The sequence below is a fragment of the Streptomyces sp. NPDC034043 genome (genome assembly GCF_055575675.1).
On record NZ_JBVISF010000004.1, the window covers coordinates 223,156 to 448,945 of the forward strand.

The window sequence follows — 225,790 nt, forward strand, 5'->3', positions numbered from 1 at the left end:
ATCGCGGCCCGTCGGCACTGGGCGACGCGCATTGCCGGACAACTCGGCGATGCGGGCACGCCCGACGAGCGATTCGCCGAGGACTTCGCGCGTGAAGCCGGGGAGACCCCTGAATATCCCCCGGCCTTCCTCCATCTCCAAGGCTGCCACCTCATCTCCGGCGCCAGCAGCCTTCCCACCGCACTGGGTGAGTCCTTTCGCGTTCCGGTCGCGATGATCAGTTCGTGGAGTGTGCGCTGAGGGCGGTTCGGCCCCAGATGGCCGTCGGACGCCGAGTGGGAGAAGCGCATAGCGAGCTGGCGCGTACGCCTCCGCCCCGCACGCCGACGGCCCCCGCAGCCGGAGCTGCGGGGGCCGTCCAGGCGAGGGCGGGGGCCGTCAGAGGCCCATGGCCGCCGCGAGGTCCTTCTTGATGGCGTCCAGGACCTCCTGGCCGCGGGTGCGGGCGCTCGCGAGGTCGGCGGCTTCGGTCACCGGGACGACCACCTCCAGGTAGCACTTCAGCTTGGGCTCCGTGCCGGACGGGCGGCAGATGACGCGGGCCTTGTAGTCGCCGTCCAGGTAGTAGCGCAGGCCGTCCGTGGGCGGGAGGGCGGCCGAGCCGACCGACAGGTCCTCCGCCGAGGCCACCCGCAGGCCCGCGAGGGCCGTCGGGGGCTCCGCGCGCAGCCGCGCCATGGCGTTGGCGATGACCGACAGGTCGGAGACGCGGACCGAGAGCTGGTCGGTGTGGTGCAGGCCGTGGGCCATGGCCAGGTCGTCCAGCAGGTCGGTCAGGGTGCGGCCCTGCTCCTTGAGCTCCGAGGCGAGCTCGGCGACCAGGAGGGCGGCGGTGATGCCGTCCTTGTCGCGGACGCCCTCGGGGTCCACGCAGTAGCCGAGCGCCTCCTCGTAGCCGTAGCGCAGGCCCTCGACCCGGGCGATCCACTTGAAGCCGGTGAGGGTCTCCTCGTAGCCGACGCCGGCCGCCTCCGCGATCCGGCCCAGGAGGCTGGAGGAGACGATCGACTCGGCGAAGACGCCCTGGGCGCCCTTGTGGACCAGGTGGGCCGCCAGCAGCGCGCCGACCTCGTCGCCGCGCAGCATGCGCCAGCCGCCGTTGTCCGGGACCGCGACCGCGCAGCGGTCGGCGTCCGGGTCGTTGGCGATCACGATGTCCGGCTGGACCTCGGCGGCCTTCGCGAAGGCCAGGTCCATCGCGCCCGGCTCCTCCGGGTTCGGGAACGCGACCGTCGGGAAGGCCGGGTCCGGCTCCGCCTGCTCGGCGACGAGCACCGGGGTGGGGAAGCCGTGCCGGGCGAAGGCCGCCATGACGACGTCCTTGCCGACGCCGTGCATGGCCGTGTAGACGGTCCGTACGCCCCGGGGCGACCCGGGGGTGAGGACGGCGTCCGTCCGGGCCAGGTAGGCCTCGAGGACCTCCTCGTCGAGCTGGAGCCAGCCGTCGGAGGGGCGCGGTACGTCGGCCAGCGCGCCGACGGCCGCGATCCGCGCCGCGATCTCGGTGTCCGCCGGGGAGACGATCTGCGAGCCGTCGCCGAGGTAGACCTTGTAGCCGTTGTCCCGGGGCGGGTTGTGGCTCGCGGTCACCTCGACGCCGGCGACGGCGCCCAGGTGCCTTATGGCGTACGCGAGGACGGGCGTCGGCAGGGGCCGGGGGAGGACGGCCGCGCGCAGTCCGGCGCCGGTCATCACGGCGGCGGTGTCGCGGGCGAAGTCGGCCGACTTGTAGCGGGCGTCGTAGCCGACGACGACCAGGCCGCCGTCGTGGCCCTGGTCCTTCAGGTAGGCCGCGAGGCCGGCCGCGGCGCGGATGACCACGGAACGGTTCATCCGCATCGGACCGGCGCCGATCTCGCCGCGCAGCCCGGCGGTGCCGAACTGGAGCGTGCCGGAGAAGCGGTCCGCGAGCTCGGCCGTGTCGTTCGCGTCGATCAGGGCCGCGAGCTCCGCCGCCGTCTGCGGGTCCGGGTCCTCGGCCAGCCAGGCCCGGGCCCGGGTGAGGAGGTCGTCCTGTTCCTGCACTGCTTCCGCCTTTCCTCTCGTACGTCGTCGGTCGTCGGGGGTGCCGATCAGATGCGGGCCAGGACCTGCGTCAGCAGCGTGCCCATGCGGGCGGCGGAGTCGCGGCCGGCCTGGAGGACCTCTTCGTGGTTCAGCGGCTCGCCGGACAGGCCGGCGGCCAGGTTGGTGACCAGGGAGATGCCGAGCACCTCGGCGCCGGCCTCACGGGCGGCGATGGCCTCCAGCACGGTCGACATGCCGACCAGGTCGGCGCCCATGACGCGGATCATGTTGATCTCGGCCGGGGTCTCGTAGTGCGGGCCGGGGAACTGGACGTAGACGCCCTCTTCGAGGGTCTCGTCGATCTCCTTGCACATCGCGCGCAGGCGCGGCGAGTACAGGTCGGTGAGGTCGACGAAGTTCGCGCCGACGATCGGCGAGGTGGCCGTCAGGTTGAGGTGGTCGCTGATCAGGACGGGCTGGCCGGGCGCCATGCCCTCGCGCAGACCACCGCAGCCGTTGGTGAGGACGATGGTCTTGCAGCCGGCGGCGACGGCGGTGCGCACGCCGTGGGCGACGGCGGCGACGCCGCGGCCCTCGTAGAAGTGGGTCCGGCCGAGGAAGACCAGGGCGCGCTTGTCGCCGATCTTGTACGAGCGGATCTTGCCGCCGTGGCCCTCGACGGCGGCGGGCGGGAAGCCGGGCAGCTCGGTGACGAGGAACTCGGACTCGGGGGCGCCGAGCGCCTCTGCGGCGGGGGCCCAGCCGGAGCCCATGACGAGGGCGACATCGTGGGACTCGACGCCGGTGAGCTCGCGGAGGCGGGCGGCGGCGGCGTCGGCGGCGGCGAAGGGGTCGGTAACAGATGCGTTCACGCGGACGAGCGTAGCCGCTTCTCGCCTACGCGCGTAGATGGCGCAGCTCACGGTGTTCGGATCGTTGCCTTGTCGTTTCCGCCGAATCGTCCCCCCGGCCCGTGTCCGGCAGGGGCCGGCGGGCGCCGGTCGGGGCGGCAGCGGCTAGCAGGGGCGCTTGCGGAGTTCCATGACGTAGTCGTGCGGCGCCCCCGCCGATTCGGCGGCGTCGGCGATCTCACCCAGGTAGCGCGCCGAGGGCAGGCCGCCCTCGTACCCGTTCAGGACGTAGCACCACGCCGCCTCCTCGCCGTCCAGGGTGTGGACGCGGATCCGCATGCGGCGGTAGATGTCCAGCCCGACGCCCTCCCAGCGGTCCATGGAGTCCTCGTCCAGCGGGGCGATGTCGTACAGCGCGACGAAGACCTGCTGGCGCGGGGCTTCCACGATGGTGGCGAGGGCACCCTCCCAGCCCATCTGTTCGCCGCCGAAGGTCAGCCGCCAATCGTTGATCCAGCCCGTGCCGCGCAGCGGTGAATGGGGAGCGCGGCGCGTCATCAGCCGCGGGTCGAGGTTGCCGGCGTACGCGGCGTAGAGCGACATGAGGTCGAGGGTACGGGAGGGTCGCCCCGACCGGCGTGTCCGGATGGTGCGAGCACCTTGATGCGTGCGGGACAATGGGGCACGGAATGGATCCCCCGGGGAGACCCCCCGGAACACCGGCCGGGGCGGCAGCCGGCCGGGTAGACGTGAGGCGGACTTTTCGTGACCCGGATCGTGATCATCGGCGGTGGACCCGGCGGGTATGAGGCAGCCCTGGTGGGGGCGCAGCTCGGCGCGGAGGTGACCGTCGTCGACTGCGACGGTCTGGGCGGGGCGTCGGTGCTGACCGACTGCGTGCCCTCCAAGACCCTCATCGCGACCGCAGAGGTCATGACGACCTTCGACTCGTCGTACGAGGAGCTGGGGATCGTCGTCGCGGACGACACCCCGCACATCGAGCAGGCCGCGCGTGTCGTCGGCGTGGACCTCGGCAAGGTGAACCGGCGCGTCAAGCGCCTCGCGCTGGCGCAGTCCCACGACATCACCGCCTCCGTGACCCGGGCCGGAGCCCGCGTCATGCGCGGCCGCGGCAAGCTGGGCGGCCCGCAGGGCATCGACGGCACCCGGGACGTGATTGTCACGGCCGCCGACGGCACGGAGACGATCCTCACCGCCGACGCCGTGCTGATCGCCACCGGCGGCACCCCCCGCGAGATCCCGGACGCCATGCCCGACGGGGAGCGGATCCTGAACTGGACCCAGGTATACGACCTGGAGGAGCTCCCCGAGGAGCTCATCGTGGTCGGCTCCGGTGTGACCGGTGCCGAGTTCGCCGGCGCGTACCAGGCCCTGGGCTCCCGGGTGACCCTGGTGTCCTCCCGCGACCGCGTGCTGCCGGGTGAGGACCCGGACGCGGCGGCCGTCCTGGAGGACGTCTTCCGGCGCCGCGGCATGAACGTCATCGGCCGTTCGCGCGCCGAGTCCGCCAAGCGGGTGGGCGACCGGGTCGAGGTCACCCTCTCCGACGGCCGCGTGATCACGGGTACCCACTGTCTGATGGCGGTCGGCGCGATCCCGAACACCAAGGACATGAACCTGGAGGAGTCCGGGGTCCGGCTCAAGGAGTCCGGCCACATCTGGACCGACAAGGTGTCGCGCACGTCCTCGCCGGGCGTGTACGCCGCCGGTGACGTGACGGGGATCTTCGCGCTGGCGTCCGTCGCCGCCATGCAGGGGCGCATCGCGATGTACCACTTCCTCGGTGACGCGGTGGCCCCGCTGAACCTGAAGACGGTCTCCTCGAACGTCTTCACCGACCCGGAGATCGCCACCGTCGGCTACACGCAGGCCGACGTGGACGCCGGCAAGATCGACGCCCGCGTGGTGAAGCTGCCGCTGCTGCGCAACCCGCGTGCGAAGATGCAGGGCATCCGGGACGGCTTCGTGAAGCTGTTCTGCCGCCCGGGTACCGGGATCGTGGTGGGCGGCGTGGTCGTGTCGCCGCGCGCGAGCGAGCTGATCCACCCCATTTCGATCGCCGTCGACAACAACCTGACCGTCGAGCAGATCGCAAACGCGTTCACCGTGTACCCCTCGCTGTCCGGTTCGATCGCCGAAGTGGCCCGCCAGTTGCACACCCGCAAGACGGGCAGCGAGGCGTAGGGGCGCTCCGCCGCAGGCTCAACCGCCCCATTCCCCGCGGGGGTTGGGGCGGAAGCCGAGGTGGGGCGGGGGTGCGCGGCCACGGCCGCGGAAAGTGGGCCGACCCCGTATACCACTAGTCGGGCCGATGTATGGACAACTTCGGTATTCCGGTGCAAGGAGCTGAAAGCAGACGGTCGTTGGGGTTACTGTCAGTTTCGTGTTCGCTGCTGAACGTCGCCAATTGATCCTCGAAATGGTGCGGGCCAACGGTGCGGTATCGCTCCGTGAGCTCGCCCGTGTCGTCCAGACCTCCGAAGTGACCGTACGGCGGGACGTGCGGGCACTGGAGGCAGAAGGACTCCTCGACCGCCGGCACGGCGGTGCGGTCTTGCCGGGCGGTTTCACGCGGGAGTCCGGCTTTCCGCAAAAGTCCCATCTCGCGACGGCGGAGAAGACCGCCATCGCCGATGTCGCCGCCGGCCTCGTCGAAGAAGGCGAGGCCGTCGTCGTCGGCGCGGGTACCACGACCCAGGAGCTGGCCCGCCGGCTCGCACGGGTGCCCGGTCTGACCGTCGTCACCAACTCGCTGCTCGTCGCCCAGGCGCTCGCGCACGCCAACCGGGTGGAGGTGGTGATGACCGGCGGTACGCTGCGCGGCTCGAACTACGCCCTCGTGGGCAGCGGCGCCGAGCAGTCCCTCCAGGGGCTGCGGGTGTCCCGGGCCTTCCTGTCCGGGAGCGGTCTGACCGCCGAGCGCGGCCTGTCCACGTCCAACATGCTCTCCGCGAGCGTGGACCGGGCGCTGGTGCAGGCCGCGGCGGAGGTCGTCGTACTGGCCGACCACACGAAGCTCGGCACGGACACCATGTTCCAGACCGTGCCGACGGACGTGATGACCCGGCTGGTGACGGACGAGCCCCCGCAGCACGACGAACGGGCCGCCACCGAACTCCAGGCGCTGGCCGACCAGGGCGTGCAGATCACCGTGGCCGGACCGGCCCCGGCGGCCGGCGGCCACGGCGGCGCCGGAGAGGGCATGCAGGGGCGCAGGCCCCGCCGTGACGCCCCCCTGCCGGTCCAGCGGCGCGGCGGCCCCACCGCCCAGCTGCGCAGTGCGCCCGCGTCGCTGCTGGAGCAGCAGGCCGGGGAACGGGCCCGGGTGGCGGACATGCGCCGCCGCTGAGCGCCGGGACCGCCGGACCCGCTACGGGCGGTGTCCGCCGGGCCGCTCCCGCCAGGGCGGCCCGGCGCAGACCGCCGGGGGCGCGCGAACGGCCGAAGGCCCCGCCCGGGGAACCGGGCGGGGCCTTCGTACGGCCGCGGGCGGGGACGTCAGTCCTTGATCTCGCAGATCGTGGCGCCGGAGGTCAGGGAGGCGCCGACCTCGGCGGTCAGGCCGACGACGGTGCCGGAGCGGTGCGCGTTCAGCGGCTGCTCCATCTTCATCGCCTCGAGTACGACGACCAGGTCGCCCTCGTTGACCTGCTGGCCCTCCTCGACGGCGACCTTGACGATCGTGCCCTGCATCGGGGAGGCGAGGGTGTCGCCGGACGCGGCCGGGCCGGACTTCTTGGCGGCACGGCGCTTGGGCTTGGCACCGCCGGCGGCGGCCGTGCGGGCCAGGGTCATGCCCAGCGAGGACGGGAGGGAGACCTCCAGGCGCTTGCCGCCGACCTCGACGACGACCGTCTCGCGGCCGGGCTCGTCCTCGGTCTCCTCGGCCGCCGGGGCGGAGAAGGGCTTGATCTCGTTGACGAACTCCGTCTCGATCCAGCGGGTGTGGACCTTGAACGGGGTGCCGTCGGTGGGGGCGAAGGCCGGGTCGGCGACGACCGCGCGGTGGAAGGGGATGGCGGTGGCCATGCCCTCCACGTTGAACTCCGCCAGGGCGCGGGCGGCGCGCTGGAGGGCCTGCTCGCGGGTGGCGCCGGTGACGATCAGCTTGGCGAGCAGCGAGTCCCAGGCGGGGCCGATGACCGAGCCGGTCTCCACGCCCGCGTCCAGGCGCACGCCGGGGCCGGTCGGCGGGGCGAAGAGGGTGACGGTGCCCGGGGCGGGCAGGAAGCCGCGGCCCGGGTCCTCGCCGTTGATACGGAACTCGAAGGAGTGGCCGCGCAGCTCCGGGTCGCCGTAGCCGAGCTCCTCGCCGTCGGCGATGCGGAACATCTCGCGGACCAGGTCGATGCCGGCGACCTCCTCGGTCACCGGGTGCTCGACCTGGAGGCGCGTGTTGACCTCGAGGAAGGAGATGGTGCCGTCGGTGCCGACGAGGAACTCGACGGTGCCCGCGCCGACGTAGCCGGCCTCCTTGAGGATGGCCTTCGACGCGGCGTAGAGCTCGGCGTTCTGGGCGTCCGTCAGGAAGGGGGCGGGGGCCTCCTCGACGAGCTTCTGGTGGCGGCGCTGGAGGGAGCAGTCGCGGGTGGAGACGACGACCACGTTGCCGTGGGAGTCCGCGAGGCACTGGGTCTCGACGTGGCGGGGCCGGTCGAGGTAGCGCTCGACGAAGCACTCGCCGCGGCCGAAGGCGGCCACGGCCTCGCGCACGGCGGAGTCGTACAGCTCCGGCACCTCTTCGAGGGTGCGGGCGACCTTGAGGCCGCGGCCGCCACCGCCGAAGGCCGCCTTGATGGCGATGGGCAGGCCGTGCTCCCGGGCGAAGGCGACGACCTCGTCGGCCCCGGAGACCGGGTCGGGGGTGCCGGCGACGAGGGGGGCCCCGGCGCGCTGGGCGATGTGGCGGGCGGCCACCTTGTCACCGAGGTCCCGGATGGCCTGCGGCGGCGGGCCGATCCAGGTCAGGCCGGCGTCGAGGACGGCCTGGGCGAAGTCGGCGTTCTCGGAGAGGAAGCCGTATCCGGGGTGGATGGCGTCCGCTCCGGAGTCCGCGGCGGCCTGCAGGACCTTCGCGATGTCGAGGTAGCTGGCTGCCGGGGTGTCACCGCCCAACGCGAAAGCTTCGTCTGCCGCGCGGACGTGCAGGGCGTCCCGGTCCGGATCGGCGTAGACGGCTACGCTCGCGATTCCGGCATCCCGGCAGGCCCGAGCAACGCGGACAGCGATTTCGCCACGGTTGGCGATGAGCACCTTGCGCACGATGGCTCCCTCCTTGAAACAAGCTGAGTTTAGGGACTGCCGACACGGCCTTACGACCCTTCCCCGGTGGTGAGCTTGCCCACACGGAGCGTGATTCGAGTGCTCCTTGAGTGTGATTGCCCTTGTGTCGCCCCAGGTCAGGGAGATCCCCGACTGCACAGTAACCCTGTTGCGAGGGCGAGGTCTCTGTTCGGCGGGTCAGCGGACCCTGCTGATTCTTTGTTCAGTCCCTACGAACGGCCTATGCATTCTTTGAGTGAGAGCCGTCACGGTCGTCCGCGTGGCGGGTTTCCCGTAACGAAGCGGTCCCCGGCTCTTGTCCCGAGGTTTACTCGTTAGTAGCCTCCTGGCGTCGAACACGCTTGTGGCGTGGGACGGATGGGGGCGTCGTGCTGCGCAGACTCGTGGCGGGGCTGGCCGCGATCATGCTCGTCGCGGAGGCCGCCGTGCTGGCGCTGGTCCACGTCGTGCTGGGGCGGGCCACCGGGGCGCAGTCGATGTCCATCGCCGGCATGGATCCGGATGTCATGGTCACGGCAACCTATGGGATGGGTGCCGCCATGGCCGCCTTCCTGCTGCTGTGCGCGGTACCGGCCGCCCTCGCCGCCCTGCGCGACCGCCCGCCGGGCCGTCCCGCCCGGATCCTGCTCGTGGTCGCGGCCGTCACCCACGGGGTGCTCGGCGCCCTCGCCGTGGGACTCGTCGGCTGGGGCGCCTTCGCGGCGACCTCGCTGATCCTGTGCCTGCTCGTCCTGACGCTGATGCTCTACGCGGCGCCGGCCGAGGACCCCGGCAAGGATCCCGCGGGGAGTCTCAGGCCCACAAGTCCGTGATGGACACGTCCAGCTCGCCCAGCAGGGAACGCAGCAGCGGCATGGACAGGCCGATCACGTTGCCGGGACACCCGTCGATGCCGTCGATGAACGGCGCCGACAGCCCGTCCAGGGTGAACGCCCCCGCCACGTGCAGCGGCTCGCCGCTGGCCACGTACGCCGCCACCTCCGCGTCCGTCGGCTCGCCGAAGCGGACCGTCGTGGAGGCCGTCGCCGAGACCTGACGGCCGGTGGCCGTGTCGATCACGCAATGGCCCGTGCGCAGCACCCCGGCCCGCCCGCGCATCGACTTCCAGCGGGCCGTGGCGTCGGCCGCGTCCACCGGCTTGCCGAGCGCCTCGCCGTCCAGCTCCAGCACCGAGTCGCAGCCGATCACGAGGGCGCCCGCGGCCTCCTCCAGACCCGCCACCACGCCCGCCTTGGCCTCGGCCAGGGCCAGCGCCAGGGCGGCCGGGTCGTCATGGTCCAGCGTGTCCTCGTCGAAGCCGCTGACGATCACGTGGGGGGCGAGCCCGGACTGCCGCAGCAGGTTCAGCCGGGCGGGCGAGGCGGAGGCGAGGACGAGCGTGCGTACGGTCATGGGGGCCATCGTAGGGCGGCCGGGCGGCGGCACGGACGGCCGCCTAGAAGGGGGGCACGCCAAGGACGTACACGGCGATCACCATCGCGAGCACGAGGACCACGAGCATCCGCCGGAGCATCGCCTGGGCGTCGCGCATGTCCTTCGGGGGCTCGTCCTTCGGGTCTGACCAGAGCATGCCCCGATCCTGGCCCGCGGAACGCCGGCGGCGCCTGAGTACGGGTACTCAGGCGCCACCGCCCGTTCGCGCCATCTTCCGGAACGCGGGGCTCAGCCCCGTCCGGGCCAGTACGTACGGCCCCACGCGCGCGGCCCCGGCAGCATCCGCTGCCGGCTGGCCACCCGGCTCGGCGAGGCCCACTCGTCCGGGACCCGGGGCGCGCCCGACGGGGCCGAGGCCAGCGCCGCCGCGCGCGCTCGGACCACCGCCAGTGCGGCGGCCAGCTCCTCGGGGGTCGGGTTGCCCTTGACGACCTTGATCACCACAGAGTCCTCCTGGAGGGCCTAGAGGGGGATGTTGCCGTGCTTCTTCGGGGGCAGCGACTCCCGCTTCGTACGCAGCTGGCGCAGCCCCTTGACCACGTGGGCGCGGGTCTCGGACGGCATGGTCACCGCGTCGATGTAACCGCGCTCGGCGGCCGTGTACGGGTTGAGCAGGGTGTCCTCGTACTCGGTGATGAGCCGTGCCCGGGTCTCCTCCACCTCCTCGGGGGCGGCCTCCGCGATGGTGCGCCGGTGCAGGATGTTCACCGCGCCCTGCGCGCCCATGACGGCGATCTGGGCCGTCGGCCAGGCCAGGTTCAGGTCCGCGCCGAGGTGCTTGGAGCCCATGACGTCGTAGGCGCCGCCGAAGGCCTTGCGCGTGATGACGGTGATGAGGGGGACGGTGGCCTCGGCGTACGCGTAGATCAGCTTCGCGCCGCGCCGGATGATTCCGTTGTACTCCTGGTCGGTGCCGGGCAGGAAGCCCGGGACGTCGACGAACGTCAGCACCGGGATGTTGAAGGCGTCGCACGTCCGGACGAACCGCGCGGCCTTCTCGGAGGCGTCGATGTCCAGGCAGCCGGCGAACTGCATCGGCTGGTTGGCGACCACGCCCACCGGGTGCCCCTCGACCCGGCCGAAACCGGTGAGGATGTTCGGGGCGAACAGGGACTGCGTCTCCAGGAACTCCGCGTCGTCCAGCACGTGCTCGATGACAGTGTGCATGTCGTACGGCTGGTTCGCACTGTCCGGGATCAGGACGTCGAGCTCCAGGTCGGCGTCGGTGACCTCCGTGTCCGCCTCCTCCGGGAAGGCGGGCGGCTCGGACAGGTTGTTAGACGGCAGGTACGACAGGAGCGACTTGACGTACTCGATCGCGTCCTTCTCGTCCCCGGCCATGTGGTGGGCGACGCCCGAGGTGGCGTTGTGGGTGCGCGCCCCGCCCAGCTCCTCGAAGCCGACGTCCTCGCCGGTGACCGTCTTGATGACGTCCGGGCCGGTGATGAACATGTGCGAGGTCTGGTCGACCATGACCGTGAAGTCGGTGATGGCCGGCGAGTACACGGCGCCGCCCGCGCAGGGCCCCACGACCAGGCTGATCTGCGGGATCACGCCCGAGGCGTGCACGTTGCGGCGGAAGATCTCGCCGTACATGCCGAGCGCGCTGACGCCCTCCTGGATGCGGGCACCGCCGGAGTCGTTGATGCCGACGACCGGGCAGCCGGTCTTCAGGGCGAAGTCCATCACCTTGATGATCTTCTGCCCGTACACCTCGCCGAGGGCGCCGCCGAAGACGGTGAAGTCCTGCGAGAACACGGCCACCGGGCGGCCGTCCACCGTGCCGTAGCCGGTCACGACGCCGTCGCCGTACGGGCGGGTCTTCTCCAGTCCGAAGTTGGTCGACCGGTGCCGGGCGAACTCGTCCAGCTCTACGAAGGACCCCTCGTCCAGCAGCAACGCCACGCGCTCACGTGCCGTCAGCTTGCCCTTGGCGTGCTGCTTCTCGACGGCGCGCTCGGAACCGGCGTGCGTGGCTTCCTCGACGCGGCGCCGCAGGTCCGCGAGCTTGCCCGCGGTCGTGTGCATGTCGATCGGCTCTGAGGGTTGGGACATCGGGGTCGCGGCTCCCTGTGTGGTGTCAACTGCCTGGTCAATTGATTGACTGCTGCTGGCTACTGGTGCGTAGCGTATCGGCGGGCATGGCGCTCGGCAGTGCGGCGTTTGACACACCTACATTTGCTTGCATGACTCCACAAGATGCTTCAGCCGGAGCGGGCCCGGGACGCTGGTCGAGCCTGGAGCGCCCGCCACTGAACGCCACCGCCCTCTCGCGGGCGCTCGTCAGCCCCGACGGCCTGTGGACCTCCCTGGAGGTCGTCGCCGCCACCGGGTCCACCAACACCGATCTCGCGGCGCGGGCCGCGGAGCTGCCCGAGGGCGCCGTGCTGGTCGCCGAGGAGCAGACCGCCGGACGGGGCCGGCTCGACCGCAGCTGGGTGGCTCCGCCGCGGTCGGGGCTGTTCTTCTCCGTGCTGCTCAAGCCGGGCGCGGACGTACCGCAGGAGCGGTGGGGCTGGCTGCCGCTGCTGGCCGGGGTGGCCACGGCGGCCGGGCTGGGGCGGGGCGCCGGCGTGGACACCGCGCTCAAGTGGCCGAACGACCTGCTGGTGAGCGTGGAGGGGGAGGAACGCAAGGCCGGCGGCATCCTCGCCGAGCGGGTCGAGGGCGGGGTCGTCCTCGGGATCGGCCTCAACGTCACCCTCACGGAGGACGAGCTCCCCGTACCGGGCGCCGGGTCGCTGACCCTGGCCAAGGCGGCGGTGACCGACCGGGAGCCGCTCCTGAAGGCCGTGCTGCGGTCGCTGGAGGAGTGGTACGGGCGCTGGCGCGACGCCGCCGGCGACCCGGCGGACAGCGGGCTCCAGGAGGCGTACGCGGCCGGCTGCGCGACGCTGGGCCGTCATGTCCGGGCTGACCTGCCGGGCGGGCGCGAGCTCACCGGAACGGCCGAAGCGGTGGACGCGGACGGGCGGCTGGTGATCCGCACGGCCGACGACGCGCGGGAGGCGGTGGGGGCGGGGGACGTGGTCCACCTGAGGTCCGTGCGCTAGGTCCGAGGGTCACGCGGGGTCCGGGTGCCGCCGCGGGCCCGGCTCCGGGCCCCGGACCTCCCGCGGGCCGCCGCCGGGGCCCGCCGCGGACGCCGGCGGGGCCGGGGTGGCTCGATCGGGGCCGGGGCCGGAACTGGGGGAGTGAGCTACGGCACACCTGCCGTATGGTTTAGGCGATCCCGGTCCTCCCGGTGATCACCCGGTTCGGCAGCGCGCACGGAATGGACAGGAGGCGGCCCTTGACCGTCGACGACTCTGCGTCCAGCCCGTCCGGGTCCGGTCCGGCGGGCGGTCCCGGCACCCCGATCGGGCGGGACCGGCACGCCCCGTTCCACGAGGTCGACCACGCGGCCCAGCCGACGGCCGACCCGCTCGCCATCCGCCTGGAGCAGCTGATCCTGGGCGCCGAGCGGCGGTACACGCCGTTCCAGGCGGCCCGCAGCGCCGGGGTGTCGATGGAGCTGGCCTCCCGCTTCTGGCGGGCCATGGGCTTCGCGGACATCGGGCAGGCGAAGGCCCTGACGGAGGCGGACGTGCTGGCGCTGCGGCGGCTGGCCGGTCTGGTGGAGGCGGGGCTGCTGAGCGAGCCGATGGCGGTGCAGGTGGCGCGGTCCACCGGGCAGACCACCGCCCGGCTGGCCGAATGGCAGATCGATTCCTTCCTGGAGGGGCTGACGGAGCCGCCGGAGCCGGGCATGACCCGTACGGAGGTCACGTACCCGCTGGTCGAGCTGCTGCTGCCGGAGCTGGAGGAGTTCCTCGTCTACGTGTGGCGGCGCCAGCTGGCGGCCGCGACCGGCCGCGTGGTGCAGGTCGCCGACGACGAGGAGATGGTCGACCGGCGCCTCGCGGTGGGCTTCGCGGACCTGGTCGGCTTCACCCGGCTCACGCGCCGGCTGGAGGAGGAGGAGCTCGGCGAGCTCGTCGAGGCCTTCGAGACGACGGCGGCGGACCTGGTGGCCGCGCACGGCGGCCGGCTGATCAAGACGCTGGGCGACGAGGTGCTGTACTGCGCCGACGACGCGGCGACGGCGGCGGAGATCGCGCTGCGGCTGATCGAGACGATGGAGGCGGACCCGCAGATGCCCGAGCTGCGGGTGGGCATCGCCTTCGGGACGGTGACGACCCGCATGGGTGACGTCTTCGGGACCACGGTGAACCTGGCGAGCCGGCTGACCTCCATAGCCCCCAAGGACGCCGTACTGGTGGACGGGGCGATGGCCGAGGAGCTGAGCCGGACGGGGGCCGCGCCGAAGTCCGAGAAGGACGCCGAGACCGAGGAGGGCGGCGGCGCCTACCGCTTCGCGCTCCAGCCGATGTGGCAGCGGCCGGTGCGCGGACTGGGCGTCGTGGAGCCCTGGTCGCTGACGCGGCGGACACCTAGGATCCCCGGGTAACGTTCGTTAACCATTTGCGGGGAGAGTGCGCCGTGGGCGTGAGCGAGAGCCGTTTCGGGGAGTTCGTGGCGGTACGGCGGCACGGTGACGGCGGGGTGGTCGCGGAGCTGGTGCTGGACCGCCCCAAGGCGATGAACGCCGTCTCGACGGAGATGGCCCGCTCGGTCTCCGCCGCGTGCGACGCGCTCGCCGCGGACCCCGGCGTACGGGTCGTCGTACTGAGCTCCACCCACGAGCGGGCCTTCTGCGTGGGCGCGGACCTCAAGGAGCGCAACTCGCTGTCCGACGCCGAGCTGGTGCGGCAGCGGCCCACCACCCGGGGGGCGTACGGGGGCGTGCTGGAGCTGCCGATGCCGACGGTCGCGGCGGTGCACGGCTTCGCCCTGGGCGGCGGCTTCGAACTGGCGCTGGCCTGCGACGTGATCGTGGCCGACGAGACGGCCGTGGTCGGACTGCCCGAGGTGTCGGTGGGCGTGATCCCGGGCGGCGGCGGTACGCAGCTGCTGCCGCGGCGGGTCGGCGCGGCGCGGGCGGCGGAGCTCATCTTCACGGCCCGCCGGGTGGAGGCCGCCGAGGCGCTGTCGCTGGGCCTGGTCGACGAGGTGGCCCCGGCGGGAGAGGACCGTACGCGGGCCCTGGAGCTGGCGCTGACCATGGCCGCGAACTCCCCCGTGGGACTGCGCGCGGCCAAGCGGGCGCTGCGGCTCGGGCACGGGATGGACCTGGCGGCCGGGCTGGAGATCGAGGACGCGGCCTGGCGGACGGTGGCCTTCTCCGGGGACCGGGCGGAGGGCGTGGCGGCGTTCAACGAGAAGCGGAAGCCGAACTGGCCGGGGCAGTAGGGCGGGGGCCGGGGGACCGGCGGGCCGCCCGGCCGGCGGATGCGGTCCAGGATCACCCGGAGGGGCGTCCATCATCACTTAATCGGATAAAAGTCCCTAGTGTGGGGTGATGGGAGTTGACGGGCGGCTGCGGGCCGTCGTAGGCCTCGCTCAGGCCATGGCGGCGGCCTGCGCGCCACGGGACAGCGTCCGGGCCGCCGCCCGGAGCGCCCGGCTGGCGATGGACGGCTCGTTCGCCGCGATCTCCGCCTGGGAACGCGAACGGGGCCGGCTGCGGGTCCTCGTCAACGAGGGCGAGCTGCGGCCCGGGGAGGAGGAGTTCCCCGAGGACGAGTCCTACCCGGTGCACGACTTCCCCGAGATCGCCGAGTTCCTGCACGCGCGCTGGGCGGGCGGCGGCGGCCCGCACCCCTGGGTGGAGAGCGCCGTCGGCGACCGGCCCGGGCGGCGCGGCGAGGCCCTGCGCCGGCGGGGGCGCGGTACGTGCGTGGTCGCCCCGATCGTGCTCAGCGGCCGGGCCTGGGGCGAGCTGTACGTGGCCCGGGACGAGGGCCTGCCGGACTTCGACGAGGACGACGCCGACTTCGCGGCGGTGCTGGCGGCGGTGGTGGCGGCCGGGCTCGCGCAGAACGAGCGCCTGGAGGAGGCCCGGCGGCTGGCCTTCACCGATCCGCTGACCGGCCTGGCCAACCGGCGGGCCGTGGACATGCGGCTCGACGAGGCCCTGGAGGAGCACCGGCGCAGCGGGGCGGTGGTGAGCCTGGTGGTGTGCGACCTGAACGGCCTCAAGCGGGTCAACGACACCCTCGGGCACGCGACGGGCGACCAGCTGCTGGAGCGGTTCGGGTCGGTGCTGAGCCTGTGCGGGGCGATGCTGGCGGGGGCGCTGGTCGCGCGGCTGGGCGGGGACGAGTTCTGCCTGGTCAGCGTGGGGCCGTCGGCGGACGAGGTGGTCCGGGTCACCGGGGAGGTGTGCCGGCGGGCCGCCGAGCTGGAGCTGGGGGAGGGCGTGGCGTGCGGGGTCGCCTCCACGGGGGACCCGATCGGGCCGGTGAAGTCCTCGCGGCGGCTGTTCCGGCTGGCGGACGCCGCGCAGTACAAGGCGAAGGCGGCGAGGTCGGCGGGGCCGGTGGTCGCGGGGCGCGATACGGCGGTGGTCCGGATGGCCGATGCGGCTGCCGCGCGGGAGCTGCCGGGGGAGCGGAGGCGGTTCCGCGGGCGGCGGTGAGCCGGGCGGGTGGCCGGTACGGGTGCCGGTCGCCGGGCCGGCGGCGGGTCGGCGTACTCGGCCCCGGGCCGGCGGCGCGGGTGCGCCGGGGCTGCGGGTGCCGCTGCGCGGGCCGGCCCCCTACCCGCCCTTCGCCCGTTCCCCGGGGCTCCGCCCCGGACCCCTCCTGGGGGCTCCGCCCCCGGACCCCCGCGCCTCAAGCGGCGGCCGGGCTGGGTGGTGCGGCTCAAGCGGCGGCGGGGCCGGACCCCCGCGCCTCAAGCGGTGGTGGGGCCGGGTGGGTGCGGCTCAAGCGGCGGCGGGGCCGGGCGGGTGCGGCTCAGGCGCCGGCGGGGTGGGGGCGGGGTGGGGGCGGCTCAGGCGCTGGAAATCAGAGGGGTGACATGAAGGGATTCAGTCCGTAGGGTGCTGAATATGGATATGCACACTGTCGTGTTGGGGACGTCCGGGACCACCGCCGAGGACGTCATCGCCGTCGCCCGCGGCAACGCGCGCGTCGAGCTGTCCGCCGAGGCGCTGGAAGCGCTCGGCCGCGCCCGTGAGATCGTCGACGCGCTCGCCGCCAAGCCCGAGCCCGTCTACGGGGTCTCCACCGGCTTCGGGGCGCTCGCCTCCCGGCACATCAGCCCCGAGCTGCGCGCGCAGCTCCAGCGCAACATCGTCCGTTCGCACGCCGCCGGCATGGGCCCGCGCGTCGAGCGGGAGGTCGTCCGCGCCCTGATGTTCCTGCGCCTGAAGACCGTGGCCTCCGGGCACACCGGCGTGCGGCCCTCGATCGCCCAGACCATGGCCGACCTGCTCAACGCCGGGATCACCCCCGTCGTCCACGAGTACGGCTCCCTCGGCTGCTCCGGCGACCTCGCGCCGCTCTCCCACTGCGCCCTCGCGCTCATGGGCGAGGGTGACGCCGAAGGCCCCGACGGCACCGTCCGCCCCGCCGGAGAGCTGCTCGCCGAGCACGGCATCGAGCCCGTCGAGCTCCGCGAGAAGGAGGGCCTCGCCCTCCTCAACGGCACCGACGGCATGCTCGGCATGCTGGTGATGGCCCTCGCCGACCTGCGGACGCTCTACACCTCCGCCGACATCACCGCCGCGCTCACCCTGGAGGCGCTGCTCGGCACCGAGAAGGTGCTCGCCCCCGAGCTGCACGCCATCCGCCCGCACCCCGGCCAGGGTGCCTCCGCCGCCAACATGGCCGCCGTGCTGAAGGGCTCCGGGCTGACCGGGCACTTCCAGGAGGAGTCCGCCCCGCGCGTGCAGGACGCCTACTCCGTGCGCTGCGCCCCGCAGGTCGCCGGCGCCGGCCGCGACACGATGGCGCACGCCGCTCTCGTCGCCTCCCGCGAGCTGGCCGCCGCCGTCGACAACCCGGTGGTCCTGCCCGACGGCCGCGTGGAGTCCAACGGCAACTTCCACGGAGCGCCCGTGGCCTACGTACTGGACTTCCTGGCCATCGCCGCCGCGGACCTCGGCTCCATCGCCGAGCGGCGCACCGACCGCCTGCTCGACAAGAACCGCTCGCACGGCCTGCCGCCGTTCCTCGCGGACGACGCCGGCGTCGACTCCGGCCTGATGATCGCCCAGTACACGCAGGCCGCCCTGGTCAGCGAGATGAAGCGGCTCGCCGTGCCGGCCTCCGCCGACTCCATCCCGTCCTCCGCCATGCAGGAGGACCACGTCTCCATGGGCTGGTCGGCGGCGCGCAAGCTCCGTACCGCGGTCGACAACCTGACCCGGATCATCGCCATCGAGCTGTACGCGGCCACCCGCGCCATCGAGCTGCGCCACGGGCTCACTCCGGCGCCGGCCAGCCAGGCCGCCATCGCGGCCGTGCGGGCGGCGGGCGTGGAGGGCCCCGGCCCGGACCGCTTCCTCGCGCCCGACCTGGCCGCCGCCGACGCCTTCGTCCGCGCGGGCGGCCTCGTTGCGGCCGTGGAGCCGGTGACGGGTCCGCTGGCCTGACGGACCGGCGCCCGAGCGCAAGGGCCGCACCCCGCCGGGGGTGCGGCCCTTCGCCGTGCCTACAGGCTGCGGGAGCGGCGTACGGAGTAGGTGACGAAGCCCGCCCCGAGGCCCAGGCAGAGGGTGCCGCCTAGCACGTACGGGGTGGTGTCCACGCTGCCGGTGTCGGCCAGGGAGAGGACGGTGACACCGGCGGGCCGCCCGTCGGCGACGCCGGAGACACCGGTGACGCCGGGGACGCCGGCGATGGTTCCCGTACCCGTACCCGTACCGGGGTCGTTCCTGGTGCCCGAGACGGTTCCGGTGTTGGCGGCGGCGGGTGCGCCGCCCGAAGTGCCCTCCGGCAGGCCGGGGGCGGTGGCGTTCGCCGACGGGACGAACCAGAGGGCGGCGAGGAGGGTGGTCGCTCCGAGAGCGGTGAGCAGAGGCCGACGTGCGGACACGGTGCGATCCCCCTTGCGGAAGCAGCGAATTGGCCGTGTGCGCAGATGCTAGTGAAAGGGGCGGGTCGCGGGAAAGTCGAGGCTGTCGCGGGCTTACTCTCCGTCGTATGAACCCTTCTGATGAATCACGATACGTACGGCTTCGAGTGGATTTGGTGCTGGAGGTGTCGGACTCCGACGCCCTCACCGGCGCGGCCCTCGCCCACATCAAGGCCGACGAGTTCATGCCGGACGAGGAGCGCGCGCACGCGGAATCGGCCGTCATGGAGGACGAAGCGGAGGCGCTGGCCTACCTCGTCGACCCCACCGACCTCGTCGCCGAGCTCACCGGCGTCGAGCTGGCCCAGGCCTCCTGGAGCAGCGAACCGGTCGAATACGACCCCGACTCCCTGGAGTGGGACCTCGACGAGGAAGATGGAGACTTCGAGGAAGGGGCCGACAACGCCTGACCGTGGGGTTGCGCACATTCGAACGGAATGTGGAACCGAACCGCGTCGTTAACGCGTTGTCAGGACGAGCAGGGGGCGACGCCCCCTGCCCGGCCCGACCCCGGGATAGCAGCCCGGGGTTTCCGGCAACGATGGAGTGACGTGTGAGGACGTACAGCATGCGACGGAGAAGGTCCCTGGTGGCCGTGTCCGCCGTGCTCGGTGGCGTACTGATGCTTTCGGCCTGCAACGACGGGGGTGCCGACAAGCCGCAGGGCAGCGCCGAGGCAGGCAAGTCACAGGCGGAGGTCGACGCGGCAGCGGCCAAGGACGCCTCCAAGGCCCGAATAGCCATCACGCCCAAGGACGGTTCCGCCAACGTCCCGCTGAACGACGGGACGAACGTCGCCGTCAGCGACGGCACGCTCACCAAGGTCGAGCTGAAGAGCTCGGACGGCACCCCCGTCGCCGGCAAGATCGCCGGCGACGGCAAGAGCTGGAAGCCGGACGCCGCGCTGAAGCGTTCCACGAAGTACGCCCTGACGGCGACCGCCAAGGACGCGGCCGGGCGCGAGGCGCACGAGAACGCCACCTTCACCACCCTCTCCCCGGAGAACAGCTTCATCGGCTCCTTCGTCCCGGACGACGGCGAGACGGTCGGCGTGGGCATGCCGGTCTCGATCACCTTCAACAAGCCGATCAAGGACCAGAAGGCCGTCCAGGCGGCCATCAGCGTCACGTCCAGCAGCGGCCAGGAGGTCGTCGGCCACTGGTTCGGCAACCAGCGGCTCGACTTCCGCCCCGAGCAGTACTGGCAGGCGAACTCCACCGTCACCCTGAAGCTCGCCCTCCAGGGCGTGCAGGGCGCGCCCGGCATCGTCGGCGCGCAGAACAAGACCGTCACCTTCAAGGTCGGCCGGAGCCAGGTCTCCACCGTCGACGTGAAGGCCAAGACGATGACGGTCACCCGTGACGGACAGGTCCTCAAGACCATCCCCATCTCGGCCGGTTCCCCCGAGAACCCGACCTACAACGGCCAGATGGTGATCTCCGAGAAGTTCAAGGAGACCCGCATGGACGGGTCCACCGTCGGCTTCACGAACAAGGAGGGCAAGGGCGAGTACGACATCAAGGACGTCCCGCACGCGATGCGGCTGTCCACGTCCGGCACCTTCATCCACGGCAACTACTGGGGCGCCGACTCGATCTTCGGCAAGGTCAACACCAGCCACGGCTGTGTCGGCCTGAACGACGCCAAGGGCGCCAACGACCCCAACCAGCCCGGCGCCTGGTTCTTCGACAACTCGCTCATCGGCGACGTCGTCACCGTGGTGAACTCCCCGGACAAGACCATCAAGCCCGACAACGGCCTCAACGGCTGGAACATGTCCTGGGCCGAGTGGAAGGCCGGCCCGTCGGCCTGATCCGACGCGGCACGGCACGCGAGACGTAACGGACGGCGGGGAGCCCGGAAGGGATCCCCGCCGTCCGGCGTCCAAGGGGCGCGAACCGCCAACCCGCCGCCGGAAAAGCCCAGTCGGGTTCACGGGGGAAGCGCTTAGGGTCCTGGCATGACGAAGATCAGCCCGCTGTCCGTCCCCCCGACCGACGCCGAGGTGGACACCTGGTGGGCGGTCCAGACCGCCGCCCACGCCACCGACGCCGCCGCCCTGCCCGCGCTGCCCGCCCCCTCACGCCTCGAAGCCGCCGGACGGCTCAGGGTCCCGCCGCAGCGCGGCCGCCTGGCGCACTGGGCGGCCGGCGACGGCGAAGGGCAGGCCGCCCTGCTCCTCTTCACCGAACGCGGCAACACCCACACCGCCTTCCTCGACGAGCTGACCGTACGGCCCGACGCCCGCCGGCGCGGCGTCGGCACCGCCCTGTGGCAGCGGGTCCACCGCGAGCTCCTCGACCAGGGCCGCACCTCCGTCACCACCGTCACCGACCTCGGCGGCCCCGGCCAGGCCTTCGCGGAGTCCCTCGGCTTCGAGAACGTCCTCACCATGGGCTGGTACGTACGCGAACTCGGCCAGGACGGCCCCCCGCAGCTCCCCGCCATCCCCGGCTACGAGCTCCACGTCTGGCCCGGCCTGGTGCCCGACGCCTGGGCCCCGGCCACCGCCGTCGCCCACGGGGCCATGGAGGACGCCCCGAGCGGGGACAGCGAGGAGACCTTCCAGCCCTGGACCGCCGAACGGGTGCACGGCGCCCAGCGGCTGGTCCTCGACCGGGGCGGCGAGATCACCGTGGTCGCGGCCGTCACCCCCGCCGGAGAGGTGGCCGCGTACACCGCCCTGGTGCTCCCGGACCCCCGGGGCCCGCGCGCCCTCCAGTACGACACCGTCGTCGTCCCCGCCCACCGCGGCCACGGCCTGGGCCGCGCGGTCAAGGTGCGCATGGAGGCGTACGCCGCCGAGCACCTGCCCGGGCTGCGCCGGATCGGCACCACCGTGGCGGACGAGAACACCCCGATGCGGGCCGTGAACGAATCCCTCGGCTACCACCGCGAACGCGGCGCGGGCCTCTTCCAGCTCAAGCTCTGACCCCGGCCCAGGCCCAGGCCCCAGCTCAGGCCCCGGCCCTGACCTCGGTCCCCGCCGGGGCCTACGCCCGCTCCTCGGCGGGCCGCGGGGACGACAGCGGCGACGGCGCCGTCCAGGACGACAGCAGCCGCAGCGCGTCCGCCGACGGCGAGCCCGGCTCGGCGTGGTACGTCACCAGGAACTGCGCCGGGTCGTCTGGCAGCGTCAGCGTCTCGAAGGACAGCTCCAGCTCGCCCACGATCGGGTGCCGCAGCCGCTTCACCCCGTGCGTCTTGTCCGCCACCGTGTGCGCCGCCCACAGCCGGCGGAACTCCTCGTTCTTCACCGACAGTTCCCCGACCAGCGCCGACAGCCGCTCGTCGTCCGGGTGCTGGCCCGCGTACAGGCGCAGGTTGCTGACCACCTCGCACGCCCGGCACTCCCAGTCCGCGTACAGCTCGGCCGTCGCCTCGTCCAGGAACACCAGCCGCACCAGGTTCCGCTCCGCCACCGGCAGCGCCCCGAAGTCCCCGAAGACCGCCGCCGCGAGCGGGTTCCAGCCGATCACGTCCTGCCGCCGCCCCACGAGGTACGCCGGTACGCCCTCCATCGCGGCCAGCAGCGTGCGCAGCTCCGGCCGGACCTGCTGCGGCCGGGCGGAGCGGCCGCGCCGGCGGGTACGGGGGCTCGCCAGGTGGTTCAGGTGCGCCGACTCGGTACCGCTCAGGCGCAGCGCCCGAGCGATGGCGTCGAGCACCTCCGCCGACACGTTCTGCCCGTGCCCCTGCTCCAGCCGCGTGTAGTACGCCACCGACACCCCGGCCAGCTGCGCCAGCTCCTCGCGCCGCAGACCGGGCACCCGGCGGCGCCGGCCGTGGTCGGGCAGGCCCACGTCGGCGGGGCGCAGCCGCGCGCGGCAGCTGCGCAGGAAGTCCCCGAGTTCGGCTCGCTGATCAAGCTGGTCCATACCGCAAGTATCCCCGTCGGGAGCACCGGGAACGGAGCTCATCCTGACCCCGCCAGGGGTAGGTCCGGCAGTCCTAGGCTCAGCAGGGGGCTGGGTGCGCCGCACGGACCGGGGCATCGTGGGGGACATCGCAGAACGGACGCCACGGCACGCGCCACCCGCACCACGCGGCGCGGCCCCCGCGGCGTCCTCGTCCGAGGAGAGCACCCCATGTCCGTCACCCAGGCAGCCGCCTACGCCGCCCCCGCCCCCAAGGCCCCGCTGGAGCGCACCACGATCCCGCGCCGCCCGGTCGGCGAGCACGACGTCCTCATCGAGGTCAAGTACGCCGGCATCTGCCACTCCGACATCCACCAGGCCCGCGACGGCTGGGGCGAGGGCATCTTCCCGATGGTCCCGGGCCACGAGGTCGCCGGTGTGGTCACCGAAGTCGGCCCGGGCGTCTCCCGGTTCGCGGTCGGCGACCGGGTGGGCGTCGGCTGCATGGTCGACTCCTGCCGGGAGTGCGAGTACTGCCTGGCCGGGCAGGAGCAGCACTGCGTGAAGGGCGCGACGGGCACCTACAACGCCCTCGACCGCAACGGCGAGCCCACCTACGGCGGTTACTCCACGCACCTCGTCGTCGACGAGAACTACGCCGTCCGCATCCCCGAGGGCCTCTCCCTCGACGTCGCCGCGCCGCTGCTGTGCGCCGGCATCACCCTGTACTCGCCGCTGCGGCACTGGCAGGCGGGCCCGGGCAAGAAGGTCGCGGTCGTCGGCCTCGGCGGGCTCGGCCACATGGGCGTGAAGATCGCCGCCGCGCTCGGCGCGGAGGTGACCGTCCTGTCCCAGTCGCTGCGCAAGAAGGAGGACGGCCTGAAGCTGGGCGCCTCCCACTACTACGCCACGAGCGACGCGGCCACCTTCGAGGAGCTCAAGGGCAGCTTCGACCTGATCCTGTCCACGGTGTCGGCGCCGCTCGGCCTGGACCGCTACCTGTCCCTGCTGCGGGTGGGCGGCGCACTCGTGAACGTGGGCGCCCCCGAGGAGCCGGTGGCGCTGAACCTGTTCTCCGTCATCGGCGGCAACAAGACCCTCGCCGGGTCGATGATCGGCGGCATCGCCGAGACCCAGGAGATGCTGGACTTCTGCGCGCGGCACGGCCTGGGCTCGGAGGTCGAGGTGATCCGCGCCGAGGAGATCAACGAGGCGTACGAACGCGTCCTGGCCAGCGACGTCCGCTACCGCTTCGTCATCGACGCCTCGACCATCTGACCCCCGGCCCGGCCGGCGCCCGGGGGATCATCCCGCCGGGGCCACGCCGATCGGGCAGGAGACGCCCGTGCCGCCGATGCCGCAGTAGCCGCCGGGGTTCTTGTCGAGGTACTGCTGGTGGTACGGCTCCGCCGGCCAGAAGGGGCGGTCCGCCGCGGGGAGGACGGCCGTGGTGATCTCGCCGTAGCCGGAGGACGTGAGGACCTTCTGGTACGCCGCGCGGGAGGCCTCGGCGGCCGCCTGGTGGGCGGGGGAGTGGGTGTAGACGGCCGAGCGGTACTGGGTGCCGACGTCGTTGCCCTGGCGGAAGCCCTGGGTGGGGTCGTGGGACTCCCAGAACAGCTTCAGGAGGGCTTCGTAGGAGACCTGGGCCGGGTCGAAGACCACGCGGACGACCTCGGTGTGGCCGGTCCCGCCGGAGCACACCTCCTCGTACAGCGGGTTCTCGGTGTAGCCGCCCTGGTAGCCGGCCAGGGTGGTCCACACGCCGGGGGTCTGCCAGAACTTGCGCTCGGCGCCCCAGAAGCAGCCCAGGCCGAAGTCGGCGACCTCCAGGCCTTCCGGGTAGGGGCCGGACAGCGGGTTGCCGAGGACGGTGTGGCGCTCGGGCAGCGAGAACGGTGCTTCTGCGCGGCCCTCGATGGCTTCCTCGCGGGTGGGGAGCTCGGGGGTGCGGCGGTACGAGAACATGGATTCCCTCCTTGTGGGAGGGACAACGGCCGGGGGCGGGCGGGGATTCCCCGGCCCGCCCCCTTCCGTTCCGCCGACGCGGCGCCGTCACCGCTCCGGCGCGTTACCCCGCCGGCGTGGTCACGTCCACCGCCCAGTCGCGGGCGTACAGGTAGCGCCGCTTCGGCGACCCGGCGTAGGTCCACGGCGCGGCGCCGATGTACCCGTCGACGTGGCGGAACTGCTCGACCGCCTCCGCGTCCCGGTCCTGCCAGAACAGCAGGTAGGCCAGCATGTGCCGCATCCGCGGGGTGCCGGGGTGCTCGTTGCCGGCGGCGGCCAGGTCGGCGAGCGCCGCGTCGGCCGCGGCGACGATCTCCGGCTCCTTGTAGTACGTCTCCGGCAGGAGGTCGTCCTCGTAGGTCTCCTGCTCGAAGTGGGCCATGAGGGGGAGCAGGGTGAGCAGGTCGCCCGGCTCGCCGGCGGCCGCCGACGCGCGGGCGAAGTCCATGGCCAGCTCGTGCGAGCCCTGCCACTTCGCGCACCAGTACTGAAGGCCCGCGACGTGCGACCACAGGAGCCTCGGGGCGCGCTCGGTGATCCGCTCCCACAGCTCCCGGTAGCGCTCGTGCGAGTAGCCCAGACCCATGCCGATGGCCTGCTCGACGACGTACGGGGTGGGGTCCGCGGGGTCGGCCAGCTCCTGCGCCTCGTGCGCGTCGGCCTGGGCCTTGGTCAGCAGCTCGTGGAAGAGCCGGAACTGTTCCTGCGTGGTGCGGCTGCCGGACTGGCTGCCGCGTACGTTCCAGGCCACCATCACGCTGGTGTCGGCGTTGACGAGCGCCGCCGTGGGGTCGCCGGGGCGGGCGGCGCGCCAGGCCAGCAGCCACGCGTCGTCCTCGGCGGCCGCCTCGGCCAGCGGGCGCACCCGCTCCAGCCGCTCCTGCCAGTCCTTCCCGGCGGCCTCGACGTACGCGGCCGCCGCCTCCCAGTCGCCCGAGCGGACGGCCTCCAGGACGGCGAGGCGCTCGGCCGGGACCGGCGCCGGGTGGTCGGTGTCGAGGTCGGCTTCCGCGACGAAGCCCAGCGCGACGACGGCGGCCGCCTTGCGGGCCTCCTCGTCGGCTTCGCCGGCCTCGGCCCGCGCGTCCAGGGCCCCGATCTCGGCCTCCAGGCGCTTGGCCTTGCGGATGAGGTACACCCCGCGCAGGACCCAGCAGGCGACGGCCAGCAGCAGGGCGGCGAGGGCGATGAGTACGACGGTCACGGGGCGAGCACCAGCTTCCGCAGGAGTTCGGTGTCGGGCTGGTCGGCGACGGCCGCGTCCAGGGCGGGGCCGAGCTCGTCCTCGAAACCGGGAACGGGGTAGGAGAGGACGGCCGGGGCCGACCAGGACAGCTGCCAGCGGGCGGCGCCGCGGGCGAGCAGTTCGACGGTGACCAGCCGGACGAGGGCGCGCCGGACGACTGGCCGGGCGAACTCGCGGGCCGTGCGGCCGGTCGCGGCCTGTGCCTCCTCGGACTTCGGGAAGCGGTCGGCGATCCGCCAGCGCACCGCCGGGTCGGCGTCGACCGCGTCGAGGAATGCGGCGAGGCCGGGGCCCGCGCCCTCGGCGGCGAGGGCCTCGCCGACCTCCCGCGCGGTCCGGCCGGCGTACGTGGTCATCGCCTGGTGGACGAGGTCCTCCCAGTCCAGGCGGGTGAGCGCGAGGGCCTCGGGGGTGAGGACCGCCTGCTCCAGCGCGGCCAGCGCCTCCTGCGGGGAGGACAGCAGTTCCAGGGCCGGGCGGGCCGCCTGGCCGGCGCGGCCGTCGTCGGGCAGGGCCTCGATGCGGGCCACGCGCTCGGCGAGCGCGGGGTGGGAGTCGTACGGGGAGGCGGGCTCCGTGGACAGCTCGCGGCGCAGGTCCTCCAGCTCGGCGGAGCGCGCGTCGAGGAGCTGCCGGAGCCCGCCGAAGACCTGGCCGGGGCGCGGCAGCAGGCCGGCGCCGACGCCGAGGGTGGCGTACGAGCTCATGTAGAAGTCGTGCGCGGAGCCGATGGCGTTCAGTTCGCGCAGTGCGGAGGCGGCGGAGTCGCGGCCCGCGACGCGGACGGAGGCGAGGTCGGCGGCCAGCTCCTGGCGGCGGGCGGAGGAGAGGGTGGCGCGCATGTAGAACTCGGCGTAGGCGGTGTAGATCTTCGCCATGGTGCGGTAGGTGATGCCCGCGCCGCCGGTGTCGATCTCCTTGGCCTTCTTGCCCTTGGCGAGGCGCTTCCCGGCGCGCTTCTCCTGCCTGGCGCGCTCCTTGGCCTCCGTGCCGGCGGCGCGGTCGTGGAAGTGGCCGATGGTGCGGATCAGCTGGGCGCGGCCGCGGGCGATCAGCGGGGTGAGGCGGGTGTCGAGGTTGGCGTAGTGGCCCATCTCGTGGGCGAGCACGGCGCGCAGCTGCATCTCGTCCAGGCCCGTCATCAGGGGCAGGCCGATGTAGAGGCGGCGGGTGCCGGACCGCAGGCCGAGCAGCCGGGCGTCCTCGGCGACGGCCGCGTTGACCTCGTCGATCAGGACGATCTCGTCGGGGGCGCGGGTGCCGACCTGGTCGGCGACGTCGCGGACCGTCCGCCACAGGGCGGGCTCCCGCGCCTCGGTGACGGGGACGCCGGGGAGCGGGTCCTCCTTGGGGGTGCGGAGCATGAACATGCCGCGCACGATCGGGACGGCGAGGACCACCGACACGATGACGATCTTCCCCGCGACGGGGCCGTGCAGCCAGGTGAAAGTGGCCCAGTCGGCGAGTGCGAGCAGGGCGAGCAGGATGACGCCGAGCAGATAGAAGCCGGCGAGCAGGACAAGGGCGCGCAGAGCGCGCAGCGAAGCGCCCATGTGGATGGGGTCCCCCAGGAATGGTGCGCTTTATTGACGCGCACATGATGCAATGTTCACGCGCACCTTATGGCCCGCCGCCGCCGGCCTGCGAGCGGGGGTGCCGGTGGGGGAGCGGCCGGGGGCGGACGCGGCCGTCCGCCCCGTACCGCGGGTCAGTGCGGCAGCGTTGCCGGGGAGCCGCCGTTGGCCTCGTAGCCGGCCACCGCCATCGCCCGGGCCACCGCGTACGCGGCCGCCGGGTCCGCCGAGGCCGACCAGGGCAGGGCGCCGACGTAGCCGTCGACGTGCCGGACCTGCTCCATGGCCTCCGCCCAGCGGCCCGTGCCCACCAGGAACCACAGCAGCAGGTGCCGTACGTGCGCCAGCATCGGGTCGTCCGCCCGCGCCTGGTGCACCGCGTACAGGGCCCCTTCCAGCGCCCGCGAGACGACGGCGGTGCGCCCGAAGTCGCTGACCAGGACCGTGTCGGGCATGTTCTCGTACACCGAGAACAGCGGCAGCGCCGCCAGCAGCGAGCCCTGCGGCGCGCGGGCGGCGGCCGCCTGCGCGAAGGCGTCGGCCTTCTCCCGCGAGCCGTGCCACTTCTCGCACCAGTAGTGCAGGGCGGCCAGGTGGGCGCCCATGTGCGCCGGGGCCACGTCGATCACCCGGGCCCACAGCGCGTCGAACTCCGCCTCCGAGTAGCCCAGGCCCCGGGCTACGGCGAGCTCCGTGATGACGGGGACCGGGTCGCCGGGCGACAGCAGCGACGCCTTGCGGCAGGCTTCGCGCGCCTCCTCCAGGATGATCCGGTGGTCGTGCGAACCCACCCCGCCGGAGGACCGCCACGCCTGCTGCACCAGCAGCTCCGCGTGGACCTGTGCGCCGCCCGCGTCCTTCTCCGCCTCCAGCCGCCAGGCCTTCAGCCACGGCGCGCCGGCCCCGGGCCGCTGCGCCAGGTCCAGCGCCGCCGCGCCGCCGAAGGCCTGCACGCGCTGCCAGCGCCGCTCGCCGTCCTTCGGGGTGCCGGCGAGCAGGGCGGACGCGGCCTGCCAGTGGCCGGTGCGCTGGACGTTCTCCAGAGCGTCCATCAGGTCCTGGTCGGGGCCGGGCACCCGGACGTCCAGCTCCTCCTGGCGTACGAACCCGTAGTCCGCGGGGTCGGCGGCATCGGGGCTGCCCGGGGCGACCAGGCGCAGCCCCCCGTCGCGCCGGGCCCGTGTGAACGACCAGACCAAGAGGGCGACCAGGGCGAGCCCCATCAGGACCGAGATAATCTCCATACCGCCAAGCGAACCAGACCGGGCGGCCGAATGGCCAACGGCGGGTGCCGCGCACCGGGCCCGTGCGGGGCCGGTCCAGGAGAGGACCCCGGCGCTGACGGGGCATAGCATCTGCCTCATGAGCGACGACAGCCACGAGCACCAGAGCTTCGAGACCCGCGCGATCCACGCGGGCAACACGGCGGACCCGCAGACCGGCGCGGTCGTACCGCCCATCTACCAGGTGTCCACCTACAAGCAGGACGGCGTGGGCGGACTGCGCGGCGGTTACGAGTACAGCCGCAGCGCCAATCCGACCCGGACCGCGCTGGAGGAGAACCTCGCGGCGCTGGAGGGCGGCCGGCGCGGCCTCGCCTTCGCGTCCGGGCTCGCCGCCGAGGACTGCCTGCTGCGTACGCTGCTCTCCCCGGGCGACCACGTGGTCATCCCGAACGACGCCTACGGCGGCACGTTCCGCCTCTTCGCGAAGGTCGTCTCCCGCTGGGGCGTGGAGTGGTCGGTGGCCGACACCTCCGACGCGGACTCGGTGCGCGCCGCCCTCACCCCGAAGACCAAGGTCATCTGGGTCGAGACCCCCTCGAACCCGCTGCTGGGCATCACCGACATCGCGATGGTCGCCCAGATCGCGCGGGACGCCGGCGCCCGCCTGGTCGTGGACAACACCTTCGCCTCCCCCTACCTCCAGCAGCCGCTGGCGCTCGGCGCCGACGTGGTCGTGCACTCGCTGACCAAGTACATGGGCGGCCACTCCGACGTCGTCGGCGGTGCCCTCGTCACGGCCGACGAGGCCCTGGGCGAGGAGCTGGCCTACCACCAGAACGCGATGGGCGCCGTCGCCGGCCCCTTCGACTCGTGGGTCGTGCTGCGCGGCATCAAGACGCTGGCCGTGCGGATGGACCGGCACGCGGAGAACGCGGCGAAGGTCGTGGAGGCGCTCAAGCGCCACCCGAAGGTCACCAAGGTCCTCTACCCGGGCCTGCCCGAGCACCCGGGCCACGAGATCGCCGCCAAGCAGATGCGCAACTTCGGCGGCATGGTCTCCTTCCAGGTCGCCGGCGGCGAGGAGGAGGCCGTCGCGGTCTGCGGCCGCACCAGGATCTTCACGCTGGCCGAGTCCCTCGGCGGCGTCGAGTCCCTCATCGAGCACCCGGGCCGGATGACGCACGCCTCGGTGGCCGGCTCGGCACTGGAGGTCCCCGCGGACCTGATCCGTGTCTCCGTCGGCATCGAGAACGCCGACGACCTCGTCGCGGACCTCACCCAGGCCCTCGGCTAGGTCCTGCCGTCACGGCACCCCGGCACCGCCGGGACCGCCCCTGGAGGTCACCAGCCCTCCAGGGGCGGCGAGACCTCGCTCGGCGGGACGGCCCAGGGCCGGGTCAGCGCCGCCCACACCGTGAAGGCCACCGCCGCCGCCCACAGCAGCGCCCAGCCGAACCGGCGCAGCGCCCGCCGGCGGCGCAGCAGCCGCCTGCCGTGCGCCCGGGCCGCCGTCGCCAGACCGGCCGGCACCGCCGGATGCGGGCCGTCGAGCAGCCGTCTGACCTGGGCCTCCTTGCGGTCGAGGGGGCTCATGCCGCCTCCGCCGAGGCCGCGGCCGCCGAGCGCAGCACGGCCACCGCCCGGTTGCACACGGCCTCGACCCGCTCCGGCGGCAGCCCCAGCTGCGCGGCCGTGACCTCCTCCGCGACACCCTCGTAGATCCGCATCACCAGCACCAGCCGCTCCTGCGGGCCCAGCGGTGCGAGGACCCCGCCGCCGCGGGGCAGCCGGCGGGCGGTGCGGGCGTACGCGGCGCACAGCTCGGCGCGGGTGTGGTCGTACGGGTCGTCGTCGCGCAGCCGCGCCCAGTGCGCGTACGTACGGGCCAGCGCGCCCGCGAGGATCCGCCGGGCGGCGGGCGCCGCGTCCGGGGGTTCGGCCGTCAGCAGGGCGGCGACGTGCAGCAGCCGCCCCGCCGCGCCCGCGACGAAGGCCTCGAACTCCGCATCCCGCCCCGAGCGCCGGTCCACGGCACCCATGGTGCGGCCGGTGCCACCACCCCGGTCAAGAGGTCGGACACGGCCTCGTGAACGTCGGGGAGGCGTCAGGGCGGCGGCGGACGCGGGAGCGGCGCGCGCGCCGGCCGGCTCAGGAGGCCGGGCCGCCCTCGGAGACGGCGGACATCAGCTCCGACAGCGAGCCGTTGAAGCGGGTCAGCAGCGCGGTGAACACCTCGCGCTCCTCCTGCGACCAGCCCTCGGTCACCCGGGCCATCAGCTCGCGCCGCGAGGAGCGGACCTCCTCCAGACGGGCCAGGCCGCGCGGGGACAGCGCCAGCACCACGGCCCGGCCGTCCTCGGGGTGCGAGGTGCGCTTGACCAGGCCGCTGTCGACGAGCGGGGCGACCTGGCGGGTGACGGTGGACGAGTCGATGCCCATCCCGCCCGCGAGGGCCTTCACCCCCATCGGGCCTTCCAGGTCGAGCCGGTTCAGCAGCAGGTACGCGGCGCGGTCCATCGAGTTGCGGGCCTGGCCGACACCGCCCAGGCGGGTCTGCTCGGCCCGGCGGGCGAAGACGGCCACCTGGTGCTGGAGCGCGTCGAGGAGTCCCGCTCCGGCGGGCGCTTCGGCCGCCGCGGGCAGGTCGGAACTGGCCGGGATCGAGGGCATGGCCGTGGGCTCTCTTCGCATGGGGCCGACAGGGATGGGGGACAGAGTACGCGGCCCCGCGTCGGCTCGTACGCCGCGTTTGACAACTGATACGGCCCCCGGCCGCGGCCGTGGGGGGAGTGTCCCGCATGGCCGGATTCCGCCCCCCGTGCGGCCCTTGTGCGCTCTCCCCGCCGCCCCGGCGCGGTCCGCGCGCGACGTTCCCCCGGGTCCGGGGGCCGGGTCCGTCCCTGAGCCGGGGCCCCCGCGGGCTGCGAGACTGGCCGCATGAACTACCGCGTGCCCGTGCCCGTCCCGCAGGTCATCCTCGACGACGTCCGGGGGGCCCAGAAGATGCTGTCGGGCGTGTCCAGGGTGACGCCGATGGAGGGCAGCCGGCACCTGTCGGCCCTCACGGGCTCCCCCGTCCACTTCAAGTGCGAGAACCTCCAGCGCACCGGCTCCTTCAAGCTGCGCGGAGCGTACGTGCGCATCGCGGGCCTGCGCCCCGAACAGCGCGCCGCCGGAGTCGTCGCGGCCAGCGCGGGCAACCACGCCCAGGGCGTGGCGCTGGCCTCCTCCCTGCTCGGGGTCCGTTCCACCGTGTTCATGCCGGTCGGTGCCCCGCTGCCCAAGGTGGCCGCCACCCAGGAGTACGGCGCGGAGGTGCGCCTGCACGGCCAGGTCGTCGACGAGACCCTCGCCGCCGCCCAGGAGTACGCCGACCGCACCGGGGCGGTGTTCATCCACCCCTTCGACCACCGCGACATCATCGCCGGCCAGGGCACGGTCGGCCTGGAGATCCTGGAGCAGTGTCCCGAGGTGCGCACGATCCTCGTCGGCATCGGCGGCGGCGGGCTCGCCGCCGGCATCGCCGTCGCGGTCAAGGCGCTGCGCCCGGACGTGAAGGTGGTCGGCGTCCAGGCGGAAGGGGCCGCCGCGTACCCGCCGTCCCTGCGGGTCGGGCACCCCGTGTCGATCGAGAACCCGAACACGATGGCGGACGGCATCAAGGTCGGCCGCCCCGGGGACGTCCCCTTCGCGATCATCGGGGAGCTGCTGGACGACGTACGGACCGTGTCCGAGGACGCCCTGTCCAGCGCCCTGCTGCTGTGCCTGGAGCGGGCCAAGCTGGTGGTGGAGCCCGCCGGGTGCAGCACCGTGGCGGCCCTGCTGAGCGAGCCGGAGCTGTACGGGAACGGGCCGGTGGTCGCCGTGCTGTCCGGCGGCAACGTGGACCCGCTGCTGCTCCAGCGGATCCTGCGGCACGGCATGGCGGCGGCGGGCCGTTACCTGTCGCTGCGGCTGCGGGTCGCCGACCGGCCGGGGGCGCTGGCGGGGCTGCTGGCGGTGCTGTCGACGGTGGACGCCAACGTGCAGGACGTCAGCCACGTACGCACGGACCCGCGGCTCGGGCTGACCGAGGTCGAGGTGGAGCTGCACCTGGAGACGAAGGGACCCGAGCACTGCGCGGAGGTCGCCCGCTCCCTGCACAGCGCGGGATACCGGGTCATGGCCTGACCCCGGCGGCCCCGATGCCCCCGTTCCGCGCGAAAACCGTGGCGGGACGCGATATGACGCGATACGGTGCCGGTGCGCGCCGGGCGGACACGGCCCGGCGACCCTAGGCTTGCCTGGGAACGCCCAGAATCTGCCGGCCCCATCGCTCAGGGAGAACCCCTATGCCAGGCGCCATATACGCCGAAGGACTGGTCAAGTCCTTCGGTGACGTACGGGCACTGGACGGCGTGGACCTCGATGTCCCCGAAGGCACCGTCCTGGGCCTGCTCGGCCCGAACGGTGCCGGCAAGACCACGACCGTGCGCGTCCTGACCACCCTGCTCCAGCCCGACAGCGGCCACGCCGTCGTCGCCGGGATCGACGTACTCAAGCACCCCAACGAGGTGCGCCGCTCCATAGGTCTCTCCGGCCAGTTCGCCGCCGTCGACGAGTACCTCACCGGCCGCGAGAACCTCCAGATGGTCGGCCAGCTCTACCAGATGAACGCCAGGGCGGCCCGGGCCCGGGCCGTGGAGCTCCTGGAACGCTTCAACCTCGCCGACGCCGCCGACCGCACCGCCAAGACGTACTCCGGCGGCATGCGCAGACGCCTCGACCTCGCCGCCGCCCTCGTCGTCCGCCCGCCGGTGATGTTCATGGACGAACCCACCACCGGCCTCGACCCGCGCAACCGCCAGGCCCTGTGGGACGTCATCGAGGAACTCGTCGCGGGCGGCACCACCCTGCTCCTCACCACCCAGTACCTGGAGGAGGCCGACCGGCTCGCCCACGACATCTGCGTGGTCGACCACGGCAAGGTCATCGCCCGCGGCACCTCCGACCAGCTCAAGGCGCAGACGGGCGGAGAACGCGTCGAGGTCGTCGTCCACGAACGCGACCACATCACCACCGCCCGCGAGGTCCTCGCCGGCTTCGGCAAGGGCGAGACCACCGTCGAGGAGCACACCCGCAAGCTCACCGTCCCGGTGCAGGGCGGCGCCAAACTGCTCGCCGAGGTCATCCGCGAACTGGACGCGCGGGGCATAGAGATCGACGACATCGGCCTGCGCAGGCCCACCCTCGACGACGTGTTCATCTCCCTCACCGGCCACGCGGCCCAGCTGACCACCGACGAGAACGGCGCCCCGGGGGCCGCCCGCGGCCGCGAGGAGGCGGCGAAGTGACCATCACCTCCCCCGTCACGGAGCCCACCGCCCCCCGTCCTGGCGGGGGCATCACCCAGGGCGTCAGGGACTCCCTGGTCATCGCCCGGCGCAACCTCGTGCGGATGGCGCGGATACCCGAGGTGGTGATCTTCGGACTCATACAGCCGGTGATGTTCGTCGTGCTGTTCAGCTACGTCTTCGGCGGTTCCATCGCCGTGGGCGGCAGCACCTCGCCGGCCGCCTACCGCGAGTTCCTGATGGCCGGCATCTTCGCCCAGACCGTCACCTTCGCCACCGCCGGAGCCGGCGCGGGCATCGCCGACGACATGCACAAGGGCCTGATCGACCGCTTCCGCTCGCTGCCCATGGCCCGTGGCGCCGTCCTCACCGGCCGCACCCTCGCCGACCTCGTCCAGACCATGCTGACCGTGGTCGTCCTCGCCGTCGTGGCCCTGCTCGTCGGCTGGCGCACCCACGAGAACATCGGCAAGGTCCTCGCGGGCTTCGCCCTGCTGCTCCTGCTCGGTTACGCCTTCTCCTGGATCGGCGCCCTGATCGGCTTGTCGGTGCGCACCCCGGAGGCGGCCACCTCGGGCGGCCTGATCTGGCTCTTCCCGCTGACGTTCATCTCGAACGCCTTCGTCCCCTCCGAGAACATGCCGGCCTTCCTGCGGCACATCGCGGAGTGGAACCCCTTCAGCGCGACCGTCCAGGCGGCCCGCGAGCTCTTCGGCAACCTCCCCGAGGGCTACCCGGTGCCGCAGGCCTGGCCCATGCAGCACCCGGTCGCGGCGTCCGTCCTCTGGTCGCTGCTGATCATCGTGGTCTTCCGGACCCTGGCCGTACGCAAGTACCGCTCGGCGACCGCCTGAGACCCGGGAACGCGTAGGAGCCCCCGCCGGACCGGGTCCGGCGGGGGCTCCTACGCGTACGTGTCAAAGGGTGATCAGCCGGTGAAGGGCTTGACGGCCAGGATCTTGACCGTGGCCTTCTTGCCGTTCGGCAGCTCGTACTGGGCGTCGTCGCCGACCTTCTTGCCGTTCACGCCGGCGCCCAGCGGGGACTGCGGCGAGTAGGTCTCGAAGTCGCCGGACGCGTACTCGCGGGAGGCCAGCAGGAACTCCAGGGTGTCGTCCTCGTCGCCGTCGAAGGCGATCGTGACGAGGGTGCCCGGCGCGACCTCTCCGTCGGAGGCGGGGGCCGTGCCGACCTTGGCGTTCTCCAGGAGCTGCGTGAGCTGGCGCACCCGCAGTTCCTGCTTGCCCTGCTCCTCCTTGGCCGCGTGGTAACCGCCGTTCTCGCGCAGGTCGCCCTCCTCGCGGGCAGCCGCGATCTTCATGGCGATCTCCGTGCGGGCGGGACCAGAGAGGTAGTCCAGCTCGGCCTTCAGCTGGTCGTACGCCGCCTGGGTCAGCCAGGTGACGCTCTCGCTCGTCTGGGTCACGGGTGCTCCTCGTCGGTACAGGGGACTACTTAGCCGCCAGCGGCGGGCGAAACCACGAGCCTAACAATTCGGGAAGAAAAGGGGGAGGACACCCTGCGTATGAAGTGTGTCATTGGACCAGGGGAGCGCGCGCGGCCTCCCAGACGGTGCTGGTCCCGAAATACGAGTCGTACAGCTCCTGGACCTCCAGCAGGCTCTCCGGCGGCACCGACCCGTACCGGATGCGCTCCAGGTGCCGGAAGTACTCGAACCGCTCCACCCCTGGGGTGATGATCACCAGCATCTCGGCGGTCTCCCCGGGGGCGGCGGCGAAGGCGTGCTGCTGTCCCGGCGGCACGATGACGACGTCCCCGGCCCCGGCGGTGACCACCTTGTCGCCGGCCAGCAGCTGAGCCGTCCCGTCGATCACGTAGAACATCTCGGCGGACCGGCCGTGGTGGTGCGGGCGGGCGCCGTCGGCGCCCTCGCCCAGGGTCACGCGCATGCTGGACAGGGCCCCGCCGGCGGCCGGACCGTCGGCCAGGAGCCGGACGGCGGAGTCGGACCCGTACCGGATCTCCTCGGCGTCGGCGGCGCGCACGACCACGGCGTCGTCGAAGTCCGGGACGAAGAGTGACATGGCGGCTCCTGGCGCTCGGATGGCGGAACACCCCAGTCCACACCGCCCGGGGCGTGCCGCGCACGCCCCGGGCCGCCGTCTGTCACCTCGGCCGGCGCCCGCTCGTCAGCGCTCGTAGTTGGTCAGGACGCAGCCCTCGACCTGAGCCTTCTCCAGCCGGTACCCGGCCGGCGCGGTGAAGCCGGCCTCGCAGTTCAGGGAGAGGAACTGGAGCTGGTAGAGCCCGTGGCGCAGGCTCTCGTTGTTGGTCTCCACGGCGATGTCCGTACCGACCAGCAGCTTGCTCTTGGTGGCCCTCGGCCGGCCCGCCCGCAGGTCGGCCAGCTGCGCCGTCTTGGCCTTGGCCTGGAGGGTCTTCATGTCGGAGACGGTGTTCAGCCAGTTCAGGTCGTGCGCGCGCCGTTCCCCGCCGAGCTGACCGCAGACGGCCCGCTTGCCGATCCCCCAGGAGCGGGGGTCGCCGTCGACGACCGGCTGGTAGTCGATCGACTCGACGTGCTCGTCGGTGACGGTCATGCGCGTGCAGTCGACCCCGCCCCGGCCGACGAGCTTCCTCAGCTCCTCGATGCTGCCGGCGCTCGGCAGGCCCAGGCTGCCGGTGGCCGGCTGGCCCGGCTTCTCGGCTCCCGCCGTCCGCTCGGTGGCGGGGTCGCGGACCGGCCCGCGGAAGGGGCTGCCGTCCCCGTCCGCACTGTTGACGTAGTCGGTGAGGACGCAGCCCTCGACCAGGGCCTTCTCCTTCTTGAACCCCTCGGGCACGTAGACGTTGGGGTTGCAGCTCAGGATGCGCAGGTCGGAGCCGGCGGGGTCGACCAGGGACACGGCGGTGGCGGTCTTGAGCGCGGTCAGCGCGAAGGTCTTGCCCACGACGGTGCGGCTGGCGAGGTCGTGCTCCTCGCGGCCCTCGGCGAGCAGCTTCGCGGCGTTGTCCTTGGCGGCCTGCTGGAAGGCCTTCATGTCCGGGGTGAGGAAGAGGACGATCTCGCCCCGCGCCTTCTCGTCCGTGCAGACGCCGCGCTCCGTGATGGACCAGTCCCCGACGCCGATGAAGCCGCTGAGCGGCACGCGGCGGTCGTTGGGGTCGGTGCTCAGGTTCTCGCAGGACGTGTACTTCCGCACGTGCGCCTGCGCTCCGGCCAGCGTGGCGGGCGCGGAGCCGGCGGCCGCCGGGGAGGCCTGGGCGGAGGCCGAGGCGCTCGCGGCCGGGCCCGCCCCGGGCGGCGGCTTGGCGGGGTCCTCGCAGGCGGTGGCGAGGACCGTGAGCGAGGCGAGGGCTGCGGTGGCGGCGAGTATCCGCTGGAGGCGCATGGGTGTCTTCCGTCGGCTGGACCTGGCACGGGGGATGGCGTGCACATGCTAGGCAACGGGCATGGTCATGATCAAAGACGCGGCGCCGGGTCCGGCCCCGGGTTTCCGCGGACCGGAGTCGCGGCGGGCCCGGGCTTCCGCAGGCCATGCGGTACGGGTGCGCGGTGCGGGTCCGCGCAGGGTCCGCGGGTCTCAGCCGGCGCTGCCCGCCGGCTGGCAGCCCACCAGCTCCACCATCGTGGCGCGGCCCGTGGTCTTCAGGGTGACCACCTCGTCCACCCGCTCCTGCGCCTGCCCGAACGTGAAGTCGGCACGGCCCACCTCGCCGTGCTCCTCGTCCTGGGAACTCAGGGTGCACACACCGGTGACCGAGGCCTCCTTGCGGATCTCCAGGTGCACCTGGACCTCGCTGTCGGAGACGATCTGGAACTTGATCACCTCGGCGCTGACGCTCTGCCCGCCGACGTAGTCCCAGCCGATCCAGCCGACCACGGCCAGCAGCCCGACCCCGAGCAGCGACCCGACGACCTTCAGCTTCCGGTCCGCGCGCTCGTCCGCCGACCGTCCGTACCGGCCCTCGGGAAGCCCTTCGCGCACCGCGCTCATGATCGAATCCTCTCGTCGGGAAGGGGTGGCACAGCCAGGAATTTTCCCTCCCCCGATTCGGTCAATATAGAGGCTGACCGTCGCGCCGAATCGCAGAGGATCCTGTCTTGACCGAGCAGCTTCGACTGATGGCCGTCCATGCCCACCCCGACGACGAGTCGAGCAAGGGCGCGGCCACGATGGCCAAGTACGTATCCGAGGGGGTGCCGGTGCTCGTGGTCACCTGCACCGGCGGCGAGCGCGGCTCCGTGCTGAACCCCAAGCTCCAGGGCGACAAGTACATCGAGGAGAACATCCACGAGGTGCGGGCCAGGGAGATGGACGAGGCCCGCGAGATCCTCGGCGTCGAGCAGGAATGGCTCGGTTACGTCGACTCCGGCCTCCCCGAGGGCGACCCGCTGCCGCCGCTGCCCGAGGGCTGCTTCGCCCTCGCGGACGTGGACGAGGCCGCCGGCGAGCTGGTGAAGAAGATCCGCGCCTTCAAGCCGCAGGTCATCACCACCTACGACGAGAACGGCGGCTACCCGCACCCCGACCACATCATGACCCACAAGATCACGATGGTGGCCTTCGACGGCGCGGCCGACACCGAGAAGTACCCCGAGGCCGAGTACGGCGCCCCGTACCAGCCGCAGAAGCTCTACTACAACCAGGGCTTCAACAAGCCGCGCACCATCGCCCTCCACGAGGCGCTCCTCGCCCGCGGCCTGGAATCCCCCTACGGCGAGTGGCTGGAGCGCTGGAAGGAGTTCGAGCGCACCGAGCGCACCCTCACCACGCACGTCCCGTGCTCCGACTTCTTCGAGATCCGCGACAAGGCCCTCATCGCGCACGCCACGCAGATCGACCCGGACGGCGGCTGGTTCCGCGTCCCGATGGAGATCCAGAAGGAGGTCTGGCCCACCGAGGAGTACGAGCTCGCCAAGTCGCTCGTCAACACCTCCCTCCCCGAGTCCGACCTCTTCGCGGGCATCCGGGAGAATGTGTAGCCATGAGCGCTACGCAGGCCGCAGTCACCCAGCTCCTTCCGCTGGCCGCCGACACCTTCGACAAGAACAAGGTGACCCCCGGACTCCTGGGGTTCGTCGTGTTCGCCGCCCTCGCCCTCGGCGTGTGGGGCCTGATGAAGTCGATGAGCAAGCACATGGGGCGCGTCGACTTCCAGGAAGCCCCCGAGCCGGCCGCCGCCACCCCGGCCGCCGACGCCCCCAAGGCCTAGGACCCCGCGCACGGCGCGACAGCGCCGTCCCGCCCCACACCCGGGCGGGACGGCGCCCCCGCGCGCGCCCCTACGCCCCGGCGGTACTGCGCCCCGCGCGTGGGCCTGCACCTCCGGTGGGTACGGCGCCCCGCGTGCGCCTGCACCTCCGGCACCGGCCCCGCGCGGGTACGGCGCCCCCGCGCCCGCCCCTACGCCTCCGGCACCGCCACCCCCATCACCTCCCGCGCCCGCAGGCCCGGGACCAGGCCCAGCCGCCACGCCTGCCAGCCCTCCGCCGGGTCCGCCCCCCGCGCCAGCACCACCCCGTACGTCTCCAGGCAGTCCTCCAGCCGGCCGTCACGCAGCGCGTGCGGCGCCGCCACCAGCCGGCCCAGCTCCGCCCGCGCCTCCTCCACCACCGCGTCACCCCCACCCGCGTACGGCAGCATCGTGCAGCGCAGGAACCGCGCCCAGTCCTCCCCGCGCCGGTCCCCGTACGACACGAACAGCCGCACCGCGTCCTCGCACAAGCCCACCGCCTGCGCCGCCCGCGCGTTCCCCGCGTCGATCACCGCCAGCTCCACGCACGTCCACGCCTCCCCGTGCGCCAGCCCGATCCGCCGGAAATCAGCCCGCGCGTCCACCAGCAGCTGCCGCGCGAAACCCGAGTTCCGCAGGTTCCCCGTCTGCGCCGCCCGCTGGTCCCGCGTCACCCGGCCCGACTGGTAGCGGGCGTGCGCCAGCCCGCACACGTCCCGCATCCGCGAGAACATCGTCCGGGCCCGCTCCAGCTCCCGCACCGCCCGGTCCCGCTCACCGGCCTCCTCCAGCGCCTGCCCCAGGTAGTACAGCGTCCACGCCTCACCCCGCGCGTCCTCCGCCACCCGGTGCCGCGCCAACGCGTCCCGCAGCCGCTCCAGCGCCCCCTCCGGATCCCCGTCCACCACCCGGGCCCGCCCCAGCTGCGTCAGCGCCCACGCCTGACCCCGGTCGTCCCGCGTCCGCCCGTACAGCTCCAGCGCCAGCCGCAGCTCCTGCTCCGCCCGCGCCACCCCGCCCGTCCGCAGGTACACCTGCCCCAGCTGGAAGTGCGCCCACGCCTCACCGTGCACGCTCTCGCTCTCCCGGTGCAGCACCAGCGACCGCTCCAGCAGCTCCAGCGCCTCCGCCAGCCGCCCCCGGTCCCGCTCCACCGCCCCCAGCGCGTGCAGCGCCCACGCCCGGTCACCCGCCAGCTCCTGCGGCTCCTGCAACGCCAGCGCCTCCCGGATCCGCGCCGCCGCCTCCGGCAGATTGCCCTGATGGTGCAGCGTGATCCCGAGCGACACCAGCGCCATCCCCGCGCCCGCCTCCTGCCGGGCCTCCCGGTACTGGTCCACCAGCGAGGTCAGCGTCGTCCGCGACTTGTCCAGCTCGCCCAGCTGACGCGCCGCGATCCCCGTACGCCACTGCACCGAACGGTTCAGCCGCCCCCGGTCCACCGCCCGCGTCAGCTCGTTGATCTCCCCGAGCCGGTACAGGTCCCCGCGCAGCAGACAGAAATCGCACAACGCCCCCAGCAGATCCAGCACCGCCTGCTGGTCCACCCCCTCCGAATGCCGCAGCGCCGCCGTGATGAAGCTCGACTCGTCGTCCAGCCAGCGCAGCGCCGCGTCCAGCGAGCCGAAACCGTGCCCCCCGACCGCGTCCGACCTCAGCACCGTGTTCGACCGCGTCGACATCTTCCCGTCGACCATCCGGATCACCGAGTCCGCGAGCCGCGCGTAGTCCCGGATCAGCCGCTCGTGCGCGGCCGCCGCCTCCGCCCGCTCCTCGTCCGCCGCCAGCCGCGCCGCCGCGTACGCGCGCACCGCGTCGTGCATCCGGTACCGCTCCCCGCGCACGAGGTCCAGCAGGCCCGCCCGCGCCAGCTCCCCCAGCAGCCGCCCCGCCTCCACCCGCTCCGCACCGGCCAGCGCCGCCGCCGCGGCCGCCCCCAGCGAAGCCCGCCCCGCCAGCGTCAGCCGCCGCAACAGCCGCCGCCGCTCCTCCGGCAGCCGTACGTAGGCCAGCTCCAGGGCGTGCTCCAGACCCCCGCCCCCACCACCGTCCGAGGCCCGCGCCGACCCCAGCGGAGCCAGCACCCGCAGCGCCAGCGGCAGCCCCGCCCCCAGCTCCAGCAGCCCCGACAGCGCCACCCCCTCCGGCGCCGCCTCACCCGCCGCCCGCGCCCCCGCACGCAGCACCCCGGCCGCCTCCTCCCGCGCCAGCCGCACCACCGGCAGCCGGTGCGTCCACGCCGCCAGGTCCTCCGGCAGCTCCAGCGGCTCCCTGGCCGTGACCAGCACCAGGCTCTCCGAGCGCTCCGGCACGAGCGCCCGTACCTGCTCCGGATCCACCGCGTCGTCCAGCACCACCGTCACCGGCGACCCCTGGAGGTGCTGGTGGTACAGCTCCGTCAGCCGGCGCACCTGCGACTGTGCCGACGCGCCCTCACGGAACAGCAGCTGCTCCCGCGGCGCCCCCAGCCGGTTCAGCAGGTGCAGCAACGCCTCCCGCGTCGACAGCGGCGCCTCGCCCGCGCCGGTGGACCCGCCCCGCAGATCCACCACGCACGCCCCGCGGAACTGGTCCCGCAGCGCGTGCGCCGCCCGCAGCGCCAGCGCCGTACGCCCCACCCCCGGCTCGCCGTGCAGCACCACCACCACCGGCCGGGTCTCCGTACTGGCCCGCGCCGCACCCACCCACTGCGCGATCCGGGTCAGCTCCGCCCGCCGGCCCGTGAACAGCGCGTCGGCGTCCGGGAGCTGCCCGAACGACTGCTCCAGCATGCCGCGCCGCCGGGCCTCCGCGCTGCGGTCACCCCCGCGCGGCAGCGGCGCCACGCCGCCGCTGCCGTTGACGGCCCCGCCGCCGGCGGAGGCCCGGGACCGCGACGGCCCCCGCACCGCGGCCGCCGCCACCGCCCGCTCCAGGAACGGCCGGATCCCGCGCACCTCCAGCGCCGTCAGCCACTGCAGCCGCAGCTGCTCCGGCCCGCCCGGGCGGCCCGCGGCCCCGGCCCGGCGGTTCGCCGCGGGCACGTGCAGGGCGGTCACCGTGGCCACCGTCGCCGCCGCCCCCGCGACGCCCACGACGACGCCCGCGCTGACCGCCGTCCCCGCCGCCACCCCGAAGGCCAGGTCCGCCCCGACGGCGGCGGCCGCCGCGACCCCCGACACGAACAGCGACGCCCCGGTGCTGCCCCGCCGGAAGGCCTCCCCGAGGGACCGCTCGCCGGCGGCGGCCTCGTCCAGGGCGGCCACGTACGCCGCGTACTCCTCCCCGGCGGCCGCCGCGATCCCGTCCAGCGCCTCCCGCCCCCGCGCGAACAGCGCCTCGCGGTCCCCCGCCCCCGCCCGCCGGACCTCCTCCTCGACGGCCCGGGCCAGCACCCGTTCGGCCTCGACACGATGGCTGTCCCGCATCGGCATCCTCCTCGGAGAGCTCCGGAAACGTGCGCCAAGTGTCCTGCGGGACAGGGTGCAGCGCGAGGAATCTGAGCTATTTCAGAGGGAGTTGGAGCGTCGACGGACATCCGCGTGCATATATGTACGCCTAGGCTGGCCGCATGACCCCGCGCTGGACGGCCCTGGCCCTGTGCGCGGCCCTCCTCGCGGCCTCGTCCGGCTGCGGGAAGGAGCCGCCGGCCCCCGGTTTCGTCATCCGGTACGAGGACCCCGACCGGCCCGACGAGGACCACGCCGCCCTGCTGCGCTCCCGCAGGCCGGTCGAACGGGCCGTCGAAGCCCTCAACGCCTACCTCCGCCTCCCGGCCCGGGTCACCGTCCTCGCCCGCTCCTGCGCGGGCGAGGGCACCGGCTACGACCCGGATGCCCGCCGCATAGAGCTCTGCTACGACGACCTCGCGGAGGAGCGGGCCCTCCTGGGCGACGACGAAGCCGCCGCCGACGTCACCACCGAGACCGTCCACCACGAGGCGGGCCACGCCCTCATCGACCTCCTCGGGCTGCCCGTCGCCTCCGACCGGGCGGAGGAGGACGCCGCCGACCGCTTCGCCGCGTTCATGCTGATCCGCGAGGGCCCGCGGGGAGAACGCGCCCTGCGCGCCGCCGCCGAGGCGTACCGGCTGTCGCCGCCCGCGGACCCCGGCCCGGACGAGCACGCCCCGCCCGCCGCCCGCGCGGCCGCCCACCTCTGCCTGCTGCACGGCGCGGCCCCCGACCGCCACCCGGACCCGGCCCCCCGCACCCACGCCTGCACCCCCACCTGGCCCACCGTCCGCGACACCTGGACCCAAGCCCTGGCCCCCCTCCTCCGGCACCCCGCGGCCCCCGGTCCGTAACCGGCCCACTGGTTCGTTCGTTGGATCGATCATCGGACGAACTCTCGAGGGGGGAGCGCGCCATGGACCCCATGCCGCACACCACCGCAGGCGGCCTCATCCCGGTCGCCTCGTACGCACGCACCTCGCAGGACTCACGGCAAGGCGACGCCCGCGGAGTGCGCAACCAGCACCGCATCAACGAACGCACCGCCCGGGAGCACGGCTGCGTCGTCGTGGCCACCTATACCGACAGTGCGCGCGGTGCGACGAAGGACGACCGGGAACGGCCGGCGTTCGACCACCTGCTGGCCGACCTGCACCGCGGCCATGCCTTCACAGCCGGACCGCTCAAGGGTGTCGTCGCGGTCGCGGACGACCGCCTGTACCGCAGGGCCGAGGACTTCATCCGTTTCATGGCGGCGCTGACTTCGCAGCCCGGACGCGTCTACGTCGCCCGGGACGGCCTGCGCGACCCGTACGGCAAGGCCGGTCTCCTGCAGGGTGCCGCATCGCTCGAGGGGGCGGCCGCCGAGGGGAAGGCGCGCAGTCGCCGGGTCCAGGACTGGCACTGGTCGCGGGCCATGGACGGCCTTCCGCACAGCGGACCGCGCCCTTTCGGGTGGCTGGAGGACCGGCGGACCTTGCACCCGGTGGAGTCGGAGCTGGTCCGCAAGGCGATCGAGCACCGCATAGCCGGCGGGTCCACGGGGCAGGTGGCGCGCGAATGGGCCGCAATGGGTGTCACCGGGACCCGTGGCGGGCGCCCGAACCCGCAGACGGTCACGCAGATCATCACGTCCCCGAGGGTGTGCGGCTTCCGGGCCAATCGTGGCGAGCTGCTCATCGACCCGGCTACGGACCAGCCCTTGACCGGCAGCTGGCAGGCCATCGTGACCCCTGAAGAGTGGACGGCCGTCTGCGCGACGTTCTCGGCCGGGAGCCTGTACATGCACCGGGGCCCGCTCAGCCCACGACTGACCGACCGGAAGGCCGGTCCGAAGTACGTCGCCAGCGGGTTCCTGCGCTGTGGGGCGGAGCTGGAGGGCGGGACGTGTGATCAGCTCATGGGCGGCGGCAGGAGCGCCAGCCGGAAGAGCCCGTACAGCTACATCTGTCCTTCGGGCCGTGGCTGCGGGCGGTGCTCCATCAGCGGGCCGCTGGCGGAGGAAGCCATCGAGAGGCTGCTCTTCCCCGTCGGAGAGCCGGGTCGGGTCCGGTTGCCGGAGCCGATCCGCTTGCGATGGCAGTCAGGGGAGATGTCATTCGAGGAGGAGCGGAAGGTGATCGCTTCGATCTTCACCCACCTCGTGGTCAGGCCGGGAAGGAAGGGCTGCGCCGCCTGGGACCACTCCCGCGTTGTTCCCGTGTGGAAGTGGGCTGATCGCATCAGGGCGGCCGAAACGGCGGCGTGACGGCCTCGCCACCACCCGGGCACCGGTGAGTGATGCAGGATGGAAGTATGTCGAACCGCCTCGCGCACGCAACCTCGCCGTACCTGCTCCAGCACGCCGACAACCCCGTCGACTGGTGGCCCTGGTCGCCGGAGGCGTTCGCGGAAGCGCGGGAGCGGGACGTACCCGTGCTGCTGAGCGTTGGCTACTCCGCGTGCCACTGGTGCCACGTTTTGAGCTCCGAAAGCTTCGAAGATGAAGCAATCGCGGCTTACATGAACGAGCACTTCGTCAACATCAAGGTCGACCGCGAGGAACGCCCCGACATCGACGCCGTCTACATGGAGGCCGTGCAGGCGGCGACCGGGCAGGGCGGGTGGCCCATGACCGTGTTCCTCACGCCCGGGGCCGAGCCCTTCTACTTCGGTACCTACTTCCCGCCCGAGCCCCGGCACGGGATGCCCTCCTTCACGCAGGTGCTCGAAGGCGTGCGGGCCGCCTGGGACGGGCGGCGGGAGGAGGTCGCCGAGGTCGCGCAGCGGATCGTGCGGGATCTGGCCGGGCGGCAGCTGGACTACGGGAAGGCCGGGCTGCCGGGGCCCGAGGAGCTCGGGCAGGCGCTGCTAGGGCTGACGCGGGAGTACGACGCCGTGCGCGGCGGGTTCGGCGGGGCGCCGAAGTTCCCGCCGTCCATGGTGCTGGAGTTCCTGCTGCGCCACCACGCCCGGACCGGGTCCGAGGGGGCCCTGCAGATGGCCGCCGACACCTGTGAGGCGATGGCGCGGGGCGGGATCTACGACCAGCTCGGCGGCGGGTTCGCGCGGTACTCCGTGGACCGGGAGTGGGTCGTGCCGCACTTCGAGAAGATGCTGTACGACAACGCGCTGCTGTGCCGGGTGTACGCGCACCTGTGGCGGGCCACCGGGTCCGATCTGGCGCGGCGCGTCGCGCTGGAGACGGCCGACTTCATGGTGCGGGAGCTGCGCACCGAGCAGGGCGGGTTCGCGTCGGCGCTCGATGCCGACAGTGAGGATCCGCTGACCGGCGGGCACGTCGAGGGGGCGTACTACGCCTGGACGCCCGCGCAGCTGGCCGAGGTGCTCGGGGAGGAGGACGGGGCCCTCGCCGCCGCGTACTTCGGGGTCACCGAGGAGGGGACCTTCGAGCACGGCAAGTCGGTGCTGCAACTGCCGCCGGCCGGGCCGGCGGTGGAGGCGGAGCGGATCGCCTCGGTCAGGGAGCGGCTGCTGGCGGCCCGGGCCCTGCGGCCCGCGCCGGGGCGGGACGACAAGGTCGTCGCCGCCTGGAACGGGCTGGCCGTCGCGGCGCTCGCCGAGTGCGGGGCCTTCTTCGAGCGGCCGGACCTGGTGGAGCGGGCCATCGAGGCCGCCGACCTGCTGGTGCGGGTGCACATGGACGGCAGGGCCCGGCTGGCGCGGACCAGCAAGGACGGGATGGCCAGCGCGAACGCGGGGGTGCTGGAGGACTACGGGGACGTCGCCGAGGGGTTCCTCGCGCTGGCCTCCGTCACGGGGGAGGGGGTGTGGCTGGAGTTCGCCGGGTTCCTCGTCGACCTGGTGATGGCGCGGTTCACCGCCGAGGACGGGTCGCTGTACGACACCGCGCACGACGCCGAGCAGCTGATCCGCCGGCCGCAGGACCCCACCGACACGGCCGCCCCCTCGGGCTGGACGGCGGCCGCCGGCGCGCTGCTGTCGTACGCCGCGCACACGGGGTCGCGGCCCCACCGGGAGGCGGCGGAGCGGGCGCTCGGGGTGGTGCACGCGCTCGGGCCGCGCGCCCCGCGTTTCATCGGGCACGGGCTGGCGGTCGCGGAGGCGCTCGTCGACGGGCCGCGTGAGGTGGCGGTGGTGGGGCATCCGGAGGATCCGGCGACGGCCGCGCTGCACCGGACGGCGTTGCTGGGGACGGCTCCGGGGGCGGTGGTGGCGGTCGGGCCGCCGCGCACGGCCGACGGCAGTGGCGGGGAGTTCCCCCTTCTGGCCGAGCGCACACTGGTGCGCGACCTTCCGACGGCGTACGTGTGCCGACGTTTCGTCTGCGCGCGGCCTACGACCGAACCGGTCGAGTTGGCCGAGCAGTTGGGCGTGGTACGCCCCTGATTGGGGCGGAGTGGCGTCAATTCCGGTTGCGCTGGGACCACTTGGAAATGTGGTTTTTATTCGTGCGGCGCCTGACCTTCATCCTCGCTGCCTAGTCTCGTGTCTCCGGGAGTAACCGAGATCGCGCACTGGGGGGTGCGCGCGTGGGGGGAAGCGGAGGCGGCGGGCCGGGGGGCCGGGCCGTCCTCCGGGGTTCGGTCGCCGCCTGGGGTTGCGGCTTGTCTGTGGGGGACGGTTTGCTCACCTCTGTCTTTGTTTCCGCCATTTCTCTGGCGCTCTTCTGGATGGCCGCGTTCACGCTGTGGTGGCAGATGCACGCCTGGCGCACGCCCGAGACGCTGGCCTCGACCCGCTTCGACAGCCCTGACGGCGGGGGCCGGCTCGCCTTCTCGCTGCTGCTGCCCGCCCGTCACGAGCAGGCCGTGCTGGAACACACCATCGACCGGCTGCTCGAATCGAGCCACACCGATTACGAGATCATCGTCATCGTCGGCCACGACGACCCGGAGACGGCCGCGGTGGCCGCCCGCGCCGCGGCCGGCGCGCCCGAGCGCGTACGGGTCGTCGTCGACCACCACGAGACCAAGAACAAGCCGAAGGCCCTGAACACGGCCCTCCCGCACTGCCGGGGCGACATCGTCGGGGTCTTCGACGCCGAGGACCAGGTCCACCCCGAGCTGCTCACCCACGTCGACCACGCCTTCCGCGCCACGGGCGCGGACGTGGTCCAGGGCGGGGTGCAGCTGATCAACTTCCACTCCAGCTGGTACAGCCTGCGCAACTGCCTGGAGTACTTCTTCTGGTTCCGTTCCCGTCTCCACCTGCACGCCGAGAAGGGCTTCATCCCGCTAGGCGGCAACACCGTCTTCGTGCGCACCGGGGTGCTGCGCGAGGTCGGCGGCTGGGACCAGAACTGCCTCGCGGAGGACTGCGACCTGGGCGTGCGGCTGTCCTCGGTGGGCAAGAAGGTGGTCGTCGCCTACGACTCCGACATGGTCACCCGTGAGGAGACCCCGGGCTCGCTGATGAGCCTGCTGAAGCAGCGCACCCGCTGGAACCAGGGCTTCCTCCAGGTCTACCGCAAGAAGGACTGGCAGCAGCTGCCCGGGCGGGGTCAGCGCTGGCTGGCCCGCTACACCTTGATGACCCCCTTCATGCAGGCGGCCTCCGGGGTGATCATCCCGGTCAACTTCGCCGTGGCGGTCTTCCTCGACGTGCCGGTCGGCATCGCGGTCATCACCTTCCTCCCCATGATCACCGCGATGGTGACCTTCGTCTTCGAGATCGTCGGCCTGCACGACTTCGGCCGCCAGTACGGCCTGCGGGTGCGCTTCGCGCACTACGTCAAGCTCATCGTGGGCGGCCCCTTCTACCAGGTGATGCTGGCGGGCGCCGCGATCCGTGCGGTCTGGCGCGAGCAGCGCGGCCGCAACGAGTGGGAGCTGACCAGCCACACCGGCGCCCATCTGACCTCCGCCACCGCGAGCCGAGAGGACAGCCTCCAGTGACCGCCACCCTGCCCACGGCCACTGATCCCCAGCCTGCCGACGCCACGGCCGCCGCCCAGCTGCTGCCCGTCCGGCGCCCGCCCGGCTCCGGCACCGGGTCCGACGTCGGCTCCGGCTCCGACGCCGGCTCCGGTTCCGATTCCGTCTCCGGAGCGCGTCCGGCGGCTCCCGCGCGCCCGATGGTGCGCTTCCGCTCCTCCCGCCCGGACCTGCTGCTCTGCGGCGCCGTCCTGCTCGTGATCCTCCTCGTACAGGGCTGGAACATCACGGGCTTCCCGACGCTCAGCGACGACGAGGGCACCTACCTGGCCCAGGCGTGGGCCGTCCAGCAGGGCGAGGGGCTGGCCCACTACACGTACTGGTACGACCACCCGCCGCTCGGCTGGATCCAGGTCGCCGCACTGACGTACCTGCCCTCCCTCTTCGTGCCCGACTGGATGACGGTCGCGCCGATGCGCTTCTCGATGCTCGCGGTGTCCGGCGCCGGTTCGGTGCTGATGTACGTCCTGGCGCGCCGGCTGTGGCTGCCGCGCTGGGCGGCGGGACTGGCGATGGGGCTGTTCGGGCTGTCCCCGCTGTCGGTGGTCCTCCAGCGGGAGATCTTCCTCGACAACCTCGCCGTGGTGTGGATGCTGCTGGCCTTCTGCCTCGCCGCGTCCCCCAGACGCCACCTGTGGCACCACTTCGGCTCGGGGCTGGCGGCGGCCACCGCCGTCCTGACCAAGGAGACGATGCTGGTGGTGCTCCCGGCGCTGCTGGTGACGATGTGGCGCCACAGCCACCGCGACACCCGCAAGTTCGCCGTGACCGGGGCGGTCACCGCCTGCACGCTGATAGGGCTCTCGTACCCGCTGTACGCCCTGCTCAACAACGAGCTGCTGCCGGGCGACGGGCACGTCTCCCTGATCGACGGCATCACCTACCAGATGAGCCGCCCCGGCTCCGGTTTCATCCTCGATCCCGGCTCCGGCTCGAACGGGGTCTTCCGGTCCTGGCTGTACTACGACACCGTCCTGCCGCTCGGCGGGCTGGCCGGCGCCGTGCTGCTGCTGGCGACCCACCGGTGGTCGGTGACCGCCCGCGCGCTGGCCGGGCCGGCCCTGGCCGCGGTGATCCTGGCCGTGGTCGCGATGCGTCCCTCCGGCTACCTTCCGGCGATGTACGTGATCCAGGCCCTGCCGTTCCTCGCCCTGGTCCTCGCCGGGGGCGCGGCCAGTGTCACGCACGCGGTGCTGCGCCGCCGCCGTACGCCGGGGGAGCGCAGGGGCGTGGTGTACGCGCGCCGGGCGCTGGTCGGCGTCCTCGCCGTGGCGGCCGCCGCGTACGTGCTGCCGCGCTGGTACGAGGGCAACCGCACCGCCCTGACCGTCGACGCCAACGGCCCCTACCGGCAGGCCGCCGCCTGGCTGGGCCGGGAGGTCGCCGATCCGGCGAACACCCGCGTCCTCCTCGACGACGCGCTCTGGCTGGACGCCGTCCACCGCGGTTTCGCCCCCGGGGACGGGGCCATCTGGTTCTACAAGGCGGACCTCGACCCAGCCGTCACCAGGACCCTGCCGCGCGGCTGGCGGGACATCGACTACGTGGTCTCCTCGCCCACCGTGCGTCGCGACGCGGTGGACCTGCCCAACGTGAAGGCTGCTCTCGAGCATTCGACCGCGGTCGCCGTCTTCGGTACGGGCGAGGACCGTATCGAGATCCGCCGCACCGACCGCGAGAGTGGGAGCTGAACCACCATGAGCGAGGACCCGTGGCCCCCGCACGCCCTGAACGATCCGGAAGTCGACGCTCCGCCGGTGGCGGCCGGCGGGAGCGTCACCCTGATCGTTCCGACCTGCAACGAGTCCGGGAACGTACGGGAGTTGCTCGGCCGGCTGAGCGCGGCCGTCCCCGGCCGGCCGGCCTTCGAGGTCCTGTTCGTCGACGACTCCACCGACGACACCCCCGCCGTGATCGAGAAGGCGGCCGCCGACTGCCCCTTCCCGGTGTCCGTCCTGCACCGCGAGAGCCCGGACGGGGGCCTCGGCGGGGCCGTCGTCGCCGGGATCGAACGGGCCGGGTCCGACTGGATCGTGGTCATGGACGCCGACCTCCAGCACCCGCCCCACCTGGTTCCCGAACTCGTCGGCGAGGGCGAGCGCACGGGTGCCGACCTCGTCGTCGCCTCCCGCTACCTGCCGGGCGGCAGCCGGGCCGGGCTCGCCGGCGGCTACCGCGTCGCCGTCTCGCGCGGTGCGACCTGGCTGGCCAAAGGTCTCTTCCCGCGGGCCCTGCGCGGCATCAGCGACCCGATGAGCGGCTTCTTCGCGATGCGGCGGACGGTCGTGGCGAGCGCCGCGCTCCAGCCGCTCGGCTACAAGATCCTGCTGGAGCTCGCCGTCCGCTGCCGCCCCGAGCGGCGCGCCGAGGTCCCCTTCGTCTTCCAGGACCGCTTCGCCGGGGAGTCGAAGTCCACCGCCCGCGAAGGGCTGCGCTTCCTGACGCACCTGGCGGTCCTGCGTTCCGCGAACCGCCTGGCCCGGATGGTGGGCTTCGGGCTGATCGGGCTCTCCGGCTTCGTCCCCAACCTGCTGGCGCTCTGGCTGCTCACCCGCGCCGGGATGCAGTACCTCGTCGCGGAGGCCGTCGCCAACCAGGCCGGGGTCCTGTGGAACTTCCTCCTCATCGAGACCCTGCTCTTCCGCGACCGGCGCCGCCACCGCCACTGGGCGGACCGCCTGGGCCGCTTCGCCCTCCTCGCCAACGCCGACCTGCTGCTGCGCATCCCGCTCATCGCGCTGTTCGTGGGCCGCCTCGGCATGGACGTGCTGCCGGCGACCGCCCTCGCGCTGGCCACCACCTTCGTCCTGCGCTTCGCCGCCACCGAAGCGCTCGTCTACCTGCCGCGCGGGCCGCGCGCGGCGCGCACCGCCAGGAGTTGAGCCGCACCGAAAGGAACCGCGTATGCGTAGGAAGATCCGACGGAGGGCGGGGCGCCGGGCCGCCCTCCTCGCCGTCGGCGCGATGACCGCCTGCCTCCTCCTGACCGCACCCCAGCAGGCCACGGCCGGACCGCCCAACCTGCTGACCAACCCGGGCTTCGAGACCGCCGGCGCGGCGGGCTCCGACATGCCGTCCTGCTGGTCCAGGTCGGGCTGGGGCGACAACGACTTCACCTTCGCCACCGTCGCCGACGCCCACAGCGGCACCAAGGCCATGAAGGTCTCGCTCACCCGGCGCGTCAGCGGTGACCGCAAGGCCCTGGTCACCGAGAACACCGCCTGTGCCCCGACCGTGGTGCCGGGCAGGCAGTACGACCTGTCCGCCTGGTACAAGTCGAACACCCCCGACGTGTCGGTGACGGTGTTCCGCCACGACACCACCACGGGCTGGCAGTACTGGACCGACCTGCAGAACCCGCCGGTCAGCGCCGCGTGGGCGCGTACGGAAGTCCGTACGCCCGCCGTCCCGCCGAACACCGACAAGATCGCGTGGGGCCTGTCGGTCTACGGGGTGGGCAGCCTCACCTCCGACGACTACGCGCTGGAGGAGGTGGCGGCACCCGTGCCCCAGCCCGCCTGCACGGGTACCGCCGAGCAGTGCGCCAAGGGCGAGTGGGAGGTGATGGCGGCCCGGAACCCGGTGCGTTCCATGCACGCGGTCGTCCTGAGGAACGGAAAGGTGCTGCTGATCGCCGGCTCCGGCAACGACATCTCCCAGTTCAACGCCGGTACCTTCACCTCCGCCGTCTACGACCCGGTGACCGGCAACGTCAGGACGATCCCGACGCCGGTGGACATGTTCTGCTCCGGGCACGTGCAGCTGGCCGACGGCCGGGTGCTGGTGATGAGCGGCAACAAGGGCTACCCGTCCGCCGACGGCACGATCGGCTACCAGGGCCTGAAGGACTCGTACGTCTTCGACCCGGCCACCGAGCAGTACACGAGGACCAACGACATGAACGGCGGCCACTGGTACCCGTCCGCCACCATCCTCGGCAACGGCGACGTGATCTCCTTCGGCGGGCTGAAGGAGGACTCCACGGGCAACGTCACCGCGGAGAGGTTCTCGGCGGCGCAGGGCAAGTGGCTGCCGATGAACGAGGTCAACCAGACCTGGTCGTACTGGGGCCTGTACCCGTCGATGATCCTGATGCAGGACGGCCGGCTCTTCTACTCCGGCAGCCACACCTTCGGCAACGGCACGCCCGGCTCCGGCGCCTCGGTCTACGACTACGACGCCAACACCATCACCGACGTGCCCGGACTGCGGAACAAGGACCAGCGCGACGAGTCGGCGAGCGTCCTGCTGCCACCGGCCCAGGACCAGCGGGTCCTGACCATCGGCGGCGGCAACAACGAGACCAACCCGGCCGCCAACCGGCTCACGGACATCATCGACCTGAAGAAGCCGAGCCCCGCCTACACCGCGGGCCCCGACCTCCCCCAGGGCCTGGTCGACACCGGCACGGGCAAGCGTCCGCAGACGGGCGCCGAGGGCAAGATGTACGTCTCCGCCGTGCTGCTGCCCGACGGGAAGGTGCTGGAGACCGGCGGCGGCCTCCACGACCGCGCCGACCCGGTCTTCGAGGCCTCCTTCTTCGACCCCGCCGCCAACACCTACCAGGCGGGCCTCGCCGCCGACCCGATCCCGCGCACCTACCACTCGGGGGCGTTCCTGCTCCCCGACGGCCGGGTCATGTCGGTCGGCGACAACCCGGGCAACGGCACCTACAACCACGCGGTGTCCGTCTACAGCCCGCCCTACCTGTTCAAGGGACCGCGCCCGAAGCTCACCTCGGTGATCGACACCGAGTGGGTGTACGGGGACACGCAGCGGATCACCGTCGACCGGCCGATCGCCAAGGCGGAACTGATCCGCCCGGCGGCGGTCACCCACTCCTCCGACCCCAACCAGCGGTTCGTGGACCTGCCGATGACGGTCGTCAACGGCACCACCGTCGACCTCAACGTCACCAGCAACCCCAACCTGGCCCCGCCCGGCTGGTACATGCTCTTCGGGGTCGACGCGAACGGCGTCCCGTCGGTCGCGACCTGGGTCCACCTGGGCGGAGCGCCCGCGCTCGCGGCGGCCGCCGCGGCCGGGCAGCTGCCCGCACCGCACGAGCACGCCTTCGCCGACAGGCTCGCCGCGCCCACGCCCAACCCCGCGCGGCGGGACGCGGCGCCGGTCGCGCCCACCGTGGCCGGCTGTGACCGGCACTACGGAACGGCCAGCGTGTGCGTACCGGGCACCTTCCCGGCGGAGGTGAGGAAGACGACCGAGGCCCGCTGCGCGTGGCTGGCCGACCACCGGTTCCCGAAGCGGATGAAGGTGAACGGCAGCGACCCGCTGCGCCTGGACGCGGACCGCGACGGCTACACCTGCTGACACCGCCCGGCGCTCTACGCCCGGATTGCACCCGTTTGACGGCCCGTCGCCCCCTGGGGGAGGCGGGCCGTCCTCCTACGCTGAGCGCTGGGCCGGCGGCGCGGCCGCGTCCCGCCGGCGGGCCGGTCTACGCGTGCTGGTAGGCGGCCAGCGAGATGCCGATGTAGTGGGCCACGAAGGCCGCGAGCGTCAGGGAGTGGAAGACCTCGTGGAAGCCGAAGAAGCGGGGGGAGGGGTTGGGGCGCTTCATCCCGTAGATGACCCCGCCCGCGCTGTAGAGCAGACCGCCGACGATCACCAGGACCAGGACGGCGACGCCGCCGGTACGCATGAAGTCCGGCAGGAAGAAGACGGCCGCCCACCCCATCGCGATGTAGCACGGGGTGTAGAGCCAGCGCGGTGCGCCGACCCAGAAGACCCGGAAGGCGATCCCGGCCGCGGCCGCGATCCACACCGCCCACAGCAGGGTCTTGCCGGTGGAGCCGGGCAGCAGCAGGACCGTGAGCGGGGTGTAGGTGCCCGCGATGATCAGGAAGATGTTCGCGTGGTCGAGCCGCCGTAGGACGGCTTCGCCGCGCGGCCCCCAGGTGCCGCGGTGGTAGACGGCGCTGACGCCGAAGAGCAGGCAGGCGGTCAGGACGTACACCCCGCAGGCGACGCGGGCCTCCGTCGAGTCGGTGAAGGCCATCAGCACCAGGCCGGCGACCACCACGGCGGGGAACATCCCGAGGTGCAGCCAGCCGCGCATCAGCGGCTTCTCCTCCAGGGCGGTCTCGGCCGCCTCCAGGGCCTGGACGACCGGGGAGGCCTGGGCGGCCGGCGCGGCGGTGGCGTCTGAAGTCATGGTCCACATGTTACCTACGGGTCCGTAGGTTTCCGTTAGTCCTCTTTACGGAAGATTGACGGACGTGGCGATGCTCACGTGAGAGGCCCCCTGGACATATGCGCACATCCACCGGATGATCAGATGAGTGCGGTCGGCACCGGATGAGCGGAGCGCGAAGCGTCCGGGTCGCAGCCCCCACGGGGCATACACCAAACAACCCCTCAACAAGGAGCAATCGTGGCGCGCGACAACGCGGCTCCCACTTCCGTCCCGACGAACCACCGGGAGCTCGTCTCCTGGGTGGAGGAGATCGCAGCCCTGACCCAGCCGGACCGCGTCGTCTGGTGCGACGGCTCCGAGGCCGAGTACGAGCGCCTGTGCGAGGAGCTCGTCGCCAAGGGCACGTTCAAGAAGCTCGACGAGACCAAGCGCCCGAACTCGTACTACGCCGCCTCCGACCCCTCCGACGTCGCGCGCGTCGAGGACCGCACCTTCATCTGCTCCGAGAAGGAGGAGGACGCGGGCCCGACCAACCACTGGAAGGCCCCGGCGGAGATGAAGGCCCTCTTCACCGGTGAGGGGGGCTCCGAGGGAGAGCAGGGCATCTTCCGCGGCTCCATGAAGGGCCGGACGATGTACGTCGTCCCCTTCTGCATGGGCCCCCTCGGCTCCGACCTCTCCGCGATCGGCGTCGAGATCACCGACTCCGCCTACGTCGCGGTCGCCATGCGCACCATGACCCGCATGGGCAAGGCCGTCCTCGACGAGCTCGGCACCGACGGCTTCTTCGTCAAGGCCGTCCACACCCTCGGCGCTCCGCTCGCCGAGGGCCAGGACGACGTGCCGTGGCCCTGCAACACCACCAAGTACATCTCGCACTTCCCCGAGACCCGCGAGATCTGGTCCTTCGGCTCCGGCTACGGCGGCAACGCCCTCCTCGGCAAGAAGTGCTACGCGCTGCGCATCGCCTCCGTCATGGCCCGCGACGAGGGCTGGCTCGCCGAGCACATGCTGATCCTCAAGCTCACCCCGCCGGCCGGCGAGGGCGAGGCGAAGTACGTCGCCGCCGCCTTCCCGAGCGCCTGCGGCAAGACCAACCTGGCCATGCTGGAGCCCACGATCCCCGGCTGGACGGTCGAGACCATCGGCGACGACATCGCCTGGATGCGCTTCGGCGAGGACGGCCGCCTCTACGCGATCAACCCGGAGGCCGGCTTCTTCGGCGTCGCCCCGGGCACCGGCGAGCACACCAACGCCAACGCCATGAAGACGATGTACGCCAACACCGTCTTCACCAACGTCGCGCTCACCGACGACGGCGACGTGTGGTGGGAGGGCATGACCGAAGAGGCGCCCGCCCACCTCATCGACTGGAAGGGCAACGACTGGACCCCGGAGAGCGACACCCCGGCGGCCCACCCCAACGCCCGCTTCGCCGTCCCGGCCTCGCAGTGCCCGACGATCGCCCCCGAGTGGGAGGACCCCAAGGGCGTCCCGATCTCCGCGATCCTCTTCGGCGGCCGCCGCGCCTCCGCCGTCCCGCTGGTCACCGAGTCCTTCGACTGGAACCACGGCGTCTTCATCGGCTCGAACATCGCCTCCGAGAAGACCGCCGCCGCCGAGGGCAAGGTCGGCGAGCTGCGCCGCGACCCCTTCGCGATGCTGCCCTTCTGCGGCTACAACATGGGCGACTACATGGCCCACTGGGTCAAGGTCGCGGCCGGCAAGGACCAGTCGAAGCTCCCGAAGATCTACTACGTGAACTGGTTCCGCAAGAACGACGCGGGCAAGTTCGTGTGGCCCGGCTTCGGCGAGAACAGCCGCGTCCTGAAGTGGATCGTCGGCCGCCTCGACGGCACGGCCGAGGGCGTCGAGACCCCGATCGGGATCCTGCCGACCAAGGACGCCCTCGACCTCGACGGCCTCGACATCGCGGACGAGGACCTCGACTTCCTCCTCACCGTCGACAAGGAGGTCTGGCGCGAGGAGGCCGCCCTGGTCCCCGAGCACCTCAACACCTACGGCGACCACACCCCCAAGGAGCTGTGGGACCAGTACCACGCGCTGGTCGAGCGCCTCGGCTGAGCACCCGGCCGGCCGTTCTCCTGCCGGCCGCCCCGCCCTGACACGACAGGGCAGCCCTGACGCGACAGGGCACACGAACGTGGGAGTCCCCGACCAAGGTGCTCCCACCGCTGTGGGAATCCCCAACCAAGGTTTTCCCATCGCAGCACACGCCTGACTGGCCGACGGGCCGGCGCCACTGTCCCGGCCGCCGCCCGCCTCAGGAGCGTCCGCGCTCCTCCAGATAGGCCGTGTGCGTCTGCTGACGGCGGACCTCCCTGTCCTGGAGGTCCGCCGTCAGGCGTTGCGCCTCCTGCGACAGCACCGACAGCTGCCGCTCCAGGTGCCGCTCCGGGCCCTCCCCGCCCGGCGTCAGCCGGGTCCACCAGCGCGTCCGGTGGTACGTGTCCACGCACTCCGGCACGTCCGTGCGGACCGCCCGCGCCAGCGCGTGCACCGCCTCCGGCTCCGCCGCCAGCACCTGCGCCACCCAGCCCGGGTCCAGCAGGGCCGCGTACAGGTCCAGCAGCTCGCCCAGCTTCCCCTCCACCGCCGCCGGCAGCTCCACCTCCGCCACGTACGCGCGCAGCCGGCCCAGGTCCTCCCGTACGAGGTCCAGCTGCTCGGCGGCACCGGGGAACAGCGGCGGCGGCGTCCGCTCCGGCGGGGCGAGCAGCGCGCCCGCCCCGTACAGACCCGCGATCACCGCCGGCCAGTACGCACCCGCCGCACCGGCCAGGGTCAGCGCCAGCCCGGCGAGCCCGCAGGCACTGCCCCACAGGTTCTTCTTCGACTCCAGGTACGCGAGCGCCCTACTGGTAGCCACGGATCTCCTCGAAGGCCCCGTCCAGGGAGCCGGTCCCGTCGGTGGCGTCGAAGAGCCGGCCACCGGTCAGCTCCGTGATGTGCGTCAGCTCCGCGCGGTCCGAGTCCCCGAACAGCACCGCGAAGACCGGCGTGCGCTTCCGCGCCTGCGGCAGCCCGGCGTAGAAGGAGTCGAAGTCCTTCACCTTGTCCCCGCTCCGCCCGTCCGTCATCAGCACGATCGAGGTGAACGCGTCGCCGTCGCCCTGCCCCAGGTGCTGGTAGGCGGCCTTCAGACTGGCGTAGACGGCCGTGCCGCCCTCCGGGCGCAGCGACTGCACGTCCGCCCGGATCGCGTCCAGGGCCCGCCCCGGATCGGCCGGCTCGACGACGTGCGTGAGCACCTCCTTCACCTTGTCGCCGAAGGGCAGCAGCGTCACCTCCTCACGGTCCCTGAACCGCTGCCCCGCTCCCGAACTCCCCGTTCCCGTCAGGTCGGTGAGCGCCGACCGCAGCCGCCCGATCCGGTCGGCCTCCGCCATCGAACCCGAGGTGTCCAGCACGTACACCGTCCGCGAGGGCCGGCGCAGCTCGTTCTCGTACGAGGTCAGCAGTCCGTCCGCCACCGACCGGCCACCCGGGAAGGGCAGTTCGCGCCGCACCGAGGTGTCCAGCCCGGCCGCCGGAGCCACCCCGGCCGCCACCGGCCGCCGGAAGGTCTTCTGCGTGATCGCCTTCTGCGCCGTGTCGCCCCGCAGGTACTCCGTCAGCAGCCGCCCCGACTCCCGCGCCCCGGCCGGGGCCGAGGTAAGCAGCGTCAGCGGGTAGTGCGCGGTGACCACCCCGTCCTTCGGCCGGATCACCTTCAGCGGGGCCTTCGCCCGGTCGTTCATCGACAGCAGCACCGATTCGTAGTTGACCAGGGCGTCCACGTCGTCCCGCTTGGCGTACGCCGTCACGAGCCAGCCCGAGGAGCCGGAGGTCAGCTTCTGCCCCTTGAAGAACTCCTTCAGCCGGGGACGGGCCTTCTGCACGTCCGCGTCGGTCAGCGCCGACTGCGCGCCCGACAGGCCCGAGGCCACCGAGACGAGGGCGGAGAAACCGGAGTTGGAGCGCACCGGGTCCGTCATCCCGTACGTCAGCTTCCCGGCCGCCACGGCCTCCTCGACCGCCGACCAGGTCACCTCCTCCGGCTTCCAGCCGAGCCGGGCCAGCGCCTCCGGCTTCACGCCGACGGCGACCGGCGAGGACATCACGGGGGTCTCGCCGGCGAGCTTGGCGGCGGCCTCGGGGCGCAGCCGCAGGTAGTCGTTGGAGGACAGCCAGACCGCGTCGTACGTGCCGTCCGCCTTGCCGGAGGCGACCTGCTCAGCCGCGTCCAGTGTGCCCGACCAGGTGAAGTCGACGGACACCCCGGTGGCGGCCTCGGCGTCCTTGAGGATCTGCGCCATGTCGCCGAGCTCGCTGGAGGCCAGCACGCGCAGCCGGCCCTCCCTGTACCCCTGCTTCCCGGCGCCGCCCGCGGAACCGCCGCCCGTGCTGGTTGCCGGTTCGTCCGAGGTGCAGGCCGCGGCGCCCAGCAGGGCCGCGGCCAGGAACACCGCCGCGGCCAGGCGTCCGCGCCGCCGGGCCGTCCTCGTACGCGGCGTGGCGGGCGTCGTCGCGTACGGCGTCGTCCTTCCTGCGGGCGGCTTCACCGGTCCCCGCCTTCCAGGGCGCTCGTGGTGCGGGCGCGGCTCAGGTGGGCCGAGGCCGCCTGGAGCTCGCCCGTCAGGGACTCCACCGTCGCCGCCATGTTCGCGGTGGCCTGGACCTTGAATGTGTCGATCGCGTCGAGGGTCTTGTAGATCTGCGCGAAGGCCGTCCGGAGCGTCTCCGCCCCGACCGCCGGGTCCGCGGCGATCCGCTGGATGTCGCCGCTCTGGGTGGCCAGCATCTCCGCGTTGCCCCGGATCAGCTCCTCGGTGGTGCCCTTCAGGGCGTTGACCTGCTCGACGACCGCGCGCTGGTGGTCCAGGGCCGAGGCCAGCATCACCGCGATGCGCAGCGCCGCGACGGTGGTCGTCGCGGCCCGGTCGACGCCCTTGATGAGCTCCTCGTTGTTGCGCCGGACCACGTCCATCGCCAGGTAGCCCTGCGCGCACACGGCCAGCTGCGTCAGCAGGTCCTGGTGCTTCTGGCGGACGGGGAACAGCACGTCGGAGCGGAGGGCGTCCGCCTGGCCGGGGTCCGTGTGCTCGGCTTCGGTGATCCGCCGTTCGACGGCGGCGTCCAGGGCCTCGGTGAGCACCGCGTGCTCCTGGAGCTTGCCCATCGTCTCCCAGAGCCGGGTCCGCTCGGTGTGCAGGGCCGCGTTGTCGCGGTGCAGCTCGTCCTGGCCGCCGCGCAGTGCGCCCACGATCCGGTTCAGGGTGGCCTGGGAGGAGGCGTACTTGGCGATGTGGTCGCGGAACCGGTTGCCGCCCGGCAGCTTCGCCAGCAGCCTGCGGGCCCCCTTGGCGGGGGAGTCCCGCGGGTCGAGGTCCTCGACGGTGCGGCGCAGCTCGACGAGCGAGCCCGCGACACGGGCCTGGGCGTCGCCGCCGCCGTCCGCGCCGAGGGAGCGTACGGCCCGCTCCAGCATCCGGTTGGACTGCTGGGCGGCGGTGCGCATGTCGGCGGAGCCGAGGGCGGCGATGTCGCCGAGGCGGGTGGCGAACTCCGGGGAGCGGGCGTCGATGCCGGCGAGCTGGGCGACGTACTCCCGGGCCCGGCGGGCCATCTCCTCCCGGACCCCGTCCTGGAGCGGTACGAGGCCGGAAGCCTGCCCGCGCTCCACGGCGGGGACGGGCTCGGGCGCGGTCAGCAGGAGAGGCGCGTCCTCGGGCGGTGTCAGTGTCACGGTGTGCCCCCCTGTCCCTTGGCGCGGCCCGCGAGCGCCGCCAGGACCTTCACGGTCGGTGCGCTGACCTGGCGGATGCCGGTCAGGTGCGGGTTGAGGTACCCGGCGAAGCGGGCGGTGGACGCCGAGAACTCGGCGGTGCCCTCCTGCGGGCGGAAGCCGTGCCGCAGGGCGAGTTCGCGCAGCTTCCCGTCGGTGGCGAGGAGCGTGCCGAGGTCCTTGGCCTTCTCGCCGAGCGGTACGAAGGTGTGCGGGGAGTTGACGGTGGTGTCCGGGTACAGCACGACCATGTTCGCGGCCTCTCCGGTGGCCTGCTTCTGGAGGAGCAGGGCGGCGACCTGGGCTTCGTACGCCAGGACCAGCGGCTCGCCGCTGCCGCTGATGAAGGAGCGGAAGGGGCCGTCGGTGCTGGGCTCCAGGGAGCCCTGGACGGAGATCAGCTTCCGGAGGAGGGGCGCGGTGCGCTCGATGCCCGCGTCGTCGGAGACGACCGTCTTGTCGTTGGCCACGTTGGAGGCGGCTCCGATGAACAGGGCGCCCGAGTTGGAGGTGGTGGGGTCGGAGGTCTTGATGAAGACCGTCCCGGTCAGCTCGGCGTGCGCGGCCGAGCCGGGCAGCTGCTGCCAGGTGCGGTCCTCGCCGGCGGCCTTGAGGAAGGGGTCCATGAGGAGGGTGCCGGTGTTCTTGCCGTTGGGCTTCACGAGGCCGTTGTCGGCGAGGACCTTCGCCGCGGGGGCGCGGGCGATGACCACGAGGGGGGAGAAGAAGGGCTTCGCGCTCTGCGCGCCCTTCACCCCGGCCTTCGCGGCGATCTCGTCTGCGGGCTCGCTGCTGCTGGGGAAGGCGAAGTCGTACTCCTTGAGGGCCAGTTGGTCCATGGCCCAGGAGCCCGAGGTTTCCGTCTTCACGGTGTAGCCCTTGGCTGCAAGGGCCTTGACGACATCGGGGTCGCGGAAGAATTCGGACTTCTCCGACCCGATGACGCCGCGCACGGTCTTCGTTGCCGTGCCCTCCGGTGTTCCGGTCCGCCCGAGGACGATGACGGCGATCACGCCGCCTGTCAGGAGGACCGCCAGAGCGATTCCAAGGATGCGTCTCACGGGTGCAGCCTGCTCACGGAAACCCACATTCCGCGCCCTCTCGGGTGAACGCCGGGTGTCCAGACGGTCCCGCTTCGAAATGCTGTCCTGGTCGGCGGGTGCTGGTGGGCGGCGGCGGGCGGCGGGAGGATCGGAGCATGGGCGTGAGCACGGGCGTGGGTGCGTTGAAGTGGCAGGGGTGGGTGGTGGGCCTGGCGGGGCTGTCCTGCCTTCTGGTGTTCGCTCCGCTGGGACTGTACGTCTGGGCCGGCGGCTCCCCGGCCCCGGCGGCGCCGCCACCGCCGGACGTACGGATCACCGACTGCCGGATCGACCCGCCGAGCAGGCGCGCGGTGGCGGTGGTGGAGGCCCGCGGCGAGGGTTCGTACGTCGCCACGGTCGAGTTCCGCGACGGACCGCCCTCGCTCCCGGACGCCCGGGAGGCCCGCGCCCTGGTCCCCCTCCGGGGGCTGGCCGCCGACGCCCCGCCGGCCCGCGCGGAGGCCGTCGGCCCGGTGTGGGCGGCGGGGGCGGGGGTCTGGTGCGGGGTGACGGGGGTCGGGGAGCCCGGGGAGCCTTAGCGGGCGGAGGCAGGGGGCAGCGGCCTCACGCCGCCGGGGCGTGGCGCCCGGTCCGGAGCCTGCGCGGTCCCGGACCGGGGCCGTCAGTGGGCGCCGGCCCGGTCGGGGGTTTCGAGGGCGGCGGTGTGGGCGTCCATGCGCTGCGCCGCGAGGATCGCCGCGGCGGTGTCGGCACGGGACGCGGCGACGAGCAGGGCGCGCGCGGCGAGGTCGCGGGCGCGGCGGTGGAGGGTGCGGCTGTCGGCCCCGTCGGCCAGCGCGGGATAGGCGATGCGGACGGGGTGGGAGCCGCGCAGGCGCTTGACCTGGGCGGCGATGCGCACGGCGCCGTCGTCGTCGAGGCCGAGCTCGTCGGTGACGGCGAGCAGCGCGGAGAGGTGCCCGGCGAGCTGGATGTCGAGGGCTTCGCCCCGGCTGCTCTGCGGGTAGTGGGCGTCGGTGTGGTTGCCGTCCACTCGGTGGACGACCGACTTGGGGCGGATCGGCTCGTACATGAGGAGGCCTCCTGCTGGGTCAGGAGGCCATCCTACATTGGAACCGGTCTAAGGTTGAGTTGAATCCTGGCTGAGCGCCGCTGGAGCACGGGCGCGGCGACGGCTACGGCTGCCCGTAGCCGTCCAGGAAGCGGCCGATCCGGGTGACGGCGTCCGCGAGGTCCTTGGTGCTGGGCAGGGTCACGATGCGGAAGTGATCGGGCTCGGGCCAGTTGAAGCCCGTGCCGTGCACGACCATGATCTTCTCGGCCCGCAGCAGGTCGAGGACCATCTGCCGGTCGTCCTTGACCTTGTAGACCGCCGGGTCCAGCTTCGGGAACAGGTACAGCGCGCCCTTGGGCTTCACGCAGGTGATGCCCGGGATCTGCGTCAGCAGGTCGTACGCCGTGTCGCGCTGCTCCAGCAGCCGGCCGCCCGGCAGCACCAGGTCGACGATCGACTGGCGCCCGCCCAGGGCGGTGGCCACGGCGTGCTGCGAGGGCATGTTCGCGCACAGGCGCATGTTCGCCAGGATCGTCAGGCCCTCGATGTACGAGGCGGCGTTCTTCTTGGGCCCGCAGACGGCCATCCAGCCCGCCCGGTAGCCGGCCACGCGGTAGTTCTTGGACAGCCCGTTGAAGGTCAGGGTCAGCAGGTCGGGCGCGATCGCGGCGGTGTTCGTGTGCGTGGCGCCGTCGTAGAGGATCCGGTCGTAGATCTCGTCGGAGCAGACCACCAGGTTGTGCCGGCGGGCGATGTCCGTCAGGCCCCGCAGCATCTCGTCGTCGTAGACGGCGCCGGTCGGGTTGTTCGGGTTGATGATCACGATCGCGCGGGTGCGGTCGGTGACCTTGCGCTCGATGTCGGCGAGGTCGGGCATCCAGTCGGACTGCTCGTCGCAGCGGTAGTGCACGGCGGTACCGCCGGCCAGCGAGACCGAAGCCGTCCACAGCGGGTAGTCGGGGGCGGGGACGAGGACCTCGTCGCCGTCGTCCAGCAGCGCCTGCATCGACATCTGGATCAGCTCGGAGACGCCGTTGCCGAGGTAGATGTCCTCGACGTCCAGGTGGATGCCCTTGGTCTGGTAGTGCTGCATGACCGCTCGCCGCGCCGACAGCAGTCCCTTCGCGTCCCCGTAGCCGTGGGCGTTGCCCAGGTTGCGGAGCATGTCCTCGAGGATCTCCGGCGGGCACTCGAAGCCGAAGGCCGCGGGGTTGCCGGTGTTCAGCTTGAGGATGCGATGACCTGCCGCTTCGAGCCGCATCGCCTCTTCGAGGACGGGTCCGCGGATCTCGTAGCAGACATTGGCGAGTTTCGTTGACTGGATCACCTGCATGACGGGAGCTTACGGGCCCCGCCGCCCGCCCGCTCGAGGGTTCCGGGGGAATTCCACCGAGGGAAATGTCCCACTTCGCGCGATGGGAGGGCGCAGACGCCGTCCACCCTTTGAAACGGCGGCCCGCCCGCCGCCAGGCCTACGGAATGAGGAACCCCGGCCGGACCTCCCGCCCCCGGTGTTGCGCTCGTCACCCCGGACGCGGCCCGTTGTCAGTGCCCCCGCCTACCGTGGGGGCATGGAGCCGCTGAGGATCGTTTCCGGGGACGCGACGAGTCCGCAGGCCAAGGGGCCGAAGCTGATCGCCCACGTCTGCAACGACATCGGCGGGTGGGGGAAGGGCTTCGTCCTCGCGCTCTCGCGGCGCTGGCCCGAGCCGGAGGCCGCGTTCAGGGCCTGGCACCGGGGGCGCGCCGGGAACGACTTCGGGCTCGGTGCGGTGCAGGTGGTGCGGGTGCGGCCCGACGTGTGGGTGGCCAACATGGTCGGCCAGCGCGGGATACGCACCGGCAGCGGAGGCCCGCCCATCCGCTACGACGCCGTCGAGCGCTGCCTCGGCGCCCTGGCGGGCCACGCGCTGGAGCTGGGTGCGAGCGTCCACATGCCCCGCATCGGCTGCGGGCTGGCCGGCGGCAAGTGGTCCCGCATCGAGCCGATCGTCACCGGGGCGCTCTGCGCGCGGGACGTGGCGGTGACGGTGTACGACCACGCATGAGGTGACATCCCGCTCCGGGGTGGCCCGTTCCGGGCAGGAGGTCTCAGCGGGCTGAGCTCCAGCCGCTTTCGCGGAGGCGTTCGAAGCCGTCCAGGAGCAGGTCCAGCGCGAACTCGAACTCGAACTGGTCGTCACAGCCCCCGCCCACCACGGAGGCCCCGTCGTGCGCGGCCGCCGCGGCCAGTTCCGCGATGCGCGGGTAGCGCTCCGCCAGGGCCGGGTCCGGGGGGCCGGCGCTGCCTGAGTCGTCGAACAGTTCCTGGCTGAAGCCCAGCAGCCGGCTGCCCATCGCGTGCATCACGTGGTGCGTGAGGTCGGCCGTGAAGCCGCCGTCACGGAACGCCCCGATCATCGAGTCCAGGTACTCCAGCACCGCCGGCGTCGGGACGCCGCGCGACTCGAGCACCCGGTACGCCCAGCGGTGGCGCAGCAGGACCCGGCGGGCGGAAAGGATCCGCCGCCGCACCACGTCCCGCCAGTGGGGGCCGGGCTCCGGGGGGTCGATCTGGGCGACGACGGAGTCCAGCATGCCGTCGAGGAGCTGCTCCTTGTTGGCCACGTGCTTGTAGAGCGCCATCGGTACGACGTCCAGCTCCTGCGCCAGCCTGCGCATGCTGAGCGATTCGATCCCGCTCTCGTCGGCGAGCGCGACGGCCGCCCGCAGGACCCGCTCCCGGTTCAGCCGTGTCATCCGGCCCCTCCCTTCCCTTCCCCCCTGCTCCTCCGCTTGACGAGTGTACGCCGTACACCTAGGGTTCCGGGCAGCAGAGAGGTGTACGCCGTACACCTCCGCAGGGGAGGGGTCGCGCATGAACGCGGACAGACGTACGGCGGTCGTCGCGGGGGTGCTGTTCCTGGTGACCGAGGCCGCCGCGATCGCGGGGGCCGTCCTCTACCGCCCCCTGCTCGGCGGCGGAGCGGCGGCCGGAGCGGGGGCCGGGCCGGCCGTGGACCGGGCGCTGTTCGGCGTGCTCTGCGAGCTGGTGCTCGTCGCCGCCGTGGCCGGCACCGGCGTGGCGCTGTACCCGGTGATCAGGCGGTGGGGCGAGGGCCTCGCGCTCGGGTACGTCTGCGCCCGCCTCGTGGAGGCGGTCGTCATCCTCCTCGGCATCGTCGCCGTGCTCACCCTGACGACCGTGCGCCGGGAGACGGCGGAGCCGGGCGCCGCCGACGCGGTGCTGGTGGCCGTCCACGACTGGACGTTCCTGCTCGGCCCCAACGTCGCCCTCGGCGTGAACACCGCCCTGCTGGCCTGGCTGATGTACCGCTCGCGGCTCGTGCCCCGGCCCATCGCCGTGCTCGGGCTGGTCGGGGGCCCGCTGATCTGCGCATCCGCCGTCGCCGTGATGTCCGGGCTCTACGCGCAGCTCTCCGTGCCCGGCTCGCTGGCGGCGCTCCCGGTGTTCGCGTGGGAGCTGGCCCTGGCCGGGTACCTCGTCGTCAAGGGCTTCCGGGGCGTACGGACCGTCGGCTGATCCGGCACGTGCCCGTCGCGGAGGCGCCCCGTCCACGGCCCGGGCGTATCGATTCGCCTCGACGGGACGGGGCCGCCCGTCACCCCTCCACGATCACCAGCGGCAGCTCGCGGGGCCGTGCGCGCTCCTGGTAGTCGTCGTAGAGCGGCCACAGCGCGGTCAGGGCCTCCCAGTACGTCTCCCGCTCCACCGCGTCCGCCGTGCGCGCCCACGCCGCGAACGTCCGGGTGCCCACCTGGAGGCGTACCTCCGGGCGCGCGGTGAGGTTCCCGTACCAGGAGGGGTGGCGGCGCCCGCCGGAGCCGGCGGCGACGACCAGGTACCGGCCCTCGTCCTCGGCGTAGATCAGCGGCGTGCGCACCGGCCGGCCGGTGGCACGGTCGAGGGTGGTCAGGAGCAGGGTCGGGACCCCGCGCCACAGGTGGCCGTCGGTGCCCCCGCTCGACACGTAGGCGCGTACGTGATCGAGCCGCGGCCCGGGGCGCGGATCCGTCGGGTGGTCCCAGTCGACCGGAGGGACCGGGGAGACCGGGAAGACCGGAGTGCCCGGGTCGACCGGGACGGCAACGCTGTTCATGTGACCTCCGTAGGGCGTCCCCCCGGAGCGCTAACGAGCCTCCACCGATTCTGGATGCGCCGCGGCTCACCGAGAGGCCACGGCCCGGGGCGGCCCCGGGCCGTGGAACCCGGCAGCGTCATCCGGCCGGCCCCGCCCTACGGCAGGAAGCGCTCGATGACCTGCGGACCCTCCTTCTCGATCAGCTTCCGCGCCTTCTCGACCCGCTCCGGAGTCGGGTCGTGGCCGGTCGCCATCACCAGGTCCTCGGGGTCGTACGCGCGCTCCCCACCCGTGAAGAGCCGGTCCGACCGGGTGGGCTGCTCGTTGGCTTCACTGTCCATCGGATACCTCCTACGGTGCCCCAGGCCCCCATACTCCGGCTCCGGCCCCATGAACGCACGTCGGGCCCCCGAAGGCCCCCGGCCCGGGGCGCCGCCGCCCGGCGGAACGGGCCTCAGGCAGGGGAGACGGCGGCCGTGAGCGTCGCCAGCGCGCCGACCGCGACCAGCGCCCCGCAGATCGACAGGTTGACCGCCCGGTGCTCCCAGAACACCGCCACGAACTCGCGCAGGGTGGCGCTCGGCAGGAAGTAGCGGGCCGTCGGCGAGCCGACCACCTGCCCGTTGACCCCCGTCTTGCGGGCCAGCATCGCGGCCCGGAAGGCGTGGAAGTTGTTGGTGACGACCACGCACCGGTAGCCCGGATTCGCCGCCAGCATGATCCCCTTCGAGAAGAGCATGTTCTCCTCGGTCGTGCGGGAGTTCTCCTCCAGCGTGATCGCCTCCGCCGGAACCCCCTCCGCGATCAGCCAGTCGGCCATCGCCCGCGCCTCGGAGACCCGCTCGTCGGAGCCCTTGCCGCCCGAGACGAGCAGGACCGGCGGGCGCGAGCCGCGGGCCAGCTGGGCCTCGTAGATCCGCTGCCCCTTGCGCAGCCGCGAGGCCAGCAACGGCGGCACCCGCTCCCCGCCGACCAGACCGGAGCCCAGCATCACCACGTGGTCGACGTCCCCGCGCACCTTGATCCGGCCGTAGAGGAAGGCGTACCCGAGGAAGCACAGGAAGAGGAAGGAGACGTAGCCGACGACCAGGGTCAGGGTCGCGGCCACGCCGTTCAGGACCGTGGAGCGGAACATCGGGACGACGACCAGCAGCGCGATCATCCCGAAGATCCCGAGCCCCGCGAGCATCGAGAGCAGGTTGGCCGGACTGCGGCCCTCCTTGCGGATCATCGTCACGCCGTTGGCGATCAGGAAACCGCCGATCGCCATGGTGCCGAAGGCGGGCGCCGTGAGGGCGATCGCGATGATCGTCAGGGCCGCCCACCCCGGCAGCGCCGTCACCTGGAAGAGCAGCGCGGCCGACAGCGTGATGAAGGTCAGGCCGAACAGCACCGCGTTGCTGAAGCGGCGGCGGTCCTTGAAGGTGCTTATGCAGAAGGCGAGGAAGAGGAGGGCGGGGAGCAGGAAGGCGGCCATGCCGTTCATCGTATGTGCCGGGCGCATACGCCCTCCGGGACCAAAGCCCCTACCGGCCCACAGGGGTTCGGCGGACCGCCCGCCCGGCCAGGACGCCGGTCCTGGTCCCGTCCCGCATGACGAACCGTCCGTCGATCAGGACGTACGGGATCCCCGTGGGCAGCGCGCGCGGCCGTTCGTACGTGGACCCGGCCGCGACCGTCTCCGGGTCGAAGAGGACCAGGTCGGCGCGGAACCCCTCGCGCACCAGCCCCCGGTCGGGCAGCCGCAGCCGCGCCGCCGGGCGGCCCGACAGGTGGGCCACGCACTCCTCCAGGGACAGCACGCCCAGCTCCCGCACGTAGTGGCCCAGGTAGTGCGGAAAGGTGCCGTACGCGCGGGGGTGCGGCTTCGCGCCGTGCAGGATCCCGTCGGAGCCGCCCGTGTGGACGGGGTGGCGCATGATCGCCCGGACGTTCCCCTCGTGGCCGACGTGCTGGAGCACGGTCGGTCCGAGCCGGTCCCCGAGCAGCAGCCGCCGCGCGGTCTCCCAGCCGTCGAGGCGGGTGCCGACGTGCCCCCGGTACGCGGGGTCGTTGGTCCCGGAGACCTCTACGGAAGCCCAGTCCACCGGCACCCCGTGGCAGCCGTCGGAGCCCGTCACCTCCAGGGCGTACCGGATCCGTCCGGCGGTGTCCTCGTCGCGCAGCCGCGCCAGGAGCGCCTCGGGGCCGCCCTCGTGCGCCCAGCCGGGCAGCAGCGCGGCGAGGGTGGTGCAGCCGGGGGTGTACGGGTAGCTGTCGAGGGTGACGTCGGCGCCGTCGGCGAGGGCCGCGTCGAGCAGGGCCAGCAGGTCGGGGGCACGGCCCTCGTTCTCCGCGAAGTTCATGGTGGCGTGCGCCAGGTGCAGCGCGCAGCCGGCCTCGCGGCTCAGCGCGAGCATCTCGGCGTAGGCGGCCAGCGCGCCGCGCCCGTACGAGCGGTGGTGCGGGCAGTAGTAGCCGCCGTACCGGGCCACCACGGCGCACAGCGCGGTGAGTTCGGCACCGGAGGCGTACATGCCGGGGGTGTAGGTGAGCCCGGAGGACATGCCGAAGGCGCCCTGCTCCAGGCCCTCGGCGACGAGCCGGCGCATCCGGTCGAGCTCGGCGGCGGTGGCGGGGCGGTCGTCCCAGCCGAGGGCGTACGCCCGCACGGTGCCCTGGGGCACGAGGTAGGCGGCGTTCACCGCGATGCCCTGTCCGCCGTGGGCCCGGTCCAGCCGGCCGAGGTACTCCCCGACGGTCCGCCAGTCGAAGTCGACGTCGTCACCGGGGCCGTTCCAGCCCGCGATGGCGGTCCGCACGCCGGCCAGGGTCCGTTCGTCGGTGGGCGCGTACGACAGGCCGTCCTGGCCGAGGACTTCGAGGGTGACGCCCTGTGCGGCCTTGGCGCTGTGGTCCGGGTCGCGCAGCAGCGCGAGGTCGCTGTGGGCGTGCATGTCGGTGAACCCGGGGGCGAGGACGAGCCCGTGCGCGTCGAGGCTGCGCCGTCCGCCGCCCGGGATCCGGCCGATCGCGGTGATCCGGCCCCCGTGCACGGCGACGTCCGCGGTGTACGAGGGCCCGCCCGTGCCGTCGACGACGCGGGCGCCCCGGATGAGGAGGTCCACGGCCAGGAGGACTAGAAGAAGGTGCGTACGTAGTCGGTGACCCGGCCGTCGGCCTCCACGACCGGGATCAGCGGCCACTTCTCGAAGATGGTGCAGGGGTGCGACATGCCGAGCGCCACCCAGTCGCCGACCTGGACGTCGTCGGCGGAGTCGGTCTCCAGCCAGGCGTGCTGGTCGGACAGCTTGACCACGCGGACGCCGGTCGCGGGCCGTTCGGTGCCGTCGAGGGCGTCGCGGACCAGCTCGGCCTCGGGCAGCCCGAGGTCGTAGGCGATGTCGCGCTTGCCGGCGTTGACGAAGGCCTGGGTGGGGGAGGGACGGGAGACGACCTGGGTCCACAGCCGGAAGGCGGGGCGCAGTCCGCCCTCCCCGGGAACCCGGTTGAAGGGGGTCAGGCGGCCGTACCAGCCGTGGTCGTGGGAGACGTACGCGCCGGAGCGCAGCAGCTTCAGGACGGGCCGGGACAGGGCGGGCAGCTCGGCGAACACGTCGGCGACGGCGTCGAACCAGGCCGACCCGCCCGCGCTGACGACGATCTCCTCGACGTCCGGGCCGAACCGCCCGGCCTTGTCGAACTCGGCGGCCAGGCCGGTGAGCCGGCGCAGCCAGGCGCGCACGCCGTCCGCGTCGGCGCCGGGCACCTCGGCCTCGTACCCGGCGACGCCGACCAGGCGCAGGGTGCCGGCCGCGGCGACGGCGTCGGCGACGGCCCGGCAGTCCTCGTCGGTACGGGCCCCCGTGCGGGCCCCCTCGCCGGCCCCGAGCTCGACGACCACGTCCAGCACGGCGCCCCGCCCCTGGAGGGCCCGGTCCATGAGCCGGACCCCGCGCACGGAGTCGACGTAGCAGACGAACCGGAAGCCGGGGTCGGCGACGAGTTCGGCCGCGACCCAGTGCAGGGCGGCGGGGTCGACGAGCTCGTTGGCGAGGAAGACGCGCTGGATCCCGAAGGCGCGGTAGACGCGGGCCTGGTGGGGGACGGCGGCGGTGATGCCCCAGGCGCCGTGCGCGAGCTGGCGCTCGAAGAGCTGGGGGGCCATGCAGGTCTTGCCGTGGGGCGCGAACGCGAGGCCGTGGCGGGCGGAGTACTCGCCGAGCACGGTGAGGTTGTGCGCGAGCGCGTCGGCGTCGAGGGTGAGGACGGGAGTGGTGAACCCGCCGCCGTACAGGTCGCGGCCCTGCGCGGCGAGTTCCCCGACGGTGAGGCCCGCCGCCTGCGCGTCCGGCGGGAGGCCCTTGAACCGGTGGTCGACCGGTTCGTCGGCGAGCCGTCGGACTGCGTCGCTGGCCATGGGGTCCTCCTGGGGGTGGTGCGGGTGTGCCGCGCGTGGTGCCTGTGGTCTAACACCCGGGGGGACGAGGGTCAACGCCGTGCCGGTTCCGCCGGGCGGAGCCGGCCGCCGCGGGGGGAGCCGGTCCCGACGGGGCGGTAGCCCGTCCTCGCGAACCGGTCGAACGGGCCCCCCGGGGACCGCGCCCCGCTGAGACCATCAGCGGGGGGAAACACCCCGCACCGATACGAACGCAGAGGACCCTCGTGAGCGAGAAGACCGCCGTCACCCCCGAGTCCCACCCCGCCCCGCCCGCGAAGTTCTCGCACGGCGTCCGCAAGGGCAACGTCCTCCAGGTCGCCGGCCAGGTCGGCTACCTGCCGCACGCCGAGGGGCGGCCGCCCACGACGGCCGGGCCGACGCTGCGCGAGCAGACCCTCCAGACGCTGGAGAACGTCCGTTCCGTGCTGGAGGCGGGCGGGGCGAACTGGGACGACGTGATGATGATCCGCGTCTACCTGACCGACACCGGGCACTTCGCCGAGATGAACGAGATCTACAACGCCTACTTCGAGGAGCAGGGCCTCAAGGAGGCCCCCGCCGCCCGCACCACGGTGTACGTCGGCCTCCCGGCCGGGCTGCTGATCGAGATCGACGCCCTCGCGGTACTGGGCTGACGCGGCGAAGGGGCGCCCCCCTGGCGGTGGGGCGCCCCGGTCCGGCCCGTCCGCGTCACGCGGTGCAGTACTGGGCTTCCTTGCCGATGGAGCGGTACATGCAGTCCGCGTTCTCCAGCAGCTGGAGCACGGCTTCCTTGTTGCGCGCCGTCTCGCGGTCGATCACCTCGTCGGGCGGGTAGAAGCCGCCGCCGCCGCTCGACGGGTACATCTCGAAGGTGTAGCCGAAGATCCTCTGGTCGCCCCACAGCCAGTCGTCGATCGTGCCGTCGGTGATGTAGAGGTCGCTCGACTGCTCGGGCGTGTAGCCGTTGCTGGCGGCCATGCTCGTGCCGATCTTCTTGTAGACGGCGAGGTCGTCGGCGGTCAGCCCCGGCGCGGTGTCGTTGTAGGTGTAGCCGAAGGGCCACAGCACCAGTTCGCTGTACGTGTGGAAGTCAATCGCGGCCTTGATCTGCTGCTTGCCGCCGACCACCCGGCCGCGGACGAAGTCGGAGACCGCCTTGACCTCGGGCGCGGACTCGGCGGCCGGCCCGCGGTAGGTCTCGGAACTCTTGCTGCCGCTGGAGCCGCCGCAGCAGCCCCACTTGTAGTTCCAGTTGCGGTTCTCGTCCGTGCCGACGTACGAGGAGCCGCTGTTGGGCTGGCGGTTCTTGCGCCAGGAGCGGTAGGAGCCGGTGGCGATGTCGTACTCGCCGCCGTCCGGATTGAGGTCCGGGATGATCCAGATCTCGCGCTGGTTGACCATGTTCGTGACGCGGCTCTCGCTGCCGTACTTCGAGCCGAACTCCTTGAGCAGGTACAGGGCCATTTCCACGGTCAGGTGCTCGCGGGCGTGCTGGTGGGCCGTGAAGAGCACCTCGGGTTCGGCCTCGTCCGTGCCGACGTTGTCACTGATCTTGATCGCGACGAGGTCCCGGCCCTGGTACGACTTCCCGATGACCCGCTTGCTCATGATCCCGGGGTACTGGGCGATGCGCTGGTCGATCTCCGCACTGGCCTCTGCGTAGTTGTGGTACCTGGAGTCCGCCGAGGGGAAGTCCATCGGGGAGGACGCCACGCCCCGCTCGGTCCGGTCCGGCGGGCCGGGCAGCGCGGTGAGCTCGTGGCCCAGCGCGCGCAGGGCGCGGGCCTGCATGGGGTCGGCGCTGACCACGACCGAGTGGGCGTCCACCTCGTCGATGGAGGCGCCGGTGCGCAGCAGGGCCGTGCGTTCGGCGGCCGTGGACGGGCCGTGGATCTCGTACTGGACGATCGCCTCGTCCTGGGTGGCGGTGGAGGGGGTGGGCGGGGGCGCTGCCGTCGCGCTCATGCCGTAGGCGGGTGCGCCGAGCGCGAGCGCCAGCAGGGCCGCCGTGACGGCGGCCCTCCGGCGGTGGTGGAGCCGCATGCGTTCTCCTGGGTGGGAGTGTGGGGTAGCCGTGCGGACGCGCACAGCGTGCTCTCATGGCATGTTCCGGTCAAGAACCCGAGGGGCTCACCGGGCCGAATCAGCCACCCCACACCTCTACCTCCTACGGCAGCGCGTGGACCTTCGGACCCACCGCGTTGGACCAGGTGCTACCCGCCTTGGCGTCCCAGTTGGTCGACCAGGTCATCGCCCCGCGCAGCGAGGGGTAGGTCTTCGACGGCTTGAAGGACCCGCAGCCGGTGCCCCTGGTCAGGCAGTCGAGGGCGTTGTTGACGATCGTCGGGGAGACGTAGCCGCTGCCGGCGCCGCTCGGCGAGGCCGGGACGCCGATGCCCACCTGGGAGGGGTCGAGGCCGCCCTCCAGCTGGATGCAGGCCAGCGCCGTCAGGAAGTCCACCGAGCCCTGCGCGTAGACCTTGCCGTCGCAGCCGTTCATCGCGCCGCTGTTGTAGTACTGCATGTTCACGACCGTCAGGATGTCCTTCACGGCCAGCGCCGTCTTGAAGTAGCCGTTCTGGGTCGACTGCATGTCGATGGTCTGCGGTGCCATGGTCAGGACCAGCGAGGGGCCGGCCTTCGCCGACAGGGCGCGCAGCGCCTGCGTCATGTAGGTCGGGTTGAGGCCGTTCTCCAGGTCGATGTCGATCCCGGTGAAGCCGTACTCCTGCATCAGCGCCCAGGCGGAGTTCGCCAGGTTGGCGGCGGAGGCGGAGTCATTGACCGAGATCGTGCCCTTCTCGCCGCCGATGGAGAGGATGACCGACTTGCCGGCGGCCTTCTTCGCGGCGACGTCCGCCTTGAACTGGGCCACCGTGTAGCCGCCGAGTCCCGCCGAGTCGAGGTTGAAGGCGATGGCGCCGGGCGTGGCCGTGGCGTCGGCGAAGGAGACGGCGATGATGTCGTACTGCGCGGAGACGTCGGAGAGCCTCTGGACGGTCGCGCCGTTGTCGAAGTTCTGCCAGTAGCCGGTCAGCGCGTGCCGGGGCACCGAGGGGTTCGGGTTCGGGCCGCCGCCCCCGGTGGTGGTGCCGGTGACCGGAGCCGACCTGGGGCCTTCCCCGGCCGCGTTGTACGCACTCACCTGGAAGGAGTACGAGGTGCCGGCCGCGAGCCCGGTGACGGCGGTGGAGGTGCCCGTGACCGTCTGGACGCGGGCCCCGTCCTGGTAGACGTGGTAGCCGCTCGCCCCGCCGACCGCGTTCCACGAAAGGGTGAGCCCGTTCTGGCTCTGGCCGGAAACGGCGGCCCCCGCGGGCGCGCCCGGCAGGCCCGGTCCGGGATCGGTGGGGCCGCCGCCGTCCGGGCCGAGGACGCTGAACTCGTCGGCTGTGTAGGCGGGCTGGCCGTACCAGCCGTGGGTGTGGACGGTGACCTGGGTGGTGTTCGGCCCGGTGGTGAAAGTGGTCGACAGCTTCTGCCAGCCGCCGCCCGAGCCGGGGGTCCAGGTGGAGACGTCCTGGGTGCCGGTGCCGGTCGCGCCCAGGTAGACGTACGAGCCCTGCACCTGCGCGCTGAGCGTGTACGTGGAATTCGGCTTGACCGTGACGGTCTGGCTGCAGCGGGCGTTGTCCGAGCCCGCCGGGGTGGCCTTGAGGGCGCCCGCCCCGGCGTAGACGGGAGAGGAGACGGAGGCGCCGCTGCCGTTCGAGCAGGACCAGTTGGCGAGGCCGGACTCGAAGCCGCCGTTGCGGACGACGTTGACGTCGGCGGCCCGGGCGGGACCGGCCGCGAGGGCGGTCAGCCCGCCGGCGGCGAGGGCGGCGGCGACGGGCAGGGCGAGGGAGCGTATGCGGTTCACGTGGGCTCCGTGGGGGGAGGAAGGGGAGGAGCGGAAGGGGGGAGCAGTGCGGGGGAGTGGGGTCCCCGGGACCGAGAGCTGGCGCCAGCCAAGTTGGTCCAGACCAATCCCCGTGTCAAGGGTGTTTGCAATGTGGCTTGAAATGCGCGGAGCCCCGATCCCGGTTGTCCGGGTTTCCCGCCTCCTGTGACACGTGCTTCCGGCACGGGAATCCTCAAGCCCCTGCCCTGTCAGGGGCGTCGCGGATATGGTGCTCGGGCAAGGGGGAAGGGCGTCGATCGTTTGCGGTCGCGCAGCATGCGCGCGTACGCGAAGCCCGGGGACGGCCGGGCGGACGGGCGCCGCGCAGAGGGTGAACGGGGGGATTCGCGTGCCGACCGCCATCGCTGTCACCAGTGCCGATCTGGTGCTGCCGGCCCCGGACCGGCACACCCCGGGCGCCGCCGTACTGAGCCCGCCGGCCGAGGCCGGCCTGGAGGCCTCCCTCGCCGAGACCACCGCCCTGCTGGAGCGGCACGGCCATCTCGTCGCCGTCGTGCCGTCCTGGCTGCCGCCGGCCACCGCGCGCCGGCTGCGCACGGTGCGGGCCGTCCTGGAGACCGACCGGATCGCGCTCCTCGAGGTCGATCTGCCGCCGCTGGCCACCGCCGTGCTGGTGCGTCAGCTGCGCCAGCTCACCGTCTGCGACTTCAGCCCCGGAGTGATCGCCTCGGCCGCCCGGCTGCTGTCCCACTACATCCACGCGGGCGCCCTGCTGGGCTCCGTCGCCAAGCTCGACCGGATCCCGGTCGGCCTCAAGGCGCACGCCCGCTCCTGGTCGCCCGGCGCCCAGTTCGCCGTACTCGCCCACCCCGCACCGCACCTGGCCCGGCTCGGCACCGCCGCGGCGGGCGCGCTGCCGCCCGGGCCCGCCTTCGCCACCCACCTCACCTTCGCGCGCGGCCAGCTGTCCTCCGACTGGGTGGCGGCCGAACTGGCCCCCGCCTGGCAGGTGCGGGGAGTCATGGAGAACCCGCTGCCCGCCGACTCCGCCCGCTGGTGGGCCACCCCGAAACTCGTCGAGTTCGCCGCCGCCATCCCGGACGTGTCCGTGCTCCACCAGCTGGTCGCCTCGGTCCGGCGCGAGGAGTGCGGCTGGTGCGGCTTCGAACTGATCGGCGACCGCTGCGGCTTCTGCGCCGCCCCCCTGGCCGCACCCCCGCCCGAGGCGGCCGCCGCCCGCTCCAGATCCGGATCCTGACCGCCCGAACGAACGAAGAACGGCGAGGTAGTACGGCCCATGAACTCACGCCAGCGCCGCGGCGTCATCCTGCTCCTGCTGTCGGTCCTGTGCGCCCTCGCCGCCTTCGCCGGGGTCCTCGTCGTCATCGGCGACGTCAACTCCAAGGTCGGTTCCGAGGTCGTCGCGTACCGCGTCAAGGGCGACATCGCACCGTACAGCGCCCTCTCGGCCGGCCAGTTCGAAGAGGTGAAGGTCCCCAAGCGGTGGCTGTCCGACACCGCCGTCGGCGACCTCGGCGCGCTCCAGGGCAAGATCGCGCTCACCACCCTGAAGAAGGGCTCCCTGCTCCAGAGCGACATGTTCGTCGACAAGCCGCAGCTCCAGGCCGGGGAGCAGGAGATCGCCATCATGATCGACGCGGCCACCGGCGTGGCCGGCAAGATCACCTCGGGCGCCAAGGTCAACATCATCGCCACCTTCAAGGGCGCCAAGGAGACCGACCCCTCCCGCTCGGTGATCATCGTCGCGAACGCCCGCGTCCTGGGCGTCGGCAAACTCACCGCCCTCGACAAGGACAGCGACCGCAAGGGCCCCGCCGAGGCGGTCCCGATCACCTTCGCCCTGAACACGAAGGACACCCAGCGCGTCGCCTACGCCGAGTCCTTCGCGGAGCACGTCCGGCTGGCCCTGGTGGCACCCGGCACCGACTCGGCACCCAGCCCGGCCGACCGCACGTACACCCTCGACGGGGACAAGTGAGGCGCGGATGACCACTCGAATCCTCCCCGCGGCCGGCGACCCGGACGCCGCCCGCTCCCTCGCGGCCCTGCTCGGCCAGCTGCCGGACGCCGAGCCCGCCCCGCCCGTGCCCGACTCCACCTCCCTCCTCGACATGCTGGGCCGCCTGGCCGCCGAGTCCGTCGACGAACTCCCCGAGGTCGTCCTCGTCCACGAGCGGATCGGCCCCGTCCCCGCCCTGGAGCTCATCCGCGAAGTCGCCCTGCGCTTCCCGGCCGTGGGTGTCGTCCTGCTCTCCTCCGACACCGGACCCGGCCTCTTCTCCGCCGCCATGGACTCCGGGGCGCGCGGCCTGATCGCCCTGCCCCTCTCGTACGAGGAACTCTCCGCCCGCGTCCAGGCCGCCGCCCTGTGGGCCGTCGGCGTACGCCGCCACCTGGGCGGGGGCGCGGACGCGTTCACCGGCCCGGGCGGCCGGGTCGTCACCGTCACCGGGGCCAAGGGCGGCGTCGGCACCACCTTCACCGCCGTCCAGTTCGCGCTGGCGGCCGCCGCCTCGGGGCGGCGCACCGCCCTGGTCGACCTCGACCTCCAGTCCGGCGACGTCGGCTCCTACCTCGACGTGCAGTTCCGCCGCTCCATCGCCGACCTGGCCGGCATCCAGGACATCTCCCCCCGGGTCCTCCAGGACGCCGTGTACGAGGACCGCACCGGCCTCGCGCTGCTGCTGGCCCCGGCGGAGGGGGAGCGGGGCGAGGAGGTCGACGAACGGGCCGCCCGCCAGGTGATCAGCGCCCTGCGCGCCCGCTACGAGCTCGTCGTCATCGACTGCGGCACCCAGGTCACCGGAGCCAACGCGGCCGCCGTGGAACAGGCGGACGTGGCCGTGCTCGTCACCACCCCCGACGTGGTCTCCGTACGGGCGGTCAAGCGGATGGTCCGGATGTGGGAGCGGCTCCAGGTGCGCAAGGCGGAGGACACCGCCGTGGTGGTCAACCGCTGGAGCAAGCACACCGAGATCCAGCCCTCGCTGATCGAGAAGATCACCAAGACCCGGCCGGTGCGTACGCCGGTCCCCGCCGCCTTCAAGGAACTCCAGGCCGTGGTGGACGCCGGCCGGGTGCAGGACCTCGACAACCGCTCGACGGTCAAGCAGGCGCTGTGGGCGGTGGCGGGGGAACTGGGACTGCTGTCCGCGCCGGAACGGGCCGCCGCCCCGGCCCGGACGGGCACCGGGTCCGTCCTGGCGCTCCGCGCGGCCGGACCGGTGGCCCGGCTGCGGCGCGGGCGGGGGGACTGACCGGTGCGGGGCCGGCGGGGCGAGCGGGGCCGGGACCGGGGCCAGGTGGCCGTGGAGTTCGTCGGCGTGGTGCCGCTGATCCTGCTGCTCGTGGCGGCGGTGTGGGAGTGCGTACTGATCGGGTACGCGTTCTCCCTGGCCGGGAACGCGGCCGACGAGGCGGCGCGGGCGGGGGCGGTCAAGGGCAAGGTGGCGTGCGAGGCGGCCGCCGTCGAGCACATCGGGGGCGCGTGGGGACCGGAGGTCGAGTGCGGCCGGGCCGGGGACGTCTACACCGCGAGGGTCAGCCTCGGCATCCCCGTGCTCTTCCCCGGCCTCGACTTCGGGCGGATCGACGGCAAGGGCGGCGCGGCGATGGAGCGGGAGGAGTGACATGAGACTACGGAACATCCGCTCCGACCGGGGCCAGGTGGCCCTGGAGTACATCGGCTTCGTGCCGATCCTGCTGTTCGTCGCGCTGTGCGGGATCCAGCTGGGCTGGATCGCGTACGTCCACGAACAGGCGGACACCGCCGCGCGGACGGCGGCCCGCGTGGAGGCCCAGCACCGGGGCCGGGGCGAGGCGGCCGGACGCGCCGCGATCCGCGAAGGACTCCCGGCGACCATCACCGTGGCCGCGGGCGCCGACGCGGTCACCGCCACCGTGAAGATCGAGGTCAACACCATCGTGCCCGGACTGGACGTCCCGGACGCCATTGCCACCGCCGTCATGCCCGACGACGACCCGAAGGGACCGTGACCATGAGCCTGCGTTCCCGGGTCAGCACCCCCGACGACCGCCACGGCCCCCGCGAGGACGGCCGGCTCGTCTCCTCCTACCGCGCCAAGCTGCTGGAGGAGATCGACCTCGCCGAGATGTCCGCGCTCGCGCCCGCCGAGCGCCGGGCGCGCCTGGAGCGCGTCCTGGGGCACATCATCAGCCGCGAGGGGCCCGTCCTCTCCACCGCCGAGCGCGCCCAGCTGATCCGCCGCGTCGTCGACGAGGCGCTCGGCCTCGGCGTGCTCGAACCGCTCCTCGAAGACGCCTCCATCTCCGAGATCATGGTCAACGGCCCCGACCAGATCTTCGTCGAGCGCTCCGGCCGGGTCGAGCAGCTCCCGATCCGCTTCGCCTCGCACGAGCAGCTGATGCAGACCATCGAGCGCATCGTCTCCACCGTCAACCGCCGCGTGGACGAGGCCAATCCGATGGTCGACGCGCGCCTGCCCAGCGGCGAGCGCGTCAACGTCATCATCCCGCCGCTCTCCCTCACCGGCGCGACCCTCACGATCCGCCGCTTCCCGCGCGCCTTCACCCTGCACGAGATGATCGCCCTCGGCTCCCTCGACGAACAGATGCTGCTCCTGCTCTCCGGGCTGGTCCAGGCGAAGATGAACCTGATCGTCTCGGGCGCCACCGGCACCGGCAAGACCACCCTCCTCAACGCCCTCTCCGGCCTGATCCCGGAGGGCGAGCGCGTCATCACCATCGAGGACTCCGCCGAACTCCAGCTCCAGCAGGCCCACGTCATCCGCCTCGAATCCCGCCCGGCGAACGTCGAGGGCAAGGGGCAGATCACCATCCGCGACCTCGTACGCAACTCCCTGCGCATGCGCCCCGACCGCATCATCGTCGGCGAGGTCCGCGGCGGCGAGACCCTCGACATGCTCCAGGCGATGTCCACCGGCCACGACGGCTCCCTCGCCACCGTCCACGCCAACAGCTCGCAGGACGCCCTGATGCGCCTCCAGACCCTCGCCTCCATGTCCGAGGTCGAGATCCCCTTCGAGGCCCTCCAGGACCAGATCAACAGCGCCGTCAACGTCATCGTCCAGCTCACCCGCTTCGGCGACGGCTCGCGCCGCATCACGGAGATCTCCATCCTCGACTCCCACGGCCGCGAGCCGTTCCGGATCACCACCGTGTGCCGCTACATCGCCCAGCCCATGGGGGCCGACGGACGCGTGCACGGCTACTTCGCCTACGCCCCGCTGCCCCGCCGGATCGCGGAGCGCCTCTACATGAGCAACCAGCCCATCCCCCAGGCCTTCGGGGTAGCACCGGAGGACTACCTCGACCCGCTGACCTCCCGGACCGTGCTGTGACCCACCTCGTCCTCCTCACCCTCGGCGCCACCCTGCTGGCGGGACTCCTCGTCTCCCTCGGGGTGCACGCGTACTCGGCCGGCCTCGCCCAGCGCGCCGCCCTCGTCGACCGGCTCTCCGCGGAGGGCACCCCCGAGGCCACCGGCCGCAGACGCCGCTTCCAGGGCGTCGACCGGCGCCTGCGCAGGACGAAGCTGGGCCGGCGCATCGAGCTGAAGCTCGCGACCACCGGCCTGGACGTCACCCCGGGCGAGTTCTTCGTCTACATGCTGATGGCGGTCGCCGGGACCTGGCTGGTCTCCGCCTCCCTCCTCGCGCCCTTCTTCGGCCCGGTGGCCGGCCTGATCGGGCTCTGGGCCGCCAACGCCTTCCTCAACTGGCAGCGCGCCCGGCGCACGGAGCGGTTCATCAACCAGCTGCCCGAGCTGGCCCGCATCCTCGCCAACGCCACCCAGGCCGGGCTCGCCCTGCGCACCGCCATCGGGATCGCCGCGGAGGAACTGGAGGCGCCGGCCGGGGAGGAGCTGTCCCGGGTCACGGACCGGCTCGCGGTCGGCCACTCCATCGAGGAGGCGCTCGGGGAGATCGTCGAGCGGCTGCCGTCAAGGGAGCTGGTCGTCCTCGTCTCCACCCTCGTCCTGTCGGCGCGGGCGGGCGGCGCCATCGTAGGCAGCCTGCGGAACCTGACCGTGACCCTGGAGCAGCGCAAGGAGACGCGCAGGGAGATCCGTACGCAGCTCTCGCAGGTCACGGTCACCGCGTACCTGGTCCCCGCCATCGGCCTCGGCTCGCTGCTCCTCGTCGACCTGATGATGCCGGGCGCGCTGGACCGGATGACGGGCGCCCTCATCGGACAGACGGCGGTGCTGGTGGCGCTCGGCCTCTTCACGCTCGGCTTCGTCCTCATCCGCCGCCTGTCGAAGATCGACGTCTGAGGGGCCGGCCGCGATGAACACCTACCTGCCCTTCCTCCTGGCCCTGGCCGCCGCCCTCTCCGTCTTCGGGATCCTCCACGGCGTCCGGCTCTACCGCGCCGACGTCGAACTCCCGACCGACCTCGCCCTCGCCCTGGAGGTCGGCGCCACGCGTACGACCGCCGTCGGCTCGGCCGTCGACCGGCTCGGCATCCGCTGGGCACCGCTGGTGCTGCGGCTGATGGGGCCCAAGCAGGTGGCCCGAAAGCGCCGCCAGATCGACATGGCCGGCAACCCGGCCGGCCTCACCATCGACCGGTACGCCGCCCGGCGCGCGGTCTACGGCTTCCTGGGCGGAGTCGGCGCCTTCGCGATGCTGCTCAACGGCAAGCTCATCCCGGCGCTGCTCATGGTGGCCTTCGGACTGTTCTGGATCGAGGCCGGGCTGTGGTCGGCGATCCGGATCCGGCGCGACAACATCGAGCGCACCCTGCCGGACTTCCTCGACGTCCTCGCGGTCGTCGTCAGCGCGGGCCTCGGCTTCCGCCAGGCCCTCGAACGCGTCGCGGGCAAGTACGAGGGCCCCTGGGCGGACGAGGTCCGCATCACCCTCCAGCAGCTGGACATGGGCGTCAGCCGCCGCCAGGCCTTCGACGAACTGCGCCGCCGCAACGACAGCGAACAGGTCGCCCAGTTCGTCACGGCGCTGCAGCAGGGCGAGGAGCTCGGCTCCCCGATCGTGGACACCCTGATCGCCATCGCCGAGGACATGCGGCGCACCGACGCCCAGAACGCCCGCAGGCGTGCCGCCCGGGCCGTCCCCAAGGCCACCTTCGCGGTGACGATGTTCATGCTGCCCGGCACCCTGATCCTGCTGGTCTGCGGCTTCGTCTACGGCGCGAACGTCGACTTCGGCGCCCTGCTGGGAGGCGGCTGAGCCATGCGCCTGGAAGCCAACGCCCTCCAGGCCCTGTGCCGCCAGGTGTTCGCGGTACGGCTGGTCATGATCCCCCTCGGCGCCCCCCTGGCCCTGGGCCGTACGGCGCCGGGCGTCCCGGTGTACCTGGTCGCGGGCGCGGTGGTGGGCACCTTCACCCTCTCCTACGCCCTCTACCGCGACTGGGAGCGCTTCGGGCCGCTGCTGCTGCGCCACCGCTGGCTGCTGGCGGCGGACATGGCGGTGGGCGCCCTGCTGCTGATCACCGCAACCCCCTCCTCCCCGCTGGGGCTCGTCGCCCTCGGCACACCGCTGCTGGCCGGGCTGGTCTACGGCTGGCGGGGCTCCGCGGTGTTCGCGGCGGCGCAGACGGTGGTGGTGGCGGCCCTCGGCGGCGGCCTGGCCCTCTCCCTGCTCTGCGTCCTGTCGGGCGCGGCCGGCTCCTCCGTACGCGACTTCCTCTTCCGCCTGTCGCAGACGCGGGCGCGGCTGGCGGCGGCCGAGGCGGTCCGGGAGGAGCGAGAACGGCTGGCGCGGGAGATGCACGACTCGGTGTCCAAGACCCTGCACGGCCTCGCGCTCAGCGCCGACGCCCTGTCCCGCACGACGGACCCCGCCGCCCTACGCCACCAGGCCGAACAGGTGGCCGCGGCGGCCCGCCGCGCGGCTTTGGAGTCCCGTGCCCTGCTCACGGACCTGCGGCGCGCCGAGGAGGTCCCCCTGCTGCCGGCGCTGCGCGCACTGGACGCGGAGGTCCGGGTGTCGGGGGAGCTGCCCGCGCTGCCTCCGGCCGTGGCGGGACACATCCTGTCGGTGGCCGCGGAGGCGGTGGAGAACGCACGCCGCCACGCGGAGGCCACCGAAACCCTGCTGACGGTGTCGGTGACCGGCACGCACCTCACCGTCTCGGTGGAGGACGACGGCCGCGGCCTGCCGGCGCGGCTGCCCTCCGGGGGCCACTTCGGCGTGCTTGGCATGCGGGAACGCGCGGCGGCGATCGGAGCCGCCCTCTCCCTCGGACCCCGCCCGGCGGGCCGCCCCGGCACCCGCGTCCGTCTCTCGCTCCCGCTGGAGGGGATCCGATGACCCCGACGACCCCCACGACGCCGATCGACGTCCTGATCGCCGACGACAACCCGGTGGTACGGGCGGGCCTGAGCGCGCTGCTGGCCACGGCGGGGGACCTCCGCGTGGTGGCCCAGGCCCGCGACGGCCGCGAGGCCCTGCACCTGACCCGGATCCACGCCCCGGACGTGATCCTGCTGGACGTCCGGATGCCGGGGGTGGACGGCATCTCGGCGCTGCCGCACCTGGTGTGCCTGGCGCCGGTCCTGATGCTGACGTACAGCCAGGAGGCGGAGGTCGTCCGCGAAGCCCTCCTCCTGGGCGCGGGCGGCTACCTGATCCACGGCGAGTTCACCGCCGACGACCTGGTACGCGCGGTCCGTGACATCCACGCCGGCCGCGCCCACTTCACCCCGACGGCCGCCACCGCCGTCCTCGCGGAACTCCGGTCCTCTTCGCAAACGCAACCTTCTGTGGCACAGTCGACGGAGCGCATGCACAACTCCGTTGTGTTCGGCCTGAGTTCGCGTGAGGTGGAGATCATGGACCTGATCGCGTCCGGCATGAACAACCAACAGATCGCCGGCGCCTGCTTCATCAGCGAGAAGACGGTCAAGAACCACATCAACCGCATCTTCGCGAAGCTCCAGAGCACCAGCCGCAGCGAAGCGATAGCCCGCTGGCTGGGAACCGCCCGTCCGGGAGTGACTGGTCATGGGTAGACACCGTGCGCAATGGGACCGTATTTGGGCCCCGGGACCCTTGGTCATCACCCGTCACTCCCCGTACCGTCCGCGAATCGACTGCGGAACCGGACCGGGAGGGATCCCCCATGTCGAACAACACGCTGCTGAAGGTCTCCGTCGAGGCGAAGGTACGGGTCAACGGCTGGACGGACACGACGGTGACCCGGATCCGCAAGCGCTACGCGAACCTCGACCGGGGGCAGACCGCGTTCGAGTACCTGGGCATCATCCTGGTGGTGGTGGTGATCATCGGTGCGATCGTCGGTTCGGGCATCGGGGCGGAAATCACAAAGCGAATCAAGGATGCCGTGAACAAGATCAAAGCTGGCTAATGAGCCTACGCAGGAGGGTGGAGCAGGACCGCGGCCAAGCGTTCCCCGTTTATATCGTCGTGATCGCAGGCCTCCTCTTCGCCGCGCTCGCGCTTTTCGTCATTGGTCAGGCATCGGTTACCCGCAGTGATGCGCAGGGTGCTGCGGATGCAGCCGCGTTGGCTGCCGCTCAGGACATGCGTGACCACTTGCTCCCAGGTGTGGTCCTCGCTGAGCTGAAGCCCATGGATTGGGAGCAGATCCTCACGGGGGACAGGCTCGATTCCACAGGATCCTGTGGGAAGGCTGCCGACTTTGCTGAGAGCAACGGCGCTACGGCATCCTGCACCGCCGGCGTTCTCAGCTTCAAAGTGGCTGTCAGTACAAAGCGGTCCGTTGGGAGTTCGGTTCTTCCCGGAACTGAAGACATGAAGGGGACGGCTGACGCAACTGCGGTGATCGAACCGCGCTGTCAACTGGGGGCAGTGGTGACACCCAGTCCCACGCCCACGCCTTCTGCGGGAGAGAGCCCACCACCGACGGGCAGCCCGCCTCCGAAGTTGCCGGGGCCGGTAAAGATCGAGTGCAAAGGGGGGAAGAAAATCACCTTCGACCCCGCGAAGCCTGATCTTTGGCGCACCTTGGCACGGACGCTGTTCGACGTGCGCTTGAGCGGCTGACCTCAAACCATCCCACAAGGAAGCACAGATGAGCATTCGGCAGACGGTAAAGACCCGCAGGGGAGCGACCCTAGCGCTTGCGGCGGTCCTGTCCATCGCACTAGCCGGGTGCGGAAGCGGCGACGACAAGCAGGGCGCTTCCCCCAAGGCCCCAGAGTCACAGTCCCAGGGAGCCGGAAACGCTTCAACCTCGCAGGCTGCTGGCCAGACACCTGCGCCAGCTGTGGTGATCGCCACACTGAAGGGCCAACAGGGCATGGTCTTGGATGTCACTTCGGCCAAGCGCGATGCCGGAGGATACATCACGATCAGTGGGCAGATCAAGAACACGGGCGCCGAGACGTTCACCGACACCGTGTCCTGGCGTGGTGTTGAACTGAACGGGGCCGGTGAATCGGTGGCCGGAGCTACCTTCGTCGACAAGGCGGGCAAGAAGCGCTACTACGTTCTGCGAGATACCGAGTCCCGGTGCTTGTGCACGTCAGGTGTGTCCAGCGTGGCTGCCGGTCAAACGGTGCCGTTCTTCGCGCAGTTTCCCGCACCTCCAGCCAGCACCACTGAAGTGGAGTTCAATCTGCCTACCTTCGCTCCGGCCACCGTCAAACTCTCGGGGTGACCCCATGACAAAACGCCACCGCGTAGTCGCAGCCACAGCCGTCGCCGGGCTCGTCATCGCCGGCACCCACCTGATCGGCGCCACCGCCGCCTACGCCGACGACCCCAAGCCGTCCGTACCGCCGGGAACGGAACCCACCTCCGCCGCGCCCGTGCAGGTCGACCCGAACGCCCCCGGTCTCAAGATCCCCCAGGGCGGCACCCTGGCCCCCATCAAGGTCCTCGACATCGCCGAAGTCGTCGAAGACCTCGGCGGTGAGCAGCGCCGCCAGGAGACCAACCAGAACGTCATGATGGCCCTGCAGTCCGAGGTCCTCTTCCCCGAGAACAGCGCCGTCTTCAACGCCCAGGCCGCCTCCCGCATCCAGGCCATCGCGCAGGAGATCAACACCCAGAAAGCCACCCGCATCCGCGTCTTCGGCTTCACCGACGACCAGGGCAGCTACGAGCACGGCAAGGAGCTCTCCAAGCAGCGCGCCGACGCCGTCCAGGCCGAGCTGGCCAAGACCGTCACCAGCCCCGGCGTGACCTACGACGTCCGCGGCTACAGCGAGGACTACCCGATCGCCGACAACAGCACCGAAGAGGGCCGCAAGAAGAACCGCCGCGTCGAGATCACCTTCCCCCGCGGCGCCACCGGCTAGCAGCCCGGCTCCCGACGCGGGGGAAGCCCATCAGACCGGCAAGTGGAAGACGTCGTCCTGGATGTTCGAGATCTGCGTGTTCCGCTTGATCACGTCCGACATCCTCGTGCTCTTGACCGCGGCCACCTCGGCCGGCGTGAGGGCCGGGTCGTTCTCGAACCAGAGCCGGTCGCCGGCCCGGGTGCGGGTGAGCTGGTCGGTGATGACCGCCGTGAACAGCGGACCGAACGCCGTACCCGGCACGTGCGGCTCCGCCAGCCCGCCGATCAGCGGGTCGACCAGGCAGACGTCGCCGTACGCGGCGCTCAGCTTCGCCTGTACCGCCGGGTCCGGCGTCAGCTCGGCGAACGTGCGGCGCGGGGGCAGCCCGTACGCCTCGCGGCACCGGTTGTAGTCCGGGATCCCGTGGTCGCGGGCGCGCTGGATGTCCACGGCCACCAGGTCCAGCGGCGGCGCGCCGGTCAGCTGGATGCTACGCATCGCCTCGATCACCGAGACATCGACCTCCTGCATGATCTGCGACGCGAAGCCCTTGAACACCGGCCCGATGCCGTACTCGTTGACGATGCCGATGTTGAGCAGTGCCTTGGCATGCGGCACGGTCTGCAGGACTTTGCCGTCGTCGCCCACGATCAGCAGGTCGGGGGAGAGCATCGAGTGGCCGAACCGGAAGCCGAACGTGGCGAACTCGGCGCTCATGGTGGGGTCCACGCGCGGGTCGTAGCCGGCGTACGGGGCGATCGCGTTCGGGCCCAGGATCGCGGGGACGAACTCCTGGAAGGTGATCGCCCCGATCAGCGCGCCGACCCACTTGCGGGCGTGCTGGTAGACCTGCTCGGCCGTGGCCGTGGGGCGCTCGGCGGCGATCAGCGCGGCCAGCCGGTTGTGCTCCCGGACGAACAGCGTGTGGATGCTCATCAGGCCGTACCCGGTGTTGGCCCGCTCGTCGCCGGCCAGGAAGAAGCCGGCCGCCGGCCCGACCGTCTGGTTGAACAGTCCGGCCGTGTTCAGCGGCAGGGCCGGACCGTCAACGCCGGTGCTGGTCTTCAGGGCGCTGGTGTAGACCGCTATCGGCCCGAGGTTCTGGACGGCTCGCAGCGCCGCGGCGCGGCCCTCGTCCGGGCCGTACACCTGGCTGGCGTCGAAGTACGAGTTGGAGCCGTCGAGCTGCTGCCGCGGGTTGCGCCGTCCGGCACCGGTGGACGGGTCGTACGCCGAGCGCGTGAGGGGGATCTGGCTGCCCGGCGGGAACGCGGTGTCGTCGGCGGGCACGGGGATGCCGATCCTCTCCAGTGGATCCGCGGCTGCGATGAGGTTGACGTCGTGGTTGAGGAACTGCCCCCACATCCAGGTCAGGTCCGTCAGGCGCTGGGCGTTGAGGGTGTCGGCCTCCTGCCGGCACACGATGTTGCTGACCGCCCGGGCGCTCGGCCGCCCGGCGCCGGCCGGGGCGCTCACGCCGTCGTCGTACCCGACGGGGGCGCGTCGCAGGAAGGCCGCGCCGGCGGCCCCGCGCGCGGGGTGTTCGAGGTTGTTGCCGTAGCCGCTCACGGACCGGTTCACCGGCGGGGCGGGCGCTGCCGCCGTGCCGCCGCCGGCCCGGACCGAACCGCCTTCGACCTCGACGGCGGCGCTCGCGGTGCTGTCCGGCGCGGCCGCGCCGGACAGCGGCACGGCGCGACGACCGTCCTTGGCGTTGAATCCTTCCATCGGGGATCCTCCGGAGGGTGCTGAAGGGTGTGAGCCTGATCGGCCGGACGGCTCCTGGCGACCCGGCCGGGCGATTCCCACCGCGGCGCTCCGGGATCCTGTGCGGCCGGGATGACGGCCCTGCGACTCCCGGATGGCGACGACCTCAGGGGAACGGCAGCTACTACGACGCTACGTCCACCCGTGCCGGGCGGCGAACGGTGGGGATACGGGGATACCGGGCGCGGGTGCGGGGCGCCGCCGGAGCCAGCCGAGCAGGTGATCGGCCTTGCCGGACTTGATGTCCCGGATCAGCGCCGACAGTGCTGTGCGGCTGCCGGTCAGGGGGCGGTCTTCCTGTCCCGCGACCGCGATGCGGCTGTTGCCGTCCGCGTCCACGGCGGGGAATCGGGCGTCGGTCCCTCCCGGGAACCCGGTGGCGCGACGCGGACCTGGGCCGTGCTGCCGCAACGCTGACGTTTGTCACTTTCGTCCCGTGCGCACTCCCCTGACGCTGGAGGGAGATGACCGACGGGAAGGGGTGGGGGCCGCGTGACCGCGACGGGCCGGGGGACAGGGACGGTGACGGCCAGGCCGAGTTGGGGCGGGATCGTGCGGGTGTGGGTCCGGTCGCTGGCGGACGTACTGCTGCGGCGCCCGGCCGCGCAGGGGGTGAGGCATTCGTCCGGGGTGCGGCAACTGCTGCTGACCCTGGCCGCGATGGAGGCCGTGACCGGGTTCCTGCTGTCCTCGATGCTGCCGCCCCCGGTCCGGCCCGTGCACGCGGCGGTGGAGGTGCTGCTGGTGCTGGCCGGGTTCGCCCTGGTGGCCACGCTGCTCCGGCACCCGCACGAGGTGGACGCGGAGCGGCTGGTCCTGCGGACCGGGTTCCTCGGGGACGTGACGCTGCCGCGCTCGGCGGTCCGGTCCGTGTCGCCGGTGGTGCGTACCGTGGACGGCCGGGGGCCGCGTCCCGTGCCGGGCGAGCCGGAGGCGGTGGCCTGCTCGGTGAGCGACTCCCTGGAGGTCGCCGTTCACCTGGATCCACCCGTACGCCTCGACCTCGGTGCCGCCGGGGTGGTCGACGCGAGGACCGTGTACGCCTCGGCTGATTCCCTCCCCGGCCTTTCCGCGGCCCTCCGGGTGGCGTAGGAATTCGCTCCCGATTTAACCGATGTATGTGTTCGGCTTGATATCGCACCCGCCGTTGAGACGGGGTGTAGCGGAAATTCCGGGTGAGGAACGTTTCGTCATATCGGCGGCGCGACTGAAAATCGGGCCCGCCCTGCGCAGGGGTGTGGCGCAGGGTGGACCCGGCGTGTCGACCATGGGTTTTCGGCCATTCTGGCAGGTGGGCGGGGCGGCTGTTGTGCGCCCGTACGGGAGTCGATTCGCCGGTCGAGGGTCATCGGATCATCTGCCGACTGCTCGTTACGGGTGGAGTGGTCGTCCCATCCAATTGACCGGCCGGTGATCGCTGGTATCAATTCGGTGTGCTCGTGATCGAGCCGGATGACTCCCTCCTTTTGGCTTGGGTGAACCACTCCTGCCTGCGTCGAGAATGGAATCCGCATCATGGCAACCGCCCTCCGCAAGACGCTCGCCCTCACCACGCTCGCCCTGACCATTTCCCTCCTGCCGGCCGGCGGGGCGGCGGCGGGCACCGTCCAGCAGGCCGCCGTCCCCGGCCGGTACTGCCTCGCCAACACCTGGGGGACCGCCGACATCTCCTCGAAGCCGTGTGACGCCGCCGACCGGGGACAGCAATGGACCCTCTCGGGCCATCAGATCTCCCTCACCGACGCGCGCGGCTACTGTCTGGCCAACAACTGGGGCACCCCGGACGTCTCGACGAAGCCGTGCAACCCCAACGACCAGGGGCAGTACTGGAACGTCTCGGGTCAGACGATCTCCCTCGCCTTCGCCCCGGGGTACTGCCTCGCCAACGCCTGGGGCACCCCCAAGATCACCACGAAGCCCTGCGACGCCGCCGACCGAGGGCAGAACTGGGTGGTCTTCGACAACCAGATCAGCCTGGCCCTCGGCTGATCCCCGCTCCCGCGCCCGCGCCCGGGACTGCCGGAGCAGCCCCGGGCGCGGGACGGCCGGGCTCAGTCCTCCACGCGCACCGGCATGAGCAGCGAGTACGTCTCCTCGTCGTCGCTCCGGCGGACCGTCAGGGGCGTGGTGCCCGTGCCGGCCTCCAGGACCAGGCGGTCCCGGTCCCCGGCGGCCAGGGCCTCCAGCAGGAAGGCGCGGTTCACCCCGATGCGGTCCCCGGCCCGGTCCCCCGTCCCGTCCACGATCCGGTCCCCGGTCCCGTTCCCCGCCGAGAGCTGGGCGCAGACCGTCGCCGTGCCCCCGTCCGTCACCTCCAGCACGCTCACGTCGTACGCCGCACCGTCCTGCTCCCGCACCTGGCTCCGCACGGGCCCGCCGCGCAGGGCCTCCCGGAACGCGGCCACGTCCACCACGGCCCGGCGCCCGGCGGGCAGCCGTACGAGCCGCCGGTAATCGGGGAAGCCGTCCCCGGCGCACCGCCCGCCCGCCTGCCGCTCCCCGGCCTCCAGGACCACCCTGTCCCCCTCGACCACCAGCTCCACGGGCCCGCCGTCACCGAGCAGCGCCCGCATCGCGTCGACCAGCGGGGACGGGACGACGGCCTGGACGCGGGAGCCGTCGTACCCCGCGGAGCCGGTGATCCCGGTCCCGGAGACGGCCAGCCGGTAGCGGTCGGTGGCCACCACCCGCAGCGTCCGGCCCTCGATGTCGAAGAGGACCCCGCCGAGCATCGGCAGTTCCGGATCGGTACTCGCCGCGAACCGGACCGCGTCCAGCGCGGCGGCCAGTGCGGGTCCGGACAGGGTCAGGCGGACGGTGCGGGTGTCGGCGGAGGCCGGAATCATGGTGATCTCCCTGGAATCGAGAAGGGCGCGGACCATGGAGAACTCGCCGCGCGCATCGGAAAGCCCCCGCTCCAGCCGGAGCAGGTGCTCCCGGAGCAGCTTCAGCACCAGCGCGGTGTCGCCCCCGGCCCAGCCGGCGGTCACCAGCCGGATGTCGGCCAGCGGCATCCCGGCCCGGCGCAGACGGGCCAGCAGGCGCGCCTCCTCCAACTGCCCGGGCCCGTACCAGCGGTATCCGCTCACCGGATCCACCCGGTCCGGGACCAGCACCCCGGCGCCGTCGTAGAACCGCAGCGCGCTCACGCCCAGTCCGCTGTCCCGGGCCATCTCGCCGATACTGCGCATCTCGTTCCCCACGCCCAGCACTCTGATCCCTCCACCAGGTCGAGGGTCAAGCCTCTCCGACACGGTGCGAGGGGCGGGCCGGCGGCCGTGGAGCACACGACTGCCGGCCCGGCCCTTTCAGGAGCGGTGGGTCAGTGGCCGGGGTCCTCCGGCCCGAGGATCCGCATGGTGCCGGCCCCCTGGTGCCACGACCAGCAGAACGCTCCCGGCTTCCGGACGCGCATCCTCGTCGTGGATTCCGCTCCCCGGACGTTCAGGTGATGGCCCGTGCTGAACACCACCCGCAGGGATCCGGACTTGAACGCGACCGCCGACAGCACGGTGGCACCGACGATCCGGTCCGCCGCTTCGACGGGCAGCGCGGCCGCCCCCGGGGCGGCGGCCGGTCCGTCGGTCAGGAGTACCGGTCCGGAGACCGTGAGCACCACGCCGTCGGCGAGCGTCACGGTGAGGTCGGGCCACCCGTCCCGCGGCAGGCCGACGGCCGCCACGGGGCTGCCCCTCAGCCCCAGCAGCCAGCGGTCGTCGAGTTCTTCGATCACCGGTGGTCCGGCAGGTGATCGAAGATGTTCCCGATGCTGTCACCCGGGCTGCCATCGGGCATCTGGGGGTGGACTTCGCCGGTCTTGGGATCGATGAGCATGTCCGGGTTCTTGTTGCCGCCGATCCCGCGCCACGCTCCCTGGGCCTTCACCTTGTGGATCGCGTCCTTGATCTGCTTCACGGAATAGCCGGTGGCCTTCGCGATGGCGGCCGGCCTGTTGCACAACCCGTTCGAATTGTGGACGAGGACCGGAGTGGCGCCCGCGAGCACATAGTAGGTGTGGAGGTCGTTGACCGTGAGGTTGTACGCGCCCCGGAGTTCCTTCCAGTGGGTGACCTCGTCGATCTCGACGGTGGCGCCGTCCGGCGTACGGAGGGTGTCGCCGGAGTTGAGAGCGGCCGCGTCCGTCCACTGCTTGCGGTTCTCCGACCAGAACGGGTGGTGGTCGGTGGCGGTGAGGGACCCCCGGCCGGCCTCCGCGCGGAGGGTGATGCCGGTGAAGTCACGGTCGTCGGGCGTGTAGATCGTCGCGTCGACGGGGCGCGGGCCGGTGGTGCCCGACTCGGGGTCGGTGGCGAGGACCGTGTCGCCGGCCTTGATCTGCTCGATGGGACGGGTCGCCCCGTCGGCCATCAGTACCGGCGTACCGGCCGGGAAGCTGTCGAAGCACCCGGCGACGTTGTCGCCCTTGCGGGCGGCGCGGATGGCGTCGGCGGTGAGCGTCCCGCCGGTCCTCACCCAGCGCAGCACGACGAGCGCGCCCAGGGCGCGGTCGGTGACGCTGAGCTGCTCACCGGTGGCCAGGTCCCTGCCGCGGAGGGCTTCCACGACGCCCTTGCCGTCGCCGATGCCGGGCAGCATGTTCAGCAGCGCGCCCATCTTGCGGTCCTGGGCGGCGAGCACCTCGGCCGGCACGGTGTTCGCGCCGATCGTGTCGTTGACGTGCGAGAAGTCGAACTTGATGTCCGGTACTTCGAGGATGCGGTCCGCGGCCTTGTTGAACCCGCGCACGGCGGTGTTCACCTGCCCCAGGCCCTCGTTCATCTGGGCCACGCCCTTGTTGAGCTGGTCCATGCCGCGGTTGGCCTGGTCCAGGCCCTTGTTGATCCCGTCGATGCTCTCGTTGACCTGGACCATGGTGGCGTTCATCTCATCGAGGGCCTCGTTCATCTGGTCGAGGCCGGCGATGATCTGGTCGATGTCCTTGCCGATGCCCTTGAGCTCGTCGAGCGCGTCGAAGATGCTCGGGCCGTCGGGTGCCGGCTCGACCGGCTTCCGCTCGGGGAAGTAGTCGCCCATGTAGACGGAGAGGATGGCGGTGAACGCGGCGGACGGCTCGCCGATCGCGTCCGCGAGCTCCGACGCCTTGAACAGATTGGTGCGGAACCTGTCCAGGTGGGGCCTGGCCGCCTTGTACGTCTTGGCGAACTGCTTGAACAGCTCCTTCCTCCGCTCGGGGTCCGCCTCCTGGTTGGCGTGCGTCAGAAGCGGCTGGAGCTGAGCGGCGAGCGTGCCCAGCTCCTTGTTGACCTCGGTGAAGGCAGCGCCCTTGTCCTTCATCGCCGGCTGGGAGACGTAGAGGTAGGCGCCCACGGCAAGACTGAGCTTGAGGGACTTGAGGGTGAAGTCCTTGGCACACTGGGGTCGCTGGTGCAGCGGCAGCGACCTGCAGTTCGCGTACTTCGAGACCTTGGCGGCCATCTCCAGGAGCGTGGGCTCACGCTCGGGCGGCTCGGCGGCCGCAGCCGTGCTGACGCCCGCACCCACGGTCAGGCACAGGACGGTGAGGACGGCGACGATCTTCTGTTTGACGTGCTGAAACATGCGTTCCTTACGACGCGGCCCGCGAGGACCGCGCCTCCCCTTGGCGGCACGGCCGCCGTTGTTGCTCACGCGTTCACGCGTGTGGTCGTGACCGACCGTAAGGCGTTACCCCAGGTCATGATCATCTTGCGTCGGCCGGCCCTTACGCTGGGCGGATGGAGACGGGTATGGAGCAGCGGAGGCCGACGGCGGACCGGGCGTGCGGGCTCGCCGTCCTCCTGTGCGCGGTGCTCGCCGCCGCCGTGAGCTGGACCGACCTGATCCTGGTCGTGCCCGGGTGGATACTGCCGCACTGGGCGGTCGCGGGGATCGTGCTGTCGGCCGCCGCGGCGGTAGGCATCCACCGCCGCTTCCGGCGGCAGCCGGCGCCCGCCGTCACGGCGTGGGGGCGGGCGGCGCTCGCGCTGCCGGCCCTGGTGGCCTTGGCGGGCATCGGGCTCGGCGGGGTCGGGGACCTGGGGGCCGAGTACCGGGTGCTGGAACCGGCGGGGCCGCACGGCTGCCGGGCCGTGGTCCGCGAGACCTCGTTCCTCGTGCTCGGCGGCGGAAGCGTGTACGCGGTGAGGGGCGTGGGGTTCGCCCTCCCGAGCAGCACCTGGATCGCCGACGACGGCACCCGCCCCGTGGCCGCCGGGTCCTACGAACTGCACTGGGGCGAGGCCGACGGCACCCTGACGCTGCGCGGACGCGCGGGCGACCCGGTGATGCCCGCCCTGCACGGCGTCGACTGCCGCTGACCGGGTCAGAGCCGGAACAGGGTCCCGCGCCAGGTCCAGCCCGCGCCCAGGACCACGCGCTGCAACGGCCCCCGCATGTCCTGCGTGGCGAAGCGGAACGTCTCGGCCCTGTGGCGGCGGCCGTCCGCTCCCGTCCGGGTCTCCCACTGCCGGTACACCGTGTCCGCCGGCCCGCGGCCGTACTGCCTGCGGTCCCCCTCGGCCGTCGGCTCCCACCGCTCCTCCAGGACCCGCACCTCCTGCGCCGCGGGGTTCAGGCGCATCCGGGTCCTGAGGGTGAGGTCCAGCGGCGGGAACCCGAACTCCGCGACCAGGTCGGCGCCTTCCCCCGGGGTGCCCTCACGTACGGCGAACCGTACGCCCGGGCCGTTGAGCGCGAGCAGGGCCGGCCGGACCTCCGCGGCGGGCCGTGCGACGCCGCCGGCCCGCGGGTACCGGGTACCGGTCCACCGGTCGGTGAGGCGGCCCACGGCTACGCCCCCGTCCCGCGCCGCCGGGGCGCACACCGCGCACGAACTCCTGGAAATCTGCCAGGACGCCGTCGTGCTGGTCCGCGGTGGCCGTCAGGACCAGCCGGATCACCGCACGCCTGGCCGGATCCGCGACGTCCGGCAGGGACAGGTACACCTGGGACTGGACGAGGTCGCGGCGGGCCCCGCCGGCCACGGCCGAGAGGGTCAGGGCCGGTGCGTCCGGGGAGCCGACCTCGCGGCGGTGGACCACACCTCCACCGGGCCGGTGCGGTCGCGCAGCCGCTCCACCGACGCGTCGGAGAGGTCGGCCAAGGTCTGGGACCCGGCCGGGACGCCGCCGTCGACGGTGATGCCGGCGGCGTATCCGGCGTCCGGACGCGGGTGCACCGCGGCGAAGGCCACCGCGTCGGTGCCGACCCCGTCCGGCCTGGCCGGGAGCGGGCCCTCCGGCAGGGAGAACGCGATCGGCACGGGCAGTGCCGCGGGCATTCAGGGGCCGCCTTCCACGGGGCGCACGTTCGTCGGAACGTACATCAGTCGAACCAGCCGCCGACCGCGTGGGCCGCGTCGCCCAGCGCGTCGGCGGCGACGCCGAGGGCGCCGGTCACCGTGTCCGGGTCGACGGTGATCTCGAGGCCGACCTTGCCGCCGACGAGGGGGGAGAGGCCCGCGTTGCCGCCGATCTTCCACACGCCGGTCTCCTCGTCCTTCTTGCAGCCCCACCAGGCCTCCGCCCCGGGGCCCGCCCACCCCTCGGCGTTCACGCCGACCCCGATGCCGAAGGCCTCCGCGCCGCCCGCGACGGTCCCCTTGGCACCGGCGAAGGCCTTGGGCGCAACTTCCGGCGAGCCAGGGGTCGTTACCGGCTCATGGCATCACTTCCGCCCGGTCCCGTGACGCCTCCAGCAGCTCAAGGGCCGCCTCGCGCGCCCGCAGGGCCGGTTCCGGGCCCGGGTTCAGGGCGGCCACCACCGTGGCGCCCTCGGCCAGGATCAGGAGCTGGTCCGCGAGGGCGGGGGAGTCGGTGAGGGTGCCCAGCAGGGAGCGCAGCTCCGCTTTGTGGCGGCGTACGACGTCCAGGACGGCGGCGGGGCCCGTGCCCAGTTCCCCGTACGCGTTGAGGAAGGCGCAGCCCCGGAAGTCCGGCTCCGAGAACCACCGCGCCAGCCAGTCGAAGACGGCCGGCACCGGCTCGGCGGCGGCCGTCACCGCCTCCCGCAGGCTGGCGGTCCAGCGGGCGTCGCGCCGGTCCAGGTAGGCCGCGACCAGGGCCTCCTTGGCGGGGAAGACCCGGTAGAGCCGCTTCAGCGGTACGCCCGATTCCGCGCGGATGCGGTCCATGCCGACGGCCTGGATGCCCTCGGCGTAGAACAGCGCCTCCGCGGCGTCGAGCAGCCGGGTGCGGGCCTCATCGTCGTCCATGGGGTGAAGGGTAGTTGAGAACCGCTTGCGGCGAGAACGCTCGTTCTCTACTTTGAGAACGAGCGTTCTCCAAGCTGTCTTCCGCGTTGCCTTCCGAGAGGAACCGCCCATGCTCACGCCCCCGTTCACCGAGGAGACCGCCCGCGCCAAGGTGCGGGCCGCCGAGGACGCCTGGAACACCCGCGACCCCGACCGGGTCGCGCTCGCCTACTCCGAGGACTCCGTCTGGCGCAACCGCGACCGCTTCCTCGCCGGCCGCGCCGAGATCCGCGCCTTCCTCGCGGAGAAGTGGCGGCGCGAGCTCGACTACCGCCTGCGCAAGGAGCTCTGGGCGTACACCGGCAACCGGATCTCCGTCCGCTTCGAGTGCGAGTGGCACGACGCGGACGGCCGGTGGTGGCGCAGCCACGGCAACGAGCAGTGGGAGTTCGACGACGACGGCCTGATGCGCCGCCGCGAGGCCAGCGTCAACGACATCCCCATCGAGGAGTCCGAACGGCGGCTCCGCCCCTGAGGGCCCGTGAGGTCCCCTGAGGCCCCCGGGCCCGCCGCCCGCGGCTACGGCTCGCCGTGGTGGGCCCGGGTGATCAGGCCCGTCGCGACCTCCAGGGCCGCCAGCCGGGTCTCCTCCGGGTCCCCTTCCACGTGCTGGAGGAACATCATCCCCGCGTGCAGGGTGAACAGGGCGCTCACGCACCGCACCTGGTCCGTGAGCGGGCCCTCCTCGTTGCGCAGGAGTTCCACCAGGGTGAACAGCCGGCGCTTGACCGTCTCCCCGATGCTCAGCTCGCGCATGGTGGCCTGGTTCTCCTGCATGAAGCGGTACAGCTGCGCGCCCGCCGCCGTGGCCTCGCTGTAGCGGCGCAGGACTTCCCGCTTGGTCTCCAGCGTCGGCGGCTGCCCCTGCGCCCACTCGATCAGCTCGTCGATCGGACGCGTCAGGTCCTCGAAGACGCTGATGATGATGTCTTCCTTGGTCTTGAAGTGGTAGTAGAGCGCCGCCTTCGTGACGTCCAGCCGCTCGGCGATCTCCCGCAGCGAGGTCTTCTCGTACCCCTGCTCGGCGAAGAGCTCCAGTGCGACGTCCTGGATGCGCTGGCGCGTGTTGCCACGGCGCGGCTGCTGCGGACCGGTGCTGGACATGGCTCTCCCGAGTACTTACTTGACGCCCGGCTAGTGACGGGTCTACCTTCCCCATTGTAGTGAACTAGCCGGGCGGCAAGTAAGTACCCGGTGTGGTTGCGTGTGAGCGGGGGAGCGGACATGGCGGAGAACATCGCAGGGGCAGGCGGCGCCGGGGAGGTGAAGCCGCGCAGCGTACGCGTCGTCCTGATGGCCCTCATGATCGCGATGCTGCTCGCCATGCTCGACAACATGATCATCGGTACCGCGATGCCGACCATCGTGGGCGAGCTCGGCGGCCTCGAACACCTCTCCTGGGTGGTCACGGCCTACACCCTGGCCACGGCCGCCTCCACGCCGATCTGGGGGAAGCTCGGCGACATGTACGGGCGGAAGGGCTCCTTCCTCACCTCGATCGTCATCTTCCTCGTCGGCTCGGTGCTCAGCGGCATGGCCCAGGACATGGGCCAGCTGATCGGCTTCCGCGCCGTCCAGGGCCTGGGCGCCGGCGGCCTGATGGTCGGCGTCATGGCGATCATCGGCGACCTGATCCCGCCCCGTGAGCGCGGCAAGTACCAGGGGATGATGGCCGGCGTGATGGCCCTCGCCATGATCGGCGGCCCGCTGGTCGGCGGCACCATCACCGACCACATGGGCTGGCGCTGGTCCTTCTACATCAACCTCCCGCTCGGCGCCGTCGCGCTCGCGATGGTGAGCGCGGTGCTGCACCTGCCCAAGAAGAAGGCCCAGGGCAAGATCGACTACCTCGGCGCGGCCCTGCTGACCGTCGCCATCACCTCGGCCGTCCTCGTGACGACCTGGGGCGGCACCGAGTACGCCTGGGGCTCCGCCGAGATCATCGGCCTGAGTGCGGTCGGTGTGCTGTCGACCGCCGCGTTCCTCTACGCCGAGACCAAGGCCGCCGAGCCGGTCATGCCGCTGCACATCTTCCGCAGCCGCAACTTCACCCTGATGTCGGTGATCGGCTTCCTCGTCGGCTTCGCCATGTTCGGCGCCGTGCTCTACCTCCCGCTCTTCCAGCAGTCCGTCCAGGGCGCCTCCGCCACCAACTCCGGCCTGCTGCTCCTGCCCCTGCTGCTCTCGATGATGGCCGTCTCGCTCGTCGCGGGCCGCGTCACGACCAGCAGCGGCAAGTACAAGGTCTTCCCGATCGTCGGCGGCGCCCTCATGGTCGTCGGCCTGTTCCTCCTCGCCACCATGGACACGGGCACCTCCCGCCTGGTCTCCGGTCTCTACATGGCCGTCCTCGGCGCCGGTCTCGGCTTCCTCATGCAGATCACCATGCTGGTGGCGCAGAACAGCGTCGACATGAAGGACATGGGCGTCGCCTCCTCCTCGGCCACCCTCTTCCGCACCCTCGGAGGCTCCTTCGGCGTGGCGCTGATGGGCTCCCTGTTCACCTCGCGGGTCACGGACACCATGTCCGAGCGGCTCGGCCCGCAGGCGGCCGAGGCCGCGGGCTCCGCCCAGCTGGACGCGGCCGGCCTGGCCAAGCTCCCCGAGGCCGTGCGCGACGCCTACCAGCACGCGGTCGCCGCCGGTACGCACTCGGCGTTCCTGCTGGGCGCGGCGATCGCCGTACTGGGCTTCGCGCTCGCCTGGTTCGTCAAGGAGGTCCCGCTGCGGGGCGCCGGCCCGGCCCCGGCCGACGGCGGGTCCGCCAAGGCCGCGCAGGCCCCGCAGGACTCCTTCGCGCACTGAGCCCCCTGCCTGCCGGTGAGGCGGGTGCGGTCCGGGACCTCCCGGACCGCACCCGCCTCTTCCGTGCCCGCCGGAGGCCCGTCCGGGGCCCCAACCGCTGGGAGGCCCCCCGGCCCGGGAAGACCGCGGGCCGGACCGGTACCGGCGGCCCCGAGGGCGCCGGCGGGCCGGAGGCCGCACCGGCAGGGGCTGCCGACAGCATCGCCCGCGCCTCCGAGGCCGGCGGCAACGCCGTCGACATCACATTCGACGACGGCCCCCACCCCCGCAGGACCCCCCGGATCCGCGACGTGCCGGCCCGGTTCGACGCGAAAGCCGTCTTCCGCGTGATCGGCCCACGGGCCAAGGCCCACCCCGACCTGGTCAGGAAGGTGGCCGCGGCCGGCCACCGGCTCTGCGACCACTCCACGGACCACGACACGTCCACGGACAAGAAGCCCGTCGCCTGCCGGCAGGCGCAGATCCTCGACGCGAAGAAGCCGATCGAGGAAGCCGCCGGCGGCGCCGAGGTCCAGTACTACCGGGCGCCGGGCGGCGCCTTCACCCCCGACCGCCGGCGGACCGTCATCGCCCTCGACCCGGTCCTGGCCTGGCTGAAGGAGCAGGGCCGGTCCACCGGCTTCCCGGTACGCACCGCCCCCGCCCCCTCCTGACGCGCCGCCCGCCGGGCCCTACAGCGCCCCCGCCACCTTCAGCACCGCCGCCGCCAGCGGGCCGTTCTCCGGGGCCGTGCCGCCCGGGAAGCCGAAGCGGCGGCGCGTGTACCCGTACGCGATCCCCGTGACCGGATCGGCGAAGCCCAGCCCGCCCGCGGCGCCGCAGTGCCCGAAGGCCTCCGGGCCCACGGCGTGCTGCCGCTCGAAGCCCAGCCCGAAGTGGTCGGTCTCCGAGGTGACCGCGTCCGTGCCCGGGGTGTGCGGCCGGGCCACGTCGGCCACGGTCTCCGGGGTCAGCAGCGCCGGAAGGCCGTTGAGCCCGCCGATCGCCGCCGCGTACAGGGCCGCCACGCCGCGCGCCGTGCCGATGCCGCCGGCTGAGGCGGGGCCGAGGGCCTTCACCTTCGGGTGGTTGGCGTACGCGACCACGTCCATCGGCGGCTCGTGGTGCTGGTTGAAGGCGATCCGCATCATCTCGGGCATCGCGCCGGCCGCGAGCACCTCCGCCTGCGCGGGCGTCGGCAGCATCTCCAGGACCGGCTTCCAGCGGCCCGCGAGCCCCTCCGGCAGCCCCATGTACAGGTCCAGCCCGTACGGCGCCCGCACCCGCTCCTCGTAGACCTCCTGGAGGGAGCGGCCCGTGGCCCGCCGCACCACCTCGCCCGTCAGTGCGCCGATCACGAAGGCGTGGTAGCCGTACGCCGTGCCGGGCTCCCAGAACGGCTCCTGCCCGGCCAGCCGGGCCGCGACGAACGCGTCGTCCGCGACCTCCTCGTACGAGAAGCCCTCGTCGGTGCCGATCAGCCCGGAGCCGTGCGCGACCAGCTGCCGCACCGTCAGCCGCTCCTTGCCGTGCCCGGTGAACTCCGGCCAGTACGCCGACACCGGGCGTTCCAGGTCCAGTACGCCCTCCTGCGCCAGCAGCGCCACGACCAGGTGCGCGGCGCCCTTGGTGATGGAGAAGACCCCGCTGAGGGTGTCGCCGTCGGTGTCCTCGCCGCCCCACAGGTCCACCACGGTCCGCCCGTGGTGGCGGACCGCCAGCTGGGCCTCCGGCGGGTTGGGCTCCAGCGCCACGAAGGTCTCGAACGCCTCCCGGACCGTCTCCCAGCCCGCCGCGGTCGTCCCGTTCACCGTCACACCCATGCCGTCCCCCGTACCGTTCGCGGACCGTCCGTCCGTCGGGCACAGACAACCAGAGTCGCGCGGACGGCACTGCGGCCCGGCAGCGGAGTCCGTCACCTGCGCGTCCGCCGGCCGTTCCCGTACGGGTGAACGCGCGCGCGGCATCGTTCCGGCCCGCCGCGGGGCCCGTTGGTCCGGGCATGAAGCGCACTCGCACCGCCGCCCTCGCCCTCGCCGCGGCCGCCGCGGCCGTCGCCCCCGCCCTCGGCCAGGCGTCCGCCACCGCCGCACCGGGCACCGGGTACCTCCAGGACCCGGCCGGGGGCGAGCACGAGATGAAGTCCCTGTGGACCAAGGACCAGAAGCACAAGCTGGAGGGCCAGGTCCGCTTCCACCCCGGGATCCAGTACGAGACGGTCTCCCGTCCCGCGCTCCCCGGCGACCCGAGGGACGAGCGCCGGGTCGCCGACCCGGACACCCTGTCCTGGATGCCCTCGTACGAGTTCGCCTGGGCCGTGTCCGACGTACTGGTGAACAAGGGCCTGACCACGAAGAACGGCAAGCACCCGATCGTCGTGCGCGCCGTACTGCGCGACGCGCGCGGGACCGCGCGGGCGGAGGTGGAGCAGGAGCTGACGGGGCAGCCGGCGACGGGGCGTCAGAAGGTCGCGGGCGGCGAGCGCATCGCGTGCGACACCGGTCGGTACACGGTGGAGTGGTCGGTCACGCGCACCCACTACGGGACGCTGACGGGCACGCTGCGCTGGGACTCCGGCTGCGAGCGCTACCGCACGGCGTTCTCCGGGAAGAACGGACCGGCGTAGCACGGCGGGAGAAGAGGAGGAGGCCTGTCGCCCCGCGCACCTCGTGGGTGCTCGGCGGGCGACGGGGCCACGGCCTTGGATCAAGCGCCGTGAGCCATTCTGCCGTACGGGATGGGGTGCGGCAGGGAGGCGGAGGTCCCTGTTGCGGGGGACCTTCAGCGCTTCTTCTTCGAGGCGGCGCCCGCCCGGGCGGCGATGTCCTCCAGGACGGCCTTCGGGTCGCCGCCCGGCTCCACGGCCCGCCCGATGCTGCGCTTGATGGTGTCGCTGACCGTCACCCAGGCCGGGTCGTTGACCGGGTAGAGCTGCGCGCCGCGCAGGGCGGTCAGGAACTGCTCGTCGTTCTTGTCGAGGCCGCCGCCCGCGGGGGTGCGGGAAGCGGTGACCGTCGAGGGCAGCAGGTGGTAGCGGCCCGCGAAGTCCGCCAGGTTCTTGTCCTGGTAGACGAAGTCGAGGAACTTGCCGATCTCCTCGCGCTTGCCGTTCTGCTTGAACGCCATCATCCAGTCGGCCACGCCCACGGCCGGCGGGGTCTCGCCGGTGCCGAGGTACTCCGAGACCGGCATGGCCACGGTGCCGACGGTGATGCCCTTGGCACGCGCCTCGTGGGAGAGCGACGGGTAGCCGTTGAGCATGCCGACCTCCCCGCGGAGGAACGCCGCGAAGGCGTCGGCGCGGTTCAGCTGCGAGGGCGGGACCGGACCGGTCAGCCCGGGGCCCACCAGCTGCTCCTTCAGCCACTTGAAGGTCTGGATGTTCTGGTCCGAGGCGAGGCTGTAGTTGCCGCTGCTGTCGGCGTAGCCGCCGCCGTTGCCCAGCTCCCAGATCATCGCCTCCGCGTGTGCCTCCTCGGGGCCCAGCGGCAGGGCGTACGGGTACCGCACGCCCTTGGCCTTGAGCGCCGTCGCGGCCGCCTTCAGGTCGGTCCACGTCTTGGGCTGCCAGGACGTCGAGCCGTCCCTGGAGACGACGCCCGCGTCGGCGAACAGCTTGGTGTTGTAGAAGAGCAGTCGGCTGCTCGCCACGAAGGGCAGGCCGTAGAGGGTGTTGCCGACGGACCCGGCCTCGGCGAGGGGCTGGAGGAAGTTCGCCTCGGCGGTGACCGAGAGCAGTTCCTCGGCGGAATACAGCTTGCCCTGGGCGGCGAAGTCCGAGTAGGAGCCCATGAGGGCCATGTCGGGCGCCTTGCCGGCGTCGACCATGCGGGAGACCTCGCGGTCGATGTCGGCCCACGGGATGAGCTTCACCTCGACCTTGATGCCGGGGTTGGCCTTGGTGAAATCGGCCGTCACCTTGTCCCAGAAAGCCTTGGAACTGTTGGCGGAGGTGTTGCCGTATTCGGCGGCGACCAAGCGCAGCGCATCGCCGTCTTCGCCGTCGCCGGAGGAACTTCCGCAGGCGGACAGCGGTATCAGCAGGCCGAACACGGCTGCTGACGCGGCCGCGCCGAACATTCTTCTTCGCACGGGTGGATACCCCTGATTTTCTTTTGAGTCCCGTTGTTACTTATGAGTTGCTCCGGGCTGGGGTGTCCCGCCGTGGCCCGTCTGGCCGGAATTCTCTCCTGAAGGCGGTGGGATCGATTCCATCGGGTAGGCAGTTGTGTCGGTTGCTCCAACCATCGCTTTTCCCATTTGTGTTTTCCGATATGGGGCCGCCCCGTCGGACGCGCGTAGAAATACGAAAAAGCCCGTTTCCGGCAGGGAAACGGGCTGGGGTGCTTTTCCGGCGGCGCGTGCCGGCCGGGGCCGGCCAGTCCGTCTCTTCCGGATCTTTGCCTGACCCGCGACGCCTGGCGCGGCACCTCGCCGCGTTGTCGGCACAGCCGGGTACGTCCAGTACGCGCGCTGTACCTCCGCCTTGCGAGGCACCGCACCGGACGCCGCGGGCTTGACCGGCAAGATCCGGAAGAGACGGCCTAGTCGGCGAAGTCGCCGGCGTAGGGGTCGGGCTCGCCCGTCTCCGGGTTACGGCCCTCCTGCCAGCGGCGCTGGGCCTTGCGCCAGTGCACGAAGCTGAGGTGGCCGCCGTCCCAGAAGGTGATGCCGACGGGGCTCACGTCGAACTCGTCCGAGCACAGCCGCAGCAGGAATTCGGCCATGCCGTACGGGTAGACGGCGAAGGCGTCGGCGGTGTGCCGGCCCGCGACCAGCACCGGCCACCGGTCGGGGTCGGGGTCGGTGGTGAGCCAGCACAGGATGTCGGCGCCCGCGGTGACCCCCCAGGCGATGATCGACTCCGGGTCCACGTCGAAGGCGGCCCGGCCGCCCCCCGCCTCCCACGCCTGCCGGGCGTTGGCGGTCTCCTCGGCCATCTCCGCCGGGTCCCACTGGAGTCCGGGCTTGGGCAGCGGCAGCAGGATGCCGGCCTCGCCGTTGATGGAGCCGGCGCCGAAGCGCCCCATGAAGGCCACGTAGTCCGCCGGGAACCGGGTCCCCCAAACCGCCTCGGCCGCCTGCCAGTCGATGTCCTCGTCGGCGCCGTGCGTCGCCGGCATGATCTGCTCAAGCGCCTTGATCCGCGCGTTCTCCGTCATGCCGCTCCCCTGAGACCCCAGCTCAACCGCCCCAACCTACCGCCCGCGCGGCGCCTCACCCAGTCCGGGTTGAGACGGCCACCACGCTCCCCACGGCCAGGCCCCAGCCCGACATGGCCCCCGCCCCGGCCTCCAGCACGTGCCGCGAGCGCAGGCGCGGCAGGCCCAGGCGGCCCGGGGGCATGGTGGTCAGCGCGATCACGCGCATCCGGCGGTCGAGGTACGCCACGTCGATCGCGAACCGCATCCCGAAGGTGTGCACGCTCCCCGCCGGGGTCAGCAGCAGCGCCCCGTCGACGCCGTCGCGGCCGAGCAGCCCGCGGGTGCGGGCCCGGTAGGAGGCGGCGACCTCCAGGGGGATCACCGCGGTGCCGATGCGGAGGGTGCCGGGACCGTCCTGCCAGTGCGCCATGCGGGTCACCCTAAGGGCCGTCCCCCGATGGGGTCCTGGGGCCCATCCGCGTCGCCGTGCGGCGGCCTACCGTCGGCTGGATGGGCGCACTCGTGATCATTCCCGCCGCGGCGTACGGCGCGGCCGCCGGCCTGGCGCTGCCCCGCGCCGCGTACCGGCTGTCGGTGGAGCCGGGGGAGCCCTGGCGGGGCCACTGCCCGCGGGGGCGGCCGCTGGCCGGCTGGCTGGGGCCCGCGCCCGGATACGGGCCCCGCGCGGGCCGCCTCGCCGTCCTCACCGGCGGGGTGTGCGCCGCGCTCGGGGCGGCCGTGGGGGCCCGGCCCGAGGCGGCGGTGTTCGTCGCGCTCGCACCGGTGCTGGTGCTGCTGGCCCTGGTCGACCTCGCGGTGCACCGGCTGCCCGACGTGCTGACCCTGCCCCTGGCCGCCGTCTGCGCCGCACTGCTCGGGGCGGCCGCGCTGCTGCCGGGCGCCGCCGGGTCGTGGCGGCTCGCGCTGCTGGGCGGGCTCGCGCTCGGGGCCTCGTACCTCGTGCTCTTCCTGATCAACCCTGCGGGCATGGGCCTCGGCGACGTCAAGCTGGCGCTCGCCCTGGGGGTCGCTCTTGGGTGGTACGGGTGGGGGGTATGGACGGCGGGGGCCTTCCTGGGGCTGCTCTACGGCGCCCTGTACGGCCTGGGCCTGGTGCTGAGCGGCCGGGCGGCCCGTGACCAGGGCTTCGCCTTCGGCCCCTTCATGGCCGCCGGAGCCCTCTCCGGAGTGCTGCTGGGCGGATTCGGAGCGTAATCATCTTGCGCCGATGCACGCAGGACGCTTTACGAAGGGTTATGGTGGAACCCCCCCCTCGGGCCGGTCCGTATCCCCCCCACGGACCGGCCCGTTTTCTGTTCTCCGCACCCTCGGGCCAAAAGCGCAGGTCAGCCGCGCTGGGCCCAGATGTTGGTGCCGGGGGTGGACACCGCGAAGGAGTCGATCTCCTTCAGTTCCTGCTCCGTGAGCGGTGCTCCGGCCAGCGCGGCGACGTTCTCCTCCAGCTGCCGGACGCTCGACGCGCCGATCAGCGCGGAGGTCATCCGGTCGTCGCGCAGCACCCACGTCAGCGCGAGCTGGGCCAGCGACTGGCCGCGCCGGGCCGCGATCTCGTTCAGCCCCGTGAGCCGGCGGACCACGTCCTGCGAGAGCAGCGACGGGTTCAGCGACTTGCCCTGGCTGGCGCGCGAGCCCTCCGGGATGCCCTGGAGGTACTTGCCGGTCAGCAGGCCCTGCGCGAGCGGCGCGAAGGAGATGCAGCCCATGCCGGCCTCCTCCAGGGTGTCCAGCAGCCCGTCCTCCTCCGTCCAGCGGTTGATCATGGAGTACGAGGGCTGGTGGATCAGCGGGCGCACGCCCATGTCCGTCAGGATCCGCGCGGCCCGCGCCGTCTGCTCCGCCGTGTACGAGGACACGCCCACGTACAGCGCCTTGCCCTGCTGGACCGCGGATGCGAGCGCGCCCATGGTCTCCTCCAGCGGGGTGTGCGGGTCGAAGCGGTGCGAGTAGAAGACGTCGACGTAGTCCACGCCCATCCGCTTCAGCGAGGCGTCCAGTGAGCCCAGCAGGTACTTGCGGCTGCCCCATTCGCCGTACGGGCCGGGGTGCATGAGGTAGCCGGCCTTGGTGGAGAGCACCAGCTCCTCGCGGTACCGCGCGAAGTCCGCGGCGAAGATCCTCCCGAAGTTCAGCTCGGCCGAACCGGGCGGCGGGCCGTAGTTGTTGGCCAGGTCGAAGTGGGTCACGCCGAGGTCGAAGGCGCGGCGCAGGATGGCCCGCTGGGACTCCAGGGACCGGTCGTCCCCGAAGTTGTGCCAGAGGCCGAGGGAGATCGCGGGGAGCTTGAGGCCACTGCGGCCCGTGCGGCGGTAGGGCATGGAGTCATAGCGCGAAGGCTCTGCCCGATAGGGATTGTTATCAGTCACGATGTCCTTGCTATCACGTACGTCTGACCGACCGAGTTGGGTACCCGATCCCGCCGCGCAGTAATGTGGCGGACTCGGGGGAGACCGCAATTGGCACGGGGGCATTGCACGGAGGGGCTCGAAGATCGTGAAGCTGCGCGACCTGGTGTACAGGCTCTATGCACGCCGGGTGGAAGGCCGCCTCGACCATGACGCGTCGCCCAAGCACATCGGCGTCATCCTGGACGGGAACAGGCGCTGGGCCAAGGCGTCCGGAGGCACGACGGTGCAGGGCCACCAGGCCGGCGCCGACAAGATCTCCGAGATGCTCGGATGGTGCACCGAGACGGACGTCGAGGTCGTCACCCTGTGGATGCTCTCCACGGACAACCTGGACCGGCCGGAGGTCGAGCTCCGGCCCCTGCTCAACATCATCGAGAACACGGTCCGGGGCCTCGCCCAGGACGGCCGCTGGCGCGTCCACCACGTGGGCAACCTGGACATCCTGCCCGCGCGGACCCAGACGGTGCTGAAGGAGGCCGAGCAGGCCACCCACGACGTCGACGGGATACTGGTCAACGTCGCGGTGGGCTACGGCGGCCGCCAGGAGATCGCCGACGCGGTCCGTTCGCTCCTCCTGGAGCACGCCGAGAAGGGCACCTCCTTCGAGGAGCTCGCCGAGGTCCTGGACATCGACCACATCGCGGAGCACCTCTACACCCGCGGCCAGCCCGACCCCGACCTGGTGATCCGCACCAGCGGCGAGCAGCGGCTGTCCGGATTCATGCTGTGGCAGAGCGCGCACTCCGAGTACTACTTCTGCGAGGTCTTCTGGCCGGCCTTCCGCAAGGTCGACTTCCTGCGCGCCCTGCGCGACTACGCCGCCCGCCACCGGCGGTACGGCACCTGACGGGAAGCGGCTGACGCCCCCTCGGCCCCGTCCGTCCCGCGCGCGAACCCTTCACCTGGGATTCACCGAGCGTCCGTCATATGCCATGGCATGGCGGCGCTCGTTCGAGGGCATAACCCAGGCAGGTCGACGCCCGATCCACGGGTGTCGAGTCTCAGCGGACGGCACAGGGCCGTCCGCCCGGGAGGCCCTTTGCACCAGGACGCGCGTGCGGTTCGCACGGACGGATTGGAGGGCCGGAATTCGGCCCTGGCACTGGCGCCGATGACCGGTCCGGTCTTCATGGCCCGACCTCTTCCGAGGGGGTACGTCCTTCCGTGGTGACCAGCACAAAGCGCCGCCTGCCCGACAGGCGGACCTACGTCCTCGACACCAGCGTCCTGCTGGCAGACCCCAACGCGTTCTCCCGGTTCGACGAGCACGAGGTCGTGCTCCCGATCGTGGTGATCACCGAGTTGGAGGCCAAGAGGCACCATCCCGAACTCGGCTACTTCGCCCGTCAGGCCCTGCGTCTGCTCGACGACTTCCGGGTCCGCTACGGTCGCCTCGACGCTCCCATCCCGCTGGGCGATCTGGGCGGCAGCCTGCGCGTCGAGCTCAACCACTCCGACCCCGGCGTCCTGCCGGCGGGCTTCCGGCTCGGGGACAACGACTCGCGGATCCTCGCGGTCGCCCGCAGCCTCCAGGCCGAGGGCTACGACGTCACGGTCGTCTCGAAGGACCTCCCGCTGCGCATCAAGGCCTCCTCCGTGGGCCTGCTCGCCGAGGAGTACCGCGCGGAACTCGCGATCACCGACGCCGGGTGGACCGGCATGAGCGAGCTCGCCCTCTCGGGGGAGCAGGTGGACCTCCTCTACTCCGAGGAACGGCTCCACGTACCGGAGGCCGCGGACCTGCCCGTGCACACCGGGCTGATCCTCCAGTCCGAGCGCGGCAAAGCCCTGGGCCGGGTCACGTCCGACGGCAACGTGAAGCTCGTACGCGGCGACCGCGAGGCCTTCGGGCTGCACGGCCGCAGCGCCGAGCAGCGCATCGCCCTGGACCTGCTGCTCGACCCGGAGATCGGGATCATCTCGATGGGCGGCCGGGCCGGTACCGGGAAGTCGGCGCTGGCGCTGTGCGCGGGCCTGGAGGCCGTGCTGGAGCGGAGGCAGCATCAGAAGGTCATGGTCTTCCGCCCGCTGTACGCGGTGGGCGGGCAGGAGCTCGGCTACCTGCCGGGCGACCAGACCGAGAAGATGAGCCCCTGGGCCCAGGCGGTCTTCGACACCCTCTCGGCGGTCGCCGGGCGCGAGGTCATCGAAGAGGTGCTGGGGCGGGGGATGCTGGAGGTCCTGCCGCTCACGCACATCCGGGGCCGCTCGCTGCACGACGCGTTCGTCATCGTGGACGAGGCCCAGTCCCTGGAGCGCAACGTCCTGTTGACCGTTCTGTCCCGCATCGGGGCCAATTCGAGGGTCGTCCTGACCCATGACGTGGCCCAGCGCGACAATCTGCGGGTCGGCCGGTACGACGGAGTGGTCGCCGTCGTTGAGAAGCTGAAGGGGCATCCGCTCTTCGCCCACGTGACGCTGACCCGCTCCGAGCGCTCCCCGATCGCCGCACTGGTGACGGAGATGCTGGAGAACCTCTAAGGAGGGAAGGGGCTAAAACCCCCATACCGGGACGGTCAGTTGGCGCCGTCCGGCAAAGGCGGAGGAGCCTAGCCGGGCGGCGTCCTGCTGCACAGGTGTTTTCCGAAAACAACGGTGACATCGCAGGTGTGACCTTTCCCACGCAACGCGGAATTGCCCTGCGGCATCGAGGTCCGGCAGAGTCTGTTTTCCGTCAGGCCCCGCATACGGCACACCTGTATCCCTCGTGGGATGCGCACCACAACTCCACAGCCGATGTCCGTATGCCGCCCGGTACAGCCGGCAGCCCCCGTAAGGGAGTTGCCCACGGGCCCGTGTCTCCAGTGACCTCATCACCCCGGAGACCAGTGTCGAGGGGGCACTCTTGCGACCGCGCGGTCACTGCGGACGCTGCTGGAAGGACACCGTGTGAGCCGGATCTCGGTCCGGGGGTTCGCAGTGGCTTCGGCCACCGCGGTCACCACCGTCGGCGCAGTCGTGGGCGTCGCCACTGGCGACGCCTCCTCGAACGACCTCGAGACGACCGCTTCCGGCGCGACTCTCCTCACCGACATCCCCGTCGGCGAGCAGGCCCAGGTCCAGAGCGGCACCCTGGCGCAGCAGGCGGACAGCATCGCCCACGCCGCCGACACCGACGCCAAGCGCTCGGCGGAGGAAGCCGCCCGCATCCAGGCCGCCGAGGACGCCAAGTCCAAGAAGGCGGAAGCCGAGAAGGCGGAGCAGGCGAAGAAGGCGGAGGCCGACGCCAAGCTCAAGGAGCAGCGCGAGGAGCAGGGCGAGATCGCCAGCCGCTCCGCCGCCCGCGACGCCGGTGACTTCCCGGTCCAGGGCTCCTACACGGTCGCCCAGGTCAAGGAGATCGCCCGGCAGCTGGTCCCCGCGGGCCAGTTCCAGTGCTTCTCCAACATCATCAACCAGGAATCCACCTGGAACTACAAGGCCGTCAACTCCTCCTCGGGGGCCTACGGTCTGGTCCAGGCGCTCCCCGGTTCGAAGATGGCCTCGGCCGGCTCCGACTGGCGCACCAACCCGGCCACCCAGATCAAGTGGGGCCTCGGCTACATGAACGAGCGCTACGGCAGCCCGTGCAGCGCCTGGAGCTTCCACCAGGCCAACGGCTGGTACTAGGCCGTCTAAAGCTTCGGCATAGGGCCCGCGCACAACCTCGGGGAACCCCGCACCGTCCGACGGTGCGGGGTTCCTCGCGTGTACGGTCGTGCGAGGTGTCACCGCTGGGCGGGGGGAAAGGAACGACATGGCGAAGAGGGCAGGCTGGCTCGGCCGGCTCGGCAGCAGGCTGAGCCGGATGGAAGCGGCCCTGCACGAACGGCGGGCCGAGGTCGAGGCCGAGGTCGCCGGCGAAGCGCCGCTGCCCGCCTCCGCCGTGGCCGCGCCGGCGCCGGGCGGCGCGGCACCCGGCGCGGCCGGGGCGGTGCCGCCGCCCCAGCGGCCCGAGCCGGTGACCGTCATCCCGTGGGGCGTGCGGGTCGCCGCCGAGGCGAGCTGGCGGCTGCTGCTGCTCGCGGGCATGGTCTGGGTGCTGATGAGGGTGATCAGCGAAGTCCGCCTGGTCGTGCTCGCCTTCGCGGCCGCCCTGCTGGTGACCGCGCTGCTCCAGCCGTTCGTGGTGCGGCTGCGCCGGCTCGGCCTGCCGCGCGGGCTGGCCACGGCCGTCACCGCGATCCTCGGCTTCGTCGTCATCGGGCTGGTCGGCTGGTTCGTGGTCTGGCAGGTCATGGAGAACCTCGACGACCTCTCCAACCGCCTCCGCGAGGGCATCAACGAGCTCAAGACGTGGGCACTGGACAGCCCGTTCCACGTGACCGAGAAGCAGATCAACGACATCGCGAAGAACCTCAGCGAGACCATCGGCACCAACACCGAGGAGATCACCTCCGCCGGCCTCCAGGGCGTGACGGTCCTCGTCGAGGTGATGACGGGCATGCTGCTCGCGATGTTCTCGACGCTCTTCCTGCTCTACGACGGCAAGAACATCTGGACCTGGGTGCTGGGCCTCGTCCCGGCCGCCGCCCGTCCCGGGGTCGCGGGCGCGGGTCCGCGCGCCTGGCGCACGCTGACCGCGTACGTGCGCGGCACGGTGCTCGTCGCGCTGATCGACGCCGTGTTCATCGGCCTCGGCCTGTACTTCCTCGACGTCACGATGGCCGTACCGCTGGCCGTGTTCATCTTCCTGTTCGCCTTCATCCCGCTCGTCGGCGCCGTGATCTCCGGCGCCCTCGCGGTGGTCGTGGCGCTGGTGACCCAGGGGCCGGTGATCGCCCTGGCGGTGCTGGGCGTGGTGCTGGCGGTCCAGCAGATCGAGGGGCACGTCCTCCAGCCCTTCATCCTCGGCCGGGCCGTACGGGTCCACCCGCTCGCGGTGGTGCTCGCGGTGGCGGCCGGCGGGATGATCGCGGGCATCGGCGGGGCGGTCGTCGCGGTGCCGCTGGTGGCCGTCACCAACACGGTGGTGGTCTACCTGAGGGCCTATTCGCGCGAACGGCAACTCGGGGCCGTCTCCACCGGTCCCGGCCCGCACGGGGCCACGGCGGTGGATGCCGCCGGCGTGGAGGCCGGGGATGATCAGCGAGCCTGAGCTCGGAGGGGAGTGGTCCGGCCGCCCGCCCGCGGAGTTCGCGGAGCCGCCGGAGCGCCGGGAGAGCCGCCCGCGCGCCCGCTGGCCGTGGGCGCTGGGCGGGGCCGCGCTGGCCTCCGCCGCGTGGGCGGGGACGCTGGCCGTGCAGGAACGTCACTCCGCCGCCGGGCCGCCCGTCCGGTACCGGCACAGCGAACAGCTGTGCGCGGAGACACCGCTGAAGGCGGTCGGCGCGGTCGCGGGGGACCTGGGCGCGGGCGTGCCGAGCCATGGCGAGAGCGCCGCGCTGGACTGGTCGCACTGCTTCTCCGCCGGGGGGCGGGGGGACGAGCCCTTCACCCACGACGCGCGGGTCCTGGTCGAGCTGCACCGCGAGACGGATCCCGAGGCGGAGTTCGGCTGGGGGCCCAGCCTCAACGAGGACCTGCGCTCCCCGTCCGTGGAGCGGGAGGAGGTCCCCGGCCTGGGGGAGCGGGCGGTGTTCTCCGGGGAGGAGTCCGGGCCCCGGCTCCAGGTCCTCGACGGCGGGGCGGTCTTCACGATCCGGATCCGGTGGTGGCGGACGGGCGAGGAGGGCACCGACCTCGACGTGGACGCCGTCAAGGCGGCGATGGCCGAGGACATGCGGGCCCTGATGGCCCGGCTGCGCGTGAGGTGACCCGCCGGGAAGCGCCGTGCCCCCGCCGCCCTTCGGGGCGGCGGGGGCACGGTGACGCACAGGAATACCCGTACGGGTGACTACTCGGCGGCGAGGGCCGCTTCGGCGTCGAGGGTGACGGCGACGGCCTGGATCACCGAGGCGATCTTGAAGGCCTCCTGGACCGTCTCACGGCCGACGCCCGCCTTGCGCAGGACCTGCTCGTGCGAGTCCAGGCACTGGCCGCAGCCGTTGATCGCGGAGACCGCGAGCGACCACAGCTCGAAGTCGACCTTCTCCACGCCCGGGTTGCCGATGACGTTCATCCGCAGGCCCGCGCGCAGCGTGCCGTACTCCGGGTCGGAGAGCAGGTGGCGCGTCCGGTAGAAGACGTTGTTCATCGCCATGACCGCCGCGGCGGACTTGGCGGCGGTGTACGCCTCCGGGGACAGCGCGGCCTTGGCCTCCGGCTCCAGTTCACGCAGGACCCGCGGGGAGCGGGCGGCGATCGCGCAGGACAGGACGGTGCCCCACAGCTGCTGCTGGGTGAGGGTGTCCTGGTTCCCGATGACCGAACCCAGGTTCAGCTTCAGGTCCTTCGCGAAGTCCGGTATGGCCGACTTCAGGGTGTCGAGCGACATCCGTCACTCACCGGCCAGCAGGGCGCCGGCGTCCAGGGTGCTGTCGCCCTTGTTCCAGTTGCAGGGGCACAGCTCGTCGGTCTGCAGGGCGTCGAGGACCCGCAGGACCTCCTTGGGGTTACGGCCCACGGAGCCGGCGGTCACCATGGCGAACTGGATCTCGTTGTTCGGGTCCACGATGAAGACGGCGCGCTTGGCGAAGCCGTCCTCGCCCTCGACGCCGCAGGCCTGCATCAGCTCGTGCTTGACGTCGGCCAGCATCGGGAAGGGCAGGTCACGCAGGTCGGCGTGGTCCTTGCGCCAGGCGTGGTGGACGTACTCGGAGTCGCCGGAGACGCCGAGGACCTGCGCGTCGCGGTCGGCGAACTCGTCGTTCAGCTTGCCGAACGCGGCGATCTCGGTCGGGCAGACGAAGGTGAAGTCGGCAGGCCAGAAAAACACCACGCGCCACTTGCCCTCGTAGGACTTGTGGTCGATCTGCGCGAACTGCTTGTCGGCCTCGAGGGAGACGCAGGCGGTCAGATCGTAGGCGGGGAACTTGTCACCGACAGTGAGCACACTCACTCCTTGCGGAATGGAAAGTGACCCTTTTGGGGGCTTTCCGAAGGGGTTGGACGGATCTCACATGCTGGCACAGCAGCATTGATTACGGAAATAGCTACTCTTGTGGTGGGTGATCGGAGGTACCTATCAGTGGCTGTCAGTAGTAGAGGACCGAAGCAGCCGACGCTGGCGCAGCTGCGCGCCTTCGCGGCGGTCGCCGAGCACCTGCACTTCCGCGACGCCGCCGCGGCCATCGGAATGAGCCAGCCCGCGCTCTCCGGTGCCGTGTCCGCGCTGGAGGAGGCCCTCGGGGTGCGGCTGCTGGAACGCACCACCCGCAAGGTGCTGCTCTCCCCGGCGGGGGAGCGGATCGCGGTGCGGGCCCGCGGCGTGCTCGACGCGCTCGGCGGGCTGCTGGAGGAGGCCGACGCGGTACGGGCCCCCTTCACCGGGGTGCTGCGGCTCGGGGTGATCCCGACGGTGGCCCCCTACCTGCTGCCGACCGTGCTCGGGCTCTTCCACCGCAGCTACCCCGGGATGGACCTCCAGGTGCACGAGGAGCAGACGGCCTCGCTGCTGGAGGGGCTGGCCGGCGGACGGCTGGACCTGCTGCTGCTCGCCGTGCCCCTGGGCATGCCCGGGGTCACCGAACTGCCGGTCTTCGACGAGGACTTCGTCCTGCTGGCGCCCCGCGAGCACCCGCTGGCCGGGCGGCGCGACATCCCGCGCGAGGAACTGCGCGGCCTCCAGCTGCTGTTGCTCGACGAGGGGCACTGCCTGCGCGACCAGGCCCTGGACATCTGCCGCGAGGCGGGACGCGGGGCCGGAGCGGACGTCACCACCACCGCGGCGGGGCTGTCCACGCTCGTCCAGCTCGTCGCGGGCGGACTCGGGGTGACCCTGCTGCCGCGCACCGCGCTGCGGCTGGAGACGGCCCGCAACGAGCACCTGGCGACGGGCTACTTCGCCGAGCCGGCCCCCTCGCGCCGGATCGCGCTGGCCATGCGGAGCGGGACGGCCCGGCAGGAGGAGTTCCGGGCCATCGCGGCGGCGCTGCGCGAGGCGGTCCGCCCGCTGCCGGTGTGGCCCACCGACTGAGGCGGGCCGCACCGGCGGCGGGGCGCGCCGGAAGCGGGGCGCGCCGGTTACTCCGTACGCAGCCCGTCCGGGCGCATCATGCGCAGCAGCGGCGGCAGCGACAGCAGGGTGACCGCGGCGACCACCCCGGCCCCGGCGCCGGTGAGGGCGAGCACCGAGGTCCAGTCGACGCGGACCGGGACGGCGGCCATCCGGCTCAGGACCGCGCCCAGCCCGACGCCGACGGCCGCCGCCAGGGCCAGCCCGAGGGCGACCGGCAGGGCCGACTGCCACAGCACCGACAGGGTCAGCGTGGAACGCCTGGTCCCGAAGGCGACCAGCGCAGAGAGGAGCCTGCGGCGCTCGCGCAGCTGCTCCAGCTGGGAGACCAGCAGGCTGGTGCCGATCAGGACCAGCACTCCCGTCGCGCCGAAGAACAGCCCGACGCGGATGCGGGCGTAGCCGGCGTCCTCCTGCGTGGACCGCAGCGTCATCGCCGTGGCGAACGGGTCCGCCTTGAAAGCGGCCGTCCGCACCCGCTCCAGGGCGTCCGGATCGGAGTCGTCCAGCTGGACGTAGACCTCCGCCGACCGGGCGCGCCCCAGGTCCTCCGGGGCGGCGGCGTGGGTGACCAGCAGGCCGTGGCGGAGCACGCCGACGGGGTCCTCGCGGGCCGGGACGGTTCGCGCACCGGCCGGGAAGGTCCACTCGGCGGTCTTCCCGCCCACCGCGGCCGACTCCTCGGCGGAGAGCGTGACGTCGCCGGCGAGGACCCGGTCACCGGGACGGACGGGAGCTTCGAGGGGGCCGCCCGCCAGGACGAAGGCGTCGCCGTCCTGGCAGGAACCGAGCTCCGCGACCTCGGCGAGCGCCTCGCAGCTGCCGACGGTCACCGGGACCGCCGGGCCGCCGGGGACGGACCCCTTGGGCGCCGCGTTGACCCGGCCCAGCGGTACGGCCCGGGTGACGCCCGGGGTCGCGGAGATCCGCCGGCCGAGGGCCTCCAGACCGGACTCGGTGCCGCTGTGCAGCAGGAGCGCCACCGACGCCCGGGACGGGTCGTGCCCGGTCTCCTCGGTGAACTCGTCCCCGGTGCCCGTGAAGAGCATCTGCAGGGCGATGGCTCCGGCGACCGCCACCGCGATGCCGTTGACCAGACGGACGGACGGGCCGCTGGAGACCTGGAGGCGGCGCACGGCCAGCTGCCAGGAGACGGGACCGCCGCGCAGCCGGCCGAGGAACCGTTCCAGCAGCCACGGCAGCAGGGCGGTGACCCCCACCAGCAGCAGTGCCACGCCACCGGTGACCTGCCACTCGTTGAACCGGCCGTGGTCGTCTCCCCGGCCCGCCAGCGGTGCGAGCAGGCCGAGCCCGCCCAGCGGCAGCAGCAGCCGCCACCAGACGCGGCGCCGGGCCGGCGCGGCGGTGCGCAGCACGCCCAGCGGCTCGATGACGACCCCGCGCAGCGTGAACAGGGTGACGGCCACCGCCGCGAGGGGTACGGCGAGCACGACCAGGGCCACCAGCTGCGGCGAGGGGTCGAGGTCGGCCGGGAAGACGCTGCGGTCGCCGATCGAGAGGGAGCCGGCCAGCCGGCGGCCGGTCAGGAAGAAGGCGGAGCCCAGCACCAGCCCGGCCACGGCCCCGACCAGCGCCTCGCCGGCCGCGATCCGGCGGACCGTCCGGCCGTCGGCGCCGACCAGCCGCAGCGCGGCGAGCCGCAGGTCGCGTCGCTCGCCGCCGGAGCGGACGGCGGCCGCGATGAACACGGCGACCGGCGTCAGCAGGGCCACGATGGTCAGCACGACGATGAGCATCAGCACCGGGCTGAGCGGCTGGGTCCCCCGGAGGTCGGCGAAGCCGGTGACGCGCTGGACGCGGAACTCGCCGGGCTCGGGTGCCGGGAGCCGGTCGGCGCCCTGGTAGAAGGCGAGTTCGGCCGGGCCGGTCAGCCCGGCGTCGCCGATGACCCCGCTGATCCTCCCGTCGAGGCGTTCGCGCAGCAGCGCGCCGCCGGGGGAGCGCAGCAGCTCGCCCAGGGCGGGCGAGACGGCCAGCTCGCCGGGGGCCGGGAAGGCCTTCAAGCCGGGTGGCAGCGGGGCGTCGGGGCCCTCCGGCCGGAGCAGCCGGCCCTCGATGTCCCGGCCCCGGTAGCTCATGTCGGCGCTGCCGATCAGCAGGGTGTCCCTGCCCGGCGCCGCGGCCTCGGGGGCCGACCGGGTGGACCGGGCGTCACCGCGCTCGTCGCGGGCGGTGAGCGCGCCGGGGACCGCCGTACTGATGAGCAGCAGCGCCACGCCGAGGCCGACGCCCACGCCGGTGAACAGCGTGCGCAGCCACCCCTCGCGGCCGCCGCCGAGGGCGAAGCGGGCGCCCATGGCGAGGTCCCGGGACCAGGCCCGGGCCGTGCCGGGAGCGCTCATACGATCCGCTCCATGTCGCGGGAGCGGCCGTCGCGCATGACGATCTCGCGGTCGGAGTACGCGGCGACGCGGGTCTCGTGCGTGACGAGGACGACGGCGGCGTTCGCGGACCGGGCGGCCTCGGTGAGCAGCTGCATCACCAGTTCGCCGTTGAGGGAGTCCAGGGCGCCCGTAGGCTCGTCCGCGAAGATCACCCGGGGTCCGCCGACCAAGGCCCGCGCCACGGCCACCCGCTGGCCCTGCCCGCCGCTGATCTCGCCGGGGCGCTTGGCCCCGAGGTCCTCGACCTGGAGCCGCTCCATCCAGCGCAGCGCGGTCCGCTCCGCGTCCTTGCGCCCGGTCCCGGCCAGGCGCAGCGGCAGCGCCACGTTCTCGACGCAGGTCAGTTCCGGGACCAGCTGGCCGAACTGGAAGACGAAGCCGAACTCGCCGCGGCGCAGGGCGCTGCGTTCGGCGTCGTCCATCGAGGACAGCTCGCGGCCGGCGTAGGTGACGCTGCCGGAGTCGGGGGTGACGATCCCGGCGAGGCAGTGCAACAGCGTCGACTTGCCGGAGCCGGAGGGCCCCATGACGGCGACGACCTCGCCGGGGTGGATGGAGAACTCCGCGCCGTCGAGGGCCTTGGTGGGCCCGTACGCCTTGTGCAGGCCGGCGGCGGAGAGCAGGGTGCCGGCGGGGGTCATCGGCGTACCTCACGGGCGAGCTGGTCGAGGCGGGCGGCGGTGAGCTCCAGCCAGCGCAGGTCGGCCTCCAGGTGGAACAGGGCGTGGTCGCAGACCAGCTGGTCGGCGATGTCCCCCTTGCGCTTGCGCTGGGTCAGGATGCGCATGAGCCGCAGGTGCTCGGCGCGCTGGGTGTCCAGGAGCCCGTCGGCGCTGCGGTGGGTGAGCAGGGCCAGGACCACCTTGGTGTACAGGGTCGACTGGAGGTACGGCTCGGGCTTCTCGGGCTGGGAGAGCCAGTGCTCGACGTCGGTGATGCCGGCGTCGGTGATGGCGTACCGCTTGCGGTCGGGGCCGCCGCCGCTCTCGATCCCCTCGACCTCGACGAGGCCGTTCTTCAGGAGCCGGGACATGGTCGAGTAGACCTGCCCGTAGGCGAGGGGGCGGTCGTGGCCGAAGGTCTCGTCGAAGGCGCGCTTGAGGTCGTAGCCGTGGCGCGGGCCGGCCTCCAGGAGGCCGAGCAGGGTGTGGCCGATGGACATGCCGCGACTATACATGTGGTGTATACGCGCGGTGTATAGATCGGCGGCGGCGGTCTCCGGGCTGCTGTGATCCGCGGCGCCGGGCGCGCCGGAAGGCCCGTCGGCAGGGCCGACGGGCCTTCTCGGGCGTGCGGGTGCGGGGCCTCCCGCGCGTACGGCCCCGCAGGGCGCGGTCAGGAATCCGGTGCGTTGCGGGGGCGGCCGCGCGGGGGGATCGGTGCGGCGCCGCCCGGGAGGCGGCCCGACTCGGACAGGGCCCGGCGCAGCAGGAACTCGATCTGCGCGTTGGCGCTGCGCAGCTCCTCCCCGGCCCAGCGCGCGAGCGCGTCGTAGACCTGCGGGTCGAGCCGCAGGAGCACCTGTTTGCGCGCCTGCCGTGCCGCCCGGCCCGCCCTGGTGTCGCCCGCGGCCGGGCCGGTGTCCCCGCCCGGGGCGGGACCGGAGCCGGCCCCCTGGCCCTGGGGGCCGCCGGGGCGGGACGCGGCGGGGCTCACTGGTAGAGGGTGCCCGCGTTGATGACCGGCGTGGCCGCGCGGTCGCCGCAGAGCACCACCATCAGGTTCGAGACCATGGAGGCCTTGCGCTCCGGGTCCAGGTCCACGATCTCCTCCTCGGCCAGCCGGGTCAGGGCGAGCTCCACCATGCCCACCGCGCCCTCGACGATCTGCTTGCGGGCCGCCACGACCGCGCCGGCCTGCTGGCGCTGGAGCATCGCGGAGGCGATCTCCGGAGCGTACGCGAGGTGCGTGAAGCGGGACTCGATGATCTGCACGCCCGCCGCCTCGACCCGGGTCGCCAGCTCGACCGCGAGCTTCTCGGTGATCTCCTCGGCGTTGCCGCGCAGCGACAGGCCGCCCTCGTCGTGGGAGTCGTAGGGGTACTCGATGGCGATGTGCCGGACCGCCGCCTCGGTCTGCGTCTCGACGAACTCGGTGAAGTCCTCGACCTCGAAGACGGCCCGCGCGGTGTCGGCGACCTTCCACACCACGACCGAGGCCAGCTCGATCGGGTTGCCGTAGGCGTCGTTGACCTTCAGGACGGCCGTCTCGTGGTTGCGCACGCGGGTGGAGATCTTCTGACGCGAGGTCAGCGGGTTGACCCAGCGCAGCCCGTCGGCGCGGATCGTGCCGCGGTAGCGGCCGAACAGCTGGACCACCCGGGCCTCACCCGGGGCCACGGTGTTCAGCCCGGTCATCGCGAAGAGGGAGCCGAGGACGAGCAGGAAGCCCAGCGGGATCAGGGCCGCCTTGACGGCCGTCGCCTCCGACACCGCGGCGAGGGCGATCAGGACCGCTCCGCCGGCCACCCCCGCCAGCCCGGCCAGCAGGGCCGGGCCGCCGCCGACGCTCCGCGCCGTGAACTCCCGTACGTCAGCCGGTCGCGTGTCTGCTGCGATCGTCATGGAATGCCCCCGTTTGTTCCGTTAGGTCCGGTCGTCGTCGACCGTGATGCCCTATCAAAGTGATATCACTTTTTGCGGACACCGCAACCCTTCCGGCATCGTGGGCGTCGGTTCCATCGGAGTGGGTGCTGATTCTCACGTCCGAATTGACCGGTATTGATCTGAATTGATCAAACTTTGTCACAGCCTGCGGTGTTAGTTTTCTGAGCTGACGTCGGGGGGGTAATCGAGCGGAGCGGGAGCGATGGGCCGAGCAGATGCGCGACGGGCGCAGCAGCAACGCGGTGCGCGGAAAGCGCCGAGCGGGCGCGCCGGCGGGCGCACGGACAAGGCGACCGGGAAGCGCAGCGGCATACGCCGCTTCCTCAACTGGAAGACGCTCCTCGGGACTTTCCTCGGCGGCATGCTCCTGCTGGTGATCGCGGCGATCGTCCTCTACTTCTTGGTGGACGAGCCGACCGACCCGAACAAGACCGCGACGCTCCAGAGCAACACGTACAAGTACGCCGACGGCTCTCTCATGGCCCGCACCGGCGACATGAACCGCGAGATCGTCCCGCTCGACAAGGTCCCGGAGGACGTCCGGACGGCGTTCATCGCCATCGAGAACAAGACCTTCTACCAGGACCGCGGCATCGACGTGATGGGCGTGGGCCGAGGCCTCGTCAACACGGTCCGGGGCAAGGGCACGGCCGGTGGTTCGACGATCACCCAGCAGTACGTCAAGAACTACTACCTGACCCAGGACCAGTCGCCGACCCGCAAACTGCGGGAGCTGATCATCTCCCTCAAGGTCGACCAGCGCATGGAGAAGGACGACATCCTCGCCGGTTACCTGAACACCAACTTCTACGGCCGCAACGCCTACGGCATCCAGGCCGCCGCCCAGGCCTACTACGGGGTCGACTCGGACAAGCTGACCCTGGAGCAGGGCGCCTACCTCGCCGCCGTCATCCAGGCCCCCAGCCAGTACGACTGGGCCACCGCGGGCCCCAACGGCAAGCGGCTGGTCATGATCCGCTTCAACGCCGTCCTCGACAACATGGTCGAGATGGGCAAGCTGGACAAGGCCAAGCGCGAGACCCTGAAGTTCCAGGAGCCGGTCAAGCCCAAGCCGCGTCCGGGCATGGACGGGCAGAAGGGCTACCTCATCCAGGCCGCCGAGGTCGAGATGAACCGGCAGGGCATCAAGGACTCCGAGATAGCCGCCGGCGGCTGGACGATCACCCTCGCCATCGACAAGAAGAAGCAGGCCGCCCTGGAGAAGGCCGTCCAGGACGAGCTGGAGTCCAAGCTGGAGCGCAAGAACACCAAGGACCGGCCCCAGGACCAGTCCGTCCAGGCGGGCGCCACCTCCGTGGACGCCAAGACCGGCCACATCGTCGCGATGTACGGCGGCGTGGGCCTGACCGAGAAGTCCGCGAGCAACGCCCTGCGCACCGACTACCAGCCGGGCTCCACCTTCAAGCCGATCGTGCTGGCCTCCGCCCTGGAGAACGGGGCGAAGACCCAGGACGGGCGCCCGATCACCCCGAACGCCCTGTACGACGGCACCAGCAAGCGTCCCGTGGTCGGCAGCGACACCCCGTTCGCCCCGGAGAACCAGGACGACATCAACTACGGCGACCCGATGATCACCCTCCAGGAGGCCACCAACTCCTCGGTGAACTCCGTCTACGCCCAGCTGATCGTCGACGCCAAGCCGGCGAACGTGAAGAAGACGGCCCTCTCCCTCGGCATGGTCGACCGCGAGGGCTGGCTCGCGGACAAGCCCGCCATGTCGCTCGGCACCATGAGCGCCAACACCGTGGAGATGGCCGCCGTCTACGCCACGCTCAACAGCCACGGCAAGAAGGTCACCCCGACCATCATCAAGAAGGCCGAGCACAAGGACGGCGAGTTCAAGCCCGTCAGCCCCATCGGCTCCCAGGTCCTCACCAGCACCACCGCCGACACGGTCACCAAGGTCCTCACCGGCGTCGTCGAGGAGGGCTCCGGCAAGGCCGTGCGCAGCTCCGCCTACGAGGCCGCGGGCAAGACCGGCACCACCGAGAAGAACGTGGCCGCCTGGTTCACGGGCTACACCCCGGAACTGGTCACCGTCGTCGCCATGTTCGGCGAGGACCCCACCACCCACAACCAGGTCACCCTGACCGGTACCGCCGGCAAGGGCCGCGCGGGCGGCTCCAGCTTCCCCGCGCAGATCTGGCAGGCGTACACCACGGCCGCGCTCAAGGGCCAGACCACCGGCCGGTTCGACCTGTCGGACGCCAAGATGGGCACCCCGCCGCCCGCCCGCACCGCCAGCCCGACGGCCAGCCCCACCGGCTCCGTCTCCCCGTCGCCGACCAGCTCCGGCATCCGCCCGTCCGGCACCCCGGACCCGTCGGCCAGCTCAGGCAAGCCGACTCCGCCGACGCAGAACCCGACGCCGCCGACCCAGAAGCCGACGCCGCCGACGCAGAAGCCGACGCCGCCGACGAAGGACCCGACGCCGCCGATCCTGCTGGACCGCTAGACACGGCTCAAGGTCCCGGGCACGTACGGCCGCGGCCCCGCAGCGATCACGCTGCGGGGCCGCGCCGTTTCCGCGTACTCCTGCCCTTCAGGCCCGTTCGTGCGCCCCCGGCAGCGGCAGCTCGAACCAGACCACCTTCCCGCTGCTCAGGCGGGTCGCGCCCCACCGCCGGGCGAGGCGGTTGACCAGGAACAGGCCGCGCCCGCCCTCGTCGGTCTCCCGGGCCCGCCGCTGGCGCGGCAGCTGCGGGGAGTCGTCGCCGACCTCGCAGCGCAGCACGTCCGTACGCAGCAGGCGCAGCGTCACCGGCCGCTCGGCGTACCGGACGGCATTGGTGACCACCTCGCTGACCAGGAGCTCCAGCGAATCGCTCAGCTCCTCCAGGTCCCAGCGGGCCAGCGCCCGCCGGGCGAACCGGCGCGCCCGGCCCGGAGCGGTCTCCTCCGGGTCGAGGAACCAGTACGCCACGTCGCTGGGCGCGATCCCCTCGAAGCGGGCCGCCAGCAGCGCGATGTCGTCGTCCCGGTCGCCCGGGCCCAGCATGTCCAGCACGTCGTCGCAGAGGGCCTCCAGCGGAGGCGAGTGGTCCAGCCCCGTCAGCTGGGCGGTGGCGGCCAGGCGCTCGCGCAGCTGCTCGATGCCCGTCCACACGTCCCGCAGCCGGGACTCCACCAGCCCGTCCGTGTACAGCAGCAGGGTGGCCCCGGCCGGGGCGTCCAGCTCCACGGCCTCGAAGTCCACGCCGCCGACGCCGATGGGGGCACCCGGCGGGACGCGGAGCACCTCGGCGCGGCCGCCCAGGTGCAGCAGCACCGGCGGCGGATGGCCGGCGTTGGCGATGGTGATGCGGTGCGAGACGGGGTCGTAGACCGCGTACAGGCAGGTGGCCATGCGGTCGGAGCCCAGCCGCTGGGCCTGCTCGTCCAGATGGTGCAGCACCTCGGCCGGCGGCAGGTCCAGCTGGGCCAGCGTCTGCGCGGTGGTGCGCAGCTGGCCCATGATCGCCGCCGAGGTCATGGAGTGGCCCATGACGTCCCCGACGACCAGCGCGACCCGGCTGCCCGGCAGCGGTATGGCGTCGTACCAGTCACCGCCCACCCGGGCCGTCTCGGCGGCGGGCAGGTAGCGGGAGGCGAGGCGCACCCCGGTGGGCTGGGGGAGGCCGTCGGGCAGCATGGTGCGCTGGAGCTCGTCGGCGATGTACGCCTCGCGTCCGTAGAGCACGGCCTTGTCGATGCCGAGCGCGGTGTGCGTGGCCAGCTGGGCGGCGACGAGCAGGTCGTTCTGCTCGAAGGCGTCCCGGTCCGGGGTGCGCAGGAAGACCGCCGCGCCGATCACGCGCCGGCGGCCCCGCAGCGGGGCCAGGATGGCCCGCTGGCCGCGCGGCACGGGATGGTCGCCACCCAGCAGCTCCGGGAGCGCGTCCTTGGCCCCGGCGGCCGACCCGAAGACGGGCCGTACGCCGCGCAGGACCTCGGCGAGGGCCCCGCCGGGGCGGATCTCGCACAGCTCGGCCGCGGGCAGGTCGCCCTGCGGGCCGACCAACGGCAGCTGGCTGAAGTCGAGTTCGCCGCCGGACCCGGCGCCGCCGGCGCCCTCGGCGGCGTCGGTCAGGTCGTCGATCGGCCGGAGCCGGTCGGTGCGGCGCAGCCTTAAGACGACCGGGCCGGAGGGCCGTTCGTCGCCGACGGGCAGCGGGTCGCGCAGGTAGACGAGGATGGCGTCGGAGAAGGTCGGCACGGTCGCCCGGCACAGGCCGAGGACGATCTCGTCGAGGTCGATGCCGCGCGCGATCCGGCGCGTGGCGGCGCCGACGAAGCGCAGCCGGTCGCCCTCGCGCCGCGCCACGCCGACCTCGCCCGGGGCGGAGCCGGTGCCCGGGAGCGCCCGTACCGCCGCCGCGGCGGCGGCCGGGTCGCCCGGGGTCCCGTCGGCCTGCCCGCCGCCCGGGACGCGCCGGCCCGCGTTGCGCGCGGCCCGGCCGTCGCGGTCGCGCGCGGCGGCCGGGGCGGTGTCCGCCGGGGCGTGCCCGGCGCCCTCGCCGGTGGTGCCGCGCGGGCGCGGGAAGTCGGCATGCGTGCGTACGGCCTCGGCGGCCGCGATGGGGGCCTTGCCGTGGCCGAGCTCATCCGTACCTCCGCCGGAGGCGACGGTGGGCTGCGGGCCCTCCTGGGAGGTGGGGTACTCCGTCACGCGTGGAATTCCGTCCGTTCGCGCTCGATGTGCGCTGCACTCAACTCGGTCAGTCGCGGTATACCCGCTCAGCGGCGGGGGCACCACCACCCCCGGGTACCGCGTCCCGCTCGTTACCTTTCGCTCGCGTCGACCTCCGGTCAAGTCCCCGTCGCCGCAGGTCATTTACGGGCGCGGGACCGGCCGGGCCCCCCGCGTACGACCGGCGGAGGACGATCCTACGTTTGAACCCCGGGGGCGCATCAAGGGTCTCATGAGGTCATATGCGCGGGGGTGCGGTCCCAGTCCTCGGGCAGAACCGGAACTCCCCAGGCCGGATCGGGCCTCCAGTCCTGCCATCCGTCGCAGAACGGAGCCCCCCAGGCCTTGACGACCTCCACCGCCGCGCGCCCCGCGTCCACCACGCGGCGCGCCTGCCGCCGGTCCATCAGGCCGATCCGCTGCGCCTGCGCGAACTCGTCCTCGTCCAGCCACTTCCAGCTGCGGTCCGGGTAGACCGCGATGTCGAGGAAGTGGTCCACGGAGTCGACCCCGCCGGACCACCGGGTGCGCGGCTCCTCCAGGTTCACGTACCAGTTCTTCAGGTGCCAGTCGCCGTCCCAGAACAGCCAGACCGACCACGGCTCCCCGGGCCGGGCCAGCTTGAGCACGCCCCCGCCGAACCAGCGCGAGCGCGCGGTGGTGCGCGGCGCGGTGTACCGGGTGGCGAGCGGCTCCCGGTGCACCGGAGTGCCGTCGGCCAGTACCGGCCGGACGCATTCGGTGCCGGGCGCCATCCATACGGCGAGCAGGTCGTCGGTGTCCCGCACCACCGTCACCGGGCGGGCGATGTGGAACCCGCCGTCCGGCCCCGGGGCGTGGTCGCGGTAACGCCAGAGGATCTGCTCCCCGGGCGCCCAGTGCTTCTCCCGCGTCCCGCCACGCGCGGCGGGACGCGCCGCGTCGCCCCCAGGGCCGTAGGTACCTGTCATGCGCAGATCTTAGGTCGGCGGTCCCCCGAGATGCTGCGGTGCAGGTCACGGAGGGGGCCGGGGACGGTAAACGACCGGATTCGGCCCCTGTCCGGAACCGGCCTCAAGGGCGCGTCATCCGCAGGACGTCGAGCGCCTCGTCCAGCTGAGCGAGGGTGAGCGCCCCCCGGTCGACGTAGCCGGACTCCAGGACGACCTCCCTGATCGTCTTCCGCTCGGCGAGCGCCCGCTTGGCCACCTTGGCGGCCTCCTCGTACCCGATGTACCGGTTGAGCGGGGTCACCACCGAGGGCGAGGACTCGGCGTACTCCCTGGCCCGCTCGGCGTTGGCGGTGATCCCGTCCACGGTGCGGTCGGCCAGCAGCCGGCTCCCGTTGCCGAGCAGCCGGACCGATTCCAGCAGGTTCCGGGCCATGACCGGGAGCATCACGTTGAGTTCGAAGTTGCCGGCGGCGCCCGCCACGGCGACCGTCGCGTCGTTCCCCATCACCTGCGCGGCGATCATCAGTACCGCCTCGGGGACGACCGGATTGACCTTCCCGGGCATGATCGAGGACCCCGGCTGGAGATCCGGCAGATTGATTTCGGCCAATCCGGTGCGCGGACCGGAGGCCATCCAGCGCAGGTCGTTGCAGATCTTGGTGAGCGAGACGGCGATCGTACGGAGCACCCCCGAGGTCTCCACCAGCGCGTCCCGCGCCCCCTGGGCCTCGAAGTGGTTGCGGGCCTCGGTCAGCGGCAGCCCCGTGGCCCGGGCCACCTCGGCGATCACGGCGGCCGAGAACCCGGGCGGGGTGTTGATGCCGGTGCCCACCGCCGTGCCGCCCAGCGGGAGTTCGGCCAGCCTCGGCAGGGAGGCCCGCAGCCGTTCGACGCCGTAGCGGACCTGGGCGGCGTACCCGCCGAACTCCTGGCCCAGGGTCACCGGGGTGGCGTCCATCAGGTGGGTGCGCCCGGCCTTGACCACCCCGGCGAACTCCTCGGCCTTGCGCTCCAGTGCCTCCGCGAGGTGCTCCAGGGCCGGGACCAGCTCGCGGGAGACGGCGGCGGTGGCGGCGATGTGGATCGACGAGGGGAAGACGTCGTTGGAGCTCTGCGAGGCGTTCACGTGGTCGTTGGGGTGGACCTCGCGCCCGAGCCGCTCGGTGGCCAGGGTGGCGATCACCTCGTTGGTGTTCATGTTGGACGAGGTCCCCGACCCGGTCTGGAACACGTCGACCGGGAAGTGCTCGTCCCAGCGCCCCTCGGCGACCTCGGCGGCGGCGGAGCCGATCGCCCGCGCCACGTCCTCGTCCACCACCCCGAGCCTGGCGTTGACGAGGGCCGCGGCGGCCTTGATCCGGGCGAGCGCCTCGATGTGGGCGCGCTCCAGGCGCTGTCCGGAGAGCGGGAAGTTCTCCACCGCGCGCTGGGTCTGCGCGCGCCACTTGGCGTGCGCGGGGACCCGTACCTCTCCCATGGAGTCGTGCTCGGTCCTGAAGTCCTGCGGCTGCTGATCGTCGGTCATCTTCGTAGCCTCCTCAAAAACTTGAGCAATTGTCTTGTTCGAACTGTTCCCATCTCCCCTACCGGCCAGTAAATACCGGTGGTAACACCGATATCGGGGAGGCGTTCATGGCACGTGCCCGCACGAAACCCAGGCTCAGATCTACCTTCGCCGCCGTCGCGGCGTTCGCGGCCGCCCTCGGGGGCGTCACCGCCATCACCCCCATGGCCCAGGCGGCCCCCGTCGCATCCGGCTCGATCACCCCCCTGCCGCCGGAACTGGAGGCCGTCCGCGCCGCCGAGGCCACCAGGATCTACGGGGACCCGGCCATCCGGCCGCCCGCCGAGCGCAAGACCGGCCTGATCTCCCTCGGCGACAGCGAGATCTCCGGCGAGGGCGTCGGCACCTACGACCCCGCCACCAACACCTCGTCCAACCAGTGCCACCGCTCACCCGACGCGGCCATCCACCGCACCGGCATCCCCGCCGACCTGACCTTCAACGTCGCCTGCTCCGGCGGCTACACGGGCAACATCCGCATCGGCGGCAGCAAGCAGTACGCCGACGAGCTGGTGCAGAGCGACAGCCTCGCCATCAAGGCCCGCAACACCAGGATCAAGATGGTGGTGCTGGTCGCCGGCGCCAACGACGACCTCCAGTTCGGCCCGGTCATGACCGACTGCGTCACCCGCTGGGTGCTCAGCCAGGGCACCTGCGAGCCCAAGTACGCCCCCGGCTGGCAGGCGCGCGTCGACGGGCTCAGGCCCAAGGTCGAGGCGACCGTCGCCGACCTCAAGACGGTCATGCGCGACGCCGGCTACGCCGACTCCGACTACAAGCTGGTCCTGATGGGCTACCCCAGCCCCATCGGCCCCGACTTCAACGACAACCCCAACTTCCCCGGCAAGCTCCCCGGCGGCTGCGCCGGCTACGACTCCGACGCCACCTGGGGCCGCAACCACGCCGTCCCCGCCTTCGAGAAGGGCATGCGCGCCGCCGCCCGGGCCTCCGGCGCCGTCTACCTGGACAACTCCCGGCTCTTCCACGGCCACGAGGTCTGCATGGAGGACGCCTGGGCCCGCGGGCTCTACCTGGACCTCGGGGACCACTTCCCGTGGGACGAGAACACCGCCCGCCAGTCCTTCCACCCCAACTACCGCGGCCACGGCGCCTTCGCGTCCTGCCTGACCCAGCTCTACTCCTCCGGCCTGCGCGAGGCCTCCTGCGCCGACCCGGCGAGCACCGGCACGCCCGTCCTCCAGCCCGGAGCCTGGGACGACCTCTACCGGCCCCTCAAGAACGAGGCCACCGGCAACTGCCTCGACTCCTCCGGCGGCTCCAGCGCCAACGACACCAAGGTGGTGGGCTGGGACTGCCACGGCGGCCGCAACCAGGGCTGGTGGTACGACTCCTCGAAGAAGTCCCTCCACATCGAGCTCACCCACGACCGCTGCCTGGACGCCCCGGGAGCCAACTACGGCGCCGGCACCGGCCTGATCCTCTACAACTGCCACGGCGGCGCCAACCAGCGGTTCGTCCGCGACGGCGCCACCCTGCGCCCCGCCGCCTCCCCCGGCATGTGCCTGACGGTCCCCGCCGCCCACGAGCAACTGCGCCTCCAGCCCTGCAACGGCTCGGCGAACCAGCGCTTCGTGTAACCCCCGCCCCCTCACCGCCACCGGACCCCCCACACCCGGCCGGACCGAACCCGGCCGGGTGTTCCCACGTCAGGGGAGGGACGCGACGGCGTCACAGCGCTTCCAGCTGCTCCCGGACCAGACGGGGCCGGTTGGTGATGATCGACTCCACCCCGAGCCGTACGCACAGCTCCACGTCCTCGGGCTCGTCCACGGTCCACACCCGCACCCGCAGCCCCTTCGCCCTCAGCCGCCCCACCAGCCCCGGGTCCCGGCGCACCAGGTCGATACCCGGACCGGCGTGCCCCGCGAACGGCGGGCGCGGGGGCCGCAGGCTCCGCTCGATCAGGTACACGGCGGGCAGACCGGGCGCCAGCCGGTGCATCCGCATCAGCGCGCCGCGGGAGAAGCTCATCACCTCGACGCGGCCGTCGGAGCCGTCGGCGAGCCCGTGCTCCTTCAGGACCCGCACCAGCTCGGCCTCCAGCCGGCCGCCCGCCCGGGTCGGGTGCTTGGTCTCCACCGCCAGCCCCACGGGCCGGTCCGCCGCCAGGGCCTCCCTGAGCAGGTCCTCGAAGAGGAGCACCCGCGCACCCCGGTGCTCCTCGCCCTTCCAGCCGCCGAAGTCGAACGCCGACAGCTCCTCGTACGTCATCGCGGAGACCACGCCCCGCCCGTCGGAGGTCCGCTCCACCGTCCGGTCGTGCACGCACACCAGCCGCCCGTCACCGCTGAGGCGCACATCGCACTCCAGGGCGTCGGCCCCGTCGGCGATGGCCTTCCGGTAGGCCTCGATGGTGTGCTCGGGGTGCTCGTGCGAGGCCCCGCGGTGCGCGACCACCCGGACGGCGCGGGCGGTGCGGGGGGACGAGAGCGTCGGTGCCATGCGGGGATCCTTGCGAACCGGGGTGAACGGCCCGGTGCGGGCCTGTGACCCCGACGTTAACCGGAGACCCCGGCACGCGCCGGTCGCGGGGCCAGCGGGGCGGGGGTCACCTTGAAACCGCCCTTGACCACCTCCGTGAAGGGGGCCGGGGCCATGCAGGTGCCCACGGGGGCCGCGGAGGCGGATCCGTCGGCCTTCACGTCGACGTTGGCGATGCCCCAGGAGAAGCCGACCCGGTCCGGGGCCCCGCGCTCGCCGTCCTGGACGCTGATCCCGATCCGCTTGCCCTCCCAGCCGACGTTCGAGGAGGTGACCACCGCGGTCACCGTGGCGGTCCTGCCACCGGTGACCATGCAGTCCACCTCCGCCTCGGCGACGCCGGTGAAGTCCTGGTCGGGCATGGCGTGGAAGACGGTCACCTTGCCGCGCGCGTCGACCGGCATCCCCTGCTCCCCGCCCGGAGCCGGGAAGGGCCTGCTCCAGGGGGCGGCCTCGGCGTCGACGGTGAAGCGGATGTCGTGGTCCGCGGGCACGTACGGGTACGAGACCGTCCCGCCGCCGTGCACCGAGGCGGGCTTGTGCGCGGTGGGCGTGGCGGGGGCCGGAGCGGCGGCGACCAGCGTCGCGACCAGGGCGGCGGAGCCGGCCAGGGCAAGGGTCCGCGTACGGTTCCTCATGGTGAACTCCCGGTGAGAGAAGGCTGTTTCGCTTACGGGAACAGCCTCGCCGGGTCCCGCCGGCACGGCATCTGCCCATCGGCCGACATGCGCGAGGGCCCCTCCCCCGGGCGGGGGAGGGGCCCTCGGTCCCGCGGGCCACGGACGGCCCGGGCGGAGGCGCTACGACAGCTGGGACCCCTGGCGCACCGGGATGTGGGTGAACGTCGGCTCCGGGGCCGGGTTCTGGAAGAAGTCGTTGCCCTTGTCGTCGACGACGATGAAGGCCGGGAAGTCCTCGACCTCGATCTTCCAGACGGCCTCCATGCCGAGCTCCTCGTACTCCAGGACCTCGACCTTCTTGATGCAGTCCTGCGCCAGGCGCGCCGCCGGACCGCCGATCGAGCCCAGGTAGAAGCCGCCGTGCGCGCCGCACGCGTCCGTCACCTGCTGCGAGCGGTTGCCCTTGGCCAGCATGACCTTCGAGCCGCCCGCCGCCTGGAACTGCTCGACGTAGCTGTCCATGCGGCCGGCCGTCGTCGGGCCGAAGGAGCCGGAGGCGTAGCCCTCGGGGGTCTTCGCGGGGCCGGCGTAGTACACCGGGTGGTCCTTGAGGTACTGCGGCATGCCCTCGCCCGCGTCCAGCCGCTCCTTGATCTTGGCGTGCGCGATGTCGCGGGCCACGACCAGCGGTCCGGTCAGGGACAGCCGGGTCTTGACCGGGTGCTTGGTGAGGGTCGCCAGGATCTCGTCCATCGGCTGGTTCAGGTCGATCCGCACCACGTCCGCGGACTCGTCGAGGTGCGAGTCCTCGGTCTCCGGCAGGAACCGCGCCGGGTCCGTCTCCAGCTGCTCCAGGAAGACGCCCTCGGCGGTGATCTTCGCGACCGCCTGGCGGTCCGCCGAGCAGGAGACGGCGATCGCGACGGGCAGGGAGGCGCCGTGGCGGGGGAGGCGCACGACGCGGACGTCGTGGCAGAAGTACTTGCCGCCGAACTGCGCGCCGATGCCGATCTTCTGGGTCAGTTCGAAGACCTGCTGCTCCAGGTCCAGGTCGCGGAAGCCGTGGCCGAGGGGCGAGCCCTCGGTCGGGAGCTCGTCCAGGTAGTGGGCGGAGGCGTACTTGGCGGTCTTCAGGGCGTGCTCGGCCGAGGTGCCGCCGACCACGATCGCCAGGTGGTACGGCGGGCAGGCCGCCGTGCCGAGGGAGCGGATCTTCTCCTCCAGGAACTTCATCATGGAGGCCTCGTTGAGGACCGCCTTCGTCTCCTGGTAGAGGAAGGACTTGTTGGCGGAGCCGCCGCCCTTGGCCATGAAGAGGAACTTGTACGCGCCGCCGTCGGTCGCGTACAGCTCGATCTGCGCGGGGAGGTTCGAGCCGGTGTTCTTCTCCTCCCACATGGTCAGCGGGGCCATCTGCGAGTAGCGCAGGTTCAGCTTCGTGTACGCGTCGTAGATGCCGCGCGAGAGCGCCGCCTCGTCGCCGCCCTCGGTCAGCACGTTCTGGCCGCGCTTGCCCATGACGATGGCCGTGCCCGTGTCCTGGCACATCGGCAGGACCCCGGCCGCCGCGATGTTCGCGTTCTTCAGGAGGTCGAGCGCGACGAACTTGTCGTTCGAGCTCGCCTCCGGGTCGTCGATGATCCGGCGGAGCTGCGCCAGGTGCGCGGGGCGCAGGAAGTGCTGGATGTCGTGGATGGCCTCCGCGGCGAGCGTGCGCAGCGCCTCGGGCTCGACCTTGAGGAACGTACGGCCGTCGGCCTCGAAGGTCGAGACGCCCTCCGAGGTCACCAGCCGGTAGGGGGTGGTGTCCTCGCCCAGGGGCAGCAGGTCGGTGTACGCGAACTCCGGCATTTGGGTAGCCATTCCTCACTCGGCGGACAGCGCTGGCGACCAATTGGCAGCGCGACTGTCAAGCGTAGGACCTCTCGCGCCGACTGTGTCTGTGAGGTAAGGCTCACCCAGCACTATCGCGATCTATCGTGTTTCGCTATGCTGTCGGCGTGGACCTGGAAAAGCACTCCGCCGCCCCTGCCCCCGCGCCCGCCGCCGGGCCCTCCGGCCTGCGCGCCTCCGACGCCGACCGGGACCGGATCGCGCAGACCCTCTCGGACGCCCTCGCGGAGGGCCGGCTGAGCCCCGAGGAACACGCCGAGCGCCTGGACACCCTGTACGCCCTCAAGACGGTCGGGGAACTGGAGGTCCTCGTACGCGACCTCCCGGCGGCCGGGGCCGCCCACCGGACGGCGGCCGCGCCCGCCGTCGCGCCCCCGCCGGCCGCCGGACCCGTCGAGACGGTGGTCGCGGTGTGCAGCAGCTCGGCCCGCAAGGGCCGCTGGCGCCCCGGAACCCGCACCCGTGCGGTTTCCGTCATGGGCGACATCACGATCGACCTCACCGAGGCCGTCTTCGAACAGCAGGTCACCGAGATCACCGTCACCAGCGTCCTGGGCAACGTCGAGGTCCTCGTCCCGGAGAACGTCACCCTGCGCGGCTACGGCAGCGGCGTCCTCGGCAACTTCGAAGTGCGCGGCGAGGGCCTCGCCGCCGACCCTCAGGCCCCCGTGGTGATCGTCCGCGGCTTCGCCCTGCTCGGCAACATCGAGGCCAGCCCCCGGCGCGGCTCCCGCCTGGTCGACCTGGCCGCGAAGCGCCGCGAACGCCGGGACTGAATCCGACCGGACGGCGTCCGGTTTCGGACGAACCCGTCCGCCCCGGCGGCACGCGGCGCTTAGCGGCACGCGCAGCGGGTAGGGACTGGTGCATCGTCTCTCGCTCGCGTATACGTCGTCAGGAGTAGACCGTGCCGCATCCGCCGCATCAGTCCCTGCAGGCCGCCGCCGTCCAGAGTCTTCAGACGCGTCCGGCCGCCGTGCCGAAGCCGCGGGTTCCGGCCAGGGAAGAGGACGGCCCATGGCACGCCGAGGCCGTCTGCCGCAGGGATGAGGCGGGGCTCTTCTTCGCGCCGTCCAAGGAGCCGACCGCGGCCCGGCTCGCCCGCGAGGAGGCCGCCAAAAGGGTCTGTGCGCGCTGCCCCGTGATGGTCGCCTGCCGGGAGCACGCCCTGCTCCAGCCCGAGCCGTACGGGGTCTGGGGCGGGCTCACCGCCGCCGAGCGCCGCGTGGTGCTGGGGCGCAGGCGGCGCCGGGCCGCCGAGCTGCTCCCCGGCGCGGGCGCGCCCGGCCAGGTCGCCGCGGCCGGCTGACCGGCGCGGCGCTCGGCGCCGGCGCCCCCGGCACCGCCACCCCGGCCCCTCGACCACCGCACCCCGCCACCGCACCGCGCCGCGGACACGCCGAAGGGGCGGTCCCCCGCACAGGGACCGCCCCTTCGCCGTGCCGTCGGCGGCCGGACCGCTCCTACTGGGCGCGGTCGAAGTCGATGTCGCTGTAGGCGCGCAGCTTCGACAGGCGGTGCGTGGAGTCGATCTGCCGGATCGTGCCCGACTTCGACCGCATGACCAGCGAGGACGTGGTCGCGGTCTCCGAGCGGTAGTGGACGCCGCGCAGCAGCTCGCCGTCCGTGATGCCGGTGGCGACGAAGAAGACGTTCTCGCCGGACACCAGGTCGTTCGTGGTCAGGACGCGGTCCAGGTCGTGGCCCGCGTCGATCGCCTTCTGGCGCTCCGCCTCGTCCTTGGGCCACAGCTTGCCCTGGATGACGCCGCCGAGGCACTTTATGGCGCAGGCCGAGATGATGCCCTCGGGGGTGCCGCCGATGCCCATGAGCAGGTCGACGCCCGTGCCCTCGCGGACCGCCATGACCGAGCCCGCGACGTCGCCGTCGGAGATGAACTTGATCCGGGCGCCGGTCTCGCGGATCTCCCTGACGATGCCCTCGTGACGGGGGCGGTCCAGGATGACGACCGTGACGTCCTCGGGGGCGATGCTCTTGGCCTTGGCGACGCGGCGGATGTTCACCGAGACGGGGGCGTTGATGTCGACGAAGTCAGCGGCCTCCGGGCCGGTGACCAGCTTGTCCATGTAGAAGACCGCGGACGGGTCGAACATGGTGCCGCGGTCGGCGGCGGCCAGGACGGCGATGGCGTTGGGCATGCCCTTGGCGTTGAGCGTGGTGCCGTCGATCGGGTCCACGGCGATGTCGACCTCGGCGCCGGTGCCGTCGCCGACGTGCTCGCCGTTGAAGAGCATCGGCGCTTCGTCCTTCTCGCCCTCGCCGATGACGACGACGCCGTTCATCGAGACGGTGGAGATCAGGGTGCGCATCGCGTTGACCGCGGCACCGTCGGCGCCGATCTTGTCGCCGCGGCCGACCCACCGGCCCGCGGCGAGGGCCGCGGCCTCGGTGACCCGTACGAGTTCCAGGGCGAGGTTGCGGTCAGGCGAATCGGGAGCGACTTCGAGCTGGGGCGGCAGGTTGTGCTCGGTCATCGGAGCGCACCTTTCTGTACGACGACGGCCGGGATGTGAGGGTGCTGGAACTCTATCGGTTCATCGACATATTGAGCAGACCGGGTCACGTATGAGCGGAATATCGGTGCGCCCGTACGGCTGAGCGGACATCGCGGTGCCCCGCCGCGGGGGCCGTCCCCGCCGCCACGCCCACCCCGGCGGTGATCGCCCAGGACGATGCGGGACGATGGTGCCGTGGCAGGTATGAAAGGCAAGCAGACGGTCTGGGACATGGTCCGGTCGCTGGCGGTGATCGGCGTGGTGGTGGCGGGCATCTACATATTCGTTCCCCACGACGAGGACGCCGACCCGACGCGCACGGTGGACTACCGGGTGGAGACCATCACGGCCCGGCGCGCGGCGCCGTACCCGGTGGCGGCCCCGGTGGGCCTTCCGGAGCAGTGGCGGGCCACCTCGGTGACCTTCGAGCGCAAGAACGCGCACGCCTGGCACCTGGGCTTCCAGGATCCGGACAGGCAGTACGTCGCCGTGGAGCAGTCCACCGACGCCTCGGCCAAGAACGTGGCCAAGCTCACCCAGCAGGCGAAGGCCACCGGGCAGACCCAGCAGGTCGGCGACCGGGCGTGGGAGCGCTGGGACGGCGAGAAGTACGACGCGCTGGTCCGGCAGGAGCAGGGCTACGTCACGGTGGTGACCGGCACAGCCTCCTTCGAGGGGCTGGGCGCGATGGCGGCGGCGCTGGAGTTCAAGCAGGGGCCGCAGACCCCGTAGCGGCCGCGGCGGGCCCGTGCCCCGTACGCACGACCAACGCGAGAGGCCGCCCGCCCCGGAATCCGGGGCGGGCGGCCTCTCGCCGTACGCGGTGCCCGCGGCCGCCCCTCACGGGCGGCCCGGCGGCTCAGACGGTGGTGACGACCTGGTCGAACTCCAGGCGCGGGGAGCGCGGGAACCAGGCGTCCTCGCCCGGCTTGCCGATGTTGACGACCATCAGCGGGGTGTGGTCGGCGTCCAGGAACTCCTTCTGCACGCCGGCGAAGTCCAGGCCGGTCATCGGGCCGGCGGCCAGGCCGGCGGCGCGGATGCCGATGATGAAGTAGGCGGCCTGGAGGGCGGCGTTCAGCACCGCGGACTGCTCGCGGACCGGGCGCTCGGAGAAGAAGGCGTCCTTGGCCTGCGGGAAGTGCGGCAGCAGCTGGGGGAGCTCCTCGTGGAACTCGTTGTCCGCGGAGAGGATCGCGACCAGCGGGGCGGCGGCGGTCTTGGGCTGGTTGCCCTCGGCCATGTGCTTCACGAGGCGCTCGCGGGCCTCGGGGGAGCGGACGAGGGTGATGCGCAGCGGGGTCTGGTTGAAAGCGGTGGGGCCGTACTTCACCAGGTCGTAGATGGCCTGGACCTGCTCCTCGGTCACGGGCTCGTCGGAGAACGAGTTGGCGGTGCGGGCCTCGCGGAAGAGGAGGTCCTGAGCAGCGGCATCGAGCACGAGAGACATCGGTAAGCCTTCTTCGTCGGGTACGGAAGTGAAGCGGTATCACCGACCCTACGGCGAAAGTAGGTGAAATTTCAACTAACTCGTCGGGGCGGTGAGCCGGATCACTCCTCGCGGTCGCCGCCGTCCTGGCCAGCCGCCGCCTCCCGGGCCGCCAGCGCCGAGTCGAGCCGGGCGCGAGCCCCCTCGAGCCAGTGCCGGCAGACCTTCGCCAGCTCCTCGCCGCGCTCCCAGAGGGTCAGTGACTCCTCCAGGGAGGTGCCGCCGGCCTCCAGCTTGCGGACGACCTCGACGAGCTCGTCGCGCGCCTGCTCATACCCCAGCGCCGTATCGGTGTCGGTCATTCCTTGGTATCCCATCGTAGGTGTGCGGTGCATCGGGTTGCGGTGGAATGTGTCAGTTTTCGAGGGGCCCTGCACCGGCGGTCGAGCCCGGTTCCACCGGCGTCTCCGGGCCCTCTCCCGGGCCCGTTTCCGCGCCTGCTCCCGGGCCTTCTCCCCGGCCCGCTTCCGGTCCCCCGGCGCCGGACTCCGCGACCGCCACCGTGAACGCGCCCGCCGCCACCCGGACGTGCAGCACCTCGCCCGCCGTGACCTCCGCGGCCGCCCGCACCACGTGCCCGTCCGCCCGCTGGAGCACCGCGTACCCGCGCTCCAGGGTCGCCGCCGGGGACAGCGCCACCACCCGGGCGAGGGTGTGCTCCAGCTCCGAGTCGGCCCGGTCCAGCAGATGCCCGAGCGTGCGCCGGCCGCGGGCCAGCAGCGCGTCCAGCTCGGCCCCCCGGGTCTCCACCATCCGCTGCGGGTGCACGAACACCGGGCGCGCGAGGCAGTGCTCCAGCCCGCGCTCCTCCCGGTCGAGCAGGCCGCGCAGGGCGCGCAGCCCCCGGCCCTGGAGCTGGCGCACCCGCTCCAGCTCCTCGCCCACGTCCGGGACCACCTTCTTGGCCGCGTCCGTCGGCGTGGACGCCCGCAGGTCCGCGACCAGGTCCAGCAGCGGGGAGTCCGGCTCGTGCCCGATCGCCGACACCACCGGGGTGCGGGCGGCCGCGACCGTCCGTACGACCTCCTCGTCGGAGAAGGGCAGCAGGTCCTCCACGCTGCCGCCGCCCCGCGCCACGATGATCACGTCCACATCGGGGCGCGCGTCCAGCTCCCTGACCGCCTCCACCACCTGGGGCACCGCGTGCACCCCCTGCACGGCCACGTTGCGCACCTCGAAGCGGACCGCGGGCCAGCGGCGACGCGCGTTCTCCAGCACGTCCCGCTCGGCCGCCGAGGCCCGCCCCACCACCAGGCCGATCAGCTGCGGGAGGAACGGCAGCGGCTTCTTGCGGTCCAGCGCGAACAGCCCCTCGGCGGCCAGCGACCGCTTCAGCCGCTCCAGGCGCGCCAGCAGCTCCCCGATGCCGACCGGGCGGATCTCGCTCACCCGCAGGGACAGCTGCCCGCGCGGGGCGTACCACTCCGGCTTGGCCAGTACGACGACCCGCGCGCCCTCGGAGACCAGGTCCGCGACCTCGTCCCAGACCTGGCGGAAGCAGGTCACGCTGACCGAGACGTCGTGCGACGGGTCGCGCAGCGTCAGGAACACCACCCCGGCCCCCGGCCGCCGGGACAGCTGCGTGATCTGCCCCTCCACCCACACCTGGCCCAGGCGGTCGATCCAGCCCCCGATCAGCCGGGACACCTGACCGACCGGCAGCGGCGCGTCAGCCGACGTATTCAGACCCATGCACGCAGGCTAACCGGCGCCGCTGACAGCGTCTCAGGCGCCGCCCGGGGTGTCGGCGCCCGCGCGGTCGCGCCCGCGCTGCACGAGGAGCACCCCCAGCCCCACCAGCAGCCACACCGCCCCCACCAGCTGCGCGGTCCAGGAGGCCTCCACGATCACCGCCACCGTCACCGCCGCCCCCAGCACCGGCACCACCAGGTGCTTCCACCAGACCGGGGACCCCTCCCGCCGCCGGACGACGAACCAGCCCACCACCGAGGCGTGCAGCAGGGTGAACGCCACCAGGGCCCCGACGTCCACCACGGAGACCAGATGGCCGAGGCCGTCGTCGCGCCGGGCCGCCCACACCGCCGCCACCAGCGTCACCGAGGCCGCCACCAGCAGCGCCGCCCGCGGCGTACCGCCCGAGGTGCGCGCCAGCGCGGCCGGCAGCCGCCGCTCCCGGGCCATCGCGAACAGCAGCCGCCCCGCCGCCGCCTGCCCGGCCAGCGCCGCGAAGGCCGCCCCGACCGCCTTGCTCACCGCCACCAGGTCGTGCAGCCAGGACCCGACCGACGCCTCGACCGCGTCGTAGAAGGCCGGCCCCTGAAGTGCCGGGTCCGCCGCCAGCTCCGCCGAGGACACCGGGGCCAGCAGCGCCGCCAGGTAGGTCTGGGCGACGAACAGCACCCCGGTCAGCGCCAGGCAGAACAGCACCGCCCGGGCCACCCGGGCGCTCCCCCCGGTGACCTCCTCCGCGAAGGAGGCGATGGCGTCGAAGCCCAGGTACGACAGGACAGCCACGGACACCGCGCCCAGCACGGCCGCCGCCGAGAAGCCCAGCGACCCGTCGCCGGTCAGCGGCGAGAGCCAGCCGCGCCGGGCCCCGCCGCCGGCCAGCACGGTCACCGCCGCCACCAGGAACACCACCAGCACCGCGATCTCCACCGCCAGCACGGCGAAGCCCACCCGCGCGGCCACCCGTACGCCCCACAGGTTCAGCAGGGTGGTGACCACCACGGCCAGCGCCGTCCACACCCAGCGGGACACCTCCGGGACCAGCGCGTGCATCGCGATCCCGGAGAACAGGTACGCCACCGCCGGGATCAGCAGGTAGTCCAGCAGCGCCATCCACCCGGCGATCAGCCCCGGCCCCTCGCCGAGCCCCTTGCGCGCGTACGTGAAGACCGAACCGGCCTGCGGGGCCACCCGCACCATCTGCGCGTACGAGAGGGCCGTGAGGGCCATCGCCACGGTCGCGACCAGGTACACGAGGGCCACGGCGCCGTGCGACTTCGCGTCGAGGGTGCCGAAGACCCCCACCGGGGCCATCGGCGCGATGAAGAGCAGCCCGTAGACCACCAGGTCGCGGAAGCCCAGGCTCCGGCGCAGTGCCGCGGGCGCCGCCGTACGGGAATCCGTCGCGGATGCCATGGGTCCTCCGGGTGAGGGTCGGTACGGACGTTCGGCCAAGTCTGTGCCGAACGGGCGACGTCCGGCCTGCTGGAGACCCCCGTACGATGGAGCGTATGACTGCTCCCGCCCCCGCTCCCGCCTCCCGCCGCGTCCTGCTCGCCGCCCCGCGCGGTTACTGCGCGGGCGTGGACCGTGCCGTGATCGCTGTCGAGAAGGCCCTCGAGCAGTACGGCGCTCCGGTCTACGTCCGCCACGAGATCGTGCACAACAAGTACGTCGTCCAGACGCTGCAGAAGAAGGGCGCCGTCTTCGTCGAGCGGACGGAGGAGGTCCCGCCGGGCAACATCGTGATGTTCTCCGCGCACGGCGTGGCGCCGGTGGTGCACGAGGAGGCGGCGACCGGCCGGCTCGCGACGATCGACGCGACCTGCCCGCTGGTCACCAAGGTCCACAAGGAAGCCATCCGCTACGCCAACGAGGACTTCGACATCCTCCTCATCGGCCACGAGGGCCACGAGGAGGTCATCGGCACCTCCGGCGAGGCCCCGGACCACATCACGATCGTCGACGGCCCGGACGACGTGGCCAAGGTCGAGGTCCGCGACGAGTCCAAGGTCGTCTGGCTCTCCCAGACCACCCTCTCGGTCGACGAGACGATGGAGACCGTCGACGCGCTGAAGACGAAGTTCCCGCTGCTCGTCTCCCCGCCCAGCGACGACATCTGCTACGCCACCTCGAACCGGCAGGCCGCCGTCAAGGCGATGGGCGCCGATTCCGACCTGGTCATCGTCGTCGGCTCCAAGAACAGCTCGAACTCCATCCGCCTGGTCGAGGTCGCCCTGGACGCCGGCGCCCGCGCCGCCCACCTGGTCGACTTCGCGAGCGAGATCGACGAGGCCTGGCTGGAGGGCGTCACCACGGTCGGGCTGACCTCGGGCGCCTCGGTGCCGGAGGTGCTGGTCGAGCAGGTGCTGGAGTGGCTCGCGGAGCGCGGCTTCGCCGACGTGGAGATCGTCAAGACGGCCGAGGAGTCGATCGTCTTCTCCCTGCCCAAGGAGCTACGCCGCGACCTGCGCGCCGAAGCGGCCGAACTGGTCGCCGACAAGTAACTCCTTTCGTACGGTATGTCCATGAAGATCTTCGGCGTGGACATCGGCGGTTCCGGCATCAAGGGCGCTCCCGTGGACCTGGAGCGCGGCGAGCTGGCGCAGGAGCGCCACAAGGTGGGGACCCCACAGCCGGCCACCCCCGAGGGGGTGGCCGGCTCTGTCGCGGAAGTGGTGGACGCCTTCTCCTGGGAGGGCCCGGTCGGTGTCACCTTCCCCGGCGTGGTCACCGGCGGCGTGATCCGGACGGCGGCCAACATGGACAAGGGCTGGGTGGGCGTCGACGCGGCCGCCCTGCTGTCGGACCGGCTGGGCGGCAGGCCGGTCACGGTCCTCAACGACGCCGACGCCGCGGGCGTCGCGGAGATGACGTACGGCGCGGGCCGCGGGGTGGCCGGCACCGTGCTCCTGCTGACCCTGGGCACGGGCATCGGCAGCGCGCTCTTCCTGGACGGCAGGCTCGTGCCGAACACGGAGCTGGGCCACCTGGAGCTCAAGGGCCACGACGCGGAGACGCGGGCGTCGGTCAAGGCCAAGGAGGACGGGGACCTCAGCTGGGAGCGCTGGGCGCAGCGGCTGGAGAAGTACCTGGCCCACGTGGAGATGCTCTTCTCCCCGGACCTGCTCATCCTGGGCGGCGGCGTCAGCCGCAAGCCGGAGAAGTTCCTGCCGCTGATCAAGGGCATCCGGGCGGAGATCGTCCCCGCGAAGCTCCAGAACAACGCGGGGATCGTCGGCGCGGCCATGGCCGCCCGCGACCGGGCCGCCCGGTAGGCGGGGCCGCCCGGCAGGCGGAGGCCGGCGGCGGGTCAGTAGGCGGCGCTGGACGTCCTGCGCTGCTGCCGGGCGGCCCGCCGGCGCCCGCTCAGCGCGGCCCTGCGCACCAGCGCGATCAGCCCGGCGATCAGCGTGCCCGCGTACAGCCACCCGGCGTGCAGGGACAGCGCGGACACCACCCCCATGAGCTGCCCGCCGAAGCCGCCGGAGCCGCCCGAGACCGGCCACACTCCGGCGGCGAAGGCGATCGGGGCCGTGATCGGCGCGGTGATCAGGTCCGCCGGCCGCACCCACACGGCGACCGCGGCGGTGACGGGCAGGAAGAGGAGCCCGTACGCGAAGAGCGAGGAGCCGAACAGCAGCCGGCAGACCCCCGCCACCAGCAGCATCGCCACGCAGGCGAACAGCCCGCCGCCGAGCCCGGTCAGCATCGGCCGCGGCGGCCGCCGGGGCGCGGCGGGCCGCCGCGGCGGGGCGGGCACCGGGGCGGGCACCCGCGGGTGACGTACCGAACGCATCCTGTATTGCTCCACCCCACCAAACTAGGCGGGAAGCCGCCCGGATCCCGCTCCGGACACGCGTACAACCAGCGCCGCTCAGCGGAAAGTAAACTGTCCGGTGGCCCACCTCCGGGCCGCCGCCCCCTCCAGCTACGGGAAGTCGCCAACGTGTCGCTCACGATCGGAATCGTCGGCCTGCCGAATGTCGGCAAGTCGACCCTGTTCAACGCCCTGACCAAGAACGACGTGCTGGCGGCCAACTACCCGTTCGCCACCATCGAGCCGAACATCGGCGTGGTCGGCGTCCCCGACCCCCGCCTGGCCAAGCTGGCCGAGATCTTCAGCTCCCAGAAGATCCTCCCCGCCACGGTCGACTTCGTCGACATCGCGGGCATCGTGCGGGGTGCCTCGGAGGGCGAGGGCCTGGGCAACAAGTTCCTGGCGAACATCCGCGAGTCGGACGCCATCTGCCAGGTCATCCGCGCCTTCAAGGACGAGAACGTCGTCCACGTCGACGGCAAGGTCTCGCCCAAGGACGACATCGAGACGATCAACACCGAGCTGATCCTCGCCGACCTCCAGTCCATCGAGAAGGCCGAGCCGCGCCTGACGAAGGAGTCCCGCCTCCAGAAGGAGAAGGTCGCGGTCCTGGCGGCGGTCGTCGAGGCCAAGAAGATCCTCGAAGGCGGTGACACCCTCTTCTCCAAGGGCATCACCAAGGGCACGGAGAAGGGCGACCTCCTCCACGAGCTCCACCTCCTCACCACGAAGCCGTTCCTGTACGTCTTCAACGTGGACGAGGACGAGCTGACGGACGAGGCCTTCAAGGCGGAGCAGTCCGCCCTGGTCGCCCCGGCCGAGGCGATCTTCCTGAACGCGAAGCTGGAGGCGGACCTCGCGGAACTGGACGACGAGGAAGCCCTCGAGCTCCTCCAGTCCGTCGGCCAGGAAGAGCCCGGCCTCGCCACCCTCGGCCGCGTCGGCTTCGCCACCCTGGGCCTCCAGACCTACCTGACGGCCGGCCCGAAGGAAACCCGCGCCTGGACCATCAAGCAGGGCGCCACCGCCCCCGAGGCCGCCGGCGTCATCCACACCGACTTCCAGCGCGGCTTCATCAAGGCCGAGGTCATCTCCTTCGCGGACCTGGTCGAATGCGGCTCGGTCGCGGAGGCCCGCGCGAAGGGCAAGGCCCGCATGGAGGGCAAGGACTACGTCATGCAGGACGGCGACGTGGTGGAGTTCCGCTTCAACGTCTGAGCGCACACCCGTAGACGGCCTGACCTGCGAGAACGCGGGTCAGGCCGTTGTGCTGTCCGCAGCAGTCCGCAACACCTGGAGCGGCTACGTGTCGTAGACCGTGGAGCGGTGTCCGACGTGTACGACCCACACCACCAGTTCCCCGTTGTCGATCGTGTAGACGACACGATAGTCGCCGACCCGTAGGCGGCGGCGCTCAGGCTGGGATACGAGTGCGGTGGTGTTGAAGCCGAAGGGGTCGCTCTCCAGCTCTGTCAGTTTGGCCAGGATACGAAGAGCCATGTCGCGCGGGATCTTGCGCAGCTCGGCTTGGGCCTCGGGCCGGAACACCGTGCGGTAGTCACTCACTGCGTGCCAGCGTCTCCCTCATCACGTCCTCGATCGGGACGCCGGAGGCCGGGTTCGCCATGCGCTCGTCGATGATGCGGTTGATCTCGCGCTCTTCCCACTCCTGGTACTTGCGCAGAACCTCGATCGAGACCACGGCGGCAACCTGCTTGCCGCGACGGGTGATGACAGTGGGTACGTCGTCGCGGTCGGCCCGTTCGACGACTTCGGCCAAGTGAGCGCGTACGTCGCGGATGGACTCTATGGGCAGCGGCTGAGTCATGCTTCAAGGGTACCGAGTGTGCCATGTGTACACAATCTGTGGGCCCCACACTCGTTGGGATGACTTACCGGTTGGGTGGCCATTTCCGGACAGGGATCCGGGGGAAGTTCCTTCTATTACCTCTTACCGTTCGTGAGGTCGCAGGCGTGATCGTGTTGGCGCCGCTGTACGCGTCAATCTTCAGTGTGGCCGCCGTCTATCTCGGCGGGAGGCTGCTGGCTGATGTGCCGCTGCTTGCATTCCCTGTCCATCGGCCGGGGTCGTGGCTGCGCCGGTTCAACGCGCCACGCCGGCGGGCCCGGCGACACGTCGAGGAACTGGTACAGAAGTCGCAGGCGTGTCTTCTGCGCCTCGACGTTCAGCAGCCTGACCGGTGGTTGCGCGCGGTGCTGATGAGGTGGCGATTGGCGGAGCGCGGTGAGTGGTGGTCGTCATGGGTAGTGGCGATCATGGCGCTGACGGCCTTGTCGTTGGGGCTCATGCTTGCAGCCGCAGCCGAGTCGCGCCTGCAGGCTCTTCTGTGGGTGCTCCTGCCCAGCTTGTCCCTTCAGTGGCTCGTGGTACTGCATGTCCGGTTGTCCGTTATCGCGATGCGGCGCGGCTCTGCGGAGGCGAACCTATATCGCGCCGCGGTCGATGTGCTGCTCGCCTGCGGCACTCACCATCAGCAGCCGCGAGCCACGAGCACGGCCGACCTCGTGCGGTGTGTGAGGAGGCTGCGAAACGCACTGGTGTGTTACGCGCGGTTCGGACTGCCGCGATGTGCTCAGGGGCGTGCGAGGGATGTGGCCCGGGCGACGATTCTTGATCGCGCGTTCGCTGAGGCGATGGATTCCGTGCTGGCAGACCGGCGCCAGCTGGCAGCCCTGGCTAGCAGCGTGGTCGACCTGGCCGAGGCGCGAGTCGGCGTCATCCGGGCCGAACTCGTGCTCCGGCCGGCCGGTGAGACCTTCCGGCGTACGCCGATTCCCGGAGCAGGGGTGCTGCGGCCGATGTGGGACATCGGCAACCGGAGGGACGACGGCACGTGTGAACTGGACATCGCCGTGCTGTGGGTCGAGTTCGCTGCCGACCTCGCGCCCGGCGCTCGGGCGCCGGTGCGGCTCCTGCCCCTGACCGCGGCGCGGTGGAGTCACCTCGCCCCTGGCGACCGGATCACGCTGTACGAGACCGCGGAGGTCGGCGGGACGGCGACGATCCTGGAGGTCCGGCCGCCGTCGCCGGGCGAGGAATGATGGTCTTGCACAGGTCCGGACAGGAAATGGCTCCCCTGCCGTGGTGTGCGGGGAAGGGGAGCCTCGGAGAGCCGGCCGTCTACCGGATCAGAGTCCGCTCTCGTCGTCCTCGTTCCGTGGGCCGGGTTCGGCGGGCCGGTGCGGGCTGTGCGACGGGTCCCAGAAGTGCGGGGACGGAGTGTCGTCGTGGCTCGTCTGCCACCAATCCTGGCCCCGGCCTCCGACGTTCGGGCTGTCTTCCGCCGCCCTCGGCGTGAACGTGCCCGCATCGGGGGCCATGGCCGGGTCGGTGAACGGCGGGCCCTCGGAGGCCGGGGAGTGGGGCGGCCGGGAACCGGTGGTGTTGCCCTCACCCGAAGGCGCGTTGTCCGGGGCCTCGTTGGGACCCAGGCCAAAGGCCCGCCTGATCTCGTCGGCGGCCTCGTCCAGCCCCTCCGTTTTCAGGAACCGCATGATGCGGTGCGCGAGCACCGTGTAGCCGTCCATGTCCGGCTTCAGGCCCGCCTCCGTCAGCAGCAGGCGCAGTCGATCCGAGACCCCTACTTCCTCCTCGCGGTCGAACACCCCTCCTCCGTGGTCGTTCCCGTCCCACGGCGGGCCCCCGACGGTCGCTTCGTGACGTGCGCCCACGGGTGGGACGAGCAGGTGGCGGAAGAGCTCGGGCACTTCCGCGTCGTTGGCAGCCGCCGCGACCTGGGCGAGCGGGCCGATCATGTGGACCGCCTTCTCGATTTCGTCCTCATGGCGGGCGAGCCACCACACCACCGCGCTGCCCGCGCTCTTGAGCACGTCTTCTCCGAGGTAGCGTCGCTTGTTGCGTTCGTGCTGACGCTCGTACTCCCAGATCTCCTCGTCCTTGCGGAGGTCGTTCAGCTTCCGCAGGCGTTCGCGGTCGGCGAGGGCGAGGGTCAGCGTCACATCGGCCGCCATGGCCATCACCCGTCCGCTCAGGTCCGGGACCATGGTGCCCAGCTCCCCCTCCAGGAGGTACCGCGCGAAGCTCGCCCGACCGGGTTCCTGGTGACGGACGACATTCAGGGCCCGGCTGACGACCGAGGAGACCGCGACGGCCGAGGAGGCGCTGTCGGACTGGCCGTGGTGGTCGGTGACCGGCCTCCACCACACGGTGGCGGAGAAGAGGAAGTCGTAGCCGTCCGTCGCACTAGGCAGCGCCGCGTCTATCACCCGTGCCTCCTGCAACGGCTGCTCCGTCGGCATGGCCGGCGGCTCGGCTTCCCCGGGCTCGTACGAGTCGGGAGACGCGCGGCCACCGCTGAAGACCGTCATCACGAGCAGCAGGGAACCGGAGGCCGTGACCATGGACATGAAACCCGACAACAGTGCCGACCAGTCCAGGAAGTGTCCGAGCACAGCCGGTGCGACGCCGCAGAGAGCGAGGAACAGCAGGCTGGGAAAGCGGTGTTTCATCGTTCCTCTTCCGTGGTCCGTGATGCGGCGCCCGCACGCTCCGTACTCTCCGTGCGGGCGTACTGCGCTTGGTCGATGTACTGCCAGAAAAGGGTGGCGACGGCCGCCCGGGACGGGTGGCGCGCAGACCGTGCCCAGTCGCAGGCGATGACGTAGAGGCGGTGGAGAGCGGCTGTGCGGCCGTGCGTCGCCCCGACCATCACGCCCAGCGCCATGTCTTGCGTACGGTCATCCGCCACGGTGTCCAGCCAACTGCTCACCAGCGGGTCCCAGAGTTCCGTCGGCGGTTGGGAGAACACCGTCTTCCAGCCCAGGAACAGGTCCGACCAGCGGGGCGGGTCCGGTGCTCGGCCGCTCCTCACCAGCTCTGCGAGCAGGTGGAGATGGGGATAGGCCCCGGACGGTTCCTGAGCTGCCCGCTCCCGCAGGCGGTCGATCAGCACTCGGTAGAGCCGACGGTCGCGGCCGGCGAGGTCGAGAAGTGCTTCCCGGGCTCCGTGCGCCGCCTCCTCCCTCCGTACGGCGAGGTAGTGGAGGCGCACCATCGCTTGATCCGGGTGCGTCGCGCCGAGGCTCTGGTGGCAGGCGGTCGTCAGGGTACGGGCCAGGCCGTCGGACACGGATCCGGACCTTGCCACGCACTCGTAGATCCGCTTGCGGAACCATCCGCCGAACTCCTGGTGTCGGAGACCCAGGTCGAGGGCCGTCACGGCTCGCGGTTCGCCGGATGCCTTGGCCGCGCGGTCCGCCCAGCGCACCACGAGGTCGAAGAGGTGGTCGGGGCGCCCGACGGCCAGGGACCGCTCTCCGAAGCGGACGACGATGTCCATCTGGTCGTCGGTGGTCAGACCGTCCAGCCCGGCGGCGCGGTCGATCCAGTCCCTGAGCTCGTCGCGCACCCCGGGGAAGTTCGTCCAGAAGTACGCCCGTACCGCATCGGCGTAGGCCAGCCGCTCGAAGCGGAGCCGTCCGTCCGGGGCCCGCTCGATCCCGAGCGCTTTCAACCGCTCCCCGAAGTCCGTCTGCGCGAACTCGGAGGTCACCTCCTCCTTGTGCCCCACCTTCTTCATCAGGCCTTGCCATGCCTCGTAGACGGTGTCAGCGCGAGCCCCCTCGAAGACTGCCGCCGCGAGCAGAAGGGCCCGCTCGGGCGCGGTGCGGACCGCGGCCATCTGGCGGCGCACCTCACCGGCACGGTCGGTCACCGCGTGTATCGCCTGGTCGAGCCATCCCGCAAAGTCGGAGCCGAACCGGCCACTGTCACGGGCGGCCTTCACCAGCCCCGCGATCCGCGCCAGTTCCGACATGGGGGAGCGGTCACACATGCCCTGGAGGTCTGCGCTCCTCAGGTCCGCAGGGCGGAAGGACATCTGGTCCATACGGAGGTGCCTGGTGAGGACAGCGACGCCCCGGGGACGCTCCAGCTTCACCGTGTGCGGCTCGAAGTCCGACGCATGGGCGTACTCCATGACCGACGGCAAGACGACGACCATGTGGGCCCCCGCCTCCTGGACCTTCGACCGGTACACGGCCAGACGGCGCTGAGCCCTGGTGTACTGCCCTTCGTCGGTGATTCCGGAGAGGTCGAGAAGGAAACGGTCCCCTTCGCCGGGGGCGGGTGACTTGTAGTCCCTGTCATCCTCCGTGGCCGTGGCGGGAAGCTCCTCGATCCGCACCCTCTCCTCGTCGGTGCTCCCCTCCTCACCGAACCCATGCAGCAGCATGATCGCCGCGGCACGGCGGCCGCTGCCGGGCGGTCCCTCCAGCAGCACCACCGACCCCGGTTTCTCCAAGTGGTCGGCGGCGATGCGGTAGCCCCTGGGGGGAACGAACCGGTCGGCCAGGCGCACCCGGTCCTCGCGGGCGATCCGGAGGGACTCGACCCCTTTGCGTCTCATCCAGTCCGGGCCGACGCCGTAGAGGTTGTACTGGTGCCCGCCGCCGCTGTTCACCGGGCCGTGCGGATCATTGACGCTGACGTGGTCCTGCCCGGTCATCGCCCGTCGTCCGAGCGCCGGCGCTCGCGCTCGAAGCGCTGGTGGACCGTACCGCTGTTGTCGCCCGCGGTGAACTGGACCCCGGTGTTGTCGCCCTCGAAGTGAGGCGCGTTGTACTGGTGGCCCCGGCCGGTGTTCACGGGTCCCTGCGGCTCGTTGACGAAGGTGCCGGACAGGTCGCCGTTGAGGTTTCCGATGCCGCCGCGCACGCGCTGTTCGACGTCACGTGTCCGCATCCTGGTGTGTCCGGTGTCCCGGGCCGACTTCTCGCGTGACGTCGCCTCCGTCCGCTCCCTTGCCGCACGGCCGTCGCGGTCCGCCCTGCCCAGCTCGGGCAACAGCCGGGCGAGGGTGTCCCCGAGCGTCGTCAGGTCGGATTGGGCGTTGCGGTGGTCGAACCGCCTGTATTGGAAGTCCGCCAGTTCCACCAGATCGTCCGGAAGGACGGTGCGGTCGATCCGCGCGATCTTTCCGACGAGCACGGGGATCACCAGGGCCCCGCGGTCGAGCGCGGTCTGGATCTCACGACGGGTCCAGTCCTGTTCGGCTTCGAGCGCGGGGCGGCCGTCGGCTCCTTGTACCTCCGCCCAGCGTGGGCCGATGACAGCGAGCAGAGCCTGGCACTCCTCCGCCGCCTTGGCCAGTTCCACCGGGAAACGGAGTCCGGGGTCGATCGAGTTGCTGGCGAAGAAGATCCGCTCGTCACCGAACCTTCGGGCGAGTTCGCGAGCGATCATGGTGGCGGCGGATTCCTCGTCGCCTGTGCGGTAGTTGACGAAGACGTCGTGCATGAAGGTTCCCTTCGGGAGAGTGAGGACGATGAACGGGCACGGGGCTGTGGAGCGGGGTTCCGGTTCGCCCGAGCCATGAGGTCCCGACCGTGTGACGGCGTGGCGCGTCCACAGGAGGGCGTGCGGAGGGAGGGGCACCGCCTGGGTGTCACCGGCTGTGGGCAGCCCGGAGAAGCCGGGGGCGCGATGTGACGCGGCGGGCGGGAATCAGCTAGGCCCTCGGGGATCGCGGGATCGCGGGATCGCGGGATCCGGAAGGCCGGAGGGGCCGGGTGGTGGTGAGCCGGGCGATGCGTCCGGGGCGGTCGTGCGGGCGTCAGCCGTGCGCGGGGGCGAGTACGCGTGCCAGCGCGGGCTGCAGATCACGCACGGCGTGGCTGCTCCGGAACCGGGACAGTTCCCGTGCGAGGCGTCGGACGTCGCTGTTCACCGTTGCTGAGGGCACGGCCGGCATCATTCCCAAGAGATCCTGGGCGATCGCGCACGCGTGCTCGACCTCGCCGGAGGCAGCGTGTGCCAGGGACCGGCGGAAGCCGTAGCGGGCGCGGGTACGCAGCGCGTGCGGCGGAAGGCGGCGGTACTCCCGGTCGAGTACCTCGGCAGCGGCCTTGGGGCGCCCGAGGTCGTACAGACACCAGCCGGTCGACATCGCCGCCGGATCGCTCACGTGTGAGGTGCCGATCACGGGCTCGGCGCCGTGGAGGGCGTCATCGTCGGCGAGTAGCTCCCGTGCCCTGTCGAGGCTGCGGAGGCAGTCGGCTTCGTTGCCGACGAGCGCGTGCCCCTGGGCCTCTCGCTGGGCCGCGAGTCCCCTGATGCGCGGTGGGAGTTCGCTGCCCTGGGCGCGGCGGGCCAGGTCGACGGTGCCGGCGGCGTCCCCGCCGTACATGGTGACCAGAGCGCGCCGCACCAGTGCGTAGGAGCCGAGGTGCGGGTCACCCCCGGCGCCCGCCAGTTCGACGGCCTCGCCCGTCCAGCCGAGTGCCGCGTCGCTGTCCCCGGCCTCCTGGGCCATCCAGCCGGTGAACTCCGCGAACCGCGAGGCGAGTCGGAGCGCGGGGGCCCGGGAAGCGGACCGGGCATCGGAGGCGAGCCCGGCGACCATCCGGGTCTGCGTCTCCAGCAGGGGCAGCAGGATCTTGGGAGCCGTGGACTGACCGAGCTTCCGCAGCTGGTCGAACTGCGTGCGGTAGGACCCCAGGAGGGGGTCATCGGCGGAGGACAACGCCTGACCGCCCAGTTTCAGGCCGAGGTCGACCAGCACCCCCGTGCCCGCTGAGAGGACTGCCCGACGCCCGACGAGCCAGCGGCTCGGACCGGCGGGGGATTCGGCGGTCTCCGAGTCCGAGTCCACTTCGGGGCGGGCGACCAGGCGCTGCAGCTCGCCGTCCGCGCCGAGGAAGGCGTCGCACCGCCGGGCCAGTTCGGGGGACGCGGAACGCTCTCCGCGCTCGACCTTGCTGAGGTGCCCCTTGTCGTAGTTGAGCGCAACGGAGAACTCGGTAAGAGTCAGCCCCGCTGCGACGCGTAAGCGGCGAAGCTCCGGGCCGAACCGTAAAGCCGTGCTCATCATCAGCCTCCCCTTGAACAGCGACCGCGAGAGCCGTCCGCCCTCACGGGAGCCGTCACCAGACGATCACCGGTCGACGCGAAACCCGACGATGAACACGGGGTGTAGTGGCCTCGTCTCGCTTCGCGTCCGAAAGCGAGTCTGACACGGCTATCGCCTGGAGAATCGGGGTTCGGCGGTGTTGCCCGTTGCCTCTTTCGTTCTGCGGCGTTCCCCGCCCGTTCCTCCGAGTGACCAGGCTTGCCCGTGATCGGGGACGAGGCGTTGAGAGCCGTACGCGCCGTCGGCGTCCAGCCGCCGGAACGGGAGCGGAAGATCGCCTGGTGGTGGTCATGTGTGGTCCCGGCGCCAAAAAGTTGGGAGCCACCAGCAGAGCGCCGAGCGGTCGTCGGGCCACGGGGCACGGGACTCGGCGTCCCAGTCCTCGAAGGAGTCGCGTGTCAGGTCGATGGGGCGCCAAGCGGGGTCGAGCGGCTCGCCCTCGGCCGGCGGGCGGACGTACCGGCGGCCGTGCCAGTCGCAGGCGCCGAACTCGCGGTAGTTGCTCTGAGCCTCGATCAAGGAGACCTTGTTCGCGCCGCCGGGCATGGTTGGCCAGCGGAACTGGACCCCGTCGTCCTCCCAGAAGCACACGGGGCAGATGTCGTACGAGCTGGGCATCAGGCTCAGCACACGGTGCCCGCAACAAGGGCAGGGGTAGCGGTCGCTCACCTCCGCAGTCTGGTGGAAGGTCCGGCCGGTGCGCCATGGATGCCGACGGCGTTCGCCGGGGAGCGCATCAGGTAGACCCTCGCGTAGTGCCGCGTAGTCCTCGGCCGGGATGAGCACGTCCGGGTCTGACCCCTCTCGGGGATCGGCAGACCCGGACCCGCCCCTGTGGCGGAGCGTTTCCGCAGGGGCGGGGCTGGTTGCGGCCCCCGGGTTCAGTGGGAGGTCGGCCAGGGGCGGTGGCCCGGGCCCGTGGGGTGGGTGCCGGTGACCGCCATGACCACCGAGTACAGGCTGGTCTCCGCGGTGATGAACAGGCGGTTGCGCTTGGCGCCACCCCAGGAGATGTTGGCGACCGCCTCGGGGACGTTGAGGCGGCCGATCAGGGTGCCGTCGGGGTCGTAGCAGTGCACGCCGTCGCCCATCGCGGCCGCCCAGAGCCGGCCGCCGTCGTCGAAGCGGAGGTTGTCGAAGCGGGCCTTCTCCCGGGCCCCGGCCTCGGCGAAGACCTCGCCGTCGGACAGGGTGCCGTCGTCGCGCACGTCGAAGACCCGGATGAAGCCCGCCCGGGTGTCGGAGACGAACAGCCGCCGCTCGTCGGCCGAGAAGACCAGCCCGTTCGGCGCGCCGAAGCAGTCCGCGACCAGGCGTACCTCTCCCGTGGCCGGATCGATCCGGTACACGTTGTTGGAGCCGATCTCGCTCTGCGCGCGGTAGCCCTCGTAGTCGCTGGTGATGCCGAAGTCGGGGTCGGAGAACCAGATCGAGCCGTCGGACTTCACGGCCGCGTCGTTCGGGCTGTTCAGGCGCTTGCCCTGCCAGCGGTCGGCCAGCACGGTGACGGTGCCGTCGTGTTCGGTACGGGTCACCCGGCGGTTGCCCTGCTCGCAGGTGATCAGCCGGCCCTCGCGGTCGAGGGTGTTGCCGTTGGTGTGCCCGGCGGAGCGGCGGAACACGGCGACCGAGCCGGTCTCCTCGTCCCACCGCAGCATCCGGTCGTTGGGGATGTCGCTCCAGACCAGCTGGCGCCAGGCCGGCACGTAGATCGGCCCCTCGGCCCAACGGCAGCCGGTGTACAGGACCTCCAGGGCCTCGTCACCGTTCATGCACCGCCCGGTACGGAACCGGTCGTCCAGCATCTCGTACAGCCCCGGGCGCTCGCTGCTCATCGGGTCCGCTCCTCACTAAGGACATCATCCGCCGAATGTGGATCGGCCTGATGGGGAGATTGCAGGATGGGATATGGCAGCTGCAAGAGAAATCAGAATGGAGAGTTGTGGATCACATCCGGGAGCGCGGTGTCGGGGCTCAGGTCGCCCGGAGGGCCGCCAGGAAGTCCAGGCGGGTTTCCAGCAGGGCGAGGTCCGTGTCCGTCAGCTGTTCGATGCGGGCGATGCGGTGGCGCAGGGAGTTGACGTGGAGGTGGAGGCGGGCGGCGGTCCTCGTCCAGGACGCGTCGCACTCCAGGAACGCCTCCAGCGTGGCCAGCAGTTCCGTCCGGTGGCGGCGGTCGTGGTCGCGGAGGGGACCGAGGTGGCGGGCGGCGAACGACCGGCGCGCGTCGGCCGGGATGAGGGGCAGCAGCGACAGGAAGTGCGCGGTGAGGTCGTCGGGGCCGCGTACGGTCACCCGGTCCGGGCCGTCCTGGGCGGACCGCAGTGCGTTGCGGGCCTCCCCGAGGGCCCGGCGGGCGTTCCCGGGATCGGCCACCGGCGAGCCGACGCCGATGGAGACGCTGTCCGTCGGGCCGAGCCAGCGCGCGAGGGCGGTGGCGAGCCTCTGCCGCAGGGCGGCGAGGTCGAGGCCGGGGGCCGGCTCGGGCATCAGGACGAGGAGTACGGCCTGTTCGCCGTCGACGGTGGCGGCGATGTCCTCCGCGGCCACCCGCACCGGGCCGACCGGCTGGACCAGGGCCTCCTCCAGGAGTACGCGCAGCGCCGGCGCGGGGACCGGGCGGCCCCCCTCCCGTGCGCCGCTGGCGACCACGTACTGGCAGCGCGGCCACGTGGCGACCCCGCTGAGGACGGCTTGCGCGGTGCTGCGGAGCCTGACGGGTATCTCCTCGGGCGGGACGCTGCCGCTGCACACCAGGTCGAGGCTGCGGCGGGCCAGGTCGCGGCGGGCCGCCTTCGCCTGTTCGTGCGCGGACCGCGCGTCGGTGAGCAGTTCGGCGATCCGGCCGAGGAGTTCCGTGTCCGGCGCGGGCCACTGCGAGACGTCGGCCTCCACCGCGATCAGCCAGTCGCCCAGCTCGGCGGCGTCTCCGGTGCCGTTGCGCACCGGTACCAGGGAGTAGAGGCGGCTTCCGACCGCGGCCCGGTGCGGAGCCGGCTCGTGCGCCCGGCGCGCGGCGAGGTACCGCGCGGCCAGCGCCGACGCCGTCCGGGGGTGCAGCGGAGGGCGGGCCCCGGCGATCTGGCGTCCGGTCGCCGACAGGACGCGCACGTCGAGGCCGAGGCTGTGCCGCAGCAGCTCCAGTACGGAGTCCGGGGCGGCCCGGTCGGTCAGGAGTCGCCGGTGGCGTTCGACCAGGGCGGCGAGGCCGGCGACGTCCCGGCGGTGCAGACGGCGCAGGACGTGTTCGGTGATCGCGGCGAACGAGGTCTCCGGCCGCACGGCGATGAGCGGGAGGCCGTGCCGCCGGCAGGCGCGGACCAGGTCGTCCGGGACGGGCCCGTGCTCGACCTCGCCCGCGGCCAGGGCCGTGACGCCCGCCCGGGTGAGGACGCGTACGAACGGCTCGGCGTCTCCGGGCCCGTGCCACCAGGCGAGCCCGGTGAGGACGAGCTCCCCGCCGTCGAGGAAGCGGCCCGGGTCGGCCAGGTCGATGGTCGGTACGGCGCGAACGGTGCGGTCGAGCACGCCGCCGTCGGTGTCCGGGACCACGAGCAGACGCAGTCCCAGCCCGTCGGTGTCCAGGAGTTCACGCAGCCGCATGACGGTCACCCTCTCACGCCGTACGCCTCGCGGGACAGGGATCACCGCAGTTCAACGGGGTGCGGCGGGCGGAAGGCACGGTCGTCCACAGGCGGCGGAGCAGCCGGTTCTGAGCGATCGGTGACTGCCTCGCCCCCCGGGGCGCTGTGTCTACTTCTGTGCGTGCGGCCGGCATTGGCTCCGGCCACGCCGAACGGTGCCCCGCACGGGGGTCGTGGCACCGGCACCGGCACCGGCGCCGACCGGTGCGGCTCCAGGAACACCAGGAAAGAGGCGGTCTGCTCATGGCTGGCACCACCAGCGGTATCCCCACCGACGTCACCCAGGGCTCCCGGACCAAAGGGGGCATCGGCGAGTCGACGCTGCGCCCGGACGGCACCCTGAAGGTCACCGGCGAGTTCGCGTACTCCTCGGACATGTGGCACGAGGACATGCTGTGGGGCCAGACCCTGCGCTCCACGCTCGCGCACGCCGAGATCGTGTCCGTCGACGTCTCCGAGGCCCTGACCGTTCCCGGGGTCCACGCGGTCATGACGTACGAGGACCTGCCGGCCGCCGTGAAGCACTACGGCATGGAGTTCCGGGACACCCCCGTCCTGGCGCACGGCAAGGTCCGCCACCACGGTGAGCCGGTCGCCCTCGTGGCCGCCGACCACCCGGAGACCGCCCGCCGCGCTTCGGCGAAGATCCGGATCGAGTACCGGGAGCTGCCCGTCGTCACCGACGAGGCCTCCGCCCTCGCCCCGGGCGCGGTCCTGGTCCACGAGAACCGCGAGGACCACCACGCCGAGCACGTCCCGCACCCGAACATCGTGCACCGCCAGCCGATCATCCGCGGCGACGTCGAAGCGGCCCGCGAGCGCGCCGACGTCATCGTCGAGGGCGAGTACACCTTCGGCATGCAGGACCAGGCCTTCCTCGGCCCCGAGTCGGGCCTCGCGGTACCCGCCGAGGACGGCGGTGTCGACCTGTACGTCGCCACCCAGTGGCTGCACTCGGACCTCAAGCAGATCGCACCCGTCCTCGGCCTGCCCGAGGAGAAGGTGCGCATGACGATGGCCGGTGTCGGCGGTGCCTTCGGCGGCCGCGAGGACATCTCGATGCAGATCCACGCCTCCGTGCTGGCGCTGCGCACGGGCAGGCCGGTGAAGATGGTCTACAACCGCTTCGAGTCCTTCTTCGGCCACGTGCACCGTCACCCGGCGAAGCTGCACTACGAGCACGGCGCCACCCGGGACGGCAGGATCACGCACATGCGCTGCAGGATCGTGCTCGACGGCGGCGCCTACGCCTCCTCCACGGCCTCGGTCGTCGGGAACGCCGCGTCCCTCTCGGTCGGGCCGTACGCCGTCGACGACGTGGACATCGAGGCGATCGGCCTCTACACCAACAACCCGCCCTGCGGCGCGATGCGCGGCTTCGGCGCCGTCCAGGCCTGCTTCGCGTACGAGGCCCAGATGGACAAGCTCGCGGCGAAGCTGGGCATGGACCCGGTCGAGTTCCGCCAGCTCAACGCCATGGAGCAGGGCACGATCATGCCCACCGGCCAGGTCGTGCACCACCCGGCTCCGGTCGCCGAACTGCTGCGCCGGGTCAAGGCCCGCCCGCTGCCGCCGCGGCGCCAGTGGGAGACCGCCGGCGGCCCGGCCGACCTGCGCGCGCTGCCGGGCGGCCTGTCCAACACCACGCACGGCGAGGGCGTCGTCCGCGGCGTCGGCTACGCCGTCGGCATCAAGAACGTCGCCTTCTCCGAGGGCTTCGACGACTACTCGACCGCCCGGGTGCGCCTGGAGGTCATGGGCGGTGAGCCCGTCGCGATGGTCCACACGGCCATGGCGGAGGTCGGCCAGGGCGGTGTCACCATCCACGCGCAGATCGCCCGCACCGAGCTCGGGGTCCAGCGGGTCACCATCCATCCCGCCGACACCCGGGTGGGATCGGCCGGCTCGACCTCCGCGGGCCGTCAGACGTACATGACGGGCGGGTCCGTGAAGAACGCCTGCGCGCTCGTCCGCGAGAAGGTCCTGGAGATCGGCCGGCGCAGGTTCGGCGCGCACCACCCGGCGTGGGCGGCCCCCGGACTGCTCCTGGAGGGCGGAAAGGTCGTCACCGACGGCGGCGAGGTCCTCTCCACCCTCGTCGACGTCCTGGAGGGCGAGGTCGTGGAGGTCGAGGCGGAGTGGCGGCACTTCCCGACCGAGCCCTTCGACCGGGTCACCGGCCAGGGCAAGGGCCACGTCCAGTACGCCTTCGCCGCGCACCGGGCGGTGGTGGAGGTGGACACCGAGCTCGGCCTCGTCAAGGTCGTCGAGCTGGCCGTCGCCCAGGACGTGGGCAGGGCGCTGAACCCGCTGTCCGTGGTCGGCCAGATCCAGGGCGGCACCGTCCAGGGCCTGGGCGTCGCCGTGATGGAAGAGATCATCGTGGACCCGAGGACAGCCAAGGTGCGCAACCCCTCCTTCACGGACTACCTGCTCCCGACGATCCTCGACACCCCGACGATCCCGGTCGACTACCTCGAACTGGCCGACCCCGAAGCGCCGTACGGAGTTCGGGGCATCGGTGAGGCTCCGACCCTGTCGTCCACGCCGGCCGTCCTCGCCGCGATCCGCGACGCGACGGGCCTGGAGCTCAACAAGACCCCGGTCCGCCCCGAGCACCTGACCGGCCTCTGACGGCCCCGGCCCCCGTCGGCCGGCGCGGCCGCGCCCCCGCGGGCGTCACAGCCCCCGGACCGCGGCCACCGAGAAGGTGACCGGGGTGCCGGTCGAGGGGGTCAGGGGGCCGCCCTTGTCGAACTGGGAGCGGACCACCAGGGTGCGGCCCGGGGTGTGGGCCAGGGTGGTGGGGATCTGGAGGGAGGCGTCCGTCAGGGTGCGGGTCAGGCGGGCGCGGGTGCCGTCCGGGCTGAGCTGCCAGCGGGTCAGGGTGTTGGTGACGTTGTGCGCCGCCCGGAGCGTGCCGGCGGGGGAGAGCTGGATGCCGTCGGCGGCCTTGAGGTCGCCGCCGGTCAGGGCGACCCGGCTCAGGGCGCCGGTGCGCAGGTCGACGCGGTGCAGCTCGCCGCCCGTCATGTCGACCGTCAGCAGGTAGCGGCCCGCCCGGTCCGAGGTGATCCCGTTGAGCGTGAGACGGCCGGGCGGCGGCGGGGTGACGTGCCCGCTCAGGTCGTACGCCACCGTCAGCGGGCCGGAGCCGGCGCGCAGCTGCCCGGGGGTGACGCGGTAGATCACCGCGCGGACGCTGTCCGTCAGGTAGGCGGTGCCGTCCGGGGTGACGGTCAGGTCGTTGATGAAGTGCGGGGTGTCCGCCGCGGCCTCGAACCGTGCCAGGCGGGTGCCCGTCGCCGTGTCGTACACCGCCACCCCGGCCGTGGAGTCCGTGACCCACAGGCGGCCCCGGGCGTCGACGCGCAGGCCGTTCGCCGTGCGCCGGCCGTCGGTGCCGGACGGGAGGAACACCTCGGCGGTACGGGCGCCCGGACGGGCGCGGTACACGGTGCCGTCCGCGTACGAGCCGACGTACACGGTGCCCGTGCGCGGGTCGGCGGCTATGCCCTCCGGGTAGACCTTCGAGCCGGGGAGGGTGAACGCGGTCCCCACGGGGGACGGCGCGGGCGCGGCGCCCGTGGTGAGGGCCGCGGTCAGGGCGACGGCCGCGGCGGAGAGCAGGACGTGAGAGAGCTTACGCACAGGTGAACCCTTCTTGATCATTGAGTCCGCAGAATAGTTAGAGCTCTAATGATTGGCAAGGGTCGTAGGATGCCGCAATGACCTCCATGCCTCCCGAGGAGCGCATCGGTGCGCACATCAAGCGCGCCGAGCAGGCGCTCCTCGCGGCGAAGACCGCCGCCTGCAAGCCGGCCGCAGTAACGGTTCCGCAGTACGCGGCCCTGCTCTGGCTCGCCGAGAAGCCGGGCATCTCCGCGGCCGCCCTCGCCCGGCTCTGCGGGGTCACACCGCCCACCATGAACACCGTTCTGAAGAACCTCCACGAGCGCGGCCTCATCGAGCGCACCCCCCACGAGTGGCACCGCAACGTGCTGGAGACCCGGCTCACCCCCGAGGGCCGCGCCGCGATGGAGCTGGCCGACGCCGGCGCCGTCCGCGTCGAGGCCGCCCTCGCCGCCGCCCTCACGGCCCAGGAGCGCACGCAGCTCATCGAGCTGCTCGGGCGGTGCGCGGAGGTGCTCGACGGCCGGCGGTGAGCCGCCGGAAACCTGATGTTCCGGGCAGGTCTTTGCAAGGATTTGGAACTTTTCACAGGCGCCGCACATCAGGACTAGGGGATGTCCAGCCGCACTGTCCCGCCCGGGGCAGGCCGAACCGTTCGGAGCAAGTCCGTGCACGAGTACCCGCAGCAGTCGTCCGGCCGTGAGCCCGAGCGGGGGCAGGGCCGCAGGAAGTCGCGGCGCGCGATGTGGATCGGCGCCGGCGTCGCCGGCGCGCTGCTCCTCGGCGGGGGCGGCTTCGCCGCCTACCAGAACGAGTGGTTCGACGGCAACGGCGAGACCGTCAGCTTCGGCAAGCCCGCCGCGCCCGCCGCCACGGACGCCGGCGCCGGAGGGAAGAAGGCGGAGCCCTCCGCCCCGGCCGGACCCACCGGCGACCCCGACGTGCAGATGCCGTCCGGCCCGAAGTCCGACTTCAAGCAGACCACCAAGCTCGACGACGGCACCGTCATCGCCAAGACCCGCCTGGCCGGCGCCAAGTCGGGCTTCGAGGGGGACGTCTGGGTCTGGGCCCCCAAGGAGTACGACGACCCGAAGTACGCCAAGAGCGCCTTCCCGGTCCTCATCGCCCTCCCCGGCGGCAACGGCTTCCCGACGAACTACTGGGCCGACCGCAGCCTCGGCCTCCAGAAGGCCGTCTCCGAGGGCGTCCAGGCCGGTACCAGTCTGCCCTTCGTCCTGATCATGCCGGTGCTCAACCCGGACAACAAGTACTACTACGACGGCGCCGACATACCCGGTCAGCCGAAGATGGGCACCTGGATCGCCGAGGACGTCCCGGACTTCGCCCGCGCCAACTTCCGTACGTACAAGTCCCGCGACGGCTGGGCCTTCATGGGCTCCTCCTCGGGTGCCTTCGTCGGCATGAAGACGCTCCTGCACCACCCGGACAAGTTCAAGGCCGTGATCGCCAGCGGCGGCGAGATCACCCCCGACTCCCCGCTCTGGAAGGGCCACCAGGCGGAGATGGACGCCAACAATCCCGAGAAGCTCGCCGAGAGGCTGATCCAGAGCGGCGGCCCGGACGTCTACATCAACTTCCAGGTGGGCACGAAGGAGTCCGGCAAGGACCGGATGACGAAATTCGTGCAGCAGTACGGAAAGGGCCCGGTCAAGACGACCATCCGTGACATCCAGAACGGCGAGCACAACGGCTGGCACTACGTGCGCGGCATGAAGGAAGGCTCGCTGGAGTGGGTCAGCAAGGTGCTGAAGGGCCCCAAGCCCGAGGCCGGCTGACCGGCGCCCGTACCGTCCGGACCGCGCCCCGTTCCCGCGGCCCGTTCCGCACCCCGTTCCCGCCCGCCGGACCGTCCCCCGCCCCGTCGCCGGACTCCGCCACGTGGCCCTCGCCACGTCGCCCCGGTCCCAGGCAACCCATACGGTCGTTCACACCTCTGTACAGGTGCCAAGGGGGACCAATCGGTCCGACCCGCGCCCAACCAGGGCGCCGGAGAAGGAACGGGAACAATTCAGTGCAGTATGACGACCAAGGCGACGGCAGCTCCCTGACCAAGGGCGGCCGTCGCCCCCCGCGCCCGCGCAGGCGCCTCGTCCTGATCGGCGGCGGGCTCGCGCTCGCCCTCGCCGCCGGGGGCGGTGCGGCGTACAAGGCCGGCCTCTTCTCGGACGTGGGGGACCCGGTCTCCTTCGGGAAGATCCAGGAGTCGGCGGCCGCCGAGGACATCCGCCCCGAGGTGCTGATGCCGACCGGCCCCAAGGCCGAGTTCACGCGCACCAGCCGGCTGCCGGACGGCACGCAGATCGCGGTGACCACCGTGACCGGCCGGAAGTCCGGCTTCACCGGTGACGTGTGGGTGTGGGTGCCCAAGGAGTACGACGACCCGAAGTACGCCAAGAGCGCCTTCCCCGTGCTGATCTCCCTGCCCGGCGGCCGCGGCTACCCCAAGAACTACTGGGGCACCGGACCCGGCCTCGGCCTCCAGCAGGCCGTGATCGACGGGGTCAAGGCCGGCACCAGCCTGCCCTTCATCCTCGTCATGCCGGTGATCAACGCGGACACCAAGCACCACTTCGACGGATCGGACATCCCCGGTCAGCCGAAGATGGGCACCTGGATGGCCGATGACATCCCGGATTTCACGAAGGCCAATTTCCGCACCTTCACCTCCCGCGACGGCTGGGCCTTCATGGGCTCCTCCTCGGGCGGTTTCGGCGCCTTCAAGCACGTGCTGAAGTACCCCGAACGCTTCAAGGCGGTCATCGCCAGCGGGGTCGACTTCGTCCCCGACTCCCCGCTGTGGAAGGGGAACCAGCAGGCCATGGACGAGAACAACCCCGAGAAGCTCGCCGAGAAGCTGATCAAGGAGGGCGGTCCGGAGGTGTGGATCAACTTCCAGATCGGCACCAAGGAGAGCGGCCGCGACCTGGCCGAGCGGTTCATGCGCGAGTACGGCAGGGGCCCCGTGCACACTCGACTCCAGGTGATCCAGGATGGTGAGCACAACGGAAAGTCCTACGTGCGCGGAATGAGGGAGGGCTCCCTGGAGTGGATCAGCAAGGTGATGCGAGGACCGACACCCGACCCCGCCGTGCGATGAGCCCCGCGGTGAAGGGGGCCACCGCGGCCGCCGCCGCCGGGATCGCGATGGTGTGCGCCGTCGCGTTCCTCAAGGCGCCCGGCGACCGTCCGGTGCACCCCTTCCCCACCGTCGGCGTGCTCATGGCCAACGGTGAGCACTGGTGCACGGCGAGCGTGGTCGACAGCCCCAAGGGCAACGTCGTCGCGACCGCCGCGCACTGCGTCGCCCCGGCGGGCGAGCACGGAGTGCCGGGCCAGGTCGCCCACGACGGCCTCGCCATCGGCGAGCTCTCCTTCGCGCCCGCCTTCTCCGGGGAGGGCTCGGGCACCCAGCCCCTCGGCGTGTGGAAGGTCCGCTCGATCCACGTCGACGAACGCTGGACGAAGTGGGGCGAGGACACCGCCGACTTCGCCTTCCTCACCGTCGAGCCGGACGAGGACGGCCGCAGCGTCCAGGAGGCCGTCGGCGGCAAGGGCGAGGCGCCCGCGCCCGACTGGACCTCCGGGTACGAGCGGGAGGTCACCGTCGTCGGCTACCCGGAGTCCGAGCACAACCCGCAGAACAAGCCCGTGTCCTGCACCACCCAGACCCGCCACGACCTCGACGACCCCGACCTGCTGTACATCAGCTGCTCGGGCTTCTGGACCGGCACCAGCGGCAGCCCCTGGATCGCCGACCGCGGGGGCACGGGACAGCCGGGCCGGCTGATCGGCGTGCTCAGCGGCGGGGAAACGGACGTGGACTCCACCGCCGCGCTGTACGACGAGCGGGCCAAGGCCCTGTACGAGCGCGCGTCCAGGGGCTGAGCCGGGCCGCCGGCGCCGGGCCGCGCGCGGCTACGCGCGGCGTTCCGTACTGACGATCACGCCCACCGCCGCCACCACGATCGCACCGCCGAGCACGATCGGCAGGGTCAGCGCCTCGTCCAGGATGAGCGCGCCCAGCGCGACGGCCACCACCGGATTGACGTACGCGTACGTGGCCACGAGCGACAGCGGCGCCGCCTGGAGCAGCCACGCGTACGCCGTGAAGCCGACCACCGACCCGATCAGCACGAGGTAGCCCAGCGCCACCCACGAGGCGGTGGAGAAGGCACCCACGTCCAGGCCGCGCTGCTCGCCGCGCAGCAGCCCCACGACCACCCCGCCGGCCCCGCCCGCCAGCATCTGGTACGCGGAACCCGCGAAGGGGTTCTCCGGCAGCGGCAGCTTCGACGCCGAGAACGAGCCCAGCGACCACAGCACCGAGGCCGCCAGCACCATCAGCACCCCCCACAGCCGGACCTCCCCGCTGAGCCCCGGGCTGGTCAGCACCCCCAGCCCGGCGAGCCCCACCAGCACCCCGGCCACGGTGCGCGGCGACGGCCGGTCCCCGCTGCCCGCCCGCAGCACCACCACCCACATCGGCACCGCCGCCACCAGCAGCGCGGCCAGCCCGGAGGGGATGGCGGTCTCGGCCAGCACCACCAGCCCGTTGCCGCCCAGGATCAGCAGCAGGCCGACCACGACCGCCGAGCGGGCCTGCGCGGCCGTGACCCTGAGCGCGGCCGGCCCGTACCGCCAGGCGACGATGCCGGCCAGCACCAGGCCGGCGGTGATGAAGCGGGCCCCGGCGGAGAGGAAGGGCGGCATGGTCTGGACGACGATCCGGATGCCGAGGTAGGTCGAGCCCCAGACCACGTACACGAGCGCCAGCGCGAACCACACCGCCCCGGTCGTCCTGCGGCGCGCGGTGTCCGCCGTCGCGCCGCCCGTGCCGTCTATCGGAGTCGAGGTTCCCATGGCCGGATCCTACGATCGTTGCTCCCTACAGGCTTCCCGATTTCTCACCCCTTGAGCAGCGCGTTCAGCTCCCCGTACGGCAGCGAGCCGGCGAGGGACCCGTAGGTGCCGCCGGCCAGCAGTTCCTCGGTGGCGCGCCGGGCGACGGCGTACGCCGCCTCGGCCACCCAGGAGCCGAGGCTGACGCGGGCCACGCCGAGGGCGCCGAGCTCGGTGACGGACGGGGCGCCGGGACCGACGAGGACGTTGAGCGGGGCGTCGATCCCCTTGGCGAGCTCCGCGACGGTGGCGGGATCGGTGACCCCGGGCACGAAGACCCCGGTGGCGCCGGCGGCGAGGTAGGCGGCGGCGCGGGAGAGGGTCTCGTCGAGGCGGGTGCCGCTCTCGCCGAGGCCGAAGAGGTACGTGTCCACGCGGGCGTTGATGTACAGAGGCACCCCGGCCGCCTCCGCGGCGGCACGGGCCGCGGCCAGGCGCTCCGCCTGCTCGGCCGGGGCGCGGCGGCCGTCCTCGATGTTGACGCCGACCGCGCCGGCGGCCAGCACCCCGGTGACGGTCTCGCCGACCCCGGCGGCGTCGGCCGCGAAGCCGCCCTCGATGTCGGCGGTTACGGGTACGGAGACGGCCGAGGCCACCCGGGCGATCAGGTCCAGCGCCCGCTCCCGCGCGAGCGCGTCGCCGTCGGGGGCCCCGAGCGACCAGGCGACACCGGCGCTGGTGGTGGCCACCGCCGGCGCCCCGGCGGCCTCCACGACGCGGGCACTGGCGACGTCCCAGGCGTTGGCGAGGGCGAGGGGGGCGGCGGCGGTGTGCAGCGCGGTGAAGGCGGCGGCCCGGGCGGCGTGGTCAAGGTGGTTGGTCATGGGGCCAGTTGACCAGACGGGGCGGCCCCGCGGCTGGCGGTTTTCCGACGCCCGCGTCACGGCGCCTGCCGGCCGGAGCCGCCGCGGACCGCCGCCGCCCGGGCCGGTGCCGCCGTGGCTCAGGAAGGGAGGGGGGCCAGGCCCGTCTTGGCGCCCGCGCCGCACAGCGGGAGGACCGCCGTGCGGCCGCGGAGGGGGTCGCCGGGGGCGGTGGGGCACACCGCCGCCCAGCAGGCCGCCGCCGTGGGTTCCACGAACAGGCCGCGCCGCGCCAGGTCCCGCTGGGCCTCGCGCAGCCGGTCGTCCGGGACCGTGAGGAAGGTGCCGCCGGACTTGCGGACCGCCGCCAGGATCTGCCGGGCCCTCGGCGGGGCCGGGATCGCGATGCCCTCCGCCAGGGTCGGCAGCTGCGGTACCGCCTCGGCGTCCTCGGCGCCCGCCGCGAAGGCCGCCGCCAGCGGTGACACCGCCTCCGCCTGGACCCCGATCAGCGCGGGCGGCCGTACCCCGCGCCGGGCCAGTTCCTCCACCGCCAGCGCGGCGCCCAGCAGCAGGGTGCCGTTGCCCACCGGTACGACCAGCGCCTCCGGGAGGCGTCCGCCGAGGGCCTCCCAGATCTCGTACGCGTACGTCTTCGTGCCGTGCAGGAAGTACGGGTTGAAGACGTGGCTCGCGTAGAAGACCCCCGGCTCGTCCGCGGCGGCCCGCGCGGCCAGCGCCGTGGCCTCGCGCCCGCCCGCGACGACCCGTACGGCCGCGCCGTGGGCCCGCATCTGCTCGGTCTTCTTCTGCGAGGTGCCCTCCGGCACGAAAACTTCACAACTCAGCCCGGCCCGCGCGCAGTACGCCGCCACGGACGTCCCCGCGTTGCCGCTGCTGTCGGCGATCACCCGCTCCGGGGCCAGCCGCCGCGCCAGTTCGGCGAGCATGACCGCGCCCCGGTCCTTGAAGGACAGCGTCGGCATCAGGAAGTCGAGTTTGGCGTGAATCCTCTCCGCGAGCGGCACCAGCGGGGTGTGCCCCTCCGAGAGCGAGACCGAGAACGCCCCCGGCAGCGGCAGTGCGGGCGCGTACCGCCACAGCGAGTGGGGGCCGGCGGCCGGTTCGAGCGCGATGGCCGGATCGGGTGCGAAGTCGAGGTCCCAGGGGCCGCCGCAGAGGGGGCAGCACCACGGGGCGGTCCGTACGTCCGCGCGCGTGCCGTCCTCGGGACAGACGTAACCGGGAAGTGCGTGCGTCATGTGCGGAGCGCCTTTGCTCGTTCATGGCCGTTGTATGGCACAGATGTTACGCGTCCGTTGTGCCTCCGTTGTGCTCTTGTGGGATGCGGCACGGGTGGGCCAACCTTTGCGGGACGACGGCCCGTTGGGGCGGATTCGTTGTCATGGACATGCCTGAAACAGGAAATCCCCGCGTGTCCGGGCACCGCCGCACCGCCACACGCGCCGTCGCACTCCACCCCCTACGAGGAGGACCCCCCACATGTCCGTGATGCGTCACACCCGCCGGAGGATCGCCGGCGTCAGCGCCACCGCCGTCGTGGCCCTCGCGCTCGGCGCGGCCGCCGCCCTGCCCGCGTCCGCGGCCGACGGCCCCCAGGGCGTCATCGAGAACGCCGGAGCTCCCGGTGCCGTCCCCGGCAGCTACATCGTGACCCTGGAGGACTCCGCCGCCCGCTCCACCGCCGACAGCGGAAAGGCCGTCGCCAAGCGGTACGGGGCGAAGATCGACCGGGTCTACAGCGCGGCCCTCAACGGCTACTCCGTCGAGGTCTCCGAGGCGCAGGCCAGAAAGCTCGCCGCCGACCCGGCCGTGCGGTCGGTCGTGCAGAACCGGACCTTCACCGTCGACGCCACCCAGCCCAGCCCGCCGTCCTGGGGCCTGGACCGCATCGACCAGCGGGCCCTCCCGCTCGACCAGAGCTACACCTACCCGGACAAGGCGGGCGAGGGCGTCACCGCGTACATCATCGACACCGGCGTCCGCAAGACGCACCAGGACTTCGGCGGCCGCGCCGTCGACGGCTACGACGCGATCGACAACGACAACACCGCCCAGGACGGCCACGGCCACGGCACGCACGTGGCCGGTACCGTCGGCGGCGGCGCGTACGGCGTGGCCAAGAAGGTCAAGATCGTCGGCGTCCGCGTGCTCAACAACCAGGGCTCGGGCACGACCGCCCAGGTCGTCGCCGGCATCGACTGGGTGACCCGCAACGCCGTGAAGCCGGCCGTGGCCAACATGTCGCTCGGCGGCGGCGCGGACTCCGCGCTCGACACCGCCGTACGCAACTCCATAGCCGCCGGCATCACCTACGCGGTCGCGGCGGGCAACGAGTCCACCGACGCCTCCACCAAGTCCCCCGCGCGCGTCGCCGAGGCCATCACGGTCGGGGCCACCACCAACACCGACGCGAAGGCCAGCTACTCCAACTACGGCTCCGTCCTGGACGTCTTCGCGCCGGGCTCCTCCATCACCTCCACGTGGGGCACGGGCGACACCGCCACCAACACCATCTCCGGCACCTCGATGGCCTCGCCGCACGTCGCGGGCGCGGCGGCCCTGTACCTCTCGCAGAACCCGGCGAGCACCCCGGCGCAGATCCGGGACGCCCTGGTCGCGGCGTCCACCCCGAACGTGGTGACCAGCCCCGGCACCGGCTCCCCCAACCGCCTGCTGAACGTGGGCGGGAGCACCACGCCGCCGAACCCGGGCACCCGGTTCGAGAACACGGCGGACTACGCGGTCAACGACAACGCCACCGTGGACTCGCCGGTGACCGTCAGCGGGATCTCCGGCAACGCCCCGGCGGCGCTGAGCGTCTCGGTCGACATCAAGCACACCTACATCGGTGACCTGAAGGTCGACCTCATCGCCCCCGACGGCACGGCCTACAACCTGCACAACCGCAGCGGCGGCAGCGCCGACAACATCATCAAGACCTACACCGTCAACGCCTCGGCCGAGGTGGCCAACGGCGTGTGGAAGCTGCGGGTGAACGACAACGCCAACGTCGACACCGGCAAGATCGATTCCTGGGCGCTGCAGTTCTGACGCCCGAGGCCTCCGCCCGGGCGACCGGGTGGCGAGGGGCGCGATAACAGGCTGGATCGCGCGATGAACGCGGGGGCGACCGACTGCTCGGTCGCCCCCGCTGCGTACTATTTCGCGCATTCGTTCGCGCCCCCCGTGATGGAGCACCTCACCCCGTGAGCATCCCGCCCCCGCAGCCTCCCTCCGCCGGCCCGGGCCACTCCTGGCCCCCGCCGCCGCCGCTGTGGGGGCCGCCGCCCGCCCACGGGCACCCGCCCGCGCTCAACGGCTTCGCGCTGGCCTCCCTGCTGGTCGGGCTGCTGTGCTTCCCGCCGCTCGGGATCGTCTTCGGGATCGTGGCGCTGGTGCAGATCGCGCGCAAGGGGGAGCGGGGCCGGGTGCTGGCGATCGTGGGCCTGGTGGTCTCGGTGCTGACGACCGCCGTCCTCGTGACCGGCGTGTCCCGGTACGCGGAACACTTCCTGGGCCGGATCGGCGAGGGGCGGGAGCTCGAACACGTCGAGGGCCGGCTGACGGGGATGGACGAGCTGCGCCCGGGCGACTGCTTCAACGTCCCCGGAGGCGACCTCCTGGACGAGGCCCGCTTCACCTACCGGGTTGGCTGCGACCAGGTGCACGACGCCGAGGTGACCTCCACGACGGTGCTCGGCCCCGGCGGCTTCCCCGGCAAGGGGAGGCTGAAGGGGACCGCCACGGACACCTGCTGGAAGGCGCAGGACGCGTACGCGATGGACACGTGGGCGCTGCCCGCGTACGCGGAGATGTTCTACTTCAGCCCCACCGCGGAGAGCTGGCAGGGCGGCGACCGGCGGCTCCTGTGCATCATCGGCACGTCGACGGAGGAGCACCGGGGCAGTCTGCGCAAGGACGCGGGCATGCTGACGCCGGACCAGGTGACCCTGCTGGGCGCGCTGAACACGGCGGACCAGGCGCTGGGGCGCGCCCCCGACGAGGACCTGGACGAGGCGCTGCCCGAGTACCGGGCGTGGGCACGGGGGGTCGACGAGGCGCTCGCGGCGGAGGAGCGGATGCTCCAGGGCGTCACCTCCCGCGAGGGCACGGGCCCGGCGGCGGCTGCTCAGCTGAAGCAGGTCGCGGCCGCGCGCGGGCAGTGGCAGCGGGCGGCCCGGGCGACGCGGCCGGCCGATTTCCAGCGGGCGTGGGACGCGGCGCTGTCGGCGCTGTCGGTGGACACGGAGAAGGCGCTGCGGGGGGCGTACGGGCTCTCGACGCGGGTGCCGGAGTGGCTGCGGCCGGAGCCGGGAGGGCCGGGGGCCGGTTCGGGGCGCGGGCCTTCGGCGGAATCCGCCTGAGGTCTTGTGGGTAACGCTCGGTAAGGGGTTTGAGTGACCTGCGTTCATCACATCGGGTGAAACTTTGGCCCGTGCTTGCGCTGCTCAACCGTCGGTTGCCAGGGTGTGGCTGTCTGTCAACCTGATGGGAGTGGCTCGTGACTTTCGGTGAGCAGCCGGCCTATCTCCGCGTCGCCGGGGATCTGCGACGGAAGATCGTCGATGGGTCCCTGCCCCCGCACGCCCGGCTCCCTTCCCAGGCCCGGATCCGCGAGGAGTACGGGGTCTCGGACACCGTGGCGCTGGAGGCGCGCAAGGTCCTGATGGCGGAGGGGCTGGTCGAGGGGCGCTCCGGGTCCGGGACGTACGTCCGGGAGCAGCCCGTGCCGCGCCGGGTCGCCCGCTCGGGCTACCGGTCGGCCGGGGCGTCGACGCCGTTCCGTCAGGAGCAGGCCGAGGCGGGCGCGCGCGGCACCTGGGACTCCAGCAGTGAGCAGACGCCCGCGCCGGTCCAGATCGCGGAGCGGCTGGGCATCGAGCCGGGGGACCGGGTGATGCGCACCCGGTACGTCTTCCGCGACGCGGGGGAGGCCATGATGCTCTCCACCTCCTGGGAGCCCCTCGCGGTGACCGGCCGGACCCCGGTGATGCTGCCGGAGGAAGGACCCCTGGGGGGCTCGGGGGTGGTGGACCGGATGGCCGCCATCGACGTGGTCGTGGACAACGTGGTCGAGGACGTCGGGGCGAGGCCCGGACTGGCCGAGGAGATCACGCTGCTGGGCGGGGTCCCGGGACACGTGGTGCTGGTGGTGAGCCGTACGTACTTCGCCTCGGGCCGCGCGGTGGAGACCGCGGACGTGGTCGTCCCCGCGGACCGCTACCGGCTCTCGTACCACCTGCCCGTCCGGTAACGGGGCACGGGCCGCTTTTTCGGTCGTATCGCAAGGGTCCGGGGCGCGCCCCGGACCCTTGTTCGATCTGTCCCCCGACGGCACGGCGGGCGGCTTCCTCGTCGTCACGCGCGGGTCCGCGCCGTGCGCCGGGTCCGGACCGGCGCGCACGGCGCGCTCGTACGCCTGGCCGGATGCGTACGCCCCCCAGGTATCTCTTCGTGAAAAACCGTATCCGGTCAGTAAAGGTCGGGCGTAAGCTCGGGCATATGCGCAATGCGGTTTCCTGGGCAGGTACGGCGGCGGAGGGTGGAGCGCGATGACCGACAGCGGTGCCCTGCTTCCATGGCTGGTCATACGTCAGGACGACAACGGCAACCGCTACCGGGTGGGCCGCTATCCCACCCGGGCCGAGGCCCAGAAGGTCGTCGACAGCCTCGACGACCGGGGACACGAGCAGCTCTACTGGGTCGAGCGGATCGGACAGGAAAGCCAGACCGCCACCACCGGCTGAACCGGCCGGAGGCGCTGGCATAGGCTCCGTCCATGACTGTACGAGTGGTCGTGGGCGGAGCCCTTTGTCATGACGGACGCCTGCTGGCCGCCCGCCGCAGCGCGCCGCCCGAGCTGGCCGGCCGGTGGGAGCTCCCGGGCGGCAAGGCGGAGCCGGGTGAAACGGTGCCCGAGGCGCTGGTGCGCGAACTGCGCGAGGAACTCGGCGTGGAGGCCGAGGTCCTGGAGCGGATCCCGGGGGAGTGGCCGGTGAGGCCCGGCCTGGTCCTGCACGTCTGGACCGCCCGGCTGGTCTCGGGGGAGCCCGCCCCGCTGGAGGACCACGACGAGCTTCGCTGGCTCGCCCCGCACGAGCTGGACTCGGTGGACTGGCTCGACCAGGACCGGCCCTTCGTCGCCGAGGCCGGCCGCCGGCTGCGCGCCGGAGCGGGCGGCGCGGTGGGCGCCGAGTCGCACGGCGGGGCGCACCGGGGCGCGTGAAGCTCCCGCTCTAGGCCGTCTGCGCCACAGTGCGCCGGTGCGTGGGGGACCGGGTGGTACGGCGCCCCAAATATCGGGTATGTCGCTATTAGTCCCTATCTCGTCCCCCATTCGTCCCCGACGAACCGGACTGGGGTCGCTGGTGGCCCGGGAAGTGATCGGCGTGATGGACACAGACGGTGAATGCGCCGAGTGGGCCTTTCCCGCCGAGCCCGATGTCGTCCGCACCGCGCGTCACGCCGTGCGCGGGACCCTCCGCTCCTGGGGCCTGGACTCCGTCGGCGATGTGACCGTCCTGCTGGTCAGCGAGCTGGTCACCAACTCCCTGCGCTACGCCTCCGGCCCCATCGGGGTGCGCCTGGTGCGGCGCAATCCGGCCGCGCCCGGCCTCGCCGGCGGCCCGGCCCTGCTCGTGGAGGTCTCGGATCCGCTTCCGGATCCACCCCGCGAGCGCCTCGCGCAGCCGGACGACGAAGGCGGGCGCGGCCTGCACCTCGTCGCCGTCTCCGCGCGCCGCTGGGGAACCCGGCACGGGAAAACGGGGAAGACCGTGTGGTTCGAGTTGGCTCTTCCTGGTGAGTAACAAGGAGAAGGGCGGCAGTGGGTCTCCCGGGCGGCGTCTGGGAAGACCACCGGACGTGGCCGGAAAACAACGGGACCCTTTTGTGATCGTGAACGCCGTGCCGTACGGGGCCGTGGTGCTGAATACTTCGGTCATGGCCGGTCCGGTTGCGGTGAGCTGGAGGGGACGGTCGCGTGAGCGAGATACCTGCGCAGACACATCAGGCCCGCGTGCCCGGGGAGCCGTTGCGCGACTCCCTGTGGCACAGCAGTCCGCCTGGCTCGATATACGACCACATCAAGGTGGCGTCCTTCTCGATCGGCCCTGACGGGCTCATCGACCAGTGGAGCCTGCGCGCCGAAGAGCTGTTCGGGCTGCGCGCGGCCCAGGCGGTCGGGCGCGACCCGGTCGAGGCCTTCATGCCGCCCGAGCTGCGCGAGGGCGGCCACCGCAAGGTCGCCGAGATCCTCGACGGCAAGGAATGGACCGGGCTGATCCCCTTCCGGATCCCCGGCGGGGACGGCGCCCACGGCGTGGCCGAGATCTATGTGATGCCGACCCAGACCGAGAGCGCCGAGCGCGCCGCGCTCTGCGTCGTCGTGGACGTACGCGCGCTCCGGCGCATCGAATCCGACCTCGCCGCCTCACAGGCCATATTCGGCCAATCCCCCTTCGGGTTCCTGCTCTTCGGCACCGACCTCACCGTGCAGCGCGCCAACCGCCGCTTCGCGACCGTCTTCGGCGGAGCGGTCGAGGAGCACCGCGGCCGGACCGTGCACGACTACCTGCCGCCCCACGAGGCCGACCGGATGGCCGAAGCCCTGCGCCGGGTACTGGAGACCGGCGAGTCCGTCACCGACCTGCGGATCACCGGATCCACCCCCCGCAGCCGCGACGACCGCCACTGGTCCATCAACCTCTACCGGGTGCATGACGGCACCGGCCGCCCCATCGGCATCGCCGGCCTCGGCACCGACGTCACCCGCCGTCACCTCGCCGCCCGCGAGGCCGCCGGGGTCCGCCGCAACCTCGCCCTGCTCAACGAGGCCGGGCACCGCATCGGCAACTCCCTCGACCTGGAGACCACCGCCCGGGAACTCCTCGACGTCACCGTCCCCGGCTTCTGCGACCTGGCCGCCGTCGACCTCTACCAGGGGCTGCTGCTCGGCGACGACGACCGGCCCGCCCGCCCCCAGGGCCCCGGCGTCCCCTCCCTGCCCGGGCAGGGGGCCGGACGAGCCCCCTCCGCACCGCTGCGGCGGGTGGCCTTCGCCTCCGCCGTGTCCGACGCCCCGCTGTCGGGACCCGGCGCACTGGTCTCCGTAGGGGAGACGCACCGCTACCCGGCCGCCTCCCCCGGAGCGCTCGCCCTGCGCACGGCACGGCCCCGGCTCGTCTCCGGCACGGACCCGGACGCCCTCGTCCAGTCCACGCTGATCGTCCCGATGGTCGCCCACGACACCGTGGTCGGCCTCGCCCAGTTCTCCCGGACCAAGGGCAGCGAGCCCTTCGGCGAACGCGACCGGGCCGTCGCCGTGGAACTGGCCGCACGGGCCGCCGTCTGCATCGACAACGCCCGCCTCTACCGGCGCGAGCACGAACGGGCGCTGATCCTCCAGCGCAGCCTGCTGCCGCCCGGAGACCCGGAGGCGGCCGGCCTCGACATCGCCTGCCGCTACCTCCCGGGCAACGCCGCCACCGAGGTCGGCGGCGACTGGTTCGACGTCATCGAACTGCCCGGACACCGCACCGCCCTGGTCGTCGGCGACGTCATGGGCCGGGGACTGCGCGCCGCCGTCGCCATGGGCGAGCTGCGGACCGCCGTGCGCACCCTCGCGCTGCTGGACCTGGAACCCGCCGAGGTGCTCACCGCCCTCGACGAGGTCGCCCGCGGCCTCGGCGCCCCCGGCGGCGCTCAGCAGGCCTCGCGCGCCGCCCTCCACTCCCGCGACGCCGACCGCTCGGAGGTGTACCTCGCCACCTGCGTGTACGCCGTCTACGACCCGGTCACCCGGCGCTGCACCATCGCCAACGCCGGCCACATGCCGCCCGTCCTCGTCGAACCCGCCGAGGACGGCGCCGCCCCGCCCCCCGGGCTGCTGCTGGAGATCCCGACCGGGATGCCGCTCGGGGTGGGCGGCGAACCCTTCGAGGAGGTCGAGGTCGAACTCCCCGAAGGCGCGCTGCTCGCCCTCTACACCGATGGGCTGGTCGAGTCGCGCGACCACCCCCTCGAAGAGGGCCTGCGCGGCCTGCGCGGGGCGGTCGCCGATCCGTCCCGCCCCCTGGAGGAGGTCTGCGACCACGTCCTGAACACCCTCCACACCCGGCACGGCGAGGACGACATCGCCCTGCTGATGGCGCGGGTCCAGGGACTGCCCGGCGACGCCGTCGGGGACTGGCAGCTGCCCCGCGAGGCCCGCTCGGTGGGCAAGGCCCGGGAACTGGCCCGGGCGAAGCTTCCCGCGTGGGGCCTCGAAGGCCTGCTCGACACCACGGAACTGCTGGTCAGCGAACTCGTCACCAACGCCCTGCGGTACGGGGAGGGGGACATCCGGCTGCGGCTGCTGCTGGACCGGACCCTGGTGTGCGAGGTCTGGGACGGCAACCTCGCCCAGCCGAGGCGCCGCCGCGCCCGGGACACCGACGAGGGCGGCCGCGGCCTCCAGCTCGTCGGCCTGCTCTCGGCCGGCTGGGGCACCCGCCGCACCCACCGGGGCAAGACCGTGTGGTTCGAGCTGCCCCTCCCCATGCCGGGCGGAGCACCGGGAGAGGCGGTCACCGAGCTGTCGGCGGAGCAGCTGCTGAGCATGTACGGATGAGCGGGCCGGGCGGGGCCTCGACGAGGGGGCTCAGGCCGCCCGGGACTTGAGGGCGGCCAGGCGGGCCTCGATCTCCGCGGCCTTGCCGAGGTCCTCCAGCGACTCGAACTGCGCGTCCAGGGAGGAGGCCGCCAGCTCCGACTTGCCCATGGCCATCGCCTCCTCCCGCCGGACCTTCTCCTCGAAACGGCTCAGGTCGCTCGTCGGGTCCAGCACGTCGATGTTCTTGACCGCGTCCAGCATCGTGTTCTGCGCCCGCGCCGTCCTCGCCCGCGCCACCAGCTCGTCCCGCTTGGCCTGGAGCTCCGTCAGCTTGTCCTTCATCGAGGCCAGGCCTTCCCGCAGCCTGTCCACCACCTCCGTCTGGGCGGCGATCACCGGCTCCGCCGTCGCCGCCTCCTTCTCCGACCGCAGCTGCCGGCCCAGGGCCACCTTCGCCAGGTTGTCGAACCGGTCCGCGTCCGCCGCCGCGCCCGACGCGCGCAGCTCGTCCGCCTTGCGGCTTGCCGCGAGGGCCTTGCCGCCCCACTCGGCGGCCGCGTCCACGTCCTCCTTGTGGTCGGCCTCCAGCATCCGCAGGTTGCCGATGGTCGTCGCCACCGCCTGCTCGGCCTCCGAGATGTTGCTCGAGTAGTCGCGGATCAGCTGGTCGAGCATCTTCTGCGGGTCCTCCGCCTGGTCCAGCAGCGCGTTGATGTTGGCCTTCGCGAGCTGGGTGACACGGCCGAGGACGGTCTGCTTGCCCATGGGATCCCTTTCTGGTGGGGTCTGGTGCCTCGTCGTTCAGAAGCGGCCGCCGCCGCCCATGCGGCCGCGGGTACCGCCGCCCCCGTAGGAGCCGGGGCCCTCGCCGAAGCCCCCTCCGCCGAAGCCGCCGCCGCCGAAGCCGCCCCGGCCGCCCCCGCCCCGGAGGATCTCGCCCAGGATGATCCCGCCGAGCACGGCACCGCTCCGGCCGCGCTGCCCCGCGTACGGGTTCTGGTACGCCCCCACGTCCTGCTCCGCCAGCTGCTGCGCCTGCCGGGCGAGGGAATCCGCCCGCTGCGCCTCCGCCAGCGCGCCCGCCGGGTCCCGGCCGGCCAGCGACACCGACCGCTCCAGGTGCCGCTGCGCCTCCGCCAGCCGGGTCCGGGCCTGGCTGCCGACCGCACCCCGGCTGGTGGTCACGTAGTCCGTCGCCGCGCCGATCGCACTGCGGGCCGACAGCTGGGCCTGGTCCAGCAGCGCCGCCGCGCGCCGCCGCCCCGACTCCTGCTCCCGCGCCCCCGCCAGGGCCTCGTCGAGGGCCGCGTCCGCCTCCTCGACCCGGCGCAGGGCGTCGATCGGGTCGTACCGGCCCGCCGCCTGCTCCCGGCGCACGTCGGCCAGTACGGACTCCGCCCGCCCGATCCGGCCGCGCAGGTCGCCCGTCGGGGAGCCCGCCGCGGCACCGGTGAGCAGGCCGCGCGCGTCGGCGAGGTCCGTCTCCGTCTCGGTGAGGGCGCCCGGCAGCTTCCCGGCCGCCTCCGCCAGCTCCCGTGCCCGCCGCTCGACCGCGTCCACCAGCGTCGCCGCCTGGTCCACCGCGCCCTCGGCGGCCCGGACGTGCACGGCCGCCCGGCCGTTGTCCCCGGAGCCGAGGGCCGCCCGCGCCTCGCCGAGACTGGTCGCCGCGAAGACGAGCCGGTCCTCGGCCTGGCCGGGATTGGCGGCCACCGGCGCGGACGCGGAGTCCGCGTACCGTCCTTTCAGCGCGGTCAGGGTCGCCCCGGCGGTGGTCGTACGGCCGCTCAGCGCCCGGAAGTGCGCCTCCACCGTGGCGAGGGCCTGCGGGGCGTTCTTCTCCAGGTCCCGCAGCCGGTCGAAGCCGGCCGACTCGGCGTCGAGCCTGCGGTTCGCCTCCGTGCAGCGGGCCACGATCTCCTCCAGCATCCGGCGCCGGGTGGCCTCGTCCTCCGGGTAGGCGTCGTCCAGCTGCTGGCGCAGCCGGAAGGCGTGCGTCAGCTCGTCCCTCGCGTACCGCACCGCCTCGGTGAAGGGGCCGACCGCGTCGTCACCGAACTGCGCCGTGGCGAAACCCAGTTCCTCGGTGCTGGTGCGGACGGCGTCGTCCGTCTCCACCAGCAGGGCCCTCGCCCGGGCGTCCAGCTCGGGCAGCGGGGCCGGCGCGGCCCGGGCACCGTCCCAGCCGGCATGGCCGGTGGTGGTGCCCCGGCCCGGCCCGCCGCGCTTCCCGCGGCGCCGGTACGCGTACACCCCGAGCGCCCCGGCCGCGCCGACGGCGACCACCGGCAGCACGAAGTCCCCGGCCCCGCTGCCCCCGTCCGCCCCGCCGCCGGGGTCGGCCGCGCCGGGGGTGATGGCGGGCACGGGGACGGGCCGCCCGCCGAGCACGGCGTCGTAGCCGTTCGCCGCGCCGATCGCGGCGCCCGCCCAGTCGTTCCGGCGCAGCGCGGGCTCGACGGCGGTACGGGCGACGGCGTCGAGCTGCTCCTGGGTGAAACCGGAGTCCACGTCGGCCGAATGGGCGTACTGGCGGGTGCCGGTCGCCACCGCGAGCAGGACGTCGTCCCGGCCCAGGCCGTTCTTCTGGGCGGTGGCGTCGGCCCAGCTCTGGGGAGACCGGTCGGAGAAGTCGTGCACATAGGTGACGAAGAGCTGGATCCGGCGGTCGGCGTAGAGCCGGTCGAGGGCTGCCGTCACCGCGGGGGCGCGGTCCCCGAGGGCGCCGACGCGGTCGGTGACCTGCCCCTGCCGCGACAGCGTGACGGGGTCCTCGGCGCGGGCCGGCCCCGCGCCGGCCACCCCCAGCCCGCCGAGCGCGAGCGCGAGCAGGGCGGCGGCGAGGAGCAGCCCGGGGGTGGGGGTGCGGGGGAGCGTCCCGCGTCTCGGGGGGTGCACATTCCGGAGGCTATGGTCCCGGCGGCGGACCCGCACCCGGAGCCGCCGCCCCGGCCGGGTCGCCGCCCCGGCGCGTGGCCGGCCCTCAGAGGGGGTCCGGGCGGCGCCGGATCTTGTTCCCCAGCCACACCAGGGGGTCGTACTTGCGGTCCACGGCCCGCTCCTTCAGCGGGATCAGGGCGTTGTCGGTGATCTTGATGCCCTCGGGGCAGACCTCCGTGCAGCACTTGGTGATGTTGCAGTAGCCCAGCCCGTGCTCCTCCTGGGCGGTGCGCTTGCGGTCCAGACCGGCTTCCTCGGCCGCGTCCAGCGGGTGCATGTCCAGCTCCGCGACCCGCATCAGGAAGCGCGGGCCGGCGAAGGCCGCCTTGTTCTCCTCGTGGTCGCGCACCACGTGGCAGGTGTCCTGGCACAGGAAGCACTCGATGCACTTGCGGAACTCCTGCGAGCGCTCCACGTCCGCCTGCCGCATCCGGTACTCGCCCGCCGCGACCCCCGGCGGGGGCACGAAGGCCGGCACCTCCCGGGCCTTGGCGTAGTTGAAGGACACGTCCGTGACCAGGTCGCGGATGACCGGGAAGGCCCGCAGCGGGGTGATCGTGACCGTCTCGTCCCGCTCGAAGACGGACATCCGCGTCATGCACATCAGCCGCGGCCGGCCGTTGATCTCCGCGCTGCACGAGCCGCACTTGCCCGCCTTGCAGTTCCAGCGGACCGCGAGGTCGGACGCCTGCGTCGCCTGGAGCCGGTGCACGATGTCCAGGACCACCTCGCCGTCGTGCACCTCGACGGTGAAGTCCCGCAGTTCCCCGCCCTCCGCGTCGCCCCGCCAGACCCGGAAGCGTGCGTCGTATGTGGTCACCCGTAGAGCTCCTCTTCGGCGAGGTACTTGGCCAGCTCTTCCTTCTCGAAGAGCGCGAGCAGGTCGGGGCGGATCGGCTCGGTACGGACCCGCTCCAGCGCGATCCGCGCCGCGGCGGGATCGGCGGGGGCCGGATCGACCGGGCGGCACAGCAGGTTCACCGCACGCCACTGCCGTTCCATCGCCGGGCAGTCCTCGCGGGTGTGCCCGCCCCGGCTCTCGGTGCGCTCCAGGGCGGCGCGGGCCACGCACTCGCTGACCAGCAGCATGTTGCGCAGGTCCAGCGCCAGGTGCCAGCCCGGGTTGAACTGCCGGTGCCCCTCGACCCCGGCGCGGGCCGCCCGTACGCGCAGGGCCGCGAGCCGCTCCAGGGCCTCGGCCATCTCGCCCGCCCGGCGGATGATGCCGACCAGGTCGTTCATCGCCGTCTGGAGTTCCTGGTGCAGGGTGTACGGGTTCTCCGCGCCCTCGTCCGCGTGGAAGGGGGCCAGCGCCTCGGCGGCCGCCGCGTCGATCTGCTCCTGGGACACCCCGGGCCGCCGGCCCGGGGCGGCCGCGTAGCCGGCCGCGTGCAGCCCGGCCCGCCGGCCGAAGACCAGCAGGTCGGAGAGGGAGTTGCCGCCGAGCCGGTTCGAGCCGTGCATGCCGCCCGCCACCTCACCGGCGGCGAACAGCCCCGGTACGCCGACCGTGGCGGCGGTGTCGGAGTCGACCGCGATGCCGCCCATCACGTAGTGGCAGGTCGGGCCGACCTCCATGGGCTCGGCGGTGATGTCCACGTCCGCCAGCTCCTTGAACTGGTGGTACATGGACGGCAGCCGGCGTTTGATCTTCTCGGCCGGCATCCGGGTGGACACGTCGAGGAACACCCCGCCGTGCGGGGAGCCGCGGCCGGCCTTGACCTCGGAGTTGATGGCGCGGGCCACCTCGTCGCGGGGCAGCAGCTCGGGCGGGCGGCGGTTGTGGTCCGGGTCCTCGTACCAGCGGTCGCCCTCCTCCTCAGACTCGGCGTACTTGTCCTTGAAGACGTCGGGGACGTAGTCGAACATGAACCGCCGGCCTTCGGAGTTGCGCAGCACCCCGCCGTCGCCGCGCACGGACTCCGTGACGAGGATCCCCTTCACCGAGGGCGGCCAGACCATGCCCGTGGGGTGGAACTGCACGAACTCCATGTTCAGCAGCGGGGCGCCGGCGAGCAGGGCCAGCGCGTGTCCGTCGCCGGTGTACTCCCAGGAGTTGGAGGTGGTCTTGAAGGACTTGCCGATCCCGCCGGTGGCCAGCACCACGGCCGGGGCCTCCAGGACGAAGAAGCGGCCGGACTCGCGCTCGTAGCAGAAGGTCCCCGAGACCTTCTCGCCGTCCTTGAGGACCCGGGTGACCGTGCACTCCTGGAAGACCTTCAGGCGGGCCTCGTAGTCGCCGGTCTCCTTGAAGTCCTCCTGCTGGAGGGCGACGATCCGCTGCTGGAGGGTGCGGATCAGCTCCAGGCCGGTGCGGTCGCCGACGTGCGCGAGGCGCGGGTACTCGTGCCCGCCGAAGTTGCGCTGGGAGATCCGCCCGTCGGGCGTGCGGTCGAAGAGCGCGCCCCAGGTCTCCAGCTCCCAGACCCGGTCCGGGGCCTCCTTGGCGTGCAGCTCGGCCATCCGCCACTGGTTGAGGAACTTCCCGCCGCGCATGGTGTCGCGGAAGTGGACCTGCCAGTTGTCGCCCTCGTTGACGTTGCCCATGGAGGCGGCGATCCCGCCCTCCGCCATCACCGTGTGGGCCTTGCCGAAGAGGGACTTGCAGATCACGGCCGTCCGGGCCCCGCGCTCGCGGGCCTCGATCGCGGCCCGCAGCCCGGCACCGCCCGCGCCGACCACGACCACGTCCCACTGCTGCCGTTCCACTTGAGCCATCTCAGAAGATCCTCGGGTCGGTGATGGTGCCGCTGGCCAGCAGGTACACGTAGAAGTCGCACAGGGCCACGCTGATCAGGGAGGCCCAGGCGAGCTGCATGTGGCGGGCGTTGAGCCGGCTGACCCAGCCCCACAGCCGGTAGCGGACCGGGTGCTTCGAGAAGTGCTTGAGGCGGCCGCCCACGATGTGCCGGCAGGAGTGGCAGGAGAGGGTGTAGGCCCAGATCAGCACGATGTTGGCGAGGAAGACCAGGGTGCCCAGCCCCATGTGGCCCCACGCGTAGTGCGCGTCGCGGAAGGTCAGCACGGTGTCGTACGTGAGGATGCCCGCCACCGGCACCGCCGCGTAGAAGAAGTACCGGTGCAGGTTCTGCAGGACCAGCGGGAAGCGGGTCTCGCCGGTGTACGAGGCGTGCGGCTCGGCGACGGCGCAGGCGGGCGGCGAGGCCCAGAAGCCCCGGTAATAGGCCTTGCGGTAGTAGTAGCAGGTCAGCCGGAAGCCGAGCGGGAAGACCAGGATCAGCAGGGCGGGCGACAGGCCCCACCAGCTGCCGAACAGGTCCAGGTTCGGGCCGTCCCGCATCGGCAGGCAGTTCTCCGCCAGACAGGGGGAGTAGAAGGGGGAGACGTACGGGGCCGCGTAGTAGTGGTCGTTGGCGAAGGCCCGCCAGGTCGAGTACGCGATGAAGGCGAGCAGCCCGGCCGCGGTGCCGGCGGGCGACAGCCACCACCGGTCGGTGCGCAGGTGCCGGGCCGCGATCGCGGCCCGGGAGGGGCCGTGGACCCCGCCGGGCCGCTGCTGGGGTGGTTCCGTGCCTGTGGCCAAGGGGAACTCCGGGTGGAGTGGACGAGCGGGTGGCCCAGGAGGCCCGGCCGCCGGAGCGGCCGGGCCAGATGGGGATGCCGTGCGCGGACGGCCGGACGGGTGGACGGCCGGACGGGCCGGTGGACGGATCGGCCGGACGGGTCGGTCAGGGGGCGCGGCGGTCGCGGGCGCCGAGGCCCTCGTCGTCGGTGTCCGTCCACAGCGCGTTGTCGTACGGGGTGTCCGGGATGGTCACCATCCCGGATTTCTCCGGCGGCCGGGAGCCGGCGGCCGGAACCTGTCGGGCGACGTCCTTCTCCAGCTGCTCCACCGAGCGGACCAGCTGGTCGAGGTTGCGCCGTACGGCGGTCAGATCGTCTTGCAGGGACATGACTTGCCCTCACTTCCGCAGGGTGCGGTGGCAACGCTCACGGGCGCCTGCGAGTGTCGCGCCTCCCGTCCCCGGTTGTGAAGGGACGTGCAGCGATTCCGGGCGCGCAGGCGCAAACCGTGCGCCCCTCCCTGCCCCCATTTTCATCCCTCGAAGGAGGGAACGCGCGCCTGGGCGCGGAGCCCGGCGGCCGCCCCGGGGCGGGGCGCGCGGCCCCCGGCCGCAAGCCGGATTGGTCCGCACGGGTGGGGTTCGCGGCGTGGCGAGGGGCCGCTGCGGAGCACGCGGGCGGTGGTCGATTTCAGTGGGTTTCCACACCGGTGTGATCAGCTCCAAATACCGCCGAACGTGATCAAGACCCTCTTCACGGCCCTCGCGCCCCGCCCCGGAGGTACCACCCATGACCCAGAGAAGGCGCAGGTCCTTGGCGCTCCTCACCTCGGGAGTCCTCGCACTGCCGCTCCTCGCGGGGTGCGGGGCGGGTGAGGACGAGGGCGGCCCGGCCGCCGCGGGGCCGGACATCGCGGCGACCGTCCGCGAGCAGGTCGCCGACGGCGGCGTGCTGCGCTGGGCCGTGGACTCCCTGCCGGAGACCCTGAACACCTTCCAGGCCGACGCGGACGCCGCCACCAACCGGATCGCCGGGGCGGTCCTGCCCCACCTGTTCACCCTGGACGCCAAGGGCCGGCCGGTGGCCGATCCCGACTACCTGGAGAAGGCCGAGGTCATCGAGCGCGAGCCCAAGCAGGTCGTCCTGTACAAGCTGAACCAGCAGGCGGTCTGGAGCGACGGGCGCGAGATCGGGGCCGCCGACTTCGTCGCCCAGTGGCGGGCCCTGAACGGCAAGGACTCGGCGTACTGGACCGCCCGCAACGCCGGCTACGACCGGATCGAGAAGATCGAGCGCGGCAAGAACGACCTGGAGGTCAGGGTCACCTTCGCCAGGCCGTACGGCGACTGGCGCTCCTTGTTCAGCCCGCTCTACCCCAAGCAGGTCATGGGCACCCCCGAGGCCTTCAACGAGGGCGCCCGCGGCGCCCTGAAGGTCACCGCCGGGCCCTTCGGACTCGGGGCCATCGACAAGAAGACCGGCACCGCCGCCCTCACCCGCAACGCCCGCTGGTGGGGCCGCCCCGCCAAGCTGGACACGCTCGTGCTGACGGCCGTGCCCCGGGCTGGCCGCCCGGCCGCGCTGGCCGCCGGGAAGATCGACCTCGGTGAGATCGACCGCGCGGGCGCCGACCGCATCGCCCTCGCGCACCGGGACGCCGGACGCGTCGACGGTACGCACGGCCCGGGTGCCACCCTCACCCCCGCGCAGGCCACCCTCTCCTGGGCCCTGGCCCACGGCGCCGACGAGGACCGGGCGAAGGAGGAGCAGGAAGCCCGCCAGGAGAAGGCCGCGGCCGTCAAGAAGTACGCCGAGGAGCAGGCGGCCCTGCGCCGCTTCACGGTCCGCAAGTCCCTGGAGCCCGCCTACACGCAGCTGGCCATGAACGGGGCCTCCGGCCCGCTGTCGGACGAGCGGGTCCGCCGGGCGGTCGCCCGTGCCCTGGACCGCAGGACGCTGGCCGAGACCGTCCTCAAGCCGCTGGGGCTGCCCGCCAAGCCGGTCGGCAGCCACCTGGCGCTGGCCGGGCAGCAGGCGTACGCCGACAACAGCCACGCCCTCGGCGGCCAGGACACCCAGGCGGCCCAGGCCCTGCTCGCGGACGCGGGCTGGCGCAGGGGCGGCAAGCTGAACGAGCCGGCCGGGGCGAAGGCCGGGGCCGAGAGCGCCGGGGGCGCGCAGGACGACTCCAAGACCCCGGCGGGGGCGAAGCCCGCTCCGGGCGACGGCACCGGGAACGACGGCCTCTACATCGTGGGCGACGACGACGGACGCAACGGCGACCTGCGCTCCGCCACCGCCGACCTGGGCATCCGCCGGGTCGGCCCGGGCCTGCCCGGTGCCCCCGCCGCGGGGCTGCGCGTCCTCCCTGAGGGCTCCGCGCGCGGCTTCGGGGCGGACCGGGCCGACGGGCTCGCCACCTTCGGCCGCACCGACCTGCCCTCGCCGGCCCTGGCCCCGGCCTCCCTCGCCGCGCAGCAGGAGCAGGTGCTCCTCGCGCAGGCGGAGGCCCTCGCGGCGGCGAAGGCGGTCCCGGCGGCGGGTGACGACGGCAAGGCCCCCGCGGAGGGCGACGACGCCAAGGCCGCCCCGGCCGAGGGCGAGGACGGCAAGGATCCCGCCGCCAGCCCGGCCCCCGTCCCCGCCAAGCAGCCCGCCCGCACCTCCGGCGCGATGCTGGCCAAGGACGGCAAGGCGCTCAGCCTGCGCTTCGTCCTCCCGTCCGGCCCCGGCTCGGAGGCCCTGCGCTCGGTCGGCGAGCGGATCTCCCAGATGCTCCAGAAGATCGGCATCAGCACCGAGATCAAGAAGGTCGCCGACGAGAGCTTCTTCAAGGACCACATCGCCTCGGGCCAGTACGACCTGGCCCTCTACTCCTGGCCCGCGACGGCCTTCCCGGCCACCGACGCCCGGCCCATCTTCGCCAAGCCGGAGCCGGCCGCCGACGGCTCGCTCCTCGTCGAGCAGAACTACACCCGGGTCGGCACCGACCACATCGACCAGCTCTTCGACCAGGCGGCCGGCGAGCTGGACGAGGCGCAGGCCCGCGAGCTGATGCGCAAGGCGGACGCCCGGATCTGGGCGGCGGCCGGCTCCATCCCGCTCTACCAGCGTCCCGAGCTGGTCGCCGTCAAGCCGAGCCTGGCCAACGCGGGCGCCTTCGGTCTCGCGACGCCCCGGTACCAGGACATCGGCTGGAAGAAGCCGCCCCAGGCCAAGGACGCCAAGAAGGAGAAGAAGTAGCCGGGGCGCGAGGCGCCCAGGGGAAGAAGTGGTGAAAAAACGGGGCCTGTCAGGTTGACCCAGGGGTCACAAGCTCAGAAGTGACTCAATTTCCTTGCCCGCCGGATTCCCGGCGGGCAAGGTCGTGCCCACACCCATTGACCCGCATGAACACAGGCCCCACCGACAGCCGGGACCCCCCACCCGAAGCCCGGCCGTCCTCAGTCGTCCGGCCCCTTGACAGACCCCCCGGCAGGCGGTTCCCGCCATTCGACGTACCATGGGGTAAGGCCGTGGCAGGTTTTCCGCCCGGTCGAGGCGCGCGTGCCGGACCGTACGCGTCGCCATCCACGATCCCGGGAGAAGCGCCGAAGTGCCCACGCGCCACGACATCCGTAACGTCGCCATCGTCGCCCACGTCGACCATGGAAAGACGACCATCGTCGATGCCATGCTCAAGCAGGCCGGTGCCTTCGCCGCCCACCAGCAGCTCGACGACCGCATGATGGACTCGAACGACCTGGAGCGTGAGAAGGGCATCACGATCCTCGCCAAGAACACGGCGGTGAAGTACCACCCCAAGGACGGCGGGGCCCCGATCACGATCAACATCATCGACACCCCCGGCCACGCCGACTTCGGTGGTGAGGTCGAGCGCGGTCTGTCGATGGTGGACGCCGTCGTCCTGCTGGTGGACGCCTCCGAGGGTCCGCTGCCCCAGACCCGCTTCGTGCTCCGCAAGGCCCTCCAGGCCCGGATGCCCGTCATCCTCTGCATCAACAAGACGGACCGCCCGGACTCCCGGATCGACGAGGTCGTCAACGAGACGTACGACCTCTTCCTGGACCTGGACGCCGACGAGGACCAGATCGAGTTCCCGATCGTCTACGCCTGCGGCCGTGACGGCGTCGCCTCGCTGACCAAGCCGGAGGACGGCACCGTCCCCGCGGACAGCGACAACCTGGAGCCGTTCTTCTCCACCATCCTGGAGCACGTCCCGGCCCCGGTGTACGACGAGGAGGCCCCCCTCCAGGCCCACGTCACCAACCTGGACGCCGACAACTTCCTCGGCCGCATCGCACTGCTGCGCGTCGAGCAGGGCGAGCTGCGCAAGGGCCAGACCGTGGCCTGGATCAAGCGCGACGGGACGATCTCCAACGTCCGCATCACCGAGCTGATGATGACCGAGGCGCTCACCCGCAAGCCCGCCGAGGTCGCCGGCCCCGGTGACATCTGCGCCGTCGCCGGTATCCCCGACATCATGATCGGCGAGACCCTCGCCGACCCGGAGAACCCGATCGCGCTTCCGCTGATCTCGGTCGACGAGCCGGCGATCTCCATGACCATCGGCACGAACACCTCCCCGATGGTCGGCCGCGGCGGCACGGGCAAGGGCGCGGACGCGAAGTCCGCGGTCAAGGACCGCAAGGTCACCGCCCGCCAGGTCAAGGACCGCCTCGACCGCGAGCTGATCGGCAACGTCTCCCTGCGCGTCCTGGACACCGAGCGTCCGGACGCCTGGGAGGTCCAGGGCCGTGGTGAGCTCGCGCTCGCCATCCTGGTCGAGCAGATGCGCCGCGAGGGCTTCGAGCTGACCATCGGCAAGCCGCAGGTCGTCACCCAGGAGATCGACGGCAAGGTGCACGAGCCGGTCGAGCGCATGACGATCGACGTGCCCGAGGAGCACATGGGCGCGGTCACGCAGCTCATGGGCGTCCGCAAGGGCCGCATGGACAACATGTCGAACCACGGCTCCGGCTGGGTCCGCATGGAGTTCGTCGTCCCGTCCCGCGGCCTCATCGGCTTCCGTACGGAGTTCCTGACCAACACCCGCGGTACGGGTATCGCCCACTCGATCCACGAGGGCCACGAGCCGTGGTTCGGCCCGCTGGTCACCCGTAACAACGGTTCGCTGGTCGCCGACCGCGCCGGTGCGGTCACGCCGTTCGCGATGATCAACCTGCAGGAGCGCGGCGTCCTGTTCACCGAGCCCGGCACCGAGGTGTACGAGGGCATGATCGTCGGCGAGAACTCGCGCTCCGACGACATGGACGTGAACATCACCAAGGAGAAGAAGCTCACCAACATGCGTGCGGCTTCGGCGGACAACACGGAGAACGTGATCCCGCCGCGCAAGCTCTCCCTGGAGCAGTCCCTGGAGTTCTGCCGCGACGACGAGTGCGTCGAGGTGACCCCGGAGGCCGTGCGCATCCGCAAGGTCGTCCTGGACCAGAAGGAGCGCTCGCGCACCGCGTCGCGCGCCAAGTCCGCCAAGTAGTACGCGAGTCGGACTCTGGCCGAAAGCAGTACGGCTGACAGCGGCCCCTCCCCCCACCGGACCGGTGCGGGGAGGGGCCGTTCGCGTTTGTCAAACGGATTATTGCGTTCTGATGTCCGCATACCGACCGTGACGCTCCGGATGATGAGCTAACCGTCCGTTTCGCACGTGTCTGTCTCCTATCCGTTTGTCCGGATTTCGGGTTTTGGCCATGCGGTGATGTTGTGAAAACGAGACCACGTAAGTGTGGTTTACGGCCTGGCAGTCCCTGAGGATGGCTCCATTGAGCTCGGGTCAATGGGTCACACGCTGTGGGGAGCGTCGACTCACGAGCACACACGATGGGACCGGATTTCGCTGTCAGGGGTGTCAGCGGGAACCGGGTCCTTCACGAATCGACAGTGACTCCTGAGGAGGCAAATACCCATGCGCGGAGCAACGAGCGCCAAGTGGGTCGCGGGTGCCGTGATCGTGGCCATGGCCGCGACGGCCTGCAGCACCGGTAGCAACGACGCCGGTGGCAAGGGCGGCAACATCACGGTTGTGCTCGGCGAGCCGCAGCACGAGCTGGTGGGTCAGAACACCGCCGAGTCCGAGGGCGCCGAGGTCCTCAACGCGCTCTTCGACGGTCTGGTCGACTACGACACCAAGACCAACGAGCCGAAGCTCGACGCGGCCGAGTCCATCGAGACCACGGACTCGAAGACCTGGACCATCAAGGTCAAGCAGGGTCGCACCTTCCACAACGGTGAGAAGGTCGACGCGCAGTCCTTCGTCCGTGCCTGGAACTGGGGCGCCAACCAGGAGAACGCGGCCGAGGGCCTCCCGTTCTTCTCCAAGATCGAGGGCTCCGACGAGCTCGCGCCGGGCAAGGGCAAGAAGCCCACCGCCAAGGAGCTCAAGGGCCTCAAGGTCGTTGACGAGAACACCTTCACCGTCACGCTGAAGGAGCCGTTCTCGCAGTTCAAGACCATGCTGGGCTACAACGCCTTCTACCCGCTGCCGAAGGCCTTCGAGACCACCGACCTGAAGAAGTTCGGTGACAACCCGATCGGCAACGGCCCCTTCCAGATGGACGGCGCCTGGGAGCACAACAAGCAGATCAAGGTCAAGCGCTTCGAGAAGTACCCGGCCGAGGGCCGCGCGAAGCTCGCGGGCGTCACCTTCAAGATCTACGACAACATGGACACGGCGTACAACGACCTGCGCGCCGACAACATCCAGATCGTCGACAAGCTCCCGATCTCCGCGATGGCCACCGTCTCCCAGGAGTTCGGCGACCGCTACATCTACAAGCCCGAGTCGGCCGTCGGCTACCTCGGCCTCCCGCTCGAGACGAACCCCGAGGCGTTCGGCAAGCTGGAGATCCGTCAGGCCATCTCCATGGCCATCGACCGGGACACGCTGACGAAGACCATCTTCAACGGCACCCGCAAGCCGGCCGACGACTTCATCAGCCCCATCATCCCGGGCTACCGCAAGGGCGCGCTGGGCGAGTTCGGCCAGTACAACCCGACCAAGGCCAAGGAGCTCTTCGACAAGGCCGGCGGTGTCCCCGGCAACAAGATCGAGCTCGGCTACAACGCCGACGGCGGCCACAAGGAGTGGATCGAGGCCGTCGCCAACCAGCTGAAGGCGAACCTCGGCATCGAGGTCACCGCCAAGCCGTACGCCAAGTTCGGTGACATGCTGGACGACCTCCAGGCGTCGAAGTACAAGGGCGCGTTCCGCATGGCGTGGTCCATGGACTACCCGGCGGCGGAGAACTACCTGCGTCCGGTCTTCTCGAAGGTCGCGATCGAGCAGGGCTCCAACTACGGCCACTACCGTAACGACGAGTTCGAGAAGGTCATGGCGGAGGCCGACAAGGCCACCGATGCGGCCGAGGGTCTGAAGCTGTACCAGAAGGCCGATGACATCGTCATCCGCGACCTTCCGTACATCCCGGTGTTCACGTACATGTCCTCCGCGGCCTACTCCAAGTCCGTGAAGAACGTCGAGGTCGACGCCCAGGGCCGCATGGACCTGGCCAACGTCGAGCGCAACTAACACCCCTCGTCACTTAGGGGATTTCCGGGGGGCGGGCATACGGAATCAGGTTTCCGTATGCCCGCCCTTTCCCCCTGTTCTTTGCTGGAGGTCTGATGGGCCGCTACCTCATCCGCCGACTCATACAGGCGATCCCTGTTCTGATCGGCGCCACGTTCCTGATCTACCTGCTGACCTTCGCCATGCCCGGCGCTGACCCGATTCAGCTCCTCGCCGGCGAGAAGAAGGCAGACCCCATCGTCGCCGCGATGCTGCGCGAGAAGTACCACCTCGACGACCCGTTCCTGCTGCAGTACTGGAACTACATCACCGGTGTGTTCCAGGGTGACCTCGGCGAGACCCTGACCGGGCGCAAGGTCATCGACATGATCGGCGAGGCGTTCCCGTACACGGTGAACCTCGCGATCTTCGCCTTCGTCATCGAGGCCATCGTCGGTGTCGCGGCCGGCATCATGGCCGCCCTGCGCCGCGGCAAGTTCCTCGACCAGCTGGTCCTCATCTCCACCCTGATGGTCATCTCGATCCCCGTCTTCGTGACCGGTTTCGTCCTCCAGCTGACCCTCGGCGTCCAGCTGAAGAACAGCTGGGGCATCGAGCTCTTCTCCGTCTCCTTCAACGAGAACGACGGGCTCAAGGCCTACCTCCTCCCGGCCTGGGTGCTCGCGTCCACCTCGCTGGCGTACGTCGCCCGACTGACCCGCACCAGCCTGATGGAGACCATGCGCGCGGACTACGTGCGCACCGCCACGGCCAAGGGCCTGCCCCGCCGCCGCGTCGTGGTCAACCACGCGCTGCGCAACGCGCTGATCCCGATCGTCACCTTCCTCGGCGCCGACCTCGGCTCCCTCATGGGCGGTGCGGTCATCACCGAGCGCATCTTCAACATGCACGGCCTCGGCGGCCTGCTCGCCCAGTCCGTCTACCTCAAGCAGGGTGCCGTCGTCGTGGGTGGTGTGACCCTCCTGGTCCTCATCTACCTCGTCGCCAACCTTCTCGTGGACCTGCTGTACGCCGTGCTCGACCCGAGGATCCGCTATGCGTGACACGAATACGGTGGAGGACTCGATGACCGACACCCAGACCGCCGCGTCCGCCTCCGGTGGCACGCCGGCCGGCAAGGTCCAGGGCAAGAAGAAGAAGGACCGCGAGGCCAGCCTCTGGTCCGACGCCATCGACGACCTGCGCCGCAACCCGATCTTCATCATCGGCGGCGCCCTCGTGGTGTTCCTGCTGATCGTGGCCGCCGTGCCGCAGCTGTTCACCGACGGCACCCCGTTCGACGCGGGCGCCTGCAAACTGGAGGACTCGCTCAAGACCCCGAGCGCCGCCCACTGGTTCGGCTATGACATCCAGGGCTGCGACGTCTACACGCGTACCGTGTGGGCCGCTCGCAACTCCGTGATCGTCGGCGTCGTCACCACCTCGCTCGTACTGATCGTCGGCGGTGCCCTCGGTCTGATCGCCGGCTGGGTCGGCGGCGTCGTGGACAGCTTCCTGTCCCGCTTCACGGAGATCTTCTTCGCGATCCCGCTGCTGCTCGGCGGAATGCTGATCATGTCGGCGCTCCCGGGCAACGCCTGGACCGTCTCCCTGGTGCTCGCGATCCTCGGCTGGCCGCAGATCTTCCGCATCATGCGGTCCTCGGTGCTGCAGAACAAGAACAACGACTACGTCGTGGCCGCCCGCGCCCTGGGCGCCGGCACCATGCGCATCACGATCCGCCACATCCTGCCGAACGCCGTCGCCCCCGTCATCGTGGTCGGCGCGATCAGCCTGGGTGTGTACATCTCGGCCGAGGCGGCGCTGTCCTACCTCGGTATCGGTGTCCAGCCCCCGGAGATCTCCTGGGGCCTGATGGTCAGCGACGCCTCCGTCCGCTGGCTCCAGGCACCGCACGTGCTGCTGTTCCCGTCGATCGCGCTGAGCATCACGGTGCTCGCATTCATCATGGTCGGCGACGCGGTACGCGACGCCCTCGACCCGAAGCTGCGCTGAGGAAGGGCGTACGTTGACCACCATCGACAAGACCTCGAACGTCCCCGCGCCCCGTTCGGCGCCGGAGGGGACCCACCTGCTCGAAGTGCGCGACCTGCACGTCGAGTTCCACACCCGCGACGGAGTCGCCAAGGCCGTCAACGGTGTCTCGTACTCCGTGGACGCCGGCGAGACCCTCGCCGTGCTCGGCGAGTCCGGCTCGGGCAAGTCCGTGACGGCGCAGGCCATCATGGGCATCCTCGACATGCCGCCCGGCAAGATCCCCTCGGGTGAGATCCTCTTCCAGGGCCAGGACCTGCTGAAGCTCCCGGCCGAGGAGTTCCGCAAGGTCCGCGGCTCGAAGATCGCCATGATCTTCCAGGACGCGCTCTCCTCGCTGAACCCGGTGCACACCGTCGGCGCCCAGCTCGGCGAGATGTTCCGGGTCCACCGGGGCATGTCCAAGAAGGACTCCCTCGCCAAGGCCGTCGAGCTCATGGACCGGGTGAAGATCCCCGCCGCCAAGGCGCGCGTGGGCGACTACCCGCACCAGTTCTCCGGCGGCATGCGCCAGCGCATCATGATCGCGATGGCGATGGCCCTGGAGCCGGACCTGATCATCGCCGACGAGCCGACCACGGCCCTCGACGTGACGGTCCAGGCCCAGGTGATGGACCTGCTCGCGGAGCTCCAGCGCGAGATGAACATGGGCCTGATCCTGATCACCCACGACCTCGGCGTCGTCGCCGACGTCGCGGACAAGATCGCCGTCATGTACGGCGGCCGGATCGTCGAGACCGCCCCGGTCCACGAGATCTACAGCCGCCCGGCACACCCGTACACCCGCGGCCTGCTCGACTCGATCCCGCGCCTGGACCAGAAGGGCCAGGAGCTCTACGCGATCAAGGGCCTGCCGCCCAACCTGCTCAACATCCCCCCGGGCTGCGCCTTCAACCCGCGCTGCCCCAAGGCGCAGGACGTCTGCCGCACCGACGTACCGGTCCTGCACCAGGTGACCGAGCAGGGCGGCACCGAGCTGCCCGGCCGCGGCAGCGCGTGCCACTTCTGGAAGGAGCAGATCCATGGCTGACCTCACCAAGGACCGGGGCGAGCCGATCCTCCAGGTGCGCAACCTGGTCAAGCACTTCCCGCTGACCCAGGGCATCCTGTTCAAGAAGCAGATCGGCGCGGTCAAGGCCGTCGACGGCGTCTCCTTCGACCTGTACCGGGGCGAGACCCTCGGCATCGTCGGCGAGTCCGGCTGTGGCAAGTCCACCGTCGCCAAGCTGCTGATGAGCCTGGAGAAGGCCACCGCCGGCGAGGTCTTCTACAAGGGCCAGGACATCACCAAGCTGTCCGGCGCCGCCCTGAAGGCGGTCCGCCGCAACATCCAGATGGTGTTCCAGGACCCGTACACCTCGCTGAACCCGCGCATGACGGTCGGCGACATCATCGGCGAGCCGTACGAGATCCACCCGGAGGTGGCTCCGAAGGGCGACCGGCGCCGCAAGGTCCAGGAGCTCCTGGACGTGGTGGGCCTGAACCCGGAGTACATCAACCGCTACCCGCACCAGTTCTCCGGCGGCCAGCGCCAGCGCATCGGCATCGCCCGCGGCCTCGCGCTGAACCCGGAGATCATCATCTGCGACGAGCCGGTCTCCGCGCTCGACGTGTCGGTGCAGGCACAGGTCATCAACCTGATGGGCAAGCTCCAGGACGAGTTCGACCTCTCCTACGTGTTCATCGCGCACGACCTGTCCATCGTCCGGCACATCTCGGACCGCGTGGGCGTCATGTACCTGGGCAAGATGGCCGAGATCGGCACCGACACCGAGATCTACGACCACCCCACCCACCCCTACACCCAGGCGCTGCTGTCCGCCGTGCCGGTGCCGGACCCGGACGCCCGCGAGGGCCGCGAGCGGATCATCCTCACCGGTGACGTCCCCTCACCGGCCAACCCGCCCTCGGGCTGCCGCTTCCGCACCCGCTGCTGGAAGGCCGAGGAGAAGTGCGCCACGGAGGAGCCGCTGCTGGCGATCCCGACGCGCTTCGTGGGCTCCGCCAGCCCGGCCGCGCACGAGTCCGCCTGCCACTTCGCGGAGGAGAAGGCCGTCCTGGCCGTCTGACCCCCGCGAGGCGTACGCGTACCCGGGCGCCCGGGACGGAGCAGCAGCTCCGTCCCGGGCGCCCGGGCGTTTCCCGCCCCGCCCCGCCCGCACTGCCCGGCACCGCCCGGCCCCGCACCGCCCGCCCCGTACCCCGGGCCCGAAGTCCGTTGCGGCCGCGCCCCCGCGCCGCCGACAGTGGGCGGATGACCGACACGCTGACCGTCCGCCCGGCCGGGCCCGGGGACGCCGCCGACATCTGCGCACTGCTCAACGCCGTCGACGTCATCGAGATCGGCAGACCCGAGACCGGCCTGGGCTCCGTCGAGGCCGACCTCAACCACCCCGAGGTGGACCTCGCCACCGACTCCTGGCTCGCCTTCCAGGGCGGCCGGCTCGTCGCGTACGCCCTCGTCTGGGCCGACTCCGGACCCGGCCGGATCGACGGCGACCACTACGTCCTGCCCGGCCACGGCCGGGCCGCCCTGGCACTGCTGCGGCGGATGGAGGACCGGGCCCGCAAGATGGCCTCCGGCGCCGGCGCCGCGGCCCGGCTGCACATCCAGCTCAACGTCCGGCCCACCCTCGACCTCACCCTCCTCACCGGCCGCGGCTACCGCGGCGTCCGGCGCCACCAGGTGATGACCCGCCGGCTCTCGCCCGCCGCGGACCTCCCGCCCGTCCCGCCCGAGGGCCTCGTCCTGCGCGACTGCGCCGTCGACGAGGCCGACCGCCGCCGCGCCCACGCCCTCGTGGAGGAGACCTTCGCCGCGCACTTCGGGCACGCGCACCGCCCGTACGGGGCCTGGCTCGACCACATCGACGGCCGCGCCCTGGACTGGTCGCTGGTGTGGATCGCGAGCCTGCCCGGCAAGGGCGACGCGGCCGTCCTCGTCACCCGCGACGACCGCACCAGCATGGGCTGGGTCAGCCACCTCGGCGTCCGCGAGGACCTGCGCGGCCGCGGCATCGGCGCCCACCTCCTGCGCCACGGCTTCGCCGCCTACGCCGCCCGCGGCCGCCGCACCCTGGGCCTCGGCGTGGACACCCACAACGAGACCGGCGCCCTCGCCCTGTACGAGGCGCACGGCATGCGCCTGCACTACGCGGTCGACACCTGGGAGCTCCCGTTGCACTCGCAGGGGTGACAGCCGGGGGACGCGAGGGTGCAATCGGTCCAACGGGGAGTGCGCGAGGGCTCACATGGGGTGACATTGCCCCTAGTGAGTCCCGGTACCCCTAGGAGGCAGTCCATGCGCGGAGCCACCCACGCCAAGTGGGCCGCATGTGCGGTGGCCGTCGCCCTCGCGGCGACGGCCTGCGGCGGCGGGAGCGACAGCGGCGGTGGCGGCGGCGCGGACGGCATCGTCAGCTCCTCCTGGGGCGACCCGCAGAACCCGCTGGAGCCCGCCAACACCAACGAGGTGCAGGGCGGCAAGGTCCTCGACATGCTCTTCCGGGGCCTCAAGCGCTACGACGCCAAGACCGGCGAGGCCAGGAACATGGTCGCCGAGAAGATCGAGACCACCGACGGCCAGAACTTCACGATCACCCTGAAGGACGGCTGGAAGTTCAGCAACGACGAGCCGGTCACCGCCCAGTCCTTCGTCGACGCCTGGAACTACGCGGCGGACGTCCGCAACAAGCAGAACAACGCGCCCTTCTTCGCCGACATCGTCGGCTACGCCGACGTGCACCCCGCCAGCGGCGAACCCAAGGCCAAAACCATGTCCGGCCTGGTCGTCAAGGACGCCAGGACCTTCACCGTCGCCCTGAAGTCCAAGTTCTCCACCTGGCCCGAAACCCTCGGCTACCAGGCCTTCTCCCCGCTCCCCAAGGTCTTCTTCACCGAGCACACCGCCTGGCTGGACAAGCCCGTCGGCAACGGCCCCTACACGGTGGACTCGTACACCAAGGGCACCGGCATGAAGCTGCGCAAGTGGGAGGGCTACCCCGGGGAGGACAAGGCGCAGAACGGCGGCGTGGACCTCAAGGTCTACACCGACAACAACACCGCCTACACGGACCTGATCTCCGGCAACCTCGACCTCGTCGACGACGTCCCGGCGCAGCAGCTGAAGAACGTCAAGAACGACCTCGGGGACCGCTACATCAACCAGCCGGCCCTCATCATCCAGACCCTCACCTTCCCCCTGTACGACCCCCAGTGGGGCAAGGAGGGCATGGAGAAGGTCCGCCGGGGCATCTCGATGGCGATCAACCGCGAGGAGATCACCCAGCAGATCTTCCGCGAGACCCGCACCCCGGCCAAGGACTGGACCTCCCCGGCCCTCGGCGACAAGGGCGGCTTCACGTCCACCCTCTGCGGCGACGCCTGTACGTACGACCCCGCCCAGGCCAAGAAGCTCATCCAGGAGGGCGGCGGCCTGCCCGGCGGCAAGATGACCCTCACCTCGAACGTGGACACCGGCTCGCACCGCGACTGGATGGACGCCGTCTGCAACAGCGTCAACAACGCCCTCGGCGAGGGTCCGGTCTGCACCGTCAACCCCATCGGCACCTTCGCCGACTTCCGCAACCAGCAGAGCTCCTACAAGCTCACCGGCCCCTTCCGCTCCGGCTGGCAGGCCGACTACCCGCTGATCCAGAACTTCCTCCAGCCGCTGTACTACACGGGCGCCTCCTCCAACTACGGCAAGTTCAGCAACCCGGACTTCGACCGGCTCATCGACCGGGCCAACCAGGAGACCGACGCCGCCAAGGCCATCGGCTCCTTCCAGGACGCGGAGAAGATCCTCGCCGAACAGATGCCGTCCATCCCCCTCTGGTACCAGAACGGCAGCGCCGGGCACTCCGAGCGGATCTCCGACGTCGCCCTGAACCAGTTCAGCGTCCCGGTCTACAACGAGATCAAGGTCAGCTGACCACTCCGACGGATCGATCCTGGAGCAGTCCATGGGACGTTACGTGATCCGGCGGCTGCTCCAGATGATCCCCGTGTTCATCGGCAGCACCTTCCTGATCTTCATCATGGTCTACGCGCTCGGCGACCCGGTCGCGGCCCTCTTCGGGGACAAGGCGCCCGACCCCGCCACGGCCGCGCGGATCCGCAAGGACCTGTACCTCGACCGCCCGCTGTGGGAGCAGTACGTCCACTACATGGGGCAGATCTTCAAGGGTGACTTCGGCACGGCCTTCAACGGCCAGCGGGTCACCGAGCTGATGGCCACCGCCTTCCCCGTCACCCTGCGCCTGACCCTGGTCGCCATCGCCATCGAGATCCTCGTCGGCATCACCCTCGGCGTGGTCAGCGGACTGCGCCGGGGCAGGGCCGTCGACACCACCCTGCTGGTGCTCACCCTCGTCGTCATCTCCGTGCCCACCTTCGTCACCGGCTACCTGCTCCAGTTCCTCTTCGGCGTCACCTGGGGCTGGGTACGCCCCACCGTCTCCCCGGACGCCCCCTTCGCCGAGCTGATCCTGCCCGGCGTCGTCCTCGCCCTGGTCTCCCTCGCGTACGTCACCCGGCTCTCGCGGACCTCCATCGCCGAGAACGTCAAGGCCGACTACGTCCGCACCGCCGTCGCCAAGGGCCTGCCGCGCCGCCGGGTCATCACCCGCCACCTGCTGCGCAACTCCCTGATCCCGGTGGTCACCTTCATCGGCACCGACATCGGCGCCCTGATGGGCGGCGCCATCGTCACCGAGCGGATCTTCAACATCCACGGCGTCGGCTACCAGCTCTACCAGGGCATCCTGCGCAACAACTCGCCCACCGTGGTCGGCTTCGTCACCATCCTCGTCATCGTCTTCCTGGTGGCGAACCTGCTCGTCGACCTGCTCTACGCGGTCCTGGACCCGAGGATCCGTTATGCCTGAGCCCGAGAGCCCCGAAGGCCCCGGCGGCCCCGGAGGCTACGACCCGGTGGGCCCCCGCCCCCGCGAGGCGATGTCACCCACCGGCCAGGGCGGGGCCATGGACCTGGCCCTCCAGGAGGCCGAGAGCGTGGAAGGCGTCACCAAGGGGGCCGGACCGGCCGGCCCCGCCGGCCCCCGGGAGAAGGCCCGCTCCCTGTGGTCCGACGCCTGGCACCAGCTGCGCCGCAACCCCGTCTTCATCGTCTCCGCGCTGCTCATCCTCTTCCTCGTCGCCATCGCCCTGTGGCCCCAGCTCATCGCGAGCGGCGACCCCCTCCAGTGCGACCTGTCCAAATCGCAGCAGGGCTCCGCCCCCGGGCACCCCTTCGGGTACGACACCCAGGGCTGCGACGTCTACACCCGCACCGTCCACGGCGCCCGCGCCTCCATCACCGTCGGCGTCTGCGCGACCGTCGGCGCCGCCCTGCTGGGATCCGTACTCGGCGGACTCGCCGGCTTCTTCGGCGGCTGGGGCGACGCCCTGCTCTCCCGGGTCGCCGACGTCTTCTTCGGGATCCCCGTCGTCCTCGGCGGCCTGGTCTTCCTGTCCGTGGTCACCAGCACCACCGTGTGGCCCGTCGTCGGCTTCATCGTGCTGCTCGGCTGGCCGCAGCTCGCCCGCATCGCCCGCGGATCGGTCATCACCGCCAAGCAGAACGACTACGTCCAGGCCGCCCGGGCCCTCGGCGCCGGCAACGCCCGCATGCTCCTGCGCCACGTCGCCCCCAACGCCGTCGCCCCCGTCATCGTCGTCGCCACGATCGCGCTGGGCACCTACATCGCCCTCGAAGCCACCCTGTCCTTCCTCGGCGTGGGCCTGCGCCCGCCCACCGTCTCCTGGGGCATCGACATCTCCAACGCCGCCACCCAGATCCGCAACGCCCCGCACATGCTGCTCTGGCCGGCGGCGGCCCTGAGCCTGACCGTGCTCGCCTTCATCATGCTCGGCGACGCGGTGCGCGACGCCCTCGACCCCAAGCTGCGCTAGGGAGTGAGCCGCCAGATGCTGCTCGAAGTCCGCGACCTCCACGTGGAGTTCACCACCCGCGACGGAGTCGCCAAGGCCGTCAACGGGGTGAACTACTCGGTGGACGAGGGCGAGACCCTCGCCGTGCTCGGCGAGTCCGGCTCGGGCAAGTCGGTCACCGCCCAGGCCGTGATGGGGATCCTCGACGTCCCGCCGGGCAGGATCGCGGGCGGCGAGATCCTCTTCAAGGGCAAGGACCTCCTGAGGATGAAGGAGGAGGAGCGCCGCCGGATCCGCGGCGCCGACATGGCGATGGTCTTCCAGGACGCCCTGTCCTCCCTCAACCCCGTCCTCAGCGTCGGCGCCCAGCTCGGCGAGATGTTCGAGGTCCACCGCGGGACGTCCCGCAAGGACGCCCGCGCCAAGGCCGTGGAACTGATGGACCGGGTCAGGATCCCGGCCGCGAAACAGCGGGTGGGCGACTACCCGCACCAGTTCTCCGGCGGTATGCGCCAGCGCATCATGATCGCGATGGCGCTCGCCCTGGAACCCTCCCTGATCATCGCCGACGAGCCGACCACGGCCCTCGACGTCACCGTCCAGGCCCAGGTCATGGACCTGCTCGCCGAGCTCCAGCGCGAGATGAACATGGGCCTCATCCTGATCACCCACGACCTCGGCGTCGTCGCCGACGTGGCCGACAAGATCGCCGTCATGTACGCGGGCCGGATCGTCGAGGCGGCCCCCGTCCACGAGATCTACCGGGCCCCCGCCCACCCCTACACCCGGGGCCTGCTCGACTCGATCCCGCGCCTGGACCAGAAGGGCCAGGAGCTCTACGCCATCAAGGGCCTGCCGCCGAACCTGCTGGCCATCCCGCCCGGCTGCGCCTTCAACCCGCGCTGTCCGATGGCCCGGCCCGTCTGCCGGACCGAGGTCCCGCCGCTCGCGGAGGTCGCCCCCGAGCGGGCCAGCGCCTGCTTCTTCTGGAAGGAGTGCCTCGGTGCCTGAGCCCATCCTGGAGGTCCGCGACCTGGTCAAGCACTACCCGCTGACCCGGGGCATCCTCTTCAAGAAGCAGGTCGGCGCGGTCAAGGCCGTCGACGGGGTCTCCTTCGCCCTCGCCCCGGGAGAGACCCTCGGCATCGTCGGCGAATCCGGCTGCGGGAAGTCCACCGTCGCCCGGATGCTCGTCAACCTGGAACGCCCCACCGCCGGCGCGATCTCGTACAAGGGCGAGGACATCACCAAGCTCTCGGGCCGCGCCCTGAAGGCGGTCCGCCGCAACATCCAGATGGTGTTCCAGGACCCGTACACCTCGCTGAACCCGCGCATGACGGTCGGCGACATCATCGGCGAGCCTTACGAGATCCACCCGGAGGTGGCTCCGAAGGGCGACCGGCGCCGCAAGGTCCAGGAGCTCCTGGACGTGGTGGGCCTGAACCCGGAGTACATCAACCGCTACCCGCACCAGTTCTCCGGCGGCCAGCGCCAGCGCATCGGCATCGCCCGCGGCCTCGCGCTCCGGCCGGAGGTCATCGTCGCGGACGAGCCGGTGTCCGCCCTCGACGTCTCCGTCCAGGCGCAGGTCATCAACCTGCTGGCGCGCCTCCAGGACGATTTCGGCCTCTCGTACGTCTTCATCGCGCACGACCTCTCGATCGTCCGGCACATCTCCGACCGGGTCGGGGTCATGTACCTGGGCCGCGTCGTCGAGATCGGCACCGACACCGAGATCTACGACCACCCCACCCACCCCTACACCCAGGCGCTGCTGTCCGCCGTGCCCGTGCCCGACCCGCAGGCCCGCGCCCACCGGGAGCGGATCATCCTCTCCGGCGACGTGCCCTCCCCGGCCAATCCGCCCTCGGGCTGCCCCTTCCGCACCCGCTGCTGGAAGGCCGAAACCCGTTGTGCGACGGAGGTCCCGCCGCTGGCCGTCCCCGAGGCGTTCCCCGGGGGTCCGGCCGCCCACCCCTCGGCCTGCCACTTCGCGGCCGAGAAGCAGGTGGTACCGGCTCCCGGCGAACTCCCGCCCCCGCCGGCCCCGCTGACGGGACAGTAGCCGCCGCCACCGGTGCCGACCCGGCGCCGGGCCGGCCGCCAGGGCCCGCCGGCCGGCCCGCTCCGGCTGGAAGCGAGCGGTCGGGGCGCCCGGTGAGCGATCATTTCCAGCCACCCCGCGCGGGGAGGTCCGCCCCGGCCGTACGGGTACCAACCGGCTTAACGCGGAGGCAACTTGACCGTTCTGCCCCGAGATCTGAGGCGTGCAGTCTGGGCCACGTACGGCCGTGCGGGTGCCGACAGCCGGCCGGGAGGGCGTGCAGCCCTCCCGGCCGGTCCCCGTGTGCCCCCCGCCGTGCGCGGCATGCGCCCCTCGTGCTGCCGGAATTCGATCGATGCGCTGGTACGGATAGTTATGATCCGTAGCGCACGGTGGGTATGAATGCGCCGAGCACGAGTACGCATACCGATGTCCGCTCGACGTGGAGGTGAAACGCCGTGGCACTCTCGATCTCGGCCGTGGTGCTGCTGGCGATCGTCGTCTTCCTGCTGGTCCGGAAGTCGGGTCTGAAGGCGGGGCACGCGTTCGTCTGCGTACTGCTCGGGTTCTACCTGGCGAGTTCCACGGTCGCGCCGACCCTCAGCCAGCTGACGTCCAACGTGGCCAGCATGATCAGTGGCCTCAAGCTGTAGGCGGTGCTCGTAGGCTGGGGGCCATGAACGGTCTTCCCGCCCGTCGTCTGCTCCTCGTGCACGCGCACCCGGACGACGAGTCGATCAACAACGGCGTCACCATGGCCAAGTACGCGGCCGAGGGTGCCCACGTCACGCTGGTGACCTGCACCCTCGGCGAGGAGGGCGAGGTCATCCCCGCGGACCTGGCCCACCTGGCGCCGGACCGCGACGACGCCCTCGGCCCCTTCCGGGCCGGCGAGCTCGCCGCCGCCATGAAGGAACTCGGGGTCGCCGACCACCGCTTCCTCGGCGGCGCGGGCCGCTTCCGGGACTCCGGGATGATGGGCGCCCCGCAGAACGACCGCCCCGGCTCCTTCTGGTCGGCCGGCCTGGACGAGGCCGCCGGGTACCTGGTGGAGGTGATCCGGGAGCTGCGCCCGCAGGTCCTGGTCACCTACGACCCCGACGGCGGCTACGGCCACCCCGACCACATCCAGGCACACCGGGTCGCCATGCGCGGCGCGGAACTGGCCGCCGACGCCGCGTACCGGCCCGGGCTCGGCGCCCCGCACGCCATCGCGAAGGTCTACTGGAACCGCGTACCGGTCTCGGTGGTCGAGGCGGGCTTCGAGCGGCTGCGCGCCGCGGGCACCGCGTTCCCGGGCATCGCGACCCCCGGGGACGTGCCCGGGGTGGTCCCGGACGAGCGGATCACCGCCGAGATCGGCGACGAGGGCGACGCCACCGTCCTGGTGGCGGCGAAGGCGGCCGCCATGCGGGCCCACGTCACCCAGATCGCGGTGGACGGCCCCTTCTTCGCGCTCTCCAACGACCTGGGACAGCCGCTGTTCGCCCGCGAGTACTACGAGTTGGCCGCCGGCCGCTCCGGCGCGCCGGCCGGCGAACGCGAGCGGGACCTCTTCGCGGGGGTGGAGGCGTGACCACCGCGCTGACCCCGGGGCGCGTCGCCGCCCTGCTCGGCCTGCTCGTCGCGGGCGCGCTCACCGGCGCGGCCGGCTGGCTCGTGGTCGACCTGTGGTTCCCGGCCGGCCTGCTGCTGGCGCTGCTCGCCCTTTGCGGGGTGTTCCTCGCGGGCCGGATCGCCGTCGGCGCGGGACCCGGCGTGGGCGCGGGCGCGGCCGGCTGGTTCCTCTCCTACGTCGTCCTCAGCCTCCCCCGTCCCGAAGGGGACTTCCTGCTCGGTTCCTCCGGGATCGGCATGTACGCATACCTTTTGGGCGGAAGTGCCGCCGCTGTGATCTGCGCCACGATGCGCGGCTCCGCGCAGGGGCCGGATCCGGCCGCCAAGTCCCGCGGATAACAGGGCCCGGAACACCCGCACCCGCCGATCGGGGACGTGTTGCGGGGGTTTGACGGGCCCTCGCCCGGGGGCGTGCGGAAGCAGAAGAGGAACCCGGGATTCCTGCCCGACAGTTGCGCACGGGCGGCGGCCAGTATGGTGGACGGGCCGCCGAGCTGCCCGCGCACGGAATGACGGGCGGCGGAGCCAACCGGGAGAACCTGCCTTGAGTCGTGAAACCGACAGTTCGTCCCCCGGGCCCCAAGGGCACGGTGGAGCCGCCTACCCCTCGGGTACGCCGCCGTATGGAACCGGCCAGTATCCGTCCGTGCCACCCGGTCCCGGCGCCGCGACCGCCCCGGAGGAGAACCCTGTGACCTCGAACCCGTCCACGCCCGACACCGACGGGCCGAAGACAGAGACCCACCTGACGACCCGGATCCGGATCAACATCCCCGGCTCCCGGCCGATCCCGCCCGTGGTCGTACGCAAACCCGTCAAGGACGGCGGCCAGGACGCGTCCCCGGCCGCCGCCGCGCCGGACCGGGCCGAGACCCCGCGCACGCCCGAGCGCCGCCCCGCCGCGCAGGCACGGCCCGCGGCGCCGGCTCCCGCGCTCCCCGCGGCCCAGCCCCCGGCCCGCGGACAGTCCGCCCCCGCACCCGAGCCCGCCCCCGCGCCCGCAGAGGAGCCGGCCAGCGACTGGTTCGCCCCGCGCAAGGCGGCGACGCCCCCGCCGGCGGCGACGCCCGCGCCCGAGGCGGCCCCCGCCCCCGCGCCCGGTGCTCCCGGCTCGCACGCCCCCGGTGCTCCCGGCGCGGGCTACGGCTCCGCCGCGCCCACCGGCACCGGTGCGGGCTTCGCGCCCCCGGCCGACCCCGGGCGCCCGCAGCCCCCGGCCGCGTACGGCAGCGGAGCCGGCTTCGCACCGGCCCCCGCCGTCGGCGGCCCCGGAGCCGGCGCGCCCCAGGGGTACGCCGGGTACGACAACGGCCCCGTCACGGAGGCCTTCCCCGCCTTCGCGGAGCCGGCCGGGCCGACCGGCGGACCCGCACTGGGCACCGCACCCGTCGGCGCCGAGGAGACCCCGAGCTGGCCCGGCCCCGAGGCCTTCGCCGCCCCGGCCGCCGCGCCCGCCCCGGCCCCCGCCCCCACCCCGGTGCCCGCGCCCGGCCCCGCCGCCCCGCCGCCCGGCCCGCAGCCGCCGCGCCAGACCCGGCCGGCGCCCGCGCCGGCCGGCAAGTCCGGCAAGGCCGCCCCGGCCGGCAAGCCCGCCAAGAAGGGCCGCTCCAAGCTGGTCATGCTGGGCGGCGGCATCGTCGTCCTCGCGGGCGTGGCCTACGGCGCCGGTCTGCTGATGAACCACTCCGACGTCCCCAAGGGCACCACCGTCCTCGGCGTCGACATCAGCGGCACCCGTGACGACGCCGTCGCCAAGCTCCAGACCGCCTTCGGCAAGCGCGCCGCCGCCCCGCTCCAGCTCAGCGTCGGCGGCAAGACGGTCGAGCTGAAGCCCGAGAAGGCCGGCCTGACCCTCGACAGCCAGACCACCGTCCGCAACGCCACCGGCAGCGACTACAACCCGGTGACCGTCATCGGCTCGCTCTTCGGGGTCGAGCGCACGGCCACCGCCGTCATGCCGGTCGACGAGGAGAAGCTGCGGGTCTCCCTCCAGGAGCTGGCCGGCACCGCCGGATCGGCCTCCGAGGCCACCATCAAGTTCGACACCGGCAAGGCCGTCGCCGTCCCCGGCAAGGCCGGCGACGGCCTCGACGTCGACGGCTCCGTCGACAAGGTCACCAAGGCCTTCCGGGAGCTCGTCGCCAACGGCAAGGCCCCCACCGTCGAACTCCCCGTCGCCAAGAAGGAACCCACGGTCACCCAGACCGAACTGGACCGGGCCATGAAGGAGTTCGCGGAACCCGCCATGTCCGGCAACGCCACGGTCAAGGCGGGCACCAAGTCCATCGCCTTCGGCGCCAAGTCCCTGCCGAAGATCCTCAGTATGTCGGCCGTGGACGGACGCCTCGTCGAGAAGTACGACCTGGAAGCCCTGAAGGCGACCTACGGGAACACCTTCGACGGCATCCTGATCACCCGGGGCACCGGCGCCAAGACCCCCGTGACCCCGCAGGACGTCGCGGGCGCCCTCGGCCGGGCCCTGATCGGCAAGACGCCCGCCGAGCGGACCGTCACCATCGACACCAACCCGAGCTGACCGGCCCGCCCGACCGGCCCCCGCACGGCCCCTACGCGAAGCCCCCTCCCGCCCCGGGAAGGGGCTTCGCGGCCTTCCGGCACCCCGCCCGACCAGGCCCGTCACCTCCACCGCATGACATCCGTCATGCGGGAGTCACGACGGGCGACACTGCCGCGCCCACCCCCGTACGGGCGAACCTTGAGCCATGACGACGACGACAGCGGCACATCCCGCCGCCCCGGGCCCCGCAGGCGGAGCCGGTGAGACCGGCATCGTGGTGAGCTTCCGGGACGTGACCAAGAGCTACGGCCAGGTCCGGGCGGTCGACGGCCTCTCCCTCACACTCCACCCGGGGGAGACCGTCGCGCTCCTCGGCCCCAACGGCGCCGGCAAGTCCTCCACCCTCGACCTCCTCCTCGGCCTGCGCCCCGCCGACTCCGGCACCGTCCGCCTCTTCGGCACCACCCCCCGCGAGGCCATCGCCGCCGGCCGGGTCGGCGTCATGCTCCAGAGCGGCGGCCTCATGGAGGACGTGACCGTACGCGAACTCGTATCCCTCGGCTGCGCCCTGCACCCCCGTCCGTACCCGGTGGACGAGGTGCTCTCCCGCGCCGGCATCGAGGACATCGCCGGCCGCGTGGTCAACAAGCTCTCCGGCGGTCAGGAGCAGCGCGTGCGCTTCGCGCTCGCCACCGCCGGCCACCACGACCTGATCGTCCTCGACGAGCCGACCACCGGCATGGACGTCACCTCACGCCAGGCCTTCTGGGCCACCATGCGGGAAGAGGCCGCCCAGGGCCGCACCGTCCTGTTCGCCACCCACTACCTGGAGGAGGCGGACGCGATCGCCGACCGCGTCCTGGTCCTCAACAAGGGCCGGCTCCTCGCCGACGGCACCGCCGCCGAGATCAAGGCCAGGGCCGGTGCCCGCAAGGTCGCCTTCGACCTCGACGGCGGGATCGACGAGCGGGTGCTGCGCGCGCTGCCCGGCCTGACCTCCTTCGACCTGACCGGCTCGACCGTACGGCTCCAGTCGCGCGACGCCGACGCCACCGTGCACGCCGTGTACGCGCTGGGGCTCCGCCCCCGCAACCTGGAGGTCGCCGGCCTCGGCCTGGAACAGGCCTTCATCGCCCTCACCGAGGCCGAGGAGGCCACCCGATGACGAACTCGGTCAACACCGGCACCCTGCGGCTGGTCGAGCTGGAGATCTCCCGCGCCCTGCGCAACAAGAAGTACCTGTTCTTCACCGTCATGTACCCGGCCGCGCTCTTCCTGATGCTCGGCGGCACCCTGGACGGCACGACGAAGGTCATGGGCGCCGAGCTGGCCATGCCCGCCTTCTACATGGTCGCCATGGCCTCCTTCGGTGCGCTGACCGCCGTCCTGATGGGCAACAGCGAGCGCATCGCCAGGGAACGAGAGAAGGGCTGGGTGCGCCAGCTGCGGCTGACCGCCCTGCCCGGACACGGCTACGTCCTCGCCAAGACCGCCAGCGCGGGCGTCCTGTCGCTGCCCTCCATCCTGGTCGTCTTCGCCGTCGCCGCGGCGGCCAAGGGCGTACGGTTCGACGCCTGGCAGTGGTTCGCCCTCACCGGTGCGATCTGGGCCGGCAGCCTGGTCTTCGCCGCCCTCGGCGTGGCCATCGGATACCTGGCGACCGGGGACAACGTCCGCCCCATCACCATGCTGTTCTACTTCGGCCTCTCCATCCTCGGCGGGCTGTGGATGCCCACCGCGAACTTCCCCGCGTGGCTCCGCGACATCTGCGAGTGGCTGCCGACCCACGCGTACGCCGGTCTCGGCCAGGCCATCGAGCTCGGGGGCGCGCCGCACGCCGAGGACGTGGCGATCCTCGCCGTGTACTTCGTACTGTTCACCGGTGCGGCCGCCTGGCTGTACCGCAAGGACTCGCTGAAGGCTTGAGGCAGTGACGCTGACACAGGAGGCCGACGGGCCGCACCGGATGGGCCGGGCACCGCGGATCACCACCCACAAGGTGGTGAAGAGCCTGTGGATCGGCATCTGGCTCTTCTACCTCAGCGCCCCCGTCACCGACCTGATCAGCGGCGGGCACGGCACCTGGGCCCGGCTGCTCGGCGGCCTGGGCCTGCTGGCCTTCACCTCCTGGTACCTGGTGCTGGTCTTCCGCACCGCCAGGCCGATGCCGGTGCCCAGGGTCCTGCTCTCCCTGGCGGTGCTCGCCGCGCAGGCCGCCGTGCTGTCGCTGACCCTGGGCCGCGAATGGCTGGTGCTCTTCGTGTACGTGTCCATCTCCTCCGGTGCCGCCCTGCCGGGGGAGGTCTCCCGCTGGACCGTGCCGGGCGCGACCGCCCTGCTGACGGTGGTGGCCTTCGCGGTGCCGGGCGGCACCCAGTACCTGGCCGGGCTGCTGATCCCGGCCCTGATGGGCGGCTTCGCGATGGTCGGGGTCCGGGCGATGATCCGGACGACCGTGGAACTGCGCGAGGCCCGGGCGACGGTGGCCCAGCTCGCGGCCAACGAGGAGCGCCTGCGGATGGCCCGGGACCTCCACGACCTGCTGGGCCACTCGCTGTCGCTGATCACGCTCAAGAGCGAGCTGGCCGGCCGGATGCTGCCCGGACAGCCCGAGCGGGCCGCCCAGCAGGTGGCGGACATCGAGCGGGTCAGCCGGCAGGCGCTGGTCGACGTACGGGAGGCCGTCAGCGGATACCGGCGGCCGACGCTGTCCGGCGAACTCGCCGGCGCGCGCACGGCGCTGGCCGCCGCGGGCGTGGCGGCGGACCTCCCGGCCGGCTTCGAGGACGTCCCGCTCCCGGACGAGGCGGAGTCCGCCCTGGCGTGGTCGCTGCGTGAGGCGGTGACGAACGTGGTCCGGCACAGCGGGGGCCGGCGGTGCACGGTCACCCTGACCACCCAGCAGACCCTGGCGGGTCCGGTCGTGGAGCTGACGGTGTCCGACGACGGCACGGGCGGCCCCGCCGTCCCCGGCAACGGCCTGACCGGCCTGACCGAACGCCTGGAGGCGGTCGGGGGCAGCCTGTCGGCGGGCCCGGCGGGCAGGACCGGCTTCCGCCTGCTGGCGCGGGTCCCCCTAGGATCCGGGTCATGAGCGAACCCGACGCCGCCCCCATCCGGATCCTGCTGGCCGAGGACCAGTCGATGGTGCGGGAAGCCCTCGCGGCCCTCCTCGGGCTGGAGCCCGACATCGAGGTGCTGGCCCAGGCCGCCCGTGGCGACGACGTGCTGGAGGCGGCCCGGGCCCATGACGTGAACGTCGCGCTGCTGGACATCGAGATGCCGGGAATGACGGGCATCGAGGCGGCCGCGCAGCTGCGGGCCGCCCTCCCCGACCTCAAGATCGTCATCCTGACCACCTTCGGCCGCCCCGGCTACCTCCGGGGCGCGATGGAGGCGGGCGCCTCGGCATTCCTGGTCAAGGACGCCCCGGCGGCCCAGCTCGCCGACGCGGTACGCAGGGTCCTGACGGGGGAGCGGGTCATTGACCCCACCCTCGCGGCGGCGGCCCTGGCGGAGGGGGCGAACCCGCTGACGGACCGCGAGCGGGAGGTCCTGCGGGCGGCGGAATCCGGCGCGACCAACGCCGAACTGGCGGCCGGCCTCGGCCTCTCCCAGGGCACGGTCCGCAACTACCTCTCGACGGCCATCCAGAAGCTCGCCGCCCGCAACCGTGCCGAAGGGGTCCGCGTGGCCCGCGAGAAGGGCTGGCTGTAGCCCTGTCCCGCTCCCAGGCGCCACGGCCCGCGCGGCCTCCCGGCGCCGGCCCGGACGTCAGTTCAGCAGCGCGCGGGCGGCGACGGCCTCGCCGCGGATGCGGGCGGCGGTGGCGGCGTCCACCGCGTCCATGACCTCCGCGTACGCCTCCAGTTCGGCCGCGCCCTCGCGGAACGCGCCCCGTTCCACCAGCAGCCGCGCCCGCTCGTACCGCAGCGACGCCGGGTGGGAGGGCAGCAGCAGCGACAGGTCCAGCGCCCACAGCGCGACCCCCGACTGCTCCGGGCGGGAGGAGGCCCAGGCGCGGATGTTGTTCAGGATCCGCAGCACGATGTCCAGGGTCCGGGCCGGGGTCTTGGGGGAGGAGGCCAGCTCCGCCGGGCCCGCGCCCAGCGAGGCGCCGCCGGCGAAGGGGTCCACCACCACCGACTCCTCCGGGTCCCCGAAGCCCACCACGAAGTGCCCCGGCAGCCCCAGCCCGTACACCGGCGCGCCCGCCCGCCGGGCCACCTCCAGCCACACCACCGAGAGCAGGATCGGCAGGCCCCGCCTGCGCCGCAGCACCTCGTGCAGGAGGGAGGACGACAGCCGGTCGTAGTCGTTCGGGGTGCCGTGGAAGCCCAGCCGGCCCCCCAGCAGCTCCGTCACCGCCGAGGCCCACGCCCGCGCGTCCCGCAGCCCGTACGGCAGCATCCCCGCGAGCCGGTCGAGCTCGATCTCGGCCTCGTCCATCGCCCGTTCGTCCAGCTCCGGGTCCGCCTCCGCGGCCAGCAGCAGGCACATCCGGGCCAGGTCGGGCCGCTCCGAGCGGGCCTCCTCCGCGAAGAGTTCCCGGGTGTTCACCGCGCCGCCCGGAAGTGGTGGTAGGCGTGGTGCGCGGCGAAGCCCATCCCGTCGTACAGGGCCCGCGCCGGCGGGTTGTCCGTCTCCACCTGCAGCCACGCCGCGGACGCGCCCTCCTCCAGGGCCCGCCGGGCCAGCGCCGTCATCACCGCCGTCGCGAGCCCCCGTCGCCGCTCCTCCGGAGCGACGGTGACGGCCGCGAAACCGGCCCAGCGGCCGTCCACCACGCACCGCCCGATGGCCCGGCCGCCGCCCAGGGAGGCGAACCACACCGACGGGCCCCCGACCAGCACCCGCCGGGCCGGCTCCGGGTCCCGGACCTTGCCGTAGCGCTCCAGCCACCGCTCGTCCGGCTCGCGCGTGAGCCGGACGTCCGCCACGTCCGCGTCGGCGTCGGCGACCGGGGCCAGCGCCCCGACGCGCACCTCCGCGGAGACCTCCTTCACCCAGCCGTGCCGCTCCAGCTCCGCGCAGAGCAGCTCCTGCGTCCCGGCGGTACCGGTCGCGGCCTGCACATACGCCGGAAGGTTGCGCTCCGCGTACCAGGCGGTCACCCGCTCGAGTGCTTCGCCGACGGGTATCCCGGGGTCGCCGAGCGCGAGCACGGAGTTGGCCCGCCGGGTGAACCCGGCGGCGGCCCGCAGCGTCCACTCGCCGAGCCGCTCGCTCTCCAGCGGCTGCCATGCCCGCGCCGTGACCCGTGCCAGCTCCTCGAAGGAGGCGGCGGGACCCCTGCGGCGGGCCGGCGCCGGAGGCACCACCTTGCCCGCCACCAGCGACGATTCCGCGATGTGGACGGACACGCCGTCCTTGCGTGTGATCGTCAGCACACCCCCGGTCCAGGATGTGAGAACCCCGACCGCGTCCGCGAACGACGGGGTGGCGCTCCCCCCGTCCTCCACCCGTCGTACAGAGACTCGTTTACCCACGTCAGCGGGGGTAATACGGATCTCCAGCAGTCCACCGGCAGTGATTTCCACAGCTCTGTCCGCCCCTCCTGTTCGGATCGTGCCCGGGAACGGAGATACTAGGTGCGGGCATCGACGACGCCGCGCTCCCGCGCGAATGGAAAGCCCTACCGAGGAGGAACGAGAGCGTGACCTACGTCATCGCGGAGCCTTGTGTCGACGTCAAGGACAAGGCATGCATCGAAGAGTGCCCCGTCGACTGCATCTACGAGGGCCAGCGGTCCTTGTACATCCACCCGGACGAGTGCGTCGACTGCGGCGCGTGTGAGCCGGTCTGCCCGGTCGAGGCCATCTTCTACGAGGACGACACCCCGGAGGAGTGGAAGGACTACTACAAGGCGAACGTGGAGTTCTTCGACGAGCTCGGCTCGCCCGGTGGTGCCTCCAAGCTCGGCCTGATCGAGCGCGACCACCCCTTCGTCGCGGCGCTGCCCGCCGACATCAACGCCGGCGAGCACTGACCGTTCCACGGCAGACGCGCCTCTCGGTCCCGTACGGCCCCGCTGCCGCGCGGGACCGAGCCGTTTCCCCGTACGACACAGCCCCCGCAGCAGCCCAGAGAGAGCAGAGAGCACCGTGGCCGCAGTTTCCGACCGTCTTCCCGCCTTTCCCTGGGACAAGCTGGAGCCGTACAAGGCCACGGCGGCGGCCCACGCTGACGGCATCGTCGACCTGTCGGTCGGCACCCCCGTGGACCCGGTGCCCGACCTGATCCGGCGCGCCCTGGTCGCCGCCGCGGACTCCCCGGGCTACCCGACGGTGTGGGGGACGCCCGCGCTGCGCGACGCGATCACCGGCTGGCTCCGGGGCCGGCTCGGCGCGAGCGCCGCCGGACACCGCAACGTCCTGCCGGTGGTCGGCTCCAAGGAACTGGTGGCCTGGCTGCCGACCCAGCTGGGTCTCGGCGCCGGCGACAAGGTGGCCTACCCGCGGCTCGCGTACCCGACGTACGAGGTCGGCGCGCGGCTGTGCGGCGCCGAGGCCGTCGTGTACGACGACCCCATGGAGCTGGACCCGGCGGGCGTGAAGCTGCTGTGGCTCAACTCCCCGTCCAACCCCACCGGGAAGGTCATCCCGAAGGAAGAGCTGGTCCGGATCGTCGCCTGGGCGCGCGAGCACGGCATCCTGCTCTTCAGCGACGAGTGCTACCTGGAGCTGGGCTGGGAGGCCGAGCCCGTCTCCGTCCTCCACGACGACGTGTGCGGGGGTTCCTACGAGGGCCTCGTGGCGGTGCACTCCCTCTCCAAGCGGTCCAACCTGGCGGGCTACCGGGCCGCGTTCATCGCCGGTGACGCGGCCGTGCTCGGGGAGCTGCTGGAGATCCGCAAGCACGGCGGCATGATGACCCCCGCCCCGGTGCAGGCGGCCACGGTGGCGGCCCTCGGCGACGACGCCCACGTCGAGGAACAGCGCGCCCGCTACGCCGCCCGCCGCGAGGCACTGCGCACGGCCCTGGAGGCGCACGGCTTCCGCATCGAGCACAGCGAGGCCAGCCTCTACCTGTGGGCGACCCGTGACGAGCCCTGCTGGGACACCGTCGCGCACCTCGCCGGACTCGGCATCCTGGTCGCCCCGGGCGACTTCTACGGCGAGGCGGGCGCGAAGTTCGTCCGCGTCGCCTTCACGGCCACCGACGAACGGGTCGCGGCCGCGGTCAAGCGCCTCGGCTGAGCCGACGGCTCGCGTACGACGCCCCGAGGGGGCCGGGAGCAGCCGCTCCCGGCCCCCTCGGGCGTTTCCGCGTCCAGCGGTGGTTCAGCCGCCCAGCGGCAGGCCGCCCAGGGGCAGCTGGCCCACCGGCAGCTGGCCGGCGACCGGCAGGCCGCCCAGCGTCTGGCCGGCCGCGCCCGCGCCGCCGACGACCTCGGAGGCGGGACCGGTGACGGGGGCGGCGGCCGGGAGGGCCTCGGTGGCGGTGTGCGCGGCGTCGGTGGCCGCGCCGGTGTCGGGGGCGGTGAGCGTGTTCAGCTTCGGCAGGGACTCCAGGCCCACGGCGTCGGCCGCGCTGGCGGCGCCTGCCGCACCGACCACGGGAGCGGTACCGGCTGCGAGGAGAAGCGCGGCGCGGGCGATCCGACGGGTCAGGGGGAGGGTCATGATGCTCCTAAGCGGTAGCGGCTGAGTACGCCGTGTACAACCGCTCCCGGGGTGGGGGGAGTTGCGGACCAGCCGGGTAAAGGATCGGTAACGCATCGTTTAATCGGCTTCCGTGACAAGAGCACCGGACCCCCGCCGACCTGCGCTTCTGTCCGCCTTCCGGGGGTACGGCCCGAACGCGTGGACACCCCTCCCGGGTGACGGCCCGTACGCCTGACCGGGCCGGCCGCTGAGCGTCCGGCGAGCGGACTGTCCGGGGTGCCGGCGGTCAGCGGGCCGTGGCGGGGGCCACGAAGATCCGTACCTCGCCCGGAGCCGCGTCGTGCGGGTCCCCGGCGCCGCCCTTGCGGCCGCCGCCCTCACCCCGCCACGCCCCGCCGTCCCGGCCGGCCACCCACGAGGAGCCGTCGTACGAGACCCTGGCGATGCCCAGTTCCTTCGACCGGGCCACCGCCCAGTGGGCCATCGCCCGGCCCCGCCGCGCCTCCGCCGGGCCGCCGCCCTCCTTGAGCCGCAGCCCCACCTCGGGCTCCGGGACCGCCCCGCCCGGCGCCGACCGCCCCGCCGGAGCGCCCGCCCGGCCCGCGCCCAGCGCGTCCCGCGCGGCGGGGCCGAAGGCCCGCGTCAGCTCCGCCCGCACCTTCTCCGGATCGCCCGCCGAGGGCGCCGGGCCCGAGCAGGCCAGGGAGGCCGGTACGCCGTTCTCGCCGAAGGCGGCCGTCAGCACCGTCGCGTCCGGCTCGTGCTTCGCGTACGCCTGCGGGAAACCGCTGAGCTGCACCTTCTGCGCGGCCACCGTCAGCGGCAGCCGGGTGTAGCCCTTGATCTCCGCGAGCCGGTCGTAGAAGATCCCCGCCGAGTACACCGGGTCCATGATCTGCTCCGGGGTGCCCCACCCCTGCGAGGGCCGCTGCTGGAAGAGCCCCAGCGAATCGCGGTCGCCGTGGTCGAGGTTGCGCAGCGCCGACTCCTGCATCGCCGTCGCCAGCGCGATGGTCACCGCCCGGTCCGGGAGCCCCTTGGAGATCCCGACGGCGGCTATCGTCGCCGCGTTCGCCGCCTGCTCGTGGGTCATCTCGTACGTCTGGACGGTCCCCGCGCCCGCGGAGCCGGCTCCCGTCGCCGTGGCCGTGCAGTAGGAGGCGCCGTTGTTGGAGTCGCGCTGGACGGCGAAGTACCCGATCACCCCGAGCAGGACGACCAGGCCCACGGCCTTGCGGAACGGCCGGCGGGAACGGGAGCGGGAGCGATCGGTCTCGGACACGCGGCCCACCGTACTTGAGGCCGATTAACCGTCCACCGGCCGGACGCTCCCCCTTCCCGCCCATCCCGGGGCGTTAGGGTCAGTTCCATGTCCGAATCCGAGCTGGACCTCACCCTGGACGCTGCCGAGCTGACCGCCCGGCTCGTCGACATCCCCTCCGTGAGCGGCGACGAGAAGGTGCTCGCCGACCTCGTGGAAGAAGCGCTGCGCGCCCTCCCGCACCTCACCGTCGACCGCCTCGGCAACAACGTGGTGGCCCGTACGCACCTCGGCCGCGCCGAGCGCGTCGTCCTGGCCGGCCACCTCGACACCGTGCCGATCGCCGACAACGTCCCGTCCCGCCTGGACGAGAACGACGTGCTGTGGGGCTGCGGCACGACGGACATGAAGTCCGGGGTGGCCGTGCAGCTGAGGATCGCCGCGACGGTCCCCGAACCCAACCGCGACCTCACCTTCGTCTTCTACGACCAGGAGGAGGTCGCCGCCGACCTCAACGGCCTCGGCAAGGTCGCGGCCGCCCACCCCGACTGGCTGACCGGCGACTTCGCCGTACTGCTGGAACCCTCCAACGCCGAGGTCGAGGGCGGCTGCCAGGGCACCCTGCGGGTGCTGCTGCGCACCAAGGGCGAGCGCGCCCACTCCGCGCGCAGCTGGATGGGCTCCAACGCCATCCACACCGCGAGCCCCATCCTCGCGAAGCTGGCCGCGTACGAGCCCCGCAAGCCGGTCATCGACGGCCTGGAGTACCACGAGGGCCTCAACGCGGTCCGCATCGAGGGCGGCGTCGCCAACAACGTCATCCCGGACTCCTGCACCGTGACCGTGAACTTCCGCTACGCCCCCGACCGCAGCGAGGCCGACGCGCTGGCCCACGTACGGGAGGTCTTCGCGGACTGCGACATCGCCGAGTTCGTGGTCGACGACTCCTCCGGCGGCGCCCTGCCGGGCCTGTCCCACCCGGCCGCGGCGGCCTTCATGGAAGCGGTCGGCGGCCGGCCGATGCCCAAGTTCGGCTGGACGGACGTCTCCCGCTTCAGCGCGCTCGGCGTGCCGGCGGTCAACTACGGGCCGGGCGACGCCCTGCTGGCCCACAAGGTCGACGAACGCGTCGAGACGAAGGCGATCCTGCACTGCGAGGAACGACTCCGCGCCTGGCTGACCTCGTAAATTCCCCCTCCCGTCACTTTTGTGCGCCTAACCTGATCCAACGATCAGCTGGAGGGAGCACATCATGGGCAACCACGGCAGTGCCGAGGGGTCCGCTCGTCGGCCCGAGGAGCAGCAGCTCGGGCCGGTGCTGCGCAGACGCGGCCAGGTGCAGGCGGGCAGCACGACGGACCAGAGGCTGCTGGACTCGGCCGGACCCTCCGAGTGGGTGCACACCGATCCCTGGCGGGTCCTGCGCATCCAGTCGGAGTTCATCGAGGGCTTCGGCACCCTGGCGGAGCTGCCGCCCGCGATCAGCGTGTTCGGCTCGGCCCGCACGCCGGCGGACTCGCCGGAGTACGAGGCGGGCGTACGGATCGGCAGCGCGCTCGTCGAGGCCGGCTTCGCGGTGATCACCGGCGGCGGCCCGGGCGCCATGGAGGCCGCCAACAAGGGCGCCCGCGAGGCGAACGGCATCTCCGTCGGCCTGGGCATCGAGCTCCCCTTCGAGCAGGGGCTCAACCAGCACGTGGACCTCGGGCTGAACTTCCGGTACTTCTTCGTCCGCAAGACGATGTTCGTGAAGTACAGCCAGGGCTTCGTGGTGCTGCCGGGCGGACTGGGCACCCTGGACGAGATGTTCGAGGCGCTGACCCTGGTGCAGACGCAGAAGATCACCAGGTTCCCCATCGTGCTCTTCGGCACGGAGTACTGGGGCGGTCTGGTCGACTGGCTGCGCAACACGGTCATCGCCCAGGGCAAGGCCTCGGAGAAGGACCTCTACCTCTTCCACGTCACCGACGACGTGGAAGAGGCCATCGCGCTGGTGACGAAGGAAGTCGGCAAGTAGGGACGGCGGGCCGCGCCGCCCCGGCGCCGCGGCCCGGCCTCCCCCCCCAGGGGCGTCAGGCTGCCGACGGGGGTCAGGCGAGTCCGCGGCGGGCGACGGCCGGCGGCCGGTGGCCCTGGATCGAGCGGACCATGTCGAGCACCTGCCGGGTCTCCGCGACCTCGTGGACGCGGTAGACCTGCGCGCCGAGCCAGGCCGAGACGGCGGTGGTCGCCAGGGTGCCCAGCAGGCGCTCCTTGACCGGCTTGTCGAGGGTCTCGCCGACGAAGTCCTTGTTGGACAGGGAGACCAGCACCGGCCAACCGGTTTCGGTCATCTCCGCGAGGCGGCGGGTGGCCTCCAGTGAATGCCGGGTGTTCTTCCCGAAGTCGTGCCCCGGGTCGATCATGATGGACTCCCGGGGCACCCCGAGGGCCTCGGCCCGCTCCGCGAGCCCGACCGTGACGCGCAGGACGTCCTCCATCACGTCCTCGTACGAGGTCCGGTGCGGCCGCGTGCGCGGCTCGACCCCGCCCGCGTGGGTGCAGACGATGCCCGCGCCGTAGCGCGCCGCGACCTCCGCCAGCCGGGGGTCCACCCCGCCCCACGCGTCGTTCAGCACGTCCGCGCCGGCCTCGCAGACCGCCTCGCCGACCTCGTGCCGCCAAGTGTCCACGCTGATCACCACGTCCGGGTGGCGGCGGCGCACCTCCGCCACGAAGCCGACCGTGCGCCGGGCCTCCTCCGCCGCGTCCACGTGCTCGCCGGGCCCCGCCTTGACCCCGCCGATGTCGATGATCGCCGCGCCCTCGGCGACGGCCCGCTCCACCCGCTCCAGGGCCGGCTCGTCGCGGAAGGTCGCGCCCTGGTCGTAGAAGGAGTCCGGGGTGCGGTTCACGATGGCCATGATCACCGGCTCGTGGGTGTCGAACTCGCGCGTGCCCAGTCGCAGCATCCTGCTCTTTCCTCCTTCGGCGACCCTCGCGCCTCGTCTGCGACCTTAACCTGGTGGCCGGAGTCTCTCAGGGGAGTTGATCGTGTTCTGGTTCTTGCTGATCGCGCTGGTCGTGGTCGTGGCCGCGGTCACCCTCGCGGTGGTCGGCGCGGGCGCGGAAGCCGTGCTGCCCGAGGCCGAGCCGGACCGGGTGGCCGACGCGCTCCCGGAGAGCCGGCCGGTCGTACGGGCGGACATCGACGCCCTGCGCCTGCCGGTCGCGCCGCGCGGCTACCGGATGGCCGAGGTGGACGACGTACTGGACCGGCTCGCGGCCGAGCTGGCCGAGCGGGACGCGCGGATCGCGGAGCTGACGGCGGCGCGCGCCCAGGCCCCGGCGGACCGGGTCGACCTCACGAAGGACGAGCGGTGAGCGGCGCCGGGCCGCTGGCGGGCCCGGACGGCGGTCTGCGCTGTCCGTGGGGGCTGTCCACGGAGGACTACGTCCGCTATCACGACACCGAATGGGGAAGGCCCGTCCACGGGGACGACGCGCTGTACGAGCGGCTGTGCCTGGAGGCCTTCCAGTCCGGGCTGTCGTGGCTGACGATCCTGCGCCGGCGCGAGGGCTTCCGCAAGGCGTTCTCGGACTTCCGGATCGCCGCGGTCGCGGAGTTCGGCCCGGCCGACGCGGAGCGGCTGATGGGCGACGAGGGGATCATCCGCAACCGGGCCAAGATCGAGGCCACCCTCGCCAACGCGAAGGTGCTGGCCGGCTGGGACGCGGGGGAGCTGGACCGGCTGATCTGGTCGCACGCCCCCGAGGAGCCGGGCCGGGCCCCGAGGAGCACCGCCGACGTGCCGGCGGTGACCCCGGAGTCCACGGCCCTGGCCAAGGCCCTCAAGAAGGCGGGCATCCGCTTCGTCGGGCCGACCACGGCCTACGCCCTGATGCAGGCGTGCGGCCTGGTCAACGACCACCTGGAGGGGTGCGTCTTCCGCGAGGGCTGAGGCGTCAGCGGCCGAGGTACCGCGGCGGCTGCTTCGAGAGGAAGGCCTCGACGGCGATGGAGTGGTCCTCGGATGCGCCCGCCCGGGTCTGGAGGACGTCCTCGCGCTCCAGGGCCTCCGGGAGGGAGTGCGACGCCCCGTAGGCCAGGGACTCCTTCAGGGCCGCGTAGGCCACCGTGGGGCCCGCGGCGAGGGCGCGGGCGACCGCCTCGGCCTCGGCGTGCAGGAACTCGGCGGGGACCAGGCGGTTCGCGATGCCCAGCTCGTAGGCCTCCTGCGCCTTGACGGAGCGGGGGAAGAGCAGCAGGTCGCAGGCGCGGGAGGCGCCGATCAGGCGGGGCAGTGTCCAGGACACCCCGGAGTCGGCGGTCAGCGCGACCCCGGCGAAGGAGGTGTTGAAGGACGCCGTGTCCGCGACGACGCGGTAGTCGGCCGCGAGCGCGAAGCCGAAGCCGGCCCCCGCGGCGACGCCGTTGACCCCGGCCACGACGGGCTTGGGCATCTCCGTCAGGGCCCGCACGATCGGGTTGTAGTGCTCGGAGACGGTGCTCATCGTGAGCTTCGAGCCGCTCTCGCGGTCCGCCGCCAGGTTCCCGATGTGCTCCTTGAGGTCCTGGCCCACGCAGAAGGCCCGGTTCCCGGCGGCGGTGAGCAGCACCGCCCGTACGGCGGTGTCGGCTGCCGCCGCCCGGACGGCGTCGCGCAGGGCGACCTTGGCCTCCGTGTTCATGGCGTTCATCGCGTCGGGCCGGTTGATCGTGACGGTCGCGAGTCCGTCGGTGACTTCGTAGAGCACGCTGTCGGCCATGGTCGGGGGTCCCCCTTCGTCGCGGGCTTGGCTACCGGCCGGTACCGGCCGGTGCAAGGGCCAGCATGGCGGACGGGACCGGGGGTGGTCATGTGATGTGCGTCAAACAAAGCGGAGCCCCATCCCTGGGGGCAGCGGCGAAGTATCGCAGGCGGATCCCCGAAATGAGTGGTTTTGGCCGAGCGCGTTGCGCAAGCGTTCCCGTCCGATGTTGGTCATCGGGTCCTGACATGCGGGATAATGGCTGGGAAGCAATGTGTTCGATGCCGGGTACTAGGCGCCTGAACGGGGCCGTCGGCTGACGATGAGCTGGTTTCAGGAAGGGGAACGAGCATGGCGGCCATGAAGCCGCGGACGGGCGACGGCCCGCTCGAGGTCACCAAGGAGGGGCGAGGCATCGTCATGCGCGTACCGCTCGAAGGCGGTGGTCGGCTCGTCGTCGAGCTGACCCCGGACGAGGCGGACGCCCTGGGTGACGCCCTGAAGAAGGTCGTCGGCTGAGCCTCGGCACCACCAGATCTTGACACCGCCCCCGTCGCTCAGCGGCGGGGGCGGTGTTGCGTTCCCCGGGCCGGCCCGGGGGCCGCCCGGTGCCCGCGGGGCGGCCGGCGGGTCAGCGGCGGACCGCGCAGAGGAGCCCGTCGCCCACCGGGAGCAGGGCCGCCTCCAGGGCCGGGCTCTCCCGGACGCTGCGCAGCAGCTCGCGCACCCGGATGACCTCCACCGGCTGCGCGGCGGAGTCGACGGTGCGCCCGTCGGCGAAGACCCCCTCGAAGCACACCAGCCCGCCCGGCCTCAGCAGACGCAACGATTCCGCGAGGTAGTCGAGGGACTCGGCCGGGTCGCCGTCGCAGAAGACCAGGTCGTACCCGCCGTCGGCGAGCCGGGGCAGGACGTCCAGGGCGCGGCCCGGGATGAAGCGGGCCCGGTTGCCCGCGAAGCCGGCGGCGCGGAAGGCCTGGCGGGCGAAGGCCTGCCGGTCGGCCTCGGGGTCCACGGTGGTCAGGACCCCGTCCGGCCGCATCCCGTGCAGCAGGTGGATCCCCGAGACGCCGGTGCCCGTACCGATCTCGGCGACGGCCTTGGCGTCGGCGGTGGCGGCGAGCAGACGCAGCGCGGCCCCGGTGCCCGGGGACACGGACCGCAGGCCCGCTTCCCTGGACCGGTCTCGGGCCCATCGCAGAGCGTCGTCCTCGGCGACGAACGCGTCGGCGAACGCCCAGCTCGTCTGCCGGTTGCCGCTAATGACCCTCTCCTGTCCCCATAGTTGGCGCAACGGTGACTGTATCCGCTGGCGTCGGGAACCCGCAGATGGGACCGGGCGTTGGGAGGGTGAGAGGCGGGATAGAGGGGACGGCTGTGGGCAGATCGGCGGTCCGGACCCCGAGGCTCGTGCAAAGTTAGTGCAAAAACGCTTATCCAGAGCTGACGGGAGGGGTGGCTATGGTAGGGGCTCCACTGGACACCACCAGAGCCGACAGGGGAGGTGCGGCTGCGCTTGTGGATCGTGGAGGCGTTCTGAGACGTCTCTTCTGGTCGGCGGGTGAGCCGAAATCCGTGACCTACACTGCTGACCGCTTCCACACCGCCCACACCGCGACCACCGCGACCTTCGCCGCCGATGCGGGCTCCCAGGCGTGGACCCCTCCCACCTGGGAGGAGATCGTCAGCACGCACAGCGCGCGGGTCTACCGCCTCGCCTACCGCCTGACGGGCAACCAGCACGACGCCGAGGACCTGACGCAGGAAGTCTTCGTCCGCGTCTTCCGCTCGCTGTCCACGTACACGCCCGGCACCTTCGAGGGCTGGCTGCACCGCATCACCACCAACCTGTTCCTGGACATGGTGCGCCGCAAGCAGCGCATCCGCTTCGACGCGCTGGGCGACGACGCCGCCGAGCGGCTGCCGAGCCGTGAGCCGTCCCCCCAGCAGGTGCTCCACGACACCCACTTCGACGCCGACGTGCAGCAGGCGCTGGACACCCTCGCGCCCGAGTTCCGTGCCGCCGTGGTCCTCTGCGACATCGAGGGCCTGTCCTACGAGGAGATCGCCGCCACGCTCGGGGTGAAGCTCGGCACGGTCCGCAGCCGGATCCACCGGGGCCGCTCGCACCTGCGCAAGGCGCTCAAGCACCGCTCTCCCGAGGCCCGTGCCGAGCAGCGCGCGCTGGCGGGCGTGTCGGTGGGCGCGCCGGGTGCCGGCGGAGAGGGCGGACCCGAGTGAGCGGAGCCAGTCCCTCCCCCGCCGAACAGCACCTGGGCGACCGGCTCGCCGCCCTCGTGGACGGGGAGCTGAAGCACGACGCGCGCGAGCGGGTGCTGGCGCACCTGGCGACCTGCGCCAAGTGCAAGGCCGAGGCCGACGCGCAGCGCCGGCTGAAGACCCTGTTCGTGGAGAGCGCCCCGCCGCCGCTGTCCGCCGGGCTGCTGGCCCGGCTCCAGGGGCTGCCGGGAGCGGGCCCCGAGGGGCCCGCCGGGCCGGGCGGCGGACCGGGGGCTCCGCTCGCGCCCCCGGCTCCGGGCATCGACCCCTTCTCCGCGTTCGGGTACTCCGCCCCGGCCGCCCCGCGCGAGGGTTTCCGTATCCACGAGGTGGGCCGGCCCAGACGCCGCTTCGCCTTCGTGGCGGCGGGAGCCGTGTCGCTGGCCGCGCTCGCGCTCGGCGGCTCGCTGCCGCTGGACGGGCTGGAGCCGAAGGCCCGGGGCGAGGCGCCCGCGACCCGGCCCGGACCCTCCGTGCCGCTGACCGACGCCTTCGTCCGTGACCGCGTCCCCACCCCCGTGGCGCCGACCGGCCCGGTGCCGGCGGGGCAGCTGCCCTCGGTGGCCCCCTCCGTCCCGGTGACGGCCGAGCCGGTGTCGCTCAGCCGCTGACCCGGGCCCCCCGGGGGCCCCGGCACCTGGTTGAATCTGCGGCACACGCGCCGCCCCGCGGTGCGCCAGGCCCGCGGGGGAGTGCCCATGTCCGACAGTCAGCAGAACGGTCCGGCTCCGGCGTGGTGGAGCCGGCCCGCGGACGCCCCGGAGCCCGGGCCTCGGGCGGACACCGCCGGGGCCCCGCCCGTTCCCGCCTCCGAGCCCGGTCCGGCCGCCGCTCCCACGACCGGGTCCGGCCTCCGCTACGACCCCTGGGCCGCCGCCCCGCTCCAGGTCGTCGACCGCGGCGGGACGCGCCGCGCCCCCGGGCTGTGGACACTGACCCTGCTCGGCACCGTCATCGCCCTCCTCGCGGGGTGCGCGGGCGGCTACCTCGGCATCCTCGCCGAGCGGCGCACCGCCACCCGGCTGGAGCTCCCGCAGGCCGCCGCCGACGACGACAAGGGCAGGGCCCCCGGCAGCGTGGCCGGCATCGCGGCCGCCGCACTGCCCGGCGTGGTCACCCTGCACGTCAGCGGGGGCGGCGGCAGCGGCACCGGAACCGGCTTCGTCCTCGACGGGCAGGGCCACATCCTGACGAACAACCACGTCGTCGCCGGCGCCCGGGACATCACGGTCACCTTCAGCACCGGCGAGAGCGTCCCCGCCGAGCCGGTCGGCCACGACAGCGGCTACGACCTGGCCGTGGTCAAGGTCAGCGGTGTCCGCGGCCTGCGCCCCCTGGCCCTCGGCAACTCCGAGAACGTCCGCGTCGGCGACCCGGTGGTGGCCATCGGCGCCCCCTTCGACCTCTCCAACACCGTCACCTCGGGCATCATCAGCGCCACCGGCCGCCCCATCACCGCGGGCGGCGGCAAGGGTGACGGCAAGGACGACGGCAGCGACATCAGCTACGTCGACGCCCTCCAGACCGACGCCCCCATCAACCCCGGCAACTCCGGCGGCCCCCTCCTCGACTCCCGTGCCCACGTGATCGGCATCAACAGCGCCATCCGCGGCGCCGACAAGGGCGAGGACGGCGACGACCCCACCCGCCAGAGCGGCAGCATCGGCCTCGGCTTCGCCATCCCCGTCAACCAGGGCAAGCGGGTCGCCGAGGAACTCATCCGCACCGGCCGCGCCACCCACCCCGTCATCGGCGTCAACCTGGACATGGAGTACAAGGGCGACGGAGCCCGGGTCGACGCCAAGGGCGAGGGCGGCAAGCCCTCCGTGGTGGCCGACGGGCCGGGCGCCCGCGCCGGGATCAGGCCCGGCGACGTGATCACCAAGGTGGACGGCGTACGCGTACACGGCGGCGACGAGCTGATCATCAAGATCAGGGCGCACCGGCCGGGCGACCGCCTCGGCCTGACCGTGCTGCGCGACGGCCGGGAACGCACCCTGACCGTGGTCCTCGGCTCGGCGAGCGGCTCCTGAGACGCCCCGGGGCGCTGGCGGGCGGCGCGGTCCACCACACGAATACCGGATGACGCCCGGGTGAATCCGCGAACGGTCCCGCACCGGCGTAGGGGCGCGCAAGAAACGCCGGGTACCGTTGACCGGGCCGGATGTGGAGAGAGCCGAGGAGCGGCAAGGTGTTCAACGACATAGGCGCACTCGAGCTGGTCACCATCGTGGTGCTCGCCATCCTCGTCTTCGGCCCGGACAAGCTGCCGAAGGTGATCCAGGACGTCTCGGGCTTCATCAGGAAGATCCGCGCGTTCTCGGACAGCGCCAAGCAGGACATCCGCTCCGAACTGGGCCCGGAGTTCAAGGACTTCGAGTTCGAGGACCTGAACCCGAAGACCTTCATCCGCAAGCAGCTGAACGAGAACGAGGACCTCCGGGAACTGCGCACCAGCTTCGACCTCCGCAAGGAACTGAACGAGGTCACCGACGCGGTCAACGGCCGCGAGGCCGACGAGCCCCGGGCCGCCGCCGCGCCCGCCGCCGGCACCGGCCCGGACCTGCTGAAGAAGCCCGCGCCCCCCGCCCAGGACACGCGCACCCCCTTCGACGCCGACGCCACCTGAGCCGCGGCCTGCCCGTCGATCCGGGGCCGGATGGCTATCCTCCATCTGTCCGGACCCGGGCCGCCCGCGGAGGGGGGCACCCCAGCGCAACGAGGGCCGTTCCGGACCCCACGGAACGAGAGGCCACTCATGGAGACGACGAGCAGTAGCCGCGTAGGCACGCAGCCCGCCGAAGCCCCCGAAGACGCACCGCCCGCGCTGACCGAGCCCGCGGAACACACCGGCCAGGCCGCCCCCGGCCGGCCCCCCGAGGCCGCCGCACCCGTCCCGCCGGCCCGCCGGGCGGCGGCGGGCTACCTGAACGCGGCGTTCCCCTGGTACGGGCTGGACGGGGCCTTCACCGGCCCCCGCTGGCTCATGCAGGTCGGCACCGGAGCCGACGGCACCGTGGAACACGGCTCCACCGGCCACGGCGACGAACCGTCCGCCCGCGGCGAGATCGCCACCGGCGAGAAGGACCGCTTCGCGGTGGTGGTCACGGTCGCCAGCAACCCCCTGCGCCGCAGCGGCGACGGCACCGGCGTCCTGGAGGCCACCTCGGTCTCCTCGGCGGCCTGGCTGGCCGGCTCGGGGCTGCTCGCCTACAGCTGGCCGCCGCAGATGGACCACACCCGGCGCGACGACTGGCTGGACCAGCAGACCGAGGCCGCCTGGGAACTCGCCGACGACCTCACCGGGCCGGACTGGTCGACGCTGTCGCTGCCGGTGGACGGCGAACCGACGCCGTTCCACTACCGCGAGTCGGAATTCGGGTGGGTGCTCGCCGGCTCCACCGGGAACGGGGTCCACCTCGGGGCGTACGGGCGGGGGATGAGCGCCTACGGGCTGGGGTTCTGCGCGATCGCCGACCTCGGGGCGTACGAGTAGACCCGGCGCGCGGACCGGGTACGCGAAAGGGCACCGCCTTGCGGGCGGTGCCCTCGACGCGGGCCGGGCGCGACTCCGGCGACAGGCCTCAGAACTTGTTGCGCGGGGTGATCCCCAGGGACATGCCCGACAGGCCGCGCGCGCGGCCGCCCAGCTTGCCCGCGATCGTGCGCAGGGCCGCACCCGCGGGGGAGTCCGGGTCGGACAGGACGACCGGCTTGCCGTCGTCGCCGCCCTCGCGCAGCCGCACGTCGATCGGGATCGTGCCGAGCACGGGAACCGTCGAGCCGACCGTCCTCGTCAGACCGTCGGCGACCTTCTGACCGCCGCCCGAACCGAACACGTCCACCATCTCGTCGCAGTGCGGGCACGGCAGGCCCGACATGTTCTCGACGACGCCGACGATCTTCTGGTGCGTCTGCACCGCGATCGAGCCGGCCCGCTCCGCGACCTCGGCGGCCGCCTGCTGCGGGGTCGTCACGACGAGGATCTCGGCGTTCGGCACCAGCTGCGCCACGGAGATCGCGATGTCGCCGGTGCCCGGCGGCAGGTCCAGCAGCAGCACGTCCAGGTCGCCCCAGAACACGTCCGCCAGGAACTGCTGGAGGGCTCGGTGCAGCATCGGGCCGCGCCACACCACGGGGGTGTTGCCCGGGGTGAACATGCCGATGGAGATGACCTTCACACCGTTGGCGGACGGCGGCATGATCATGTTCTCGACCTGGGTGGGCTTGCCCTCCACGCCGAGCATCCGCGGCACGCTGTGCCCGTAGATGTCGGCGTCGACCACGCCGACCTTCAGACCGTCGGCCGCCATCGCCGCGGCCAGGTTGACCGTCACGGAGGACTTGCCGACGCCGCCCTTGCCGGAGGCGACCGCGTAGACACGGGTCAGCGAACCGGGCTTGGCGAAGGGCACCTCCCGCTCGGCGGTGCCGCCGCGCAGCGTGGCCGCCAGCTCCTTGCGCTGCTCGTCGCTCATCACGTCCAGGGAGACGGCGACGGAGGTGACGCCCGCGACCTTCTCCACGGCCTCGGTCACGTTCTTCGTGATGGTCTCGCGCATGGGGCAGCCCGACACCGTGAGGTAGACCGTGACGGCGACGGCGCCGCCCTCACCGATCTCCACCGATTTGACCATGCCGAGCTCGGTGATCGGCCGGTGGATCTCGGGGTCGTTGACCGTCGCCAGCGCGTCCAGGATCGCGTCCTGCTCCGGCACGGCGGCGGAGGGTGTCTCGGTAGCCATGTCCCCGATGGTACGGCTCGGCGGCAGGGCTCAGGTAAGCCGATCAGCGGTCGTCTTCGTCACTTTCCCCGGGGAATAGGCGCCGCTCGTCCATCTCCTTGATCAGGTCCTGGAACTCCGACCTGATCCAGTCCCGGGTGGCGACCTCGCCCAGGCCCATCCGCAGCGCCGCGATCTCCCGCGTCAGGTACTCCGTGTCCGCGATGGAGCGCTCGTTCTGCTTGCGGTCCTGCTCCAGGTTGACCCGGTCCCGGTCGTCCTGCCGGTTCTGCGCGAGCAGGATCAGCGGGGCCGCGTACGAGGCCTGGAGGGACAGCATCAGCGTCAGGAAGATGAAGGGGTACTCGTCCCAGCGCATGTCCTTCGGCGCGAAGATGTTCCACAGCACCCACACCACGATGACCAGGGTCATCCAGACGATGAACCGGCCCGTGCCGAGGAACCGCGCCACCCGCTCCGACAGCCGCCCGAAGGCCTCCGGGTCGTACTCCGGCAGCAGCCTGCGGCGCGCCGCACGCGGCTGGTCGAGCCGTACGCGCGAACGCGTCAGCGCGCTCGCCCCGGCCGGCGCCGCGCTCCTCGCGCGTTCGCCGGAACGTTCCGTCCGATCGTGGCGCAACCGCTCCGCGGCCTCCTCCAGCCGCTCCGAGAGCCCCTCCCGGGCATGCTCGCGCCGCTCCCGGCGCCGCTCCCGCGCCGCATCGCCACGCCCGCGCTCAGTGCCCACGCAGGGCCTCCTCGGAGTGGAAGTCCGTCTCCCGCCAGTCGTCGGGCAGCAGGTGGTCCAGTACGTCGTCGACGGTGACCGCCCCCAGCAGGGAGCCGCTCTCGTCGACGACGGGCGCCGCGACCATGTTGTACGCGGCCAGGTAGCTCGTCACCGCCGGCAGCGAGGCGTCCGGGCGCAGCGGCGGCAGGTCCGCGTCCACGAGGGAGCTGACCAGGGTGAACGGGGGGTCGCGCAGCAGCCGCTGGAAGTGCACCGTCCCCAGGTACTTGCCCGTCGGCGTCTCGTCCGGCGGCCGGCAGACGTAGACCTGCGCCGCCAGCGCCGGCGACAGGTCCGACTTGCGCACGCGGGCCAGCGCGTCCGCGACCGTCGCGTCCGGGCGCAGCACGATCGGCTCGGTCGTCATCAGACCGCCCGCCGTGTTCTCCTCGTACGACAGCAGCCGGCGCACGTCGGCCGCGTCGTCCGGCTGCATCAGCGTCAGCAGCCGCTCCTTCTCCTCCTCCGGCAGCTCCGAGAGCAGGTCGGCCGCGTCGTCCGGATCCATGGCCTCCAGGACGTCGGCGGCGCGCTCCTCCTTCAGCTTGCCGAGGATCTCCACCTGGTCGTCCTCGGGCAGCTCCTCCAGGACGTCCGCGAGCCGGTCGTCGTCGAGCGCGTTGGCCACCTCGGCGCGCCGCTTCGGCGTCAGGTGGTGCAGGACGTTCGCCAGGTCCGCCGGACGCATCTGCTCGAAGGTCGCGACCAGGTTCTCGGCGCCCTGGCCCTCCTCCTCCAGGGAGAAGCCGGTGACCGCCGACCACTCCACGGTCAGCGTCTCGCCGCGCCGGCGCAGCGCGCCGCCCTTGCCCTTGCGTACGAAGATCCGGTCGATCTCCCAGTCGCGGCGCGCCGGCAGCTGCTGGATGGCCACGTCCAGGACGGTGGCCTCCTCGCCCGTGGCGACCAGCGTCACCCGGCGGTCCAGGAGTTCGCCGAGGACCAGCCGCTCGGTGGGGCGCTGCTCGAAGCGCCGCATGTTGACGACACCGGTGGTGATGACCTGGCCGGACTCCACACCCGTCACCCGGGTCATCGGCAGGAAGATCCGGCGCCGGCTGAGCACCTCGACCACCAGGCCCAGCAGCCGGGGCGGGCGGCCGCCGACCCGCAGCATCGCGACGATGTCGCGGACACGGCCGACCTGGTCGCCGTTGGGGTCGAAGACGGGCACACCCGACAGATGCGAGACGAAGATCCGCGGGGCGCCTGCAGCCATCCGTGCGCCTCCTAGAGCGTCCATCAACAGTCGTGCCGAGCCTCAGGCTAGCCCGTGCCGGGGGAAGGCGTCCTGGTGGGGCCGTCCGGCCGGGGTCCGGCCGGGGTGTCCGGGGGCCCGGCGGGACCGCGCCCCGGGGCGGGTACGCTGCCTGCTGCCCGCAGACCCCCGACGAGAGGCACCCGCCCGTGACCGCCTACACCTCCGCCGTACGGTTGCGCCGGGCCGCCTTCATCGGTGCCCTGTGCGCGGGCCTCACCGTCGCCGGGACGGGCTGCGCGGAGAAGCCGGACCCGGACAAGGGGACGAACGGGGTCGGCAAGCTCGCCCCCGAAAAGATCGAGGGCCAGGCGAAGGCCGCCGCGACCGCCGCGAACTCGGTCCACCTCTCGGGCACCCTCGTCACCGGCGGCAAGACCTTCACCCTCGACATGCGGCTGAAGGCGGACGGCGGCTCCGGCGAGGTGAAGTCGGCCGAGGACACCTTCCAGCTGCTGCGGGTCGGCGAGCAGCTGTACCTGAAGGCCAGCGCGGCCTTCTGGGGGAAGTCCGACTCGGCGGGCAAGCTCGGCGACAAGTACGTGAAGGTGCCCGAAGGGGACCCCTCGTACAAGCAGTTCCGCGGCTTCACCGACATGCACGTCCTGCTGGACGGGCTGCTGGGCCTCCAGGGCAAGCTCAGCAAGGGCGCCTACACCACGGTCGGGCACACCCGCGCGGTCCCCGTCTCGGCGGACGCCGGCAAGGGCGGCAAGCTGTCGGTGTCCCTGGAGGGGACCCCGTACCCGCTGCTGATGGAGCGCGCGGGCGGCGCCGGCCGGGTGGAGCTCTCCGAGTGGGGCAAGCCCTTCCCGCTGGAGGCGCCCGCCCAGGACCAGACCGTGGACTACGGCAGCCAGCTGCCCACCACCAAGGACGGCAAGGGCACCGCCCCCACCGCCTCCCCGGCCCCCTCGAAGTCGGGCCAGGGCTCCGACCCCACCCGCTAGCGGGCGGCCCTCTTCCGCTTCAGCAGCAGCTTCGGCAGGCCCGCGGGCACCGGCCCGCGGGTGACGGCCGGGGAGCCCAGCGGCCGGGCGGCCAGCGAGCCGGCTGGCAGCCGGTCGGCCACCGCCACCGGCTCCAGGCGCAGCAGCCGGCACTCGCGCGCCCAGCGCCGCGTCATCTCCTCCGAGTCGGGCGCGTTCAGCCGCTTCCCCTTGAGTTCGGCGACGGCGGCCTCCCAGGACTCGCTGCCGGGTACGAGCTCCCGTACGGCCGCGGTCCAGGCCACGAGCCGGCCGCCCTTGTCCTTGCTGCGTACGGTCACCTCGGCCGAGGCGCCGTCGGTGAGCCCGGGGAACGGCTGCTCGCCGGGCCCGTCGCCGAGCACGTGCGCGGCGCCGTCCACCCAGGCGTGCCACAGGGCCCGGTCGGCACCGGTGCCGCGGACCCAGATCAGGCCGGACTTCTTGGAGGCCTCCTCGACGAGGGCCAGG

214 protein-coding genes and 1 pseudogene (2 of these 215 running past the window's edge) are annotated in these 225,790 nt (G+C 72.4%); 114 read left to right on the forward strand and 101 right to left on the reverse strand.

Annotation, left to right across the window (positions count from 1 at the left end; all coding sequences use genetic code 11):
• Positions 1-240, forward strand: partial view of a hypothetical protein gene (locus ACZ51S_RS12305; RefSeq protein WP_468475474.1) — the 3' portion only. Its footprint begins 108 nt before the window's first position; the window shows 240 of its 348 coding nt (coding positions 109-348); the start codon falls outside the window, past its left edge; its stop codon occupies positions 238-240.
• A 138-nt stretch (positions 241-378) separates the two neighbouring features.
• Here ACZ51S_RS12305 and ACZ51S_RS12310 read toward each other — a convergent pair whose 3' ends face one another.
• From ACZ51S_RS12310 to ACZ51S_RS12320, 3 genes are all read right to left on the reverse strand, one after another.
• The gene (locus tag ACZ51S_RS12310) at positions 379-2,025 is read right to left on the reverse strand and encodes a phospho-sugar mutase (RefSeq protein ID WP_468475475.1); all 1,647 of its coding nucleotides are present in this window, start codon (positions 2,023-2,025) and stop codon (positions 379-381) included.
• Positions 2,026-2,072: 47 nt separating this feature from the next.
• Entirely contained in the window at positions 2,073-2,879 is an 807-nt protein-coding gene (locus tag ACZ51S_RS12315; RefSeq protein WP_388934471.1) for a purine-nucleoside phosphorylase, read from the reverse strand.
• 144 nt (positions 2,880-3,023) lie between these two features.
• Entirely contained in the window at positions 3,024-3,461 is a 438-nt protein-coding gene (locus ACZ51S_RS12320; protein WP_007266087.1) for a gamma-glutamylcyclotransferase family protein, read from the reverse strand.
• A 162-nt stretch (positions 3,462-3,623) separates the two neighbouring features.
• On the opposite strand from ACZ51S_RS12320, the gene ACZ51S_RS12325 reads away from it, so the two are divergent.
• On the forward strand, positions 3,624-5,063 hold the full coding sequence (locus ACZ51S_RS12325; RefSeq protein WP_388934469.1) for an NAD(P)H-quinone dehydrogenase: 1,440 nt from the start codon (positions 3,624-3,626) through the stop codon (positions 5,061-5,063).
• A 199-nt stretch (positions 5,064-5,262) separates the two neighbouring features.
• Positions 5,263-6,228, forward strand: a complete 966-nt coding sequence (locus tag ACZ51S_RS12330) for a DeoR/GlpR family DNA-binding transcription regulator (protein ID WP_388934466.1) — start codon at positions 5,263-5,265, stop codon at positions 6,226-6,228.
• Positions 6,229-6,377: 149 nt separating this feature from the next.
• Here ACZ51S_RS12330 and ACZ51S_RS12335 read toward each other — a convergent pair whose 3' ends face one another.
• Complete coding sequence (locus ACZ51S_RS12335) at positions 6,378-8,141, reverse strand: acetyl/propionyl/methylcrotonyl-CoA carboxylase subunit alpha (RefSeq protein ID WP_388934464.1); 1,764 nt, start codon at positions 8,139-8,141, stop codon at positions 6,378-6,380.
• A 389-nt stretch (positions 8,142-8,530) separates the two neighbouring features.
• Between ACZ51S_RS12335 and ACZ51S_RS12340 the strand changes: the two genes are divergently transcribed.
• Positions 8,531-8,974 carry a hypothetical protein gene (locus tag ACZ51S_RS12340; RefSeq protein ID WP_468475476.1) on the forward strand — a complete coding sequence of 148 codons (444 nt, stop codon included), beginning with the start codon at positions 8,531-8,533 and terminating at the stop codon, positions 8,972-8,974.
• On the opposite strand, the gene ACZ51S_RS12345 is transcribed toward ACZ51S_RS12340, so the two are convergent.
• The 4 genes from ACZ51S_RS12345 to ACZ51S_RS12360 form a co-directional block, all read right to left on the reverse strand.
• A complete protein-coding gene (locus ACZ51S_RS12345) occupies positions 8,955-9,563 on the reverse strand; it encodes a Maf family protein (RefSeq protein WP_468475477.1) in 609 nt (202 codons plus the stop codon). The genes ACZ51S_RS12340 and ACZ51S_RS12345 overlap by 20 nt on opposite strands.
• A gap of 34 nt (positions 9,564-9,597) precedes the next feature.
• Complete coding sequence (gene mmpB, locus ACZ51S_RS12350) at positions 9,598-9,732, reverse strand: morphogenic membrane protein MmpB (protein WP_260618161.1); 135 nt, start codon at positions 9,730-9,732, stop codon at positions 9,598-9,600.
• Positions 9,733-9,824: 92 nt separating this feature from the next.
• Positions 9,825-10,037 carry an acyl-CoA carboxylase epsilon subunit gene (locus ACZ51S_RS12355; RefSeq protein WP_468475599.1) on the reverse strand — a complete coding sequence of 71 codons (213 nt, stop codon included), beginning with the start codon at positions 10,035-10,037 and terminating at the stop codon, positions 9,825-9,827.
• A 21-nt stretch (positions 10,038-10,058) separates the two neighbouring features.
• Positions 10,059-11,651 carry an acyl-CoA carboxylase subunit beta gene (locus ACZ51S_RS12360; RefSeq protein ID WP_388934453.1) on the reverse strand — a complete coding sequence of 531 codons (1,593 nt, stop codon included), beginning with the start codon at positions 11,649-11,651 and terminating at the stop codon, positions 10,059-10,061.
• Positions 11,652-11,782: 131 nt separating this feature from the next.
• On the opposite strand from ACZ51S_RS12360, the gene ACZ51S_RS12365 reads away from it, so the two are divergent.
• From ACZ51S_RS12365 to hutH, 5 genes are all read left to right on the forward strand, one after another.
• Entirely contained in the window at positions 11,783-12,649 is an 867-nt protein-coding gene (locus ACZ51S_RS12365; RefSeq protein WP_468960666.1) for a biotin--[acetyl-CoA-carboxylase] ligase, read from the forward strand.
• Between the two features lie 239 nt (positions 12,650-12,888).
• Positions 12,889-14,046 (forward strand): adenylate/guanylate cyclase domain-containing protein, encoded by a 1,158-nt coding sequence (locus tag ACZ51S_RS12370; protein ID WP_388934448.1) that lies wholly within the window; start codon positions 12,889-12,891, stop codon positions 14,044-14,046.
• Positions 14,047-14,084: 38 nt separating this feature from the next.
• Positions 14,085-14,888, forward strand: coding sequence for an enoyl-CoA hydratase/isomerase family protein (locus ACZ51S_RS12375; protein ID WP_388934446.1), 804 nt, complete (start codon positions 14,085-14,087; stop codon positions 14,886-14,888).
• Positions 14,889-14,997: 109 nt separating this feature from the next.
• Positions 14,998-16,116: a GGDEF domain-containing protein gene (locus ACZ51S_RS12380; RefSeq protein ID WP_388934443.1), complete on the forward strand. Its 1,119-nt coding sequence runs from the start codon at positions 14,998-15,000 to the stop codon at positions 16,114-16,116.
• 420 nt (positions 16,117-16,536) lie between these two features.
• A complete protein-coding gene (gene hutH, locus ACZ51S_RS12385) occupies positions 16,537-18,078 on the forward strand; it encodes a histidine ammonia-lyase (protein WP_468475600.1) in 1,542 nt (513 codons plus the stop codon).
• Between the two features lie 59 nt (positions 18,079-18,137).
• Here hutH and ACZ51S_RS12390 read toward each other — a convergent pair whose 3' ends face one another.
• Entirely contained in the window at positions 18,138-18,521 is a 384-nt protein-coding gene (locus ACZ51S_RS12390; protein WP_468960668.1) for a hypothetical protein, read from the reverse strand.
• Between the two features lie 155 nt (positions 18,522-18,676).
• On the opposite strand from ACZ51S_RS12390, the gene ACZ51S_RS12395 reads away from it, so the two are divergent.
• From ACZ51S_RS12395 to ACZ51S_RS12405, 3 genes are all read left to right on the forward strand, one after another.
• Positions 18,677-18,970: a hypothetical protein gene (locus ACZ51S_RS12395; RefSeq protein WP_468169937.1), complete on the forward strand. Its 294-nt coding sequence runs from the start codon at positions 18,677-18,679 to the stop codon at positions 18,968-18,970.
• Positions 18,971-19,128: 158 nt separating this feature from the next.
• Positions 19,129-20,373 carry a L,D-transpeptidase gene (locus tag ACZ51S_RS12400; RefSeq protein WP_468475480.1) on the forward strand — a complete coding sequence of 415 codons (1,245 nt, stop codon included), beginning with the start codon at positions 19,129-19,131 and terminating at the stop codon, positions 20,371-20,373.
• 147 nt (positions 20,374-20,520) lie between these two features.
• A complete protein-coding gene (locus ACZ51S_RS12405; protein ID WP_468801088.1) occupies positions 20,521-21,492 on the forward strand; it encodes a GNAT family N-acetyltransferase in 972 nt (323 codons plus the stop codon).
• 61 nt (positions 21,493-21,553) lie between these two features.
• On the opposite strand, the gene ACZ51S_RS12410 is transcribed toward ACZ51S_RS12405, so the two are convergent.
• A complete protein-coding gene (locus tag ACZ51S_RS12410) occupies positions 21,554-22,438 on the reverse strand; it encodes an MmyB family transcriptional regulator (RefSeq protein ID WP_388934429.1) in 885 nt (294 codons plus the stop codon).
• A 210-nt stretch (positions 22,439-22,648) separates the two neighbouring features.
• Here ACZ51S_RS12410 and ACZ51S_RS12415 point away from each other — a divergent pair, with 210 nt between their 5' ends.
• Positions 22,649-23,695, forward strand: a complete 1,047-nt coding sequence (locus tag ACZ51S_RS12415; RefSeq protein WP_468801086.1) for an NAD(P)-dependent alcohol dehydrogenase — start codon at positions 22,649-22,651, stop codon at positions 23,693-23,695.
• A gap of 27 nt (positions 23,696-23,722) precedes the next feature.
• On the opposite strand, the gene msrA is transcribed toward ACZ51S_RS12415, so the two are convergent.
• The 4 genes from msrA to ACZ51S_RS12435 form a co-directional block, all read right to left on the reverse strand.
• Positions 23,723-24,385, reverse strand: a complete 663-nt coding sequence (gene msrA / locus ACZ51S_RS12420) for a peptide-methionine (S)-S-oxide reductase MsrA (protein WP_468475483.1) — start codon at positions 24,383-24,385, stop codon at positions 23,723-23,725.
• 103 nt (positions 24,386-24,488) lie between these two features.
• Positions 24,489-25,631, reverse strand: coding sequence for a hypothetical protein (locus ACZ51S_RS12425; RefSeq protein ID WP_468801084.1), 1,143 nt, complete (start codon positions 25,629-25,631; stop codon positions 24,489-24,491).
• Positions 25,628-27,226, reverse strand: coding sequence for a M48 family metalloprotease (locus tag ACZ51S_RS12430; protein ID WP_468475485.1), 1,599 nt, complete (start codon positions 27,224-27,226; stop codon positions 25,628-25,630). Before ACZ51S_RS12430 ends, ACZ51S_RS12425 begins: the two co-directional genes overlap by 4 nt.
• A 155-nt stretch (positions 27,227-27,381) precedes the next feature.
• Positions 27,382-28,491: a hypothetical protein gene (locus tag ACZ51S_RS12435; RefSeq protein ID WP_468475486.1), complete on the reverse strand. Its 1,110-nt coding sequence runs from the start codon at positions 28,489-28,491 to the stop codon at positions 27,382-27,384.
• A gap of 118 nt (positions 28,492-28,609) precedes the next feature.
• Between ACZ51S_RS12435 and ACZ51S_RS12440 the strand changes: the two genes are divergently transcribed.
• Positions 28,610-29,767: a cystathionine gamma-synthase gene (locus ACZ51S_RS12440; RefSeq protein ID WP_388934413.1), complete on the forward strand. Its 1,158-nt coding sequence runs from the start codon at positions 28,610-28,612 to the stop codon at positions 29,765-29,767.
• Between the two features lie 47 nt (positions 29,768-29,814).
• On the opposite strand, the gene ACZ51S_RS12445 is transcribed toward ACZ51S_RS12440, so the two are convergent.
• The 3 genes from ACZ51S_RS12445 to ACZ51S_RS12455 form a co-directional block, all read right to left on the reverse strand.
• Positions 29,815-30,066 (reverse strand): hypothetical protein, encoded by a 252-nt coding sequence (locus tag ACZ51S_RS12445; RefSeq protein WP_388934410.1) that lies wholly within the window; start codon positions 30,064-30,066, stop codon positions 29,815-29,817.
• Positions 30,063-30,512 carry an RNA polymerase gene (locus ACZ51S_RS12450; RefSeq protein WP_468960671.1) on the reverse strand — a complete coding sequence of 150 codons (450 nt, stop codon included), beginning with the start codon at positions 30,510-30,512 and terminating at the stop codon, positions 30,063-30,065. Before ACZ51S_RS12450 ends, ACZ51S_RS12445 begins: the two co-directional genes overlap by 4 nt.
• 109 nt (positions 30,513-30,621) lie before the next feature.
• Positions 30,622-31,143, reverse strand: a complete 522-nt coding sequence (locus ACZ51S_RS12455) for a MarR family winged helix-turn-helix transcriptional regulator (protein WP_388934404.1) — start codon at positions 31,141-31,143, stop codon at positions 30,622-30,624.
• 267 nt (positions 31,144-31,410) lie between these two features.
• On the opposite strand from ACZ51S_RS12455, the gene ilvA reads away from it, so the two are divergent.
• From ilvA to ACZ51S_RS12470, 3 genes are all read left to right on the forward strand, one after another.
• Positions 31,411-32,643, forward strand: coding sequence for a threonine ammonia-lyase (gene ilvA / locus ACZ51S_RS12460; protein ID WP_468475489.1), 1,233 nt, complete (start codon positions 31,411-31,413; stop codon positions 32,641-32,643).
• A gap of 161 nt (positions 32,644-32,804) precedes the next feature.
• Positions 32,805-33,806, forward strand: coding sequence for an ATP-binding cassette domain-containing protein (locus tag ACZ51S_RS12465; RefSeq protein WP_468475490.1), 1,002 nt, complete (start codon positions 32,805-32,807; stop codon positions 33,804-33,806).
• The gene (locus tag ACZ51S_RS12470; protein ID WP_468475491.1) at positions 33,803-34,660 is read left to right on the forward strand and encodes an ABC transporter permease; all 858 of its coding nucleotides are present in this window, start codon (positions 33,803-33,805) and stop codon (positions 34,658-34,660) included. Before ACZ51S_RS12465 ends, ACZ51S_RS12470 begins: the two co-directional genes overlap by 4 nt.
• Before the next feature lie 74 nt (positions 34,661-34,734).
• Here the strand turns inward: ACZ51S_RS12470 and greA are convergent, their stop codons facing one another.
• The 4 genes from greA to ACZ51S_RS12490 all read right to left on the reverse strand — a co-directional run bounded on the left by greA (position 34,735) and on the right by ACZ51S_RS12490 (position 37,765).
• The gene (gene greA, locus ACZ51S_RS12475; protein WP_388934392.1) at positions 34,735-35,232 is read right to left on the reverse strand and encodes a transcription elongation factor GreA; all 498 of its coding nucleotides are present in this window, start codon (positions 35,230-35,232) and stop codon (positions 34,735-34,737) included.
• A gap of 109 nt (positions 35,233-35,341) precedes the next feature.
• Complete coding sequence (locus tag ACZ51S_RS12480) at positions 35,342-35,851, reverse strand: cupin domain-containing protein (RefSeq protein ID WP_468475492.1); 510 nt, start codon at positions 35,849-35,851, stop codon at positions 35,342-35,344.
• 105 nt (positions 35,852-35,956) lie between these two features.
• Positions 35,957-37,159: a hypothetical protein gene (locus ACZ51S_RS12485; protein ID WP_468475493.1), complete on the reverse strand. Its 1,203-nt coding sequence runs from the start codon at positions 37,157-37,159 to the stop codon at positions 35,957-35,959.
• A gap of 192 nt (positions 37,160-37,351) precedes the next feature.
• A complete protein-coding gene (locus tag ACZ51S_RS12490; protein WP_468475494.1) occupies positions 37,352-37,765 on the reverse strand; it encodes a DUF4307 domain-containing protein in 414 nt (137 codons plus the stop codon).
• Between the two features lie 107 nt (positions 37,766-37,872).
• On the opposite strand from ACZ51S_RS12490, the gene mca reads away from it, so the two are divergent.
• Both mca and ACZ51S_RS12500 read left to right on the forward strand, forming a co-directional pair.
• Positions 37,873-38,754 carry a mycothiol conjugate amidase Mca gene (mca, locus tag ACZ51S_RS12495; RefSeq protein WP_388934382.1) on the forward strand — a complete coding sequence of 294 codons (882 nt, stop codon included), beginning with the start codon at positions 37,873-37,875 and terminating at the stop codon, positions 38,752-38,754.
• Positions 38,755-38,756: 2 nt separating this feature from the next.
• Complete coding sequence (locus ACZ51S_RS12500; RefSeq protein ID WP_388934380.1) at positions 38,757-38,984, forward strand: hypothetical protein; 228 nt, start codon at positions 38,757-38,759, stop codon at positions 38,982-38,984.
• Positions 38,985-39,175: 191 nt separating this feature from the next.
• Here ACZ51S_RS12500 and ACZ51S_RS12505 read toward each other — a convergent pair whose 3' ends face one another.
• A complete protein-coding gene (locus tag ACZ51S_RS12505; protein ID WP_468960673.1) occupies positions 39,176-42,412 on the reverse strand; it encodes a tetratricopeptide repeat protein in 3,237 nt (1,078 codons plus the stop codon).
• A gap of 143 nt (positions 42,413-42,555) precedes the next feature.
• Between ACZ51S_RS12505 and ACZ51S_RS12510 the strand changes: the two genes are divergently transcribed.
• The 7 genes from ACZ51S_RS12510 (at position 42,556) to ACZ51S_RS12540 (ending at position 53,664) form a co-directional block, all read left to right on the forward strand.
• On the forward strand, positions 42,556-43,290 hold the full coding sequence (locus ACZ51S_RS12510; RefSeq protein WP_468960675.1) for a DUF4344 domain-containing metallopeptidase: 735 nt from the start codon (positions 42,556-42,558) through the stop codon (positions 43,288-43,290).
• A 62-nt stretch (positions 43,291-43,352) separates the two neighbouring features.
• Positions 43,353-44,684: a recombinase family protein gene (locus tag ACZ51S_RS12515; protein WP_468960677.1), complete on the forward strand. Its 1,332-nt coding sequence runs from the start codon at positions 43,353-43,355 to the stop codon at positions 44,682-44,684.
• Between the two features lie 47 nt (positions 44,685-44,731).
• Positions 44,732-46,786, forward strand: coding sequence for a thioredoxin domain-containing protein (locus ACZ51S_RS12520; RefSeq protein WP_468960679.1), 2,055 nt, complete (start codon positions 44,732-44,734; stop codon positions 46,784-46,786).
• Between the two features lie 236 nt (positions 46,787-47,022).
• Positions 47,023-48,294: a glycosyltransferase gene (locus ACZ51S_RS12525; RefSeq protein ID WP_468960681.1), complete on the forward strand. Its 1,272-nt coding sequence runs from the start codon at positions 47,023-47,025 to the stop codon at positions 48,292-48,294.
• A complete protein-coding gene (locus ACZ51S_RS12530; protein ID WP_468960683.1) occupies positions 48,291-50,024 on the forward strand; it encodes an ArnT family glycosyltransferase in 1,734 nt (577 codons plus the stop codon). The genes ACZ51S_RS12525 and ACZ51S_RS12530 overlap by 4 nt, the downstream gene beginning before the upstream one ends.
• A gap of 6 nt (positions 50,025-50,030) precedes the next feature.
• Positions 50,031-51,215 carry a glycosyltransferase gene (locus tag ACZ51S_RS12535; protein ID WP_468884565.1) on the forward strand — a complete coding sequence of 395 codons (1,185 nt, stop codon included), beginning with the start codon at positions 50,031-50,033 and terminating at the stop codon, positions 51,213-51,215.
• 22 nt (positions 51,216-51,237) lie between these two features.
• A complete protein-coding gene (locus tag ACZ51S_RS12540; protein WP_468960685.1) occupies positions 51,238-53,664 on the forward strand; it encodes a galactose oxidase-like domain-containing protein in 2,427 nt (808 codons plus the stop codon).
• A gap of 127 nt (positions 53,665-53,791) precedes the next feature.
• Here ACZ51S_RS12540 and trhA read toward each other — a convergent pair whose 3' ends face one another.
• Positions 53,792-54,508 carry a PAQR family membrane homeostasis protein TrhA gene (trhA, locus tag ACZ51S_RS12545; RefSeq protein ID WP_388934357.1) on the reverse strand — a complete coding sequence of 239 codons (717 nt, stop codon included), beginning with the start codon at positions 54,506-54,508 and terminating at the stop codon, positions 53,792-53,794.
• Positions 54,509-54,727: 219 nt separating this feature from the next.
• Between trhA and ACZ51S_RS12550 the strand changes: the two genes are divergently transcribed.
• Entirely contained in the window at positions 54,728-56,575 is a 1,848-nt protein-coding gene (locus ACZ51S_RS12550) for a phosphoenolpyruvate carboxykinase (GTP) (protein WP_468475504.1), read from the forward strand.
• A 199-nt stretch (positions 56,576-56,774) separates the two neighbouring features.
• Here ACZ51S_RS12550 and ACZ51S_RS12555 read toward each other — a convergent pair whose 3' ends face one another.
• From ACZ51S_RS12555 to ACZ51S_RS12570, 4 genes are all read right to left on the reverse strand, one after another.
• Positions 56,775-57,380 (reverse strand): hypothetical protein, encoded by a 606-nt coding sequence (locus tag ACZ51S_RS12555; RefSeq protein ID WP_468475505.1) that lies wholly within the window; start codon positions 57,378-57,380, stop codon positions 56,775-56,777.
• On the reverse strand, positions 57,367-58,959 hold the full coding sequence (locus ACZ51S_RS12560; RefSeq protein WP_468475601.1) for a substrate-binding and vWA domain-containing protein: 1,593 nt from the start codon (positions 58,957-58,959) through the stop codon (positions 57,367-57,369). The genes ACZ51S_RS12555 and ACZ51S_RS12560 overlap by 14 nt, the downstream gene beginning before the upstream one ends.
• A gap of 92 nt (positions 58,960-59,051) precedes the next feature.
• On the reverse strand, positions 59,052-60,233 hold the full coding sequence (locus tag ACZ51S_RS12565; RefSeq protein WP_468960810.1) for a toxic anion resistance protein: 1,182 nt from the start codon (positions 60,231-60,233) through the stop codon (positions 59,052-59,054).
• A gap of 2 nt (positions 60,234-60,235) precedes the next feature.
• On the reverse strand, positions 60,236-61,339 hold the full coding sequence (locus tag ACZ51S_RS12570) for a hypothetical protein (RefSeq protein WP_468801060.1): 1,104 nt from the start codon (positions 61,337-61,339) through the stop codon (positions 60,236-60,238).
• A 137-nt stretch (positions 61,340-61,476) separates the two neighbouring features.
• Here ACZ51S_RS12570 and ACZ51S_RS12575 point away from each other — a divergent pair, with 137 nt between their 5' ends.
• Complete coding sequence (locus ACZ51S_RS12575) at positions 61,477-61,899, forward strand: hypothetical protein (protein WP_468475507.1); 423 nt, start codon at positions 61,477-61,479, stop codon at positions 61,897-61,899.
• A gap of 83 nt (positions 61,900-61,982) precedes the next feature.
• Here the strand turns inward: ACZ51S_RS12575 and ACZ51S_RS12580 are convergent, their stop codons facing one another.
• Positions 61,983-62,393 carry an SCO4983 family protein gene (locus ACZ51S_RS12580; RefSeq protein WP_468475508.1) on the reverse strand — a complete coding sequence of 137 codons (411 nt, stop codon included), beginning with the start codon at positions 62,391-62,393 and terminating at the stop codon, positions 61,983-61,985.
• 103 nt (positions 62,394-62,496) lie between these two features.
• Complete coding sequence (locus tag ACZ51S_RS12585; RefSeq protein WP_468475509.1) at positions 62,497-63,708, reverse strand: pyridoxal phosphate-dependent aminotransferase; 1,212 nt, start codon at positions 63,706-63,708, stop codon at positions 62,497-62,499.
• 238 nt (positions 63,709-63,946) lie between these two features.
• Here ACZ51S_RS12585 and ACZ51S_RS12590 point away from each other — a divergent pair, with 238 nt between their 5' ends.
• Complete coding sequence (locus ACZ51S_RS12590; RefSeq protein ID WP_468475510.1) at positions 63,947-64,423, forward strand: macro domain-containing protein; 477 nt, start codon at positions 63,947-63,949, stop codon at positions 64,421-64,423.
• A 43-nt stretch (positions 64,424-64,466) separates the two neighbouring features.
• On the opposite strand, the gene ACZ51S_RS12595 is transcribed toward ACZ51S_RS12590, so the two are convergent.
• Positions 64,467-65,114 carry a TetR/AcrR family transcriptional regulator C-terminal domain-containing protein gene (locus tag ACZ51S_RS12595; protein ID WP_468475511.1) on the reverse strand — a complete coding sequence of 216 codons (648 nt, stop codon included), beginning with the start codon at positions 65,112-65,114 and terminating at the stop codon, positions 64,467-64,469.
• A gap of 118 nt (positions 65,115-65,232) precedes the next feature.
• Here ACZ51S_RS12595 and ACZ51S_RS12600 point away from each other — a divergent pair, with 118 nt between their 5' ends.
• Positions 65,233-65,898: a DUF4386 domain-containing protein gene (locus ACZ51S_RS12600; protein WP_468475512.1), complete on the forward strand. Its 666-nt coding sequence runs from the start codon at positions 65,233-65,235 to the stop codon at positions 65,896-65,898.
• A 79-nt stretch (positions 65,899-65,977) separates the two neighbouring features.
• On the opposite strand, the gene ACZ51S_RS12605 is transcribed toward ACZ51S_RS12600, so the two are convergent.
• From ACZ51S_RS12605 to ACZ51S_RS12625, 5 genes are all read right to left on the reverse strand, one after another.
• Entirely contained in the window at positions 65,978-66,475 is a 498-nt protein-coding gene (locus ACZ51S_RS12605; RefSeq protein ID WP_468475513.1) for a nitroreductase family deazaflavin-dependent oxidoreductase, read from the reverse strand.
• Positions 66,476-66,612: 137 nt separating this feature from the next.
• On the reverse strand, positions 66,613-66,798 hold the full coding sequence (locus ACZ51S_RS12610) for a hypothetical protein (RefSeq protein WP_388934334.1): 186 nt from the start codon (positions 66,796-66,798) through the stop codon (positions 66,613-66,615).
• A gap of 113 nt (positions 66,799-66,911) precedes the next feature.
• Complete coding sequence (locus ACZ51S_RS12615; RefSeq protein ID WP_468475514.1) at positions 66,912-67,934, reverse strand: YdcF family protein; 1,023 nt, start codon at positions 67,932-67,934, stop codon at positions 66,912-66,914.
• 49 nt (positions 67,935-67,983) lie between these two features.
• Positions 67,984-69,564, reverse strand: coding sequence for an N-acyl-D-amino-acid deacylase family protein (locus ACZ51S_RS12620; protein ID WP_468801048.1), 1,581 nt, complete (start codon positions 69,562-69,564; stop codon positions 67,984-67,986).
• 11 nt (positions 69,565-69,575) lie between these two features.
• Entirely contained in the window at positions 69,576-70,856 is a 1,281-nt protein-coding gene (locus ACZ51S_RS12625; RefSeq protein WP_468475516.1) for an alanine racemase, read from the reverse strand.
• A gap of 245 nt (positions 70,857-71,101) precedes the next feature.
• Here ACZ51S_RS12625 and ACZ51S_RS12630 point away from each other — a divergent pair, with 245 nt between their 5' ends.
• Positions 71,102-71,512: a RidA family protein gene (locus ACZ51S_RS12630; RefSeq protein ID WP_388934325.1), complete on the forward strand. Its 411-nt coding sequence runs from the start codon at positions 71,102-71,104 to the stop codon at positions 71,510-71,512.
• 55 nt (positions 71,513-71,567) lie between these two features.
• On the opposite strand, the gene ACZ51S_RS12635 is transcribed toward ACZ51S_RS12630, so the two are convergent.
• Both ACZ51S_RS12635 and ACZ51S_RS12640 read right to left on the reverse strand, forming a co-directional pair.
• Positions 71,568-72,902: a M14 family metallopeptidase gene (locus ACZ51S_RS12635; RefSeq protein ID WP_468475517.1), complete on the reverse strand. Its 1,335-nt coding sequence runs from the start codon at positions 72,900-72,902 to the stop codon at positions 71,568-71,570.
• A 124-nt stretch (positions 72,903-73,026) separates the two neighbouring features.
• A complete protein-coding gene (locus ACZ51S_RS12640; protein WP_468475518.1) occupies positions 73,027-74,721 on the reverse strand; it encodes a chitinase in 1,695 nt (564 codons plus the stop codon).
• A 370-nt stretch (positions 74,722-75,091) separates the two neighbouring features.
• On the opposite strand from ACZ51S_RS12640, the gene ACZ51S_RS12645 reads away from it, so the two are divergent.
• The 14 genes from ACZ51S_RS12645 to ACZ51S_RS12710 all read left to right on the forward strand — a co-directional run bounded on the left by ACZ51S_RS12645 (position 75,092) and on the right by ACZ51S_RS12710 (position 85,978).
• Positions 75,092-75,961, forward strand: coding sequence for a hypothetical protein (locus ACZ51S_RS12645; protein WP_468884545.1), 870 nt, complete (start codon positions 75,092-75,094; stop codon positions 75,959-75,961).
• Positions 75,962-76,000: 39 nt separating this feature from the next.
• Positions 76,001-76,702 carry a Flp pilus assembly protein CpaB gene (gene cpaB / locus ACZ51S_RS12650; RefSeq protein WP_468475520.1) on the forward strand — a complete coding sequence of 234 codons (702 nt, stop codon included), beginning with the start codon at positions 76,001-76,003 and terminating at the stop codon, positions 76,700-76,702.
• Positions 76,703-76,709: 7 nt separating this feature from the next.
• Positions 76,710-77,981: an AAA family ATPase gene (locus ACZ51S_RS12655; protein WP_468475521.1), complete on the forward strand. Its 1,272-nt coding sequence runs from the start codon at positions 76,710-76,712 to the stop codon at positions 77,979-77,981.
• A 3-nt stretch (positions 77,982-77,984) separates the two neighbouring features.
• A complete protein-coding gene (locus ACZ51S_RS12660) occupies positions 77,985-78,353 on the forward strand; it encodes a TadE/TadG family type IV pilus assembly protein (RefSeq protein WP_468960689.1) in 369 nt (122 codons plus the stop codon).
• A gap of 1 nt (position 78,354) precedes the next feature.
• On the forward strand, positions 78,355-78,720 hold the full coding sequence (locus ACZ51S_RS12665) for a TadE/TadG family type IV pilus assembly protein (RefSeq protein WP_468960691.1): 366 nt from the start codon (positions 78,355-78,357) through the stop codon (positions 78,718-78,720).
• Between the two features lie 2 nt (positions 78,721-78,722).
• A complete protein-coding gene (locus ACZ51S_RS12670) occupies positions 78,723-80,066 on the forward strand; it encodes a CpaF family protein (protein WP_467891405.1) in 1,344 nt (447 codons plus the stop codon).
• Positions 80,063-81,001 (forward strand): type II secretion system F family protein, encoded by a 939-nt coding sequence (locus ACZ51S_RS12675; RefSeq protein WP_468475524.1) that lies wholly within the window; start codon positions 80,063-80,065, stop codon positions 80,999-81,001. The genes ACZ51S_RS12670 and ACZ51S_RS12675 overlap by 4 nt, the downstream gene beginning before the upstream one ends.
• A gap of 25 nt (positions 81,002-81,026) precedes the next feature.
• Positions 81,027-81,917: a DUF5936 domain-containing protein gene (locus tag ACZ51S_RS12680; RefSeq protein ID WP_468960813.1), complete on the forward strand. Its 891-nt coding sequence runs from the start codon at positions 81,027-81,029 to the stop codon at positions 81,915-81,917.
• Between the two features lie 3 nt (positions 81,918-81,920).
• A complete protein-coding gene (locus ACZ51S_RS12685) occupies positions 81,921-83,003 on the forward strand; it encodes a sensor histidine kinase (protein ID WP_468475526.1) in 1,083 nt (360 codons plus the stop codon).
• A complete protein-coding gene (locus ACZ51S_RS12690; protein ID WP_468475527.1) occupies positions 83,000-83,704 on the forward strand; it encodes a response regulator in 705 nt (234 codons plus the stop codon). The genes ACZ51S_RS12685 and ACZ51S_RS12690 overlap by 4 nt, the downstream gene beginning before the upstream one ends.
• A gap of 110 nt (positions 83,705-83,814) precedes the next feature.
• Entirely contained in the window at positions 83,815-84,060 is a 246-nt protein-coding gene (locus ACZ51S_RS12695) for a hypothetical protein (RefSeq protein ID WP_468960693.1), read from the forward strand.
• A gap of 17 nt (positions 84,061-84,077) precedes the next feature.
• Entirely contained in the window at positions 84,078-84,719 is a 642-nt protein-coding gene (locus ACZ51S_RS12700) for a pilus assembly protein TadG-related protein (RefSeq protein ID WP_468960695.1), read from the forward strand.
• A 226-nt stretch (positions 84,720-84,945) separates the two neighbouring features.
• Positions 84,946-85,335: a hypothetical protein gene (locus ACZ51S_RS12705; protein WP_468960698.1), complete on the forward strand. Its 390-nt coding sequence runs from the start codon at positions 84,946-84,948 to the stop codon at positions 85,333-85,335.
• A gap of 4 nt (positions 85,336-85,339) precedes the next feature.
• Positions 85,340-85,978 carry an OmpA family protein gene (locus tag ACZ51S_RS12710; protein WP_468960700.1) on the forward strand — a complete coding sequence of 213 codons (639 nt, stop codon included), beginning with the start codon at positions 85,340-85,342 and terminating at the stop codon, positions 85,976-85,978.
• 30 nt (positions 85,979-86,008) lie between these two features.
• On the opposite strand, the gene ACZ51S_RS12715 is transcribed toward ACZ51S_RS12710, so the two are convergent.
• Both ACZ51S_RS12715 and ACZ51S_RS12720 read right to left on the reverse strand, forming a co-directional pair.
• Positions 86,009-87,688 (reverse strand): peroxidase family protein, encoded by a 1,680-nt coding sequence (locus tag ACZ51S_RS12715; protein ID WP_468960702.1) that lies wholly within the window; start codon positions 87,686-87,688, stop codon positions 86,009-86,011.
• Positions 87,689-87,859: 171 nt separating this feature from the next.
• The gene (locus ACZ51S_RS12720) at positions 87,860-88,066 is read right to left on the reverse strand and encodes a hypothetical protein (protein ID WP_468475608.1); all 207 of its coding nucleotides are present in this window, start codon (positions 88,064-88,066) and stop codon (positions 87,860-87,862) included.
• Positions 88,067-88,249: 183 nt separating this feature from the next.
• Here ACZ51S_RS12720 and ACZ51S_RS12725 point away from each other — a divergent pair, with 183 nt between their 5' ends.
• Positions 88,250-88,819 carry a hypothetical protein gene (locus ACZ51S_RS12725; RefSeq protein ID WP_468960705.1) on the forward strand — a complete coding sequence of 190 codons (570 nt, stop codon included), beginning with the start codon at positions 88,250-88,252 and terminating at the stop codon, positions 88,817-88,819.
• A 423-nt stretch (positions 88,820-89,242) separates the two neighbouring features.
• Positions 89,243-89,716 (forward strand): ricin-type beta-trefoil lectin domain protein, encoded by a 474-nt coding sequence (locus tag ACZ51S_RS12730; protein ID WP_468960707.1) that lies wholly within the window; start codon positions 89,243-89,245, stop codon positions 89,714-89,716.
• 62 nt (positions 89,717-89,778) lie between these two features.
• Here ACZ51S_RS12730 and ACZ51S_RS12735 read toward each other — a convergent pair whose 3' ends face one another.
• The 3 genes from ACZ51S_RS12735 to ACZ51S_RS12745 all read right to left on the reverse strand — a co-directional run bounded on the left by ACZ51S_RS12735 (position 89,779) and on the right by ACZ51S_RS12745 (position 93,286).
• A complete protein-coding gene (locus ACZ51S_RS12735) occupies positions 89,779-90,930 on the reverse strand; it encodes a DNA polymerase III subunit beta family protein (protein ID WP_468475535.1) in 1,152 nt (383 codons plus the stop codon).
• Between the two features lie 119 nt (positions 90,931-91,049).
• On the reverse strand, positions 91,050-91,460 hold the full coding sequence (locus tag ACZ51S_RS12740) for a DUF6188 family protein (RefSeq protein ID WP_468475536.1): 411 nt from the start codon (positions 91,458-91,460) through the stop codon (positions 91,050-91,052).
• Positions 91,457-93,286: a polymorphic toxin-type HINT domain-containing protein gene (locus tag ACZ51S_RS12745; RefSeq protein WP_468960711.1), complete on the reverse strand. Its 1,830-nt coding sequence runs from the start codon at positions 93,284-93,286 to the stop codon at positions 91,457-91,459. The genes ACZ51S_RS12740 and ACZ51S_RS12745 overlap by 4 nt, the downstream gene beginning before the upstream one ends.
• Positions 93,287-93,453: 167 nt before the next feature.
• Here ACZ51S_RS12745 and ACZ51S_RS12750 point away from each other — a divergent pair, with 167 nt between their 5' ends.
• A complete protein-coding gene (locus tag ACZ51S_RS12750; RefSeq protein WP_468960713.1) occupies positions 93,454-94,023 on the forward strand; it encodes a hypothetical protein in 570 nt (189 codons plus the stop codon).
• 5 nt (positions 94,024-94,028) lie between these two features.
• On the opposite strand, the gene ACZ51S_RS12755 is transcribed toward ACZ51S_RS12750, so the two are convergent.
• From ACZ51S_RS12755 to ACZ51S_RS12770, 4 genes are all read right to left on the reverse strand, one after another.
• Complete coding sequence (locus ACZ51S_RS12755) at positions 94,029-94,529, reverse strand: hypothetical protein (protein ID WP_468960714.1); 501 nt, start codon at positions 94,527-94,529, stop codon at positions 94,029-94,031.
• A 171-nt stretch (positions 94,530-94,700) separates the two neighbouring features.
• Positions 94,701-94,985: a hypothetical protein gene (locus ACZ51S_RS12760; RefSeq protein WP_468475540.1), complete on the reverse strand. Its 285-nt coding sequence runs from the start codon at positions 94,983-94,985 to the stop codon at positions 94,701-94,703.
• A 44-nt stretch (positions 94,986-95,029) separates the two neighbouring features.
• Positions 95,030-95,260 (reverse strand): hypothetical protein, encoded by a 231-nt coding sequence (locus ACZ51S_RS12765; protein ID WP_468960716.1) that lies wholly within the window; start codon positions 95,258-95,260, stop codon positions 95,030-95,032.
• 103 nt (positions 95,261-95,363) lie between these two features.
• On the reverse strand, positions 95,364-95,918 hold the full coding sequence (locus tag ACZ51S_RS12770; RefSeq protein ID WP_468960719.1) for a TetR/AcrR family transcriptional regulator: 555 nt from the start codon (positions 95,916-95,918) through the stop codon (positions 95,364-95,366).
• Positions 95,919-96,027: 109 nt separating this feature from the next.
• On the opposite strand from ACZ51S_RS12770, the gene ACZ51S_RS12775 reads away from it, so the two are divergent.
• Positions 96,028-96,432 carry a nuclear transport factor 2 family protein gene (locus ACZ51S_RS12775; RefSeq protein WP_468960721.1) on the forward strand — a complete coding sequence of 135 codons (405 nt, stop codon included), beginning with the start codon at positions 96,028-96,030 and terminating at the stop codon, positions 96,430-96,432.
• A gap of 44 nt (positions 96,433-96,476) precedes the next feature.
• On the opposite strand, the gene ACZ51S_RS12780 is transcribed toward ACZ51S_RS12775, so the two are convergent.
• Entirely contained in the window at positions 96,477-97,061 is a 585-nt protein-coding gene (locus ACZ51S_RS12780) for a TetR/AcrR family transcriptional regulator (protein ID WP_468960723.1), read from the reverse strand.
• A gap of 120 nt (positions 97,062-97,181) precedes the next feature.
• Between ACZ51S_RS12780 and ACZ51S_RS12785 the strand changes: the two genes are divergently transcribed.
• Together ACZ51S_RS12785 and ACZ51S_RS12790 are read left to right on the forward strand one after the other, a co-directional pair.
• Positions 97,182-98,762, forward strand: a complete 1,581-nt coding sequence (locus ACZ51S_RS12785; RefSeq protein WP_468475545.1) for an MDR family MFS transporter — start codon at positions 97,182-97,184, stop codon at positions 98,760-98,762.
• Between the two features lie 281 nt (positions 98,763-99,043).
• Positions 99,044-99,415 (forward strand): polysaccharide deacetylase family protein, encoded by a 372-nt coding sequence (locus tag ACZ51S_RS12790; protein WP_468960816.1) that lies wholly within the window; start codon positions 99,044-99,046, stop codon positions 99,413-99,415.
• An 18-nt stretch (positions 99,416-99,433) separates the two neighbouring features.
• Here ACZ51S_RS12790 and ACZ51S_RS12795 read toward each other — a convergent pair whose 3' ends face one another.
• Complete coding sequence (locus ACZ51S_RS12795; protein ID WP_388934995.1) at positions 99,434-100,558, reverse strand: serine hydrolase domain-containing protein; 1,125 nt, start codon at positions 100,556-100,558, stop codon at positions 99,434-99,436.
• Between the two features lie 185 nt (positions 100,559-100,743).
• Between ACZ51S_RS12795 and ACZ51S_RS12800 the strand changes: the two genes are divergently transcribed.
• A complete protein-coding gene (locus ACZ51S_RS12800; RefSeq protein ID WP_468475547.1) occupies positions 100,744-101,367 on the forward strand; it encodes a hypothetical protein in 624 nt (207 codons plus the stop codon).
• A 155-nt stretch (positions 101,368-101,522) separates the two neighbouring features.
• Here ACZ51S_RS12800 and ACZ51S_RS12805 read toward each other — a convergent pair whose 3' ends face one another.
• From ACZ51S_RS12805 to ACZ51S_RS12815, 3 genes are all read right to left on the reverse strand, one after another.
• Positions 101,523-102,833, reverse strand: a complete 1,311-nt coding sequence (locus ACZ51S_RS12805; RefSeq protein ID WP_468960726.1) for an extracellular solute-binding protein — start codon at positions 102,831-102,833, stop codon at positions 101,523-101,525.
• Positions 102,834-103,285: 452 nt separating this feature from the next.
• A complete protein-coding gene (locus tag ACZ51S_RS12810) occupies positions 103,286-103,903 on the reverse strand; it encodes an SMI1/KNR4 family protein (RefSeq protein ID WP_468475549.1) in 618 nt (205 codons plus the stop codon).
• A gap of 55 nt (positions 103,904-103,958) precedes the next feature.
• A complete protein-coding gene (locus ACZ51S_RS12815) occupies positions 103,959-104,315 on the reverse strand; it encodes a DUF192 domain-containing protein (protein WP_468475550.1) in 357 nt (118 codons plus the stop codon).
• A gap of 80 nt (positions 104,316-104,395) precedes the next feature.
• On the opposite strand from ACZ51S_RS12815, the gene ACZ51S_RS12820 reads away from it, so the two are divergent.
• A complete protein-coding gene (locus ACZ51S_RS12820; protein WP_468475551.1) occupies positions 104,396-105,100 on the forward strand; it encodes a prepilin peptidase in 705 nt (234 codons plus the stop codon).
• Between the two features lie 131 nt (positions 105,101-105,231).
• Here ACZ51S_RS12820 and mgrA read toward each other — a convergent pair whose 3' ends face one another.
• A complete protein-coding gene (gene mgrA / locus ACZ51S_RS12825; RefSeq protein ID WP_468475552.1) occupies positions 105,232-106,269 on the reverse strand; it encodes an L-glyceraldehyde 3-phosphate reductase in 1,038 nt (345 codons plus the stop codon).
• 127 nt (positions 106,270-106,396) lie between these two features.
• On the opposite strand from mgrA, the gene ACZ51S_RS12830 reads away from it, so the two are divergent.
• The 5 genes from ACZ51S_RS12830 to ACZ51S_RS12850 all read left to right on the forward strand — a co-directional run bounded on the left by ACZ51S_RS12830 (position 106,397) and on the right by ACZ51S_RS12850 (position 112,046).
• Positions 106,397-107,158, forward strand: a complete 762-nt coding sequence (locus ACZ51S_RS12830) for an isoprenyl transferase (RefSeq protein ID WP_468960729.1) — start codon at positions 106,397-106,399, stop codon at positions 107,156-107,158.
• Positions 107,159-107,475: 317 nt separating this feature from the next.
• Positions 107,476-108,792 (forward strand): PhoH family protein, encoded by a 1,317-nt coding sequence (locus tag ACZ51S_RS12835; protein ID WP_468801006.1) that lies wholly within the window; start codon positions 107,476-107,478, stop codon positions 108,790-108,792.
• 408 nt (positions 108,793-109,200) lie between these two features.
• Positions 109,201-109,920, forward strand: a complete 720-nt coding sequence (locus tag ACZ51S_RS12840; RefSeq protein WP_388934239.1) for an aggregation-promoting factor C-terminal-like domain-containing protein — start codon at positions 109,201-109,203, stop codon at positions 109,918-109,920.
• A gap of 127 nt (positions 109,921-110,047) precedes the next feature.
• Positions 110,048-111,388, forward strand: a complete 1,341-nt coding sequence (locus ACZ51S_RS12845; protein ID WP_468475555.1) for an AI-2E family transporter — start codon at positions 110,048-110,050, stop codon at positions 111,386-111,388.
• On the forward strand, positions 111,372-112,046 hold the full coding sequence (locus ACZ51S_RS12850) for a hypothetical protein (protein WP_468475556.1): 675 nt from the start codon (positions 111,372-111,374) through the stop codon (positions 112,044-112,046). Before ACZ51S_RS12845 ends, ACZ51S_RS12850 begins: the two co-directional genes overlap by 17 nt.
• An 80-nt stretch (positions 112,047-112,126) precedes the next feature.
• Here ACZ51S_RS12850 and ACZ51S_RS12855 read toward each other — a convergent pair whose 3' ends face one another.
• Both ACZ51S_RS12855 and ACZ51S_RS12860 read right to left on the reverse strand, forming a co-directional pair.
• Positions 112,127-112,666: an alkyl hydroperoxide reductase gene (locus ACZ51S_RS12855; protein WP_388934233.1), complete on the reverse strand. Its 540-nt coding sequence runs from the start codon at positions 112,664-112,666 to the stop codon at positions 112,127-112,129.
• 3 nt (positions 112,667-112,669) lie between these two features.
• Positions 112,670-113,224, reverse strand: a complete 555-nt coding sequence (locus tag ACZ51S_RS12860) for a peroxiredoxin (RefSeq protein ID WP_388934231.1) — start codon at positions 113,222-113,224, stop codon at positions 112,670-112,672.
• Between the two features lie 135 nt (positions 113,225-113,359).
• Here ACZ51S_RS12860 and ACZ51S_RS12865 point away from each other — a divergent pair, with 135 nt between their 5' ends.
• On the forward strand, positions 113,360-114,307 hold the full coding sequence (locus tag ACZ51S_RS12865; protein ID WP_468475557.1) for a hydrogen peroxide-inducible genes activator: 948 nt from the start codon (positions 113,360-113,362) through the stop codon (positions 114,305-114,307).
• Between the two features lie 47 nt (positions 114,308-114,354).
• Here the strand turns inward: ACZ51S_RS12865 and ACZ51S_RS12870 are convergent, their stop codons facing one another.
• From ACZ51S_RS12870 to ACZ51S_RS12890, 5 genes are all read right to left on the reverse strand, one after another.
• A complete protein-coding gene (locus ACZ51S_RS12870; protein ID WP_468960732.1) occupies positions 114,355-116,709 on the reverse strand; it encodes an FtsX-like permease family protein in 2,355 nt (784 codons plus the stop codon).
• Positions 116,706-117,392, reverse strand: coding sequence for an ABC transporter ATP-binding protein (locus tag ACZ51S_RS12875; RefSeq protein WP_468475559.1), 687 nt, complete (start codon positions 117,390-117,392; stop codon positions 116,706-116,708). The genes ACZ51S_RS12870 and ACZ51S_RS12875 overlap by 4 nt, the downstream gene beginning before the upstream one ends.
• Positions 117,389-117,913 (reverse strand): PadR family transcriptional regulator, encoded by a 525-nt coding sequence (locus tag ACZ51S_RS12880; protein ID WP_388934221.1) that lies wholly within the window; start codon positions 117,911-117,913, stop codon positions 117,389-117,391. Before ACZ51S_RS12880 ends, ACZ51S_RS12875 begins: the two co-directional genes overlap by 4 nt.
• Before the next feature lie 173 nt (positions 117,914-118,086).
• Positions 118,087-118,407 carry a type II toxin-antitoxin system antitoxin gene (locus ACZ51S_RS12885; protein ID WP_468475560.1) on the reverse strand — a complete coding sequence of 107 codons (321 nt, stop codon included), beginning with the start codon at positions 118,405-118,407 and terminating at the stop codon, positions 118,087-118,089.
• Positions 118,404-119,315: an SPFH domain-containing protein gene (locus tag ACZ51S_RS12890; protein ID WP_468475561.1), complete on the reverse strand. Its 912-nt coding sequence runs from the start codon at positions 119,313-119,315 to the stop codon at positions 118,404-118,406. The genes ACZ51S_RS12885 and ACZ51S_RS12890 overlap by 4 nt, the downstream gene beginning before the upstream one ends.
• Before the next feature lie 244 nt (positions 119,316-119,559).
• Between ACZ51S_RS12890 and ACZ51S_RS12895 the strand changes: the two genes are divergently transcribed.
• On the forward strand, positions 119,560-121,833 hold the full coding sequence (locus tag ACZ51S_RS12895) for a transglycosylase domain-containing protein (RefSeq protein ID WP_468475562.1): 2,274 nt from the start codon (positions 119,560-119,562) through the stop codon (positions 121,831-121,833).
• An 87-nt stretch (positions 121,834-121,920) separates the two neighbouring features.
• Here the strand turns inward: ACZ51S_RS12895 and ACZ51S_RS12900 are convergent, their stop codons facing one another.
• The 3 genes from ACZ51S_RS12900 to ACZ51S_RS12910 all read right to left on the reverse strand — a co-directional run bounded on the left by ACZ51S_RS12900 (position 121,921) and on the right by ACZ51S_RS12910 (position 126,504).
• A complete protein-coding gene (locus ACZ51S_RS12900) occupies positions 121,921-124,026 on the reverse strand; it encodes a SpoIIE family protein phosphatase (protein ID WP_468475563.1) in 2,106 nt (701 codons plus the stop codon).
• Between the two features lie 251 nt (positions 124,027-124,277).
• Complete coding sequence (fomD, locus tag ACZ51S_RS12905; RefSeq protein WP_388934207.1) at positions 124,278-124,997, reverse strand: cytidylyl-2-hydroxypropylphosphonate hydrolase; 720 nt, start codon at positions 124,995-124,997, stop codon at positions 124,278-124,280.
• A gap of 103 nt (positions 124,998-125,100) precedes the next feature.
• Positions 125,101-126,504 carry a class II fumarate hydratase gene (locus ACZ51S_RS12910; RefSeq protein ID WP_468884490.1) on the reverse strand — a complete coding sequence of 468 codons (1,404 nt, stop codon included), beginning with the start codon at positions 126,502-126,504 and terminating at the stop codon, positions 125,101-125,103.
• A gap of 107 nt (positions 126,505-126,611) precedes the next feature.
• Here ACZ51S_RS12910 and ACZ51S_RS12915 point away from each other — a divergent pair, with 107 nt between their 5' ends.
• Positions 126,612-128,141: a ricin-type beta-trefoil lectin domain protein gene (locus ACZ51S_RS12915; RefSeq protein WP_468475565.1), complete on the forward strand. Its 1,530-nt coding sequence runs from the start codon at positions 126,612-126,614 to the stop codon at positions 128,139-128,141.
• 91 nt (positions 128,142-128,232) lie between these two features.
• On the opposite strand, the gene ACZ51S_RS12920 is transcribed toward ACZ51S_RS12915, so the two are convergent.
• The 3 genes from ACZ51S_RS12920 to ACZ51S_RS12930 form a co-directional block, all read right to left on the reverse strand.
• Entirely contained in the window at positions 128,233-129,006 is a 774-nt protein-coding gene (locus tag ACZ51S_RS12920; RefSeq protein WP_468475566.1) for a glycerophosphodiester phosphodiesterase, read from the reverse strand.
• Positions 129,007-129,062: 56 nt separating this feature from the next.
• A complete protein-coding gene (locus ACZ51S_RS12925) occupies positions 129,063-129,683 on the reverse strand; it encodes a hypothetical protein (RefSeq protein WP_468800991.1) in 621 nt (206 codons plus the stop codon).
• Between the two features lie 162 nt (positions 129,684-129,845).
• On the reverse strand, positions 129,846-131,516 hold the full coding sequence (locus ACZ51S_RS12930; protein WP_468475568.1) for a fumarate hydratase: 1,671 nt from the start codon (positions 131,514-131,516) through the stop codon (positions 129,846-129,848).
• A 149-nt stretch (positions 131,517-131,665) separates the two neighbouring features.
• Between ACZ51S_RS12930 and ACZ51S_RS12935 the strand changes: the two genes are divergently transcribed.
• Together ACZ51S_RS12935 and ACZ51S_RS12940 are read left to right on the forward strand one after the other, a co-directional pair.
• Complete coding sequence (locus ACZ51S_RS12935) at positions 131,666-132,334, forward strand: DUF1707 SHOCT-like domain-containing protein (protein WP_468475569.1); 669 nt, start codon at positions 131,666-131,668, stop codon at positions 132,332-132,334.
• Positions 132,335-132,465: 131 nt separating this feature from the next.
• A complete protein-coding gene (locus ACZ51S_RS12940; protein ID WP_388934188.1) occupies positions 132,466-132,867 on the forward strand; it encodes a WhiB family transcriptional regulator in 402 nt (133 codons plus the stop codon).
• A 154-nt stretch (positions 132,868-133,021) separates the two neighbouring features.
• On the opposite strand, the gene glpX is transcribed toward ACZ51S_RS12940, so the two are convergent.
• A complete protein-coding gene (gene glpX / locus ACZ51S_RS12945) occupies positions 133,022-134,053 on the reverse strand; it encodes a class II fructose-bisphosphatase (protein WP_388934184.1) in 1,032 nt (343 codons plus the stop codon).
• 225 nt (positions 134,054-134,278) lie between these two features.
• Between glpX and ACZ51S_RS12950 the strand changes: the two genes are divergently transcribed.
• Positions 134,279-134,806 carry a DUF4245 domain-containing protein gene (locus ACZ51S_RS12950; protein WP_468475604.1) on the forward strand — a complete coding sequence of 176 codons (528 nt, stop codon included), beginning with the start codon at positions 134,279-134,281 and terminating at the stop codon, positions 134,804-134,806.
• Positions 134,807-134,933: 127 nt separating this feature from the next.
• On the opposite strand, the gene ACZ51S_RS12955 is transcribed toward ACZ51S_RS12950, so the two are convergent.
• From ACZ51S_RS12955 to ACZ51S_RS12970, 4 genes are all read right to left on the reverse strand, one after another.
• Positions 134,934-135,524 carry a malonic semialdehyde reductase gene (locus ACZ51S_RS12955; RefSeq protein WP_388934181.1) on the reverse strand — a complete coding sequence of 197 codons (591 nt, stop codon included), beginning with the start codon at positions 135,522-135,524 and terminating at the stop codon, positions 134,934-134,936.
• 101 nt (positions 135,525-135,625) lie between these two features.
• Positions 135,626-135,898, reverse strand: coding sequence for an exodeoxyribonuclease VII small subunit (locus ACZ51S_RS12960; protein ID WP_468884479.1), 273 nt, complete (start codon positions 135,896-135,898; stop codon positions 135,626-135,628).
• A 19-nt stretch (positions 135,899-135,917) separates the two neighbouring features.
• Positions 135,918-137,255, reverse strand: a complete 1,338-nt coding sequence (gene xseA, locus ACZ51S_RS12965; RefSeq protein ID WP_468960736.1) for an exodeoxyribonuclease VII large subunit — start codon at positions 137,253-137,255, stop codon at positions 135,918-135,920.
• Positions 137,256-137,288: 33 nt separating this feature from the next.
• Positions 137,289-138,668, reverse strand: coding sequence for an APC family permease (locus tag ACZ51S_RS12970; protein ID WP_468800986.1), 1,380 nt, complete (start codon positions 138,666-138,668; stop codon positions 137,289-137,291).
• An 86-nt stretch (positions 138,669-138,754) separates the two neighbouring features.
• Between ACZ51S_RS12970 and ACZ51S_RS12975 the strand changes: the two genes are divergently transcribed.
• Both ACZ51S_RS12975 and ppgK read left to right on the forward strand, forming a co-directional pair.
• On the forward strand, positions 138,755-139,759 hold the full coding sequence (locus ACZ51S_RS12975) for a 4-hydroxy-3-methylbut-2-enyl diphosphate reductase (protein WP_468475572.1): 1,005 nt from the start codon (positions 138,755-138,757) through the stop codon (positions 139,757-139,759).
• Positions 139,760-139,780: 21 nt separating this feature from the next.
• Positions 139,781-140,530, forward strand: coding sequence for a polyphosphate--glucose phosphotransferase (ppgK, locus tag ACZ51S_RS12980; protein ID WP_468960738.1), 750 nt, complete (start codon positions 139,781-139,783; stop codon positions 140,528-140,530).
• Positions 140,531-140,565: 35 nt separating this feature from the next.
• Here ppgK and ACZ51S_RS12985 read toward each other — a convergent pair whose 3' ends face one another.
• Positions 140,566-141,051, reverse strand: a complete 486-nt coding sequence (locus ACZ51S_RS12985; RefSeq protein ID WP_468475574.1) for a DUF6542 domain-containing protein — start codon at positions 141,049-141,051, stop codon at positions 140,566-140,568.
• Between the two features lie 150 nt (positions 141,052-141,201).
• Between ACZ51S_RS12985 and ychF the strand changes: the two genes are divergently transcribed.
• Positions 141,202-142,290 (forward strand): redox-regulated ATPase YchF, encoded by a 1,089-nt coding sequence (ychF, locus tag ACZ51S_RS12990; protein WP_468475575.1) that lies wholly within the window; start codon positions 141,202-141,204, stop codon positions 142,288-142,290.
• An 84-nt stretch (positions 142,291-142,374) separates the two neighbouring features.
• Here the strand turns inward: ychF and ACZ51S_RS12995 are convergent, their stop codons facing one another.
• Both ACZ51S_RS12995 and ACZ51S_RS13000 read right to left on the reverse strand, forming a co-directional pair.
• Complete coding sequence (locus ACZ51S_RS12995; protein WP_030207783.1) at positions 142,375-142,638, reverse strand: type II toxin-antitoxin system RelE family toxin; 264 nt, start codon at positions 142,636-142,638, stop codon at positions 142,375-142,377.
• Positions 142,631-142,900, reverse strand: a complete 270-nt coding sequence (locus tag ACZ51S_RS13000) for a type II toxin-antitoxin system Phd/YefM family antitoxin (protein ID WP_468475576.1) — start codon at positions 142,898-142,900, stop codon at positions 142,631-142,633. Before ACZ51S_RS13000 ends, ACZ51S_RS12995 begins: the two co-directional genes overlap by 8 nt.
• A 146-nt stretch (positions 142,901-143,046) precedes the next feature.
• Between ACZ51S_RS13000 and ACZ51S_RS13005 the strand changes: the two genes are divergently transcribed.
• On the forward strand, positions 143,047-144,135 hold the full coding sequence (locus tag ACZ51S_RS13005) for a hypothetical protein (protein ID WP_468960740.1): 1,089 nt from the start codon (positions 143,047-143,049) through the stop codon (positions 144,133-144,135).
• An 87-nt stretch (positions 144,136-144,222) separates the two neighbouring features.
• Here the strand turns inward: ACZ51S_RS13005 and ACZ51S_RS13010 are convergent, their stop codons facing one another.
• From ACZ51S_RS13010 to ACZ51S_RS13040, 7 genes are all read right to left on the reverse strand, one after another.
• A complete protein-coding gene (locus ACZ51S_RS13010) occupies positions 144,223-145,563 on the reverse strand; it encodes a hypothetical protein (RefSeq protein ID WP_468960742.1) in 1,341 nt (446 codons plus the stop codon).
• Entirely contained in the window at positions 145,560-147,560 is a 2,001-nt protein-coding gene (locus ACZ51S_RS13015; protein ID WP_468884438.1) for a hypothetical protein, read from the reverse strand. Before ACZ51S_RS13015 ends, ACZ51S_RS13010 begins: the two co-directional genes overlap by 4 nt.
• On the reverse strand, positions 147,557-148,351 hold the full coding sequence (locus ACZ51S_RS13020; RefSeq protein WP_468884436.1) for a toll/interleukin-1 receptor domain-containing protein: 795 nt from the start codon (positions 148,349-148,351) through the stop codon (positions 147,557-147,559). Before ACZ51S_RS13020 ends, ACZ51S_RS13015 begins: the two co-directional genes overlap by 4 nt.
• Positions 148,352-148,667: 316 nt before the next feature.
• A complete protein-coding gene (locus tag ACZ51S_RS13025) occupies positions 148,668-149,921 on the reverse strand; it encodes a helix-turn-helix domain-containing protein (RefSeq protein ID WP_468884434.1) in 1,254 nt (417 codons plus the stop codon).
• A 330-nt stretch (positions 149,922-150,251) separates the two neighbouring features.
• Positions 150,252-150,632: a CPCC family cysteine-rich protein gene (locus ACZ51S_RS13030; protein ID WP_468884432.1), complete on the reverse strand. Its 381-nt coding sequence runs from the start codon at positions 150,630-150,632 to the stop codon at positions 150,252-150,254.
• Between the two features lie 212 nt (positions 150,633-150,844).
• A complete protein-coding gene (locus ACZ51S_RS13035; protein WP_468960743.1) occupies positions 150,845-151,798 on the reverse strand; it encodes an SMP-30/gluconolactonase/LRE family protein in 954 nt (317 codons plus the stop codon).
• Between the two features lie 139 nt (positions 151,799-151,937).
• Positions 151,938-153,566 (reverse strand): PucR family transcriptional regulator, encoded by a 1,629-nt coding sequence (locus ACZ51S_RS13040; RefSeq protein WP_468884426.1) that lies wholly within the window; start codon positions 153,564-153,566, stop codon positions 151,938-151,940.
• Positions 153,567-153,850: 284 nt separating this feature from the next.
• Between ACZ51S_RS13040 and ACZ51S_RS13045 the strand changes: the two genes are divergently transcribed.
• Positions 153,851-156,241 (forward strand): xanthine dehydrogenase family protein molybdopterin-binding subunit, encoded by a 2,391-nt coding sequence (locus ACZ51S_RS13045; RefSeq protein ID WP_468960745.1) that lies wholly within the window; start codon positions 153,851-153,853, stop codon positions 156,239-156,241.
• Positions 156,242-156,286: 45 nt separating this feature from the next.
• Here the strand turns inward: ACZ51S_RS13045 and ACZ51S_RS13050 are convergent, their stop codons facing one another.
• Complete coding sequence (locus ACZ51S_RS13050) at positions 156,287-157,258, reverse strand: SMP-30/gluconolactonase/LRE family protein (protein WP_468884422.1); 972 nt, start codon at positions 157,256-157,258, stop codon at positions 156,287-156,289.
• 77 nt (positions 157,259-157,335) lie between these two features.
• Between ACZ51S_RS13050 and ACZ51S_RS13055 the strand changes: the two genes are divergently transcribed.
• From ACZ51S_RS13055 to ACZ51S_RS13070, 4 genes are all read left to right on the forward strand, one after another.
• Entirely contained in the window at positions 157,336-157,773 is a 438-nt protein-coding gene (locus tag ACZ51S_RS13055; protein WP_468475582.1) for a MarR family winged helix-turn-helix transcriptional regulator, read from the forward strand.
• Between the two features lie 135 nt (positions 157,774-157,908).
• The gene (locus ACZ51S_RS13060) at positions 157,909-159,036 is read left to right on the forward strand and encodes an alpha/beta hydrolase (protein ID WP_468960747.1); all 1,128 of its coding nucleotides are present in this window, start codon (positions 157,909-157,911) and stop codon (positions 159,034-159,036) included.
• 236 nt (positions 159,037-159,272) lie between these two features.
• On the forward strand, positions 159,273-160,358 hold the full coding sequence (locus ACZ51S_RS13065) for an alpha/beta hydrolase (RefSeq protein ID WP_388934137.1): 1,086 nt from the start codon (positions 159,273-159,275) through the stop codon (positions 160,356-160,358).
• A gap of 8 nt (positions 160,359-160,366) precedes the next feature.
• Positions 160,367-161,146: a trypsin-like serine peptidase gene (locus ACZ51S_RS13070; RefSeq protein ID WP_468475584.1), complete on the forward strand. Its 780-nt coding sequence runs from the start codon at positions 160,367-160,369 to the stop codon at positions 161,144-161,146.
• A gap of 30 nt (positions 161,147-161,176) precedes the next feature.
• Here the strand turns inward: ACZ51S_RS13070 and ACZ51S_RS13075 are convergent, their stop codons facing one another.
• The 3 genes from ACZ51S_RS13075 to ACZ51S_RS13085 form a co-directional block, all read right to left on the reverse strand.
• Positions 161,177-162,121, reverse strand: a complete 945-nt coding sequence (locus ACZ51S_RS13075) for an EamA family transporter (RefSeq protein ID WP_468475585.1) — start codon at positions 162,119-162,121, stop codon at positions 161,177-161,179.
• A gap of 44 nt (positions 162,122-162,165) precedes the next feature.
• Positions 162,166-162,984, reverse strand: coding sequence for an isocitrate lyase/PEP mutase family protein (locus ACZ51S_RS13080; RefSeq protein WP_468800972.1), 819 nt, complete (start codon positions 162,982-162,984; stop codon positions 162,166-162,168).
• A gap of 119 nt (positions 162,985-163,103) precedes the next feature.
• Entirely contained in the window at positions 163,104-164,225 is a 1,122-nt protein-coding gene (locus tag ACZ51S_RS13085) for a pyridoxal-phosphate dependent enzyme (RefSeq protein WP_468800970.1), read from the reverse strand.
• Between the two features lie 241 nt (positions 164,226-164,466).
• On the opposite strand from ACZ51S_RS13085, the gene ACZ51S_RS13090 reads away from it, so the two are divergent.
• From ACZ51S_RS13090 to ACZ51S_RS13120, 7 genes are all read left to right on the forward strand, one after another.
• Entirely contained in the window at positions 164,467-166,038 is a 1,572-nt protein-coding gene (locus ACZ51S_RS13090; RefSeq protein WP_468475588.1) for a S8 family peptidase, read from the forward strand.
• Between the two features lie 155 nt (positions 166,039-166,193).
• Entirely contained in the window at positions 166,194-167,351 is a 1,158-nt protein-coding gene (locus ACZ51S_RS13095) for a DUF4190 domain-containing protein (RefSeq protein WP_468800966.1), read from the forward strand.
• 137 nt (positions 167,352-167,488) lie between these two features.
• Positions 167,489-168,241, forward strand: a complete 753-nt coding sequence (locus ACZ51S_RS13100; protein ID WP_388934120.1) for a GntR family transcriptional regulator — start codon at positions 167,489-167,491, stop codon at positions 168,239-168,241.
• Between the two features lie 298 nt (positions 168,242-168,539).
• Entirely contained in the window at positions 168,540-168,734 is a 195-nt protein-coding gene (locus tag ACZ51S_RS13105) for an SPOR domain-containing protein (RefSeq protein ID WP_467891262.1), read from the forward strand.
• Between the two features lie 32 nt (positions 168,735-168,766).
• Positions 168,767-169,213: a (deoxy)nucleoside triphosphate pyrophosphohydrolase gene (locus ACZ51S_RS13110; protein ID WP_468475590.1), complete on the forward strand. Its 447-nt coding sequence runs from the start codon at positions 168,767-168,769 to the stop codon at positions 169,211-169,213.
• A gap of 154 nt (positions 169,214-169,367) precedes the next feature.
• Positions 169,368-169,796, forward strand: coding sequence for an ATP-binding protein (locus ACZ51S_RS13115; RefSeq protein ID WP_388934986.1), 429 nt, complete (start codon positions 169,368-169,370; stop codon positions 169,794-169,796).
• Positions 169,797-169,978: 182 nt separating this feature from the next.
• Entirely contained in the window at positions 169,979-172,597 is a 2,619-nt protein-coding gene (locus ACZ51S_RS13120) for a SpoIIE family protein phosphatase (RefSeq protein WP_388934982.1), read from the forward strand.
• Positions 172,598-172,627: 30 nt separating this feature from the next.
• Here the strand turns inward: ACZ51S_RS13120 and ACZ51S_RS13125 are convergent, their stop codons facing one another.
• The 6 genes from ACZ51S_RS13125 to ACZ51S_RS13150 all read right to left on the reverse strand — a co-directional run bounded on the left by ACZ51S_RS13125 (position 172,628) and on the right by ACZ51S_RS13150 (position 179,433).
• Positions 172,628-173,344, reverse strand: a complete 717-nt coding sequence (locus ACZ51S_RS13125; protein WP_468475591.1) for a PspA/IM30 family protein — start codon at positions 173,342-173,344, stop codon at positions 172,628-172,630.
• A 36-nt stretch (positions 173,345-173,380) separates the two neighbouring features.
• Positions 173,381-175,477 (reverse strand): TPM domain-containing protein, encoded by a 2,097-nt coding sequence (locus ACZ51S_RS13130; RefSeq protein WP_468960751.1) that lies wholly within the window; start codon positions 175,475-175,477, stop codon positions 173,381-173,383.
• Positions 175,478-175,562: 85 nt separating this feature from the next.
• Positions 175,563-176,339 carry a succinate dehydrogenase/fumarate reductase iron-sulfur subunit gene (locus ACZ51S_RS13135; RefSeq protein ID WP_468884405.1) on the reverse strand — a complete coding sequence of 259 codons (777 nt, stop codon included), beginning with the start codon at positions 176,337-176,339 and terminating at the stop codon, positions 175,563-175,565.
• On the reverse strand, positions 176,336-178,237 hold the full coding sequence (locus tag ACZ51S_RS13140; RefSeq protein WP_468800959.1) for a fumarate reductase/succinate dehydrogenase flavoprotein subunit: 1,902 nt from the start codon (positions 178,235-178,237) through the stop codon (positions 176,336-176,338). The genes ACZ51S_RS13135 and ACZ51S_RS13140 overlap by 4 nt, the downstream gene beginning before the upstream one ends.
• Before the next feature lies 1 nt (position 178,238).
• Entirely contained in the window at positions 178,239-179,063 is an 825-nt protein-coding gene (locus tag ACZ51S_RS13145; RefSeq protein ID WP_468478376.1) for a hypothetical protein, read from the reverse strand.
• Positions 179,064-179,208: 145 nt separating this feature from the next.
• The gene (locus ACZ51S_RS13150) at positions 179,209-179,433 is read right to left on the reverse strand and encodes a hypothetical protein (RefSeq protein WP_467891245.1); all 225 of its coding nucleotides are present in this window, start codon (positions 179,431-179,433) and stop codon (positions 179,209-179,211) included.
• Positions 179,434-179,833: 400 nt separating this feature from the next.
• On the opposite strand from ACZ51S_RS13150, the gene ACZ51S_RS13155 reads away from it, so the two are divergent.
• The 21 genes from ACZ51S_RS13155 (at position 179,834) to ACZ51S_RS13255 (ending at position 205,417) form a co-directional block, all read left to right on the forward strand.
• Positions 179,834-182,287: an ABC transporter family substrate-binding protein gene (locus ACZ51S_RS13155; protein WP_468478375.1), complete on the forward strand. Its 2,454-nt coding sequence runs from the start codon at positions 179,834-179,836 to the stop codon at positions 182,285-182,287.
• A gap of 352 nt (positions 182,288-182,639) precedes the next feature.
• Positions 182,640-184,544, forward strand: coding sequence for a translational GTPase TypA (gene typA / locus ACZ51S_RS13160; RefSeq protein WP_388934096.1), 1,905 nt, complete (start codon positions 182,640-182,642; stop codon positions 184,542-184,544).
• Between the two features lie 426 nt (positions 184,545-184,970).
• Entirely contained in the window at positions 184,971-186,593 is a 1,623-nt protein-coding gene (locus ACZ51S_RS13165; protein ID WP_388934094.1) for a peptide ABC transporter substrate-binding protein, read from the forward strand.
• A gap of 95 nt (positions 186,594-186,688) precedes the next feature.
• Positions 186,689-187,636: an ABC transporter permease gene (locus tag ACZ51S_RS13170; RefSeq protein ID WP_467891236.1), complete on the forward strand. Its 948-nt coding sequence runs from the start codon at positions 186,689-186,691 to the stop codon at positions 187,634-187,636.
• Positions 187,629-188,588: an ABC transporter permease gene (locus ACZ51S_RS13175; protein ID WP_388934089.1), complete on the forward strand. Its 960-nt coding sequence runs from the start codon at positions 187,629-187,631 to the stop codon at positions 188,586-188,588. Before ACZ51S_RS13170 ends, ACZ51S_RS13175 begins: the two co-directional genes overlap by 8 nt.
• Before the next feature lie 13 nt (positions 188,589-188,601).
• Positions 188,602-189,657, forward strand: a complete 1,056-nt coding sequence (locus ACZ51S_RS13180) for an ABC transporter ATP-binding protein (RefSeq protein ID WP_468960754.1) — start codon at positions 188,602-188,604, stop codon at positions 189,655-189,657.
• Positions 189,650-190,696: an ABC transporter ATP-binding protein gene (locus ACZ51S_RS13185; protein ID WP_468478371.1), complete on the forward strand. Its 1,047-nt coding sequence runs from the start codon at positions 189,650-189,652 to the stop codon at positions 190,694-190,696. The genes ACZ51S_RS13180 and ACZ51S_RS13185 overlap by 8 nt, the downstream gene beginning before the upstream one ends.
• 185 nt (positions 190,697-190,881) lie before the next feature.
• The gene (locus tag ACZ51S_RS13190) at positions 190,882-191,823 is read left to right on the forward strand and encodes a GNAT family N-acetyltransferase (protein WP_468800954.1); all 942 of its coding nucleotides are present in this window, start codon (positions 190,882-190,884) and stop codon (positions 191,821-191,823) included.
• Between the two features lie 105 nt (positions 191,824-191,928).
• Positions 191,929-193,560 (forward strand): peptide ABC transporter substrate-binding protein, encoded by a 1,632-nt coding sequence (locus ACZ51S_RS13195; protein ID WP_468478369.1) that lies wholly within the window; start codon positions 191,929-191,931, stop codon positions 193,558-193,560.
• Positions 193,561-193,591: 31 nt separating this feature from the next.
• Complete coding sequence (locus ACZ51S_RS13200; RefSeq protein ID WP_468800952.1) at positions 193,592-194,515, forward strand: ABC transporter permease; 924 nt, start codon at positions 193,592-193,594, stop codon at positions 194,513-194,515.
• Positions 194,508-195,542 carry an ABC transporter permease gene (locus ACZ51S_RS13205; protein WP_468478368.1) on the forward strand — a complete coding sequence of 345 codons (1,035 nt, stop codon included), beginning with the start codon at positions 194,508-194,510 and terminating at the stop codon, positions 195,540-195,542. The genes ACZ51S_RS13200 and ACZ51S_RS13205 overlap by 8 nt, the downstream gene beginning before the upstream one ends.
• Before the next feature lie 15 nt (positions 195,543-195,557).
• On the forward strand, positions 195,558-196,532 hold the full coding sequence (locus ACZ51S_RS13210; protein WP_468884389.1) for an ABC transporter ATP-binding protein: 975 nt from the start codon (positions 195,558-195,560) through the stop codon (positions 196,530-196,532).
• Positions 196,525-197,586, forward strand: a complete 1,062-nt coding sequence (locus ACZ51S_RS13215) for an ABC transporter ATP-binding protein (protein WP_468960757.1) — start codon at positions 196,525-196,527, stop codon at positions 197,584-197,586. The genes ACZ51S_RS13210 and ACZ51S_RS13215 overlap by 8 nt, the downstream gene beginning before the upstream one ends.
• A 437-nt stretch (positions 197,587-198,023) precedes the next feature.
• Positions 198,024-198,218, forward strand: coding sequence for a hypothetical protein (locus tag ACZ51S_RS13220; RefSeq protein ID WP_007266329.1), 195 nt, complete (start codon positions 198,024-198,026; stop codon positions 198,216-198,218).
• 23 nt (positions 198,219-198,241) lie between these two features.
• Complete coding sequence (gene mshB, locus ACZ51S_RS13225) at positions 198,242-199,141, forward strand: N-acetyl-1-D-myo-inositol-2-amino-2-deoxy-alpha-D-glucopyranoside deacetylase (RefSeq protein ID WP_468884385.1); 900 nt, start codon at positions 198,242-198,244, stop codon at positions 199,139-199,141.
• Complete coding sequence (locus ACZ51S_RS13230; RefSeq protein WP_468478366.1) at positions 199,138-199,521, forward strand: DUF6113 family protein; 384 nt, start codon at positions 199,138-199,140, stop codon at positions 199,519-199,521. Before mshB ends, ACZ51S_RS13230 begins: the two co-directional genes overlap by 4 nt.
• Before the next feature lie 205 nt (positions 199,522-199,726).
• Entirely contained in the window at positions 199,727-201,718 is a 1,992-nt protein-coding gene (locus ACZ51S_RS13235; RefSeq protein ID WP_468960759.1) for a peptidoglycan binding domain-containing protein, read from the forward strand.
• Positions 201,719-201,905: 187 nt separating this feature from the next.
• Positions 201,906-202,865 (forward strand): ABC transporter ATP-binding protein, encoded by a 960-nt coding sequence (locus ACZ51S_RS13240; protein ID WP_468960761.1) that lies wholly within the window; start codon positions 201,906-201,908, stop codon positions 202,863-202,865.
• A complete protein-coding gene (locus ACZ51S_RS13245) occupies positions 202,862-203,626 on the forward strand; it encodes an ABC transporter permease (RefSeq protein WP_468960764.1) in 765 nt (254 codons plus the stop codon). Before ACZ51S_RS13240 ends, ACZ51S_RS13245 begins: the two co-directional genes overlap by 4 nt.
• 40 nt (positions 203,627-203,666) lie before the next feature.
• Positions 203,667-204,794: a sensor histidine kinase gene (locus tag ACZ51S_RS13250; protein WP_468801124.1), complete on the forward strand. Its 1,128-nt coding sequence runs from the start codon at positions 203,667-203,669 to the stop codon at positions 204,792-204,794.
• Entirely contained in the window at positions 204,791-205,417 is a 627-nt protein-coding gene (locus tag ACZ51S_RS13255; protein WP_468478362.1) for a response regulator, read from the forward strand. The genes ACZ51S_RS13250 and ACZ51S_RS13255 overlap by 4 nt, the downstream gene beginning before the upstream one ends.
• Positions 205,418-205,474: 57 nt before the next feature.
• On the opposite strand, the gene ACZ51S_RS13260 is transcribed toward ACZ51S_RS13255, so the two are convergent.
• A complete protein-coding gene (locus ACZ51S_RS13260) occupies positions 205,475-206,260 on the reverse strand; it encodes a transglutaminase family protein (RefSeq protein ID WP_468478361.1) in 786 nt (261 codons plus the stop codon).
• Entirely contained in the window at positions 206,257-207,240 is a 984-nt protein-coding gene (locus ACZ51S_RS13265; RefSeq protein ID WP_468960767.1) for a GNAT family N-acetyltransferase, read from the reverse strand. The genes ACZ51S_RS13260 and ACZ51S_RS13265 overlap by 4 nt, the downstream gene beginning before the upstream one ends.
• 116 nt (positions 207,241-207,356) lie before the next feature.
• Between ACZ51S_RS13265 and fdxA the strand changes: the two genes are divergently transcribed.
• Both fdxA and dapC read left to right on the forward strand, forming a co-directional pair.
• Positions 207,357-207,689, forward strand: coding sequence for a ferredoxin (gene fdxA / locus ACZ51S_RS13270; protein WP_007266339.1), 333 nt, complete (start codon positions 207,357-207,359; stop codon positions 207,687-207,689).
• Between the two features lie 115 nt (positions 207,690-207,804).
• Positions 207,805-208,899 carry a succinyldiaminopimelate transaminase gene (gene dapC / locus ACZ51S_RS13275; RefSeq protein WP_468800937.1) on the forward strand — a complete coding sequence of 365 codons (1,095 nt, stop codon included), beginning with the start codon at positions 207,805-207,807 and terminating at the stop codon, positions 208,897-208,899.
• 84 nt (positions 208,900-208,983) lie between these two features.
• On the opposite strand, the gene ACZ51S_RS13280 is transcribed toward dapC, so the two are convergent.
• Together ACZ51S_RS13280 and ACZ51S_RS13285 are read right to left on the reverse strand one after the other, a co-directional pair.
• Entirely contained in the window at positions 208,984-209,325 is a 342-nt protein-coding gene (locus ACZ51S_RS13280; RefSeq protein WP_468478358.1) for an ATP-binding protein, read from the reverse strand.
• Positions 209,326-209,593: 268 nt separating this feature from the next.
• Complete coding sequence (locus ACZ51S_RS13285) at positions 209,594-210,589, reverse strand: hypothetical protein (RefSeq protein WP_468478357.1); 996 nt, start codon at positions 210,587-210,589, stop codon at positions 209,594-209,596.
• 87 nt (positions 210,590-210,676) lie between these two features.
• Here ACZ51S_RS13285 and dapE point away from each other — a divergent pair, with 87 nt between their 5' ends.
• On the forward strand, positions 210,677-211,756 hold the full coding sequence (gene dapE, locus ACZ51S_RS13290) for a succinyl-diaminopimelate desuccinylase (RefSeq protein WP_388934027.1): 1,080 nt from the start codon (positions 210,677-210,679) through the stop codon (positions 211,754-211,756).
• 64 nt (positions 211,757-211,820) lie between these two features.
• Positions 211,821-212,585 carry an LOG family protein gene (locus ACZ51S_RS13295; RefSeq protein ID WP_388934025.1) on the forward strand — a complete coding sequence of 255 codons (765 nt, stop codon included), beginning with the start codon at positions 211,821-211,823 and terminating at the stop codon, positions 212,583-212,585.
• A 73-nt stretch (positions 212,586-212,658) separates the two neighbouring features.
• Here ACZ51S_RS13295 and folP read toward each other — a convergent pair whose 3' ends face one another.
• On the reverse strand, positions 212,659-213,519 hold the full coding sequence (gene folP / locus ACZ51S_RS13300; protein ID WP_468478356.1) for a dihydropteroate synthase: 861 nt from the start codon (positions 213,517-213,519) through the stop codon (positions 212,659-212,661).
• Positions 213,520-213,595: 76 nt separating this feature from the next.
• Here folP and ACZ51S_RS13305 point away from each other — a divergent pair, with 76 nt between their 5' ends.
• Both ACZ51S_RS13305 and ACZ51S_RS13310 read left to right on the forward strand, forming a co-directional pair.
• Positions 213,596-213,931 carry a DivIVA domain-containing protein gene (locus ACZ51S_RS13305; protein WP_467894044.1) on the forward strand — a complete coding sequence of 112 codons (336 nt, stop codon included), beginning with the start codon at positions 213,596-213,598 and terminating at the stop codon, positions 213,929-213,931.
• Positions 213,928-214,509 (forward strand): DNA-3-methyladenine glycosylase I, encoded by a 582-nt coding sequence (locus ACZ51S_RS13310; RefSeq protein ID WP_468800933.1) that lies wholly within the window; start codon positions 213,928-213,930, stop codon positions 214,507-214,509. Before ACZ51S_RS13305 ends, ACZ51S_RS13310 begins: the two co-directional genes overlap by 4 nt.
• Before the next feature lie 4 nt (positions 214,510-214,513).
• On the opposite strand, the gene chcB is transcribed toward ACZ51S_RS13310, so the two are convergent.
• Positions 214,514-215,317, reverse strand: a complete 804-nt coding sequence (gene chcB, locus ACZ51S_RS13315) for a 2-cyclohexenylcarbonyl CoA isomerase (RefSeq protein ID WP_468960769.1) — start codon at positions 215,315-215,317, stop codon at positions 214,514-214,516.
• Positions 215,318-215,650: 333 nt separating this feature from the next.
• Between chcB and ACZ51S_RS13320 the strand changes: the two genes are divergently transcribed.
• Complete coding sequence (locus ACZ51S_RS13320) at positions 215,651-215,818, forward strand: DUF3117 domain-containing protein (protein WP_003966491.1); 168 nt, start codon at positions 215,651-215,653, stop codon at positions 215,816-215,818.
• 112 nt (positions 215,819-215,930) lie between these two features.
• Here the strand turns inward: ACZ51S_RS13320 and ACZ51S_RS13325 are convergent, their stop codons facing one another.
• On the reverse strand, positions 215,931-216,593 hold the full coding sequence (locus ACZ51S_RS13325; protein ID WP_388934014.1) for an O-methyltransferase: 663 nt from the start codon (positions 216,591-216,593) through the stop codon (positions 215,931-215,933).
• Positions 216,594-216,760: 167 nt separating this feature from the next.
• Here ACZ51S_RS13325 and sigE point away from each other — a divergent pair, with 167 nt between their 5' ends.
• The 5 genes and pseudogenes from sigE (at position 216,761) to ACZ51S_RS13350 (ending at position 221,075) form a co-directional block, all read left to right on the forward strand.
• Complete coding sequence (gene sigE / locus ACZ51S_RS13330) at positions 216,761-217,540, forward strand: RNA polymerase sigma factor SigE (protein ID WP_388934011.1); 780 nt, start codon at positions 216,761-216,763, stop codon at positions 217,538-217,540.
• Positions 217,537-217,998: pseudogene (locus ACZ51S_RS13335) on the forward strand (anti-sigma factor family protein); the annotation flags it as partial. The gene sigE and the pseudogene ACZ51S_RS13335, both read left to right, overlap by 4 nt.
• A gap of 279 nt (positions 217,999-218,277) precedes the next feature.
• Positions 218,278-219,612, forward strand: a complete 1,335-nt coding sequence (locus ACZ51S_RS13340; protein WP_468478353.1) for a trypsin-like peptidase domain-containing protein — start codon at positions 218,278-218,280, stop codon at positions 219,610-219,612.
• Positions 219,613-219,770: 158 nt separating this feature from the next.
• Positions 219,771-220,208, forward strand: coding sequence for a sec-independent translocase (locus ACZ51S_RS13345; RefSeq protein ID WP_468478352.1), 438 nt, complete (start codon positions 219,771-219,773; stop codon positions 220,206-220,208).
• A 129-nt stretch (positions 220,209-220,337) separates the two neighbouring features.
• On the forward strand, positions 220,338-221,075 hold the full coding sequence (locus tag ACZ51S_RS13350) for a hypothetical protein (RefSeq protein ID WP_468884373.1): 738 nt from the start codon (positions 220,338-220,340) through the stop codon (positions 221,073-221,075).
• Positions 221,076-221,163: 88 nt separating this feature from the next.
• Here ACZ51S_RS13350 and ACZ51S_RS13355 read toward each other — a convergent pair whose 3' ends face one another.
• From ACZ51S_RS13355 to ACZ51S_RS13365, 3 genes are all read right to left on the reverse strand, one after another.
• Positions 221,164-222,324 carry an Mrp/NBP35 family ATP-binding protein gene (locus ACZ51S_RS13355; RefSeq protein ID WP_388933998.1) on the reverse strand — a complete coding sequence of 387 codons (1,161 nt, stop codon included), beginning with the start codon at positions 222,322-222,324 and terminating at the stop codon, positions 221,164-221,166.
• Between the two features lie 43 nt (positions 222,325-222,367).
• Positions 222,368-222,943, reverse strand: coding sequence for a DUF1003 domain-containing protein (locus tag ACZ51S_RS13360; RefSeq protein ID WP_468478379.1), 576 nt, complete (start codon positions 222,941-222,943; stop codon positions 222,368-222,370).
• Positions 222,944-223,040: 97 nt separating this feature from the next.
• Positions 223,041-224,312 carry a magnesium transporter MgtE N-terminal domain-containing protein gene (locus ACZ51S_RS13365; protein WP_388933996.1) on the reverse strand — a complete coding sequence of 424 codons (1,272 nt, stop codon included), beginning with the start codon at positions 224,310-224,312 and terminating at the stop codon, positions 223,041-223,043.
• Positions 224,313-224,500: 188 nt separating this feature from the next.
• On the opposite strand from ACZ51S_RS13365, the gene ACZ51S_RS13370 reads away from it, so the two are divergent.
• The gene (locus ACZ51S_RS13370; RefSeq protein WP_388933993.1) at positions 224,501-225,301 is read left to right on the forward strand and encodes a hypothetical protein; all 801 of its coding nucleotides are present in this window, start codon (positions 224,501-224,503) and stop codon (positions 225,299-225,301) included.
• Here ACZ51S_RS13370 and ACZ51S_RS13375 read toward each other — a convergent pair.
• Positions 225,298-225,790: the 3' portion of a hypothetical protein gene (locus ACZ51S_RS13375; protein WP_388933991.1), read on the reverse strand. 20 nt of this gene lie beyond the right edge of the window; 493 of the gene's 513 nt are visible here — the last part of the coding sequence; the start codon falls outside the window, past its right edge; it ends in the stop codon at positions 225,298-225,300. The genes ACZ51S_RS13370 and ACZ51S_RS13375 overlap by 4 nt on opposite strands.

Bases quoted from the DNA above. Each gene is read 5' to 3' on its own strand.
- ACZ51S_RS12760 (WP_468475540.1), bottom strand. From the start codon at position 94,985: ATGCCCGCGGCACTGCCCGTGCCGATCGCGTTCTCCCTGCCGGAGGGC.
- ACZ51S_RS12960 (WP_468884479.1), bottom strand. From the start codon at position 135,898: ATGCACCGCACACCTACGATGGGATACCAAGGAATGACCGACACCGAT.
- ACZ51S_RS12445 (WP_388934410.1), bottom strand. From the start codon at position 30,066: ATGAGCCCCCTCGACCGCAAGGAGGCCCAGGTCAGACGGCTGCTCGAC.
- ACZ51S_RS13000 (WP_468475576.1), bottom strand. From the start codon at position 142,900: ATGACTCAGCCGCTGCCCATAGAGTCCATCCGCGACGTACGCGCTCAC.
- ACZ51S_RS12690 (WP_468475527.1), top strand. From the start codon at position 83,000: ATGACCCCGACGACCCCCACGACGCCGATCGACGTCCTGATCGCCGAC.
- ACZ51S_RS12910 (WP_468884490.1), bottom strand. From the start codon at position 126,504: ATGACCGACGATCAGCAGCCGCAGGACTTCAGGACCGAGCACGACTCC.
- ACZ51S_RS12785 (WP_468475545.1), top strand. From the start codon at position 97,182: ATGGCGGAGAACATCGCAGGGGCAGGCGGCGCCGGGGAGGTGAAGCCG.
- ACZ51S_RS12450 (WP_468960671.1), bottom strand. From the start codon at position 30,512: ATGGGTGCCGTGGACCGGCGCTCGGGGCGGGATGCGGAGTTCGAGGCC.
- ACZ51S_RS12405 (WP_468801088.1), top strand. From the start codon at position 20,521: ATGACGAAGATCAGCCCGCTGTCCGTCCCCCCGACCGACGCCGAGGTG.
- ACZ51S_RS12345 (WP_468475477.1), bottom strand. From the start codon at position 9,563: ATGGCCCCCATGACCGTACGCACGCTCGTCCTCGCCTCCGCCTCGCCC.
- ACZ51S_RS12685 (WP_468475526.1), top strand. From the start codon at position 81,921: ATGCGCCTGGAAGCCAACGCCCTCCAGGCCCTGTGCCGCCAGGTGTTC.
- ACZ51S_RS12955 (WP_388934181.1), bottom strand. From the start codon at position 135,524: ATGTCTCTCGTGCTCGATGCCGCTGCTCAGGACCTCCTCTTCCGCGAG.
- ACZ51S_RS13025 (WP_468884434.1), bottom strand. From the start codon at position 149,921: ATGAGCACGGCTTTACGGTTCGGCCCGGAGCTTCGCCGCTTACGCGTC.
- ACZ51S_RS13015 (WP_468884438.1), bottom strand. From the start codon at position 147,560: ATGACCGGGCAGGACCACGTCAGCGTCAATGATCCGCACGGCCCGGTG.
- ACZ51S_RS12600 (WP_468475512.1), top strand. From the start codon at position 65,233: ATGAACGCGGACAGACGTACGGCGGTCGTCGCGGGGGTGCTGTTCCTG.
- ACZ51S_RS12670 (WP_467891405.1), top strand. From the start codon at position 78,723: ATGAGCCTGCGTTCCCGGGTCAGCACCCCCGACGACCGCCACGGCCCC.
- ACZ51S_RS12610 (WP_388934334.1), bottom strand. From the start codon at position 66,798: ATGGACAGTGAAGCCAACGAGCAGCCCACCCGGTCGGACCGGCTCTTC.
- ACZ51S_RS12855 (WP_388934233.1), bottom strand. From the start codon at position 112,666: ATGTCGCTCGACACCCTGAAGTCGGCCATACCGGACTTCGCGAAGGAC.
- ACZ51S_RS13185 (WP_468478371.1), top strand. From the start codon at position 189,650: ATGGCTGACCTCACCAAGGACCGGGGCGAGCCGATCCTCCAGGTGCGC.
- ACZ51S_RS12480 (WP_468475492.1), bottom strand. From the start codon at position 35,851: ATGTCACTCTTCGTCCCGGACTTCGACGACGCCGTGGTCGTGCGCGCC.
- hutH (WP_468475600.1), top strand. From the start codon at position 16,537: ATGCACACTGTCGTGTTGGGGACGTCCGGGACCACCGCCGAGGACGTC.
- ACZ51S_RS12410 (WP_388934429.1), bottom strand. From the start codon at position 22,438: ATGGACCAGCTTGATCAGCGAGCCGAACTCGGGGACTTCCTGCGCAGC.
- ACZ51S_RS13355 (WP_388933998.1), bottom strand. From the start codon at position 222,324: ATGGCTACCGAGACACCCTCCGCCGCCGTGCCGGAGCAGGACGCGATC.
- ACZ51S_RS12590 (WP_468475510.1), top strand. From the start codon at position 63,947: ATGGAGCCGCTGAGGATCGTTTCCGGGGACGCGACGAGTCCGCAGGCC.
- ACZ51S_RS12320 (WP_007266087.1), bottom strand. From the start codon at position 3,461: ATGTCGCTCTACGCCGCGTACGCCGGCAACCTCGACCCGCGGCTGATG.
- ACZ51S_RS12750 (WP_468960713.1), top strand. From the start codon at position 93,454: ATGGAGCAGCGGAGGCCGACGGCGGACCGGGCGTGCGGGCTCGCCGTC.
- ACZ51S_RS12950 (WP_468475604.1), top strand. From the start codon at position 134,279: ATGAAAGGCAAGCAGACGGTCTGGGACATGGTCCGGTCGCTGGCGGTG.
- ACZ51S_RS12485 (WP_468475493.1), bottom strand. From the start codon at position 37,159: ATGCGCCTCCAGCGGATACTCGCCGCCACCGCAGCCCTCGCCTCGCTC.
- ACZ51S_RS12665 (WP_468960691.1), top strand. From the start codon at position 78,355: ATGAGACTACGGAACATCCGCTCCGACCGGGGCCAGGTGGCCCTGGAG.
- ACZ51S_RS12920 (WP_468475566.1), bottom strand. From the start codon at position 129,006: ATGGCACCGACGCTCTCGTCCCCCCGCACCGCCCGCGCCGTCCGGGTG.
- ACZ51S_RS13045 (WP_468960745.1), top strand. From the start codon at position 153,851: ATGGCTGGCACCACCAGCGGTATCCCCACCGACGTCACCCAGGGCTCC.
- ACZ51S_RS12500 (WP_388934380.1), top strand. From the start codon at position 38,757: ATGAGCGCTACGCAGGCCGCAGTCACCCAGCTCCTTCCGCTGGCCGCC.
- ACZ51S_RS12880 (WP_388934221.1), bottom strand. From the start codon at position 117,913: ATGTCCATCGGCCACACCCTGCTCGGCCTCCTGGAGGCCGGCCCGCGC.
- ACZ51S_RS12520 (WP_468960679.1), top strand. From the start codon at position 44,732: ATGTCGAACCGCCTCGCGCACGCAACCTCGCCGTACCTGCTCCAGCAC.
- ACZ51S_RS13155 (WP_468478375.1), top strand. From the start codon at position 179,834: ATGACCCAGAGAAGGCGCAGGTCCTTGGCGCTCCTCACCTCGGGAGTC.
- ACZ51S_RS12875 (WP_468475559.1), bottom strand. From the start codon at position 117,392: ATGACCCCCGCCGGCACCCTGCTCTCCGCCGCCGGCCTGCACAAGGCG.
- chcB (WP_468960769.1), bottom strand. From the start codon at position 215,317: ATGGCCGACAGCGTGCTCTACGAAGTCACCGACGGACTCGCGACCGTC.
- ACZ51S_RS12435 (WP_468475486.1), bottom strand. From the start codon at position 28,491: ATGGAGATTATCTCGGTCCTGATGGGGCTCGCCCTGGTCGCCCTCTTG.
- ACZ51S_RS13200 (WP_468800952.1), top strand. From the start codon at position 193,592: ATGGGACGTTACGTGATCCGGCGGCTGCTCCAGATGATCCCCGTGTTC.
- ACZ51S_RS12845 (WP_468475555.1), top strand. From the start codon at position 110,048: ATGGCGAAGAGGGCAGGCTGGCTCGGCCGGCTCGGCAGCAGGCTGAGC.
- ACZ51S_RS12515 (WP_468960677.1), top strand. From the start codon at position 43,353: ATGGACCCCATGCCGCACACCACCGCAGGCGGCCTCATCCCGGTCGCC.
- ACZ51S_RS12890 (WP_468475561.1), bottom strand. From the start codon at position 119,315: ATGACGATCGCAGCAGACACGCGACCGGCTGACGTACGGGAGTTCACG.
- ACZ51S_RS13040 (WP_468884426.1), bottom strand. From the start codon at position 153,566: ATGCGGCTGCGTGAACTCCTGGACACCGACGGGCTGGGACTGCGTCTG.
- ACZ51S_RS12870 (WP_468960732.1), bottom strand. From the start codon at position 116,709: ATGAGCGCTCCCGGCACGGCCCGGGCCTGGTCCCGGGACCTCGCCATG.
- ACZ51S_RS12380 (WP_388934443.1), top strand. From the start codon at position 14,998: ATGGGAGTTGACGGGCGGCTGCGGGCCGTCGTAGGCCTCGCTCAGGCC.
- glpX (WP_388934184.1), bottom strand. From the start codon at position 134,053: ATGACCGAGCACAACCTGCCGCCCCAGCTCGAAGTCGCTCCCGATTCG.
- ACZ51S_RS12695 (WP_468960693.1), top strand. From the start codon at position 83,815: ATGTCGAACAACACGCTGCTGAAGGTCTCCGTCGAGGCGAAGGTACGG.
- ACZ51S_RS12775 (WP_468960721.1), top strand. From the start codon at position 96,028: ATGCTCACGCCCCCGTTCACCGAGGAGACCGCCCGCGCCAAGGTGCGG.
- ACZ51S_RS13205 (WP_468478368.1), top strand. From the start codon at position 194,508: ATGCCTGAGCCCGAGAGCCCCGAAGGCCCCGGCGGCCCCGGAGGCTAC.
- trhA (WP_388934357.1), bottom strand. From the start codon at position 54,508: ATGACTTCAGACGCCACCGCCGCGCCGGCCGCCCAGGCCTCCCCGGTC.
- sigE (WP_388934011.1), top strand. From the start codon at position 216,761: ATGGTAGGGGCTCCACTGGACACCACCAGAGCCGACAGGGGAGGTGCG.
- ACZ51S_RS12360 (WP_388934453.1), bottom strand. From the start codon at position 11,651: ATGTCCCAACCCTCAGAGCCGATCGACATGCACACGACCGCGGGCAAG.
- dapE (WP_388934027.1), top strand. From the start codon at position 210,677: ATGTCCGAATCCGAGCTGGACCTCACCCTGGACGCTGCCGAGCTGACC.
- ACZ51S_RS12710 (WP_468960700.1), top strand. From the start codon at position 85,340: ATGACAAAACGCCACCGCGTAGTCGCAGCCACAGCCGTCGCCGGGCTC.
- ACZ51S_RS13090 (WP_468475588.1), top strand. From the start codon at position 164,467: ATGTCCGTGATGCGTCACACCCGCCGGAGGATCGCCGGCGTCAGCGCC.
- ACZ51S_RS12730 (WP_468960707.1), top strand. From the start codon at position 89,243: ATGGCAACCGCCCTCCGCAAGACGCTCGCCCTCACCACGCTCGCCCTG.
- ACZ51S_RS12715 (WP_468960702.1), bottom strand. From the start codon at position 87,688: ATGGAAGGATTCAACGCCAAGGACGGTCGTCGCGCCGTGCCGCTGTCC.
- ACZ51S_RS13250 (WP_468801124.1), top strand. From the start codon at position 203,667: ATGGGCCGGGCACCGCGGATCACCACCCACAAGGTGGTGAAGAGCCTG.
- ACZ51S_RS12430 (WP_468475485.1), bottom strand. From the start codon at position 27,226: ATGGGCGCTTCGCTGCGCGCTCTGCGCGCCCTTGTCCTGCTCGCCGGC.
- ACZ51S_RS13240 (WP_468960761.1), top strand. From the start codon at position 201,906: ATGACGACGACGACAGCGGCACATCCCGCCGCCCCGGGCCCCGCAGGC.
- ACZ51S_RS13150 (WP_467891245.1), bottom strand. From the start codon at position 179,433: ATGTCCCTGCAAGACGATCTGACCGCCGTACGGCGCAACCTCGACCAG.
- ACZ51S_RS12580 (WP_468475508.1), bottom strand. From the start codon at position 62,393: ATGTACGAGCCGATCCGCCCCAAGTCGGTCGTCCACCGAGTGGACGGC.
- ACZ51S_RS12810 (WP_468475549.1), bottom strand. From the start codon at position 103,903: ATGACGGAGAACGCGCGGATCAAGGCGCTTGAGCAGATCATGCCGGCG.
- ACZ51S_RS13255 (WP_468478362.1), top strand. From the start codon at position 204,791: ATGAGCGAACCCGACGCCGCCCCCATCCGGATCCTGCTGGCCGAGGAC.
- ACZ51S_RS13080 (WP_468800972.1), bottom strand. From the start codon at position 162,984: ATGACCAACCACCTTGACCACGCCGCCCGGGCCGCCGCCTTCACCGCG.
- ACZ51S_RS12415 (WP_468801086.1), top strand. From the start codon at position 22,649: ATGTCCGTCACCCAGGCAGCCGCCTACGCCGCCCCCGCCCCCAAGGCC.
- ACZ51S_RS13320 (WP_003966491.1), top strand. From the start codon at position 215,651: ATGGCGGCCATGAAGCCGCGGACGGGCGACGGCCCGCTCGAGGTCACC.
- ACZ51S_RS13175 (WP_388934089.1), top strand. From the start codon at position 187,629: ATGCGTGACACGAATACGGTGGAGGACTCGATGACCGACACCCAGACC.
- ACZ51S_RS12455 (WP_388934404.1), bottom strand. From the start codon at position 31,143: ATGCCCTCGATCCCGGCCAGTTCCGACCTGCCCGCGGCGGCCGAAGCG.
- ACZ51S_RS12745 (WP_468960711.1), bottom strand. From the start codon at position 93,286: ATGTTTCAGCACGTCAAACAGAAGATCGTCGCCGTCCTCACCGTCCTG.
- folP (WP_468478356.1), bottom strand. From the start codon at position 213,519: ATGCTGCGACTGGGCACGCGCGAGTTCGACACCCACGAGCCGGTGATC.
- ACZ51S_RS12465 (WP_468475490.1), top strand. From the start codon at position 32,805: ATGCCAGGCGCCATATACGCCGAAGGACTGGTCAAGTCCTTCGGTGAC.
- ACZ51S_RS13350 (WP_468884373.1), top strand. From the start codon at position 220,338: ATGGAGACGACGAGCAGTAGCCGCGTAGGCACGCAGCCCGCCGAAGCC.
- cpaB (WP_468475520.1), top strand. From the start codon at position 76,001: ATGAACTCACGCCAGCGCCGCGGCGTCATCCTGCTCCTGCTGTCGGTC.
- ACZ51S_RS13190 (WP_468800954.1), top strand. From the start codon at position 190,882: ATGACCGACACGCTGACCGTCCGCCCGGCCGGGCCCGGGGACGCCGCC.
- ACZ51S_RS13280 (WP_468478358.1), bottom strand. From the start codon at position 209,325: ATGACCCTCCCCCTGACCCGTCGGATCGCCCGCGCCGCGCTTCTCCTC.
- ACZ51S_RS12820 (WP_468475551.1), top strand. From the start codon at position 104,396: ATGGGCGCACTCGTGATCATTCCCGCCGCGGCGTACGGCGCGGCCGCC.
- ACZ51S_RS13125 (WP_468475591.1), bottom strand. From the start codon at position 173,344: ATGGGCAAGCAGACCGTCCTCGGCCGTGTCACCCAGCTCGCGAAGGCC.
- ACZ51S_RS12540 (WP_468960685.1), top strand. From the start codon at position 51,238: ATGCGTAGGAAGATCCGACGGAGGGCGGGGCGCCGGGCCGCCCTCCTC.
- ACZ51S_RS12915 (WP_468475565.1), top strand. From the start codon at position 126,612: ATGGCACGTGCCCGCACGAAACCCAGGCTCAGATCTACCTTCGCCGCC.
- ACZ51S_RS12595 (WP_468475511.1), bottom strand. From the start codon at position 65,114: ATGACACGGCTGAACCGGGAGCGGGTCCTGCGGGCGGCCGTCGCGCTC.
- ACZ51S_RS12400 (WP_468475480.1), top strand. From the start codon at position 19,129: ATGCGACGGAGAAGGTCCCTGGTGGCCGTGTCCGCCGTGCTCGGTGGC.
- ACZ51S_RS13105 (WP_467891262.1), top strand. From the start codon at position 168,540: ATGACCGACAGCGGTGCCCTGCTTCCATGGCTGGTCATACGTCAGGAC.
- ACZ51S_RS12605 (WP_468475513.1), bottom strand. From the start codon at position 66,475: ATGAACAGCGTTGCCGTCCCGGTCGACCCGGGCACTCCGGTCTTCCCG.
- ACZ51S_RS13020 (WP_468884436.1), bottom strand. From the start codon at position 148,351: ATGCACGACGTCTTCGTCAACTACCGCACAGGCGACGAGGAATCCGCC.
- ACZ51S_RS12780 (WP_468960723.1), bottom strand. From the start codon at position 97,061: ATGTCCAGCACCGGTCCGCAGCAGCCGCGCCGTGGCAACACGCGCCAG.
- ACZ51S_RS12615 (WP_468475514.1), bottom strand. From the start codon at position 67,934: ATGGCCGCCTTCCTGCTCCCCGCCCTCCTCTTCCTCGCCTTCTGCATA.
- ACZ51S_RS13110 (WP_468475590.1), top strand. From the start codon at position 168,767: ATGACTGTACGAGTGGTCGTGGGCGGAGCCCTTTGTCATGACGGACGC.
- ACZ51S_RS13170 (WP_467891236.1), top strand. From the start codon at position 186,689: ATGGGCCGCTACCTCATCCGCCGACTCATACAGGCGATCCCTGTTCTG.
- ACZ51S_RS12970 (WP_468800986.1), bottom strand. From the start codon at position 138,668: ATGGCATCCGCGACGGATTCCCGTACGGCGGCGCCCGCGGCACTGCGC.
- ACZ51S_RS12815 (WP_468475550.1), bottom strand. From the start codon at position 104,315: ATGGCGCACTGGCAGGACGGTCCCGGCACCCTCCGCATCGGCACCGCG.
- ACZ51S_RS13295 (WP_388934025.1), top strand. From the start codon at position 211,821: ATGGGCAACCACGGCAGTGCCGAGGGGTCCGCTCGTCGGCCCGAGGAG.
- ACZ51S_RS13245 (WP_468960764.1), top strand. From the start codon at position 202,862: ATGACGAACTCGGTCAACACCGGCACCCTGCGGCTGGTCGAGCTGGAG.
- ACZ51S_RS12510 (WP_468960675.1), top strand. From the start codon at position 42,556: ATGACCCCGCGCTGGACGGCCCTGGCCCTGTGCGCGGCCCTCCTCGCG.
- ACZ51S_RS13035 (WP_468960743.1), bottom strand. From the start codon at position 151,798: ATGAGCAGCGAGCGCCCGGGGCTGTACGAGATGCTGGACGACCGGTTC.
- ACZ51S_RS13010 (WP_468960742.1), bottom strand. From the start codon at position 145,563: ATGAAACACCGCTTTCCCAGCCTGCTGTTCCTCGCTCTCTGCGGCGTC.
- ACZ51S_RS12625 (WP_468475516.1), bottom strand. From the start codon at position 70,856: ATGGCCAGCGACGCAGTCCGACGGCTCGCCGACGAACCGGTCGACCAC.
- ACZ51S_RS13365 (WP_388933996.1), bottom strand. From the start codon at position 224,312: ATGGCTGCAGGCGCCCCGCGGATCTTCGTCTCGCATCTGTCGGGTGTG.
- ACZ51S_RS12365 (WP_468960666.1), top strand. From the start codon at position 11,783: ATGACTCCACAAGATGCTTCAGCCGGAGCGGGCCCGGGACGCTGGTCG.
- ACZ51S_RS12800 (WP_468475547.1), top strand. From the start codon at position 100,744: ATGAAGCGCACTCGCACCGCCGCCCTCGCCCTCGCCGCGGCCGCCGCG.
- ACZ51S_RS12575 (WP_468475507.1), top strand. From the start codon at position 61,477: ATGGGCGTGAGCACGGGCGTGGGTGCGTTGAAGTGGCAGGGGTGGGTG.
- mshB (WP_468884385.1), top strand. From the start codon at position 198,242: ATGAACGGTCTTCCCGCCCGTCGTCTGCTCCTCGTGCACGCGCACCCG.
- xseA (WP_468960736.1), bottom strand. From the start codon at position 137,255: ATGGGTCTGAATACGTCGGCTGACGCGCCGCTGCCGGTCGGTCAGGTG.
- ACZ51S_RS13085 (WP_468800970.1), bottom strand. From the start codon at position 164,225: ATGACGCACGCACTTCCCGGTTACGTCTGTCCCGAGGACGGCACGCGC.
- ACZ51S_RS12770 (WP_468960719.1), bottom strand. From the start codon at position 95,918: ATGGACGACGATGAGGCCCGCACCCGGCTGCTCGACGCCGCGGAGGCG.
- msrA (WP_468475483.1), bottom strand. From the start codon at position 24,385: ATGTTCTCGTACCGCCGCACCCCCGAGCTCCCCACCCGCGAGGAAGCC.
- ACZ51S_RS13195 (WP_468478369.1), top strand. From the start codon at position 191,929: ATGCGCGGAGCCACCCACGCCAAGTGGGCCGCATGTGCGGTGGCCGTC.
- ACZ51S_RS12985 (WP_468475574.1), bottom strand. From the start codon at position 141,051: ATGCGTTCGGTACGTCACCCGCGGGTGCCCGCCCCGGTGCCCGCCCCG.
- fomD (WP_388934207.1), bottom strand. From the start codon at position 124,997: ATGACAGGTACCTACGGCCCTGGGGGCGACGCGGCGCGTCCCGCCGCG.
- ACZ51S_RS13165 (WP_388934094.1), top strand. From the start codon at position 184,971: ATGCGCGGAGCAACGAGCGCCAAGTGGGTCGCGGGTGCCGTGATCGTG.
- ACZ51S_RS12490 (WP_468475494.1), bottom strand. From the start codon at position 37,765: ATGAGCGCGGTGCGCGAAGGGCTTCCCGAGGGCCGGTACGGACGGTCG.
- ACZ51S_RS13340 (WP_468478353.1), top strand. From the start codon at position 218,278: ATGTCCGACAGTCAGCAGAACGGTCCGGCTCCGGCGTGGTGGAGCCGG.
- ACZ51S_RS12635 (WP_468475517.1), bottom strand. From the start codon at position 72,902: ATGCGGCTCCACCACCGCCGGAGGGCCGCCGTCACGGCGGCCCTGCTG.
- ppgK (WP_468960738.1), top strand. From the start codon at position 139,781: ATGAAGATCTTCGGCGTGGACATCGGCGGTTCCGGCATCAAGGGCGCT.
- ACZ51S_RS12655 (WP_468475521.1), top strand. From the start codon at position 76,710: ATGACCACTCGAATCCTCCCCGCGGCCGGCGACCCGGACGCCGCCCGC.
- ACZ51S_RS12585 (WP_468475509.1), bottom strand. From the start codon at position 63,708: ATGCAGGTGATCCAGTCAACGAAACTCGCCAATGTCTGCTACGAGATC.
- ACZ51S_RS13210 (WP_468884389.1), top strand. From the start codon at position 195,558: ATGCTGCTCGAAGTCCGCGACCTCCACGTGGAGTTCACCACCCGCGAC.
- ACZ51S_RS12440 (WP_388934413.1), top strand. From the start codon at position 28,610: ATGAGCGACGACAGCCACGAGCACCAGAGCTTCGAGACCCGCGCGATC.
- mmpB (WP_260618161.1), bottom strand. From the start codon at position 9,732: ATGCTCTGGTCAGACCCGAAGGACGAGCCCCCGAAGGACATGCGCGAC.
- ACZ51S_RS13140 (WP_468800959.1), bottom strand. From the start codon at position 178,237: ATGGCTCAAGTGGAACGGCAGCAGTGGGACGTGGTCGTGGTCGGCGCG.
- ACZ51S_RS12975 (WP_468475572.1), top strand. From the start codon at position 138,755: ATGGAGCGTATGACTGCTCCCGCCCCCGCTCCCGCCTCCCGCCGCGTC.
- ACZ51S_RS12505 (WP_468960673.1), bottom strand. From the start codon at position 42,412: ATGCGGGACAGCCATCGTGTCGAGGCCGAACGGGTGCTGGCCCGGGCC.
- ACZ51S_RS12535 (WP_468884565.1), top strand. From the start codon at position 50,031: ATGAGCGAGGACCCGTGGCCCCCGCACGCCCTGAACGATCCGGAAGTC.
- ACZ51S_RS13075 (WP_468475585.1), bottom strand. From the start codon at position 162,121: ATGGGAACCTCGACTCCGATAGACGGCACGGGCGGCGCGACGGCGGAC.
- ACZ51S_RS12925 (WP_468800991.1), bottom strand. From the start codon at position 129,683: ATGAGGAACCGTACGCGGACCCTTGCCCTGGCCGGCTCCGCCGCCCTG.
- ACZ51S_RS13055 (WP_468475582.1), top strand. From the start codon at position 157,336: ATGACCTCCATGCCTCCCGAGGAGCGCATCGGTGCGCACATCAAGCGC.
- ilvA (WP_468475489.1), top strand. From the start codon at position 31,411: ATGAACTACCGCGTGCCCGTGCCCGTCCCGCAGGTCATCCTCGACGAC.
- ACZ51S_RS12895 (WP_468475562.1), top strand. From the start codon at position 119,560: ATGGGCCGAGCAGATGCGCGACGGGCGCAGCAGCAACGCGGTGCGCGG.
- ACZ51S_RS12930 (WP_468475568.1), bottom strand. From the start codon at position 131,516: ATGCCGGAGTTCGCGTACACCGACCTGCTGCCCCTGGGCGAGGACACC.
- ACZ51S_RS12850 (WP_468475556.1), top strand. From the start codon at position 111,372: ATGATCAGCGAGCCTGAGCTCGGAGGGGAGTGGTCCGGCCGCCCGCCC.